The sequence below is a fragment of the Bifidobacterium sp. LH_416 genome, assembly GCF_056357055.1.
In genome coordinates, this window is the sequence record NZ_JBKEVJ010000001.1 from 57,672 (window position 1) to 287,892 (window position 230,221).

The 230,221-nt window shown below is 57.3% G+C and carries 216 protein-coding genes, 8 tRNA genes and 1 pseudogene (2 of these 225 only partly in view); 73 read left to right on the forward strand and 152 right to left on the reverse strand.

From position 1 onward, the window contains the following. Positions 1-28, reverse strand: the beginning of a protein-coding gene (gene glmU / locus AC1AY0_RS00255; RefSeq protein ID WP_476524706.1) for a bifunctional UDP-N-acetylglucosamine diphosphorylase/glucosamine-1-phosphate N-acetyltransferase GlmU. 1,355 nt of this gene lie to the left of the window's left edge; only the first 28 of its 1,383 coding nucleotides appear in the window; it begins with the start codon at positions 26-28; its stop codon lies off the left edge, out of view. Positions 29-417: 389 nt separating this feature from the next. On the opposite strand from glmU, the gene AC1AY0_RS00260 reads away from it, so the two are divergent. The 3 genes from AC1AY0_RS00260 (at position 418) to AC1AY0_RS00270 (ending at position 3,794) form a co-directional block, all read left to right on the forward strand. Beyond that, the gene (locus tag AC1AY0_RS00260) at positions 418-1,776 is read left to right on the forward strand and encodes a tyrosine-type recombinase/integrase (protein ID WP_476525404.1); all 1,359 of its coding nucleotides are present in this window, start codon (positions 418-420) and stop codon (positions 1,774-1,776) included. Positions 1,777-1,869: 93 nt separating this feature from the next. Continuing rightward, on the forward strand, positions 1,870-3,291 hold the full coding sequence (locus AC1AY0_RS00265) for an aggregation-promoting factor C-terminal-like domain-containing protein (RefSeq protein WP_476525405.1): 1,422 nt from the start codon (positions 1,870-1,872) through the stop codon (positions 3,289-3,291). A gap of 86 nt (positions 3,292-3,377) precedes the next feature. After that, entirely contained in the window at positions 3,378-3,794 is a 417-nt protein-coding gene (locus tag AC1AY0_RS00270; RefSeq protein WP_476525406.1) for a hypothetical protein, read from the forward strand. On the opposite strand, the gene AC1AY0_RS00275 is transcribed toward AC1AY0_RS00270, so the two are convergent. Continuing rightward, positions 3,791-4,597, reverse strand: coding sequence for a hypothetical protein (locus AC1AY0_RS00275; RefSeq protein ID WP_476525407.1), 807 nt, complete (start codon positions 4,595-4,597; stop codon positions 3,791-3,793). The genes AC1AY0_RS00270 and AC1AY0_RS00275 overlap by 4 nt on opposite strands. A gap of 303 nt (positions 4,598-4,900) precedes the next feature. On the opposite strand from AC1AY0_RS00275, the gene AC1AY0_RS00280 reads away from it, so the two are divergent. The 13 genes from AC1AY0_RS00280 to AC1AY0_RS00340 all read left to right on the forward strand — a co-directional run bounded on the left by AC1AY0_RS00280 (position 4,901) and on the right by AC1AY0_RS00340 (position 14,875). After that, the gene (locus AC1AY0_RS00280) at positions 4,901-5,554 is read left to right on the forward strand and encodes a hypothetical protein (protein ID WP_476525409.1); all 654 of its coding nucleotides are present in this window, start codon (positions 4,901-4,903) and stop codon (positions 5,552-5,554) included. Positions 5,555-5,572: 18 nt separating this feature from the next. After that, a complete protein-coding gene (locus AC1AY0_RS00285; protein ID WP_476525411.1) occupies positions 5,573-5,902 on the forward strand; it encodes a DUF6112 family protein in 330 nt (109 codons plus the stop codon). Between the two features lie 119 nt (positions 5,903-6,021). Further along, positions 6,022-7,422 (forward strand): type IV secretion system protein, encoded by a 1,401-nt coding sequence (locus AC1AY0_RS00290; RefSeq protein WP_476525413.1) that lies wholly within the window; start codon positions 6,022-6,024, stop codon positions 7,420-7,422. Then, a complete protein-coding gene (locus AC1AY0_RS00295; RefSeq protein WP_476525415.1) occupies positions 7,361-9,010 on the forward strand; it encodes an SCO6880 family protein in 1,650 nt (549 codons plus the stop codon). Before AC1AY0_RS00290 ends, AC1AY0_RS00295 begins: the two co-directional genes overlap by 62 nt. A gap of 1 nt (position 9,011) precedes the next feature. After that, on the forward strand, positions 9,012-9,779 hold the full coding sequence (locus tag AC1AY0_RS00300) for a hypothetical protein (RefSeq protein ID WP_476525417.1): 768 nt from the start codon (positions 9,012-9,014) through the stop codon (positions 9,777-9,779). Positions 9,780-9,885: 106 nt separating this feature from the next. Continuing rightward, positions 9,886-10,113: a hypothetical protein gene (locus AC1AY0_RS00305; RefSeq protein WP_476525419.1), complete on the forward strand. Its 228-nt coding sequence runs from the start codon at positions 9,886-9,888 to the stop codon at positions 10,111-10,113. Continuing rightward, positions 10,110-10,313, forward strand: coding sequence for a hypothetical protein (locus tag AC1AY0_RS00310; protein WP_476525420.1), 204 nt, complete (start codon positions 10,110-10,112; stop codon positions 10,311-10,313). The genes AC1AY0_RS00305 and AC1AY0_RS00310 overlap by 4 nt, the downstream gene beginning before the upstream one ends. 119 nt (positions 10,314-10,432) lie before the next feature. Beyond that, positions 10,433-10,582, forward strand: coding sequence for a hypothetical protein (locus AC1AY0_RS00315; RefSeq protein WP_476525421.1), 150 nt, complete (start codon positions 10,433-10,435; stop codon positions 10,580-10,582). 323 nt (positions 10,583-10,905) lie between these two features. Continuing rightward, positions 10,906-11,175 (forward strand): hypothetical protein, encoded by a 270-nt coding sequence (locus tag AC1AY0_RS00320; protein ID WP_476525423.1) that lies wholly within the window; start codon positions 10,906-10,908, stop codon positions 11,173-11,175. Between the two features lie 184 nt (positions 11,176-11,359). Further along, a complete protein-coding gene (locus tag AC1AY0_RS00325) occupies positions 11,360-12,256 on the forward strand; it encodes a hypothetical protein (RefSeq protein WP_476525425.1) in 897 nt (298 codons plus the stop codon). A 62-nt stretch (positions 12,257-12,318) separates the two neighbouring features. Then, positions 12,319-13,284, forward strand: coding sequence for a hypothetical protein (locus AC1AY0_RS00330; RefSeq protein WP_476525427.1), 966 nt, complete (start codon positions 12,319-12,321; stop codon positions 13,282-13,284). A gap of 91 nt (positions 13,285-13,375) precedes the next feature. After that, positions 13,376-13,702 (forward strand): hypothetical protein, encoded by a 327-nt coding sequence (locus tag AC1AY0_RS00335; RefSeq protein ID WP_476525428.1) that lies wholly within the window; start codon positions 13,376-13,378, stop codon positions 13,700-13,702. A gap of 75 nt (positions 13,703-13,777) precedes the next feature. Then, positions 13,778-14,875, forward strand: a complete 1,098-nt coding sequence (locus AC1AY0_RS00340) for a colicin transporter (RefSeq protein WP_476525430.1) — start codon at positions 13,778-13,780, stop codon at positions 14,873-14,875. A gap of 345 nt (positions 14,876-15,220) precedes the next feature. Here the strand turns inward: AC1AY0_RS00340 and AC1AY0_RS00345 are convergent, their stop codons facing one another. Next, on the reverse strand, positions 15,221-15,712 hold the full coding sequence (locus tag AC1AY0_RS00345; RefSeq protein ID WP_476525432.1) for a hypothetical protein: 492 nt from the start codon (positions 15,710-15,712) through the stop codon (positions 15,221-15,223). Between AC1AY0_RS00345 and AC1AY0_RS00350 the strand changes: the two genes are divergently transcribed. The 10 genes from AC1AY0_RS00350 (at position 15,684) to AC1AY0_RS00395 (ending at position 34,676) form a co-directional block, all read left to right on the forward strand. Then, complete coding sequence (locus tag AC1AY0_RS00350) at positions 15,684-19,220, forward strand: LPXTG cell wall anchor domain-containing protein (protein WP_476525433.1); 3,537 nt, start codon at positions 15,684-15,686, stop codon at positions 19,218-19,220. The genes AC1AY0_RS00345 and AC1AY0_RS00350 overlap by 29 nt on opposite strands. 238 nt (positions 19,221-19,458) lie before the next feature. Beyond that, positions 19,459-21,207 carry a SpaA isopeptide-forming pilin-related protein gene (locus AC1AY0_RS00355; protein ID WP_476525435.1) on the forward strand — a complete coding sequence of 583 codons (1,749 nt, stop codon included), beginning with the start codon at positions 19,459-19,461 and terminating at the stop codon, positions 21,205-21,207. A gap of 103 nt (positions 21,208-21,310) precedes the next feature. Beyond that, entirely contained in the window at positions 21,311-26,578 is a 5,268-nt protein-coding gene (locus AC1AY0_RS00360; RefSeq protein WP_476525437.1) for an InlB B-repeat-containing protein, read from the forward strand. Further along, positions 26,575-27,534: a class C sortase gene (locus AC1AY0_RS00365; protein ID WP_476525439.1), complete on the forward strand. Its 960-nt coding sequence runs from the start codon at positions 26,575-26,577 to the stop codon at positions 27,532-27,534. The genes AC1AY0_RS00360 and AC1AY0_RS00365 overlap by 4 nt, the downstream gene beginning before the upstream one ends. Before the next feature lie 117 nt (positions 27,535-27,651). After that, positions 27,652-28,440, forward strand: coding sequence for a hypothetical protein (locus tag AC1AY0_RS00370; protein ID WP_476525441.1), 789 nt, complete (start codon positions 27,652-27,654; stop codon positions 28,438-28,440). Between the two features lie 219 nt (positions 28,441-28,659). After that, entirely contained in the window at positions 28,660-29,394 is a 735-nt protein-coding gene (locus AC1AY0_RS00375) for a hypothetical protein (protein WP_476525443.1), read from the forward strand. Positions 29,395-29,621: 227 nt separating this feature from the next. After that, positions 29,622-32,528 (forward strand): CAP domain-containing protein, encoded by a 2,907-nt coding sequence (locus tag AC1AY0_RS00380; RefSeq protein ID WP_476525445.1) that lies wholly within the window; start codon positions 29,622-29,624, stop codon positions 32,526-32,528. Positions 32,529-32,672: 144 nt separating this feature from the next. Further along, entirely contained in the window at positions 32,673-32,990 is a 318-nt protein-coding gene (locus AC1AY0_RS00385; RefSeq protein WP_476525447.1) for a HigA family addiction module antitoxin, read from the forward strand. Positions 32,991-33,317: 327 nt separating this feature from the next. Further along, positions 33,318-33,902, forward strand: a complete 585-nt coding sequence (locus AC1AY0_RS00390; RefSeq protein WP_476525449.1) for a PBECR4 domain-containing protein — start codon at positions 33,318-33,320, stop codon at positions 33,900-33,902. Positions 33,903-34,115: 213 nt separating this feature from the next. Continuing rightward, complete coding sequence (locus AC1AY0_RS00395; protein WP_476525451.1) at positions 34,116-34,676, forward strand: recombinase family protein; 561 nt, start codon at positions 34,116-34,118, stop codon at positions 34,674-34,676. A gap of 106 nt (positions 34,677-34,782) precedes the next feature. On the opposite strand, the gene AC1AY0_RS00400 is transcribed toward AC1AY0_RS00395, so the two are convergent. From AC1AY0_RS00400 to AC1AY0_RS00415, 4 genes are all read right to left on the reverse strand, one after another. After that, positions 34,783-36,168, reverse strand: coding sequence for a restriction endonuclease subunit S domain-containing protein (locus AC1AY0_RS00400; protein WP_476525452.1), 1,386 nt, complete (start codon positions 36,166-36,168; stop codon positions 34,783-34,785). Further along, entirely contained in the window at positions 36,165-38,141 is a 1,977-nt protein-coding gene (locus tag AC1AY0_RS00405; RefSeq protein ID WP_476525453.1) for a type I restriction-modification system subunit M, read from the reverse strand. Before AC1AY0_RS00405 ends, AC1AY0_RS00400 begins: the two co-directional genes overlap by 4 nt. Before the next feature lie 18 nt (positions 38,142-38,159). Then, positions 38,160-38,348, reverse strand: coding sequence for a hypothetical protein (locus AC1AY0_RS00410; RefSeq protein WP_476525455.1), 189 nt, complete (start codon positions 38,346-38,348; stop codon positions 38,160-38,162). Between the two features lie 140 nt (positions 38,349-38,488). After that, the gene (locus AC1AY0_RS00415) at positions 38,489-38,854 is read right to left on the reverse strand and encodes a hypothetical protein (RefSeq protein ID WP_476525457.1); all 366 of its coding nucleotides are present in this window, start codon (positions 38,852-38,854) and stop codon (positions 38,489-38,491) included. Positions 38,855-39,052: 198 nt separating this feature from the next. On the opposite strand from AC1AY0_RS00415, the gene AC1AY0_RS00420 reads away from it, so the two are divergent. Next, positions 39,053-39,214 carry a hypothetical protein gene (locus AC1AY0_RS00420; RefSeq protein WP_476525459.1) on the forward strand — a complete coding sequence of 54 codons (162 nt, stop codon included), beginning with the start codon at positions 39,053-39,055 and terminating at the stop codon, positions 39,212-39,214. A gap of 191 nt (positions 39,215-39,405) precedes the next feature. On the opposite strand, the gene AC1AY0_RS00425 is transcribed toward AC1AY0_RS00420, so the two are convergent. Continuing rightward, on the reverse strand, positions 39,406-39,639 hold the full coding sequence (locus tag AC1AY0_RS00425; protein WP_476525461.1) for a hypothetical protein: 234 nt from the start codon (positions 39,637-39,639) through the stop codon (positions 39,406-39,408). A gap of 156 nt (positions 39,640-39,795) precedes the next feature. Here AC1AY0_RS00425 and AC1AY0_RS00430 point away from each other — a divergent pair, with 156 nt between their 5' ends. The 7 genes from AC1AY0_RS00430 (at position 39,796) to AC1AY0_RS00460 (ending at position 47,415) form a co-directional block, all read left to right on the forward strand. Then, entirely contained in the window at positions 39,796-40,050 is a 255-nt protein-coding gene (locus tag AC1AY0_RS00430) for a hypothetical protein (protein WP_476525462.1), read from the forward strand. Positions 40,051-40,122: 72 nt separating this feature from the next. Further along, the gene (locus AC1AY0_RS00435) at positions 40,123-41,793 is read left to right on the forward strand and encodes an ATP-binding protein (protein WP_476525464.1); all 1,671 of its coding nucleotides are present in this window, start codon (positions 40,123-40,125) and stop codon (positions 41,791-41,793) included. A gap of 38 nt (positions 41,794-41,831) precedes the next feature. After that, complete coding sequence (locus AC1AY0_RS00440) at positions 41,832-43,802, forward strand: type IV secretory system conjugative DNA transfer family protein (protein WP_476525465.1); 1,971 nt, start codon at positions 41,832-41,834, stop codon at positions 43,800-43,802. Further along, positions 43,799-45,157 (forward strand): hypothetical protein, encoded by a 1,359-nt coding sequence (locus tag AC1AY0_RS00445; RefSeq protein WP_476525467.1) that lies wholly within the window; start codon positions 43,799-43,801, stop codon positions 45,155-45,157. Before AC1AY0_RS00440 ends, AC1AY0_RS00445 begins: the two co-directional genes overlap by 4 nt. Further along, positions 45,154-46,236: a hypothetical protein gene (locus AC1AY0_RS00450; RefSeq protein WP_476525469.1), complete on the forward strand. Its 1,083-nt coding sequence runs from the start codon at positions 45,154-45,156 to the stop codon at positions 46,234-46,236. Before AC1AY0_RS00445 ends, AC1AY0_RS00450 begins: the two co-directional genes overlap by 4 nt. A 22-nt stretch (positions 46,237-46,258) precedes the next feature. Then, entirely contained in the window at positions 46,259-47,044 is a 786-nt protein-coding gene (locus AC1AY0_RS00455) for a hypothetical protein (RefSeq protein WP_476525470.1), read from the forward strand. Continuing rightward, positions 47,044-47,415, forward strand: coding sequence for a hypothetical protein (locus AC1AY0_RS00460; RefSeq protein WP_476525472.1), 372 nt, complete (start codon positions 47,044-47,046; stop codon positions 47,413-47,415). The genes AC1AY0_RS00455 and AC1AY0_RS00460 overlap by 1 nt, the downstream gene beginning before the upstream one ends. A gap of 74 nt (positions 47,416-47,489) precedes the next feature. Here the strand turns inward: AC1AY0_RS00460 and AC1AY0_RS00465 are convergent, their stop codons facing one another. From AC1AY0_RS00465 to AC1AY0_RS00575, 23 genes are all read right to left on the reverse strand, one after another. After that, complete coding sequence (locus tag AC1AY0_RS00465) at positions 47,490-47,810, reverse strand: hypothetical protein (protein WP_476525474.1); 321 nt, start codon at positions 47,808-47,810, stop codon at positions 47,490-47,492. Then, the gene (gene mobF, locus AC1AY0_RS00470; RefSeq protein ID WP_476525475.1) at positions 47,753-51,973 is read right to left on the reverse strand and encodes a MobF family relaxase; all 4,221 of its coding nucleotides are present in this window, start codon (positions 51,971-51,973) and stop codon (positions 47,753-47,755) included. The genes AC1AY0_RS00465 and mobF overlap by 58 nt, the downstream gene beginning before the upstream one ends. A 799-nt stretch (positions 51,974-52,772) precedes the next feature. Continuing rightward, complete coding sequence (locus tag AC1AY0_RS00475) at positions 52,773-53,453, reverse strand: hypothetical protein (RefSeq protein WP_476525477.1); 681 nt, start codon at positions 53,451-53,453, stop codon at positions 52,773-52,775. Beyond that, entirely contained in the window at positions 53,443-53,805 is a 363-nt protein-coding gene (locus tag AC1AY0_RS00480; RefSeq protein ID WP_476525479.1) for a hypothetical protein, read from the reverse strand. Before AC1AY0_RS00480 ends, AC1AY0_RS00475 begins: the two co-directional genes overlap by 11 nt. A gap of 461 nt (positions 53,806-54,266) precedes the next feature. Further along, positions 54,267-54,437 (reverse strand): hypothetical protein, encoded by a 171-nt coding sequence (locus AC1AY0_RS00485; RefSeq protein ID WP_476525480.1) that lies wholly within the window; start codon positions 54,435-54,437, stop codon positions 54,267-54,269. Between the two features lie 378 nt (positions 54,438-54,815). Further along, positions 54,816-55,199 carry a toxin-antitoxin system protein gene (locus AC1AY0_RS00490; protein ID WP_476525482.1) on the reverse strand — a complete coding sequence of 128 codons (384 nt, stop codon included), beginning with the start codon at positions 55,197-55,199 and terminating at the stop codon, positions 54,816-54,818. Then, on the reverse strand, positions 55,189-55,524 hold the full coding sequence (locus AC1AY0_RS00495; RefSeq protein WP_476525484.1) for a hypothetical protein: 336 nt from the start codon (positions 55,522-55,524) through the stop codon (positions 55,189-55,191). Before AC1AY0_RS00495 ends, AC1AY0_RS00490 begins: the two co-directional genes overlap by 11 nt. Before the next feature lie 216 nt (positions 55,525-55,740). Then, positions 55,741-56,235 carry a single-stranded DNA-binding protein gene (gene ssb / locus AC1AY0_RS00500; protein WP_476525486.1) on the reverse strand — a complete coding sequence of 165 codons (495 nt, stop codon included), beginning with the start codon at positions 56,233-56,235 and terminating at the stop codon, positions 55,741-55,743. An 89-nt stretch (positions 56,236-56,324) separates the two neighbouring features. Beyond that, the gene (locus tag AC1AY0_RS00505) at positions 56,325-56,798 is read right to left on the reverse strand and encodes a hypothetical protein (protein WP_476525488.1); all 474 of its coding nucleotides are present in this window, start codon (positions 56,796-56,798) and stop codon (positions 56,325-56,327) included. 154 nt (positions 56,799-56,952) lie between these two features. Further along, positions 56,953-57,369 (reverse strand): DUF3846 domain-containing protein, encoded by a 417-nt coding sequence (locus AC1AY0_RS00510; RefSeq protein ID WP_476525489.1) that lies wholly within the window; start codon positions 57,367-57,369, stop codon positions 56,953-56,955. A gap of 43 nt (positions 57,370-57,412) precedes the next feature. After that, a complete protein-coding gene (locus AC1AY0_RS00515; RefSeq protein ID WP_476525491.1) occupies positions 57,413-57,766 on the reverse strand; it encodes a hypothetical protein in 354 nt (117 codons plus the stop codon). A 374-nt stretch (positions 57,767-58,140) separates the two neighbouring features. Next, the gene (locus AC1AY0_RS00520; protein ID WP_476525492.1) at positions 58,141-58,812 is read right to left on the reverse strand and encodes a hypothetical protein; all 672 of its coding nucleotides are present in this window, start codon (positions 58,810-58,812) and stop codon (positions 58,141-58,143) included. A 47-nt stretch (positions 58,813-58,859) separates the two neighbouring features. Continuing rightward, entirely contained in the window at positions 58,860-59,210 is a 351-nt protein-coding gene (locus AC1AY0_RS00525) for a hypothetical protein (RefSeq protein WP_476525494.1), read from the reverse strand. Positions 59,211-59,658: 448 nt separating this feature from the next. Next, complete coding sequence (locus tag AC1AY0_RS00530; protein ID WP_476525495.1) at positions 59,659-60,561, reverse strand: ArdC-like ssDNA-binding domain-containing protein; 903 nt, start codon at positions 60,559-60,561, stop codon at positions 59,659-59,661. Between the two features lie 389 nt (positions 60,562-60,950). After that, entirely contained in the window at positions 60,951-61,127 is a 177-nt protein-coding gene (locus tag AC1AY0_RS00535; protein WP_476525497.1) for a hypothetical protein, read from the reverse strand. A 6-nt stretch (positions 61,128-61,133) separates the two neighbouring features. Further along, positions 61,134-61,559: a hypothetical protein gene (locus AC1AY0_RS00540; RefSeq protein ID WP_476525499.1), complete on the reverse strand. Its 426-nt coding sequence runs from the start codon at positions 61,557-61,559 to the stop codon at positions 61,134-61,136. 40 nt (positions 61,560-61,599) lie between these two features. After that, complete coding sequence (locus tag AC1AY0_RS00545; RefSeq protein WP_476525500.1) at positions 61,600-62,253, reverse strand: hypothetical protein; 654 nt, start codon at positions 62,251-62,253, stop codon at positions 61,600-61,602. An 18-nt stretch (positions 62,254-62,271) separates the two neighbouring features. Beyond that, positions 62,272-62,475 (reverse strand): hypothetical protein, encoded by a 204-nt coding sequence (locus AC1AY0_RS00550; RefSeq protein WP_476525502.1) that lies wholly within the window; start codon positions 62,473-62,475, stop codon positions 62,272-62,274. Between the two features lie 575 nt (positions 62,476-63,050). Next, positions 63,051-63,353, reverse strand: a complete 303-nt coding sequence (locus tag AC1AY0_RS00555) for a hypothetical protein (RefSeq protein WP_476525503.1) — start codon at positions 63,351-63,353, stop codon at positions 63,051-63,053. Positions 63,354-63,393: 40 nt separating this feature from the next. After that, positions 63,394-63,732 carry a hypothetical protein gene (locus AC1AY0_RS00560; RefSeq protein ID WP_476525505.1) on the reverse strand — a complete coding sequence of 113 codons (339 nt, stop codon included), beginning with the start codon at positions 63,730-63,732 and terminating at the stop codon, positions 63,394-63,396. Between the two features lie 58 nt (positions 63,733-63,790). After that, positions 63,791-64,381, reverse strand: a complete 591-nt coding sequence (locus tag AC1AY0_RS00565; RefSeq protein ID WP_476525506.1) for a hypothetical protein — start codon at positions 64,379-64,381, stop codon at positions 63,791-63,793. A gap of 551 nt (positions 64,382-64,932) precedes the next feature. Beyond that, positions 64,933-65,610 (reverse strand): class II glutamine amidotransferase, encoded by a 678-nt coding sequence (locus AC1AY0_RS00570; RefSeq protein ID WP_476525508.1) that lies wholly within the window; start codon positions 65,608-65,610, stop codon positions 64,933-64,935. Between the two features lie 19 nt (positions 65,611-65,629). Then, positions 65,630-66,742, reverse strand: a complete 1,113-nt coding sequence (locus AC1AY0_RS00575; protein WP_476525510.1) for a hypothetical protein — start codon at positions 66,740-66,742, stop codon at positions 65,630-65,632. Positions 66,743-67,253: 511 nt separating this feature from the next. On the opposite strand from AC1AY0_RS00575, the gene AC1AY0_RS00580 reads away from it, so the two are divergent. Together AC1AY0_RS00580 and AC1AY0_RS00585 are read left to right on the forward strand one after the other, a co-directional pair. Further along, positions 67,254-67,700 (forward strand): helix-turn-helix domain-containing protein, encoded by a 447-nt coding sequence (locus AC1AY0_RS00580; protein WP_476525511.1) that lies wholly within the window; start codon positions 67,254-67,256, stop codon positions 67,698-67,700. A gap of 17 nt (positions 67,701-67,717) precedes the next feature. After that, entirely contained in the window at positions 67,718-68,134 is a 417-nt protein-coding gene (locus tag AC1AY0_RS00585; RefSeq protein ID WP_476525513.1) for a hypothetical protein, read from the forward strand. A 32-nt stretch (positions 68,135-68,166) separates the two neighbouring features. On the opposite strand, the gene AC1AY0_RS00590 is transcribed toward AC1AY0_RS00585, so the two are convergent. The 4 genes from AC1AY0_RS00590 to AC1AY0_RS00605 are packed head-to-tail and all read right to left on the reverse strand — an operon-like array spanning position 68,167 to position 71,009. Next, on the reverse strand, positions 68,167-68,469 hold the full coding sequence (locus tag AC1AY0_RS00590) for a HigA family addiction module antitoxin (RefSeq protein ID WP_476525514.1): 303 nt from the start codon (positions 68,467-68,469) through the stop codon (positions 68,167-68,169). Beyond that, positions 68,441-68,611 carry a type II toxin-antitoxin system RelE/ParE family toxin gene (locus tag AC1AY0_RS00595; protein ID WP_476525515.1) on the reverse strand — a complete coding sequence of 57 codons (171 nt, stop codon included), beginning with the start codon at positions 68,609-68,611 and terminating at the stop codon, positions 68,441-68,443. Before AC1AY0_RS00595 ends, AC1AY0_RS00590 begins: the two co-directional genes overlap by 29 nt. Then, positions 68,608-69,312 carry a helix-turn-helix domain-containing protein gene (locus AC1AY0_RS00600; RefSeq protein ID WP_476525517.1) on the reverse strand — a complete coding sequence of 235 codons (705 nt, stop codon included), beginning with the start codon at positions 69,310-69,312 and terminating at the stop codon, positions 68,608-68,610. Before AC1AY0_RS00600 ends, AC1AY0_RS00595 begins: the two co-directional genes overlap by 4 nt. Beyond that, complete coding sequence (locus tag AC1AY0_RS00605) at positions 69,309-71,009, reverse strand: RecQ family ATP-dependent DNA helicase (protein WP_476525519.1); 1,701 nt, start codon at positions 71,007-71,009, stop codon at positions 69,309-69,311. The genes AC1AY0_RS00600 and AC1AY0_RS00605 overlap by 4 nt, the downstream gene beginning before the upstream one ends. Positions 71,010-71,119: 110 nt before the next feature. On the opposite strand from AC1AY0_RS00605, the gene AC1AY0_RS00610 reads away from it, so the two are divergent. Both AC1AY0_RS00610 and AC1AY0_RS00615 read left to right on the forward strand, forming a co-directional pair. After that, positions 71,120-72,043, forward strand: coding sequence for a hypothetical protein (locus tag AC1AY0_RS00610; RefSeq protein ID WP_476525520.1), 924 nt, complete (start codon positions 71,120-71,122; stop codon positions 72,041-72,043). A gap of 75 nt (positions 72,044-72,118) precedes the next feature. Beyond that, positions 72,119-72,871 carry a hypothetical protein gene (locus tag AC1AY0_RS00615; protein ID WP_476525521.1) on the forward strand — a complete coding sequence of 251 codons (753 nt, stop codon included), beginning with the start codon at positions 72,119-72,121 and terminating at the stop codon, positions 72,869-72,871. A 299-nt stretch (positions 72,872-73,170) separates the two neighbouring features. On the opposite strand, the gene AC1AY0_RS00620 is transcribed toward AC1AY0_RS00615, so the two are convergent. The 32 genes from AC1AY0_RS00620 to AC1AY0_RS00775 form a co-directional block, all read right to left on the reverse strand. Continuing rightward, positions 73,171-73,608 carry a helix-turn-helix domain-containing protein gene (locus AC1AY0_RS00620; RefSeq protein WP_476525523.1) on the reverse strand — a complete coding sequence of 146 codons (438 nt, stop codon included), beginning with the start codon at positions 73,606-73,608 and terminating at the stop codon, positions 73,171-73,173. Then, positions 73,605-73,952: a hypothetical protein gene (locus AC1AY0_RS00625; RefSeq protein ID WP_476525525.1), complete on the reverse strand. Its 348-nt coding sequence runs from the start codon at positions 73,950-73,952 to the stop codon at positions 73,605-73,607. The genes AC1AY0_RS00620 and AC1AY0_RS00625 overlap by 4 nt, the downstream gene beginning before the upstream one ends. A 158-nt stretch (positions 73,953-74,110) precedes the next feature. Next, positions 74,111-74,917, reverse strand: a complete 807-nt coding sequence (locus AC1AY0_RS00630; protein WP_476525527.1) for a hypothetical protein — start codon at positions 74,915-74,917, stop codon at positions 74,111-74,113. Positions 74,918-75,084: 167 nt separating this feature from the next. Beyond that, positions 75,085-75,381, reverse strand: a complete 297-nt coding sequence (locus tag AC1AY0_RS00635; RefSeq protein WP_476525528.1) for a hypothetical protein — start codon at positions 75,379-75,381, stop codon at positions 75,085-75,087. Further along, complete coding sequence (locus AC1AY0_RS00640; protein WP_476525530.1) at positions 75,371-76,060, reverse strand: hypothetical protein; 690 nt, start codon at positions 76,058-76,060, stop codon at positions 75,371-75,373. The genes AC1AY0_RS00635 and AC1AY0_RS00640 overlap by 11 nt, the downstream gene beginning before the upstream one ends. Before the next feature lie 241 nt (positions 76,061-76,301). Beyond that, on the reverse strand, positions 76,302-76,787 hold the full coding sequence (locus tag AC1AY0_RS00645) for a hypothetical protein (RefSeq protein ID WP_476525532.1): 486 nt from the start codon (positions 76,785-76,787) through the stop codon (positions 76,302-76,304). A gap of 4 nt (positions 76,788-76,791) precedes the next feature. Further along, complete coding sequence (locus tag AC1AY0_RS00650; RefSeq protein ID WP_476525534.1) at positions 76,792-77,142, reverse strand: DUF3310 domain-containing protein; 351 nt, start codon at positions 77,140-77,142, stop codon at positions 76,792-76,794. Continuing rightward, positions 77,139-77,426 (reverse strand): hypothetical protein, encoded by a 288-nt coding sequence (locus tag AC1AY0_RS00655; RefSeq protein ID WP_476525535.1) that lies wholly within the window; start codon positions 77,424-77,426, stop codon positions 77,139-77,141. The genes AC1AY0_RS00650 and AC1AY0_RS00655 overlap by 4 nt, the downstream gene beginning before the upstream one ends. Then, positions 77,423-77,602 carry a hypothetical protein gene (locus AC1AY0_RS00660; RefSeq protein ID WP_476525537.1) on the reverse strand — a complete coding sequence of 60 codons (180 nt, stop codon included), beginning with the start codon at positions 77,600-77,602 and terminating at the stop codon, positions 77,423-77,425. Before AC1AY0_RS00660 ends, AC1AY0_RS00655 begins: the two co-directional genes overlap by 4 nt. Beyond that, complete coding sequence (locus tag AC1AY0_RS00665; RefSeq protein ID WP_476525538.1) at positions 77,599-78,057, reverse strand: hypothetical protein; 459 nt, start codon at positions 78,055-78,057, stop codon at positions 77,599-77,601. Before AC1AY0_RS00665 ends, AC1AY0_RS00660 begins: the two co-directional genes overlap by 4 nt. Beyond that, positions 78,054-78,467, reverse strand: a complete 414-nt coding sequence (locus tag AC1AY0_RS00670; protein ID WP_476525540.1) for a hypothetical protein — start codon at positions 78,465-78,467, stop codon at positions 78,054-78,056. The genes AC1AY0_RS00665 and AC1AY0_RS00670 overlap by 4 nt, the downstream gene beginning before the upstream one ends. Beyond that, positions 78,455-78,652, reverse strand: coding sequence for a hypothetical protein (locus tag AC1AY0_RS00675; protein ID WP_476525542.1), 198 nt, complete (start codon positions 78,650-78,652; stop codon positions 78,455-78,457). Before AC1AY0_RS00675 ends, AC1AY0_RS00670 begins: the two co-directional genes overlap by 13 nt. Before the next feature lie 3 nt (positions 78,653-78,655). Continuing rightward, the gene (gene secE, locus AC1AY0_RS00680) at positions 78,656-78,898 is read right to left on the reverse strand and encodes a preprotein translocase subunit SecE (RefSeq protein WP_476525543.1); all 243 of its coding nucleotides are present in this window, start codon (positions 78,896-78,898) and stop codon (positions 78,656-78,658) included. After that, positions 78,895-79,188, reverse strand: a complete 294-nt coding sequence (locus AC1AY0_RS00685; protein WP_476525545.1) for a hypothetical protein — start codon at positions 79,186-79,188, stop codon at positions 78,895-78,897. The genes secE and AC1AY0_RS00685 overlap by 4 nt, the downstream gene beginning before the upstream one ends. Positions 79,189-79,213: 25 nt before the next feature. After that, positions 79,214-79,289, reverse strand: a tRNA-Thr gene (locus AC1AY0_RS00690). 93 nt (positions 79,290-79,382) lie between these two features. After that, positions 79,383-79,455, reverse strand: a tRNA-Arg gene (locus AC1AY0_RS00695). Positions 79,456-79,479: 24 nt separating this feature from the next. After that, positions 79,480-79,550 (reverse strand) — tRNA-Gly (locus AC1AY0_RS00700). A 104-nt stretch (positions 79,551-79,654) separates the two neighbouring features. Next, positions 79,655-79,727 (reverse strand) — tRNA-Arg (locus tag AC1AY0_RS00705). Between the two features lie 165 nt (positions 79,728-79,892). Beyond that, complete coding sequence (locus tag AC1AY0_RS00710) at positions 79,893-80,465, reverse strand: hypothetical protein (RefSeq protein WP_476525931.1); 573 nt, start codon at positions 80,463-80,465, stop codon at positions 79,893-79,895. After that, positions 80,465-80,644 carry a hypothetical protein gene (locus AC1AY0_RS00715; RefSeq protein ID WP_476525547.1) on the reverse strand — a complete coding sequence of 60 codons (180 nt, stop codon included), beginning with the start codon at positions 80,642-80,644 and terminating at the stop codon, positions 80,465-80,467. Before AC1AY0_RS00715 ends, AC1AY0_RS00710 begins: the two co-directional genes overlap by 1 nt. Then, a complete protein-coding gene (locus AC1AY0_RS00720; protein ID WP_476525549.1) occupies positions 80,641-81,168 on the reverse strand; it encodes a hypothetical protein in 528 nt (175 codons plus the stop codon). Before AC1AY0_RS00720 ends, AC1AY0_RS00715 begins: the two co-directional genes overlap by 4 nt. Continuing rightward, entirely contained in the window at positions 81,147-81,485 is a 339-nt protein-coding gene (locus AC1AY0_RS00725; protein ID WP_476525550.1) for a hypothetical protein, read from the reverse strand. The genes AC1AY0_RS00720 and AC1AY0_RS00725 overlap by 22 nt, the downstream gene beginning before the upstream one ends. Beyond that, on the reverse strand, positions 81,482-81,910 hold the full coding sequence (locus AC1AY0_RS00730) for an HTH domain-containing protein (protein ID WP_476525551.1): 429 nt from the start codon (positions 81,908-81,910) through the stop codon (positions 81,482-81,484). Before AC1AY0_RS00730 ends, AC1AY0_RS00725 begins: the two co-directional genes overlap by 4 nt. Continuing rightward, the gene (locus AC1AY0_RS00735; RefSeq protein WP_476525553.1) at positions 81,907-82,137 is read right to left on the reverse strand and encodes a hypothetical protein; all 231 of its coding nucleotides are present in this window, start codon (positions 82,135-82,137) and stop codon (positions 81,907-81,909) included. Before AC1AY0_RS00735 ends, AC1AY0_RS00730 begins: the two co-directional genes overlap by 4 nt. Beyond that, complete coding sequence (locus tag AC1AY0_RS00740) at positions 82,134-82,319, reverse strand: hypothetical protein (RefSeq protein ID WP_476525554.1); 186 nt, start codon at positions 82,317-82,319, stop codon at positions 82,134-82,136. The genes AC1AY0_RS00735 and AC1AY0_RS00740 overlap by 4 nt, the downstream gene beginning before the upstream one ends. 128 nt (positions 82,320-82,447) lie before the next feature. Continuing rightward, positions 82,448-83,812 carry a helix-turn-helix domain-containing protein gene (locus AC1AY0_RS00745; RefSeq protein WP_476525556.1) on the reverse strand — a complete coding sequence of 455 codons (1,365 nt, stop codon included), beginning with the start codon at positions 83,810-83,812 and terminating at the stop codon, positions 82,448-82,450. Between the two features lie 132 nt (positions 83,813-83,944). Continuing rightward, positions 83,945-84,196, reverse strand: coding sequence for a hypothetical protein (locus AC1AY0_RS00750; RefSeq protein WP_476525558.1), 252 nt, complete (start codon positions 84,194-84,196; stop codon positions 83,945-83,947). Positions 84,197-84,228: 32 nt separating this feature from the next. Further along, entirely contained in the window at positions 84,229-84,450 is a 222-nt protein-coding gene (locus AC1AY0_RS00755) for a hypothetical protein (RefSeq protein WP_476525560.1), read from the reverse strand. Positions 84,451-84,454: 4 nt separating this feature from the next. After that, complete coding sequence (locus AC1AY0_RS00760) at positions 84,455-84,928, reverse strand: hypothetical protein (RefSeq protein WP_476525562.1); 474 nt, start codon at positions 84,926-84,928, stop codon at positions 84,455-84,457. Between the two features lie 61 nt (positions 84,929-84,989). Further along, positions 84,990-85,766: a hypothetical protein gene (locus tag AC1AY0_RS00765; RefSeq protein ID WP_476525563.1), complete on the reverse strand. Its 777-nt coding sequence runs from the start codon at positions 85,764-85,766 to the stop codon at positions 84,990-84,992. A gap of 57 nt (positions 85,767-85,823) precedes the next feature. Beyond that, positions 85,824-86,996, reverse strand: a complete 1,173-nt coding sequence (locus AC1AY0_RS00770; RefSeq protein WP_476525565.1) for a DUF2637 domain-containing protein — start codon at positions 86,994-86,996, stop codon at positions 85,824-85,826. Positions 86,997-87,063: 67 nt separating this feature from the next. Next, positions 87,064-88,275, reverse strand: a complete 1,212-nt coding sequence (locus AC1AY0_RS00775; RefSeq protein ID WP_476525567.1) for a hypothetical protein — start codon at positions 88,273-88,275, stop codon at positions 87,064-87,066. A gap of 238 nt (positions 88,276-88,513) precedes the next feature. On the opposite strand from AC1AY0_RS00775, the gene AC1AY0_RS00780 reads away from it, so the two are divergent. After that, positions 88,514-89,044 (forward strand): hypothetical protein, encoded by a 531-nt coding sequence (locus tag AC1AY0_RS00780; RefSeq protein ID WP_476525568.1) that lies wholly within the window; start codon positions 88,514-88,516, stop codon positions 89,042-89,044. A 44-nt stretch (positions 89,045-89,088) separates the two neighbouring features. On the opposite strand, the gene AC1AY0_RS00785 is transcribed toward AC1AY0_RS00780, so the two are convergent. The 6 genes from AC1AY0_RS00785 to guaA form a co-directional block, all read right to left on the reverse strand. Next, complete coding sequence (locus AC1AY0_RS00785; protein ID WP_476525570.1) at positions 89,089-89,529, reverse strand: hypothetical protein; 441 nt, start codon at positions 89,527-89,529, stop codon at positions 89,089-89,091. Positions 89,530-90,332: 803 nt separating this feature from the next. Continuing rightward, positions 90,333-90,406 (reverse strand) — tRNA-Gln (locus AC1AY0_RS00790). Positions 90,407-90,483: 77 nt separating this feature from the next. Next, on the reverse strand, positions 90,484-91,506 hold the full coding sequence (locus AC1AY0_RS00795) for a ribose-phosphate diphosphokinase (protein WP_033890397.1): 1,023 nt from the start codon (positions 91,504-91,506) through the stop codon (positions 90,484-90,486). Between the two features lie 108 nt (positions 91,507-91,614). Next, the gene (locus AC1AY0_RS00800) at positions 91,615-93,507 is read right to left on the reverse strand and encodes an acyltransferase family protein (protein ID WP_476524707.1); all 1,893 of its coding nucleotides are present in this window, start codon (positions 93,505-93,507) and stop codon (positions 91,615-91,617) included. A gap of 144 nt (positions 93,508-93,651) precedes the next feature. Then, on the reverse strand, positions 93,652-95,133 hold the full coding sequence (locus AC1AY0_RS00805; protein WP_033890394.1) for a DUF1846 domain-containing protein: 1,482 nt from the start codon (positions 95,131-95,133) through the stop codon (positions 93,652-93,654). Between the two features lie 339 nt (positions 95,134-95,472). Next, positions 95,473-97,035, reverse strand: coding sequence for a glutamine-hydrolyzing GMP synthase (gene guaA, locus AC1AY0_RS00810; RefSeq protein WP_033890393.1), 1,563 nt, complete (start codon positions 97,033-97,035; stop codon positions 95,473-95,475). 446 nt (positions 97,036-97,481) lie between these two features. Here guaA and AC1AY0_RS00815 point away from each other — a divergent pair, with 446 nt between their 5' ends. The 3 genes from AC1AY0_RS00815 to AC1AY0_RS00825 all read left to right on the forward strand — a co-directional run bounded on the left by AC1AY0_RS00815 (position 97,482) and on the right by AC1AY0_RS00825 (position 103,296). Then, the gene (locus tag AC1AY0_RS00815; RefSeq protein WP_476524709.1) at positions 97,482-99,959 is read left to right on the forward strand and encodes a phosphoketolase; all 2,478 of its coding nucleotides are present in this window, start codon (positions 97,482-97,484) and stop codon (positions 99,957-99,959) included. 167 nt (positions 99,960-100,126) lie between these two features. After that, entirely contained in the window at positions 100,127-101,797 is a 1,671-nt protein-coding gene (gene pta / locus AC1AY0_RS00820) for a phosphate acetyltransferase (protein ID WP_476524711.1), read from the forward strand. Between the two features lie 269 nt (positions 101,798-102,066). Beyond that, positions 102,067-103,296: an acetate/propionate family kinase gene (locus tag AC1AY0_RS00825; protein WP_476524713.1), complete on the forward strand. Its 1,230-nt coding sequence runs from the start codon at positions 102,067-102,069 to the stop codon at positions 103,294-103,296. An 86-nt stretch (positions 103,297-103,382) separates the two neighbouring features. Here AC1AY0_RS00825 and yicI read toward each other — a convergent pair whose 3' ends face one another. The 8 genes from yicI to AC1AY0_RS00865 form a co-directional block, all read right to left on the reverse strand. After that, entirely contained in the window at positions 103,383-105,749 is a 2,367-nt protein-coding gene (gene yicI / locus AC1AY0_RS00830; protein ID WP_476524715.1) for an alpha-xylosidase, read from the reverse strand. A 26-nt stretch (positions 105,750-105,775) separates the two neighbouring features. Beyond that, the gene (locus AC1AY0_RS00835; protein WP_476524717.1) at positions 105,776-106,636 is read right to left on the reverse strand and encodes a carbohydrate ABC transporter permease; all 861 of its coding nucleotides are present in this window, start codon (positions 106,634-106,636) and stop codon (positions 105,776-105,778) included. Then, positions 106,636-107,544 (reverse strand): carbohydrate ABC transporter permease, encoded by a 909-nt coding sequence (locus tag AC1AY0_RS00840; protein WP_476524720.1) that lies wholly within the window; start codon positions 107,542-107,544, stop codon positions 106,636-106,638. The genes AC1AY0_RS00835 and AC1AY0_RS00840 overlap by 1 nt, the downstream gene beginning before the upstream one ends. A gap of 175 nt (positions 107,545-107,719) precedes the next feature. Beyond that, on the reverse strand, positions 107,720-109,021 hold the full coding sequence (locus tag AC1AY0_RS00845) for an ABC transporter substrate-binding protein (protein WP_476523573.1): 1,302 nt from the start codon (positions 109,019-109,021) through the stop codon (positions 107,720-107,722). A 152-nt stretch (positions 109,022-109,173) separates the two neighbouring features. Next, the gene (locus tag AC1AY0_RS00850) at positions 109,174-110,193 is read right to left on the reverse strand and encodes a LacI family DNA-binding transcriptional regulator (RefSeq protein ID WP_476523572.1); all 1,020 of its coding nucleotides are present in this window, start codon (positions 110,191-110,193) and stop codon (positions 109,174-109,176) included. A gap of 156 nt (positions 110,194-110,349) precedes the next feature. Then, complete coding sequence (gene aroA / locus AC1AY0_RS00855; protein WP_476523570.1) at positions 110,350-111,684, reverse strand: 3-phosphoshikimate 1-carboxyvinyltransferase; 1,335 nt, start codon at positions 111,682-111,684, stop codon at positions 110,350-110,352. Positions 111,685-111,797: 113 nt separating this feature from the next. Beyond that, positions 111,798-112,346 (reverse strand): type 1 glutamine amidotransferase domain-containing protein, encoded by a 549-nt coding sequence (locus tag AC1AY0_RS00860; protein ID WP_476523568.1) that lies wholly within the window; start codon positions 112,344-112,346, stop codon positions 111,798-111,800. 136 nt (positions 112,347-112,482) lie between these two features. Next, positions 112,483-113,658, reverse strand: coding sequence for an ABC transporter permease (locus tag AC1AY0_RS00865; RefSeq protein ID WP_476523566.1), 1,176 nt, complete (start codon positions 113,656-113,658; stop codon positions 112,483-112,485). Positions 113,659-113,826: 168 nt separating this feature from the next. Here AC1AY0_RS00865 and AC1AY0_RS00870 point away from each other — a divergent pair. Both AC1AY0_RS00870 and AC1AY0_RS00875 read left to right on the forward strand, forming a co-directional pair. Further along, positions 113,827-113,900, forward strand: a tRNA-Pro gene (locus AC1AY0_RS00870). Positions 113,901-114,068: 168 nt separating this feature from the next. Then, entirely contained in the window at positions 114,069-114,716 is a 648-nt protein-coding gene (locus AC1AY0_RS00875) for a hypothetical protein (RefSeq protein ID WP_476523565.1), read from the forward strand. A 266-nt stretch (positions 114,717-114,982) separates the two neighbouring features. Here AC1AY0_RS00875 and AC1AY0_RS00880 read toward each other — a convergent pair. Continuing rightward, positions 114,983-115,394, reverse strand: a pseudogene (locus AC1AY0_RS00880) (transposase); the annotation flags it as partial. Between the two features lie 228 nt (positions 115,395-115,622). Here AC1AY0_RS00880 and AC1AY0_RS00885 point away from each other — a divergent pair. Further along, positions 115,623-115,907 carry a hypothetical protein gene (locus tag AC1AY0_RS00885; protein ID WP_476523564.1) on the forward strand — a complete coding sequence of 95 codons (285 nt, stop codon included), beginning with the start codon at positions 115,623-115,625 and terminating at the stop codon, positions 115,905-115,907. 106 nt (positions 115,908-116,013) lie between these two features. Further along, on the forward strand, positions 116,014-117,126 hold the full coding sequence (locus tag AC1AY0_RS00890; RefSeq protein WP_476523563.1) for a hypothetical protein: 1,113 nt from the start codon (positions 116,014-116,016) through the stop codon (positions 117,124-117,126). On the opposite strand, the gene AC1AY0_RS00895 is transcribed toward AC1AY0_RS00890, so the two are convergent. From AC1AY0_RS00895 to AC1AY0_RS00905, 3 genes are all read right to left on the reverse strand, one after another. After that, positions 117,115-117,570, reverse strand: a complete 456-nt coding sequence (locus AC1AY0_RS00895; protein ID WP_476523561.1) for a type II restriction endonuclease — start codon at positions 117,568-117,570, stop codon at positions 117,115-117,117. The genes AC1AY0_RS00890 and AC1AY0_RS00895 overlap by 12 nt on opposite strands. Before the next feature lie 137 nt (positions 117,571-117,707). Continuing rightward, complete coding sequence (locus AC1AY0_RS00900; protein WP_476523559.1) at positions 117,708-117,893, reverse strand: hypothetical protein; 186 nt, start codon at positions 117,891-117,893, stop codon at positions 117,708-117,710. Between the two features lie 185 nt (positions 117,894-118,078). Then, a complete protein-coding gene (locus AC1AY0_RS00905; RefSeq protein ID WP_476523557.1) occupies positions 118,079-118,228 on the reverse strand; it encodes a hypothetical protein in 150 nt (49 codons plus the stop codon). A 164-nt stretch (positions 118,229-118,392) separates the two neighbouring features. On the opposite strand from AC1AY0_RS00905, the gene AC1AY0_RS00910 reads away from it, so the two are divergent. From AC1AY0_RS00910 to AC1AY0_RS00930, 5 genes are all read left to right on the forward strand, one after another. Continuing rightward, a complete protein-coding gene (locus AC1AY0_RS00910; RefSeq protein WP_476523556.1) occupies positions 118,393-119,067 on the forward strand; it encodes a DUF3800 domain-containing protein in 675 nt (224 codons plus the stop codon). Between the two features lie 71 nt (positions 119,068-119,138). Continuing rightward, on the forward strand, positions 119,139-119,477 hold the full coding sequence (locus AC1AY0_RS00915) for a hypothetical protein (protein WP_476523554.1): 339 nt from the start codon (positions 119,139-119,141) through the stop codon (positions 119,475-119,477). 148 nt (positions 119,478-119,625) lie between these two features. Further along, positions 119,626-120,480: a hypothetical protein gene (locus AC1AY0_RS00920; protein ID WP_476525571.1), complete on the forward strand. Its 855-nt coding sequence runs from the start codon at positions 119,626-119,628 to the stop codon at positions 120,478-120,480. 625 nt (positions 120,481-121,105) lie between these two features. Next, positions 121,106-121,753, forward strand: a complete 648-nt coding sequence (locus AC1AY0_RS00925) for a hypothetical protein (RefSeq protein WP_476525573.1) — start codon at positions 121,106-121,108, stop codon at positions 121,751-121,753. A 465-nt stretch (positions 121,754-122,218) separates the two neighbouring features. Next, complete coding sequence (locus tag AC1AY0_RS00930) at positions 122,219-123,136, forward strand: hypothetical protein (protein WP_476525575.1); 918 nt, start codon at positions 122,219-122,221, stop codon at positions 123,134-123,136. Between the two features lie 562 nt (positions 123,137-123,698). On the opposite strand, the gene AC1AY0_RS00935 is transcribed toward AC1AY0_RS00930, so the two are convergent. Beyond that, entirely contained in the window at positions 123,699-124,340 is a 642-nt protein-coding gene (locus AC1AY0_RS00935) for an SDR family oxidoreductase (protein ID WP_476523550.1), read from the reverse strand. A 150-nt stretch (positions 124,341-124,490) separates the two neighbouring features. On the opposite strand from AC1AY0_RS00935, the gene AC1AY0_RS00940 reads away from it, so the two are divergent. Then, positions 124,491-124,823: a winged helix-turn-helix transcriptional regulator gene (locus AC1AY0_RS00940; protein WP_476523549.1), complete on the forward strand. Its 333-nt coding sequence runs from the start codon at positions 124,491-124,493 to the stop codon at positions 124,821-124,823. Between the two features lie 290 nt (positions 124,824-125,113). Further along, on the forward strand, positions 125,114-125,731 hold the full coding sequence (locus AC1AY0_RS00945) for a DNA-binding protein (protein ID WP_476523548.1): 618 nt from the start codon (positions 125,114-125,116) through the stop codon (positions 125,729-125,731). Positions 125,732-126,429: 698 nt separating this feature from the next. On the opposite strand, the gene glgX is transcribed toward AC1AY0_RS00945, so the two are convergent. The 6 genes from glgX to AC1AY0_RS00975 all read right to left on the reverse strand — a co-directional run bounded on the left by glgX (position 126,430) and on the right by AC1AY0_RS00975 (position 134,112). Continuing rightward, complete coding sequence (gene glgX / locus AC1AY0_RS00950; RefSeq protein ID WP_476523583.1) at positions 126,430-128,553, reverse strand: glycogen debranching protein GlgX; 2,124 nt, start codon at positions 128,551-128,553, stop codon at positions 126,430-126,432. Positions 128,554-128,625: 72 nt separating this feature from the next. Next, positions 128,626-129,303, reverse strand: a complete 678-nt coding sequence (locus tag AC1AY0_RS00955) for an NUDIX hydrolase (protein ID WP_476525576.1) — start codon at positions 129,301-129,303, stop codon at positions 128,626-128,628. A gap of 42 nt (positions 129,304-129,345) precedes the next feature. Beyond that, positions 129,346-130,257, reverse strand: a complete 912-nt coding sequence (locus tag AC1AY0_RS00960) for a Nif3-like dinuclear metal center hexameric protein (RefSeq protein WP_476523546.1) — start codon at positions 130,255-130,257, stop codon at positions 129,346-129,348. A 25-nt stretch (positions 130,258-130,282) separates the two neighbouring features. Then, positions 130,283-133,186: a DNA polymerase I gene (gene polA, locus AC1AY0_RS00965; protein WP_476523545.1), complete on the reverse strand. Its 2,904-nt coding sequence runs from the start codon at positions 133,184-133,186 to the stop codon at positions 130,283-130,285. Next, positions 133,176-133,964, reverse strand: a complete 789-nt coding sequence (locus tag AC1AY0_RS00970; RefSeq protein WP_476523543.1) for an ANTAR domain-containing response regulator — start codon at positions 133,962-133,964, stop codon at positions 133,176-133,178. Before AC1AY0_RS00970 ends, polA begins: the two co-directional genes overlap by 11 nt. A gap of 74 nt (positions 133,965-134,038) precedes the next feature. After that, positions 134,039-134,112 (reverse strand) — tRNA-Leu (locus AC1AY0_RS00975). 250 nt (positions 134,113-134,362) lie between these two features. Here AC1AY0_RS00975 and AC1AY0_RS00980 point away from each other — a divergent pair. Continuing rightward, the gene (locus tag AC1AY0_RS00980; protein ID WP_476523541.1) at positions 134,363-134,959 is read left to right on the forward strand and encodes an NUDIX domain-containing protein; all 597 of its coding nucleotides are present in this window, start codon (positions 134,363-134,365) and stop codon (positions 134,957-134,959) included. Between the two features lie 204 nt (positions 134,960-135,163). Here AC1AY0_RS00980 and pyk read toward each other — a convergent pair whose 3' ends face one another. From pyk to AC1AY0_RS01010, 6 genes are all read right to left on the reverse strand, one after another. Beyond that, entirely contained in the window at positions 135,164-136,606 is a 1,443-nt protein-coding gene (pyk, locus tag AC1AY0_RS00985; RefSeq protein WP_476523540.1) for a pyruvate kinase, read from the reverse strand. A gap of 166 nt (positions 136,607-136,772) precedes the next feature. Next, positions 136,773-137,759: a TerC family protein gene (locus AC1AY0_RS00990; RefSeq protein ID WP_476523539.1), complete on the reverse strand. Its 987-nt coding sequence runs from the start codon at positions 137,757-137,759 to the stop codon at positions 136,773-136,775. A gap of 207 nt (positions 137,760-137,966) precedes the next feature. After that, positions 137,967-140,078 carry an excinuclease ABC subunit UvrB gene (gene uvrB, locus AC1AY0_RS00995; RefSeq protein WP_476523537.1) on the reverse strand — a complete coding sequence of 704 codons (2,112 nt, stop codon included), beginning with the start codon at positions 140,076-140,078 and terminating at the stop codon, positions 137,967-137,969. 229 nt (positions 140,079-140,307) lie between these two features. Beyond that, positions 140,308-140,931, reverse strand: coding sequence for a dephospho-CoA kinase (coaE, locus tag AC1AY0_RS01000; RefSeq protein ID WP_476525578.1), 624 nt, complete (start codon positions 140,929-140,931; stop codon positions 140,308-140,310). A 207-nt stretch (positions 140,932-141,138) separates the two neighbouring features. Then, a complete protein-coding gene (gene rpsA / locus AC1AY0_RS01005) occupies positions 141,139-142,614 on the reverse strand; it encodes a 30S ribosomal protein S1 (RefSeq protein WP_033890373.1) in 1,476 nt (491 codons plus the stop codon). Between the two features lie 273 nt (positions 142,615-142,887). Continuing rightward, positions 142,888-143,763 carry a bifunctional methylenetetrahydrofolate dehydrogenase/methenyltetrahydrofolate cyclohydrolase gene (locus AC1AY0_RS01010; protein ID WP_476523534.1) on the reverse strand — a complete coding sequence of 292 codons (876 nt, stop codon included), beginning with the start codon at positions 143,761-143,763 and terminating at the stop codon, positions 142,888-142,890. A 99-nt stretch (positions 143,764-143,862) separates the two neighbouring features. On the opposite strand from AC1AY0_RS01010, the gene AC1AY0_RS01015 reads away from it, so the two are divergent. The 3 genes from AC1AY0_RS01015 to AC1AY0_RS01025 all read left to right on the forward strand — a co-directional run bounded on the left by AC1AY0_RS01015 (position 143,863) and on the right by AC1AY0_RS01025 (position 146,979). Then, entirely contained in the window at positions 143,863-145,164 is a 1,302-nt protein-coding gene (locus AC1AY0_RS01015) for a metal ABC transporter solute-binding protein, Zn/Mn family (protein WP_476523533.1), read from the forward strand. 100 nt (positions 145,165-145,264) lie between these two features. Further along, entirely contained in the window at positions 145,265-146,125 is an 861-nt protein-coding gene (locus AC1AY0_RS01020; RefSeq protein WP_476523531.1) for an ABC transporter ATP-binding protein, read from the forward strand. Between the two features lie 20 nt (positions 146,126-146,145). Continuing rightward, positions 146,146-146,979 carry a metal ABC transporter permease gene (locus tag AC1AY0_RS01025; RefSeq protein WP_476523529.1) on the forward strand — a complete coding sequence of 278 codons (834 nt, stop codon included), beginning with the start codon at positions 146,146-146,148 and terminating at the stop codon, positions 146,977-146,979. Between the two features lie 64 nt (positions 146,980-147,043). Here the strand turns inward: AC1AY0_RS01025 and AC1AY0_RS01030 are convergent, their stop codons facing one another. Together AC1AY0_RS01030 and AC1AY0_RS01035 are read right to left on the reverse strand one after the other, a co-directional pair. Continuing rightward, positions 147,044-147,568 (reverse strand): 2-C-methyl-D-erythritol 2,4-cyclodiphosphate synthase, encoded by a 525-nt coding sequence (locus tag AC1AY0_RS01030; protein ID WP_476523527.1) that lies wholly within the window; start codon positions 147,566-147,568, stop codon positions 147,044-147,046. A 96-nt stretch (positions 147,569-147,664) separates the two neighbouring features. Continuing rightward, the gene (locus AC1AY0_RS01035; RefSeq protein WP_476523526.1) at positions 147,665-148,258 is read right to left on the reverse strand and encodes a CarD family transcriptional regulator; all 594 of its coding nucleotides are present in this window, start codon (positions 148,256-148,258) and stop codon (positions 147,665-147,667) included. Positions 148,259-148,436: 178 nt separating this feature from the next. On the opposite strand from AC1AY0_RS01035, the gene glgB reads away from it, so the two are divergent. The 3 genes from glgB to AC1AY0_RS01050 are packed head-to-tail and all read left to right on the forward strand — an operon-like array spanning position 148,437 to position 152,513. Then, positions 148,437-150,689: a 1,4-alpha-glucan branching protein GlgB gene (gene glgB, locus AC1AY0_RS01040; RefSeq protein WP_476523524.1), complete on the forward strand. Its 2,253-nt coding sequence runs from the start codon at positions 148,437-148,439 to the stop codon at positions 150,687-150,689. A gap of 31 nt (positions 150,690-150,720) precedes the next feature. Beyond that, positions 150,721-151,443: a response regulator transcription factor gene (locus tag AC1AY0_RS01045; protein WP_476523522.1), complete on the forward strand. Its 723-nt coding sequence runs from the start codon at positions 150,721-150,723 to the stop codon at positions 151,441-151,443. Next, positions 151,443-152,513 (forward strand): sensor histidine kinase, encoded by a 1,071-nt coding sequence (locus AC1AY0_RS01050; protein WP_476523521.1) that lies wholly within the window; start codon positions 151,443-151,445, stop codon positions 152,511-152,513. Before AC1AY0_RS01045 ends, AC1AY0_RS01050 begins: the two co-directional genes overlap by 1 nt. Here the strand turns inward: AC1AY0_RS01050 and AC1AY0_RS01055 are convergent. After that, entirely contained in the window at positions 152,502-152,978 is a 477-nt protein-coding gene (locus tag AC1AY0_RS01055; RefSeq protein WP_476523519.1) for a ComF family protein, read from the reverse strand. The two genes, AC1AY0_RS01050 and AC1AY0_RS01055, sit on opposite strands and share 12 nt — an antisense overlap. Before the next feature lie 310 nt (positions 152,979-153,288). Beyond that, positions 153,289-154,098, reverse strand: coding sequence for an HAD-IIB family hydrolase (locus AC1AY0_RS01060; protein ID WP_476523517.1), 810 nt, complete (start codon positions 154,096-154,098; stop codon positions 153,289-153,291). Between the two features lie 152 nt (positions 154,099-154,250). Here AC1AY0_RS01060 and AC1AY0_RS01065 point away from each other — a divergent pair, with 152 nt between their 5' ends. Further along, the gene (locus AC1AY0_RS01065; protein ID WP_476523515.1) at positions 154,251-154,613 is read left to right on the forward strand and encodes a metallopeptidase family protein; all 363 of its coding nucleotides are present in this window, start codon (positions 154,251-154,253) and stop codon (positions 154,611-154,613) included. Between the two features lie 28 nt (positions 154,614-154,641). On the opposite strand, the gene AC1AY0_RS01070 is transcribed toward AC1AY0_RS01065, so the two are convergent. The 3 genes from AC1AY0_RS01070 to AC1AY0_RS01080 form a co-directional block, all read right to left on the reverse strand. After that, positions 154,642-156,183: a DUF5719 family protein gene (locus tag AC1AY0_RS01070; protein WP_476525580.1), complete on the reverse strand. Its 1,542-nt coding sequence runs from the start codon at positions 156,181-156,183 to the stop codon at positions 154,642-154,644. Further along, positions 156,180-159,278, reverse strand: coding sequence for a glycosyltransferase family 2 protein (locus AC1AY0_RS01075; protein WP_476525582.1), 3,099 nt, complete (start codon positions 159,276-159,278; stop codon positions 156,180-156,182). Before AC1AY0_RS01075 ends, AC1AY0_RS01070 begins: the two co-directional genes overlap by 4 nt. Before the next feature lie 117 nt (positions 159,279-159,395). Next, a complete protein-coding gene (locus AC1AY0_RS01080) occupies positions 159,396-159,695 on the reverse strand; it encodes a WhiB family transcriptional regulator (RefSeq protein ID WP_033890464.1) in 300 nt (99 codons plus the stop codon). Positions 159,696-159,977: 282 nt separating this feature from the next. Between AC1AY0_RS01080 and AC1AY0_RS01085 the strand changes: the two genes are divergently transcribed. From AC1AY0_RS01085 to AC1AY0_RS01095, 3 genes are all read left to right on the forward strand, one after another. Continuing rightward, positions 159,978-161,369: an LCP family protein gene (locus AC1AY0_RS01085; RefSeq protein WP_476523510.1), complete on the forward strand. Its 1,392-nt coding sequence runs from the start codon at positions 159,978-159,980 to the stop codon at positions 161,367-161,369. Between the two features lie 90 nt (positions 161,370-161,459). After that, the gene (locus AC1AY0_RS01090; RefSeq protein ID WP_476523508.1) at positions 161,460-163,295 is read left to right on the forward strand and encodes an FtsK/SpoIIIE domain-containing protein; all 1,836 of its coding nucleotides are present in this window, start codon (positions 161,460-161,462) and stop codon (positions 163,293-163,295) included. A gap of 115 nt (positions 163,296-163,410) precedes the next feature. Continuing rightward, on the forward strand, positions 163,411-163,689 hold the full coding sequence (locus AC1AY0_RS01095; protein WP_003835265.1) for a WhiB family transcriptional regulator: 279 nt from the start codon (positions 163,411-163,413) through the stop codon (positions 163,687-163,689). 113 nt (positions 163,690-163,802) lie between these two features. Here AC1AY0_RS01095 and AC1AY0_RS01100 read toward each other — a convergent pair whose 3' ends face one another. Then, complete coding sequence (locus AC1AY0_RS01100) at positions 163,803-165,290, reverse strand: sensor histidine kinase (RefSeq protein WP_476523507.1); 1,488 nt, start codon at positions 165,288-165,290, stop codon at positions 163,803-163,805. 164 nt (positions 165,291-165,454) lie between these two features. Between AC1AY0_RS01100 and trhA the strand changes: the two genes are divergently transcribed. Beyond that, the gene (gene trhA, locus AC1AY0_RS01105) at positions 165,455-166,369 is read left to right on the forward strand and encodes a PAQR family membrane homeostasis protein TrhA (protein ID WP_476523506.1); all 915 of its coding nucleotides are present in this window, start codon (positions 165,455-165,457) and stop codon (positions 166,367-166,369) included. 208 nt (positions 166,370-166,577) lie between these two features. Here trhA and AC1AY0_RS01110 read toward each other — a convergent pair whose 3' ends face one another. The 4 genes from AC1AY0_RS01110 to AC1AY0_RS01125 form a co-directional block, all read right to left on the reverse strand. Continuing rightward, positions 166,578-167,057 (reverse strand): GreA/GreB family elongation factor, encoded by a 480-nt coding sequence (locus tag AC1AY0_RS01110; RefSeq protein ID WP_476523505.1) that lies wholly within the window; start codon positions 167,055-167,057, stop codon positions 166,578-166,580. A gap of 166 nt (positions 167,058-167,223) precedes the next feature. Then, entirely contained in the window at positions 167,224-167,631 is a 408-nt protein-coding gene (locus AC1AY0_RS01115) for an FKBP-type peptidyl-prolyl cis-trans isomerase (RefSeq protein WP_476523503.1), read from the reverse strand. Between the two features lie 95 nt (positions 167,632-167,726). Continuing rightward, on the reverse strand, positions 167,727-169,187 hold the full coding sequence (locus tag AC1AY0_RS01120; protein ID WP_476523501.1) for an L-serine ammonia-lyase: 1,461 nt from the start codon (positions 169,185-169,187) through the stop codon (positions 167,727-167,729). 26 nt (positions 169,188-169,213) lie between these two features. Next, complete coding sequence (locus AC1AY0_RS01125) at positions 169,214-169,810, reverse strand: cadmium transporter (protein ID WP_476523499.1); 597 nt, start codon at positions 169,808-169,810, stop codon at positions 169,214-169,216. Positions 169,811-170,091: 281 nt separating this feature from the next. On the opposite strand from AC1AY0_RS01125, the gene AC1AY0_RS01130 reads away from it, so the two are divergent. Next, a tRNA-Leu gene (locus AC1AY0_RS01130) sits at positions 170,092-170,170 on the forward strand. 9 nt (positions 170,171-170,179) lie between these two features. Here AC1AY0_RS01130 and AC1AY0_RS01135 read toward each other — a convergent pair. The 14 genes from AC1AY0_RS01135 to AC1AY0_RS01200 form a co-directional block, all read right to left on the reverse strand. Next, positions 170,180-171,181 carry a Ppx/GppA phosphatase family protein gene (locus tag AC1AY0_RS01135; protein ID WP_476523497.1) on the reverse strand — a complete coding sequence of 334 codons (1,002 nt, stop codon included), beginning with the start codon at positions 171,179-171,181 and terminating at the stop codon, positions 170,180-170,182. Between the two features lie 33 nt (positions 171,182-171,214). Next, complete coding sequence (locus AC1AY0_RS01140) at positions 171,215-171,778, reverse strand: DUF501 domain-containing protein (protein WP_476523495.1); 564 nt, start codon at positions 171,776-171,778, stop codon at positions 171,215-171,217. Then, a complete protein-coding gene (locus tag AC1AY0_RS01145) occupies positions 171,775-172,326 on the reverse strand; it encodes an FtsB family cell division protein (RefSeq protein WP_476523494.1) in 552 nt (183 codons plus the stop codon). Before AC1AY0_RS01145 ends, AC1AY0_RS01140 begins: the two co-directional genes overlap by 4 nt. A 90-nt stretch (positions 172,327-172,416) precedes the next feature. After that, complete coding sequence (gene eno, locus AC1AY0_RS01150) at positions 172,417-173,715, reverse strand: phosphopyruvate hydratase (RefSeq protein ID WP_476523492.1); 1,299 nt, start codon at positions 173,713-173,715, stop codon at positions 172,417-172,419. Positions 173,716-173,950: 235 nt separating this feature from the next. Further along, on the reverse strand, positions 173,951-174,886 hold the full coding sequence (locus AC1AY0_RS01155) for an aldo/keto reductase (protein WP_476523491.1): 936 nt from the start codon (positions 174,884-174,886) through the stop codon (positions 173,951-173,953). Between the two features lie 75 nt (positions 174,887-174,961). Beyond that, positions 174,962-178,552 carry a transcription-repair coupling factor gene (gene mfd / locus AC1AY0_RS01160; protein WP_476523489.1) on the reverse strand — a complete coding sequence of 1,197 codons (3,591 nt, stop codon included), beginning with the start codon at positions 178,550-178,552 and terminating at the stop codon, positions 174,962-174,964. Further along, on the reverse strand, positions 178,542-179,141 hold the full coding sequence (gene pth, locus AC1AY0_RS01165; protein ID WP_476523488.1) for an aminoacyl-tRNA hydrolase: 600 nt from the start codon (positions 179,139-179,141) through the stop codon (positions 178,542-178,544). The genes mfd and pth overlap by 11 nt, the downstream gene beginning before the upstream one ends. Positions 179,142-179,198: 57 nt before the next feature. Next, on the reverse strand, positions 179,199-179,702 hold the full coding sequence (locus AC1AY0_RS01170; protein ID WP_476523487.1) for an N-acetyltransferase family protein: 504 nt from the start codon (positions 179,700-179,702) through the stop codon (positions 179,199-179,201). A gap of 74 nt (positions 179,703-179,776) precedes the next feature. Beyond that, on the reverse strand, positions 179,777-183,049 hold the full coding sequence (locus tag AC1AY0_RS01175) for a UPF0182 family membrane protein (RefSeq protein ID WP_476523485.1): 3,273 nt from the start codon (positions 183,047-183,049) through the stop codon (positions 179,777-179,779). A gap of 60 nt (positions 183,050-183,109) precedes the next feature. Continuing rightward, entirely contained in the window at positions 183,110-183,847 is a 738-nt protein-coding gene (gene nadD, locus AC1AY0_RS01180) for a nicotinate-nucleotide adenylyltransferase (protein WP_476523483.1), read from the reverse strand. Next, positions 183,844-184,416 carry a phosphoribosylglycinamide synthetase gene (locus tag AC1AY0_RS01185; RefSeq protein WP_476523482.1) on the reverse strand — a complete coding sequence of 191 codons (573 nt, stop codon included), beginning with the start codon at positions 184,414-184,416 and terminating at the stop codon, positions 183,844-183,846. The genes nadD and AC1AY0_RS01185 overlap by 4 nt, the downstream gene beginning before the upstream one ends. Then, complete coding sequence (locus AC1AY0_RS01190) at positions 184,413-185,708, reverse strand: glutamate-5-semialdehyde dehydrogenase (protein ID WP_476523480.1); 1,296 nt, start codon at positions 185,706-185,708, stop codon at positions 184,413-184,415. Before AC1AY0_RS01190 ends, AC1AY0_RS01185 begins: the two co-directional genes overlap by 4 nt. A 226-nt stretch (positions 185,709-185,934) precedes the next feature. Beyond that, on the reverse strand, positions 185,935-187,242 hold the full coding sequence (gene glyA, locus AC1AY0_RS01195) for a serine hydroxymethyltransferase (RefSeq protein WP_476523478.1): 1,308 nt from the start codon (positions 187,240-187,242) through the stop codon (positions 185,935-185,937). Positions 187,243-187,349: 107 nt separating this feature from the next. Continuing rightward, entirely contained in the window at positions 187,350-188,183 is an 834-nt protein-coding gene (locus AC1AY0_RS01200) for an NAD(P)H-binding protein (protein WP_476523476.1), read from the reverse strand. 39 nt (positions 188,184-188,222) lie between these two features. Here AC1AY0_RS01200 and AC1AY0_RS01205 point away from each other — a divergent pair, with 39 nt between their 5' ends. Continuing rightward, a complete protein-coding gene (locus AC1AY0_RS01205; RefSeq protein ID WP_476525584.1) occupies positions 188,223-189,212 on the forward strand; it encodes a LysR family transcriptional regulator in 990 nt (329 codons plus the stop codon). A 98-nt stretch (positions 189,213-189,310) separates the two neighbouring features. Here the strand turns inward: AC1AY0_RS01205 and AC1AY0_RS01210 are convergent, their stop codons facing one another. Continuing rightward, on the reverse strand, positions 189,311-192,334 hold the full coding sequence (locus AC1AY0_RS01210; RefSeq protein ID WP_476523473.1) for a glycoside hydrolase family 3 protein: 3,024 nt from the start codon (positions 192,332-192,334) through the stop codon (positions 189,311-189,313). 321 nt (positions 192,335-192,655) lie between these two features. Between AC1AY0_RS01210 and thrC the strand changes: the two genes are divergently transcribed. Further along, positions 192,656-194,146 (forward strand): threonine synthase, encoded by a 1,491-nt coding sequence (gene thrC / locus AC1AY0_RS01215; protein ID WP_476523471.1) that lies wholly within the window; start codon positions 192,656-192,658, stop codon positions 194,144-194,146. A 297-nt stretch (positions 194,147-194,443) separates the two neighbouring features. On the opposite strand, the gene AC1AY0_RS01220 is transcribed toward thrC, so the two are convergent. The 7 genes from AC1AY0_RS01220 to AC1AY0_RS01250 all read right to left on the reverse strand — a co-directional run bounded on the left by AC1AY0_RS01220 (position 194,444) and on the right by AC1AY0_RS01250 (position 201,035). Next, positions 194,444-195,577 (reverse strand): DUF1648 domain-containing protein, encoded by a 1,134-nt coding sequence (locus AC1AY0_RS01220; RefSeq protein ID WP_476523469.1) that lies wholly within the window; start codon positions 195,575-195,577, stop codon positions 194,444-194,446. Positions 195,578-195,579: 2 nt separating this feature from the next. Next, the gene (locus AC1AY0_RS01225; protein ID WP_476523468.1) at positions 195,580-196,050 is read right to left on the reverse strand and encodes a GntR family transcriptional regulator; all 471 of its coding nucleotides are present in this window, start codon (positions 196,048-196,050) and stop codon (positions 195,580-195,582) included. 130 nt (positions 196,051-196,180) lie between these two features. Continuing rightward, positions 196,181-197,899 (reverse strand): ATP-binding protein, encoded by a 1,719-nt coding sequence (locus AC1AY0_RS01230; RefSeq protein WP_476523467.1) that lies wholly within the window; start codon positions 197,897-197,899, stop codon positions 196,181-196,183. A gap of 272 nt (positions 197,900-198,171) precedes the next feature. Next, complete coding sequence (locus tag AC1AY0_RS01235; RefSeq protein WP_476523466.1) at positions 198,172-198,891, reverse strand: hypothetical protein; 720 nt, start codon at positions 198,889-198,891, stop codon at positions 198,172-198,174. Then, positions 198,891-199,622, reverse strand: coding sequence for an ABC-2 transporter permease (locus AC1AY0_RS01240; RefSeq protein ID WP_476523465.1), 732 nt, complete (start codon positions 199,620-199,622; stop codon positions 198,891-198,893). The genes AC1AY0_RS01235 and AC1AY0_RS01240 overlap by 1 nt, the downstream gene beginning before the upstream one ends. Further along, positions 199,619-200,551 carry an ABC transporter ATP-binding protein gene (locus tag AC1AY0_RS01245; protein ID WP_476523463.1) on the reverse strand — a complete coding sequence of 311 codons (933 nt, stop codon included), beginning with the start codon at positions 200,549-200,551 and terminating at the stop codon, positions 199,619-199,621. Before AC1AY0_RS01245 ends, AC1AY0_RS01240 begins: the two co-directional genes overlap by 4 nt. A gap of 58 nt (positions 200,552-200,609) precedes the next feature. Then, positions 200,610-201,035 (reverse strand): GntR family transcriptional regulator, encoded by a 426-nt coding sequence (locus tag AC1AY0_RS01250; RefSeq protein WP_476525586.1) that lies wholly within the window; start codon positions 201,033-201,035, stop codon positions 200,610-200,612. Positions 201,036-201,277: 242 nt separating this feature from the next. Here AC1AY0_RS01250 and AC1AY0_RS01255 point away from each other — a divergent pair, with 242 nt between their 5' ends. Next, positions 201,278-201,898, forward strand: coding sequence for a GNAT family N-acetyltransferase (locus AC1AY0_RS01255; protein ID WP_476523461.1), 621 nt, complete (start codon positions 201,278-201,280; stop codon positions 201,896-201,898). Positions 201,899-201,908: 10 nt separating this feature from the next. Here the strand turns inward: AC1AY0_RS01255 and AC1AY0_RS01260 are convergent, their stop codons facing one another. From AC1AY0_RS01260 to AC1AY0_RS01270, 3 genes are read right to left on the reverse strand one after another with little or no spacing between them, the layout of a single operon-like run. Then, on the reverse strand, positions 201,909-202,562 hold the full coding sequence (locus AC1AY0_RS01260; RefSeq protein WP_476523460.1) for an HAD family hydrolase: 654 nt from the start codon (positions 202,560-202,562) through the stop codon (positions 201,909-201,911). Positions 202,563-202,613: 51 nt separating this feature from the next. Continuing rightward, the gene (recN, locus tag AC1AY0_RS01265; RefSeq protein ID WP_476523459.1) at positions 202,614-204,371 is read right to left on the reverse strand and encodes a DNA repair protein RecN; all 1,758 of its coding nucleotides are present in this window, start codon (positions 204,369-204,371) and stop codon (positions 202,614-202,616) included. Beyond that, positions 204,371-205,327 (reverse strand): NAD kinase, encoded by a 957-nt coding sequence (locus AC1AY0_RS01270; protein WP_476523457.1) that lies wholly within the window; start codon positions 205,325-205,327, stop codon positions 204,371-204,373. The genes recN and AC1AY0_RS01270 overlap by 1 nt, the downstream gene beginning before the upstream one ends. Positions 205,328-205,547: 220 nt before the next feature. On the opposite strand from AC1AY0_RS01270, the gene AC1AY0_RS01275 reads away from it, so the two are divergent. The 3 genes from AC1AY0_RS01275 (at position 205,548) to AC1AY0_RS01285 (ending at position 208,551) form a co-directional block, all read left to right on the forward strand. Beyond that, a complete protein-coding gene (locus tag AC1AY0_RS01275) occupies positions 205,548-207,020 on the forward strand; it encodes a TrkH family potassium uptake protein (protein WP_476523455.1) in 1,473 nt (490 codons plus the stop codon). Positions 207,021-207,074: 54 nt separating this feature from the next. Next, entirely contained in the window at positions 207,075-207,737 is a 663-nt protein-coding gene (locus AC1AY0_RS01280; protein ID WP_476523454.1) for a potassium channel family protein, read from the forward strand. Positions 207,738-207,879: 142 nt separating this feature from the next. Further along, positions 207,880-208,551, forward strand: coding sequence for a hypothetical protein (locus tag AC1AY0_RS01285; protein ID WP_476523452.1), 672 nt, complete (start codon positions 207,880-207,882; stop codon positions 208,549-208,551). On the opposite strand, the gene AC1AY0_RS01290 is transcribed toward AC1AY0_RS01285, so the two are convergent. The 16 genes from AC1AY0_RS01290 to AC1AY0_RS01365 all read right to left on the reverse strand — a co-directional run bounded on the left by AC1AY0_RS01290 (position 208,533) and on the right by AC1AY0_RS01365 (position 228,696). After that, positions 208,533-209,306 carry a TlyA family RNA methyltransferase gene (locus tag AC1AY0_RS01290; RefSeq protein WP_476523450.1) on the reverse strand — a complete coding sequence of 258 codons (774 nt, stop codon included), beginning with the start codon at positions 209,304-209,306 and terminating at the stop codon, positions 208,533-208,535. The genes AC1AY0_RS01285 and AC1AY0_RS01290 overlap by 19 nt on opposite strands. Positions 209,307-209,368: 62 nt before the next feature. Further along, positions 209,369-209,518, reverse strand: a complete 150-nt coding sequence (locus AC1AY0_RS01295) for a hypothetical protein (protein ID WP_476523449.1) — start codon at positions 209,516-209,518, stop codon at positions 209,369-209,371. A gap of 33 nt (positions 209,519-209,551) precedes the next feature. Continuing rightward, a complete protein-coding gene (locus AC1AY0_RS01300) occupies positions 209,552-210,586 on the reverse strand; it encodes an HAD-IIA family hydrolase (protein ID WP_476525588.1) in 1,035 nt (344 codons plus the stop codon). Positions 210,587-210,595: 9 nt separating this feature from the next. Further along, on the reverse strand, positions 210,596-212,371 hold the full coding sequence (locus AC1AY0_RS01305) for a tetratricopeptide repeat protein (RefSeq protein ID WP_476525590.1): 1,776 nt from the start codon (positions 212,369-212,371) through the stop codon (positions 210,596-210,598). A gap of 25 nt (positions 212,372-212,396) precedes the next feature. Beyond that, positions 212,397-213,719 (reverse strand): tyrosine--tRNA ligase, encoded by a 1,323-nt coding sequence (gene tyrS, locus AC1AY0_RS01310; protein WP_476523446.1) that lies wholly within the window; start codon positions 213,717-213,719, stop codon positions 212,397-212,399. Positions 213,720-213,894: 175 nt separating this feature from the next. Next, entirely contained in the window at positions 213,895-214,806 is a 912-nt protein-coding gene (locus AC1AY0_RS01315; protein ID WP_476523445.1) for a putative ABC transporter permease, read from the reverse strand. Positions 214,807-214,812: 6 nt separating this feature from the next. Then, positions 214,813-215,373, reverse strand: a complete 561-nt coding sequence (locus AC1AY0_RS01320; protein ID WP_476523444.1) for an HD domain-containing protein — start codon at positions 215,371-215,373, stop codon at positions 214,813-214,815. Between the two features lie 176 nt (positions 215,374-215,549). Then, entirely contained in the window at positions 215,550-215,903 is a 354-nt protein-coding gene (locus AC1AY0_RS01325; RefSeq protein ID WP_476523443.1) for a rhodanese-like domain-containing protein, read from the reverse strand. Positions 215,904-215,994: 91 nt separating this feature from the next. Further along, the gene (gene thiF, locus AC1AY0_RS01330; RefSeq protein WP_476523442.1) at positions 215,995-216,804 is read right to left on the reverse strand and encodes a thiazole biosynthesis adenylyltransferase ThiF; all 810 of its coding nucleotides are present in this window, start codon (positions 216,802-216,804) and stop codon (positions 215,995-215,997) included. An 84-nt stretch (positions 216,805-216,888) separates the two neighbouring features. Further along, positions 216,889-217,662: a thiazole synthase gene (locus AC1AY0_RS01335; RefSeq protein ID WP_033890456.1), complete on the reverse strand. Its 774-nt coding sequence runs from the start codon at positions 217,660-217,662 to the stop codon at positions 216,889-216,891. Between the two features lie 221 nt (positions 217,663-217,883). After that, positions 217,884-218,078: a sulfur carrier protein ThiS gene (gene thiS, locus AC1AY0_RS01340; RefSeq protein ID WP_476523441.1), complete on the reverse strand. Its 195-nt coding sequence runs from the start codon at positions 218,076-218,078 to the stop codon at positions 217,884-217,886. Between the two features lie 495 nt (positions 218,079-218,573). Next, positions 218,574-220,046, reverse strand: a complete 1,473-nt coding sequence (gene argH, locus AC1AY0_RS01345) for an argininosuccinate lyase (protein ID WP_476523439.1) — start codon at positions 220,044-220,046, stop codon at positions 218,574-218,576. Positions 220,047-220,111: 65 nt separating this feature from the next. After that, a complete protein-coding gene (locus AC1AY0_RS01350) occupies positions 220,112-223,324 on the reverse strand; it encodes a type I restriction endonuclease subunit R (protein WP_476523438.1) in 3,213 nt (1,070 codons plus the stop codon). A gap of 60 nt (positions 223,325-223,384) precedes the next feature. After that, positions 223,385-224,569, reverse strand: coding sequence for a restriction endonuclease subunit S (locus AC1AY0_RS01355; protein WP_476525592.1), 1,185 nt, complete (start codon positions 224,567-224,569; stop codon positions 223,385-223,387). Position 224,570: 1 nt separating this feature from the next. Beyond that, positions 224,571-226,133 carry an RNA-binding domain-containing protein gene (locus AC1AY0_RS01360; RefSeq protein WP_476523436.1) on the reverse strand — a complete coding sequence of 521 codons (1,563 nt, stop codon included), beginning with the start codon at positions 226,131-226,133 and terminating at the stop codon, positions 224,571-224,573. A gap of 1 nt (position 226,134) precedes the next feature. Further along, entirely contained in the window at positions 226,135-228,696 is a 2,562-nt protein-coding gene (locus AC1AY0_RS01365; RefSeq protein ID WP_476523434.1) for a type I restriction-modification system subunit M, read from the reverse strand. Between the two features lie 94 nt (positions 228,697-228,790). Between AC1AY0_RS01365 and AC1AY0_RS01370 the strand changes: the two genes are divergently transcribed. Next, on the forward strand, positions 228,791-229,324 hold the full coding sequence (locus AC1AY0_RS01370; protein ID WP_476525593.1) for a restriction endonuclease subunit S: 534 nt from the start codon (positions 228,791-228,793) through the stop codon (positions 229,322-229,324). On the opposite strand, the gene AC1AY0_RS01375 is transcribed toward AC1AY0_RS01370, so the two are convergent. Further along, a protein-coding gene (locus tag AC1AY0_RS01375) for a site-specific integrase (RefSeq protein WP_476523432.1) crosses the window boundary here: on the reverse strand, positions 229,307-230,221 show its 3' portion. Its footprint extends 9 nt past the window's final position; 915 of the gene's 924 nt are visible here — the last part of the coding sequence; the start codon falls outside the window, past its right edge; its stop codon occupies positions 229,307-229,309. The genes AC1AY0_RS01370 and AC1AY0_RS01375 overlap by 18 nt on opposite strands.

Here is a 230,221-nt window from a genome sequence, read left to right on the forward strand (position 1 = left end):
CGAGGATGATGGCTGCGGATAATGCCATAAGTGACGTATTCCCTTCGATTCGGAATAACTTGTGCTATTGCAAACAATCTAAAAGAATAGACGGAAAAACAAATAACGGCCACTCGAATGTCGAGCGGCCGTTATTATGGGCTCCCCCACCTGGACTCGCACCTTTTACTGCTTCTTCTGCTGCTGTGTTTATGCTCTGATTCATCTTTCGGAAATCAGAATCCGAAAAAGCTTGCTACAGCCTGCATCCTTCTCTCTTCTGGCAAACTCTAGAGAAGGTGTCCATGTCTCTTTCGTTGTTCGGTAGTTGTTTCGTTTCCCTGTCTGATTCGGTGTTTCAGGTGCATTTTCAGGTGCACGGCTAATGTCCGGTAAACCGCTTCCTTTCAGGGATTGCCACGGAAGGAAGTGGTTGAAATGGGTGCACAGAGTAGTTCAGACGGGCATCGCCGCTTCGGCTCCGTGGTCGCTAGGAAGCGTGCCGATGGCACGGTGTCGGCCTGGTTGGCGAGGTATCCGAATCCCATCGAACCTTCCAAGCGCGTTCAGAGGGCATTCGGGCCGGACGATCGCGCGGCCGCGGAGGATTGGCTTCGTTCGGAGAGCCTGCTTGTGGATCTGCATCGTCGCGGTGTTCAGGAGTGGGTTCATCCCAAGGTACGGGATCGTCGTCGTAGGGCCATGTCGATGCGGTTCCACGAGCTGGCGGACTGGTATGTGGAGAATCATCGCAAACCGGATGGTACGGCCTTGCGTGGGGGCGCGAAGAGGAATCTACGGACGGATGTAGGGCATTTGAAGGATGTGTTCGGTGATCTTCTGCTTACCGACATCACGCCGGATGTGATCGCGAAATGGTATTTCGGCCCTCATGATGAGGGCGCGTGGGTGTTTCCTCGCATGTGTCAGCGGTTGAACGCGATTCTTTCGATTGCCTGTTCCGATTCGTTCGGTGGCGACATGCCTTTGTTGGAGTCGAATCCGTTCACTCTGCCCATGCCTCCTGATCCGGAGCCGAAGTCATGGGAGGTTCCTCCTCTTACCGCGGCCCAGTTGCGCGGACTGTATGAACATATGCCGGAGTATACGCGTCTTTCCGTGCTTCTTGCCGTGTGGGCAGGCGGCATGCGCATCGGCGAGGTGTGCGCGTTGAGGGTTTCCGATTTGGATCTGGATATGCGTCTCATGAGGGTCGAGCATTCGGTGTGCCGTGACGAGGATGATCTCGGTGTTACGGTCCTCGGGCCGGTGAAGAGCCGTCATTCACGTCGTGTGTGCGTTCTTCCCGAGGTCTTGGTTCCTTTGATCAGGAAGCATATAGAGGATCATTGCGACCCCGGCAACCCGATGTTGTTCCAGGCTCGAAAGGGAGGGATTCTGGCTCGTAACACGTTGGCCACCCAGTTCCGGAACGCGCGTGAGAAGGCCGGTTGCCCGGGTGCGACGTTCCGCACGCTCCGGGTCACGCATACGACCCAGCTGCTGCAGCATGGGGGCACGGTCCGTGAGGCTATGGACAGCATCGGGGATTCGACCCAGGAGGTGGTCATGCGTCATTACACGCGGACCATTCCCGAGCATCAGAAGGATGTGGTCAACAGGATGGCCGATTCGATGTCGGCCAAGGATGACGCTCTGATGCGTCTGCTGGGCGTCGTGTCGAAGGACGGCCCGCAGGGCTTGTCGTTCGTCGGGAACGCCGAGGAACTGTCCGAGATCATGAGGAGGATCCAGGAGCTGTTCGCCATGATCGGCTCCCTGGTCCCCTCCGCCTGAATCTTTCCGCGCCCGCCTCGTTATCGTTCCCGCCCGACCTGGGTTCCGTGTGGTGTTTTGGAATCGGTTCGTGATCCGGGTTGGGAGGCGTGTGTGTCTGACGGGGATTCCGGCAAACGGGGCAGGGGGCTGGCTGCGGTGGCAGGGCTCTTTGGCGGAGGCGTGCTGGCGCTGCTGGTCACCGTGGTCGTCGCGCTGGTGTGTCTGGTGGTGTTGATCGTGGCGGTGCTGCGGTCGGATTATGGTTGGGCGAACTGCACGGCGGGTGGTTCTTCCTGGGTGCAGTGGGCGGAATCGATTGCGGACGATGATTCGCATGGGTATTCCCAGCGGCATCGGAACGGGGATCCGGATTATGACTGTTCGAGTCTCGTCTGGTATGCGTTGAAGCATGCCGGCTTCGATGTGGGTTCCACCGCTTTCGCCACGGGTGGCATGGATTCGGTGCTCATCAAGGCCGGATTCACCCGTATGGATTTCAAGGACGTTGCCTCCTTGCAGACGGGTGACATCGTGTGGGCCACGGGGCACACGGAGATCTATGTTGGTGACGGCAGATTCGTCGGCGCGCATCATGACGAGGATGGTGGGATCGAGGGCGCGAAGTCCGGCGATCAGACGGGTGATGAGATCAGTGTGACCTCTTCGCTGTCCGCGGCGTATTCCCGTGTCTACCGTGCGCCTTCCACGGCCGGCTTCCAGGCAGTGTCGGGCGGCATTTCGGATTCGGGTTGGGAGGGTATGACCGTGGCTGAGGCGCGTAGCCGGTGGAAGGATGTCGATTACACGGTGTGCGACGCGTATCCGCCTGGCCAGTGCACTTGGGGTGCCTGCGTGCGCGCCTATCATATGGGTTGGAAGCAGGTCGGAGGCCATTGGGGCAATGGTGGTGATTGGGCCCGTTCGGCCGCCGCAGCCGGCTATCAGGTGACTTCCACTTCCCCTGTTCCAGGGGCGATCGTGAGTTTCCCTCCCGGGGTGCAGGGCGCGGATGGCGTGTACGGGCATGTGGCCGTGGTCGAATCCGTTGATACGGCGGCCGGCAAGGTCACGATCAGCGAGATGAACGTGAAGGGCCCCTTGTATTCGAAGCGTGTGCTGCCGATTGTTTCCGGTGCCACGTACATCCTGCCGAAGGATTCGATCAACGGTGCGGCTTCCACGGCGACGTGCACGGCGAACGACTCCTCCGGCGACAAGGCGAGCGTCGAGGACGCGAAGAGGATCGCGCGCCGTAAGGTCAAGGAGCATGGCTGGGATGACAAGCAGGCGGAATGCCTGGTCCAGTTGTGGGATCATGAATCCGGTTGGCGTTGGGATGAGGAGAACCCGTCTTCCGGCGCGTACGGGATACCTCAATCATTGCCTGGCAACAAGATGGCTTCCTCCGGCCAGGATTGGAAGACTAACGCGGCCACCCAGATCGACTGGGGTTTGAAATACATCGAGCAGCGCTATCAGACGCCTTGCGGCGCCTGGGGCACGTGGAACTCCCGCAGTCCCCACTGGTACTAGGCCATCCGTCACCTCTCTTCGTTATCGGGGGTCGTTCGCGTGCTGAGGTTGAACAATCACCCACCTATACGAAAGGTATGCCGATCATGTCCACCACCGATTCCGAGACCCGATCGGGTTCCGCCTCCCCCATTGATTCCGCTGTCTCCTCTCGTCCTGTGGTTCCGTCCCTGTGGCGGGAGTTCCTTGCCGGCCCGTCGTTCGACCCCGAGGTGGAAAACTCCGATGATTCTTATTGGATGGCCCGCCGCGACAACCGGCTCATCATTGAAGCGTTCTGGATGTTCATGATGTTCCTAATCTGGTCGTGCGTCGTCATCCAAGTGCTGCCGATCCTGTTCCTCGCCGCCTTTGGACTGCTGCCGTCGCTCATCTTGTGCTTGGTGGCGATGGTTTTGGATGCTTGCGCCTGGTGGATGTGGCGTAAGTCCCGTGTTGACATGAGCGATGTCCTTCAGATATATCTGGCCGGGCATGTCTATGATGCGAAAGAGCGATGCTAGCCTCGTTGGGCTATTTGGACGCATTGCAACTCGGCTTGGGAGAATCCCGGGAGTGATTCGTAATGTTTCTTCGCTGTTTCATCGAGGACATCCTTGTCCGTCATCGAGAACTCATGCCGTGTGCCATCCGCTTCAAGAAGCACATACTTTGATTCCTCCAAGTCTCCGGCGTTCAGCAATGTGGTCGGGTTCTTGGCACTGGTGTTTTTGCTGGCTTTTTCGGTGAAGAGCACCAGTCGTGATTCTCCCGGCTGAAGGGTTATCTGCCGGTTTTTCAGTAGTTCGACCGCTTTCTTGGTGTCTGCGGCTTTGAATGAGCCGTCCTCGTCCATGTCGGGGATGCAGGCCATCATTTCGGTGTCGTTGTCGGCTTCCCGTTTGATGTCGATAATCGTTCCCTGTGTTCTGCCGGTGTTCGTCACTATGATCGCTTGGCGTTGTTGGGCGTAGATCTTATGACTCCCGTCGAATGTGGAGATCGCGGATGCATCGTATAGCGGATGAATCCTGTACACCGAGCCTTCGTTCCGCCATTGGTATATCTGCATGGCAAAGGCAATCCCTGCGACTATCAGCGCCACGATTGAAACAACCAGCGCGGCCTTGTCTATCTTGAGCGATTCCTTCTCCAGGTCGTCAGCGTTGCTGTTACTCTTCGCTGGCAGAGACTGCTCATTCCTGTTGTTTTCGATTTTTTTAAGTTCCCTTATGATGGGTTCTTCGATTGAGGGTTTTTTCGCCGCATGATTCTTCCGCCCGTTGGGATTGCGGCGTTTGGGTTTTCTTGCTCGTTTTCCAGCCATGTATCAGTCCTTGCCTATTGCCGTTATCGGTGATGATAGTCTTCCTGATTATTCTGCGTGTCGTTATCAGGCACGGTTCGGGTGGAGGGGTTGGAACGGGGTCTCAATACTCTCTCTGCATACATCGCTCCGCTCCTCTCTGTCGGTGGCGCCCGTCATTCCCGTGGTTTCCGGGGTGGCGGGCGTTCCGTTTTTCCGGCACGCCGGTCGTTGCCGCGTGCTTCGCCGGGATCGCGCCGGTGCGGGGTTGCGCCGTTATCAGTGCCGTTCGCGCTTGAGTGCGTGTGACATGTCGTGAAGTCGATGGTCGAATGGATGGAGGATCCGATGGGATTCGGAGCCGTGGTTGTTCTGGCTGATGAACGGTTGAAGGGGCTGGTGCCTGATCCGTCCTGGGATGTCCAGGGGGTCCGTGATCTTGTGGGCGGCGTGCTCGCGGTGTGCCTGTATCTGGCGGTGGGCATGGTGATTCTTGGGGTGTTGACGCTGCTGCCTGGTCTGATCACGAACAATATGATGGAGCGCGCGTTCTCGTGGAAGCGTCTGTTGTGCGCCGTGTTGATCCCGATGACGATAGGGGCGGCGACTTCGGGCCTGTCTTGGTCGTATCTGTCTTTTGGCTCGCAGGGGTTGCAGTCGAATGCCTATCAGCATGAGTCCGATTCCCCCGACTGGTCCGGCGTGGATTCGAAGTCGGAGTCGAGGAGCGACGACCTGTCGGACGTGGTCTCCCAGCTGGGCAAGGATATCGCGGACAGGATCGGAGAGGCGACTGCCGGCGCGATCTCTAGATCATTGGAGGCTGGCGGGAAGGTATGGGACTTCCTGTCGGGCGGCGATGGGAACGGCAATGTGCTTGAGAAGATCGGCAACGGGCTGCAGGGCTTGTATTCGCTGCTCACGGGTGGCAGCGCAGGCGTTATCGGTGTCGGAGCGTCTTCTACTTGGGTGTTGTGAGGGTGAAAGGAGGGCGATATGTCAATTCACCCAATCATCTCTGACGGTCTCATCCTTGCCCTGGAAGATGGCGACCTGTCCGAATTCAACGTGGCTCCGAACTATGATTTCTTCCCGTTCCTCGAACTGGTGCGGAACATCGTGGGCGGCCTGTGGGCCGTGGGCCTGTATGCCGCGGTTGGCGCCTGGATCATCAGCGCGGTCGCCTGGCTTATATCGAAGGCGGTGGGGAACAGCACGATGCAGCAGTATTCGGGTCTTGTGTTCGTGTGGATCGCATTGGGTACGATGCTGCTCGGCTCGTCTATGGCTATTGTGAAGTTCTTCGCCACTCAGGCGATGTTCTGATTTTCCGTCGTCGTCGCACATGTTTCCATCAGTGCGGCGGGTGCGGGCCGTCGTCGTGTTCGTGCGGCGGCGGCCTTTCTTTCTTTTTCCGGAATTCTCGTGTGTGGGGAGTCTTTGAGTTGGGTGAGATAGTCGAGGCGGTGCTGGACAAGCTGATTCCGTGGATGTTGGATCCTATGAGCGTGTCCCTGCAGTCCATGTTCGTCGGAGCGTTCACGGGGAACGCGGCCGGTGTCAGCATCTCGGAGTGGAATGTGGCGATCACGGCGGCGAACCGTGTCGGTTGGATCATGGGGTTCGTGAACATGGCGGTGTGCGTGGCCGGTGCCGTGCATGCGAGCGTGAAGGCCAATGTGGCGGACGCGTTGAAGGCGTTCGCGATGAGCGTGCTCGCATGGCCGTTGACCGCGGTGTGCGTGAGCGTGATGATCTCGGTGGAGGGTGTGCTGAGTCTGGTGACGGCGAAGATGCTGCTGGTGGGCGCCGTTGATAATTCCGAACGGGGTGCGGCGGACATCGCGTCCGCTTTCTTCAAGAAGATTCTCAACCAGGCGAATGTGCTGGGCACGTTCCTGATGCTTCTCGTGTATCTCGTCCTGTTCGTGGGCGTGCTCCTTCTGTGCTGCATTCTGGCCGCCCGCTCCCTGTGTCTGATCCTTCTGGCGGCCGTCGCGCCGGTGCCGGTGATGATGGCCGGATGGAAATCCACCCGTTCCACTATGCGTCGTTGGCTGTCCGCGGTGGCGGGGGTCCTGCTCGCGAAGCCGTTGGCCGCGCTGGTGATCGTGGTGGGTTCCGCGTTGATGACCAGGCAGACCACGTCCTCGCTTGAGGACGGGAGTTTTTCGGACCTGTTCGTGGGCATCGCGTGCATTTTCATGGCGTGCTATTCGCCGAAGCTGATCATGCCGGTCGTCCATTTCATCGGCGACGACCGGAGCCTGGGCATGCAGCAGGCAGCCAGCCAGGCGGGCAGGAACGCGATAACGACGGCCGTGAACGTCACCAAGGATGTGGTCACCAAGGCCGCGACGATGGGCTCCGGGTTCGTCGGCAACGGTGGAATGCAGATGGGTCCGGGCGGCCAGGGCGTGTTGCATATGTTGGCCGGCCAACCGGGCATGGCCGGCGCGAAGTTCGCCGACATGATGAACGGCGGCGACGGGCGTGACGGTGATGATGCGGAAGACCGTTCTTCCTCCTCTCCAGGTGATCGCGGTTCGGATGCCGGGGTCGTTTCCCCGGCCGAGGATTCCTCTCGTCAGGGTTCGCAGGATGCGCGGGACGCTCCCTCACCGGCTTCCTCCCCCGCCTATCCGCCTTCCCCGTCTGCTTCCGGAGGTGACGGGGGCGACGGTTCGCGTGGCCGCAACGGGCGTGACGGTTTGGATGGTACTGGAGGTGCCGGAGGCACCGGCGGCGACGGCGGTCAGGGTTCGCCTGGATTGCCCGGTGAGGATGGCCGTACCGGCATGGATGCCGGTGACGATGCTCCCCGACAGGGGCCTGTGCTGGCGTGAGCGCCGCCCGTGTTATTCGCGTGTCCCGTGGGTGTATGTCAGGGATTGGCTTGCGGTATTCCCTCATCGTCAGTCCCTGTTCCCTGTTGTTGTTTTCCGTTCCTTTGCTGTGAGGGGTGTTATGGTTTCGGGTTCCGGTGATGGCGGCGTGAAGGTGCCTGTGGCGGCGTTCAGCCGGTTGAGCGCCACGAATGTGTTGTTCGGTTGGACGTGGCCGCAGCTTGCGGTCGGCGTGCTTGGGCTTGTGATGCTGGTGCTGGGTGGCGCTTCGGGTTTCAATCTTCCGGTCATGTTGGCCGGATCGCTGGTCATGGCGTACGGCCTGCTGCGTTTCCAGGGGTTGAGCCTGCTCGCATGGACGTATGTGTGGTTCGCCTGGCGGCGTCGGCTGCGTGACGGCTCGTATGTGTGGAGCGCCGCTCCTTTGGATCCGGGACGCACGGTCGGCGTGCTCGGCGTGTGGGGTCGTGTCGAGGATCGCGCGCAGGTCGTGGAGGGCGAGTCCGTGGATGTGGTTGGCACGCCGTGGGGCGGAGCCTGCTATCTGTATGATCCGGACAAGCGGCAGGCCACGGCGGTGCTGTCGTTGAAGGTCGAGGAGTGGACGTTGAGCACGAACGGCCGGAAGCGTGATCGGGCGATGGCGTTGAACGATCTGACGATGACGCTGGCCTCCACGCCGGGTGTGGTCGAGTTGAAGGAGACGAGTCTGCTGATGCCGACCTCCGCGCCGGCTCCTCCCGATCTCGACGATCCGCGTCTTCCCGATTGGGCGAGGGGCGATCTGGCCGAATTGTGGTCCATGCCCGAGATAGCCACCCCGTTGGCCAATGTGAGCTGGGTGTGCGTGAGCGTGAACGTGGACAGGCTTTCCGGCCGTTCGAGGAACATGGACAGGTTGACCGAACGCAACCGTGTGGGCGTCATGCTGGGGGATCTTGTACGGAACGTGGTGGCTCCCGCGCTGGTGGAGTGCGGTGGTCAGCATGGTTCGATCCGCTGGTGCAACGTGGATGAGCTGCGCGACATGATACGCAGCGTTTCCGATCCGGCGCATGCGGCGTCGCGTCGTCCCGTGCGTCGGGGCGAACCCACGTTGTCGTATTGCGAGGAGAGCGCGGACGGCGACTATGTGACGTTGGAGTCGTGCGTGGCGCGCTCCTGGTGGGTGACGCAGTGGCCGGACCGGCCGGTGCCCGCCGGCTGGACGCGTGACATCCTGCAGGGCGATCGGATGATCGCGTTGACTCATATCTGGAGGCCGTTGTCGATGGAGAAAAGCGAGAAGGATCTCGCGAGCAAGCAGTCGAGCATGATGCAGCGCAACCGTCTCGCCGACCAGAAGCGTTTGACGAGGGATGAGCGCAGGGAGCGTCGCGAGCAGGCGCAGCGCGAGGCGGAGCAGGATGCGAACTGGCCTGATACCGATCATCAGGGGTATATAACCCTGTTCGCCCGCGATCGAGCCCAGTTGGACGAGTTGGAGCGGGGGTTGAGGATGGAGACCGGCAAATACCATCTGACGTTGAATGGTCTGACGGGCCAGCAGCGCAAGGCGTTGACTGCCGTGCTGCCGTTGGGGTTGTGACATGCGCCGGGCGTGGGAGGATTTCGATTATGCCGGCGACGGCATGGGTTCCGGGAATGATGGATGGCGGGGCAGCGTCCTGAAGGCCGGATCATGGCTCGTGAAGCATACGCCGCATGGGTTGAAGGGGTCCGTCGCCGTGTTGATGGGCTTGTCCGCGGTTTCGCTGACGCTCGGGCTCGGCATGCTCGCATTGCACCGGGATGCCGAGGATTCCCGCGGCAGGGCCTACACGTCCTGCCGTTCGGCCGCGGAATCGTACGCGAATGAGGAAAGGCTGTTCCGTCGCACCGTCGAACGGGTGCTGTCCGACGTGGACATGGAGTCGTTGGAGGAATCCTCTCCCATGATGGCCGGCCGTCTGCGTTCCCTTTCGTCCGACCCGTCCGATGCGGGATCCTGCGATGCGGGCATGGGGCGCGGTGAACTGGAATCCGTGACCGCATCGTTGAGGGACGCCACGAAGGATCTCAAGGCGAGGGGCGGCCGGTTGGAGACCCTGTCCACGCGGATATCGAAGGATTCCAAGGCCGATGATCTCACCCTGGCCAGGGGCCGTCTCTCCTCGGCGGTGAAGCGGGCCGAGGAGACATTGGAAAGCACCGACGGTTCTGAACTCAAGGTCCCCTACGTGCGGCAACGGTTGAAGGACCTCGTTGCCGATGGCGAAACCATGCTCGGCGACGGTTCGGCCACGGCCGCGGATATGGACCGTCTCGCCAGGAGCATATCCAATATCGAGGAGTCGTTGCTCACTGGACTCCGTTGACGTCCTCCTCCCCTTCCTTTCGGGTTTTCGGTGTTCCTCTCTTATCGGCCCGGCTTCGGGTGACGGGTCTGATATTGGATTCATCTGCCGTTTCCGGGAGGTTGGAATGAGCGCAGGAAGGAAGAACGCGGCCAGGCCCCATGCCCGTATCGTTGACGTTTCGGACCAGGCCGTGAATGGTTTTTTCGATGACGAGGCGATGGCTCGCATCATGTCAAGGCCCGTGGTCCATCCATCGGCCGGGTCCAAGCCGCAGGCCGTCGACGGGCGTGACGGCTCCCATGCTTTCCTGTGGGGCTTGTTCGCCGACCGCCGTGAGGGTGATGCCCGGTGACCGTCGATGAGATTGGCCTGAGGGAATGGCTCACGTCGGCCGCTGGACTCGCGGAACGCAGGCTCGCCGACGCTCGCGCCGAGCATATGCATGTGACCGCGGCCCGCTACGAGGGCATGGCGGACGCCTTCCGGATGATGGAGGAGCATCTCGATGCCATCGCATCGGTTTCCGGCGATCGCGGGGAGGATGGCCGTTGACTGTCAGGAACGTGGATGGCCATGCCGTGATCGTGGATTCGCCCGGACTGCCCGGAGGGGTGCTGTCGTGCAGGGTGATGCGTGACGCCGAGGGCCGTGTGGCGTGCTACGTGTCCGCCGTGGGAAGCCTGGATCTGCAGGAGCGTCTGGTGGATCCGTCAGGTAATCCGGTGGCGGCCACGGGGTTGGATGAGGAATCGGTGAGGGGCCTGCGCGACTGGCTCACCGTCCAATTGGATTCGTGGGAGGAGGGAGGCGCGCATGGGTGAGCTCCTTGGACATGAGCTGCGACGGTATGTCGAGTATTGTCGAAGCGGCGCCCCTCAACGCGCGCAGTTGAAACGTCTGGAACGGCTTCGGAGCATGAACCTGTGCGAACGGTGCGGCAAATACGCGGCCAGGAAGGGCGGCAGGCTATGCGGCCACTGCCTGCATTGGGAGAGCATGCCGAAGTGCCGCAACTGCGGGCGCACACGCTCCCGCAAGGCCGCCGACGGCTTGTGCTATGAATGCCGTCATTCCTCCACTGATGTTCCCGGCCCCGGCAATGGGTAGGGAAACCGTCCTCGGGTCCATGCGAAAGGAGATCATCGTGAATCTTTTGGACGTGCTCGAGATCATCTGCTATCTGATCGGCGTCGCCGCCTGCTGCCGCCGGCTGGAGGCCGACGAATGCCGGACCAACGAGCTCGCCCGTCTCATCACCTGGCTGATGCTCGTCATGTTCGCGCTGCAGGTCGGCGTGGGATGTCTCGCGTTCCGTGAGCCGTGGGGCGGGCCGGTGAGCATGCTGCAGGTCGTGAACCTGACGATGGCCGCGATTCTCGACGTGCTCATCATCATCGAGTGGCGGCGGCGATGATTCCCCGCAATCCCGCGCATCCTTCCCCGCCGCATGACCATAGCCGAGACCCGATCCCCGTTTTTCCGCCCGGGATCGGGTCTCTCGCATATCGGCTCGTTTTCCACTTCCCTCAAGGTGATTCCGGAGGAATCCATCATTCACCCTGATTCCTTGGACTCTGGAATCAAGAAAGGAAAAAGCCATGACCCCCCCCCGAAAAATAATCCGTAGGATCGTGACCCTGGGTGCGACGGTCGGCCTGCTTGTGCCGTTGACGGCATGCGCGGGTTCCACATCCGCAGGCGGGATGCAGGATTCCGCCGCTCCGGCCACCGCCATCGCGGCGGAATCCTATCCCGACCATCTGGTCAACGGGGATTTCGAATACCCGGCCTCGCAGATAATGTCACGGCCGAACGTCACCGGCGACCCCACCGATTTCACGTTCATCGACCCCGCGGCCGGACAGCGTCTCGCCTACCCCTCCACCGTCGGCAGGCAGACATGGAAGACCATCCCCGGATTCGACAGGACGAGATTCGCGTGGACCAGTTCACAGACCGATGATCCGAACGATATCCCCCACCGTGCGGGCGTGGTCGAACTCCAATTGGATCTGGACGGCAACCAGTACGCGGAACTGGCGGCCAGCCAGGCCGGCACCGCCATCTACCAGAAGATCGCCACCACGCCGGGAGTCGCCTACCGGGTCCGGTTGAAGCATGCGAGCCAATCCGCCGCATACCTGGATTCCATGCGCGTGCTCATCGGCCCCGAAGGCAAGACCGAACCCGTCGCCATGACGCGTGTCACGTCGAACAAGGCCGGCGACAAGGCGGGGGAATCCTCCACCACGATCGCCACGCACGCGACCAACACGGACGGGATCACGAACCGGAACCATTCCGGCCAGTGGGCGACCTACGAGGGCACGTACGTCGCCACCTCGGACGTGACCGTGTTCACGTTCGAAAACGTCACCAGCTACAACAAGGACACCGGCAACCTTCTGGACGACATCAGTTTCGAGAAGGCCTACCCGTTGACCTACGACGGCAACGGGAGCACCGGCGGCAGCACGCCGCAACCAGCCGAATAGAAAGGAAAAAACCATGAAAACCATCACCCCCCCCCCGGAGCATCCGTAGGATCACGCCAATCATGTCCGTCGTCACGCTTCTGACGACGCTGCTGGCGGGCTGCGCATCCCCCGGCACGGCCATGCCGGTCTCGCATGCGGTCGCACGCCCTGCCGCCGCCACCCGGATCACGCTCCCCTGCGTCAAATCGGGTGAGAACGCGACCGGCCCGTACGCCACGGATTTCTGCTGGATCGACTGGTCGAACCTCCCGTTGAAGGACGGGACCACCCCCGTGTCGATCACGATGGACGGCGGGCGTATCGACGCGGACGTCACGCTCTCGCATTCGGCGAATTCGTCGCTGTTCGTCAACGACTACAGCACGGGCACGCTTGCCCGCTATTCGAAGCTCATCCCCGCATACAAGCTCACGGGGAATACGGCGTTGGGATTCCGTCAGACGAAAAGCGAGAAGGCGGATCGGAACGCGACCGTCACGTTCGCGAACATCACGCCCATCCCGGACATGAGCGGGAGCATGGTGAACACGTTGAAAGACTTCCGCATGGCGTTCGGGGATGCGGAAACCATGAGCGGTTGGAATGACGGAGCCTATGAGCAGACCGTCATCGAATCCGACAAGCCACTCACCCAACTGGGTTGGCTTGGCGACAAGACCCGCGCCTACGCCCGAACGAACACCGGCTGGGACACCGTCAAAGTGACGTTGGCCGGCGGCAACGGCACGTATGGGCCGAACGGGAACAGCGACTCGATGGGCGCGGTCGTCGCCGGCGCCGTGGAACCGTCCACGTTCACCGTGGATTTCAGCCAGCACGCGTACACGAGCGGTGACAGCGCGATCGCCGTGGCATCTACATGCCGTACACGACCGCATACCCGCTCATCTACGACGGGAACGGCAACACGAGCGGACATACGCCGCGGGAGTAGCAGGAATCTCCTCGAGACAACGGGGCCGGTTTCGATGCCGGCCCCGTTTCATGTCTTTCCTTTACCTCATCCCCCGTTATCGGGTTGGTGAAGGGTGTTGTATTCGTCGGAGCGATATGGAGCGGTCGGGGCGGATGATCCCGACCGGCCGGGCTTCGTCTCGGAAAGGATGGATTGTTCCTATGGGTGTTTTGGATGACGAGTTGGATGAACGGTATCCGGTCGAGTCGGAGAGGCTGATCGTCCCGTTGACGCGCGTGCAGACGGCGATGCTGAGCCGTAAGGCGTATGCGGAGGGACGTCTGGCGTCGCCCACCGACCATGAGATCGAGGCCGCGGCGCGGGCCTTGTATGAGGATTGCATGCATTCCACGATGGGGGACGCATTCCATGTGTCGTTCCCGGATCTGCCTGAACGGGTGCGGAAGCCGTACGAGCATGACGCGCGCGTCGCGTTGGAGGCCGCGCGCGGGGCGGTCCGCGATGCGGAGGCTTCATCCGGACGATGATCCCTCGATGGGGTCACCCCGTACTCGTCCCGTGTTTTCATGGGATTATTTGATTTTTCGAAAGGAGAGAGCATTATGGACGATTTGTTCGAGAACGGGGTGTCATGGCCCCAGGAGTCCCCAGATCATCCCGCACCGTCCTCCGACGGGAATGCGGGTGGACCGGTTCCTCCCGTGGTTCCGTCCTCGTCCGGGGATGAATCCGATGAAACCCCGGTGAAGAAGCCCCGTCCGAAGTGGCTGGTTCCGGCGATTGCGGGAGGCTGCGCGGTGGTTCTGATAGCGGCCGGCGTCGTCGGCTACCGTGCCTGGTCTAACCATGAATTGGATGTGGCGAAGACGGCGTGCGCCGAAGCCTCGGAGAAGGTCAGGGAGTCCGCGAACGCGTACAGCACCCTGCTGAACGGCGACGCGGCCGACGCGTCGAACATCAAGGCCGACCAGGTGAAGGACGCGAACACCATCAAGGCCTTGGAGGCCGCGTTGAAGGAGACCGCGCCCGGATACGAGGGTTGCGTGGCCGACGACAAGGCCGGGTTGGACGAGGCGGCCGAAACCCTGGATGATCAGGCCGCATGGTACACGGCCCATGAGCGGAGCCTGTCCAAGGCGGTGAAGGCCGTCACCGAGTCGAAGGCGGCGAAGACCCTGGACACGGCGAAAGCCAATCTGAAGTCCAAACTGGACGAGGCGTCGAAGCTGCTCGCGGATTCGGACGGCAAGGTGCAGGATAACGCGGTCCGAGACGCGCTCACCAAGGCGATCGACGCGGCGGACAAGCTGAGGGACGGCAACGATCCGGCGAAGCTGGATGCGGCGCGCAAGAGTCTGGAGGACGCGATGAAAACGGTGAACGATTCCATCCAGGCGAAGGCGGACGCGGACGCGAAGGCCGCCGCCGAGGCCGCTGCCGCCCAGGCCGCGCAGCAGGCGCAGGCGTCGCGTTCCTCGGCCTCCTCCTCGTCCAGGTACTCGTATTCGGGTTCCTCGAACCGTTACTCCGGATCCACGTCCAACCGCTACACGGGCGGCGGTTCCAGTTCCTCCGGCGGGAGCTCGATTGGTGGATTCCCCGACGCTGATTCCAACTACCACGGATCCGCACAGGGCTGCGGAAACAACTGCCCAGCCGAGTGCCCCGCCGAGAAATGGCATTCCGACGGCTGCTACTGACAGCAGTCCTTCTTTCTTCCAACAAGCATTGGCCTCGTACCGGTTTCCCGGTGCGGGGCCTTTTGCGTATCTGCAGTCTCGCCACCCCTGTGCCTCCCCTTCTTGTTTTTCTCCTTGAATCCCATGCCCGTGACGGGTGTGGGATTCCTCCGTTTTCAGGCGTTTATGCCGTTATCGGCCTTCCATTGGCCTTCCTCCGGGTGGGGTTGGTGGATTGCCATACGAGGGGTTCGTGGAATCCCGGTTTCGGCGGTCCATGCATGAGGGGCGGGAGAGGCCCGTCCTGTTGATCAACAACCAGGAGGAACCTATGGGGTTCAACAATGGTGCTGCGGGGCCGCGGAGTCATGAACCGCTGGCCGCCGCAAACATGAAAAGGCATGGGGCGCGTCGCACGCTGGCCGCTTTGGCTGCCGTGGCGACGCTCGCCTCGGGCGGCGTGATCGCGTCGACCGCGTATGCGGGTGGTGGCGGCGGCAACGCCGGTGGCGGCGGCTTGACCGCCGATGGCAAGTTCAATATCACCTGGCAGTATTCGGACAACAACAACGGCGGTTTCGGCCCGGCTTCGGACTGGCATTCCACCGAGACCGCGGTGAAGAAGGACTGGTACAACCTGGGCGGCAAGTCCGAGCAGGTGATGCAGGAAGCCACGGACGAGGCGAACACGAACTGCCTCGCCCGGTTCGACGAATCCCATCCTGACCAGAAGGGCAAGGGCGAGTGCCGCGTGGTCGGCGTGGGTGTGGTCGGCGCGGCCAACACGCGCACCTGGAACGGCATCGGCGGCGCGACCCACAAGCTGTGGATGAAGTACTGGCACCAGGTCGTGGACAATGTGCATTTCGCCAACAACGGGGCATCCTACACAACGAATAAGGAGTTCCAGGACCAGCCGGGTTGGAGCGTGGACAAGATCGCTGACACGTACGCCCCGGATTATGTGAACGACGCTTCCACGGGTTCGATCGTGGTGATCGCGTTGAACCAGTACGAGCCGGACGGGGAGACGCCGCCTCCGGCACCGGGGAAGACCGTCGAGAAGGGCACGTCCGCGGATTCCATGTCGAACGAGACCGTGATCTCCACTGGCACTGGCCGTCTGGGCACGAAGATGGTGATCAGGGACGCGATCGACCCGAACGGCATGAAGTACACGGTCACCGGCCAGAAGGTCATCGACACGACCGATGGGAACAAGGATGTGAGCGGCCAGTTCACGTTCAACACGAAGGACGGCGAGGCGGCGCCGGATGACGTGGCCACGGCCACATGGAACGGCGGGAGCCTGCCGGACGAGCACACGTTCGAATACCATCTGACGATCACGGTGTCGAACCCTGAGACGTCGAAGGTGAAGGACACCCCGTCCGTCCTCTGGAACGACAAGGGCACGGGCGACGTGGCCTCGCACGAGTTCCCGACGTGGAAGCCGAACCCGGACAAGAGCTGGATCAAATGGTCCGACGGCAAGTGGCAGGCGGTCATCGACCCGGATGAGACCAACGCCACGGGCGCGGACAACGCGAAGCTGCTCGACGGGGATATCGTGGGCTCCGCTGTGAACGCGACCGTCGACGGTGGTCTGAAGGAGGCCCCGAAGTCGCTGACGATCACGGATGATTGGACGAACGCCGACTATCTGGTCGACCGGAAGGGCGATGTCAAGGTGTATGCGGCGGCGGCCACCGCGGATTCCACGGAGACCGTGGAGGGCGTGACCGTGAAGCATATGACGAAGACGAGTGTCGCCGATATCGCGAACAAGGGTCTGGACGTGACCTCGAGCTTCGACATCACGGAGAACGGCACCGTGGTGACCGCTTCGGCGAAGAAGGACTATCTGGCCAAGCTGAAGGGCATGAGCGGCCCGATCCAGCTGACCGTGATCGTCCCGTTCGTCGCGAACTTCGCGAACGGGAAGGGCGCGGAACAGGTCAGGAAGGACTTCGGCAAGGCCGAGGGCGACGAGCTCACGTTCTGCACGAACCCGACCGACGGGAAGGACGATTCCGGCCAGGGATTGACGAACAAGGGCGCGGAGAGCGTGAACGGCCAGACCGTTCCGACCAACGAGCCCGAGATCTGCGGCTACGTGCCGCCGGTGAAGAAGGATGTGATCGCCGAATCCTCGCAGGGCGGCGGCCAGGAGAGCGTGGACGGCAAGACCGTGTATCCGGGCCAGAAGGTCGAATACCAGCTGACCACGGAGCCGAGCCTGCCGGCCGATCTCGCCTACATCGTGAAGTCCGTCTCGTTCACCGACACGTTCGACCGGTATCTCACCCCGGACAAGCAGACCGTGGAGATGATGGATATGAACAGCGGCAAGGTGGTCCCGAAGTCGAAGTACACGACCAAATGGGATGATTCCAAGCACCTGTTCCAGTTGACCGTCACCGATCAGGAGCTCATCAAGCAGTGGCGCTCCGGTTCCAAGCCACGCGTCCAGATCCGTTTCGAGGGCATCGTGAACGAGGATGCGCCGGGTGACCACAAGGTCGGCAACAAGTGGGTGCTGACCCTGAACAACAGCCTGACCCCGTCGAACGAGGTGTTCAACCTGCCTCCTTCATGGAAGCCGTCCAAGAAGGACACGCAGTCCGCCGAACAGGGCGATCCGACGATCAGCATCGACGGGAAGACCCTGCTGCTGGGCGACACCGGCTACTACCGTGTGGCCATCGACGCCACGGAGAAGGACAACGCCTACAAGGTGTGGAGGCTCGGCGTGGTCGACGACTACGACGACGAGTATCTGACCGTCGACCCGACGAAGCTGGAGATCACCGGCGCTGACGGCAAGGACTACACCAAGGCCTTCAACGTCCAGTTGAAGGACGGCGTGGTCTACGCGTTCGCCAGGACCGTGGACACGGAGATCCCGGCCACCGGCGAGACCGTGAAGGGCGACCCTCAGCCCGATGATCTGAAGGCCTACAGCGAGAGGACCGACAAGGACTACGACCCGTTGAAGGATCCGTCCATCGACCAGAAGCTGCTCGGCCAGGAATACACGCTGACCATCCCCTACACCGTCTCCAAGGTCACCGACGGCTACGTGGTGAAGAACACGGCCACCCAGATCGTCAACAACGTGCGCAAGGAGACCAACACGGTGTCCAACCCGTTGAAGCCGATCAACCCGAAGAAGGACGTGACCGTGAAGGTCGGCGGCGAGAGCGCCGACGGCCAAAGCGTCTATCTGGGCTCCACGTTCCTCTACCAGCTGGATTCCAGCGTCATCCCCGCATCCCGCGCCTACCAGAAGGTCGCGAACTGGGGCATCGACGACCAGCTGGATCCGACGTATGACCAGCTGACCGGCCAGTGGGCGGTGTACGCCACCCGCGACCTGTACCGTGACGGCAAGGTCGTCGCCAAGAAGGGCGAACGCATCGCCGGCAGCGGCTTCGACTCCTCGAAGCTCGGCGGAGACCTGTTCACCGCCTCCCTCGACGCGAAGACCGGCAAGACGGCCATCACCGCCACCGACGCCTATCTGGAGCTCGTGTCCGCGGACGTGGACCATGAGCAGGGTTGGCGCGCCTACCTGCAGGTGAAGCGCGTGAAGGTCACCGAACGCCACGAGAACCAGTTCACCGAGCATTACAACGGCAAGGACCTGGTCTCCAACATCGTGTGGACCCGCACCCCGGACCTCACGCCGAGCATCAAGCTCGAGAAGTGGGACAAGAAGAGCGGCTTCCCGAAGGGCGACCGCGACGATTCCAAGGACGCGTTGAAGGGCGCGAAGGACGGTGACGTGATCGTGTTCACGATCACGAACACCAGCAAGGACGATTCCGGCCACGGCGCATGGTTCAAGGCCTCCGACCTGAAGCTCGAGGACCACACCATCGTCGGCGACGGCACCGTCACGAACCTGAAGTACCCGGCCAACTGGGACACTCTCATCCTGAAGCCCGGCGACCATGTGGACGTCGAGGGCACGCTCACCGGATTCACCCAGTCGAACCACACGGATCGCGCCAAGGTGACCGGCACCCCTCTCGTCTCCTGCCCGGTGACGGATTCCAATCCGTTCGGCGGCCAGTCCACGGGCGAGGACGGGACCGGTGACGGCAAGGCAGACGGCTCCACGGAATCCACCGGCCTGAAGCAGGTGACCGTCGACGGCCAGACCCGTTGCGAGGACACGAAGGTCGATTCCAACACGGACGACTGGAACGGCGTGAACGCCAACCTCGCGTCCACCGGCGCCGGCATCCTGCCGGCCGTGGCCGCGGCCGCGCTCCTGCTCATCGCAGGCGGCGCCGGCCTCGCGGTGGCCACGTTCCGTCGTCGTTCCTCCTCCCGTCAGGCGGCGCATTCCGCCAAGTGACCCACATGGGGCCGCATCCCGCATGGATTCGGCCCCATGACCGGCCGGGCCGAAGCCCGGCCTCCCTTCTTTCCCTCGTCCTTCACTTCCGCGAGGGGAAGGCATCCATGACGGATGCGGTCCACCGGCAGCATAACGGGCTGCGTCGCAAAGGGGTTCGACTCCCCCGGTGGACGCTCGGTGACGGCCGCAGTCGTTCGTCCTTTGGCCGTCACATGGAAAAGGAAAGGATCAAGCAATGTCCAACATGATCAGGACGCGCGGCCTCGCCGCGATCGCATGCGCGTCGGCGATGCTGCTCGCCGGCCTGGCCGGGGGCGCCGCGTACGCCGCCGACACGGAGACCATCACCCTGCAGGGTGCGGACGGGGCCAGCCTGGCCGGCCACACGTTCGACGTGTACGAGATCGGCCGATACACCGACGTGCAATTGGATGGGAACACGATCAGCGGGCTCGGCGTGGCCGGCAGCGACGCGTCGAACAAGTGGGCGGCCGACGCGATCAAAATCGCGAACGCGTACACCAAGGACACGGGCGACGACATCACGGACCGCATCGGATTCGACAGCGCCGGCGACATCGCGTCCATCGGCATGGACCAGACCAGCCAACTGTCGAACATCCAGGCCGCGTTGAACCAGAGCACCCTGAAGCCGGCCGTCATCCAGGGCGGCGCGAATCTCACGTTCACCGGATCGGACGGCCAGATCAGCGTGCCGGAACCCGGCCTCTACTACATCACCGATTCGGCCGGCGAACCGATCATCGTCGGAACGAAATCCGGTGCGGGCGAACACATGAAGGATCAGGCGGACCGGACGCTGGGCGTCGCGGTCATCAAGTCGAAGAGCGTGGCCACCGACAAGCGTGTCACCGTCAGCCGTGACGGCAAGCAGGAATCCCATCAGGGCAGCCAGACGGATCCCGCGTCCGCCACGCTGGGCGACACCGTGTCCTACACGATCGACACGACCGTTCCGAAGACCGCCGTCAAATTCAAGCTCCATGACACGCCGTCCGGCGTCGCCTACGTGAAGGGCTCGCTGCAGGTGAGGCTCGCCAAGGACAACACCGACCTGACCGCCAACACCGTCCTGTATGACGGGGCCACGCAGAACGGGGCGAAATCCATGCCCGGCGACGCGACGCTGCTGAAATCCGACGGTTCTCCGGCCGATCCCGACGTCACCGTGCCGGACGGCGGCTGGGCGTTGGATCTGACAGGCCTGATCGCCACGAACGGCGGCCAGAAGATCCAGATCAGCTACCGTGCGAAGGTGACGGCCGCCACACCCGACAAGCCCGCGTCGAACAAGGCCGTCACGCACGGCATGTTCAAGGACGGCAACGCGTACACGACCGTCGACGGCGACGACACCGTGGACGTGAAATCCTACGGGTTCGAACTCAGGAAGACCAACGCCGAGGAGGGCGACAAGGCCACGCTCCTGAACGGGGCTGGCTTCCAGATCGCGTCCGGCACCGGCGACCAGGCCGTCAAGCTCGCGTTCAAGGACGGCGCATGGGTGAAGGCGGATGATTCGACGCCGGCCACCACGTTCGTCACCGGCGACACGAACGGCGACGGCGTGGCCGACGCGAAGGACGATACGGCCAGGAAGGGGCTCATCGAATTCGCCGGCCTGGGCGCCGGCACGTACACGGTCACCGAAACCAAGCAGCCGGCAGGCTACTCCAGTCTCGCGAAACCCGCGTTCACCGTCACGATCGCCGAGGACGGCACGAAGACGTTCACCGGCGTGACGACCGCCAGCCCGAACCTGACCAAGCCGGTCGACGACACGCATGTGACCGTGTGGAACATCGCCAGCCTGACCCAACTGCCGCAGACGGGCGGCACCCTGGCGCTCATGTTCTGGATCGCCGCGTCCAGCCCCGTGTGGGCGGCCGGCCTGATCCTCACCGCGAAGGCGTTGAGGGACCGTCGAGAGGCCGGGTTCCTGTCCACCAGGATCCAGGCCTGAACCATCCGGACGCGCGGCCGCGGAGCAGATCCCGCGTCCGCGCGTCCCTTTCGGACAACTTCCAAGCGAAGGGAAACGCAAAGGGGAAACAATGAGGAGACCATTGAAACGACTGGCCGCGGGATTCGCGTCCGTCATGATCCTCCTGTCGGGCGGCATGCTCGCCGCCGGCACGGCTGACGCGGACGAAATCCACCTGCCGGATGCGAGGACCGTGGCGAACCTGTTCGCCACCCGCGCGAAGACGACGGCGGATTCGACCGCATCGTATCCGCGCAGCTTGATGAACGGCACGTTCGACTATCTGCCGGAAGGCGGGTGGAAGACGATCAACCCCAACGGCATGGGGAGCACCGGCAGCGAGCTCGGCGGCCGTTACACGAGCGTCGACCCGATCAACGGGCAATACATCCACGACGCGCAGGCACCCGCCCTGCCAACCACGAAATGGACGGCATGGTCCGGATTCCAGGCCTCCAGGTTCGGCTGGACGTCGGACCAGGAGGGCGGCAAACCGCAGGGCGGCGTCACCGACCACAAGGGTTCGGTCGAACTCCAGGAGGATTCCGCGACCGGCAACACGTACGCGGAGATCGTGGGCAGCGAGACCGGCAAGAGCATCCTGCAGAGGATCGACACGCAGAATGATGCGGACACGGTGTACACGATCCGGTTCGACCATGCCGCGTTGAGCGGCAGCCACGCGGATTCGATGCAGGCTTTGGTCAACGGGAAGCCCGTGGAGGTGACGCGCGTCTCTTCGAACCTGGCGAAGGATCCGACCGGCTGGAAGGGCACGGACATCGTCACGCACGCCACCAACGGCAACCGGTTCCATCACGACGGCCAGTGGGCCACCTACGAGGGGCAGGTGACGATCCCCGCGAACACGCCGGTGTCCACGTTCAGCTTCAAGGCGTTGAACAGCGTGGACCCGTCGAAGGGCAACCTGATCGACAACCTGACGTTCACCATCGCCTACAAGCTGTCCTACGACGGCAACGGCGGCCAGAAGAAGACCGCCTCGCCAATCGCGTCGAAGACCGACGGCAAGGCGAAGACCATCGCCGAACGATCCGGCCTGCCCTCGAACGCCGTCACGGTGGCCGACGCGGGGAGGGAGCATCTGGTCAACGGGGACTTCGAATACCCGGGTGCCGGCATGCTCGGCGTGGACCACTCCATCCCCGGCGACACCGACTGGGCCGGAGTGGAACGCGCGACCGGCCAATACTTCACCAAGATCAACGGCTCGTTCGCATGGCGGAAACTCCCCTCCGGCTTCGACAAGTCGAAGTTCGGCTGGGACTCCAATGAGACGGACGGCACGGATTACGCGGGCATCGGCCAAAGGAAGGCCAACGAGGTGGAGCTCCAGCTCGACAAGACGGGCAACATGTACGCGGAGCTCACCGCCAACCAGAAGGGCACCGCGATCCGCCAGACCATCGACACGGTGAAGGACGTGGCCTACACGGTGAGCCTCAGGCACGCGAGCCTGTACTACTACCATACGGATTCCATGCGCGTGGTCATGATCGGCGAGGACGGCACGAGGACCGTCGTGCCCATGACCCGCGTCACGAGCAACGGGCACGGCGACCAGGTGGGTGAGAAAAGCGAGATCGTCGCCACACGCGTGTCGAAGACGTCGGGACGCGACCATCAGGGCCAATGGGAGACCTACCAGGGCACCTATGTGGCGACCGGCTCGAAGACCACGTTCACGTTCGAAGCCGTCGACAGCATCGACAACGCGAGCGGCAACCTGCTCGATGACATCAGCTTCAAAACCGCGTACAAGCTGAACTACGACGCGAACAAGGGCACGGGTGAGGTCCCGTCCTCCTCGGACGCGGATTCCACGCAGCCCGCCGCGACGACCACAAGCGGCACGGTGAAACCGATCGCCGCCACCGACGCCAAGGTCCCATCCCATGATCTGGAGTCCGCGGACGTGCCCGCCCAATACCGTGAATTCCAGTTCAACACCACGAAGACGAGGCTCGCGGACGCCCGGTTCGACTCGGATTGGACGACCTCCAGGGACGGTGCCGGCGGCAGCCTCCACTGGCCGACCCGGCTGGGAGCCTCGGTCACGCTGCCCGACGTCGGCTCGTGGACGGACCCGCAGGGCGTCACCCACGGGATCGACGCGAAACTCTCGCTCGCCTCATGGAACGGCGGCAGCATCAGCCAGTTGAACAGTTTCGACGCGAACCAGCACATCGTCGGCGACGGACTGTTCTGGATCAACGCCGAATACAGGAACTCCAACGTGCCCGCAGCCGTACGCAGGAACCTGGGCGACATCGACACGTCCAAGCGGGTCGGCTGCCAGTGGGCCGTCACCTTCACCTATTCGGACGGCACGCCGGTGCCCGACACGTTCAAGGGCGTCACCGGGTTCAACGACCTGGACGGCTGGGACACGCAGCCCGACATCCCGTTCGAGGGCGTGCAGCTCCTCTCCGGCTTCGACGGAGCGTACAGGACGCGTGACGCGGAACTCGCCTCCTATGGGACGAACGGCTGGGCCGGCGTCAAACGGTCGGTCGACGAGTCGGACCTTGACGGCGAACAGCAGGTGAAGCACCGGCTGGCAGCCACCTGGACGGGCCCCTCGTTCACGTTCTCCTACGATCTGAAGAACCCGCAGGGCCGCACGGACGGCGTGCACATGACGTTCGGAGCGCCCGTCACCCGCACCCAGGTCCTCACCTACAAGCCGAACGGCGGCACGGGCGACGTGCCCTCGCACACCGAGGCCGGGAAAACCGGGACGGCGGCCGCGACCACGGCCGGCACGGTGAAACCGATCACGGACACGACCGAATCAGCCGACATTGAATCCTCTGATTCCACCGGTTCCGACGTTTTGACGGATCGTGTGGTGACGGGTGACGTGACCAGCCATAATCAGGAAGGGACGAGCACTCGCGCCATCACCCGTTCGGACGGCAGCGTGCGCGTGGAGACCATCGTCGACGCGACGGACGCGGTGGCCGGCTGCCAGGTGTACTATCCGGCCGGCACCAAGATTACGCTGGCGACCATGCAGAAGGATTCCGACTGCTGGGACAAGAGCATGATCTCCAAGGAGCATCGCACGTTCTACGGTTGGAGCGCCGCCACGGACGCGAACGACAAGGACGTGCCGGTGGCCGACAGCATGGACCGCGCCACCCTGGACAAGAGCAAGGCGTTGACGATCACCATGCCGGCGCGCGCGAAGACCGTGTACGCGTTGTGGGCGATCAACCCGACCCTCACCTATGATGTGAACGCGCCACAGGGCACGACCGCGCCCGACGCGCCGAGACCGCAGGAGGTGGACTACGGTGCGGTCGCCGCGAACTCGAGCGGATGGGGCGAAGGCGAGACCGATCGCATCCCCGGCTACCGGTTCGACGGCTGGTACACGAGCGCGGACGGGAACACCAGATACGATTTCGCGTCCAAGCTCACCGCGAACGTGACCGTGTACGCGCATTGGACCCCGATCGGCTACACGGTGCACTACGAGCCGAACGGCGGCAAGGGCACGATGCAGGATCAGCCGTTCACGTTCGACCAGCCGGGCAACCTCACCATGAACGCGTTCACGCGTGACGGCTGGACGTTCGCCGGCTGGAAACGCCAGGACACCGGCGACGCGTATACGGACGGCCAGCAGGTCAAGAATCTGACCGACCAGCCCGACGGGACCGTCACCATGCTCGCCCAATGGGCCGCGAACCCCGCGTCCATCCACTACGAGGCGAACCCGCCGGCCGACAACACCGCATCCGGCGACGGCACCCCGGACTGGAACGGGCACACCGGCGACACCCCTGGCATCGGCTCGAACGGCTGGATTGTGAACGGCTACACGTTCACCGGCTGGAACACGCAGGCGGACGGCAAGGGCGACGGATACGCGCCCGGCACCCAATGGACGGCGCTCGGCACGCTCACCCTGTACGCGCAGTGGACGGCCGGCGAAGCCAGCCTCACGTATGACGGGAACAACGCCACCGGCGGCGGCACCGCCCCCCAATCCGGCAAAACCGACGAACAGGTCAAGGTGCGGGCCAACGGGTTCACGCGCGACGGCTGGACGTTCACCGGCTGGAACACGCAGGCGGACGGCAAGGGCACCCCGGTCAAGGAAGGTTCGGATTGGACGCTCAAGGGCCACGCCACCCTGTACGCGCAATGGACCGCAGAGAAACAAACCCTTAACTATCACGGCAATGGCGGCAAGGGCACGGTGGCTTCCCAAACCGCCGACACCGATTCGACCATCACCACGCGGGCAAACGGGTTCACACGCGACGGTTACACGTTCGTCCGTTGGAACACGAAAGCCGACGACACGGGCACCCCGTACGGCGATGGCGCGAACGGCGTCGGCCAGTACGTGATGCAGCCCGGAGCCAACGACCTGTATGCGATCTGGAAGGCCGATCCGGCGAAGATCGTCTACAAGCCGTGCGCGGCGGACGGCGGCGTCACCGGCGGCACGCCCGACACCACCGGCAATACGGGCGACACCGTGACCCTGGCGGGCAACGGTTTCACCCGCCCCGGCTACACGTTCACCGGCTGGTCGAAGGACTGCGCCGACGCCACCACGCCGGTGCAACCGGGGACCAAGGTGACGCTCCCGCCGGGAACCACCACCTACCATCCGACGTGGAAGGCGAACCCCGCGCACCTCGTCTACCAGCCCAACGGCGGCGAAGGCCAGGCCAGGACCGTCGACGGGGTCGTGGACCAGACCGTGACCACGATCACGAACCCGTACACGCGCACCGGCTACACGTTCACCGGCTGGAACACGCAGGCCGACGGCAAGGGCACGAACGTCAAGGAGAACGTGGACTACACGCTCACCGCCGACGAGACCGTCACCCCCGCGAACACGCACGTCCTGTACGCGCAGTGGAAGATCAACCGGACCGGCATCCGGTTCGACCCGAACGGCGGCACGGGAAGCCTGCCGGACCTGACCGGCGACGCGTACACGACGGGCGTCATCCCCGATGATTACAAGGAGCCGAAGGTCACACGCCCTGGCTTCCGGTTCACCGGCTGGAGCACGGAGAAGACACCCGCCGGCCAGGACGGCCTGCTGCAACCCGGCGCCGGCCAGGTCACGTTCCCCGCCGAGGGAACCGTCACCCTGTACGCGCAATGGGTTCCCGCGTTGACCACGCTCCCGTTCACCGGCGGCCAGCTCAGGGTGCCGACCATCGGAATATGGCTGACGGGCGGCGCGATGCTCCTCGCCTTGGGGGCCGTCATGCCGTTCATGCGGCTGCGTATGGCATCCCGTCGCCGTAACGGACGCCATACGCCCGTCATGGGTGGAAGGCATGCCGCATGAGCATGGCGGACGCGGACGCCGTATGGGGTGAGATCATCCATACGGCGGCAATCCAGGCGGCACGCGAATCGAGGGCGCGCCGCCTGGCCTCCCGCGCCCGCCTCACCCTCGTCGCCGCGATCGTCTGCCTCGCCATCGGCCTCACGCTCACGCTCGCCCCGTTCATCCTCCAATCATGGGGGCAGCGTGCGGTGGAGGCCCATGCGCGCGAGGTGACGGAGACGACGGCCATGTTCCCCGAAGCGGCCAGGGAGACCGCGGTCGAACAGGCCGTCGCCTACAACCGACGCCTCTACGAGTCGGGCCAGCCGGTGATCGGGGAACCCGTGTTCGACGGGAAAACCCAGGGCGGCTTCCAGGGTGACGACGAATACCAACGCCAGTTGAGCGTGAACGGCCTGGACGCGATGGGCGAGCTCATCATCCCCGCGATCAGCGTGGACATGCCCATCATGCACGGGGCCGGCCAGCAGGTGTTGGAGCATGCGGCCGGACACCTGCCCGGCACCTCATTGCCGGTCGGCGGCCGGAACACGCGCACCGTGATCACCGGGCACAGCAATCTGAAGGGAGCGACCCTGTTCACGCGTCTGGGCGAACTGAAGGAGGGAGACCGGTTCTACATCCGCGTCATGGGCCACACGATCGCCTACAAGGTCACCTCCAGACAGGTGATCGGCCCCAACCAGACGAAAACACTGCGCATCAGGAAAAACCGGGACATGGCCACGCTGCTCACCTGCACCGGCCCCGGCAACACGATGCGGCTCATCGTCAACGGGATACGCGACGACGACCCATCCCATCAGGATCCCGACGGTGCGCCCGGAGACCAACGCAAGGCGCTCGTCACGGGAGGCGGAATGGCCGCCGCGATCATATTCGCCGGCATCCCGCTCACACGCCGACGCGAAACCCTCGGCATGCACATCAAACAGGAAAGGACACAGAAATGAACAAGCCCCGAACACTCACCCCCCCCCCGAGCGAGGATTCATAAACCATTGGCCCTGATGCTGGCCGCCGCCGCGATCATCCCATTGACGGCATGCGGCACGCCGCAGGCGACGCACATGTCATCCACGGCGGCCACGGCCCATACCGCGGCCGAAATCACCCTGCCCGACCATCTGGTCAACGGCGACTTCACATATCCGGATGTGAGCGGCATACGCAACTCCACCATCTTGGGTGGATACGCATGGTGGACGTATATCCTGCCCGACGAGTCAGCCACGCAGGATGACGTGGCGAAGACCCCTAGACGGTTCGACGGGTTCGACCCGGCACGCTTCGGCTGGAAATCCGCCACGCCGGCTGTGAATGGCTTCAATGCCGGCACCGTGGAAATCCAAACCGACATAAAAGGGGACACGCCAGGTCAACAGTTCGCCGAAATCGTCAGCGAACTAGGCGAATACAGCATCTACCAGGATATTAAGGTCACTCCCGGCGAGGCGCTCTCCTGGAGTCTCAAACACGCGCCACGTGGTTATCCGGGGCAACGCGACGCGGACAGCATGCAAGTGCTCATCGGTCCGCCCGGGCATGAGACAGTCCAGCAAGCGGAGCGCGTCACCTCGAACGGGACCGGACTGGTGGGCGAAACCTCCGACACAATCACCACGCACGCGACCTCCGACCGGCGTTTCCACCCGTGGGAGACGTACAGGGGCTTCTATCGGGTACCGGACGGAGTGAGCATCATACGGTTCACGTTCAGGGCCCTCACCTACGGTGATCCGAACAACCAATCCAGAAGCGGCAACCTAGTGGACGATATCGTCTTTCAGCCCGCGTACCCGTTGACCTACGACGGGAACGGGAGCACCGGCGGCAGCACACCACAGCAATCCAAATAGGAAGGAAAACAACCATGAAAACCATCACCCCCCCCCCGCAAGACTGACTAAGGGACTGGCCGTGCTCGCCATGCTTGGCATGCTCTCCCCCCTGACCGCCTGCACGGGTGCGGCATCCGCCACGGACGCCACAGCCGTGCAGGCTTCGGCCATGCCCGCGGCCGCAACGGACGCGAACCTGCCCGACCACATCATCAACGGCGGATTCGAAGCCTACACATGGCGGGAGCTGACCGGCGACCTCCAACAGCCCGGACTCGGGAACTGGACCAGCATCGACCCGCCACCGGAACATCCTTCGCGTCGGCGAACGGCCGCCAATGGTCATGGAAGGTGCCCGGCTGGGATGACGGCCGTTTCGCATGGGCAAGCACCCAAACGGACGGAGACCGGAATGGACAGCAGCGAGCGGGCGCGGTCGAACTCCAGAAGGAGGACGAGACCGGCAACATCTACGCGGAACTGACGGCCGCCCAGGCCGGCACGGCCATCTACCAGGACATCGACACCGCCGGCGACACTCCGGTCGTCTACCATGTGAAGCTCGACCACGCGAGCATCAGCCGCACCTGGCTCGACAAGATGCAGGTCATGATCGGGGCTCCCGGCAAGGAGCAACCCGTCTCCATGACGCGCGTCACGTCGAACGGGCATGGCGACAAGGTGGGCGAATCCTCCACCACGATCGCCACCACCGTGTCCAACAAGCCGCAGGACTGTTACGCGGACGGAATCCGATGCTCGGCCCGCAACCACAAAGGCCAGTGGGAGACATACGAAGGCACGGTGGTCATCCCCGCCGGCCAACCGGTCACCCGGTTCACGTTCCTCAACAAGTCCAGCAGCAGCAGCGACAGCGGCAATCTAATCGACAACATCAGTTTCGAGAAAGCCTACCCGCTGACCTACGACGGCAACGGCAACACGAGCGGAACCATGCCCCGCGCAGAATAGGAATCCCAGCCGTTATCGGACAACGGAAACGTGAACCAAACGTCGCCCGTGCATCGATCGTCTGGTTCGACCGATATCGACACGCGCTATTACTATTATTTGTTATTAGTAATAGCGCGTATTAGTATTGGTTTTGCGTTACCGAGACATGAGGGCATGTCACCCGCAGGCCGCACGCCACGGGATATGGCGACGAAGACAAATCCCGACAGAGGAAAGAAGGATAAATGTCCGGAAAAATCATGAAGACAGGCGTCGCATCGGCGGCCGTTTTGGCCACGTTGGCTGCTCCGGCTGTGGCTATGGCCGATGAAACGGCATCCACGCAGAGCGATGCCGCGAATCAGGCAATCAGTCAAGCACAGGATGCGGTGAACACCGCGCAGGAAAGCGTCCAGCAGGCGCAGCAGGCCGCGCCGACTTCGGTTACTGAGGCGCAGGCGAAGGCGGACGCGGCCGCCGGCGCATTGGATTCGGCGAAGCAGAATCTGGATGCGGCCGCTTCGGCGCAGCAGCAGGCGGCAACCCAGCAAACCCAGGCCCAGCAGGCGGCCGACAAAGCGCAGGCCGACCAGTCGCAGGCGCAGCAGGATGTTCAGGACGCCCCCGCGAAGATCGAACAGGCCCAGCAGGCCGTGCAGGACGCACAGAACGCGATCCAGCAGTCCCAGGATGCGATGAAACAGGCGCAGAAGGATCAGCAGACGGCCGAGGCGGAGAAGCAGACGGCCCAGGATGCGAAGGACAAGGCGCAGGCCGAAGCCGACAAGCATCAGCAGGAGGCCGACAAGGCGCAGAAGGACGTGGATGCCGCTTCCAAGTCGGAATCCGACGCACAGGAGAAGACCGACAAGGCCGACCAGACGCTCACCGCCGCCCAGACCAAGGCCGACAAGGCGGATACGGCGTTGAAGCAGGCGCAGGACGCCAAGACCGCCGCGAAGCAGGAGCTGGAAGCCGCCAAACAGGCGCAGTCCGCTGCGACCGGCGACAAGAAGGCCGCCGACCAGGCCGTCAAGGACGCGCAGGCCAAACTGGACGCCGCAAAGAAGGCGGAAGCCCAGGCCAAGAGCGCGAAGGATAAGGCGGATGCGAAGGTCGAGCAGCTGTCCAAGGATGACGGCGGGTTGAGCGATCTTGCCGCGCAGTTGAAGGCCGCGCAGGATGCCGCGACGGAGGCCAAGGCGGCCCAGGCCAAGGCCGAGGCCGCAGCCAAGGCGGCGAACGATACGGCGGACGCGACCAGCGCCGATGCGACGGCGAAGCAGCAGGCGGCCGATCAGGCCGCGAAGGATGCGGCCGCGAAGAAGGAGTTCGCCGACCAGGCGCAGGCCAAGCTCAGCCAAGGCGCGGTCGCCTACTTCGGAGACAAGGGCGCCACCGACGCGGTCAAGGTGCTCACCGACCCGAACGCAACCCAGTACATCGACTCCATCCAGAACGGGGCGGAGGGTGACGCGACCACGTTCGAGAACATGATCGCATCCCTGAAATGGATCCAGGAAGCGAACGAGCTGCGCGCCAAGCATAACCTTCCCGCATTGAAGGTGACGGACACGATGATGGCCTATGCGATGGCCGATGTCGACTGGTCGGAATCCAACCTGAACCATGCCGGCCAATTCGCGGCTTCGGAGAATCTCGCCTGGGGCTATGACGACCCATTCGACGGCTGGTACACGAAGGAGAAAACGGAATATGACCGCGACATGGCCGACGGAGTGCTTGACGGGAAGGCCCCCGACGGCAATCGGGTAGGCAATTACGGCCATTACACGAACCTGATCAACGACTCGTTCACGGTCACTGGCTTCGCGGTCAGCCAGAACGGCGACTTCGGCGTCGTCACACATGGCCAGACATTCGCCGACGACCCCGACTATATCGGCATGGATGCGGGCCGTGTCATGGACGTGGACGCGTACCTGAAGGATCTCACCGCCTACCATGACTCGCTCACCGCCGCCGGCTCCACGTATCAGGATGCCCTGTCGAAGTCCGAGCAGGCCGCCAAGGCCGCGCAGACCGCCGCCGACAAGCTCGCCCAGGCGAAATCCGCCGCCGACAAGTCGGCCGCGGAAGCAAAGGCGGCTCAGGAGAAGGCCGACCAGCTGGCCGCCAAGGCGAAGGAGGCGCAGGCCGCGTACGACGAGGCGGTGAAGGCGCAGGGCGACAAGGCTCACGCGTTGGAGCAGGCCCGCAAGGAGCAGGATCAGGCCAACACCGCATACGAGACCGCGAAACAGAACACCGCGGCAGCCCAGTCGGATTCCGATGCGGCGGCGGACGCCCAAAAGGATGCGCAGGCCAAGGCGGATGCGGCCGACCAGAAGGTGAAGGACGCTCAGTCGGCCGTGGATTCGGCGGACACGAGCATCGCGAAGGCCCAGTCGGATAAGACGGCCGCCGAGCAGGAGATCAAGGACGCTTCCGAGGCGAAGACGGAGGCCGGCAAGGAGCTCCAGGCCGCGAAGCAGGCGAAGGCTAAGGCCGAAACCGCTTTGAAGACGGCCCAGACGGCGAAGGACGCATCCGACAGCCAGGTGAAGGACGCTCAGGCCAAGCTTGATGCCGCACAGGCCAAGGTGGATGCGGCCAAGCAGGCGTACGAGACCGCGAAGGCCACGCACGACCAGGCGGTCAACGCGAAGAGCGAGGCGGAGAAGACCATCGCCTACTACAAGGCCGCACCGGATCGTCTCGCCAAGGCCGAAGCCACCCTCACGGAGGCGAACGCGAAGCTGGCCGAAGCCAACGAGGCCAAGACCAAGGCGGATGCCGCCTATGAGACCGCCAAAGCCACGTATGACACGGCCAAGACGGACAAGGATGCCGCCGACGCCGAGCTGGCCGCCGCCAAGAAGGCAGAAGCCGACGCCAAGAAGCAAGCGGAGGAAGAGCAGAAGAAGCAACAGGAAGCCCAACAGAAAGCCGACCAGGCACAGAAGCAGTCCGATGCCGCCAAGAAGAAGGCGACCGCCGCCAAGGCCAACGCCGAGGTCCTGTCCTCCACCGGCGCGGATTCCACCACGATCCTCACCCTGGCCGCCCTGCTCGCCGTCGCGGGTGCCGGATGCGTGCTCACACGCGTTTACACCGCCAAGCACGCCGACGACTGGAAGCTCGAGGACTAGCGTCTGCCCCATCGGCCACGTTCGCCCCGCAGAACCCCCTCAGCCTTGAACGGCAGGGACTTTTCTGCGGGGCGAACCCGTATGCATATACCTTGCATTAGTATCATGACGGATAAGCATCAACCACTTGAAAGGAGGCGCACCATGTCCGAGACCCCCACTCCCCCGGAGACTCGTATGCCCGGAGACGTCCTCCTGCACGACTGGCTGGAACCCAACGACATCAGCATGTACCGGCTGGCGAAGGCCATGCACGTGCCCCAGGTGTTCGTCAGCGACATCATCCACGGCAACAAACGCATCACCCTCAAAGCCGCGTTCAAACTCGCGACCGTGCTCGACACCACGCCCGAATACTGGCTCAACCTCCAAACACAATGGGACGTCGCCAACTACAAAAGCGACGACAGCGAACTCGAACGCATCACCGGCAAACTAATCAACGGCGAAAGATTAGCTTGACTTGGCGAACGGTATTAGATACCCTAATGGTGGGCTTTGGCCCATGCTCCTCTTCCCGTCCGGAGGACGAGGTTGAAGCCGAAGTCTTATCGAAGAATCGGCTGCCGCAGATTCCCCATGAACCGACGCCGCGGTTCATGTTGCGAGAATAGGGAACCTAGCCTCATCGAACAGGTGATACGGGCCGGTGCGACGGCATCGACCTGAGTCCGAATTTGACCCATATGGGTAGTCATGCAGAAGACCGAAAAACGATTCTTCACAGGCCTGGGAACATTGCCGGCCTAATGCTCCCAGGCCTTCTCGTTCTTTCGGAGAGGGGTGTTCGTGTCCAGCAAACCGCACAAGGGTTCTGAACTCGAACGAGCCAGAAAGAAGAAGCTCATACCCTTATTCCGAGCGGCGGCGAAACAGTACAATGGTCTGTTGGACGTTCACACGATTGTATTGTGCGATGACGGACTATCGATTGACATTCTCTGGGAGAAGAGGAATTTCGAGCATCTTTGTGGCATTTGGTGCGATAGACCCGCTCAGATAATACACGCCGGCAAGATTATAGAGTCGGAATATTTCTTCGATCAATTGATTAAAGGTCGTCTTCCTTCCTCCGCGATTCACTACTCGGATTATTCCAGGACACTTGGGAAGGCTAAGATTCTGTCGGATGTGCTGGCATTCGCCGAGACTGCGGAACTGGTCGTTGATTCGGATAAAACCGCGGTGATGTTCTATCTAGGCAATGAGACTTGGTGCCTTGGGATTGACTCAAATCGCGAAGGACATTCCATGAGATCAGAATTCTGCAATGGAGACGTCTTCTATCCCAAAAGCGTCAGGAGTCAGTCCGTTTCGAAAAGGTTGAAGGACGGAGGCAAATCTCGGAGAATCGTCAAAGTGGATTTTCGCTAGGGAAGCTCGCGCCCTTCGCGAAAAGGATATATGCGTTGGTCTCGTCCAGTCCCGCGCGCCGATGGCAAACGTCTCGTTAACGGAGGTTTCCGGACACTTCCCCGCCGATCCGGAATCGTCTCCGAAACGCCGGGGAAACATGTATCACAACCCGTCTCTTTATCAACGTCTCATAACATGCCTGATGTGACGGATTGTGATACGTTCATGGGTATGGGCAAGCGATTCGGATACGCAAGGGTGAGCACCATTGGTCAGACGGCCGACCTGCAGCGGGACGCGTTGGAGAAGGCCGGGTGCGACCGGCTGTTCATCGACACGGCGAGCGGGGCGAAGGCTCACCGGCCGGAGCTCGACAGGATGATGGAACTATTGCGAGAGGGCGACGTGGTCGTCGTCTGGCGGCTGGACCGATTGGGCCGAAGCGTGCAGAACCTCATGGAGCTCATGAACCGGTTCCAGGAGATGAACGTGGGATTCGTGAGCCTCAACGAGGCAATCGACACCACCACTCCGGGAGGAGTCCTCATCTTCAACATCTTCGCCGCCCTCGCCCAGTTCGAACGCGATCTCATCCGGGAACGCACCAACGCCGGACTGGAGGCAGCCCGAGCACGTGGCCGCAAAGGTGGCAGGCCGGCGAAGCTCGATGCGAAGCAGGTCGCCGAGATCCGCCGACTCTATGATTCCCGGACGGTAACGGTCAACCAGATCGCCGCGATGATGCATGTCGGCCGAGCCACCATATACAGAGCGTTGAGTCGCGCCTCATGAGGATACGGGCTCATCTCCGAGATGCCTGCTTTCAAGCGGTGTCCCGGGTTTTCCTCTTTCGAAGCTGATTTAACGGAGCCTTTTTCTCCTTATACATCCGCCCGATCTAGCTGATTGCCCTGTCTATCTGTTCTTGGGCGAGATCGACCGCCTTGTTCTCCAGACGGTCGGCTTCGGCGGAGAGGGCCACGCTGCGCTCCATGAGGTCGGCCACGGCATTCTCCGCATCGTCGCCGAGTCGTGGAATGCGAAGCTTCTGGATGTCGCCGGGGTCCAAATGCGGGATCGAGGTTCCATAGGCGTTACGGACCACGCAAGGCCTGCCGACGAGGGGATCGTTGAGAAAAGCCAGCAGGTAGCCCGGCCGCATCCTGCTTTTATCAGGGACGATGCGAATGAGATCGTGACTGCCGAACAATCCCTCGTGGTTCTCCGTGAGCAGAAGCGATCGACCGATGATGCCGTATTTCTGCCCGGAGCATGCCATGACGATCGTCCCGTTATGAAGAACGTACTTGGCCCAATTCCTAACCAGTTTTGCATATATTCGCTTTGTGGGTTTCGCATTCACATCAAACAGTTCTGACGCACCGACGTAAGGAACGCCTCCGTCACCATAGGCTCGAGCGAATCGTCCTAAATCGCTGCAGAATGCCGTTACCTCTCCAAGAGCATCGGAAGGATGGTTCGAAACAAGACCCTGCGCATCCTTGACTGTCCCCTCATAGAAGCCGGCGTCGAGCCGAGACCTGGATTGAAGGACCCCGGAAAGCCGCACGATGCCGTGGTCGGACGCGACCGGCAGCATGCGGCCGTCGGCACCCAGGGCCTCTTCAAGTTGTGCGAATGACTCGTCACGCAAGGCCCAAGCGGCCGAGCGTTTCCCCACCGCCTCGACTGCGACGTCGCCGATCGCGCGGCGCGTATCTGCGTCGGGCATGATGATGGGGAATGCGGCGGCGTGGGCGACCTCGATGTGCTTGATCATGTGGCCGTACTGCGCGGCCCGTGCGACCTGCTGGAAGAAATCCGTCTTCATATAGGCGTAGAGCCAACCGTACTCGTTAGCGTCCTTGGGTACGACGCGCAGCAGGTCATCCGTGATAATCTTTCCCACATGATGCGGATAGACGGCGGTGACACGGCCGACGACTCCCGACCGTGACATCAGCAGCCAGCCGGTATCCACGTATCGTTCCTCCGCCTGTGAGACGAACTGCTTGGCGAGCCACTTACGCACGCGCGGGAAGTCCTCGAACACCTGACCGGCCGTGAAGAACGGGAGCCCCTTTCCCTCAGGCACGGTGTATCCCGTGAGCCTGGAGGGTTGCCAGATATCAGCCAGCTCCCCCAGTTCGACGGACCCCGGTGCCCGACGTGCCAGACGCACGAAGCCGTAGCCGCTGCGAAGATAGGTTGACGCCTCCAGGCGCATGTCGCCGCCGAGGACGGCGGCGACCCGTACCGGGCGCGAGCAGATGTCGGTAATCATTGGTCGAGCCTCCATTCGAGGAACGCGTCCGCTATGCGCATGGTCTCATCGTCGACCACGCGCTCCTTCGAGGCGTGGCTCGCCTCGGCATCCGAGGCGACGATGCCGGTCACTGCGCTCACCTGCTCGCGCACGATGGGATAGCCGTCGTCGTCACGCACGTAGGTCGTCACGCCACGCTTGTCGTGGCCGACGTGATCGCAGATGGCCATGAACATCTCGTAATCGGGGATGCGGCCGTTCGCGCAGGCTACCTCCTCGTCGTGGCTGAAGCGGCGAACGACGAGGACCGAGGTCTGGACGCCGACGTTGGGTTGGAACGCATCGGGGTGCATGTCGATGGAGCCGAGCACCTGCGCGTGGCGGAGGATCCACTGGCGCACGTAGCCGAGGCCCGGGTTGCCGAGGATGCCGTTGGGGATGACGATGGCGGCGATGCCTACGCCCGGCTCCAACAGCTCGACGCACCGCTCGATGAAAAGAATCTCGGGGGGACGCGAGCTCGTCCTCTCGTCCATGACCCACTCGTCCTTGCCCTCGACGTAGCTCCACACGTGGCCGAGCTCGAAACTGTCGAGGATCTCGGGGTCATCGATCGGGATCCTCGAGCCGAAGGGCGGGTTCGTCATGATCGCCGTGACTCCATGACCCTTTTGACGTGCCATGTTCGCCTTCACGTCCCCGGCATCGAGCCTGAGCGCACGCCGGAGAGCGTCGGGGAACTTCGCCAGCGGCTCCAGCGAGTTCGCATGGAAGAGCCGACCTGTCCCGTCGTTGTTCATGACCATGTTCATCTTGCTCGCCCGCACGAGGATGGGGTCGAAGTCGATGCCGACGATGTTTTTCGATAGGAAGTCGTGCTTCCTGCGCGTGAGCGCCTCCTGCTTCGCTGCGGCGGAGCGTCCGCTCTCCTCCACCGACTCGGAGATCTTTTCGAGCACGTAGTTCATGGCGGTGACGAGGAAGCCGCAGGTGCCCATCGCCGGGTCCAGGATGACGTCCTCCTCATCGGGATCGACCATGCGAACCATCATGTGGCACATGTTGCGCGGCGTGAAGAACTGCCCCTTGTCGCCTCGCAGGTTGGAGCCGACGATCGTCTCGTACGCATGGCCCTTGATGTCCACGTCGCTTTCGAGCAGCGAGTACATCTGGAGCTGGGCGACGATGTAGGCGAGCACCTCGTCGGTGAGGGCGATTTTCTCGTCTGCCTTGAATATCGTGTCGTAGGACTTCTTCACGCTCTCGAAGAGCCGTTCGACGCGCTTGCGGCAGAGCTTCTTGCCCGACGCGTCATGGCGTTCAGAGGGCGTGATGTAGAACGTCGGCGCGGGCGAGTCGCGCTCGTCCTGAATCTTGCAGAAGATGAGCTTCAAAAGCTCCAGGAACGCCTCGGCCTTCTGGATGCCTTGGTTGCCGGCGATGTAGTTGTGGCAGCGACGGAACGAGTAGAGCAGCGAGTCGGAGGCCGCCGGGCGGAGCTGGTCGAACTTCGGCGCGTCCTCCGGCACATCGGAGCCCGCGTAGGGCAGGTCCGGCACGGAATCGTGGATGCGTCTGCCGGACTCGTCGATCAGGTAGCGGAACGCCAGCAGGTCGTCGCCGTTGGTCCACATGCCGTAGCGGACGTTCGCGCAGGCGGCGGCATACGAATGCAGTTGGTCGACGCCGTCCTTCCTGCCCTTGCTCTTCGTCTTGGGATCCTTGCACTCCACGATGATGAGGATGTTCTCCTGCGTGTGGTCGGCGCCGGGTTCCCAGATTGCGACGTCCACGGCCTTACGGCTGCTCGCGAATTTGACGGACCGCTCGACTTCGATCTGCTCCTTCTTGTAGCCGTACTCGCGGACGAGCGACTTCAGGATCTCCTGGCGCACGCGCTCCTCGGGCGTGTCACGTCGTTGGGTCGTGCCGTCGATGAAGTCAAGGATGGTCTCGGGGTTGATGACCGAGGTCTGTACGTCGGTAGCCATGTCATGCCTCGTTTCCGTCTACCACTCGTGGTTCTTGATGTACTCGTCGGCGGCTATCCGCAGGAAGGCCGACAACGCGATGTCATGCTCGCGGGCGGCGGTCGAGAACCGCTCCTTGTCCGCTCTCGTAATCGAAATCGATATGATGACCCGCTCGCGTCCGTCGTCGCGACCCGCGTCATCGATTCTTTTTCCTTTTTCGACCATGTTGCCGCCTATAACATATAACGCTTATATAAATATTACATATTCTAGCAAAATCGAGATTAAACAAGCGATTCACCCGCAAAACTGAAGAATCTTTCATTGTCCATTCGTCTTTGCGCTGCGGCTCATCCGCCATGTCCTTATCCGCCGAACAGGTGTGTCCACAGCCGTTCGGCGGCTTCCCTCTCATTCAGTACTCCGGCCTTGTATTCATCGATGATCAGATCGGTTTCGGCGCATCCCTCGGCCGTCTGGTCGCGTAATTCGTTCAGATCGGGGTCGTCCGTCCGATTCAAGTTTACGGGCGTATTCAGGAGCTGCAGGTCGCTGATCCCGTCGGGCATGAGCCCGTCCCTGTCGTGCACGAGGATCGTCTCCTCGACACCATTCAACCCGTAGAGCCGGCATACGCCCGTCCCATCCGGCTTCAACTCGTATTCGCCTATATCCGGTTCGCCGTCCCGGGTGAACCGGCAGAGCCTCAGCATGTTGGTCTCGGTCATCATCGACCATCCTTCCTCTCATCCGGTGTAGCACACCGGACTCCGTTCTCGCCCGTCGGCCGTCGGATGCCGGCCTCCCCCTGTCGCCTCCGTGCCCCTCGTCCGTCCCGTTCCGCCCATCGTCCGCCTGACCTGTCGGGGGCGGTTCAGCCCTACTCCCGTAAGGGTTTCCGCGACACGCGGGGCGGAGTGGAACCTCATATGGAACGCTACCGTAAGATGCATGGAAGAGGAATTCGTAATCAATCTGGAACCGTGGATCAGACCTGGATCCGCGACATGGCCACGATCATGGACGCCGGCATGATCCTCTCACGATTACGGGAGAACATGCTCGGGGAACAGCAGCAGCCAGCCGCTTAAGACCGGATCGTTCGGATGATGGTCTCGACAGCATCCTCTCGGTGCGTGATCCACCAGTCGGCGTACGGGTTCCGCTGACTGGCGGTGATCTCCGCATACGGGTCGGAGACGTTTTCCCTGCTTTCCCACTGGATTTCGACGATGGGGGCACGTCCGTCGGTGGCGGGGTCGGTCTGGCTGCTTTTCCAGCCTCACCGTCCGCTGGCACGTTCAGAGCGATTCTCTCCGCCCTGCGCGTATATGGTCTCATCGATGGGACGGGCAGTCACCTCCATATCGCCGGATTCGGACGGGATTTGGAGGATCGGACCGAACCCAGACACACGTTCATAGACGGTCACCACACGGTCACACACGGTCACCACACGGTCACACACGGTCACCACACGGTCACACACGGTCACCACACGGTCACACACGGTCACACACGGTCATGCTCATGATGCTCCGTGCCGTAGAACCGTCGCCTCTTTTGACCGTTATCGGCGGATTGCATGGTGGGTTCCCGAGGAAGACATGTGCTCCGCCTCCCCCTTGTCTTCCTTTTTCCATCCGTTCCGGGGTTGGCGCTGGGAGTTACTATGTCATTTGTTCCGCAGCTGCTCGTCATCGCACTTATAGCCGTCGCCGCAACGTTCCTGTATCGGGCTTTCTGGTATCTGAGGGCCAGGGAGTCGAGCCTTTATCTTGGCCGGCGTTTCCGTGAATCGATTCTTTCGCGCAGCCATGCCCAGCGGGTCAAGGCGTTCTGGGGCAATCTGCTGCTTGCCTTGGTCTGCGTGGCCGTGGTTGTCGCTTTGGGGCTGTATCTGGGATCGACGGGGTATTCCATCTGAGTTTTCTCCTTGTGTTTCATGTAATCCGCCTTTCGGGGCGGTTTCTTGACTTTGGCTGAGAGGGATTGGTTCATGGAGGATTCCGAGGGGATGCGACTGTCCGGCGAGCATCGGCTTGGCCCTTCCGGCCGGCGCGGTGTGTTCGTGTTGGGGTTGGTTCCGGCGAAGTCGACGTTGAATCTCGGTGAAGCCATGTGGTTTCAACGGCATCTGGCATCCGGGGCGGATGTGAGCGAACTGCCTGATTATCGTTTCACACGCCGGGACCGGCGTCTTGTGGAGGATGCGCGGGCCGTGGTGCCGGCTCTGTTGCGGCGCATGGCTGCGGAGGAGCGGCACAGACGCCGTGAAATGGCTTCGGACGAGGAGGGGCGTCTGCCGTTGGCGTCGGTTTCCCCGATTGAACTGTTGACGCGCGATATGAGTCTTCGTCCGGTTACGGCTTGGCATCAGACGAGCACCGGCCGTGCCGGCGTTCTGACCACGTTGACGGCGGGTTCCGGCTCTCCTGCTATTGATGGGCCGGTAATCGGGGTGGATGTTCTCACGCATGAGCTGTTTCGTTTCGATTCGTGGGCCACGTATGACGCGTGGGGTGTGAATGGTCCTCATATGACGACGAGTCCGGATCTGTTCGTCTGCGGTCTGCGTGGCAATGGGAAGAGTTATTTGGTGAAGATTCTGGCCCTGCGGGAGATTGAATGGGGAAGGCGCGTGATCGTCCAGTCCGACAGGCAGGGCGAGTGGGTGCGGGTGGCCGAGCATGTTGGAGGCCAGGTGGTGTCACCGGGTGGTGGACGGTATCTGAACCCGTTCGCTTTGCCTGATTGTCCCGCAGAGGGTTTGGACGAGTTGTGGCGTCAGGAGGTGGTGTCGGGGCGCAAGGCCGCTTTTATGAGTCTGGCGGAGGCGTTGCGGGATCCAGGCAAGCCGTTCCCGTTGGACACGGCCATGCAGACGATTGTTGACCGTGTGGTCACATCGTTCGGTACGGGCCCTATGACGTTGGATGCGGCGGTTGACAGGCTCACCGATTTGGATTGGATCGACCGCGAGTCTCCGACGATAACCGGTTTCGAGCATGATCCCGGTCTGGCCCGCATGTCTTCGGCCGCCGCAGCCAGGGTGTTCGCGCCGATGGTTCGTGGTGGCACCTTGGCGGGCATGTTCGACCGTGAGTCCACCATCGCTCTGGATCCGACGTCCCCGATGATTGTGTTCGATACCTCTTCCCCTTCGTTGAATGACGAGAAGCTTCGACGTGTGTACACGGCGGCGGTGAGCTCCTGGATCGACCGTCTGCTTCAGGGCCGTGACGGTCTTCGCCGCATCGTGATCGGAGAGGAGGCGTGGTGGCTGCTGTCCAATGAGAGGCTGGTCGATTCCCTGCAGACGAGGCAGCGTTCGGCCGGTCATTGGGGTTGCGCGACCTGGCTGATCGTGCATGGCGTGAATGACATGACGAAGGTGCTCGGCGAGGGTTCGGAGCTGAGAGGCAGGGTCGAGGAGATTCTGAACCAGACGCAGACGAAGATACTTTTCAGGCAGGGTGGCACGAACATCGACCTGTTGAGGGAGCTCATACCGGATCTGAGCGAGGACGAGGAGATGCTGATTCCCGAGCTTGCGCAGGGGCAGGCGATCTGGCGTATCGGCCGTGAGCATCCCCGTCTGGTTCGGGGTCTGGCCGGACCCTCGTTGGACAGGCTGCTGGATACGAGCGATTTGCGCTCCGCATCCTGACTCTCCCTTTCTTTCCCTTGGCGTGATTGGAGTGCGTGATGACGATAGGTTCCGAACGAACCGGCTTGGGCGTCGACTGGTATGACAGGTTGCGGCCGGATGATGGTTTCGGATCGTCGCCGTATGGCGATGAGGAGATGAGGTCGGATTCCCGACGCGGGTTGATGGTCCGGTGGCGGCGTTGGAAGGATTCGGATTGCGGCGCGTGGATCGTTGAGCACACGGGTCTGGTGAAGGCGTTGTCCCGCGAGGGGTCGCTTCTGATAAGGCATCTTGCCATCGGATCGGCGCTGGCCGGTCTGTTGGCGCTGTTTGTCGTCTATGTTTCGGTCGGAGGTGATCCGCTGGCCGCGGTGCTGTTGTCGATGCCTATGCTGGCGGCATCCGCCGCCGTGACGATCGTGCTGTGCGCGTTTTGGGACGCGTACCGGGATTCGCCGGAACGGCTGGTGGACAGGCTCGGCTGTCAGCCGGGCATGGCGACGCGGCGTCAGGTGGCGGAGCGTTTGGGCACTCGCGCGGTGATGCGCTCGGTGGTTCCCTCCGTCCTTCCCGGCATGCTGGCTCGGGCCCGGAGCGAGGACGCAAGGCCTGGGGGCGTTCCCGTCTGGCCTCATGCATGGCAGGCGGCCATGCTGGTCGGTTCCAGCCATCGCATCCCTGTGTGGCTGTCGGATGAGATGCATGTGTATGTTCTGGGCCCTGCCAGAAGCGGTAAGACGGTGTCGGTCGTCATTCCCGCCGTGGTGGAGGCTCCTGGTTTCTGTCTGGTGACGTCGACTCGAAGCGATGTGGTGTCCGCGACGAGGCTGTTGCGTGAACGCGGCGTGGCCGACCCGTCGACGGGCGCTAGGTATGGAGGCAATCGTGTGCATGTGTTCGACCCCGAGGGGTTGGGTGACTCCGATAGGCTGACCTGCCACAACATGCATTGGACCCCTCTTCTGGGGTGTGAGAATCCGACCACGGCGATGCGTCGCGCGCAGACGCTGGTGGGGGTCGGCGGATTGGGTCAGGGTTCGAACAACCGTGAATGGGGTGTGAGCGCGGGCGGATATGTTCAGGCGCTCCTGTATGCGGCCGCCGTGTCGAATCTTCCTGTGTCGAAATGCTATGAGTGGTCCCTGAGCCCCCAGGCGGCCCGTGAGGCGGCCGGCTTGATTCGCAGGCATGCCGCGGGAGGTGATGGCATTCTTCAGTGGGCCGACACGATTCAGGGGTTGGAGCATATGGATTCGCGCCAGTTGTCCAGCGAATGGTTCGGCGTACGCAACGCGTTCGCCATTCTTGCGGATCCGTCCGTCCGTCGTTGCGTTGATTTGCCTCCGCGTGATCCGAGGCTCATCGATCCGAAACAGATGGTCAGTGACGGGGACACGGTGTATGTGCTCTCCCGTCCTAAATCGCAGACCGGCGGCGGTGTCAACGCGGGTTTGTTCGCCGCGTTGCTGTTGGACACGTTCCAGGAGGCTTGCCAGGAGCTGGCCCTGTCCGCCGCCGCGAATGGTCCGGGGGGCAATCTGCGCAAGATTGAGCCTCCGGCGAGGTTCGTGTTGGACGAGTTGAGCAACATCGAGACGTGGGGCGGACTGCGCAACGCGGTCACCCAGGGTGGCGGCAACGGTTATCAGCTGGTCATGGTCGAGCAGGACCGCAATCAGATGATCCGCGACTATGACCGGGAGACCGAGGCCACGATCTGGTCGAACTGCAACCGGATCATGCTCGGTGGCGTGACCGATCGGGATTCGCTCGAATGGTGGGGTATGCAGATTGGCCGGCATGAGACCACGCGGCGCGACGCGTCCTGGAATCCCGGTCAGGGTCCTTTGGGTGGCTTCTCCGAGCGCACGCAGTCGGAGGAAAGCGTCATGCCGTATGAGCTGAGCCAGCTGCCGCATGGCTGGATGATAGTGCAGCCGGTGCGCATGCCGCCCGTTCTGGTCCGCGCCATGCATTTCATGGAGCGCGGATGGTGGAGGGAAAAGAATCAGGAGGAGACGCGATGAGCGGACGTGATACGGGAGACGGCATGATGGATGTGGACGAATACCTGCGCCCGTACATGGACGAACGGGTGGATTCGGAGACCGGCGAGGTCTCCTCCCCCGCCCGGCCCGTTCCGGCCTCGAATTGGGCTCAGGGTCTTGATGCCAGCTCGGCCACCGCCGTCGAACTTGCCGGGATGCTGACGGCGGCCTACAAGGCCCATCAGGGCAAGGATCCCTCCGCCAGCATGGTGAAGGCGATCGATGCCGTGGTCCAGCAGGTGACCGGCGAGCCTCCTGTCGAACCCGAGTACGGGCCCGGATTGTGGTCGTCGATGCCGCAGATCTCTTGGGATTCGATGACCGTGGCCCGGCCGTTGGATTGGACGGGCGCGCCGTCGCGCACCTCCATCGACCTGATGATGCTGCACACGATCCGCTACGGCGAGTGGCTGTGCCGCACGTTCCCTGATTGGGACCAGACGCTGCCGGAGTGCTGGCCCGAACATGATGCGATCGTGCAGGAGGTGTTCTCGTTGAAATGCTATGCGGATATCGTCGCGGCAACGCAGACGGGCGGCCTCTACGCGCCGTCCCTTCTTCAGGATATCCACGCGGCTTTGGCCCGGATCAAGGAGTATCTGGGAGCCGAGCATGCGGAGCGTTCCGGCCACGTCCATCACATGGCCGACCAGGAGGCCGTGGCGAGGCGTGTCCGCAGGGAACGCGAATACGCGAAATGGTTCGCACGGCAGGATGGATGGCATGGCCAGCCTCCTTTCACGGAACGTTTCCATGCGGAACCGGATTTCGTCTCCTCCGTCCTGCTTGCCTATGGAACTCCCCCGCGCGAGGCGGACCATGACGAGTCTCCCGTGCCCGAGAGGTTGCGCTCCGCGCTCGGCGCTTCGGAAAGGGAGCTGAGGGGCTTCATGCGTCAACGCGACGAGATAGCCGCCATGCCCGAGGGCGATGACCGTAGCAGCCGTACGATGAGGCTGTCCACAGCATCGGCCGACAGCCTCACCCGGCTCAGCAAGGTATGGTCCGACTATCGGCAGGCGGAGCTGAAGGCCCGTGAACGTCTGGAACGCGCCGTGGCGGCCGGAGACCGCAGGCTCGCGGATCCGAACCGTCCCATAGCCGCGGAACAGGAGCAGGGCATCCGTCGGCTCCAGAATCAGGCATCTCGTCTAATGGAACGGGCCGGCGACCCGAACTGGGATGGGGACTCGTATCGTCCGGCTCCGGTCGAACGCGAGCTCGCGATGGCACGGGACCTCGAGCGTCTCTCCCAGGACGACAGCCTCGATTCGCTGGAAAGGCTATCCCGTCTCATACCTGAGATCAGGGATTCGCTCGGAGGTGTGGAATGAGCGTGAAGCGACAGGACCTGTTCGACCAGCTTGCCGCCGCTGACCGCGGCGACGACTGGGTCCGCCGCATGCTTTCCGACGGTATCGAAGACGACATGCCGGCCGCGGATGACACCGCCGACCCGCAATCCGATCATTCCTTGGAATCGTCCCTCCCCTCGGCGGCAGATGAGCAGGATGGCCCCACGGGACTGCTGGAGGTTTCCGATCCGGCCCCGGAAGCGGATCGGAGCGTCCGCGCTCCGGAGGACCGGCGGACATGGCCTTGGGTCGCCGCCGCCTTGGGCGTGCTCGTTTCGGTGGCTCTCATTCTGGCCTTGTTCGGTTCGGCCGGCATGGGTCAGGCTCGTTCGGATGCGTCACGCGCGCTCACCGATCTGTCGGCCGCGGATGACGTGTCGGCGTCCGTGTTGAAGAGTCACGCGGCGAGCGAGCTGTCCGAACCCGGATTATGGCATGATCTGTCGGCCCGGCATAAGGCCAACTCCGAACTGCTCGGCCGAAACGTGGATTCCCTGGACATGCGGGACGCGCGGGCGTTGTCCGAGCAGGCCGGCATGGCCGCGCGGTCCACCAGAAGGCTGAACGCCAAGGTGAAGGCCTCCATCACCTCCCGGAGGAATTCCACCGCGTTCGACTCCCTCCGTTCCTCGCTCTCCTCCGCCAGTTCCCTGCTGGACGGGGCCGTGGAGGATGACGATACGAGGTCCGCCATCGCCGCTCTGAGAGGACTGGTCGACGATGCCGAATCCCTCAAGGCTTCCTCCGGCGCGACGAAGCTCGACGCTATGCGCAAGCGCGTCGACGAGGCGCGCAAGAAGCTGGAGGATTCCATCGGAACGCAGGCGAGACATGCGCAGGAGAAGGCCGAACGGGAACGGCAGCAGGCCGAACAGCAGTCACAGGCGGATACACAGGTCGCGCAACCCCAATCGACTCCGCGTCGAAGCCAATCACCAAAAACAGGGGGAACGGGTTCGACGGGAGGATCTTCCGGGTCTTCCGGATCCTCGGGCGGCTGGAGCGTGCCCTCCACCGACGACGGCACCGGCCTGCCCAGCAATGATCCCACGTTATAGGCGTTTTCGGAAAGGAATGATCATGACCAGACATGGCAGCGACGATGGATTGGGCGGAAGGCTCCGTCGATGGTGGGATTCGCGTCCACCGAAGCATCAGGCGGGCATGCTCGTCGCCTTGGCGGTGGCGGGGGCCCTCACGATGGCGGCGGTCAATCCGTTCCACCCGCTCATCTCCGCAGGCTCCCCGCAGACGGGAGCCACGTCCCCGACCGCCGAAACCGGGAAAACCGGACACGGGACGGAAGACTCTTCGGCTGCGGATTCCACGTCCTCCGCGGATGATGTCTCGTTCGAGGGCGGGACCGATCAGATCGCCGAACGGGTGCGGTCGATACTGAACTCCCCCGAGGATGGGAACATCGACTCTTTCGGCCAATTGCTGCTCCGCCACGGCGACGACGGGCTCGGCAACGCAACCGTCGTGTTCGAGGCCGTGGGACGTCAGGAGGAGCCATCCGCGGTAAGGCCTTTGGCGGAATCATGGTACAGGGACGCGTTGCGGAAGGCCACGGAGTATCGGAGGGATGATCTCGAATCGAGCCTGCCGAATACGAAGTCCGCGGTGTCGAGGCTGGGCTCCTCGATCCCAGCTGAGTGCGAAGGCCTTGCATCGTCGGTGTCGGATGCGTCCGCCGTGGCCTCATCCGTCTCCTCGGATTACGAGTCGTTGACCAAGGCGCAGCAGAATCTCACGAAGGCTGTGTCCTCATGCGCCTCGACCCTTGACGTCGACCGGCTGGCCGAGGTGTTCCCCCAGGATGGGCCCTCGGCCACGGTGCCCGATACGGGGAAGGAGGGAGAGTGATGGTGGAGCATACTTCCATGCCGTCCGGGAGGGACACGACCGTCCTGGCCATAGGGGAATGCGAATGCGTGGCGAGGATACTGCCGAACGGGGTGCGTAGCACGCTCATGGGGAACGGGACGCGGATCCGCGTGCTGCGATGCGTCACCGGCAACGACGGCCGGGAGACGCCTATCGCGCTGCTTCCCTCGAACGGCAGGATCCATAATCTGATGCTCACGGCGACCGGCGGCGAGACCGTAAGGTTCACGGGGCGTCCCCGGCTGTGGGCTCCTTCGCAGGGAAGGCCGGTGCTCGCGTTCACCGTGACGGCGATGAAGCTCGAGGACACCGCCGAGGCGCGGATGCTCCGGTCGAAAATCGGGCGCTGAGTCCCCGAATGGAACAAGTCCGCGGGTTCAACCGTTCGAACCCGCGGACTCGTTCCATCCCGTCTCTGAATCGTCTAACTCACCGGCTGGAGCAGTGGCTCATGTCCGGCCATCCGCTCGAGCAGGCCTCCGATCTCGGGTATCGGGAGGTATCTGGCCATTATGGTCCAGATCACGGTGAGCATGACGAGCGTGAGTATGACAGTTACCGCGATCCATAGGATCTGCCGGATGAGTCCTCCCCCGGCGACGGCCCGACCGGTGACTCCCGCCGCCACCGCAAGTGTGATGGCCAGGGCTATGAGCAGAGGCGTGTCCCAGTCGGAGAGGATTCCGGTCAGATGGCCGGCCCATCGTACGAGCTGTTCGGCGAGGCTTCTTGCTGTCTGTTCCATGATGCGTCTCCTTGGATTTTGTGGTTGTCCATGTGCGTTGTGTTTGTCTTCCGTTCCACGTTGGGCTGGGGCGATATGTCCGTCTTCCTGTTTGGCTTTCGGGATGCGGGCTTGCGGCCGGGGTTGACGGTTCCCGTTCCCTGTCCGGTGATTCTTGCCTCGAGGTTGCACCAGTGCTGCTCCTGTCTGCCGCTTTGGCTTGGAGGACGCTTCCCGATCGGATTCTCGGGATCGTGGATGTTCCACATGGCACGGTATACGGCGATGTCGCGCAGCAGGTTCGGGTCCTGTTTCTCCTGTTGTGTTTCCTTCGCCTTGATGGCCCATGTCTCGCCGCTTTTCCCTGCCTGTTCGGCGAGATGGTCTGCCGCCTGTTCGATGAGTCGTTCGTTCTGTTTGACGAGGTCGAGCGTCTGCGTGTGCTTGGAGGCTTTGATGGGCGGGATGATTCCCGCTATCCATTCGTTTCGGACGGCGCTTTGGGTCCGGTCGAGCAGCCCGTTGCTGAGCCTGCCCGCGAGCACGGCCGCGTAGTCGATATGTCCTTTCGGTGCCTTCGGGGTTCCGATGGGTTTGCCGTATTCGTTTTTGGTGTTCCGGTCGAATTCGTTCCAGTCGGGTATCATGCCGGCTCGTATGGTGCCGTTGTTGATGTGTGTGGCGATGAGCGCGTCCGCGGCGGGAGCGTATTTCCGGTCGAAGTCCAGTCGGATGTTTCCGTCGTCGCCGTGGCGCTTGACATAGGGTATGCCGAGCCGTTCGAACTGGTCGGTCAGCATCATCGCATGCGGATCCCGTTTATCCGGTCGGATGGTGATTCCCGTCGTACCCTTGTCGGTCGCGTCGCTGCCGGGCATGTGTTTGCCGGCTGTTCGTAATGCGTAGGGGGTCGTCTGTTCGATGGTTGGTGTGCGGGTTCTGAGTTCTTTGGGTTTGATCGGCCGGTCGATGATGGCCAGGGCTCGACGGTGGTCGGTCATGTAGGCCCTTGCCCATGTGGCGCGAAGCCATTCGTAGCTGGGTGAGGTTTCGATCATGCGCATCTCCCCTTTGTTGTGATGTCGGCTGAGTTGATGCATGAGGTGGGGTCCCGCGATCAGGCCTCCGAGGAACGCGTTCTCGTGGAGGAGGCGTTGGAGTCCGTAGCGTTGCTCGTGCTCGTCGAGCATGGTTTCGGTAGCCGTCCGGTTGTCCGGGTGGGTGAGGAGCGTGTTGAGCATTCTTTCCCGTGCGATGTGGTGGGGGTCTGTTTCGGTGCCGTATAGTTCATGGTCGGTCCGTCGTTCGTCCTCGGTCTTGCAGGCGTAGAAGACGTGGTTTTCCTCGCGGCCTCGCGTGAGGGACACGTAGAGCAGGTTGAGGGGTGTGTTCGCGTCGCTGGGTACGACGACGGCGCACTTGTCGACGGTCATGCCTTGCGTGCGGTGGATGGTGGTCGCGTATCCGGCTTCGCAGGCCTCCCGCGCCCATATGCGGGGTATGTTCCATCGTTTGCCTTCGGCATCCCTGCAGGTGAGCGTGTCCCGTTCGACCTGTTCGATGGTGAACGTCATGCCGTTCTCTATTTTCCTTCCCTCACTGTCGGTGACGTTTCTGCTGGGTTGTCTGTTGACGATCCGGTCCCCGGCTCCTACGTCGAGACCGTCCGACAGTCGCGTGAGTCGTGACGGGTCGGCGTCGGAGAGTCCCTGTATGCGGCGTTCGAGTATGGTCCGCCGGTTGAGGTCCCTGACCTGTTCGTTGGTTCCGGCGACGAGGAGTGTCGTTTTGCCGAGTTTCTGCCAGCGTACGGTCATCTGGTAGGCGTCGTTCTCACAACGGTCGTCCTCTCCCCAGTGGAGACGCCCGTGTTGGTCGTATTCGTTGATGAGGTTCCTGCATTCGGTCATGGATGCGGGATCGTCACGGGTTCCTCCCCGCCGAAGTCGCAGCGTGTTCGCCCCTTCGTCCACCCAACGGTTTTTCATCCCTTCCGGGTCATTGGCCCAGAGTTCGGGATCGGAGCGGAACCTCCAGATGCTGGTGAGGCCAACGCTGCGTCCGGTTCGTTCTGCCCATGCGAGCAGTCCTGTGGGGCCTTCTGGAGCGTCGAGCTGTTTCGGGTCGCCGGAGAGGATGAGGCGGGCTCCGGCTTGTTCGCAGTATCGTGCGATGTCGTACAGGTCTCGCGTGTTGACCATGCCGGCCTCGTCCACGATGACGAGCTGTCCCGAGTGGATTCTCCCGGTTTGGCGGTCCGCGTCGAATCGGGTGATGGCGCGGCGGACACGGTCTCGTGCCTCCGGGGTCGCTGCGGCGGCGAGCCTGCATGCGAGTTCCCTGCGGGTGGCGTTGGCCTGGCTGGTGCTTTCGGGGCTCATGTTGACCTTGAGCTGGGCTATGGTGATCGCGGTTGATTGGATGCTGTCGGCGAGTTCGTCGCGTGCGCGGGCCGCCAGGCATAGGCCGAGCACGTCGCCGCCGGTGTTGTTTTTCCATGCGCGGGCGACGGCTCGCATGGTGGTGGTTTTGCCGGTGCCGGCCGGGCCGATGAGCGCTGATGCCTGACCGGGGCTTTCGAGCAGATGGACGGCGGCTTTCATCTGGTCTTCGGAGAGTGGCCTGTTCCGGTCCTGCATGGTTTCGAGCGTCGTTTGCGCGGTGTCTTTCTTCCATGCCAGTGGATCCGTGTGGTCGAACAGGTCCATCACATGCTGTTCCTTGTCGAGCGTTTCCCGGCTTGTGTAACGGTCGAGGTCGGGGTCGTCGAGCGTGCTTCGTCCTGGTTCGATGACGAGCGCCGGATCCTTGAGCGTCTGTGCTACCCGGTATCGGGTCGGGGTGAGTTTGACGCAGCGTTCGAGCGCGAGATCCGCTATCCGGTTCACGGCTTGGATGCGTTGCGTCGGGTCGAGTCTGACTCCGGAGAGGAGCCGTTGCGCTTCGGATCGGATGTTGCTTCGCGTCCATGTGGTCTTTGCCCCTGATACGGTGCGGTATGCCTGTTCGGCGAGCTGGAGCTCATGGTCGTCGGAGAACGGTTTCTGGTGGTCGGCGAGCTGGCTGGTGAGCCGTATGGATGCGGATTGTTCCACGGTGTTGTCGAGGTGCATGGTCGTGGCGCGATGGGAGTTGACGGCCGCCCACACGTCCTTCATGTTCAGGTCGGGCGCTCCCTCTTTGAGTTTGTGCTTCCAGAGCGCGTGCTTGTCCGCGAGGCTGGGTTGGATTTCGGGTTTCGCCTTGCGTGTCTCGAGCCATACCTGCGCGTCGATCTCCGCCCGTCTGCGCCATCCGACCGGCCGGCCGTTGCGCTGTTCCTCTTCCGCGACGCGTCTGTCGGTCTCTCGGGCGATTTCATCGTGTCGTCCGCTGAACAGGTCGATGAGCTCCTTTGGGACTCCTTCGATTTCCATGCCGATGGCTTTGGTTCCTTTGGTGTTTTCGGTCTCGTGCCATGACCATCCGAGTCTCTGTGTGATGAGGTCCATCACGAGGTTCCTGTTGTATTCGGACAGTTCCACGATGCTGGCGTATACCTTGCGTCCGTCGAGCGCCGTCCACTGCCGGTCCGATGATCGGCGGACTCGGTTGCTGATGAAGATGTGCGTGTGAGGGTGCGGGTCTCCGTCCCTGGAATCGTAGTGGTCGAACGCGAATCCGGCCACGCCGTCGCATTTGACCGACGCGACTCCTCCTTGTCCCGCGCGGGTGGCGGCGTATTCGTTTTCGAAGTATTCGATGGTCATTCGACTTGCCTCGTGGAGGCAGTCGTCGATGACGGTGCGTGTTTCGGGGTCCGCGAACGCCCAGAGTACGGAGAGGCTTTTGGGGACCGTCTGGGTGAGGTCGTATCCGGCGTTGGGTTCCTGTCCGTTGTCTCCGGCTTGCATGTCGGTTTGCATGAGTGTGGATCCGGTTTCCGGGTTGCGGCGTTCGTTGATGAGCATGCGCACGGTGTCGGCGCCGGCTTCGTGTCCTTCCTCTCCTCCGAGGAGCCGGCTGGCCGATCCTATCCATCGGCCTGGGGGGTTTCCTACGGCGTTGTAGTAGGCGGCGGGGTTGGCTCCTGCGATTTTTGTGGGCATATCCGTGTCGGCTATGGTTCCGTCCGCCTGCAGCGGGTCGCGTGCGGTGGCGAGTGTGTATTCGGCGCTGCTGATCTTGGTCATGCTGATCGTCATGGTCGCTGTGTTTCCTTCGATGATGGTTGTCTGTTTTCCGACTGTCGGGTTGGGTTGTTGTGTCGTAGGATTCGTGCGGCGGTTTCCGGTCCGGTTTTCTCGTCGCACAGGTTGAGGAGTCGGTCGATGAATCCTTCTGGTTTTCTTTCCTTTATTCCGTTGGGGTCGTTTCGTGCCGCGACGGCTATCATGCGCGCGAGCGTGGTTCGGAGTTCCGCTTGGCTTCGACCGGTGTTCTCCTCGAGGTTTTCCATTTCGGCTTGGATTCGTTCGCTGCGCCGTCGCAGATCGTCCGTCTGCGATTTGAGCCTTCCCTTATGCGTCGCGTTCGCTGCGATCGCGTTCTCCCTGCGATGCCCGTTGTCTTTGATTCGATGACGGTCGGCGCAGCTTCCCGGGCAGAAGTCCGGGTTGGGGCCGCGTGCTCCCAACGGTATGGCTGTCCGGCATTCCTTGCATCGTCGTCCCATGCCGTTTAACCGATGGGCCCTGTTCCATTCGTTGCGGCATTTTCTCGAGCAGAAGTCGGGTGTGGGTCCGTTTGCAGGTTTGCGCATGGCTTTTCCGCATTGTCTGCAGTAGGAGGCCGGCACTTGGTCGGGGTGGATGCTGCGTGACTGTCTTCTGCAACGGCTTGAGCAGAATCCGTCGGGCCAAAGATCGGTGTATCCGTTTGGGCATCGTTCCCATCTGCAGTAGCCGGCGTGCTTTTCGTCCGGTTTCCGTGATGGCGTGGCTCTCGTGTGGCTCTCGAGGCTCTCTTGCGTGGCCCTCTTGCGTGGCCCTCTTGGCTCTTGGATCATTGGTGGTCCTTTGGCTCGAGGCTCCACCATCCGTGGTCCAACCGGTTTCTGCCGTGGTGGTCCTCGTTCCAGATGCGATCCACGACCTGGACCATGTCGATGACGGAGCCTTGGTCGTCGGCGTGGTCCAGGTCCGCGGTGTAGGCGGGCCAGTCGTCCGGCCCGATATCGGGCCAGAGGGCCACGAGCCTCTTGGATCCCTCTGGATCGATATCGGGGTCGATGGTCCAGGGCCTGGCATCGATCCATCCGGTGAGGTCCGCGATCCGGTCCATGCCGTTCCGTCCGATATCGCGTGCGAGGGCCACGAGCCATTCCTCGCGCCATTCGACCAGGATCATGGGCGTGAGAGCCATGACCTCGATCATGAGCCTGACCTTCCAGTAGCATTCCTCCACCGCGGCCCGGTTGGCCTCGTCCGCCTTCCGGTTGCGCTCCCTCACCGCGCGAACCAGGCCCTTCGCCGCGAGGGCCGCATCCCGTCTCGCTGCCAGCAGCTCGGCCTCGGCCCTCATGCGACGCCGATACTCCCTTTCGGCCTCTCGGCGGTGAGCGTCCCGTCTCTCACAGATTCGGTGCACTCTCCTATACCCGGGCTTCCTCCTGTACATCTCCAACACTTCCAACCCGCATACGGGGCACACGGGAGGCTTTTCCACGCTGTTTTCATCGTTCATGAGCCTTCCACCCGAGCCTCCTGCGGACCCCGTTCGATATCGTTTCCCCGATATCGGGGTCGAAACTCACGAGGGACGCTAATTTCGTTGGAATTCCGCCGAAAGGCGGTGCCCTGAAGGGCATGGGTGCAAGAAGTGCATGTCGTTTGATTTTGAGGTTGGGTTCTCTTATTTTGATGGATTTTTCTTTGTGATGTGGTTTTGATTGGTTGTTCTTGCTTTTGATGGTTCTTGGTTGTTTTTTTGGTGTGGAATTGTCTGTGGGTTTTTCTGGTTTGTTGACTTTTGGGTGGGGGTTTCCGTGTTTTTCCTTTTCCCCGGCCTGGACCTGAATCCTCCATGCTTCCCTCATGCCGCCGTCATGATGCGGGCCTCATTGTCCGGTTTCGGCGGCGTGAGGGGATGCCGGCTATCCGCTCGTGCACGGCCGGTGTTTCTCCGGCAATGATTCCATGCCTGCGTCGATGCGGTCCTTCATGCCGGTTGCTGCTTCCGGCCGGCTGGTTATGCGGGTTGTGCTGATATCGGCCGGAGGGAAAACGGCCGATGGCCGTCACGGCCGGACATGGCGTCCGTCCGTACGTTCCGATATCGCGTGGCGTCGATATCGGTTTGATGTCCGTTGTGGCGGAACCGGCTGGCCAGGCCGGTCTTTTCCTCCCTGGTCAGCTGGTGATATCGGCCGGTTCGTTTTGTCTGCCGATATCGCGGGTGGCGGCCGGCGGGTCCGATATCGCGTGGTGTGGGTATCGGCCGATATCGTGACCGTTGTAACCGGCCGGAACGGCCGGTGGCCCTTGCGGGCCGTGGCCGCTAGTCCTGTGGAGCCCAGGGGTCGAATCCGATATTCTTTTCCGGCAAGTCGTCGCAGCATTCGGGATACGTTCCGGTGTTCTTGACGTAGTTGACGATGCCGTATGCGGTGTGTGTGACGGGCGCCCAGGGGTCGAATGCTGCGGTGGTCTGGTTGTTGTCGTTCTTCATTGTTCCGTTCCTTTCTGGTTGATGACGGGAACAGGAGGACATGGGGCGGGGATCCGCGCAACGGGAACACGGCCGCCGCAGCGAAGCGAAGGCGAGGCGTGGGCCGGTTGCGCGGATCCCCGCCCCATGTCAGGATGCGGACGGCATCAATCAGACAGGAACGGAACAATGAACGACTGCGGCCGACTCCCCTTATCGCATTCCCGTCCGCTGCCGAATGGGAGCCAAGGTATCCGAGTCACACGGTTCGCCGGACCCTCGCTCCGTTTCCCGGACCGGTCCACGCTCCCCTAGCCGTCGTCGCCGTCATCCGTCCGGACATGGAAAAGGGGATGCCATCGTTGACGGCATCCCCTGTGGTACGGGTCTCGTGGATGGTCAGGCCGGTTGAAGCCTGCGTTCCTCGTGATGTGCTGCGGCGTCGGCCATGATGAGGGCACGATAGTAGTCGCTCTTGTTGACGCGACCGTTCTTATCGATGTACCCGTCTCGTCGGGCGGCGTATTCGATGTAGCTTCCCCATGATTCCGGCAGCCGGAACCGTTCCTGCATGCTCCTCTCCCGTTCGTCCCGCGCGGGGGGCCTGCCCCTGCGTCCCGACTCCCTCATGGCTTCGAACATGTCCTCGGCCGGGATGTCGTCATCGAGCAGCATTGCGGCCATGTCGGCGGCTGCGGAGCCGGAGAACGCCGCCAGTGGCGGTTTCGACGGCGCCGGCTCGTGTTCGTCTGCGAGTCCGTTGAGGTATTCCTCATCGACCATGATAGTTCCTTTCCTTATCCCATTTCAGCCAATAGGTCCGCCACTTGTCGGTCAGATGCTCGGCATGGAACACAAGTTTGTCGCTTCCGTCCATAGTTATCAGCAGTTCGATGAGGTCGTTCTCGAGCGCGCCTGGATGCCTTTTGCATATCATCAGGACCACCGGCGGCCTCACCGTTTTCGCCGGGGGTGCCACCTGGTCGTCGTTCGGGTCGACCAGCGCCACCCAGAGTGGATCGCGCATCGACTTCCTTATCAGTTGTTCGTCCAGACGGTCCTCCGCGAAGTGACGGTACGCTGATTTCGGGTCGAATCTTATTGCCATGCAATAATTGTACCACAATTATTGCATGGCGTCGAGCCGCACCGCGGTTGAAATCCGGCTTCGGCGCTTCGGACGGGTTCGCGGTGCGGGCCCGACCGGCCAGAATTCCACGGCCGGCTCCCTCTTCGTGGCCGGTGCCGGTGTCCGTTTGGATACGGAAAAGGGGATGCCGTCGTTGACGGCATCCCCTGCGGCATGGGTCGGGCGCGGGTTCGCTCAGATGGTGGGTTGCTGAGGGTTGGCGGGTGCGAATCCGTCGGTGTAGGCGGGTTGTGGCGCGTATGACTGTTGGCCCGGTGCGGGCATGGCCGGCTGGCTGCGGCCGGCGAAGCCTTGGCTGGTCTGGGTTTTTGCGATGCTGACGGTGGCGAAGCGCAGGCTTGCGGCGACGTCGTCGGCGTGGAGTTCGTAGCTGGTGCGACGGGCTCCGTTCTGGTCCTGGTATTCGCGCTGCTGGTAGGTGCCGGTTACGGTGACGTAGATGCCTTTGACGAAGCCGCTGGCCTGCATATGTTCGGCGAGTGGACCTGCGGCGGTGCAGCGGATCCAGGTGGTGGCGCCGTCCTCCCATTGGCCGGTCTGCTGGTTCTGGGTGCGGGCGGTCTGCGCGACGCTGAAGCTGGCGAAGACGGTGCCGTCGCGGCTGGTGCGGTAGTCGATTTGGCTGCTGTTGCCGGTGACGGTCATGGGAATGAAGTTGATGGTTGCCATGTTTGCTGCTCCTTTGGTTGCGTCCGGCGTGGTGTGCCGGGTTCGTGTGGTTCACGGTTCGGCGGGGCGGATATCGCCCCGCCGGCCTGTCAGTTGTTGACTGCGAGGTTGATGGTGATGAGTGGGTTGGTGACGTCGGGGATGCTTTGCTCGGGTGGCCAGTCGTCGATGCCGGCGGTCTGCATGATGCCGTTGAGGCAGCTGCTGTGGGGGCAGGCGAGCTCCCATTGCCAGCATTGGCGGTTGGAGAGGGCCATGACGCGGTCCCAGAGGCGGTAGCCGTCGGGGTCGAGCGCGGGCCGTGGCGCGTTGAGCAGGTCGATGAGCGCCTTGACCTGGGCGCGCAGGCGTTCCTGTTCGCGGTGGCGGATGGCGTCCACCTGTTTCCAGACGTCGGGTGCGTCGTCTCCGTTCCATGCCTGGTTCTTGAGTTCGGCCTCCTCCTCGGTGGCGGCGGGGTCGAGGGTGACGCTTTTGCGCCATGCGATGCCCATCTGCCATGCGCCGGCGTCGGTGGCGTCGGTGTCCTTGGTCATGGTGACGGTGATGCGGTATTGGGTCATGTCCCGCTCCTTCCGAGGATTTCCACCCTCCTTGTTTACACCCCCAAGTATAGCATACATTATGCTTTCTGTCTAGTGGGTTTGGTTGGTTTTCCCTTTGTTTCCAAAGGTTTCGAATGGTGCCCTCTCCGGCATGGAGAGGGTGTTGACGGGTTCAGAACGCGTATACGGGGATCATGCCGACTCTGCCGTTTGGGGTGCGGTACGCGGCTTCGGGGTCATGGAAGCGCCGTTCCCAGTGTGATGCCTGTTCCTCGGTGAGGCTGGTCTCCTCTCCGGTTTCCTGGTCGTATCCGGTGATGACGAACGTTCCGCATATGATGTCGGCGAGTTCCCCTTTGCGTCCATATGGGGTGTCCTCCTGGTAGCGGATGCCTCGGTTGGGTTCGAGGCCGTTGATTTTGCCTTCCTCGTTGCACCAGCAGTCGATGTTCCCGGCTCCAAGGTCGATGCGTTCGATGTAGCCGCCGACCTCGTGCTGGAGGCTTTCGAGCGTGTTGGCGATGGTGGCGCGGCGTGGTCTCTTCATCGGTTCGACGATGAGCACATTGATGGTTTCTGGCTTTCCCATGATGGTTCTCCTTGTCTGTCGGGTCTTGTGTGGATGTCGGGTTTCATGCCGTGCGCGGGGCGTCGGTCTTGCCGAGGAGCCGGCGGAGTTCCTCCCTGCGGTCGCGACGCATCCGGTTGATGAGCATGATGGCCTTCGCGTATGGGAGGCGTCGGTCGGATTCCGTCCGCGTCTTGGCGAATTCCACGGGCAGGGTTCCCGCTTCGCCCTGTTGTCCGTCCGCGAACATCTCCGTTAATCCGTAGCTTCCTTTGAGATAGCCTCGGGTGATGGAGTGGATGACGTAGTAGGGAGGGTGCTCCTCGCAGGCGTGGCCGCCGTCGGCCCGCGCGTATGCGTCATAGTCGCCGTCGTCGAGTTGGAATCTGAGGTTCGGTGTCTCGGTCGTGCTGTTCATTGCCGTCTCCTTGTCTGGTCCTGATTTTGTTTTTTGACCTTCTTCGGTCAGCGGACGCGTATCCCGCCAAAGCCGTGGTTCCGTCATAAGGCGACGCTCCGGATCCCCGCAGGGGTCCGTGTGCGTCGGCGTTGACGGGTTCCGGCGACGCGGGTATCGTCCTAGCCGCCGAAGAAGGTCACGGGAGGCCGGCGAGCCGTGCGAGCTCCTTCATCTGTCAGGGCTTGCCCGTACTCCCGCACGCCGCATGCGGCGTGCGGGAGTGGTCCGGGTGCCGGGTTCGGCGGCATCGGGGTTCCCAAGGGGCGGCGTGGGCCCCTTGGGCCGCCGGAGGCCGCCATGCCGCCCGAACCTCACGGGTGGCATGGCTCTCCTCACGCGGACCGGTGTTCCGGTGAGGGTATGCCGTAGTGGTCGCGGATGAGTCGGCCGAGCGGTTCGCTCTTGCGGAGGATCGACGAGTAGCTGCTGGTGGCGGTGATTCTGGCGCCTGTTTTGAGCTGCCGGTATGTGCAGGTGTTGGTACCGTCGTGGTGGATGCCGGTGTAGCGCAGATCGTCGTTTTCGTCGATGCTCCAGTCGTCGACGTCCATGTCGTTCCACGGGGCTTGGCGGAGGATGTCGCCGATGGTGTCGAATCGGAGGATGCTGCACATGGTGCGGGTGCCTTGCCAGACGCCGGCCTTGCCGGTGATGATGATGGGCCGGTCGAGGCGGATCGCGTCGAGGTTCTCGATCTCGCGGCGCCGGTGGTCGTCGTTGTATTCGCCGACGGCCCTGCCGAGGCGTGGCTCGTGCCACATGTCGAGGCCGTCGATGGCCCGGCGGAGGCTGTCGGCTTTTGTCGTGGTCCATGTGTTTGCCTTGGCGACGGCCTTGAGCCCGGTCTCGATGATGGTGTTGACGAGCCAGTCGTTCTCCGGGTTGATGTCCTGCAGTGCGATGGTCTCCTCGGCGAGATTCATGGCGTCGGCCCGCGCGTATTCCATGATGGTGTCGAGCGTGGCGGTGGCGTTGTTCCAGATGCTGATGGTCGCGGTGGTCATGGTGTTGCTCCCGTGTCGGTGTGTGGTATGGGTGGTTTCGGCCGCGTTCAGTCGTGGATTCCGAGGAGTCGGCGGATGGTGAGGCCGATCGCGGCGTTGTACCGGTCGTCCTCGCTTCCGGCGGCCCCGTATCGGCGGTAGACTTCGGCGTCCACCTGGCTGATGGTCATCCCGTTCTCGGTGATGAGTCGTTCGAGTTCCTCGGGGCAGGGCCTGTTGCCGTCGGGCATTCCGCCGGCGGCTCCCTCGAGGATGTCGCCGAGCGCGATGTCGGCGATGAGCTGCGGCAGGTATCCGGGGGTGGCGAGTTCCCTCCCGTATGGTTCCGGGGCGCGTTGCAGGGTCCGGATGGCGGCGGCGATGAGGTCCAGTGCGATGCGGTCGAGGTCGGTGTTCATGGTGTGTCTCCTATGTGTGAAAGCGAGTTTTTGTTTTTTGACCTTTTCGGTCAGCGCATGCGTACCCCGCGCTCGAGCCGGGGAGGTCATAAGGCGACGCTCCGGATCCCCGTAGGGGTCCGTGTGCGTCGGCGTTGACGGAGCCGGCGGCGCGGGTATCGTCGTGCGTGCCGAAAAGAGTCGAAACAACCGTTTCGACGTGACAGGGCCGGCCACGCGAAGCGTCTGGCCGGCTCCATGCGAGGGGCTGGCGGAGCCCCGCGTCCCTGCGGGGCGTAGCTCCTTTTCCCGCGGCCGCTTGGGCCGGCCCGCGCGCACACGGTGCGCCTGCGGGCTCCGCTCCCCGGCTGTGTGGGCCCGCGTGTGGTGTCGCGGCCCCTGGGTGGGGTCCGGCGGCTCCGGGGCCGGCGTCATGCCACCCATGCCTCACGGGTGGCATGACTCTTGTTCAGCGGCCGGTGGTTTCGCCGATGATGCCGTCTGCTATGACGCGGCTGGCGTTGAGCACATGTTCGGCGGCTTCGCGGAACGTGTCGGGGTCGCCGTCGCTCCATCCGGCGATGTACGCGACGCTGTAGCCGCTGGTGTCGAGTCCGAGGATGCCGGCTACGACGTAGGCGGTTGATTCGGCTTCCGTTTCGGCCAGTCCTCGGTGTTCCGTGTAGTCGGTGGTGTGGTCGGTGTTGCCGAAGTCGGTGGCGAGGATGGCGTGCGCGGCTTCGTGGAGGATGGTTTTGGCGTCCTGCAGTGGGCTGTTGGCCTGGTTGAGCATGATACGGCGTTCGGCGGCCTGCGTGTAGCCTTTGAGGCTGCCACGCATGGGTTCGTGTCCGATGGTCCAGCCTTTGGATTCGAGCCATCGGGTGGCGCGTGGCAGGATGTTCTGCCGGTCCTCGCCTTCGAGGTCGGCGGGTTGCAGTGGTTTGATGGCTTCGGCGTATTCGTCGTGCCGCGGGTCGTCGGGTTCGGTCTGGCTGATGTCGAATACGGAGACGATGGGAAACCATGCGCGGCGTTTCGCCTCGCCGGTCTCCTCATCGATGATGGGGTTGCCGTCCTCGTCCTTGAGGATGCGCGTGCTGTAGCCGAAGATGCGTATGGCCTTTTCCCCCTTGCGCACATGGCGGCCGTGTTCGGCCCACTGGCGGTATCCGGCCAACAGGCTGGCGTCCGGTTTCTGGCTCATGATGAGGATGACGTTGTTGACGCTGTATGTGTGGAAGCGGCTCATGTAGTCGAGCAGGCGGCGCCATGCGTCGGCGTCCTTGAGCTCCTTCACGTATGCGGTGACCTTGGTCTGGAGTTCGTTGGCGAGTTGTTCGCGCTCCTTGGCGGTGTTCCTCCGTGCCATGATGTGTGCCTCCCGTGTGGTTGGAAATGGTGTCCTGATTTTTCTTTTTGACCTTCTTCGGTCAGCGGACGCGTATCCCGCCAAAGCCGTGGTTCCGTCATAAGACGACGCTCCGGGCCGCCTGCGGCCCGTGTGCGTCGGCGTTGACGGGTTCCGGCGACGCGGGTATCGTCCTAGCCGCCGAAGAAGGTCATGGGAGGCCGGCGAGCCGTGCGAGCTCCTTCATCTGGCAGGGCTTGCCCGTCCTCCCGCACGCCGCATGCGGCGTGCGGGGACCGGTTCGGGTGCCGGGTTCGGCGGCATCGGAGTTTCCCAAGGGGCGGCGTGGGCCCCTTGGGCCGCGTGAGGAGAGCCATGCCACCCGCACCTCACGGGTGGTATGGCTCTCCTCACGCGGGCCGTCTGGTTGCGGTGGCTTGCCGGTAGCGGTCGATGGTCTGCCGGTCGCGTAGCATGATGGCGACTAGTTCGGGGTCTTCATGGTTCATACGTGGCGCGTGCTGTCGATGTCGGCTGCGGTTCCAGCTGGTGATGCGGGTGGCGTGCGTCAGGTTGGGGCGTCTCATGGTCGGCTACCATTTCTCCCCGTCCGGGAACACGGGCCATGCGATGGCGGTCTTGCATGTGTCGGTGGTGATGGTCAGGCGTTCGTAGTCGGGTTCATAGCTGTCGTCACTGTGCCGGTAGATGTCGCCTTCGCATTGGATGCCTTTTGCTTTGAGCCTGTCGCGCAGTTGGGTGATGTCATCGTGCCAGTCGTACCAGGTTTCCTCTCCCTCGGGTTCTATCTGGATGACGGCTTTGCATGCGGTCGGCCATCTGTCGGCGGGTTTGGTCTCCTTGGGGTCGGTGCTGACACGGGTGATGCCTTGTTCGGGGTCGAGCCATCCGCCTGTGATGTCTTGCAGTATGTGGGTGATGGTTTCGGCCAGCTGTTCGGCTGTCATGGTCGGGTGGCTGGTTCTGATGGTTCCGGTGTATGAGCTGCGGTATGACATTAGAGCTCCTTTTGCTGCGGTTTGATTGGTGGTTTGCCGGTCAGCGGCTGGCGTCCCTGTTCATGAGTTGTCTGAGGTCGTCGATGGCGTCGAGGCATCGCTGGCGGGTCTGGTCGGGTTTTTCGAGGTGTTCGCGCCGGTTGTATTGGTGCCATGTGATGAGGGCGATGAGGTGGCCGGTTTTCTGTCCGATGTCGTCGAGCATCTGTTCGATGCCTTGCGGGTTCCATTCCTTCCAGTGGGCTTCGGGTCCGCTGTCGGGTTCCGGTGGCGTGGCCGGCTCGTCGGGCGGTTCGATGCCGAGCAGGTCGTTGATTTCGTTGCACAGGGCGCAGGCGAGGCGTTGTTCGACGCTGCTGGCGGTGGCGTCGTAGGTTTCGCGGGCTTGAAGGTCGAGGGCTCCGAGGTCTTTGACGCTGAATGTGGTGAGGTATTCGGCGTTGTCCCTGTCTTGGTTGTAGGCGGTGGCTTCGGCGATGAGGCGGGCGCGTTCGATGGTCTCCTCGCGCAGCGAGTCGGCGCCGTCGCTGTTTCGGTATCCGGGTTCTCCGCTGTCGGGTTCCGTGTTGATTCCTATGAGTTCGCATATGGCCTGTGTGATGCTGGCGGCGGCTTCCGCTCTGAGCGGGTTCATGCCGTTGTCGCTGAGCGTGTTCCATGTGCGGTTTCGGATTTCCTCGGTGATTTTGTTCATTGGTTCTCTCCTTTGTGGTCAGTTGGCGTCGTGGGCGCTGTGGGCCTTGGCTCGTGCGCGGCGTTCTGCGCTGTCGTAGCTGCGTGGATGCAGGTAGTTGCGGATCGCCGTGGCGAGCATTGCGATGCATGAGCTTGCGGTGACGATGGCGAATAGCAGTAGGATTCCGAGCAGTTCGGCGAATTCCGGGCTGTTGAGGTATTCGGTGATGAGCTCGTTCATGGTGTGTCTCCTGTGGTGTAAAGCGATTTTGTTTTTTTGACCTTTTCGGTCAGCGAAGGCGTTACCGGCCGTCCGGGGTTCCGTCATAAGGCGACGCTCCGGATCCCCGCAGGGGTCCGCGTGCGTCGGCGTTGACGGGTTCCCGGACGGCCGGTAGTCTTCCAGCTGCCGAAAAGAGTCGAAAACATGGTTTTCGACGTCACAGCGCCGGCCACGCGAAGCGTCTGGCCGGCACCATTCGAGGGGACGGCGGAGCCCCGCGTGGCGCAGGCCCGTGGCGTGGCATCATCGGCCCATAGGGCCGGCCTCGCCACGGGCCGGAGACACACGGGCGCAGCACGGTTTCCCGCGGCCGGATGGCCGGCCCGCGCGCGGCGGCGTGGACCGCATGCCGCGCATGGCATCATGGGCCGTGGAACGGCCCGCCATGCACGGCGTGCGGAACATGCCACGGCCGCGCCTGCGGGCTCCTTTCCGACTCCTGGGCGGGGTCCGGCGGCTCCGGGGCCGGCGTCATGCCACCCATGCCTCACGGGTGGCATGACTCTTTGCGGTGGTGGCGTGGCGGGTCGGTTTCAGTAGCGGATTTCGATGCGGGCGGGGTTCTCGTCGTATCGGTCGCTGGGCGCTTGGGGCAGGATGTCGGCCTGGTCGCCGAGCGCGGCGGCGAGGTTGCGGTATTCCTCCGTGTAGTAGGTGGCGGTGTACATGTCGCGTGGGCCTTCGGCTATGAGGTCGCTGGTTTCCAGTGCGGCGGCGAACCGTTCGATGTCGGGCGGGTAGATGTCGGTTTGGAGGTCGTCGGATTGGTTCCAGACGGTGCCGGCGAGGATGCCGTCGCCGAGGCCTTCGATGGTGATGCTGACTGTCGTGCTCATGGTTTGTCCTTCTTGTCGTGGTTGTCGTTGGTCGTGCGGGTCATACGGTGCCTTGTTCGGTGGCTTCGGTGTAGAACACGTTTTCCGCGTGGCCGGTGTCGAACATGTGTGCGGTGGCGGTGGCGAGTTCGTGGGTTCCGCCGTTGTCGATATGTCGGATGATGTTGCTGATTGGCATGCCGTTCGCTTCGCACATGTAGGCGTCTTCGGCCCATGCGGGTTGGTCTTGGATGGCCTGCCGCCATTCGTGTTCGGTGACGTATCCCCATTCCCCTATCCGGTAGACGCCTTCGTATGGTTGGAATCCCTCGTATCGGGTGAGGTCGCGGAGCCGGTCGTCGATGACGGCGATGATGCGGGTGATTTCTTCGGCTTTCATGCTTGTTCTCCTTGCGGGGCCGCGGCCTTTTCTTTGGTCGCGGCCCTGTGGAGGTCTCTCAGTTCAGGTATGCGGGTCGGCGGTGCGTTTCGAGGGCTTGCAGGACTATGAGCGCCAGATTGGTTTCGGGGTCGATGGTGAGCGCCCCGAGCGCCAGTGCCCCGGCCGTGTCGTCTTCTCCGTTTATCCATGCGAGGTATGCGGCGACGGCGGTGGGTTGCGCCGACTGTTCCGTGTCCGCCGCGGCCGCGGTTTGTAGCATGATGGCGAACGCGTGGGCGAGGCGTTCGGTGTCGGGACGGTATGTCTTGTCCATGATGGTTCGGGTGAGGGTGGCGGTCATGCGTTGCCTGTTGGCTTTCGTGTGCGGGTTGATGGCCATTTGCAGTGCGTCGCCCGTGACTGTTTCGGGTTCGATGGCCTGTATGATGAGCGAGTCGCGGTATGGGAGCATCTCGCTCATGAGCGCGGCCATGACGGGGAGGTCTTCCTCGTTCATGGGCTTGTCGAAGTCGAGCGCGTAAGCCCATGCGTTCATGATGGGCAGGCCGATGTTCTCGATGGTCTTCCTGCGGCCTTTGGCCAGCAGGGATTCCTTGATTTCGCGGGTGGCGGCGGCGCTGGTTCGTGTGATTGTCGCGGTGGTCATGGTGTGTCTCCTGTGGTGTAAAGCGATTTTGTTTTTTTGACCTTTTCGGTCAGCGAAGGCGTTACCGGCCGTCCGGGGTTCCGTCATAAGGCGACGCTCCGGATCCCCGCAGGGGTCCGCGTGCGTCGGCGTTGACGGGTTCCCGGACGGCCGGTAGTCTTCCAGCTGCCGAAAAGAGTCGAAAACATGGTTTTCGACGTCACAGCGCCGGCCACGCGAAGCGTCTGGCCGGCACCATTCGAGGGGACGGCGGAGCCCCGCGTGGCGCAGGCCCGTGGCGTGGCATCATCGGCCCATAGGGCCGGCCTCGCCACGGGCCGGAGACACACGGGCGCAGCACGGTTTCCCGCGGCCGGATGGCCGGCCCGCGCGCGGCGGCGTGGACCGCATGCCGCGCATGGCATCATGGGCCGTGGAACGGCCCGCCATGCACGGCGTGCGGAACATGCCACGGCCGCGCCTGCGGGCTCCTTTTCGACTCCTGGGCGGGGTCCGGCGGCTCCGGGGCCGGCGTCATGCCACCCGCACCTCACGGGTGGCATGACTCTTGCTCACGGTCGGCGGATGGCGTGGCGTGGCGTGTAGTCGAGGCTGTCGGTGTCGTCGGGCGGTGTGATGCCGTTTTCCTCTATGGCTTGTTGGTATCCGGCTTCGAAGCCTTCCTCCCATTCGCCTGTTCCGTACATGTCGGCCATGTTGTATTCGTAGAGGTCGAGCCAGTAGGTGTTGCTGACGTTGATGGTGCCGCTCATGCCGTCTATGGTCGTGTGGCGGTTGGTGAGCCATTGGATTTTCCCGGTTTCGTCGATGAGCGCGAACTGGCCTTGGGTTCCGTCCGCGAGGTTCGCTTTGCCTTCCTGCCATGCTTCGATGGCGTTGCGGCTGTCGCACGCGTGGGGGCCGTTCGCGAACATGCGGGCGATGCCGTTGTGGGCGATGTATCCGTTTTGGCCGTCTGGTTTCCGGTATTGGAAGGGGTGGGTGTTGGCGGTGCTTATCCTGCCGTGGGTGGCGGCGCGGAAGTGGAGTAGGAACGGGTGCTGTTCGAGCTGGTTCCAGTGCTGGAATATGTAGGCGAGGGTCTGCCGGTTGTCGGGGTTGCGGTAGCGGTGGAGTCGTTGGCCGTCGTGCCATGCGATTCCGGCCCCGTCCGGGTTCGTGCCGCTCATGAGGATTATCTGAAGCGGGTCGGGCATGGTTCCCGCTTCGCTGGTGGCTATCACGCACATGGTGGGTGTCCTTTCCGTTTCAGAAGCCGAGGGTTTTCCGGGCTTTGTAATCGCGCAGTCGTTGCTCGAGGCCGGGGCGTTCGCGTTCGACGGCGGCGTCGAACATGGTTCGGCTGGTGGCGGTGATGTCGAGGGTCTTGAGGCTTCCTTTGGGGTGGTGTTGGAAGAATCGCCACATGGAGTGGGCCCATGTGACGGCCTGTGCGAGCTGGTCGGCGCTGTCGGCGTTCCATGCGCCGAAGGTGCGTAGTTCGATGGTGTTCGTATGGTCGTCGTTGACGGCGGTGGCTTTGCCGTGGTAGCGGAGGTGGGTGAGCTGGCACCAGCGGTTTTCCGTGGCGTGCCTCATGTTGAGCCGGCCGGTCATGGCGGGGGTGAGTCCGGCCAGCGCCCAGTACCATCGGCCCGCGGTCTGCCGCGGGGTTCGGCTGATGTGCATGTGGCCTCCGGCGTTGCCTTCGGGTACGTGGATTTCCTTGATGAGCGCGGCGATGTCGTCGAGGTCTCGCATGGTCATGGGGTGGGTCTGGTATTCGCGGGAGCCGGTGTTGTGGAGGCTTCCGTCTTGGCTCCATCCGGCGATGAGTTCATGGTTTTCCATGCGTTCGCGGTCGTGTTCGCCGTCGATTTCGATTTCGAGTCCGAATGTGAAGGGGTTCCTGACGGTTTTGCCTTCGTAGGGGTCACGATATGCGGCTTCCCTAGTGGAGCATCCGTGTTCGTCTATGCATGTGCCGCAGTAGTTCTCCTCGCATTCGTCGCACCATGTGCAGCATTCATCGCACAGGATTGCGCCGCACTGGCTGCAGGCGCATGAGCAGTCATCGCATAGTTCGTCCTCGCATTGCTCGCACCGGTAGACGTGGTTTTCGCATAGCGTGCGATGGCATTCCTCGCATTCGTGTTTGCAGTCGTCGCACAGGCGGGCCGTGCACCTCCCGTCGTCGCATTCGCTCTTGCATGAGTCGCATATGATGTTTCCGCAGTCGCATTCGTCGCAGCAGTCGGCGCATATGGTGCTTTCGCATCGTGCGCACAGGTGCTGGTCGGCCTCCGTGATGATGGGTTGGTCGCAGTTCTCGCACAGGGTTTCGGGTATGGCTTCGCCTTGCGTCCGTGTGTTGTCGTCCATGTGTCACGCTCCTATGTCATGCCTTTGTTTTCCGGACGGCTCTATTTCGCAGGCGGAGCCGTTGTGTTTCGCAAGCCGCGTGGCTGTCGGCATGGGGTGTATGATGCCCGCCGCAGGCGGGTGTCATCCCTTGCCGGCGGACGCGCGAACGCTTGCGACTCACCGGCTCCGCCTGCAAAATCGAGCCGGCCGGAACCCCTCCGCGATCCGCATCCTTTTCCTTGTGGGTTGCTTGCGTCCGTCGACCCGTATGGGTCGCGGCGCGGTGTATGGCATCCGCCGCAGGCGGATCCCGTTTCCGCGGGGCATGGCCCCGCGTGGCGGATGCCGGGCGCGTAGCGGGCGGCCGTAGCTTTTTTCGCGCGTGTTCCGGGGGGATGGTCGTGCAGGGGTTGTTTTCGTTCGACGTCGTCGGTGATGCGCCCGTGCAAGAAATGCGGGTTTCCTCTTTGATGTGATATTATTTCCCTATAGAGGAAATAATGGACGTGTTGACCTGAAGGAGGATGTCATGGCCGTTCGTTTGTCGGATACGAGGTCGAAGGCGGATTTCCGTATGCTGCGGGACATGTTGGACCTGCCGCAGTCGTGGGTGGCGGCGCGTATCGGGGTGACGCCGCGCACGGTGCGCAACTGGGAGGATCCGGGCGAGTTCTATCCGCCGTCGCGCGAGGCCTGGGATCTGGTCGAGGGTGTGTGGCGGGAGGCCGACGCAAAGGCCACGGCCCTGGTGGAGATAGCCTCGCAGGCGGCTTCGGCGGCGCGCGATCGTGGCGTGGAGCCGGCGCCGCTGATGCTTTCGTATTGGCGGGACGCGGGCCAGTGGCGTGACGCGCATCCGGACGCGCGTGACGCCGGCGCGTGGCGTGCGGAGAACGCGGCGACCAGGCTGGCCGCGGACCGTCTGCACGCGTTGGGCCTGCCGGTGACGATCATGTTCGCCGAGACCAGGCCGTGAAGCGAGGAGGGAATCCGATGGCGGCTTATGATTGGCGTCCGTGGATGGATCGGGCGGTGCGTTCCGGCGTGACGGACGGCGTGGAATGGCGGATCGTGGCCAACGACGTGTTCTTCGCATGGCAGGGGTACGCGCATATTCCGGATGGTCATGTATGGCGGAATCTGATCGCCGACGATCTGGATCCGCTGGCCCATGTGTATGGCGGCGTCACCTACGGGCCGGATGAGCGGGGTTGGATCGGGTTCGACACGCTGCAGGGCAACGGCAGCATGATCGCCCTGGACGGCGAGGATCTTGACGAACGGCGGCGTGCCCTGTGCGCGATGATGGGCTGGCCGTATGTGGAACCGCACAAGTGGACGCGCGACGAGGTGGAGGCGGAGACCCGGCGCATGGCGACATGCATCGCGGCCAACGACAGCCGCCCATGAGATGCGGCCGCACGTCGGGCGGTCCCCCCGGGTCAGGCGTCAACGAGGGGATTGATGTCGCCGAGGGTGCTGGGGTCGAAGGTGAGCAGGTCGTAGTTGGTCTGGAGGTTGGCCCAGAAGTCGGCGGTGGTGCCGAGCGCCTTGCCGAGCCGCCATGCCACAGGCGTGGTGATGCGGCGTTTGCCGTTGACGATCTCCCCGATGGCGGTCTCGCTCACGCCGATGGTTTTGGCCAGCCGGTAACGGCTGATGCCGAGCGGCTGGAGGAATTCCTCGTCCAGGATCTTGCCGGGGGTGCTGTAGAGATTATTTGTGGTAGTCGTCGAAGTGGACATCGGTTGCCTCCTTGTTGGCGTCGTCCCATTCGAACACGAGCCGCCATTGCTGGTTGACCCGGATGCTCCAGTGGCCTTTCAATGGTTCGAGCCGGTTTCCGGGCGGTACTTTGAGGTCGTGCAGTTCGTGGGCGGCCATCATGATTTGGCTGCTGGCTCGTCGGGGTCGAGGAGTGTTTCGGCGGGCAGTTCGAGCGCCGCGGCGACGTCGAGTATGAATCTGCTGCGTTTGCGGCCGATTGGCCAGCGGCCTTGTTCGACGCCGCCGATGTTCTGCACGGTCTGTCCGCTTCTTACGGATAGTTCGGCCTGGCTGAGACCCTTGGCGCGGCGGTGCCATTCGAGGCGGGTGCGTGTCCATGATGCGGGCGGATCGGACGTGGGATGGTGGTTTTCGGGTCGGCCGGCGAGCCGTTCCATGCTCGCGCCGAGCGCCTTGGAGACCTTGTGGAGGATGCCGGCGGCGAGGTTGTTGGCGTTGCGGGTGCCGTCGTCGTATTTCCTGAGGCTGAGTTCGGACACGCCGGCGTGTTCGGCGAGCTGGTGCACGCTCCATCCGTGTTCGAGTCGGAGCGTGCGGATCATGGTGGCGTTCTCCTCCCCCGCCGTCGGTGGCGTTCCGCCGGTGAGTCGTGCGGGGTTGACGTGCAGGGTGCTGGCCCAGCGGCGCGCGGCGTCCTGCGGCAGCTCCCGTGTGGAGGCCCGTCCGTGTTCGATGGCCTGGATGGTCGCCGTTTCGAGGCCTGTGATCCGGGCGAGGCCTTCGATGGTGATGCCCTCGCCGCGTCGGGATGCTCGTAGCTGGCTGCCGGTGATGGGTATGGTGGTCATTCTTCCGCTCATCGCGCATCCTCCTTGGAGTGTTCGTATATTCCTGCCAGGGTTCCGGTGGTGAGTTCGTTGAACCGGTGGCGTTCGATGGCCTGGATGGCTTCCATCTTCTCGAACAGGTCGGTGAGCGTCCGCTCGTCGGTTCCCCTGAGTGAACCGAATCCTTCGATCTGGTCGAGTCCCTGTCGTCGGATTCGTTGGCTGTCGCGGCCGGCGAGGCCGGCCGCGAGCACGTCGGCGCCGACCCCGTGGCCGATGTTCTCCTCGATGTGTCTCAGGTAGGCGATGATGATGCCGATCTCGTTTTTCCCGGGGTCTCCCGAGGTTTTGCTCGCGGGTGCGCGCATGGCCGTCCCGGCGTTCCGGCTGCAGGTCATGGCCCGGCCCCGTTCGATGACGTTCCGTGCAGGGCGTGCGGCCGGACGGCGCGTGCGCCTGTATCGGTCCGCGATCGTTTCCCTGGGGTGTCGGCCGAGGCAGTTGGAGCATGCGCCGCAGTTGGCGCGTCTGGTGCCTTCGGGGTCGAACATGGTGAGGATCGTGCGTTTGAGGCATTCGCGGGTCTCGCAGTATTCGCTCATGTCGTCGAGCCGGCGCATGGCCTGGCGGGATGCCTCGATGCGGTAGGGGTCGCCTGATTCCTCGGCCCTGTTCATGGCCTCGCGGGTGATCTTGCGCAGCCAGGGCCAGTCGCCCTCGCTCCAGTAGAGTACCGCCTTGGCGGGTCTGCCGTCGCGGCCGGCTCGGCCGGCCTCCTGCCAGTAGGCTTCGAGGCTTTTGCATGGCCCGTCGTTGAGCACCCATCTGACGTCGGGTTTGTCCACGCCCATGCCGAATGCGCTGGTGGCGCAGATCACGCGGGGCGAGCCGGCGAGGAAACCGTCCTGGATGCGGCGTTTGTCCTCGTCCTTCATTTCCGCGTGGAAGGCGGCGGCGTCGATGCCTTCGTCCCGGAGCATGGCGGCGAGGTCCTCGACGCCTTTCCTGCTTTCCTTGTAGATGATGCCGCTGCCGGGGTGTTCGCGCGCCCAGTCGGCCATGTCGCGGCGTCGTTCGCGTGGTTTGGCCTTGACGACGGCGAGGGTGAGGTTGGGCCGGTCGGCGGCGGTGGCGATGCGCAGCGGGTCGTTCAGTCGGAGGAGTCTGCAGATCTCATCGGCCTGGCGACGGCTTGCGGTGGCGGTCAGCGCCATGACCGTGGGGCGTTGCGGCAGCGAGTCGATGAACTCGCCGATGCGCAGGTATGCGGGGCGGAAGTCGCCGCCCCAGTGGAGCACGCAGTGGGCTTCGTCCACGGCGAGCAGGTCCGGTTGCATGCCCCGTATGAAGGATCGGAAGTCGGGGGTGTCGAGGCGTTCCGGCGCGACGTAGAGGATGCGCAGGCCACCGGCTTCGGCCTTGGCGTACACGTCCAGCCGTTCCTTTTCCGTCAATCCGGAGTCGATGAGCGCGGAGGGGATCCCCTTCGCCTCAAGGTGCTGCACCTGGTCCCGCATGAGCGCGCGCAGTGGCGTCACCACGAGGGTGAACGTCCCCGGTCTGGCCGCGGGCAGCTGGTAGCAGACGCTCTTGCCTCCGCCTGTGGGCATGACGGCCATGACGTCCCGTCCCTCCACCGCGGCTTCGACGGTCTCGCGCTGCCCCGGCCGGAACGCGTCGAACCCGAAGATCCTGCGCAGCGCCGCCAACGCGAATGCGGTCTCCGCCATATGGCTTCCTTCCTCCCATGAATCTGTTTTATACCCCCAAGTATAGCATGATGGTTGTATTTTATCGGTGTTGCACGCCGGTCGGCACGGGTGTGCATGTGAGGAGGTGCATGATGTTCCATCCCGACGAATTCGGATACGATATGAGGCCTCCGGATCTCATGGAGCGCTGGGACCGTGATCAGGAGGAGTCCGCCGGGGAGCCCGGGCCGAGGATTCCCGTGACGTCGAGGATCCGCCGCGTCGCCCAGCCTGATGGCGGATGGCTTCCCCCGGCGTCGTTCGACCGGGAACGGCTTGGGGATCCGTTCCGCTTGCATGCGCGGGAGAACGTCCCTCCCGATGTCGTGGGTCTTGCCGTGGATTATCTGTCGCGCCTTTGCCGGGGCTCTTCGGCGCGTGCGGCCTTCCGCATTCCCCTGACGGGGGCGTCGCTGGTCGGCATGGCCGATGAGGCGGAACGGTTGCTGTCCGCGATAGACGGACTTTCCGACCGTTCCGTCGCCGCCGCGATCATGCTCTGCGGTTACGACGCGGCCTCGCGCCGCGGCCCCTCCCGTTGGCTTCCCGGGCGCGTGTCATGCCCCGATTCCGCCACGGTCTCCAACGTGCGGCGAATGGTGGGACGTACGCTGCGTTTCATGGATCTCGTGGGGCCGGTCATATGGGAGGGGTTCACGTTCGAAGGCGGTTATACGGATCTGGTCACGGACGGGGACGGCGACCTGCTCGCCGGCGACGGCCTATGGGACCTGAAGGTGAGCCGTTGGCCGCCCAATCCGGTGTACACGCTGCAATTGCTCGTCTACTGGCGCATGGGGCTGCATTCCGTTCATCCCGAGTACGAATCGGTCAGGAGGCTAGGCCTCTTCAATCCCCGTTCCGACACCATGTGGGCCATCCCCGTTTCCGGGATCCCGGCGGAGGTCATCGACGCCGTCGAACATGACGTCATCGGATATTCCGGCCGACCGTCCGCCGTGTACGCGCCCCATCCCGAGACGCGGTCTCGAGCGGACATCATGTCCCCGTGAGCCCTACTCCCATAAGGGTTTTCGCGACACTCCGACCGTATGCGCCGATCATTTCGGACCGCTACGGTGAATGATATGGAATCATCAAACGAAACGAACAACGGATTCATCGAATGCCCGGAGTGCGGCAGGACCTACTCGTTGGGGTCCATCTACATGCACGGGTATACGGAGCACGGCATGCGCATGCGCGAGTGGACGAAGCTCGGGATGCGCCTGGTGGCTTGTCCGATATGCCACCGGCATTGTTCCATGAGCGTCATCGGCGGCCACATGAGAAGATCGCATCCCGACCTGTTCGAGGATGCCGTGCCGCCCGCGACGATCGTCACCTATCTCGGCTTGAAATCCTGTTCGCGCTGCCTGAAACCGTTGGAACGCGTCTACGACCGCACCCCGTATTGCGAGATGCGCTGCCCGGAGTGCGGCGAATGGTGGCCGCTCAACCGGTGCCGGCTGGGTTCCGATGCCATGCCGATGAAGGACGACTGCTGGCTGTGGGGCGACACGTTGGACGCGTATGGAGAGTACTGCACGGCGCGCGAGGACGCGGAGGCGCTGACCGCCACCCTGGAGCAGCTTGGATATAGGGACACCGCGGATTGTCGGGAACGGGTTCGAGGCATCGACTCCGAACTGGAGAACGCCTGCCTGGAAGAACAGTTCAATGATGCGGCGGAGGAGCTGGAAGGACTGCGTGAAGCCATGCTCGACATGCTGACCTCGCTGGCCCTCCGCACCCCACGCCGACCGTATCATCCATCCGCACGGAAGCCGGCCGCACGGAAGCCGGCCGCACGGGAGCGCGACCGGATGAGGATCAGGTGAAACGCACACGGTCACAGACGTTCACAGACAGTCATCACACGTTCATCACACGGTCGCTCACGTTCACCACACGGTCACAGACAGTCATGTGACCGTGTGGTGAACGTGTGACGGAAGGTTTCATCATCGTTGATGAACCCGGAAAAGGATTGGCTCTGGCAAAGCTGGTTTAACAGAGCCAAAGGATTTCGCGGGAGCCGGGCCCTGCTTCTGCAGGGTGTCTCCGGCTCCGACTTCCAACGCAACCGCGGAAGCGCCGACTGCGTTGATTATAGGCGGCGGCCACTACCTCCACCTCGTCATCGGGCTTCGAGCCGGGCGTTGACGCCGTATTCGTCCTGGGCGTCGTCGATGGCGGCGGTGGCGGCGATGTTCCACAGGATGTGCGGCCAGCCTCGCATGTCGGGCCAGTCCCGCCAGAACGCCTCGTCCGACGTGTAGCCGGTGACGGTGACGTCCGGTTCGCCGCGCACGGCGCTGGAATGCTCGATCAGCCCTCCGATCCGGTCGCACATGAGGTCGGTCTCCTCCTCGATCAGGTCGAGGATCTCGGGCAGGGCGGCTTGCATGTGGTCGGGTATGCCGCGGCTTCCCTCCCAGCTGGCTATCGTGTTCTGTTTCACGGCCGGCCTTGGGGTTCCGTCGGGCATGGGGCTGACGAGCGCGATGCAGCGGCCCAGCTCCTCCTGGCTCAGGCCGAGCCGTCTGCGCCGTGCGGCCAGTTCCAGTGGGGTCATGGCCATTCCTCCTCGTTCATGTCGTCGAACCGTTGCAGTTCGGCCGATTCCTCCTCCCGCAGGAGTCTTGCGAGTCCGGCGGCTCCTTCCCGGTCGAGGATCGCGGCGATGGAGTCGGTCCGGTAGTCGAATCCCTGGAGTTCGTAGGCGGGTTCCGCCCAGTCGGGGAATTGGTCGAACACATGTCGCCAGTTCGCCTCCACGATCGCACCGCCTTTGGCGGTCTGGAACGGGGTCGGGCGTGATGGGATGCCTTGGGGGATGTCGCGCGGGGAGACGGTGAGCTCCTTGATCTGCTTGTCCGCGGCGGCGAGGACGCGTTCGATTTCGATGGTGTCGGTCATGATGGGGTTCCTTTCAAAAGGTGCGGGCTTGGCTTCATACCTTCCCGTATGCGATGGTTTTATCACATTCGGCCGGTGGGGCAAGGATGAGGGACTTCAAGGCCGTGGGGGTGTCCATGCGATATACGCATGGACACCCCCACGATCTCGTTTTCCCGTTATTGTTCCTGTCGCGAGTCCTCGGCGTTCGAATCGTTCCTCTCGTTGACTCCCACGAGCACGGGAGCGGGTTGCACCAGTCGTCCCGCGGCTTCCGCGAGCATGCGGTGGGCTTGCGCGACTGTGTTTGCGGCTTCGTTCTCACGTCGGTCGGCGGCTTCGCAACGGGCTTTGGAATCGGAGTCAAGCCGTTCGGCCTTGGCTTTCGCGGCGTCGAGCACGGCGTCGGCCCTGGCTCGGGCCTCGGCCATCATCTGGTCGGCCTTGCTTCGGCTTTCCTCGACCCGCCTGTCGGCTTCCTGGTCGATGTGCTGCTTGCGTTCCACTGCCTCTGCTATGTCGTTTTCGGCCTTGGTGCGGGCTTCCTCGAGCATGGTCTCCTTGTTCCGGTTCGCCTTGTCGAGGATGTCGGTCGCCTGCTTGCGCGCGGCCTCGAGTATGGTCTTGCGTTCCCCTTTGGCGCTGTTGACCATTTCCTGCATGTTGACGCCGACGCGTTCGTAGGGGTTCTCCGCCGCGTATTTCAGCGTCTTGTTCTCTTCGGTGAGTGCCGCGATCCTTTGGTTGAGTCTTCCGTTCTCGCTTTGGCGCTCGTATATTTCCTTTTTGAGTTGGATCACGCGCTGTTTTTCCAGGTCGAGCTGGGTGCGTAATTGGGATACGAGTTGTTCGACCGTTTCCGTTCGGTATCCTCCGAAGCTGGCTTTGGGCAGGTCGAGCGGCGGGGCCGCCTGTCTTGAGTATTCCTTGAGGGGTTGCAGCAGTTGGGTTTCCTCCCCCTCGTTTCGCGTGTTCGAGTCGGTCACGTTTTCCCTTTCCTTGTTGCGGGTGGAGGCGGGTGGGGAATGTCCCGTCATCGCGCATGGGCGCGGTGACGGTGGCAGTCGGGCATTCCCCGAGGGATTCCCGCCGTCTAAACGGTCCACGTCTCGTTCTCCCGATATTCAGGAGGATTCGCAAGGGTCCTGAGACTTTACTTCCGATGGTCGCGGGTGATGACCACCACCCAGCCGAACAACGGGAACACCCGGTATTCGCCTGACGCGGTCAACGCGTCCGCCAGTTTCACGGCCTCGGGGCGCACACTCGGCTTTTTCGTCTCCTCGTCCCAGCCGACCGGGATCACCGCCTTCTTCAACAGCCCGTAGTGGGCTTTCTTCCACGCCCAGCTGACCAGCGCGCCGAACAGGTTCGCCAACAGGTACAGGAGAAGTATGGCGAGTAGGATGGCGAACGGGGTGACGACCCCGAGCCAATAATCATTCATCATCGTTCCCCGCATCCCGGACCGTCCCATCAGCCGCGAAAGGGCCGACCAGCTCCTTGAGCCGGGCTTTCAACCGGCTGATGGCTTCCTTCGTCTCCGTATGCCGTCGGCCCGCCGCCACGCACTGCTCCATGAGCTTCAATTCCTCGTCCCGATCCTTCACGCCTTTCAACAGCCGGGTGTGCGCGGTCCGGTAGGCTTCCCCGGTCTCAAGCAGACTGATGCGCGCTTCCGTGAGCTCGTGTTCGATGAGCCGGCGTTCCAACGCCCGCCGTTCCACTTCGGTGATCTCCACGTGCTGGCTGGAGGCGATCCGGGCGGCCAATAGTTCGCAGTCCTCGGCGCGGCCGATCATCGTCTCCTCCAAATCACCGATCGCGTCCATGAGGTTCCAGTCCTGCGCCAGATTCTCGTCAGGGTCGGGCGGCTCGAATGGGATGAGGCCCGTCTCCAGTCCGATTTCCTCCAGCAGGCGGTCGAAACGGTTGATCTCCGTGGAGCGCAGGTTCATCAACCGTTGGTAGAGGGTGCGGGACAGGCGGGCGTATTCGCGCAGCAGGGGGATGAGCTGGGCGCGCGCCTGTTCGCCCGTCATAAATCGTTCCGACATGATTTTGTCGAGTTCGCGCAGCGTGCGGGTTTCCGGATCCTCCTGCGGCAGGCCCTCCAGGTCAAGCGTCATGATCTCTCCCCGCACAATGGCCGTTCCCCGTTGATGATGGCGATGGCCTCCGTCTCCGTCCGCTCGTACCGGTAGATACGGATCTGGTTGCGGGTACGATACAGTACGCAGTTTTCATTCTCGCAGGAGAACACCCAGCTGCCGGGAGTGGGTGTCGGCTTCGAACGTCCGAGCATGCGGCTCCCGCAGAACGGGCATGCGCGCAGGCCGGGTATCGGTTTCGGTGTTGTTGTGAACAGTGTCATTTCCTCGCCTCCAATAGTCGTCCGTCCGGCCCGGCCAATCCGACCTTGTTCCCGTCTACGAGGATCACACCTTGAACAAACCGGTTCCCGCCCATCCAACTCGCGTGCGTCCGGTCATCGGGAAGCCCATACGCAGGACAGCCGGAGTCGCATTTCAGGTTCGTGATGCCGAACGTCCGCTCCGTCTGCACGGTGAACGTGACAGTCGAATCACGGATCGTATTGGCATCCACCCACACTTTCACACCGTTGAACATGGAGACGGCACAAGCCAGGATGAGACATACGCCAAGGATTTTCGGAACGATGGTCATGACCTTCCGGAGCGATGAATCCAGCTTTCCCGTAGGAAATTCCTCAATAATCATCATGCCGCCGACCACAGCAAACGCCGATCCGAGTACAAACGACAACAACGCCACGGACAGTATGCCATCCGATGACGGGCCGAGTGATTTCAGCCAATCCGAATAATCAATCATTGTTTCACACCCCTCCGTTCGCAAGCAGATTCCATACCGCGTTTCGACACTCGTCCAAATCACCGGTTTTGAACGCCGTCCAGAACGATTGCTCGACTCCCTCGGTTTGTCGGATGAGCTCGTCCAAGATGAGCATCTGACTGCGGGTGAGGCTCACGGTTTCACGGCGGCGGATCGCATGCAGCAGATACCAGTCGGCCTTCCGTAAATCCTCCACCGGACTGGATTTCGACCGGTATCGCCACACGTATTTGACCGCGTTACCCAAACTGAACGACAGGTCGTCGGCCAGGTCGATGCATTCCAGTCCGGGATGACTGTCCGCGTAATATGCGGGATGGTCCATCGGGCTCATGGCCGGAACCTTTCCCCGTTCTCGGGGGTGAACGCGAGGATGCTTTCCTCACAGTCGTCCAATTCGACGGTGACGTGTCGTCCGTCCAGACAGCGGAGCGCGGCGCCCTCCGGCAGGTTGAACGCCTTCAGGAGCATGGGGAGCCGCAACGGGTTGATATCGTCCACCATGAGGGTCGTATCCTTCACGTCGAAGCCGATGATGATGCGAGGCCGACGGATACCGGGCTCCCAGTACAGGTCCGCGTGATGGATGGTCGCGGGCATGGTGATCGGTCCGGTCACTGTTCCTCCTTCAGGTCGAACTTGGGGCAGCCGGTGCGGTTCACGCCGTCGTGTTCGATGATGCGGTGCAACGCGTGGGACAGGCCTGTGACGTAGCCGTCGTTCCAATCGTCTTTGATGCCATGCTTGTGGGCTTTCACGATTTCCTCGTGGATGATGGTCTGTGGATCGTTCATCTTATTCTCCTGTCCTTGTCGCTGTCCCGTTCGCAGCATTTGAAGATGTGGCCGCATGCGCACTTCCAGCGGAGATACCAGAGGATCATGCCAGTGGGTTCCAATACGCGCGGCGCGCATCCATCGTTCGTCCACGCATCCTTTCTCGCGCAGTCCGGACAGGTGCCATTCGGTTCCGGCTGCCATTCATCCAGCCGGTCGGGTGCACCGGTCGGCTTGTGCCTCAGAGCGTAGTCGAACCGGCTGTACGGCAGGTCAATCAGATAGTCCGCCAACGCGTCCGGAGGGGCGTCGGGGACCCGGCATCGAATGGACTCGACGGAATTCCATTGGCGTTCCGGCGGCAGGCTGCTCGCCTTGTAGTGGTTGCCGGAGACGGCGAACACGATGTCTCCCGAACGCACTTCCTCCACATTCTCGATCCCCCAATACCTGGTTTCGTCCAATCGGATCATGGTTCTCTCTTTCGTTTCCTTGCTTCGTATGCGTCGTGGAGGGCGCATGCGGCGAGTTCGATGTGCGCGGAGGCTCTTTTCAGCATGTTCCGTTCGTCGGGGTTTCCTTCCCGGTATGTGTCGACGGTTCCTCTGTGGATGGCGAGTTCCGCTATGCGTAGGGTGTAGGTCATGGCGGAATAGGGTTTTCCTTTGTATTCGTTTTCGTATCGGCTCATTTGTTTGAGCATGTCGAGGAGCTGCCGCCATGCGGATTCGTAGAGCATGTAGGTGGTGTCGTCCGCGGTGATCTCCAGCACGGGTTCCAGGCCGGTCGGGTTCGTGACGATTTTGAAGGCCAGTTCGCTTTCCCCGTGTTCCCCGTATTCGAATCCGAGTTGGTTTTTGTCTGGCTTTGTCAGAACGGCCATTGGATGAATCCTTCCATGAGGAATATGGGTATGAGGAGGATGAGCAGGGCGAGGCTGGCCTTCATGCATCGTTCGTAGAAGCGGAGCTCGTATCCGTCCCGGCTTCGCAGCGTGAGTATGGCGAACATGAGCGTCATGGAGAGCAGCCATATGATGACGCCCCACGCGATTGGATGGACGTTCATGGTTCAGCCGAACACCAGGAGCGTGATTCTGCCGAATCCCATGTCCATGCCGGTGACGAGCAGCATGAGGATGCCCACGAATGCGAACACTGCGGCGCTCCATCCGGAGAGCTGTCTGGCTGTGGGGGTGACGGTCTTGGCCAGTTCCGAAACGGTTTGCGTGATATAGGTTCCGATGGTTCGGAATGGTTTCGTGGATTGTCTGCTTTTTCCGCTGGTTCGTGTCTTCGCGTGGCGGGCGTTCATTGTTTCTCCTTTTTCCTGTGATTGCCGACCGGGGTGCTGTGGTTCCAGTAGAGGTATCCCGCGAGGCTGTCGATGTCCTCGTCCCTGCATGTGGTGTTCCATAGCCATTCGGCCAGTCCCTGTCGGAGTTGTTCGTAGGTCGTTCTTCTTGGCGGCAGGCCGGTGGGCTGGGTCTGGTTGAGTATGGCGTAGACGGTGCCGAGGCTTACCTGCATGGTTTCCGCGGCCTGTCGTGGGGTGGACCCTTGTTCGAGGAGTCGTCGTATTCGTTCTCTGGCGTCGTCCGTCATGCCGTGCTTTCCTGGTGGTCGTCGGTGGAGCCGCAGGCCGGGTATGATCCGGCGACCTGCCGCTTACGAGGCGGCCGCTCTGCCAGCTGAGCTACTGCGGCGTTCCGATCCTTTTGCGCGCTCATCCCGGATCGGAGGGATGCGCCTATTGTGTTCGGTGGTGCGCTTCGCGGCCGCATGGGTGCGGTCGCGCGTGCCCGTGGCCGGAGTCGGACCGGCTGCACCCGGTTTAGGAGACCGGCGCTCTATCCGTTGAGCTACGCGGGCTTACGGCCTGGGGGCCGTGCCGTGAGCGGCATACGGGTGTCGGACCCGTGTTCCGGGCTTGGGAAGCCCGTATCCTGCCGTTGGATGAATGCCGCGTGCCTTCCCGTTTCGTGTGCGCGGGCCGGAAGGCGTTGCCCGTTTGGTGAACCATCGAACTGTCTTGTCGCACGCTTGCGATGCCGCGGGTGCGGTGTCGCCGTGCCCGCGGCCAGGTTCGAACTGGCGGCTTCCGGTTCCGGGGACCGGCGCTCTTTCCTCTGAGCTACGTGGGCGTTGCCGTGCGTCCGGGTTTCCCGTCGCACGGCCGGATGCTCCTGTTTGCGCGCGTGGCCCGGAGCATGCCACCGTATTGTCTCGGTTGCGCTTCCATACGGCCCGCTGCCGTATGGCGTGGAAGGACGGCAGAGAGATCGCTCTTTCTTGTTCTTCCGGTTGGTTCACCCTTTCGTTCTCCGATAATGGGCGTCCCGCGCGCCGTCGTCACGATCCGTTCCGGTGTGGCGCTGGTGTCGGAGGGTGTCGTCCCGGTTCGGTTCCTCCTTGCGTTCGAGCATGGTCAGGTATGGTTCATTGAATTCCATGAGCCTGGCGATGCCGCCGTATGGGCCGTAGGTCGCTATGGCGGGTTCGACGGGGTGGAGTATGCCGGCGCGTTGCGCTTCGAGGATCGGGTAGGTGTGGTTCGGGTCGGCCCAGAAGCGGCCTGCGGGTGGCGTCGCGCCGTCGAGTTCGAGGGAGACGGCGACGAGATCGCCGTCCGGTTTTTCGAGGATGACACCGGTGCCGCCGTTGGGGTGGTGTCCCACGAGGATGGTCCATCGTTCGAGGCTCCCGCGTTCCCCTCCTCGTGACGGGTCGTTGTGCCATGACTGGCCCCTCGTCCTCAGCAGGTGTCGTCTCATGCCTTCGAACATTCCGGGGCGGATGCGGTGGAGCACCCATTGGTCGATCGTGAACCGTGCGGGTCTTCCGTGGATGAGTATCGGTTCCGCATCCTTCACGGGTCCCATCATCGTTTCGGCCTGATCGCCATGACGATACATGCCGCGAGGAGGGCCAGGACGATGATGCCGGTGATGAGCCATATCCATCCGAGGTCCGGCATGGCCATGCATTCGACGGCGAGGAGCAGGAGGATTCCCAGGCATGCGACGGCGAGGATGATGGCCTTGAGCCTGTTCTCGTTCATGCATCCTCCTCGTCGTTCGCGTCGTTCCAGTATTGGGGTTCGAACCAGTGGCTGAATCTCAGGTCGCCGGTGCCGTTGTCGTATCCGGAGCCGAGCATGGTTTCGTCCTGGCGTGGATCGTAGAGGAGGTCCACGTCGAGGTCGCCGAGCCATTCCTCGAGCCATTCCTCGAGGCTTTCGGGGTCTTCGCCGGCGTCCTGTTCGATGTCGCGGATGGCGGCGCGGATGAGTATCTCCTCGATGACGCTGTGTGCCTGGTGGTCCGCCTGGGGGTTGTTGAGCCGGTCGCGCAGCCGGATGAGGACGCCGAGCATCCTGTAGGCGAAGTCGCGGTCGTAGCGGTCCGCGTACCGGTCGGGGAGGATGTCGAGCAGGGGGCTGTCCATGTCGTCCTGGCCGAGATGCCATCCGCGTGGCTTGCGGGTGAGTCTTCGAATCGTGATGCGCGTGTCGGTCTCGATGCGGGAGAGGGCTCCCATGAACAGTCGTCCCGCGCGGGTGTTCAGTCGGTCCATGTTCTCCATGTGTTCCTTTCGTTCGCGGTCGTGCGGTTTCCGGTCCTGCTCATGGTGTTGGCCGATGCCGGCTGGATTCGGCCGAGCGCGTTGATCTGGATTCTGATTCTCCAGGCGCGTTCCTCGAGGCCGGTGACGGTGCCGTTGAGGATGCGCAGGCCGGCCACGCATTGGGCGAGGGCGAGGTCGCATGCCTTGAGTCGTCCGGTAAGGTCCTCGAGTTCGTATCCCTGGACCGCGAGGTCGATGCTTGGCGATGTCTTGAGTTGGGTGAAGATCCGTTCGAGTCCTTCGACCGGCGCTGCGGTGCTGATGGTGGTGGTCATGGCCTGTCCCTGTTCGTGAGGGCCTGTTCGATGGAGCGTATTCTCTCTTCGAGCCGGTCGATTCTGCGTTCGTTGTCGAGGAGCAGGCCCCATGCGCTGTCCGGTGTGGGGCGTGATCCCTTGAACGCGGTCCTGGGTGTGATCGCGGCTGGGATCCGCGCGTGTTGCGGCTGCGTGCCCGCTGTGGTGTCCGGTCGGTCCTTCCATCGGTTGATGCATCGTTCGATGCGTTTGTGGCCGATGATGGCGGGGTCGAGTCCCGCGGAGCGGAAGATGTCGGCGGGGTGTTCGCCGTTATGGTAGCGGCGGATTGTCTCCTGTTTGAATTCCTCGGTGTAGTAGATGCGGGTCCGGCTCACGCTTCTGACCGCGGGCAGTTGGCCGAGCCAGGCCATCTGCCGTTCGGTGAACGCGTCCCTGCTCATATAGTCTCCGGTTTTCTTATGTCGTCGTACATGGCGTGGAGCCTTGCGACGGCGAGGTCGACCGCGTGGATGATGTGGTCGGCGTCGTCATGGCGCAGTGTCACGTCGATGTAGTCGATTGCCGCGTTTCCCTGGGTGTCGTGGCCGATGTAGGCGACCGGCATGGTCCGGCCTCCCATGCTCACGTTGATGGAGACGTTCCAGTCCTGTTTGTCCACGGCCGTCATCGGTCCCAGTCCTCGATGTCGAGCTGGCGTAGGATCTCCGTGGCCTGCGCGACGGTGACCCTCAGCGTGGCGTGGGCTCCCGTGATGCCGCAGGTGTTCGCGGCTTTGATGATGCGGTCCATCGGCCGGCCGGATTGGCTGGCCAGCTGTGCGATGGTTACCGGTTTCCTTCTCGCTCCCATAGCGTTTCCTCTTTTCCGGGGAGGCCGAGCGGTTGTTCGTCCCGGCCCCTTGCGTCCCTTCGCGTTCACCCTTGGCGGCTGCTATATCGGGGGTTGCCCGGCTTTTCCGGAGTGAGCGGCCTGTGGTCTTATGCCGCGGTGCCGGCGTCCCAGTTGCCTGCGAAGCTGCTGCCTCCGTGCATGGTCCGGTATTCGTCCAGTTCGGTCTGGATTTCCCTGCGCCGCTTCTGGATGAGCCTGGTTTCTTGGCGGCCGGCCTCCAGAGCCTGTTCGATGGCGTTCTCCCGTTCCGTCTGGCTCATGGCCGGGTTCTGTTCGAGGCGGTCGGCGAGCATGGCCGTGGCGGTGCTTCGCGTGGTTTCGGTCTCGCCGTGCAGCCTGCCGGCGAGCATCCTGCATGCCGTCTGGTACGGCGAGGGTTCCGTCGTCGCGTCCCGGGTTCCGTCGCCCGCGGCTGTCTGTTGCGGGTCCGGGGTTTCCCCGCGTCGGCGTTCGAGGGTTCGACGGTCCACGGTCAGGTCGTCGCGCAGTTCGTCGAAGAGCCTGGCGAACCTTCGGCCGCTGTCGACGCGTTTGGCCTGGAACCCGGAGTCGAGCGCGTGGTCGAGCACCTGTCGCATGAGCGTGTTCGCGTCTTCGTGCTCGCGGTCGATGCGTTCCACGAGACGTGTGACGGCGACGAGGTCTCGGCGGCTACGGCGGCGTACGCCCAGTCCCAGCGCCTTGCGTCTGTCCTCGAGCCGGTCGAGCAGCCATCCGGCCCGCATGCCGGCCGGCACTTTGGCGGGTTCCTCGCGTTCGGCCGGCTCCCATGCGTCCTCGTCGCGGCCCGGTTCCGTTCCCTCGGGTTCCGGGTTCATCTGGCTGCCCTGTTGTTTCTTCCCCGTGGCGTGGCTCTCCCCGTTTCGGGGAGATGCCACCGTAGGTGGCAGAGGGGAAACTAGTTGGTCATTAGTTAGTTGGGTGACATTCTGACACCTTGAGCCGGTCAGAATGTCACCTTCGGATTCCGCGCCGTTTTGGAGGGGTGACATTCTGACACCCCTTGGTTTCGGCTTGTTTCCAACGTTTTCCGGAGGGGTGACATTCTGAAACCCCTGTTTCCCGTTCCGTTCCTCCGTGGCTTCAGCCTTCTCCTCGGCGCGTTCGGCCGGGCCTTCGTCGCACATGGCGTCGAAGTTCTCGATGAGCACGTCGTATACGGTGGTGCGGTTGTTCTTGCGTTTCCATTCGCCGGTCTCGCCGTCGCGCACGTTCCAGGTCTGGTCGGGGGCGACGCGCATGTAGCCGAGCTGGATGAGGAGGGCGCGGGCCCTGATCACGGTGCGTTTGTCCATGAAGCAGGAGCGGGCGATGGTCTCGACGGCTGGCCATGAGGCGCGTCCGTCGGGATAGTAGGCGCGGTACGCGTAGTAGCCGAGGACGGCTCCCGCGGCGGGTGTGAGTCTCGGATCGTTGAGCCGGTATACCTTCTCGAGTGTTCCCGCGGTCATCTTCCCTGCTCCTTTCCCTGGTCGTGCTGGTCGTGGTGTTGCCGGTATTCGTGCGCGAGCCGGTCGAGGGCCTGGCTGGTGGGTTCCAGTCTTCCGTGGGTGCGTCCCGCGGATTCCGTTTCGGTTCGGTTCCTATCGTCTTGCATCGCTGAACGACACCTCCCCCGTGCCCTCGTGTTCGGTCAGGTCCTCACGGTTGAGCCGTTCCTCGAGGAAATGGCATACCTCCATGCTTTTGTTCCATCCGTCGGTCCAGATGGCGACGAACTGTTCGGCGTTCATGGGCGTGCCCGGTTCGAATCCCTCGATGCTGTTGATGCGTTCGAGGGCCATAGCCTGCGTGTCCACGCCGCCGTGCCCGTCCCTGATGACGTTGACGCTCATCTCCTGCCCTTTCCCTGTGACGGTCTCCTGTGTTATTCGCTTGGTTTCGACGGGTCCTTGGAACCCTTGTAGAGGAGGCCGGTTATCCCGTGCTCCCGCGCGAGGCGTATGCATGCCTCCAGTGCCTCACCATGCGATTTGTCGCGTTCGCGCCAATATTCGCGTCTGAGCTCCCATTGGAGCCGGTCGTCGCCGTCGAACGCCGTGTTGCTGGATATGAAGTCGATGATGCCGTATTCGCTTCGTTCCTCCATGAGGTCACCACCATTCCGTGATGGGTTCGAGGCTCGTGTCCAGGGTGCCGTGCGAGGGGTCGTGTCGGCTCGCGACACGTTCGCTCAGTTCGGGTTCGGGCATGTGGAGCCACATGTCGGGGTCGAGTTCGAGGATGATGGGGTCGTTGCGGACGAGTTGGTCGAGTATCGACCGTATGCGGTCCTTGAGGATGTCGTGCCATCTGCCGAACCAGTGTTCGTCGGCGGCCATCGCGTACACGGCCGGTTCGTCGCCTTTCGGCGTGATGAACGTGGTGTGGGCGGGCAGTTCGATGATCTGCCGTATCCACTGCCAGTCGTCTCCCCTGGCCGTGGGGAATTCGTTGCCGAGACGGTTCCATGCGTCGAGCGTGGAGTCGAGGAGCTGGTCGGCCCTTTCGCGGCTGATGGGACGGTCCGGGATGCGGGGGAACTGTTGCGTGACGGGTTCCGGTTCCGTGGCTGTGGTCGTGTTCATGATGGTCTCCTTCGTTTCCGGCCTCGTTGCCTTGCGGGTGTGGGATGATGGTTCATGCTGGTCACCTGAGCTTGCGTCGATCGGGTCCGACGGCGGGTTTGCGTGTGGCGCAGGCGGTCAGGTACGGGTATGCGTCGAAGTCGAGCGGCCTGTTCTCGTGGTGGGACTGTAGCCAGTGGCGGATCTCACGGAGCAGGGGCATGGCCCTGCTCGATGTCATGCATCGGTTGATGATCCGTCGCCATGCCTCCATTCCCCACCGTGCGGTGACCGCGTATTCGAGGGCTTTCATGTCCTTCCGGTATTCGGAGCTGATTCTTGTGGAATCCTCTTCGTCGTCCGGTTGGCTCCAACGCCGGTATGATTCCAGGTCACCCATGCCCGACAGGCCGCTGCCTCCGTCCCTTCCCTCACGGGATTCGAAGATGTCGCCGGCCTCGCAGATCACGTCGGAGTCGGCGAGCATCTGGTCGCGCCGCCGGTATCGCTCCCATGCCTTCGTGTCTTCCGGGTCGGCCGGTGGACGGGTTCTTCCCGCCTTGCGGTCCGGGGCCTGGGTCATGCCGCTGCGGTGTTTGGGGCGTTCCGTCTTGATCCATTCGCCCACCGTGGTGGGCACGAGCTGGTTGGCGAACGCCGGCAGGCTGGTGGCGTTGGTGCGCCGCCAGTAGTCGAGGCGTTTCAGTACGCGCATGGCGAGGTCGCTCATGATCTCGTCCTCGGCCCACTGCCAGTCCGCTCCCAGGCATTTGCGGACGCGGCCGCGGTTGTCCTCCAGCGCGGCCGTGAACTCGGATACGGTCACGCCGTTTCGTGCGAGCGTGTCGATGACGTTCACTGGTTCCTTGTTCGCTTTTCTCATGGGCGATCACTTGCTTCCCTGTGGGTGGAAAGGTCAGAATTCCTCGGGCCAGACCTTGCGCAGGTCGGCCAGGCGTCGTTTCGCGGTCCTCAGGCTGGTGGCCGGGCCGCGCTCGTGTGCGGTGGCGGCGGTCACGGGCAGTCCTTTCGCTTTCGCTTCCCGCGCCCATTCCCGCCACGGTTCGGGGTCGAAGCCGAGGTCAATGGAGGCCGACGCTTTTGGGCCGGCATCACCGGTCGTGTTCCCGTCCTTCCGATCGTCGCCGGCCGGCTTGTTCTCCTTCTTGGGATTCGTCTTCGACGCGTCGACGTTCTTGCCGGTTTTCACCGTCTTGTTCTTTGCTGGGGTCGTCGGGGCGGGTGCCGTCTCTTCCTCATGCTTTCCGGTTGCCGTCGCCGGGTTTTCCCCGTTCGTCGTTTCCTCTTCGGTCTTTACGCTCGGAATCGACGTTGTCCTCTCCGGGGCGGGTTCCGGGATGCGTGCCATGATGTGCGGCTCGGGTTGGATGAGCGGCTGGCTGGGCCATGACAGTTCCTGGTCGAACGGCTTGTCGTCGTCGGCCGGGACTTCTTCGACCGGAGTATGGTCGGCCGCCACCGTCGCCTCCCCTATGCGCGGCTGAGGTTCAGGCATGGGCTCGGGATGCGGTGGACGAGCATTGTCCGGCTTCGATGCCGTCGTTCGAGTCTCGGCCGCGGCCACGGAGCGTGGCGGGCGTTGTTCCGTGGCGGGCGGCACGGTTCCTGGTTCGATGGCGTCGTTGATAGCCTGGGCGAGCTTGTCCTGGCGGTCGCCGGCGATGATCACGATCAGGTGCGTGGAGTAGAGGAGCGCGATGGGTGGGATGCTCATGATCGCGGGGGCTCCCCACATGGGGAGCCTTCCACCCGCGTTGAGCCACGCGTGCAATGCGTTGCCGGTAACGGAGAACAGGCTGAACATGACCAGTCCCGCCCACGGGTACCAGCGGCCGCGGATGTGGCCCTTCCTGAACCCCCATGTGGCCCATGTGCACAGGAGGATCGTGCCGTCCACGCACAAGGGGCCTCCCCATGAGAGCATCGGGTTGATGCCGCTGGCCACGAACACCAGGCGCAGAGCGTCGAACGAGAGCACGAACGCGATGACCGCGATCATCACGCCCACGGCCACACCCGGCAGCATGCTCACGCTGGCGTCGTTCCTGGTCCTGTTCTGTTTTTCCATGATTGTTCCTCTCCTGCCTTATTCCCCGTCTCGTCGGTTTCGGCGAATCGTCCGGCCTTCTATGCGGTCAGGCGATTTCCTTCGATACGGTGTAGATCTGTTCGAACAGTTCGAGCACCTGATCCTGTTCCGGGTTGGATCCGTCCTCGTCGTCCGGCCAGAGGTCGTCGATGTCCTGGTTGAGGATCCGCAGGTAGAGGCTGATGTTCGAAAGGATTCCCGTCAGGTCGCCGCTGCTGCGGTCCATGATCATGTCCACGGTTTCGCTTCCGGGCTGCCATTGGTCTCCGCTCATGAATTCCATGAGCTGCTGGAAGCTGGAGGCTGCGGTGGATGCCACCTGCCGGAAAGCGTCGATGAAGTACCGGTCGTCCATGCTGATGGACGGCGCGTCCACGTCGAGCTGCTGGTCGTCGGCGATCTCCCCGATCTCGTCGGGCTCGACCGCTGCGGGTTCGATTTCTTTGAGCCCCTCGCTCATACGCCGCGTGTTCTCGCGTTTGATGGACGCGCTGACCGTGGATTGCGCCATGTCGAGCTTGGCGGCGATCTCCTGCTGGGTCATGCCCTGCCCGCCCTCGTCCTTGCGCAGATTCATGTCATATATCTTCGAATCCAGTTCCAGACGCTCCGCTTCGGTCAATTCCCTGACCGCATGACGCTTACCATCCGCACCCACAACGGGCTTCGGCTTTGCGCCTTCCACACCGGCCTTGGCCCGTACGCGTCGTACCGTTTCCCGACTGACCCCTAAGGCCGCAGCCAACGAGACATTACTGATGGGATCGTTCTGGAAATCGAGGATGAGGTTGGTGCGATGCTGCACAGTCATACGAATGGCGGTGGCGGTGAGATGGTCCGTGCAATATGCAATCCAGCCTTTCATCCCTATCTCGTATCCGAGCGCAACCCAAACTCGCCCGTTGTAGGCCTTGTTAATCAGCTCATAGAGCTTCTGCTGCGACTTGGCCGTGTCGTAGAACGCCTCCTGGATGTCGGCTGTGAGCTGTTCGGCCTCCTCGCGGGTGAATTGGCTGCCGTTGTCGTCTCCCACGTTTACGGGGAGGTTGTTTTGGGCGTATTCGATGACGGCGTCGCTGACGGTGAGCTCCTGCGGTTCGGGCGTGTCCACGATGCGGATTGGCTCCGGAGCACCCTGTGGCTGGTCGTCCTCTGCAAGTTCCACGTCCACGATTTCCATGTCTTGGTCGGAATCTTCGTGTGAATATTCGTTCCCGTTGATGGTCTGCTGGGTGGGGTTGATGTAAGAATTGGTCATGCTGATCCTTTGATGGTGTTTTCGTTTCGATTGACTGGTATTGGTTTGGTTGATGCTGTGCGGTCGGGCGGATCCTTTCACTGGATTGGTCTGGTTCCTTACCTTCATCGGATTCGTCCGATGCGGGGCAATGCAAAATGGGTTAAAGGATGGGACCATCGCCCTCGTGTGAACGGCAATTCATACGAGGGCTTTTTTATTCGCCCCAACCCGTGCATGTCGATATCGCGACATGCTCATGTGGCTTGATTGGTTGGATATCGTTTATGTCTATGGAATGGCGGTCGTCATGAGGAACCCCGCGGATACCGGATTCGCCACCGTTCTCCGCTTTCGCGGATTGTCCGGCGTCGAGTTTCGCCGTCGCGACTGGCTTCATGGCGTGAAGGCCGCCTATCATGTTCCCTCCCCCGCCCAATTGGCGGTTGCGGGTCTTATGTATGAGAACCTGATTGAGGGCCGCGGACCATTGCCTCTTTGCGAACGAGTCGATCTCGTCTGGCTCGCTTACCGTGACGTTATCAGGGGAGCCGGTTTCGTGCGCCCCTATACGGTCGGCTCCTCTCTCGCGTTTGAGGCCGGTGTCCGTTGGGCGCTTTCCGTCGGTTTCACCCGCAACGAACGTTGTGACACCGAGTTGATGGAACGGCTCGTATTGATTGATGCCATGTCGGATTCCGGCCGTGTCTTCGCTTCCGAGATCATCCGTTTGCTGGCGGGGTGCCGCCGCGAGGCCGCGACGGCACTGCTGTCGGACATTGTCATCTGACATTCTGGTTTCTCTCTGCTTCATGGGTTTTGGATGGGATTGGGTTATTGGATGGTTTCCAGTGCGTCCGGGGAAGGACGGCAATCCTGATCCCGGATGTGCGCGGGGACGGCAATCCCCTGCGCAAGTCTTCTGTTATGCTCGGCCACGACGCTTCGGGTGATGACCGGTTTTTCTATATGGACGCCCGCCGCCTGCAGGAACATGATGTCCCTTTCCACGCAGTCGCCCCTGATTGTGGTCGCTTGCGATAGAATCCGTTCGATAGGTGCGACGTAGATGCTCATTGGCAGTCTTTTGGCCAGATTCACATTCTCGTCTCCTACCGGCAAGACCTTCAGCCCCAAATCCCTGAGCGGCCGGAAGAACCCGTCGAACAGGACCTGATGCATCTGCCGGTTCTCAATGCGCAGACCGACGATTTCACCCGATGCCGGCGTCGGTCCGGTCACATACAGATGAATCCACAACACTCTCTCACTCATCAATTCCCTCAATCCCGTAAAGCTCACCTGTCGTTCGGAGTGAGCCCATATATGTAGTCCGTAGACACTCCGAAGGTTCTCGCGCTGCTCAATATGTCAGAAGCACTAAGGCGGCTTTTACCCGATAGCTTTTGGGATGCGGTTCCCTGTGAACAATGAAAGACTTCTTCAGCGATTTGCTGTTGCGTCATATCCGCATCCCTTCTGAGCTGATCCACACGTTCAGCCATAAGTTTTTCTGGAGATTTATGAGTCATACTCATATCATACCCGAATATTGGACAAGTAAATAATTATTGGTTTACTATATAAGCATGAACAACATGAATGACGAGCATGGCACCAATACAGAAGCCGCTACTTCCTTAGCGACGATAATTTCGAGCAACGTTTGGTTGCTTATGAAGCACAATCACGTCACTCAATCAAAACTTGCTGCGGGACTGCACTTAACTCAATCATCCCTGAATCTAAAATTGGGAGGCAAGGTCCGCTGGAACGCCGATGATTTGGCATATATTTCAGAGTATTTCAAAGTTCCTGTGGCATATCTTGTAACTAACAACCTTGTTATGCCTAGTTTGCATTATCAACCTGCACAAAGTGTGCAGGTTGATAATGCCCCTACTTCCAAGGAGCTTGCTGGCGCTTCCGGTCCTCGTTACATCGTGAAGCCGGATGATCCTGAAAACGGAAAAGAGCGCGGAACCGCTGCCGGTCCACGCGCTCTCGTGATGCCATTCGACCCCGATTTCTCGGGGCCAAGCTCGGCGCTTCCGAGGATGTCTCCTCAGCGCCGTATTTGGCTCCCCCACCTGGACTCGAACCAAGACAAAGGGTTCCAAAGACCCGTGTGCTGCCATTACACCATGGGGGAATCGTGGGTTTTTCAACCCACAAGTGTTCATTTATACCATATATTCGGAATTTGTCGAATGACTACGCCTTGGCGCGTCACGCGAACAGGAAGCCCTGACCGTGATGCTCCGGATAGGTATCGAACAATTCGGCAACAGAACCGTCCTCGAAGACCGCGCGAATGGCGCTGGCCAGGAGCGGCGCGATGGACAGCACAGTCAGACCATCCCAACGCTTCTCTTCTGGAATCGGAACTGTGTCGGTAAGCACTACTTCGCGAGCGCCGCAATTCTTCAGACGCTCCACTGCAGGGCCAGACAGTACGCCGTGCGTGGCGACTACGGTCACCGACTTTGCGCCAGCATCCTGCAGTACGTGGCATGCGCCGGCAATGGTGCCAGCAGTGTCGATCAAATCGTCCACGAGCACGCAATCCTTGCCCTTGACGTCACCAACCACGCGGTTGGCTACAGCCTGGTTCGGGCGCGTAATATCGCGCGTCTTGTGTACGAAGGCGAGCGGGCCGCCGCCAAGGCGCTGAGCCCACTGCTCTGCAACGCGGATACGACCGGCGTCCGGGGAAACGACAGCAACGTTATCGAGCTGGCCCTGGAAACGATCGCGAATGTAATCAACCAGCACAGGCATGGCGATCAGATGATCGACCGGGCCATCGAAGAAGCCCTGAGACTGTGCGGCATGAAGGTCGACGGACATGATGCGGTCTGCGCCTGCGGTCTTGAGCAGGTCGAAAATCAGACGGCAGGAAATTGGCTCACGGCCGCGGTGCTTCTTATCCTGGCGGGAATAACCGACCAGCGGGCATACGGCTGTGATGGAGCGTGCGGAGGCACGCTTCAGCGCATCAATCATGATGAGCTGTTCCATAATGGCCTTGTTAATCGGCTGATAGTGGCTTTGCAGGACGAAAACATCCGCACCACGGACCGATTCGGTGTAACGCACGTACATCTCGCCGTTGGCGAAATCGTATGCCGTGGTTTCCAGCAGATCGATGCCGAGTTGCTGTGCAACATCTTCGGCCAATTTCGGATGAATTCTTCCCGTAACGAGAATCAGGTTCTTATCAGGCTTTCCTTCAAGGATTGCGCTCACCATTACTCCCAACGTGTGGTCTCGCTGATGCAAATCCTAAGCATAGCTGCTCTTGGCGACTGGGATACACAGCTGCGTCGCCTACTGTTTACCAACTGTGCATACAGCCGGTTAATGAGTATTGGCGATCCAATCAGATATGGTCTGTTTGATGGTCTGCGCATACAGGTCGCTACCGCCCTTCGGGTGGATTCCATCGGAGCCCAATACTTGAGGATTCGCGTTAGCGGCGGCATCCCAGTCGACCAATATCACATTGTTGTTATGTGCATTGGCATAGTCAGACAACACTTGGTTAGTAGGACCGATCCAGGAACGATCGCCATGCGCGTTGATGAGCACCATAATGCGATCTGGGCCTAGTTGGTTATAAATAGTATCCAACTGCCCAGTATTGGCGGCGGTATTGGTACCTAAACCAACAAATACCCATTGGCGCAACGTACCGGATGCAACATCATTCTTGATGATGCTGGCACCCGCAATCATCGAACGGGACACATCAGCATCAATCTGAATACCAGGAAACACTGCTGATAAGCCTTGCGAAGATGCCAACATCACAGAATCACCGACAGCCGTAATCTGATCGCCTGTAGGCATGGTGTATCGAGGCTGAGGTGGCTGTGGTGGTTGAGGAACATTATTGCGCAGCAAATCGCCCGTGCGTTGCTGTTCCGCTTCCAATCGTCTGGCCTGTTCCTCAAGCTCCTGCTGCATAACGGTTTGCGTTGGAGCATGAGCCACACCTTGCACGCAGCCGAATACCGATACGGCTACAAGCACATCCACTATCACCGCGCGAACAATATGCCCTGGTGTGGCGTTGTGAATTGGCAGAATAACGAACAGTGCCGAACGGACGCCTGCCGGACGCTCCACCAGAATCCATGATGCAGTTGCAGCAATCGCCGTCAGTATGGCAGTCATGAGTAATGGCCAAGGTCCGCGCGCCGGTATTATTTGCGGTGCTACAGCAAGGGACACAATCCACAACGGCCAATGCCATAGATAAATGCCGTATGAGTATTTGCCCAAACCTGCGAGCGGCAGGAACACCATCAGATCCTGCATCCAAGAATCCTCACAAATTGTTCCTGCAATCAGCACGACCGCGAGCACGCTGGCAAGCATGATGCCGCCGCGGAAAGCAAAATCATTCTGCTTTCCGGCAATAGTCATCGCAACAAGAATAACCAAGCTGATGAAAGCGAGCAGAGGAGCAATAGCCCTCCACATGCGAATGCGTATCGGCTGAGGCACTTTGGGTAAGGCAACAGGCACAGATGTGCCATCTGGATACGGTACAGTACGAACGATTCGCGGTAAGCGTGGATGCCGCTGCTCATAACGAATAACCAGCCAAGCCAAGGCAACGCCCAGCATTAATCCAAACCCATGGGTATCCGTACCGAAGTACACGCGCGTGGGATCGGCACCAGGCGTGTACAGTACCCACATCAGCACACCGCTTATCGCAGCTAGTATCAATGGAATACAAACAGCACTCGCCCGGCGAATCCGCCACATTAGCCATGTAATCAGCGGCACAACAACGTAGAACTGCATCAGCACGCTGATGAACCATAAATGGCGGAATACCTGCGGGTTCATCTGGTCAAAATAGCTTTGCCCACCTGCGATGGCATACCAGTTATAGCAACCCAACAACACTGTGATGATTTGGTTGCGTATGGATACCAGAATGTCATGGTCATACAACCATCCCACAGATACCATGATGGGAACCATGAAGAATAGTGCTGGGTAGAGTCGCGCGGCGCGTTTAGTAATGTATCGGTCAAGGTGCAGTGAGCCGGTGTTGAACAACGACCGCAGTAGGCTTATGCCAATCAAAAATCCTGAAATGGTGAAGAATACATCGACTCCGTAGAATCCACCTGGCAGCATCTGCTGTTGTGTGTGATATAGCACGATGGCGATAATTGCCAAACCTTTAATACCATTGACGCCTATATAACGTCCATGAACTGCTGTTGCCACTGGCTTGTTCTCTTATTCTCTTTTCAGTCGCTCTCTCGGTTGGTTATTACATCAATAGGCACAGACACAGCAAGCCCTGCGAATCCCAGAATTATTTGGGTTTCGCAGGGCTTGCTGAACTTGCTTGTTTATTTGCTTATTTGCTTACTTGTGGTACAGGCTTACACGCTCGTACTTAGGTTCGCAGCAAACGTTAATGCCGAGTTTGCGGTACAGCGCCTCATCGGTAGAGGAGATAATTACTGAGAAGAAGGCATCACAGCCGCGCAATTGTTCGAGCCCGGCAATAACGCGGGCCGCTACCGGGCTGGTGGCACTGGTGATGGATAATGCGATCAGCGTTTCGTCGGAATGCAGGCGTCGGTTTGCACTGTTGAGATGTTCCGTCTTCAACTGGCAGATTGGCTCAATCGCTGCATCATCGATGACTTGCTCCGTATCGTCTACTCCAGTGACGGCTTTCAGCGCATGCATAAGCAGTGCGCTGGCTGCGCCAAGCAAATCACCGGTTTTACCAGTAACCACACTGCCGTCCGGCAATACCATCGCACCGGCTGGCGCGCCTGTAGCTGCTTCCTTGTCAAGCGCTGCAGCTCGAGCCGGAGACAAATTAGGCGTTACGTCAGCCTTGTTCATGATTGAACGCAAGCGTTCTACTTGTTCTTCACCAGTTCCGGTACGCTTTACGCGCTCAGCGGCAGCGAAGTATCGGCGCACGATTTCCAATCGGGAGGCTTCACGGCAAGCGTCATCATCCACGATGGCATAGCCGGCCATATTGACGCCCATATCGGTGGGGCTTTGGTATGGGCTCTCCCCCATGATTCGCTCCATCATGGCTTTGAGCACGGGGAATGCTTCAACGTCACGGTTGTAGTTGACGGTGGTTTTGCCGTATGTCTCAAGATGGAATGGGTCGATGATGTTCGCATCGTCGAGATCGGCGGTGGCGGCTTCATAGGCGATGTTCACCGGATGGTTGAGCGGCAGATTCCAAATCGGGAACGTCTCGTATTTGGCGTATCCGGCTTCGATGCCACGCTGATGCTCGTGGTACAGCTGGGACAGGCATGTGGCGAGTTTGCCGGAACCTGGACCTGGCGCGGTGACGACTACCAGTGGGCGGCTTGTTTCAATGTAATCGTTCTTGCCGTAGCCTTCTTGAGAAACAATATGCTCGATATCGTGCGGATATCCGGCGATCGGATAATGCAGATAGCATGTGACGCCCAACTGTTCGAGACGGTGACGGTATGCGTTGGCGGCAGGCTGACCCGCATACTGGGTGAGCACCACTGAACCTACGTAGAGGCCGTGGGAGCGGAAGACGTCAATGAGTCGCAGCACATCCTCGTCGTATGGAATACCGAGGTCGCCGCGCATTTTCGCTTTTTCAATGTGATTGGCATTGATGGCGATAACGATTTCTACATCATTGGCCATGCTTTTGAGCATTTGGAATTTCACGTCCGGCTCGAAGCCTGGCAATACGCGCGAAGCGTGATAATCGTCGAACAGTTTGCCGCCAAATTCCAAATACAGTTTGCCGCCAAACTGCGCGATGCGCTTCCTAATGTTGTTGGACTGCAGCTCAATATACTTCGCGTTGTCAAAGCCCTGCTTCATAAGGCGAATATTCCTTCCCGAACATCGTCGTAAACGGAAAGATTATAGCCTATTGTCACGCAGCATAAAAAAGGGAGTCACCATCCAAGGTAACTCCCAATCCAGCTAACGCTCCATCATTCGATTACTTAGTGAAATGTTCTGATGCGTGCGGTAGCAAGGCGCGGGACATGAAGGCGTACAACAGTACGTCGAATGTCCCGCAACGCAGCTAACGCTCCATCAGAATATTTCACTCATGAATGATCGAATGATGCGTGCGGAGACCGCCGTCCGAACCCGAAGGCGCACTGAGGTGCGTCGAGGGTAAGGAAAGGCGGTATACGCTCCATCATTCGATTATTCCCATTCGATGGTTGCTGGGGGCTTGCTAGTGCAGTCCAGCACCACGCGGTTGATCTGGCGGCATTCGTTGGTGATGCGCGTGGAAATGGTGGCGAGCACGTCGTATGGGACGCGAGCCCAATCAGCGGTCATGGCGTCTTCGGAAGACACGGGGCGCAGCACGATCGGGGAACCATACGTACGCTCATCGCCCTGGACGCCAACGGAGTGAACGTCGGCGAGAAGCACTACCGGGCACTGCCAGATGTCACGATCGAGACCAGCCTTGGTGAGCTCTTCACGAGCGATGGCGTCGGCTTCGCGCAGGAGGTCGAGGCGTTCCTTGGTGATTTCGCCGATGATGCGGATGCCGAGGCCCGGGCCCGGGAATGGCTGACGCCAGACGATTTCGTCCGGCAGACCGAGCTCGGTGCCGATGGCGCGCACCTCATCCTTGAAGAGGGTACGCAGCGGCTCAACGAGCTGGAACTTGAGATCCTTGGGCAGGCCGCCAACGTTGTGGTGGGACTTGATGTTGGCCGCACCGTCGCCGCCACCGGATTCGACAACATCTGGGTACAGAGTGCCCTGAACGAGGAACTTGACTTCCTTGCCACGGGCACCAGCCTCTTCGAGTACCTGCTTCTGGGCCTTTTCGAAGGTGCGAATGAACTTTTCGCCGATGATTTTGCGTTTGCGTTCCGGCTCGGATACGCCCTTCAGTGCGGTGAGGAAGTCATCAGCGGCATCAACGGTGATCAGACGGATACCGGTGGCTTCGACGAAGTCGTGCTTGACCTGTTCCACTTCGCCCTTGCGCAGCAGACCATGGTCGACGAATACGCAGGTGAGCTGGTCGCCGATGGCCTTGTGCACCAGAGCGGCGGCAACAGCGGAATCCACGCCACCGGACAGGCCGCAGATTACTTCGGCATCGCCGACCTGTTCGCGAATCTTCTTGACCTGGTCTTCGATGATGGAGGAAGCATCCCAATCGTTAGGCAGGGCAGCGCAACGGTGCAGGAAGTTTTCGATGAGCTTCTGGCCCAGCGGAGAGTGCTTGACTTCCGGATGCCACTGCACGCCGTACAGCTTGCGGGATTCATCCGCCATGGCGGCAACCGGTGCACCTTCAGTATGTGCCAGTACTTCGAAGCCTTCAGGAGCCTGCTCAACGGCCACACCGTGGCTCATCCACGTGGTCTGTTCCGCAGGGGAATCAGCGAGAATGCCTTCAGCATTATCAATGGTGGCGCTGGTCTTGCCGTATTCGCCGAGCGCTGCCTTGTCTACCTTGCCGCCGAGCTCGTAGGCCATAACCTGGAAGCCGTAGCAGATGCCGAGCACCGGGACGCCAGCATTGAAGACCTTAGTATCTATAGAAGGTGCGCCGGGTTCGAATACGGAGGCCGGGCCACCGGAGAGAATAATTGCCTTTGGATCTTTGGCCAGAATCTCGTCAGCCGGCATGGAATGCGGCACAAGTTCTGAGTAGACGCCGGCCTCGCGGACGCGGCGAGCGATGAGCTGGGCGTACTGGGCGCCGAAATCGACGACAAGCACAGGACCATTTGCCATTGATATTCCCCTAACGTTCATTGGGACTTTACGTGGGTTAAACATGCACGATTATCACTGGTCAATACGACAACGTCGACACGCATGCAGAATGTGCGAAAAGCAAACAAAATACACGCCTTCACAAAGCCAACACGCCGGTTTAGAACATTGAAAAACGAACGTGAGAACGTGTGCAAAACCATGGGTTTTTGGCTTTATTCTGCGGTTTTATGGATATAAGATCAAAAAATAAATGTTGACAAAGTTAAGGCTTAAACGCACAAATACTGAAATTTCCGCAACAATTTCGAACACACCCGCAAGAAATCGTTCAAAAGTCGTGTTGTCCTCGTACCATGACGATTGATTGGGAACGGAAAACCTAGGTACCGCAAGGAACCAGGCCCGCGACCGAACAGAAATAATCAATCGCACGATTACCGTGCAGGAGTACAGGAGTACACATGACGAGTCCTGTTATTGGCACCCCTTGGAAGAAGCTCAACGCTCCGGTTTCCGAGGAAGCCCTCGAAGGTGTTGACAAGTACTGGCGCGCTGCCAACTACCTTTCCATCGGCCAGATTTATCTGCGTTCCAACCCGCTGATGAAGGAGCCCTTCACTCGCGAAGATGTGAAGCACCGTCTGGTCGGCCACTGGGGCACCACCCCTGGCCTGAACTTCCTCATCGGCCACATCAACCGCTTCATCGCTGACCACGGCCAGAACACCGTGATCATCATGGGCCCGGGCCACGGTGGCCCGGCTGGTACCTCCCAGTCCTACCTGGATGGCACCTACACTGAGACCTTCCCGAAGATCACCAAGGATGAGGTTGGTCTGCAGAAGTTCTTCCGTCAGTTCTCCTACCCGGGCGGTATTCCGTCCCACTTCGCTCCGGAGACCCCGGGCTCCATCCACGAAGGTGGCGAGCTGGGTTACGCTCTGTCCCACGCTTACGGCGCCATCATGGACAACCCGAGCCTGTTCGTCCCGGCCATCGTCGGCGACGGCGAAGCTGAGACCGGCCCGCTGGCTACCGGCTGGCAGTCCAACAAGCTCGTGAACCCGCGCACCGATGGTATCGTGCTGCCGATCCTGCACCTCAACGGCTACAAGATCGCTAACCCGACCATCCTGTCCCGTATTTCCGACGAAGAGCTGCACGAGTTCTTCCACGGCATGGGCTACGAGCCGTACGAGTTCGTCGCTGGCTTCGACGATGAGGATCACATGTCCATCCACCGTCGCTTCGCCGAGCTGTGGGAGACCATCTGGGACGAAATCTGCGACATCAAGGCAACCGCCCAGACCGACAACGTGCATCGTCCGTTCTACCCGATGCTGATCTTCCGCACCCCGAAGGGCTGGACCTGCCCGAAGTACATCGACGGCAAGAAGACCGAGGGCTCCTGGCGTTCTCACCAGGTGCCGCTGGCTTCCGCCCGCGATACCGAGGCTCACTTCGAAGTTCTGAAGAACTGGCTGGAGTCCTACAAGCCGGAAGAGCTGTTCGACGAGAACGGTGCCGTGAAGGACGACGTCCTCGCCTTCATGCCGAAGGGCGAGCTGCGTATCGGTGCTAACCCGAACGCCAACGGTGGTGTGATCCGCAAGGATCTGGACCTGCCGGAGCTCGAGAACTACGAGGTCAAGGAAGTCAAGAAGTACGGCCACGGCTGGGGCCAGCTCGAAGCCACCCGTACCCTGGGCGCCTACACCCGCGACATCATCGCTCGCAACATGCACGACTTCCGTATCTTCGGACCGGATGAGACCGCTTCCAACCGTCTGCAGGCTTCCTACGAAGTCACCAACAAGCAGTGGGATGCCGGCTACATCTCCGACGAGGTCGACGAGCACATGCACGTCTCCGGCCAGGTTGTCGAGCAGCTGTCCGAGCACCAGATGGAAGGCTTCCTCGAGGCTTACCTGCTGACCGGTCGTCACGGCATCTGGAGCTCCTACGAGTCCTTCGTCCACGTGATCGACTCCATGCTGAACCAGCACGCCAAGTGGCTTGAGGCTACCGTCCGCGAGATTCCGTGGCGTAAGCCGATTGCTTCCATGAACCTGCTGGTCTCCTCTCACGTTTGGCGTCAGGACCACAACGGCTTCTCCCACCAGGATCCGGGTGTCACCTCCGTCCTGCTGAACAAGTGCTTCCACAACGATCACGTCATCGGCATCTACTTCGCCACCGATGCGAACATGCTGCTGGCTATCGCTGAGAAGTGCTACAAGTCCACCAACAAGATCAACGCCATCATCGCTGGCAAGCAGCCGGCTGCCACCTGGCTGACCCTGGACGAAGCTCGCGCTGAGCTCGAGAAGGGTGCTGCAGCTTGGGATTGGGCTTCCACTGCTAAGTCCAACGACGAGGCCGAGATCGTGCTTGCCGCTGCTGGCGATGTTCCGACTCAGGAAATCATGGCTGCTTCCGACAAGCTGAAGGCTATGGGCATCAAGTTCAAGGTCGTCAACGTTGCTGATCTGCTCTCCCTGCAGTCCGCTAAGGAGAACGATGAGGCTCTGACCGACGAGGAGTTCGCTGACATCTTCACCGCTGACAAGCCGGTGCTGTTCGCTTACCACTCCTACGCTCACGACGTGCGCGGCCTGATCTACGATCGTCCGAACCACGACAACTTCAACGTCCATGGCTACGAGGAGGAGGGCTCCACCACCACCCCGTTCGACATGGTTCGCGTCAACCGCATCGATCGCTACGAGCTGACCGCTGAAGCTCTGCGCATGATTGACGCTGAGAAGTACGCCGACAAGATCGACGAGCTCGAGAAGTTCCGCGATGAGGCCTTCCAGTTCGCAGTCGACAACGGCTACGATCACCCGGACTACACCGACTGGATCTACTCCGGCGTGAACACCGAAGAGAAGGGTGCTGTCACCGCTACCGCCGCAACCGCTGGCGACAACGAGTGATTTCCTCTCCTTTGAGGTTTAGCCTAACGGCATAGAAAAGGGCTTGGGATTCGTCCCAAGCCCTTTTTGTTATGTAATTCCACGCGTCTTAAGCGTGAACGATAACAATCGCCAGTACAATGATGTGTGGTCCCAATTATGTTGATCATCAAAGGAGACAGACCAAAGTGACCGTTACCCGTGTATATATCGCCAGCCCTGAAGGTGCAAATGGCCGCAACGTAGTGGCCTATGGCGTACTCAATGCATTGACCTCAAAGTACAAGACTATTGTGTTCCGTCCAGCGGTATCCAATCATGATGATTTCACTCCCGTGCTGCTGTCCGCTTCCAATGCCGGCCTCGGCGTAGCCCTCTCCACTGGCCTTGATGTGCACACCGTACGTGCGGACAAGGAAACCGCTCGTGGTGACATTATCGGCGCATTCAACGATGCCATGGATGTGGCTCGCGCCGATGCCGCACTTATTGTCGGCACTGACAAGTCCCACGTCAACGATCCCACCAGCTATGAATTCAACGCCAACGTAGCCGCTGATCTCAAGGCAGGCGTGTTCCTGGCCGTCTGCACCATCGATCGTTGGCCACACGAGCTGGATGAAACCGTCAAGCTTTCCATCGAAGGTATGGAAGCTGCAGGCAACAGGGTACTCGGCATTTTCGTTACCGGCTGCGAAACCCGTCACTCCGTTTCCGTGAAGCAAACACTCGCCAAGTACGGTCTGCCAGTATGGACTCTGCCGCAGGTTTCCTTCACCGACGAATCCGGTAAGGCGCTGGCTTTGGAAACGTTCCGCAAGTACGCTCCTACTGAAGAGGTGCTTGCAGCTCTTGATGTGGACTTCAACCCGCCCACTACCCCATACTCCTTCCAGTTCGGACTGCTTGGCAAGGCCAAGAGCAACAAGAAAACCATCGTGCTGCCCGAAGGCGAGGAAGACCGCATTATCAAGGCGGCCGATTACCTGCTCGAGCGCGAAATCGTGAACCTCATCATCGTCGGCAATAAGGATGCCATTCTGGCCCGCGGCAAGGAACTTGGTCTCAACTATCTGGAGCGTGCACGCTTCCAGGCTATGGATGATGAAAACATTCTGAAGCCGATGGTCGCCAAGCTCTGCGAGCTCAGGGCCAAGAAGGGTATGACTGAGGAACAGGCTCGTAAGCAGTTGGCTGATGCCAGCTACTTCGGCACGATGCTTGTAGTGCTCGGCTACGCGGATGGTCTGGTTTCCGGTTCCGTGAACTCCACTGCCAACACTGTGCGCCCGGCTCTGCAGGTTATCAAGACCAAGCCTGGCCAGAAGCTGGTTTCCGGCGCATTCCTCATGTGCTTCAAGGATCACGTGGCCGTGTTCGCTGACTGCGCCATCAACCTGAATCCGGATGCTGAACAGCTTTCTGAGATTGCCTTGCAGTCCGCTGAAACCGCTCGCGCCTTTGGTCTGGATCCGAAGGTCGGTATGCTCTCCTACTCCACTCTGGGCTCCGGCAAGGGCCCGGACGTCGACGTGGTGGAAGAGGCTACCAAGCTGCTCAAGGAGAAGGCTCCGGATCTGCCGGTGGTCGGCTCCATTCAGTTCGATGCCGCCTGGTCCCCCACTGTGGCCGCAACCAAGGCCAAGGGCAATGACGTTGCCGGACACGTCAATGTGTTCGTCTTCCCGGATCTGTGCGCAGGCAACATCGCATACAAGGCCGTGCAGCGTTCTTCCGGCGCTTTGGCCATCGGCCCGGTGCTGCAAGGCTTGAACAAGCCGGTCAACGACCTGTCTCGTGGCGCGCTCGTGCAGGACATCATCAACACCATCGCCCTCACCGCCATCGAAGCACAGTAATCGTTCATCAACCAATCTGCTAAGTAACTGTTTCTATAACAGAGTGGGAAGTTTGGGGATACAATGCAGGACCGTAAGCTTGGCCGAACGGCCTTGAGTGTGTCCAGCATTGTATCCCCCAAACTTTCCACGGTCCAATTGCAACCAAATACGAAATGTGGCTCTTTCTCTGCAAAGAGCCACATTTTGTAGCAAGCAACGAGTAATCTAATCTTCGGTAACCCGCTGTTTTGGCGGGACGCAACATATCACAATGGAGGATGCCCACAATGGCGAAAACCGTCCTTGTCATCAATTCCGGTTCCAGCTCTATCAAGTACCAGCTGGTTGATCTCGAGTCCGGCGAAGGCCTCGCTTCTGGTCTCGTCGAGAAGATCGGCGAACCGGTCGACGGCCACTACAAGCACGAGTACAACGGCGAAAAGCATGAGCTTGAAGAGCCGATTCACGACCACGAGCAGGGTCTGAAGCGCGTGCTCGGCTTCTTCGAGGAGTACGGTCCGAAGCTCTCCGACGCTGGCATCGTCGCTGTCGGTCACCGCGTGGTGCAGGGCGGCTCCCTCTTCCCGAAGCCGGCTCTGGTCAACGACAAGACCATCAACGCCGTCAAGGACCTCGCTGTGCTCGCTCCGCTGCACAACGGCCCGGAGGCCAAGGGCGCTGAAGTCATGCGCGCTCTGCTGCCGGATGTTCCGCAGATCTTCGTCTTCGATTCCTCCTTCTTCTTCCAGCTGCCGAAGGCTGCAAGCACCTACGCGCTGAACAAGGAAATCGCCGACCAGTACCACATCCGTCGTTACGGCGCTCACGGCACCTCCCACGAGTTCATCTCTTCCGTGGTGCCGGACGTCATCGGCAAGCCGGCTGAAGGCCTGAAGCAGATTGTGCTGCACATCGGCAACGGTGCTTCCGCTTCCGCTGAAATCTCCGGCAAGCCGGTTGAGACCTCCATGGGTCTGACCCCGCTTGAGGGCCTGATGATGGGCGGCCGTACCGGCGATATCGACCCGGCTGTGGTCTTCCACCTGATTCGTAACGCTCACATGAACGTGGATGAGCTGGATGCCCTGTTCAACAAGCGTTCCGGCATGATGGGTATGACCGGCTTCGGCGATTTGCGTGAGGTTCACCGTCTGGTGGCCGAAGGCAACGAGGATGCCAAGCTGGCTCTGGACGTCTACGTGCACCGTATCGTCAGCTACATCGGCAACTACACCTACCAGATGGGTGGCTGCGACGTAATCACCTTCACCGCTGGCGTTGGCGAGAACGATGACATCGTGCGCAAGATGGTGTGCGACAAGCTCGCTCCGTTCGGCGTGAAGCTGGACGAAGAGAAGAACGCCACCCGTTCCAAGGAACCGCGTATCATCTCCACTCCGGATTCCTCCGTGATCATCGCCGTAATCCCGACCAACGAGGAGCTGGCTATCGCCCGCAAGTCCGCTGCCATTGCAGAGGCCGGCGAAGACACCTACGGCAACAAGTTCGCCAAGTGATTCACTGAACTAAATGGGTAGAGGCCCTGATGATTTCCCTCCGGAATTCATCAGGGCCTCTACCTATTTTCAATCGCCAAACAAGTTTACAGCACTACAACGCCTTCAGTTGCTTCGACGATGCGGCCAGAAGTTCCTATACGTGCTTTAAACGGACGTCCATCAGAACTGATGATCTCAATACCGTCTTCCACACGACGAGCAGTGAACACGACGGAAGAGGAATCAATCTCGCTAACAGTCGCTTCTGCCGTTTCGACATCATTCATAAAAACAGAAATCAAAGCGTTGTCACCGTATACATGGTCCGACGTTGATGCTCCAGGATTGGTCACGATGATGCTGCCATCGCGCACCCATAATGGAATGGAATCAAAACTATGAATCTCCTTGCGCCATGTACCTCCTTGCGTAATTTCGCCAGTAAACCAATTCGTCCAAACACCATGTGGCAGATAGTAGGACGCCTCTCCGGAATAATTGAAAATCGGAGCTACCAAAAGAGAAGGACCAAACATGTATTGCCGATCTAGTGCACGACATGTCGGATCATCTGGATATTCCATAAACATCGAACGCATAACCGGTGTGCCATTGAGATGAGGCTGCAATCCGGTCTGGTACAGATACGGCATAAGCTCAAGCTTCAGTTTAGTGAATTTGCGAAGCACATCTACCGCAGTCTGTCCTGGAACCAGTTCAACGTGGTTCTTTTCATCTTCCTCGTCGAACAGCCACGGAACGCGATAGACCTTTGAACCATGCAGACGCGAATGAGATCCCAAAAGACCAAATGGAACCCAACGCTTATATACAGCCGAATCTGGCTTCTCTCCTTCAAAGCCGCCGATATCATGACTCCAGAAACCGAAGCCAGATGAAATCAGAGACAATCCGCCACGAAGAGTCTGAGCCATGCCACGGAATGTGGATTCGCAATCACCGCCCCAATGAACAGGCTGCTGCTGCCCTCCAACCGTTGCTGAACGCGCATACAGAATGGCCTCACCTGTGCCACGAGTTTCCGTAATCGCCTCAAAAACAGCTTGGTTGTACAACTGCGTATACCAATTGTGCATGCTCTCAGGACGGGAACCGTCAAACCACTGCGCCTGAACTGGAATGCGCTCACCGAAATCCGTCTTGATTGCGTCAACGCCTATATTCAGTAACCGCTTGACATGGTTTTTAAACCATTCTCGGGCTTCTGGATTCGTGAAATCAACAATCCCCATACCAGCTTGCCAAAGGTCGGTCTGCCAAATATCACCATTCGGTTTTTTCAGCAGGTAACCGTTGTTCGCACCTTCATCAAACAAAACACTTCGCTGTGCGATATACGGATTAATCCAGCAGCACACATGTAGACCTTTTTCATGCCATCGCTGCAACGTCTTCGTTGGGTCTGGGAAGAATCGGGCATCCCATGTGAAATCGGTCCATTGGAATTCCTTCATCCAGAAACAATCGTAATGGAATGTCGACAAAGGAATATCACGCTCCGACATACCGTCAATAAATGATTGCACTGTTGCTTCATCATATCGAGTAGTAAAGGATGTGGAGAGCCATAGACCATACGACCAAGCCGGTACATTAGCCGGACGTCCAACAAGGGCAGTGTATCGATTGAGAATTTCCTTCGGCGTTGGCCCATAGATGACACAGAGGTCAATCTTCTCCCCCGGCACAGCGACCTGTACGGCATCAGTATTTTCAGAAGCTACTTCAAAAGAAACATGACCTCGATTATTGACTAGAACTCCATATCCGTCACTGGTGAGGTAGAAAGGAATATCCTTATATCCCTGTTCACTTGAAGTTCCACCATCAGAATTCCAGATATCAATCGTCTGTCCGTTCTTAACGTATGGACCGAAACGTTCCCCAAATCCATATACTGTGGTGCCAACGCCTAGATCAAGCTGGATGCTGGTAAAGACTTCAGACTCGTCCACCGCACGACCGCTGGTGCAAACGCCAAGATCTCCCACAGGTTGGGTAGCCACAGGAGACAGCTCATTCAACTTATATCGAGCCAGCGATTTGCCATAGGATGAAGTCAACGTCTTGCCTAGCGCAGAAAATGCAAGGTTCCAAGGAGCACCTTTTTTAACTGTGCATTGAAGATCACCAGAACAATATGACAAATAATCGTCCGTAATGTTCATAACAGGTGCAACCGTGGCATCAGGAGATAGGGGGAATCCAGGGTTCTCAGATGTTCCGCACCAGTGCGAGGCTTCCAGACGAATTACTCCTTCAATAGGAGAACTGATTCGCACGGTAAAAGTCGGCAAATTTAACGTATCACCTCTATCCGCTATGACTTTTGTCGTAGCCAGAATCTCTGCGCTCTTATGCTCCTCATCCACAGACAATTCATAAGCTTCTCTAGCGAACATCGCATCAACGTTGTTACGAGTAAGCCAATAACCATCAGAGAATTTCATGAGAATCTACTTTCTATTTAAGACTATTATTTAACGGAGCCAGCAGTGATGCCTTTCGACAACGTGCGCTGGAATATTAAGAAGAAAATAAGCGTCGGAATAATACTGATCAACGATGCTGCAGCGGTAGTAGTGACATCCATCAACTTATCGCCAGACAATGCACTGACCGCAATCGGTATGGTCTGAGTCGAATTGTCAAGCAAAAATGCAAGAGGAATCATGTACTCATTCCATGTCCAGATGAAGAAGAACACCAACATAACGCTCAACGTCGGCCACGAAATAGGAAAGACAATGTCTTTCAGTATTTTCCATCGGCTTGCACCATCGATAGCTGCTGCCTCAAGGATAGCTTTCGGGAACGTGCCATACACAGATGCAAGTAAATATGTGCCGAACGCACTTTGGATAACCGTAAAGATAATTACGATTGCCCATTGATTGTTGTACAAACCTATTTGCTTAAACATGATGTACAGCGGATACAGCAAAGCTTCCTGCGGCATCATATTCGCCAACATGATTAGCAAAATGACCCATCGGCGTCCCCGGACACGACCTATGCCCAAAGCAAATGCATTCAGTACCGATAAAAGTACAGCGAAGACAGCGACCAGACCACTAATCCAGAATGAATTCCAGACTTTCTCTGGATAATTCGCTCTCTGCCAGAAATTGTTAAGACCAGTAAAGCTCAACTTATGAGGCAGGGACAATGGACCGAACGAATTGTATTCCGCTGAACTTTTAAACGCATTCAAACAGATCACAATAATAGGGAAAAGCATCACTATACCGCCAAGGATCAGCAGCACAATAATGATGTAATCAGAGAATGTGCGATTAATCCGAACCCTTGTTGCAGTTGTTTGAGATCTCATCATTACTCCTCATCGCTTTCTTCGACCTTTTGCTGTACCTGTGTAAATACAATCGAGATAATTACGATGAGCACTGCAAGAGCCGTGGAGATTGCAGCGCCATAGCCGACCTGCTGGGATTGGAAGAACTGGCTGTACGAGTAGTACGAAGGAACGATAGTTGAAGTACCTGGCCCACCTCTCGTTAGCATTTGTACAGGTGCAAAGACCTTCAGTGCTGCAATTGTGCAGGTGAGAGCCACGACGAAAATCTCCGGCTTAATTGCAGGTAGCGTGATAGCAAGAAAACGCTGCCACCAATTTGCGCCATCGATGCTTGCAGCTTCGAACAATTCGGGATCAACGCGTTGCAGACCTGACATGAAGATGACAATCGGATATCCAAGTTGGATCCAAATCATAATAATCATCAGGCATATCAAAGCAGTATCTGGTTTACCCAGCCAATCGTGTTGTAGAGCTTTCAATCCAACTGCATCCAATAGTGCATTGAGAGCACCATCTTGCGGACGAAGAATCCAGCCGATAGCTAGCGAGGCAACAGAAATCGGCAAAATTTGTGGAATGTAATATACGGCTCGTAACGTGGACGCTGCTTTAGCTCCAAATTTCTTCTGCACAACATCAAATAGCAGAGTCGAAATAATCAGGCCAAGCAGGATAGGCAGAACCACCATGGCTATGACCATCCATATCGAATTACGGAACGAAGACCAGAAAGTATCATCGTGTAATAGATATTTCCAGTTTTCTAGACCAATCCATTGTGGCGGACGTATACCACGATATCTGGTGAAGCTCAGATACACATTCCAAACAGTGGGAATGACGATAATCCACACCAGAAGAAGAAAACCTGGAATCAGATATAACCAAAAACGATTGGAAGAACTTCCTGGAATCCTAGACATGGAGTCCGTTGATTGGCGTCGTCTCCTTTGACGAGACCGTTCCGGATTATCATGCTTTTCTGACTTTGCATTGCTCATCATAATCACCTAGTCAACGATGAGAGGATGGGGACGATGTATGTGCAACGTCCCCACAAATTTCTTTATCGGGAAGAGCCAGTACTACCGGCAGATACTAAATTCCAGCAGCTTGGACGCCCTTGTCATAATCACTGTGAATCTGGTCAATCGTGCCCTGCACATCTTTAGTACCATTGACCAGTTCCTGCAGACTGGCATTAAGCTCATCATACAGAGTCGCGGTAGGCCAATCTGGGTAGAAACCGAGTCCATCGTTCTTCACCAGATCATTGAATTGTCCAATCAATGTCTGCGTTTTCTCATCTGTAATCGAAGATGTGTCAGCAGCGACTGGAATTCCGCCAGAGTTACCCATCAAATCCTGAACTTCTTTGCTCAGAGTAATGTCGATGAACTGCGCCGCCAAATCCTTTTTCTTGGAATATTCAGGAATGACCCATATCTGGCCCGATGAACCGGGGACCTTCTTCACGTCCGGGAAAGGTGATTCTTCCCATTGGAACCCAGACAATTCATTCTGGAAACGGCCAAAGAACCATGTGCCAGAGAAGAACATGGGGTATGTACCCTTCATGAATCCCTGACCAGCAGTTTCAGCGTCAATTCCTGTGGAGTCCTTGCTGATATATCCTTTATCGACCCAATCCTTAATGGTTTGAGTAGCATATTTCACAGCTTTGCCATTCCAATCGACATTTCCGTCATACATCTCGTACGCCTTGATGAAATCATCATCAGCTTTGGATAGCACGAGCTGCCACCACAAATGTTGCAACGGATATTCCTTCACACCTTCGGAGAGTGGTGTTACGCCGTTATCCACAAACTTTTGCATAGCATCTTCAAGTTCTTCGAGAGTGGAAGGGATTGGGATGCCGTACTTGTCGAACATGTCCTTGTTGTAAGACATCACTACGGCTTCGCCATAATTGGTGATTCCATACCAATCACCAGATCCCATGACGCCTTTATCCGTGTACTTGCCTGTGGACGCAATAGAACCGGTGAGGATTTTATCCCAACCTTTCTCACTCACATAATCATTGAGATTGGTTAGTAATCCTTGGCTCGCCAGCAGACCAGCAGTGGCATTACCCTTGTTGTATTCCATAACATCAGGAGCCTGATCGGAATTAAGAATCTGCGCCGCATTCTTGCGAATTTGTTCGAAAGATTTCTTTTCGTACTCGACTTTGACCCCTGTCTGTTCTTCAAAGATTTCACGGGCTTTTTTCCAAGCGATTCCCATGGCACTGTTGTCTTCCTCATAAGCCCATACCTTGATGGACGTCGGATTCGACTCTTGTGCCGTTTCACTGGATCCGCATGCAGTAAGTCCGACTACACTGCTTGCAGCTACAGCTGCCGCCAGCCATTTTTTGATATCAAACTTCATTGTTCCCGCCTTAGTAATAGCACCATTGCCATTTTTGTTGTCATCGATTCGTTTCGATGACATAGCCAGGATACCAAGGGAGAAAATCACTGTCGAATCATTTCGACAGATTTCGATTGTGATTACTAACCGTATTACATAACACTCAAAACCTACTGTATGAGAGAAGTAACAGAGCCTCTATCCAAGTATTGAGGAGGAATCAACTTCACCTCACCGGCCTTGTGCTCATTACCATCGAGAACACTCATCATTAAATCCACTGCACTAGAGCACGTCTCGTTAGGCAGCAACGGAAACTCGTCTAGCGGAACGTCAAGATTATTAGCATTCCCCTGCATACAGAGAGCAATGAATGAAACATCCTTGGGAACAGATAGCCCACGCTTTTGCAAAGCAATGATTGCATTATTCATGTGAATCAGATTTGTTGCTGCCAAGATTGCACTGATACGGGGATGCGCTTCAAAAGTAGAATCAATCAAAGCACCTACATCGGCAGCATCATCACCCGTGTTATATGAGAAATGAAAAGTCATACCTCGTCTAGAAGCTTGATCAGCCAACGCTTTTCTAAGTCTGATATGAAAATTAGCTCCACGTCGATACTCACTCTCTACAGTACCGATATACAAAATCTCTCGATGCCCTTGTTCAGCCAACGTGTCGATTGCAGACCGACCCATTTGCACAAAATCAATATCGACAGAATAAATGGCCTCATTATTTTCCGGATAACCAATAGCGACAAAAGGACACTCTAAGCGTTTCGCCATTGCTGCGCGTGCATCGTCAATCTCAACTTCCAGTAAAATCACGCCATCAACGAGGCCGCTTTCTACCACACGCTCAAGCTCTTTTTCCTCATGTTGACCAGCAAGAAGCAGAACATCATAGCCATACTTTCTTGCTCGTATTACAGTTTCGAAAAAGAACATGGAATAAATATTCAGCAATGTACTCCGACCAATTGGAGAACTCAACGCCAAAATATGTCGACGTGAACTACGGAGAAGTTGAGCACCAGCATTAGGCGTATACTGCAATTCTTTTGCAGCTTGTATAACTCTGTCACGCGTTTCTGAGGTCAACGAACGTTTCCCTGAAAACGCATACGATACGGTACTAATCGATACGCCAGCACGTTCTGCCACATCCTTGATGCCAACCATCACGACCCCTTTGTCGAAACGTTTTAATGCTGCACATCATAGCAAAAATCAACTGGCATAATACGGAAACATCACGAAGGGAATAAGCATTATTCCGTGAGTTAGTTCCGTTGATGAATCCGGCACTAGCTCACGGATAAAGTCAGAAGCAATACGTCACTCCCCCAGCATGCTGCTCCACATGCCAACGAAATCAGGCAACGTCTTGCGCGTGGTAGCAACATTAATCACCTGAATATCAGGAATACGCAAGCCCAGCATCGCAGCAAATGTTGCCATACGATGATCGGCGTAGGTTTCCATATCAGCACCATGCAACTGATCTACCGGCACTGGCTCGATACGCAAACCATCCGGCAGTTCTTCCGCCTTGCCGCCTACGCGAGTGATCTCGTTCACCAATGCAGCCAATCGATTCGTCTCATGGCCACGCAGATGGCCGATGCCCACCATATCGGTAGGAGCATCGGCAAAGACCAGAATCGCAGCGAGCGAGGGGGCAATCTCACCGGCGGCAGTCAAATCGAATCTGCCGAGACCATGCACAGTACCATCACCGGACACTTCGCAATACCGCACGTCATCAATCACAGGGAAGCTCACCTTCGCTCCCATCTGCTCCAGATATCCCGGTAGCAAACCACCCGGCTGTGTGGTGGTTTCCGGCCAGTGCGGCACACGAACAGTGCCGCCCGCGATTAATGCGGCACCCAGGAATGGCGCTGCATTGGATAAATCAGGCTCTACAGTCACCTTATCCGGCAGCTGCAACGCGTGCGATTCCACAGTCCATGACCGTGCAGCTTCATCAGCCTGAACCTTGCCGCCAGCACCGGTCACATCAGCAACCGTCATACGAATGTGCGGCAAACTTGGGGTCTTCTCCCCCGTATGCTGCAATGCCAAACCGCCTGGCAGTCGAGAACCAATCAGCAGCAGTCCGGAAATAAACTGAGAGGAACCAGAGGAATCAATACTTACCTGAGCGCGGTCGGCTGACAGTATTGCAGGCGGAGTAATCGTGAATGGCAGACGGCCGACTTCGCCGTGATATTCCACCGTGGCACCAAGCTGTTCCAAACCGTCCAGTACCGGCTTCATCGGGCGCGCATACGCCTGTTCATCACCGTCGAAATGCACCGGCCCGTCCGCGAACAGGGCAAGGCCGGGAACAAAGCGCATGACCGTGCCTGCGAGACCGCAGAACAGGTCAACATTGCCATGGAATCGGCCTTGTGCAGGCGGAATCACCGTCACCGTAGTATCTACGTTAGGATCAACTTCGCAACGTACACCCAGCGCTTCCAAGGCACCCATCATCAGATCAGTATCACGGGAGCGTAGCAAACCGACCAACTGCACCGGTTTGGTGCCAAGTGCGGCAAGAATCAAGTAACGATTTGACAATGATTTACTGCCCGGCACGGTTACCGTGGCATCCAGCGGCTTCGTAGCGACTGGAGCGGGCCAAAGATTCGTGTGTTCTGTCATACCTGCCAATGTATCAAGCTCAGTGCATACAAGAACGGCTGTGTCCAGCATAAAGTGCCGAACACAGCCGATTCATAGTATGCAAAGCGAATCCGCAACGATTCAGCAGCGAATCAGGCGAGCGTATCCTTGATTGCACCGACGAAATAGTCAAGATCGTCAGGCTTACGGGAGGTGATGAGACGCCAACCGTTCTCATCATCGACGGTCAGCTGCTTGTCAACGTAGTGGCCACCAGCGTTCTCGATATCAGCAGCAATATAGCGGCATGGAGAAGCAGTCTTTCCAGCAATCAGCTCAGCATTGACCAGCAACCAAGCACCATGGCAGATAGCAGCGATCGGCTTGCCTTCATGAGCGAATTCCTGAGCCAAGGTGATAGCATCCTCGTTCACGCGGATACGATCGACATTGCAGGTACCGCCAGGAACCACGAGCAGGTCATAATCAGCAGCCTGCACGTCAGCGAGACGAGCATCCGGGGTCAGTGTTTCGCCTTCATAGCGGTCATGCTGCACAGTCTCGCACGGGTCAAGCGTGGTGGCAGCAAGCGTCACCTGAGCACCAGCAGCCTTCAAGTCACGCAGCGGGCGGGTCAGTTCGGTTTCTTCAATACCCCAGTTATTAACGATGATGAGCACCTTAGAGTTCTCAATAGCCATGTTTCCTCCTCGATTGCATTGGCTAATTTCCGTACTCTATTATGCGTCATTCGTGAGCGTTGAGCTGGTAGAAGAGCAAAAAATTCAGATAAGAATGTTCTTGTACGAGCGGCGCACCGAAACAGTTCGTTTTGCGTTAACGGTCTGCTGCGATACGTGATTCTATTGCGGTTTCCGGTTCCGCCGAAGCATGCTGTTCCATACCGTTTTCAATCATTTGCGCATGCAGGAGCTGTGCTTCCACACGGTCGGCTTCAATAGCGGCTATCTGACGAGAGAATACGATGAACCAGCCAAGAAACATGAGGCCGGCGAGCGCTTCCACATTGGTCAATGTATTGTGCCCCATCATCATATTGGCCCAGAATGCGGCGCATACGGCTGCAGCCAAGTCGGAAGCCACCATAACCGCTTTGGAAATGCGCGGCGCGAGCCAGGGCAACAGTACGAACAGCAGTAGCATTACGAACGGTAGGCCCTTGGCGCAGATGTTGTGCATCAGGTTATGCGGCGTGTAGCGGAATGCGCCGATGCCGATGAATGCCAGGCCAGAAACGGTGAGCAGCACGGAGAGCACACCGATACGCACCATGAAATGCGGGATCATGTAGCCGCGGTTCGGGTCGGTTTTGGTGCGATCATGCCAGAGGCGTTGCAGGCGTTCGGTGGTTACCAACTCGGAGATGGCGAAGTAGCTGACGATGATGATGCAGGTTCCTGCCAGCATCAGCGTCGAATTGAACATGCGCGCCGCGAATGTGGTGCGGTCGCCAAGTTGCGAGAAGTTATTGTGATACCAATACGGATCATCGGTAGTGACTCCAGCGGTGACGACGCCGGAAATCACGAAGAACGGCAAGAGGCTGGCGATGGTTTTGGCATTCATCATCTCCGCCTGCACGAAGGTCATATACCCTACTACGCCGGCGAATCCGGCGCATACGCTGGAAATGTAGCCGGCAAAGATGGCATTGCCCATCATGTCGTTTGCGGCGCCGATAAGCGCGAATGATGAGAGGAAGATTGTGGATCCGTACACCACGGACAGCGACACGATTTCCACGATACGTCGAATCGGTGCAAGCCAGCCGTTTTTGAGGTTCAAGGACCGCGATTTGCGTGCATAGCCCACAATAAAGGAAATCACGCCGCAGGCCGCCACAATGCCCGAGCACACCATGAATCGACGTTGGGTGAGCTGCCAGATGGCAGGTGCATATTCCATATAGAAGTTCATGGAGACAGCGCCTACAATGGCACAGATTACGAAGGAAATCAGTCCGGATGTTTCCGAACGTTGATGACGTCCCATGATTTCCTTCGCACCTCCCGGAATACGTTTCTCAGTGTATTTGTCAGCCAATTTCTCATGAATTTGAGAAATACCTGTCCAAAAACACATTCTAGACCGTGTCCCGGTCCAACCATAGGATACAATGTTGGTTTGTGCCGTGAAACTGATTGATGGTTTTACTGCAAACGGGCTATAGCGCAGTTTGGTAGCGCGCCTGCTTTGGGAGCAGGATGTCGTGGGTTCAAATCCCGCTAGCCCGACCGAAAGCCCTACTCCCGCTTGGGAAGTAGGGCTTCTTCTTTTTCAGATTACGGCTTCAGCAACAAAATCCAGTGTTACTAGGATGGACCGTTCCAGTAACATTTTTGTTACTAGCGATTATCGCCCGACATCCCTGTGATTCCAAGGGTCTCGGGTACGATGAGAGCATGTCCACCACGATTGACGTATATCCGACGACGGATTACATGCCTTTGGTCGAAGAGACGCGCAGCCGCACTCAAGAGCTGTATCAGCAGCTGCTCGACCGGTACGGGATCGCCAGCACCGTGGAGGTGAAGGCGTTCTACTCCCGCAGCCCCGGTGAAGAGTTACGGTCTGTGGATCCGGCTACGCGATGGGAGGTCGAGATGGATCTCGTCTTCGCGTATCTGATCAACGGCGAGTGGAGGGCGAGTTCATGGCCATCGCTGTGGGAGCGCTCGCGGATCGATCAGCCGTGGGTCGATGACTACGTGCGGTCAGGCGGGAAGGAAGGCTATCCTTCGTCGATGCTGGGCGAATGCTGGCCCATCAAGGCCGACGAGTTTGAAGTGCTACTGTCCGATGAGGTTATGAAGCTCCTGAACGAGCAACCCCATTTCTGGCACGACATACGGAACGCCGCCGGCCCGGCCGTCTCCTCGACCGGCTACGGATTCGTCGCAGCGGCCCTGGCCGAGAAGACAAACGGTCGGCTGGCGTCCTTCGATTGCGCTTTTATCAGCGACGGTCACAACGGTGAAACCGCCGAACAGTTCCTGACATGGTGGGGCGACGAGCAGATGACCTTCTACGGGAAGGAACCCTTCCGGTGATACGTGAGGGGTTGCCGCTGACACACTGTCAACGGCAACCCCTCAGTCCTTGTTCCCGTACTCGGCGCGTTTCCTCAGCAACGGCACCAGCTCGCTCAGGTCAGCTTGCCGTCGGATCCGTAACGCAGACCGCCACGGTTGACCCAGCTCCGTATCGTGCTCGCCGGCAGGCGGATGCTAGCCTTCGCGCACTCGGCGCTCAGCTCGGCTGCGGTGCCCCTGACCTCGCTGACGATCAGTCGAGCCAGCAGCCGGTCGGCCACGACTAGACCGCCCAGCCTCATCGAGCACTTCAGCACCAGCCTCGGTGTGAACGATCCGTCACGGTCTTGCGGCACCTGGATCGCGACGGGACCCACCTCAGTCGCCAGCGTCTTGGGATACGAACCGTTCCTCGAATTCGCCATGCCGCTAGCCTCCTTGTCCTCCCGGCCGTCGACGCATAGGCCCAGATGTGATGTCATCTCCTCCTCCAGACCACGTTCCAAGGCCACCCGGACCAGCCCCGGAATCAGACCGCCGTCGCCCGTCAACCCCACGTCATCACGATCGATGCGCTCGAACAGGGAATCCAAGGCCCCTGACGAGACCAGGCCATCCACCAGCTCGCGCGCCGACCCCACGGCAACGGCGCCACCGGAACCCACGACCCCCATTATCGCCCTTCAAGACCGCCATGATTCAATCATTCCAGAATGGCAACCCATACGCAAACAATTAGACGCCCTCCACCATGTCTGGTAGCGCAACCCGCACCGGTCTCTGTGGCCCCTGTCCGCATGGCGCGTTCCCAGCGCCAACCCGAACCTGATCTACCCCGGTCAGCAGCTCCGCTACTGACCTCCGCCAATGGCCCCGACGCAATGCCGGGGCTTTTCTCCAATTCACCTACTGGAAGGAACAATCATGGATATTTCCGAAGCAACCACCCTCGCCGCCGCCATCGTCGCGCTCATCGCACCGGCATTGATTCAGGCATTCAAGAAGTACATCCCCGCCGACTACGTGGGTCTCACGTCCCTCGGAGTGAGCGTGCTGCTCGGCGTGCTCGCCATCGCCGCCACGAACGGCTTCCACGGCTACAGCTGGGGCATCGTCCTCACAGGCGTCGTCGGCGTCGCACAAGCCGTCTACACGCTAGTGAATCAGGCGTTCAGCGGCAAGCTCAGCAAGGACGTTGAGGCGTCGTAGACACCGAATGTCCGCTGCGGCTCTTGTGACCGTTCGGGAACTGCAGCGGGCGTAGAATTGCAGGGACAGCAAATGTTAGAGTTCTTCCGAACCGGAGGTAAAAACAGTGATTGATGTATGGAATCAGTTCATACATAGCCCACAAGTTTTTATCTCATGTATTGCCGCACTTATATCTGTTATCTCTCTGATTTCGCAATATGTCCTGTTTAGAATGGCTGGCAGTAGGATTCACGTCAATCTTGATTTTGCTTATTATGAGCCAGAGAATGGTAGTACATTTAATTATCCAGTCCGCAATAGTAAAAAAGATATATTGCAAGAAAAGTCTGTCCAAAGACTTAATGCAGGGAGAATTAGTCGTGAGGTTAACTATGCCGAAGGTATAGAGCTATTGAAAATCACGATTCCTAATCGTGGTCGCTTTTCGGCAAGCATCTCTGATATAACCCTTGGATATAGAGTTTACGGCAGAGAGTACAAAAGGTATGTCTCTGATTATACGTTTGGACTGCGTCCATTTTTGTTTAACAGCAAGACGGTCTTCTCTTTTCCCATAAAAATAAGTGGAGGCGAAGAAGTATCGATGTACTACTATTACTGGGATGCCTTCCATGACCTTCAGAATGAGAATGAGCTTAAAAGGATTCCGGATATTAGGGCATACGTCAAAAGCGGCGGGAAAAGGAAGCCTGTAAGATCTCGAAATGCTATATCGCTGAATGGCGGTCAGTCATCGACGCTATTAAATATTAATGGGAAAATACCTCTCAGAATGATGCTTTCTCGATATTTCTTCAACAGACAATCTTCGGATAATGGCTTGAAGCAATCAGAGTGTTATTTCTTCTCTATTTTTGGCGATATTAGTTTGACTTCCAGACTTCTGGAGAGTTACCTCGCAGGACAGTGGCCTACCGGATATTCTGCACAGCATGACTGTCTACAAAAGTTTTTTGAATCACAAAACACTTTATTCGGTCTGTTCTATGACGGTAATGAAGTAGACGGAAGATATGCCGGCTCTTCTCGACACAATAAGAATCATCTGGCCATGGATCTTGCGGCCATGCTCCCGATGTCCATCGAAAGGTGGAAAGACCGCATCGATTGGTCCGATATCCTTCAACCAAATCTATATAAAGAGCTAGTATTGAAAGAAGCCGGCGGTCAAGAAACAAATGAAGACACTGAAGAGAAAACTACTTCAAGCGAGTAATTCCTTATTGGCATGGCACTGGATTTCACTTACTTCTGAGATGAAATCGGCGAACAGAACTGTATTGTCTCTCACCTCTTGGGGGTGAGTATTGCGGATTCTCCTAGGCATAACTAAGCACAGATGCTTGTCCATCATCTGTTTGTTCTGCTTGACCGATATGCTGGAAGGCGCAATGGTAAACAGGTGTTTTTCGACGATTTTATCAGCTTCGTCCAACACCTGACGCCACCGATCTTTAGTACTTGTCTTGACGGCCAACATCCTGAGACGCGAAGATGGATATTGCATATCTGCATATTCTTCTGCCCCAGGAAACAGGAAGTCTGGCTTCTTGTTCTCTTCGGTTATTGCTTGTGGGGTATAGTGGACTCCTCGCGCATCAAGGATTCGCTGGACATGTTGTTCAAGACTTTTTCCCCGCTCGACTGACTCGTCAGACACGATGACCCCTGAAAACAGCGAAATCGACGGCAATCAACGAATCTCGCGAGGGTCGCGAAAACGGCATTATTACGCCAAAAACGAGACCAACAAAGCTCACGGGAACCAGCGAAGCGACCTCTCAAACTAACAAGGGGTTACTCAGTAGCGATCAGCGTGAACAGGAAGCAGGTGAAGCTCTCTTCAACCACCTGTTCGGGGAAGGCCGACACAGTACGGAGAAAGATCAGTAACAATCTTTGGGGACCGTGCTTCGACACGCCGATTGATTCCACCGTTCTGAGGCTCATAGCCAGTAAAAAACCAGTAACAATGACCGTCACGATTTGCCAATCTGGGCGGTCTGAACAAAGAAACTCGAAACTCAAGAATGGCTTGATTTCAAGGGTTTCGAGGTGGGCCAAGGCCGGTGGTCTGAGCCAAGAGACCTCGAATCCCAGCAGGATGTCGTGGGTTCAAATCCCGCTAGCCCGACCGAAAGCCCTACTCCCGCTTGGGAAGTAGGGCTTTATTGCATTCCGCCGGACAGGCTAATGGCAACACTGGTAACAATGACCGCAGACCTTACCGGATTACGTTGCTCGTTTTGCGGATGGACAATCTCTGGCAGGATTTTTCCACTGATGCAGCCCCTGCGTTCCTCCTTGAAATCGAACATTGTTGGCCAACTTCTCTCATAATGAAGCGTATACTTACTGCACTTGCACGACGCAATGCGTTCTGGCATAATTGACAATGCTTTGTTCCGCAAGGGCAAGGCTCCAAGTCGCCGGGGGTATTCCCCCGGCATTCCTTTATCCGTTGTCTGGTCAGGGGATTCGGTTGAGCGAGCTGAGTGTATTCGTTGACGAATCCGGCGAGTGGGGCAAGCTGTCTGAATACTATCTCATCACACTGGTGTTCCACGTACAGTCCGAATCCATCGCGGAGCATGTTGGAAAGTACGAGCGGCATCTGACCGATTCATGTCTTCCGGACATTCCGTTCCATGCCGGACCGTTGTTCAACGGGCATGACGACTACGAGAACGTTTCATTCGCAGATCGCAAGCGTTTGTTCTTCTCGTTCTTCACACTTGCTCGCAATCTGCCATTCCGATACATAACGTTCGCGCACCGCAAGAGCATGTTCGACGGCAGCAAGGTCCGGTTCGAGGCGCAACTCAAACGTGATCTGGCGGACTTCTTCCTGTCTCATCTTGACGAGTTCCAGTCGTACGAAACGATCAAGGTGTACTACGACAACGGACAACAAATCGTCACGAATGCGCTGAAAGCCTCCATCGACTATGCACTGTCCAAAGAGGCCGTCGTGTATCGAGACGCTCGACCCAAGGACTATCGCTTAAAGCAGGCGGCAGATTTGATGTGTGCCATCGAACTGACCTCGTTGAAATTCGATGCCGGCGAGGATACGGCCACCGATCGTAAAATATTCAAAGATCGGCGCGACTTCCGCAAGAACTACCTTAGAGTCCTACGACGCAAGCAATTCTGACTCCGTCTTCGGCGCATTTGCCGGCATGTTCCGTGAGTGTTTGTTTGCCATGTAGCAAAGGAGGTGTTGCGATGGCAGGAAACTTCGAATCGAAGCAGTTCATCAAGTTCGCCACGCGCATCCCGATCTTCATGTACCTAACCGACTATCACGAGCAGATGCTGCGTGACGTTATCACAAAGCCGGAACCGGAGCTGTTCAAGAAGATCATTGGCCTAACCAAGGATGATTTCGAGCTGCTGCTGAGCCTGAACGTGTTCAACCCGGCGCGCATGAACGACGCCGTGTACAAGTTCAAGCGCTACGAGGACGACAGCCTCTCCTACGCGGGCATCGACAAACACGAGCAGGATACGCAGGTCGGTCTGTTCGGCACCGCCATCCCGGCGCAAGAGTTCGAAGAGATGTGAGATGGTCAGGTCGGATAATTTAAGGAACACCTTGATGGGCAGCTCGCGCCTGCAGACAGTTCTGTATCAGCCTTGCGAATTTGCCATAGATGACGGTGAAGCATGCGAGGCTGATATGTAAAACCAACTTGTATTAGACAAACTGACCGTGGAATTAGATGGGGGAACAATGCTAGAGTATAGCAATCTCGTCAATCCCTATGTCGATGCAGAACTGCGGGCTGCGGCCCAACATCGCGCGGATATGGCATTGGTGGAGCTTAAATCTCGCTTTGATAAGATCAAATCGATGCAGCTTCTCCAGATCGAAGCCGAAAAAGATAGCGTAGTTGATAAAGTCAACAGATTTTCAATGGGAATATATCAGTCGCAGATGAAGAATTTATATGAATTTGCGTCTGATAACCTAGAAACCATTTTTTCTCTTCTTGGTAAAGAGACTGGATTGATGACTTATGTTCTCAATCGAGCAACCATTGAAAGTATATCCGTTGCGTTATGGCTCGCTTCTTTTGACTCCGTAGAAAAAAGAGCTTTTCATGCAATTGATTTAACATATTGCAATTATACAAATTCTAAAGACGCCTTTCGAGAAGTTGCCGAATCGGATAAAAGTATCGAAGAAATACAGAATCTGGCCTTAGCTCTCCTGCATGACTGCAAAAATGAAATGAAGGCTTATAGGACCAAAAGTTTTAGCAAAGCAATCAATCGAAGCCAAGCTGTGCAGAAGGTTGATTCTATCTATAGAAAGCAGATTGGCGCTAGACATCTGTACAGCGGTTTGACTGTTTGGAAGATATGTAGCGGCATTACCCACGCCAGTGAGTCAGCCATAGGTAATATGACCGTTTATACTTCCAAAGAAAACAATGATGAGCTGAAGAAAAAGACCCAGTTGTTAAAGCCTAAAAGTTCAAGCCTTGCCCTTGTGCTTTATCCGACAATAGAGAATCTTGAATTGTTTGCCCATGTGTATCGACAGCAATGTCGCCGTTCATAGGGCATTACGTCAAGATTCCACAACATTTCTACGCAGACATGGTGTTGCCTGCCAGTGGCTCCAATGCGTCTTTGAGCGCGTCGAAACTAATAAAGTACTGCTTGAAACTAACAGATGGCGCTTTTGATGCAATTGGTTTGAACTGAAGGCGGGTGACGCTCTCCTCAATCACTAGTTCGGAAAAGGTTGTCCTCACGAAGGACGGAGATACTAACAGATCTTTTGGGACGGTGTTTCGACACGCCGAGTGTTTAAGCTGTTCTGAAGGCCTCAGACGCTAACAATTTGCTAACAATGACCGTCACGATTTGCCAATCTGGGCGGTCTGAACAAAGAAACTCGAAACTCAAGAATGGCTTGATTCCAAGGGTTTTGAGGTGGGCCAAGACCGGCGGTCTGAGCCAAGAGACCCCGAATCCTAACAGGATGTCGTGGGTTCAAATCCCGCTAGCCCGACCGAAAGCCCTACTCCCGCTTGGGATGTAGGGCTTCTTCTTTTTCAGATGACGGCTCCAGCAACAAAATTTCAGTGTTACCGGGATGGCCCGTTCCAGTAACATTTTTGTTACTAGCGATTATCGCCCGACATCCCTGTGATTCCAAGGGTCTCGGGTACGATGAGGGCATGTCCACCACGATTGACGTATATCCGACGACGGATTACATGCCTTTGGTCGAAGAGACGCGCAGCCGCACTCAAGAGCTGTATCAGCAGCTGCTCGACCGGTACGGGATCGCCAGCACCGTGGAGGTGAAGGCGTTCTATCCATGCGAACCCGATGAGGAACTGCAGTACGTGGATCCCGGCACGCGCTGGAAGGTGGAGATGGATCTCGGATTCGCATATCTGATCAACGAACAGTGGCAATCCAGCTCGTGGCCATCGCTGTGGGAGCGCACTCGGATCGATCAGCCGCGGGTCGATGACTACGTGCAGTCCGACGGGAAGAAAGGCTATCCGCCGTCGATGCTGGGCGAATGCTTCCCCATCGAAGCCGACGAGTTCGACGTGCCGATGTCCGATGACGACATGCGGTTGCTGAACGCGCAACCCCATTTCTGGCACGACATACGGAACTTCGCCGGCCCGGCCGTCGCCTCGACCGGATACGGGTTTGTCGCCGCCGCATTGGCCGAGGAAACGAACGGCCGTGTGGCGTCCACTGACGGGGCATTCGACAGCAGAGGCCACAACGGTGAAACCGCCGAACAGTTCCTGACGTGGTGGGGCGACGAGCAGATGACCTTCTACGGGAAGGAACCCTTCCGGTGATACGTAAGGGGTTGCCGCTGACACACTGTCAACGGCAACCCCTCAGTCCTTGTTCCCGTACTCGGCGCGTTTCCTCAGCAACGACACCAGCTCGCGCACTCGCCATCCGATTCGTCTGGATCTCCCCACACCACGCCGCCGCAGTCCGGGCACGAGCCGAACGCGATGCGCGGCTTCGCGGGATTCACTACCCTGTGGACCCGTTCGGCCATATCGGTGATGTCCTCATACCATCCGAGCACGTCCCCGCTCTTCAGCAGCGGCTCCGGCCTAGCGAGCACCATGCGAACCAACACGCCTTTCGGTTGACTATGACTCGCCGGAACACGACTCACCCCTTCGTGCTCGCGCAGCTGAATCGCAAATCCTCATCAGCATACCCAGAAACCGTGAAATCAAACGGAAACAACCCACAAACCAGTATCATGGGAAAAACGGTTGGACACGAGAACAGACGGAAAACTCATGACCCTAATCTCACATTCCCCCTATGACCCCAAATGGATAGCCCTACAGAGAGAAGCTAATATATCCGGACGCATGCTCTCTCTTGGCCTGAACGCGCTTTGCAGCGCGGACTTTGGGCATCAGGAATTTTATTACACAGGCTTCTTTAATATCACAATAGCTCTTGAACGTATCTACAAACTCATTCTGGAATCACATGAATACAGTACTCGTGGTAGTTTTCTTACTGATGCTCAGTTAAAAAATGAAGGTCATAATCTCCTCAATCTCTATGAGAAAACTCGACAATTAACTAATCTAATAACTAAAAAGATGGCTGACAATGTCCTAATTCCAGACGAAGAACTCACGAAGGTGCTGACTTTCCTAACAGACTTTGCCAAGAAGGATCGGTACTTCAACTTTGTTTCGTTGGAGAAGAATGGAGCGGCGGATCCTGTCGCCCGATGGCACAAGCTTGTTCTTCAGTGGCACGGGCATCCTCCTCTTACACAGATGCAACAGAATATTCTGACCGCAGCTCAAATGAGAGACAGCCAACCGCATAGTTTATATGACATTCATCATTTTGATGAGTATGGCAACAGTCTTGAATCCAACGAGCAATGTTGTAAAGCCTTGTTTCAAGCGGAGCATATTCAGAGAGAAGGTACTTTGGTTCTTTTTAAAATTGCAAAGGCTGCCACGAGTCAATTGTGCTCATATTCCAATCTTTATGATCCAAAAACACAATCAGAAATTTATAGCTCGTCTAACTATCGGATGTCATTGGAAGAACTTGAGCAAGCGATGAGCAAACCACAACCCTTGCAAATGCCTGATTATGAAGACTTTTTCATAGAATTCCATCAATCAGAAGAAAGCTATTTGCGTTCTGTCAATGAGCAACAGCAGGCTCGTTATATCTCTAAGTAGGGATTCAGACATGACTCTGGTGAAAACAATATGAAATCATATTAGGGTAATTTCAACCGTTCGTCTTTTAAGCATTGAAACCCTGATGAGTAGTTCAACCCTGCATGAGTGCTGGCGAACATTACGAGGCTAACTTGATTGGCTCTGGAGCTCTGCAGGAATGACACTCCATGAGACTTCATGATGACTACCCTTGCTCCTGTGGGCGACGATGATCAATGGCAATATCGGCAACTGTTCTGAGAGCATTCATTGCGCGATGAGGACATTCTTGTCGATGCTGCGACACGCCGAACAGTCACGCTACCTAGACCATCTAAGACGCTAACATTTTGCTAATAATGACCGTCAGAATTCACCGATCGTACTCGGTCCAGCCAAGAAACTCAAACCTTAGAAATACAAAAATCCAACGCTAATCGGTTAAGCCGAATCGCTTGTTTTAGCCAAATTAAAGCCGGAAGGTTCGGGATGTCGCAGGTTCGAATCCTGTCGTCCCGGCCGATAAGCCCTACTTCCGCTTGGGAAGTAGGGCTTTTAACTATCGGTTCCGGATCATCGGCTACCAGCGCACGGAGATGCGCTCGCCCACATGCGCGTCGGTCGGATTGGCAGTTGCTTCATCGATGACGGCGATGGCGTAGTCGGCATAGCTGATGGCGCTCTGGCCGTCTTCGTTCGCGGTGAATTCTTCGCCGGCCTGCACGTATGCTCCGGTGCGAGAGCCGTCGGTCTGGAAGTCGGCTGCGGGGGAGATGTACGTCCACTTGACATCGTCGCGCTTGCGCAGCTCTGCGAGGGCCTTACCCATCGCCGTGGCGAGGGGCACGAACGCGGCCGGGAAGGTATCCGCCTGACTCAGTTGCAGCGTGTGCTCCGGGTTAAGGTACAGGCTGCCGGCTCCGCCGACCACAATCAGTCTAGTGTCGGTGCCGGAGAGGATGTCGGTCAGATGCTCCAGGGAGGTGGAGTGCTGCGGCAGGGTGTCCGGAGTCCAGGCGCCGAATGCGTCAATGACGACGTCGAAGCCGGCGAGATCGGCTGCGGTCAGGTCGAACAGATCCTTGATGATCGCGTGCTGGGCCGTGGTCCTGTTCTCGCCGCGCACGACCGCGGTCACGTCGAGTCCGCGGCCGACGGCCTCCTTGACGATGAGCCTGCCGGCCTTACCGTTGGCGGCGACGACTGCGATGTTCTTGATCATGATGTGCTCCTTCGATGGATGGCGTTGTTGTCTTGCCGACATGATTCACGTTATGGGAGTACAGCCAATAATGGAAGAAGGCACAAAAAAGTGCTATAGTAACCAAAAAGGAACTATTGGATTATTCCAACGATTTCAAGAGGTTGAATCATGGTCGATGTCAACGCGCTTCCGGCGTGTCCCGTGGAAACGACGCTCACGCTCATCTCCGACAAATGGAAGATTCTCATTATCCGCGACCTGCTGGGCGGCACCAGGCGCTTCAGCGAACTGCGCCGCTCGATTGGTCATATCTCTCAGAAGGTGCTCACTTCAAACCTTCGCCAGATGGAAAATGATGGTCTTGTACACCGCGAGGTCTACGCGGAGGTACCGCCGCGCGTGGAATACTCCCTAACCGACACAGGTCAGAGCCTCAAGCCTGTCATCGATGCCATGTGGAGCTGGGGCGAAGGATACAAGGCCAAACTAGCGGCAGACTGATTTACCCGAATAAAAGAGAACCCCCAGTGCATCACGGCTGAGTCAAAGACCGTCCGGAGAGGCCCTTTGGGGGAATTCGTAACATATGATAATGAACCATGAGTCGACAGTCAAATGCAGCAGCTGGTTTCCTCCTCTCGCAGACTCCTCGTAAGGGCACCCCACAGGAGAAGGCATTGCGTGCGTGCATTACCGATGAAAGGCTCGCATCCTACAATCACGAAACTCAAAGGCGTTCATGTACGGCGCTTCAACTGTATCTGTGGGATCATGACATGGCTAGTGCCTGCATGGGCGACATCGCCATCCTTGAAGTCGCCCTGCGCAACCATATGGATCGGCAGTTGTCCCTCATCTCTTTGAAACAATCCGGCACCGAGGATTGGTATATGGCGGAGCTCCGCTTCGACGACCGAACCCAATATCAGATCCGCGAGGCATGGAGTCATCTCACTCCACAACAACGAAAACGTCACGCGCACGGCCATCTCGTCGCGGCGCTGACGTTCGGCTTCTGGCGCAACCTTCTGGAGGACGGCGGTACGGTTCATACGAAATGGCCGGCCCAAAGCCGCGCTGACTACGAAAACGACTTCTGGCGCAATGGGCTCGACAAGACGTTCTCCAATGGACGTCAATATGCGCGTGCGATGGAAGAACGATGGACGCGAAGATATGCGTTGGACATCGTCAAGACCGTACATGCTCTGCGCAACCGCGTCGCTCATCACGAGCCGCTCGTCAACGGCATCCCGTTGCCCGGCGAGAACCGGCGCATCACACTGGCAGAGGCGGTGCAGGCGTGCTTTGATCTGGCGATGATCCTAGACCGTGACCTGCACGCATGGCTGATGGACAACAGCAAGATGAAGCTGGTGCTTGAACAGGAACCGCGGTCCATCGAATAAACGGCCATTGTTTCAAATCACTAGTCCGGAGAAAGCTGTTACCACGAAAGGTGAAGATGCCCACTGACCTTTTGAAGCGGAGTTGCGACACGCCGAGTGTTTAAGCCGTTCTGAAGGTCCGAGACGCTAACAATGACCATCACGATTTGCTGGGCTGAGTGGTCTGAACAAAGAAACACGAAACCTGAAAAAATGGCTTGATTCCAAGGGTTTTGAGGTGAGCCAAGACCGGCGGTCTGAGCCAAGAGACCCCGAATCCTAACAGGATGCCGTGGGTTCAAATCCCGCTAGCCCGACCGAAAACCCTACTCCCGCTTGGAATGTAGGGCTTTATTTTTTCGCCGGACAATCCTGAGTTATCCGATTTTATCCGAAAACTCAGGATTGATGCAGCCTTGCTCAGCTCCACGCCCCGGACATGAATAAAAAAGCGTGTGCAAGTGCCACGCGAGCGCATTTTCGGTTGTTTTGCGCTGACGTGCCGCGGCATCCTCTTTACGACCATGGATTTGTGCCAAAAACCATGCCACGCGAGTGCAAAAAGACCTCAAATACGCTGGCGTGGCAAGCTCACGTGCCACGCCAGCGCAAATCGACCGATATTGCATTTGCGTGGCACAATTCAAAGGTGCCTTTGCCGACATAATGTAGGCAAAGGCACCCATACACAAAAAATCAACGGATAGCTGTAAACAAGCCTACAGCCCCAGCTCTGGCTTCTTTTGCTTTTTGGCGCTCATGAGCATCATGAAACTGCGCGATTGCGCGGTGATCATGAAGCCCGCCTCATAGCTCAGCTCAGGTCCATCGGGATTATGCGTATCCACGATCAGCTGCCATTTACGGCCATAGCGTTCATCCGGCAGGGTGAACATGATCGGCTCGTAATGGGCGTTGAAAATCAGGATGAAGTCGTTGTCGACCATCCGGTTGCCGTACCAGTCAACCTCGGGAATATCCGAACCGTTCAGGTAAATCATCATGGAGAAGGCATGAGTGTTCTGCCAATCTTCCATATCCATGATGGAACCGGTGTGGTCGAACCACTCCACCTGTGGAATCTTGTTGGAATCATCCCCCGGTTCGCGGCCGGTGAAGAAACGACGACGATGCAGCACAGGATGGTTCAGACGCAGATGAATCAGCTTGGAGACGAACCGAAGCATGCTCTTCTGGTCTTTGTTGAGATTCCAATTCGTCCAGGAAATCTCATTGTCCTGACAGTAGGCGTTGTTATTGCCCTGCTGGGTGCGGCATACCTCGTCGCCGCCGCAGATCATAGGAATGCCTTGGCTGAGCAACAGCGTGGAGAACATGTTGCGCATCTGACGCTGTCGCAGGTCATTGACATCCGGGATATTCGTGGCGCCTTCCACACCGCAGTTCCACGAGCGGTTATTGGATTCGCCATCACGGTTGCCTTCGCCATTGGCGTCGTTGTGCTTCTCGTTGTAGCTCACCAAATCATTCATGGTGAAGCCGTCATGCGCGGTGATGAAGTTCACGGAAGCCACTGGGCGGCGGCCGTTGACCTGATACAAGTCAGAGCTGCCCATCAAGCGCGAAGCAAACTCCGGCAGCGTGGATGGCTGCGAGCGCCAGAAGTCGCGCACTGTGTCACGGTAGCGGCCATTCCATTCGGACCAGCTGGAGGGGAAGCCGCCCACCTGGTAACCGCCGGAGCCCAAATCCCACGGTTCGGCGATGAGCTTGACGCGGGAAATAACCGGATCCTGCTCGACAATGTCGAAGAAGGCGGACAGCTTATCGACCTCCTGGAACTGACGGGCCAGTGTTGCCGCCAGATCGAAGCGGAAGCCATCCACATGCATTTCGGTCACCCAATAGCGCAACGAATCGGTAATGAGCTGCAGTGCATGCGGCGAGCGCATAAGCAGCGAGTTACCGGTACCGGTGGTATCGAAGTAATGCATTGGGTCGCCATCTACCAGTCGATAGTAGGACTGGTTGTCAATGCCCTTGAAGCTCAAGGTGGGGCCCATATGGTTGCCTTCGGCGGTGTGGTTGTACACCACATCAAGAATTACTTCCATACCGGCGCGATGGTAGGCCTTGACCATGGATTTGAATTCGTTGACCTGTTCGCCGCGCTCCCCCGAGCTGGAGTATGCGTTGTGTGGGGCGAAGAAACCGATGGTGTTGTATCCCCAGTAGTTCGACAGGCCCTTCTCCTGCAGGAAGGAGTCGTTGACGAACTGATGGATAGGCATCAGTTCGATGGCGGTGACGCCAAGTTTCTTCAGATATTCGATAACGCTCGGGTATGCGAGACCCGCATAGGTACCGCGAATATCCGGCGGCACATCCATGTTGAGATTGGTCATGCCGCGTACGTGGGCTTCATAGATGACCGAATCATGGTATGGGATGTATGGGTGCTGGTCATTGCCCCAATCGAAGTAAGGATTGATGACGGCGGATTTCATGGTATGAGCCGCCGAATCAAGGGTGTTCATGGACGAATTATCGTCAGGGCTTTTGAACCAGTAGGAGAAGAGGCTTTCATCACCGTCGATGTTGCCTTCGATGGCCTTCGCATATGGGTCGAGCAGCAGCTTATTTGGGTTGCACCGCAAACCATGCACCGGGTCGTACGGGCCGTATACGCGGTATCCGTATCGCTGTCCAGGCTGTAAACCGGGAATATAGTTATGCCATACGTACGAGTTCTGTTCAGTCATTTCGATACGAGTCTCGTTGTCATCGTCATCGAAAAGACACAATTCCACTTTCTGTGCGACCTGCGAGTACAGCGCGAAATTCACACCGGCGCCGTCATAGCTGGCCCCCAGCGGGTACATTGATCCAGGTCTGATCTGCATAGTTCCAGTATCCCACTTTCTTGTGTTACCAAAGTCTATCGGAGTTGAACGTCAGGCGAACAAGGACGGTTTGTTTTCATCATCAGCGTGCTTGGCAATCAGGCGACGCAATGCCTCGTGTTGGATGGCGATCATCGAATTGGAGGCCGTGATTCGCGTGGCCACCAAGTCGCTCCATGGAATCCAGGCGGATTCCACATGCTCATCCGGGTCGAAATGACGTTCCTCCTGCTTGAATGGGCCCAGATGCAGCACCATGATGTGGGCCAGTTCATCAGTCATGCCTTCTGAAGAGTAGAAGTCGCCCACATAATCCACACCCATCGTATTACGGTCAGGTACCACGCCGGTTTCCTCGGCTAATTCACGAAGCGCGGCATCCATCATGTCTTCGCCCTCATCCATCAGGCCGGCAGGAAGACCGTAGGCGAACATGTCTGATCCGGCACGGTATTCACGCTCAATCAGGTAACGGTCGGTAGACATATCGTGCACCAGCATCACCACGCAAGGCGCGTGACGCAGCACTTGACGGCTGATCTCATGCTTCTTGCCCTGCTTGTCCGTCAATGCCAGAGTCAAATCATCAACATGGAAGATGCGACCGGTGTACACGGTGGCGGTATTCACCACTTCGGCCGGCACGTCCATATCGATGCCGTCCGAGCTGGCGTTCAACTTACGATCAAGTCGATGTTCCAGCTGTTCCTGCTTGTTGTGGCCGAACATATTCCTCCTTGATGAGTGGTCCCGACATACTACTGTAGCCGCTCATGCCTCACGATGGGTGATGGACAGCGTCCAAGGATCGGTCGTGTCATGGAACCATTCCACATCCACATGTTCCCCGGTCGCTTGCTCGATGGCCTGGGGAATGTCTTCGATTGCATAGTTAAACCACATGGATTCAATGGCGGCATGCGGAGTGTTGATGAGATACGGTCTGGTCTGCGCACTCCCCTGCCCCAGCGCAATGCCTTGTGCACGCATACGCGCCTCATATCGGGCCTGCTCAATGGCGTCCGTAGTCGGATGGTGGCGCAGATCGCTGGTGACATAGACATCCACGCCCGCCGCACGAACCTCATCGAACAACGAGTCGCCCGAGCCTGGAAGAATCACCACGGTCTGCACCTGTGCATCCAGATCACCGCACACCTGCACACCTAATTGGGTTGCCATGCCATGCTCAGATACCTCGTTGAATACGCGCTGAGCGAAATCACGTAACGTCATTGGCTCAGGCAGCACACCTATACGCCCGAGTCCAACCGGATGCTCGGACTGGGCATCCTGAATCGGCACCAATGGACGTTGCTGTTCGAGCCCGAAATAATCCGCGGCCGCCTGCCCAACGCCACGCCATGCCGAATCAGCATTCGTATGACCTACCCATAATCCACAGCCATGATTGTAGAGTCTGCGAACAATGTCTCCTCTGAATCCAAGGCCGCCTACCTCATGCACTGAGCGGAAGAATAGCGGATGATGCGTGATCAGCAGGTCTGCATTGGCGTCAATGGCTTTATCGACAATGGCGGAAGTTGGGTCCGCAGCGAATACGATTCGCTGAACGCTCTGGCTTAAATCGCCCACAATAAGGCCGGGTTCATCCCATTGTTCGGCGTAACGAAGCGGATACAGTGAGTCAAGAACGTCGATGACTTGCTTGAGATTCGGCATACGGTTTATTGTAACCGACAACCTCTCAGTGAGCGGCAAGCTGCCAATCCGCGCCCATACCGCAGGAAACATCGAGCGGCACAGCGAGATTCACCGCATGTTCCATAGCGTTCTTCACCAACTCAGTGACCTGCTCGCCCTCTCCCGGAGCAATTTCCACTACCAATTCATCATGAATCTGCAGAATGATTCGGCTGCGCACATGAGCATCCTTCAATGCTCGATCCGCACGAATCATAGCAATCTTCATAATGTCGGCAGCGGACCCCTGAATCGGCGCATTCAATGCAGCACGCTCAGCCGCATCACGAGCCACCCGATTCACCGAACGCAATGCCGGGAAGTACCGACGCCGACCAAACATCGTTTCGGTATAGCCGTTCTCACGAGCCGAAGAAACCAGTGATTCAAGGTAATCGTGCACTTTGCCGAAGGTATCGAAATATCGAGCTTTTAACGCTTCCGCTTCACGCGGCGCAATCTTGAGCTGCTGCGCCAAACCGAAAGTGCTGAGACCATAGGCCAGACCATAGCTCATCGCCTTCACGTGGGAACGTTGATCGCTGGTGATCTGTTCGACAGGCAATTTGTACACCATCGAAGCCACATACTTATGGAAGTCAGCTCCAGAACGGAACGCCTCAATCAGCGCTTCATCGCCAGACAAATCAGCCATGATACGCAATTCAACCTGTGAATAATCGCAGCTCATCAATGCTTCATAGCCCTCGCCAGGCACGAATACGCCACGGATTTCACGGCCGGCAGCATTGCGATTAGGAATATTCTGCAAGTTCGGATCCACCGAGCTGAGACGACCGGTTGCTGCCACCGTCTGTTCAAATGTGGTATGAATGCGCGTGTCAGCTGGATTGACTGAATCAATCAGGGTCTGCACAATCTGCTTGAGCTTATTGGTTTCACGATGACGCAACAAAGCTCCCAAGAAACCATTGGCTCGCTCGTTATCAACAGACTTGATGTACAGATCCTGCAATGCGGAAGCATTCGTAGTGTACGAGCCTGACTTGGTACGCTTAGTGGGCTTCAATCCCATGTCTTCAAACAGTACTTTTTGCAACTGCTTTGGACTCTGCAGGTTGATTTCAGAACCAGCGTTCTTCCAAGCTTCTTCCTGTGCGAAACGAGCATCCTCAGCAAACTGGTCTCGCATATCCGTCAAACGGGAAAGATCCACTTGAGCGCCAAGATGTTCCATGCCATACAGCACGCGAGAAACCGGCAATTCAATAGCGCGCAGCAGCCAATACTGCTCACGCTCGTCGAGCACAGGAGCCAAAGTCAATGCAAGCGAACGGATCACAGCAAGATCACGCAGTCGCTGTTCATCGGGACGCTCCTCCGGCTGATCATCGTCGAAATCGAGTGTGCCCTGCGTCGGCTGATCCACTTGCTCGAAATGCAAATCCAGGAAGTGTTCAGACATCTGCTGCAAATCATCGGCATGGAAGTCCGGCTGACTGATGTACCCAGCAAGTTTGGTGTCAAACAGGGGAAGTCCCATGTCAACACCAGCCTGATTGAGTATGTGCAGTAGCTCCTTGTAACCGTGGACGATGGTACGGCCATGTTCCACTGACAAGAAATCATTCAGTTCCTGAACAAGTTCCTTACTCAGCGCAGTATTGCCATCCACATGAATGATGGCAGCGGAACCTTCAGTAGCAATCGCTAATGCTTGTATTGCAGCGCGCCCCGGGCGAGCGTTTCCCCAAGCGTGCACGGTCCAAGCATGAGCTGCAGCATTACCGCAAGCAATTTGACGATCAGTCGTTTCCGCATAATCCGTAACGGTAAAATCAGCGAGTGCACTTGGCACATTGATTACTGTGCGTTGTACAGCAATCCATTCATGAAGCTGTTGTGCAGTTTCAATGGCTACTGCCTCTGGAATGTGCAAAGCGAGTTCGCCATCGTCGGCATCAGACTGTTCGGCTACATCAGCTGCCTGTGCGGAAGTCGATGCAGAAGATGACGAAGGCGACGTATTACCCGTGTTAAAGGTTTTCAATACACGACTCTTGGTTCGTGCACCGAATTCAAGTTCCTTGAACAGTTCATCAACCTGGTTGATGTCGACTGCACCGAAGCCCAAATCATCAAGGCTGATTCCCAGATCCACATCGCGAACCAAAGCATTGACCTTGCGGTTAAGCTTGACCTGATCGATATTGGCGCGAAGCGCCTCGCCCTTCTTGCCACCGATTTCATCGGCATGCTCGCAAATGCCATCCAACGAACCATACTGGTTAATCCATTTGGCCGCGAAACCATCGCCAACGCCCGGCACACCAGGAATATTGTCTGCAGTCTCGCCACGCAGCGCAGCCAAATCAGGGTATTGCGCCGGAGTAACCTTGTATTTGTCCACGATGGATTGTGGCGTCATGTGCTTGAGATCTTTGAAATGATGCCCCGGATACAGCACAGTGACGTTATCATCCACCAGCTGGAAAGCATCACGATCGCCGGACAGCACCAGCGTATGGTAGCCGGCTTGATCTCCCATAGTGGCAAGTGTAGCGATAACATCATCGCCTTCATAGCCTGGCTTTTCAATATAGGTGACGCCCAAGGCTTTGAGCATGCGCTGAATAAGCGGCAGCTGAGTGAGCAGCTCCTCGGGCGCAGCATCACGAGTGCCCTTGTATTGCGGCAGCATGGTATTGCGGAACGTGCCGCCTTTGACATCAAAAGCGACGCCTAGGCGGGTCGGCTTCTCCGCATTGATGACCTGTGACAGCATGGATGCGAATCCCCATACTGCATTGGTGGCCTGGCCGGCAGAAGTACTGAAATTCTCTACTGGAAGCGCAAAAAAAGCGCGGAAAGCCAACGAATGACCATCTACTACAAGCAGTGTATCGTTGGCCGCCGCGCTTACAGGCGCTTGAATATCAGCGCTCATCCGTGTTTGATGGCTTCGGATCGCCATACTTGGCGATGATGGCCATGGCCAGACGCTTCTTTGGAATACGCTGATCCATGGAGGTCTTCTGAATCCAGCGGAAAGCACCCTGCTCGGAGAAGTCAGCCTTATCCATCAGCAGACCCTTAGCACGGTCGACCAGCTTACGCTCTTCGAGCGTATCTTCGGCCTTCTTCAGCTTCTCTTCTGCTTCCTTGAGCTGATCAGTGGTTTCGCGCAGCTTCTGTTCGCTACGCTCAACGTTATCGAGCAAATCATTGATTTCCGCGAAACGGCCCATAGCCACTTCGAGCGTAGGCAGCAGCTTGGATTCCTCGTACGGCTTGGTGACGTATGCCATAGCACCGGCACCAGTTGCCTTCTTCACCAGATCGGTCTGAGAGAATGCGGTCAGCATCACTACCGGAGCAATGTTCTCATCGCAAATAATGCCTGCAGCAGTAATGCCATCCATGCGCGGCATCTTGACATCCATGCACACAACGTCAGGACGGAATTTGCGAGTCAGTTCAACAGCCTCTTCACCATTGGCAGCCTGGCCGACAACTTCATAACCGTTGTCTTCCAGCATGGCCACCAAATCCATACGGTTGACGGCTTCATCTTCAGCTACGACCACAGTGCGAGGCGCATCTGCCGGCTTTTCTTTACGCTCTGCTGGAGCTTCATCGTCAGCGGCTGCGGCCCTTAGTTCCTCATCAGTGAGCACCTCATCCATATTGATGCTCGGTTCGTCAGACCTCTTCCTTGCAGCCATGCCAACCTCTTTCCTATGAGATTTACTTGCTAGGGAAATATGACTTGCCTTCCAGCAAGAGTCATATTAAAGGGTGCCCTCGGTGGGACTCGAACCCACACTGCGCAGATTTTGAGGCTGCTTCCTCTACCAATTGGGATACGAGGGCGTGCCAAAGCACTCTTCGAGAGAATAGCATATCAATTCGATCTGCGGGGCGAAGACACGCATTATTTTCTCTTTTGCATTCCTTCCAGCACTGAAATAAGTGCCTTAAAACCTTGGAATATCAAGCAAAATGACTATTTCAAAAATTTTTTTCGACATATCAGCGCATGCGTGTGTTGCCTAAATATTTATGAAAGCTCTCGGCATACAATGAGCTTAGTTTCGATGTATTACCTTGGTGAGGAGGGGTTATGAGCAACGAAACATACCGTCAATTCGACCCGTGGCGCACGGCTCCAGTGAAGGAAACCGGCCGTAAACAGATTGTTCAGACGCATTACTTCAACATCGATCATGTGTCTTATGAATCAGTCAATGGTAAAGCTTTTGATCGTTATTGCATTCAAGACAATAGTGGAGACACCGTTGCCGTGCTTGCCTTGACGGAAGACAACAAGATTCCGCTGGTGGAACAGTATCGTGTAGCCAACCATCGTTGGACTTTGGAGATTCCTGGCGGTCATGCTGCAGATTCGGAGCGTCCGTTGGAGGCTGCTCAACGCAAACTTGCCGAAGAGGGCGGCTACGAAGCTGCCAAGTTCACGCAGTTTGCACGCTTCCTGAACACGCCTAGCTATTCCACTCAGCACACCACGCTCTACTTTGCTACCGGTCTGGCTCCGGCCTCCCGCCAAGCCATTGGGCCGGAAACGCCGCGCTCTGAAGTGCGTCTGGTTACCCTTGATGAGGCTTATGAGATGATTCTCAATGGCACGATTGTGGATGCCAAGACGATTATCGCCATTCTGCGTTTGAAGTGCGGTGGCTTCGAACATCTCAATGATTAATGAGCAATGACGGTGAGCGCTGATTGTAGCGTTGCCATCGTTACTGTTCATTATTGACTTTGTAATGGTTCATGGTTGCTCTTGTGCAGAGCAACCATTTTTTATTGGCATGCATTGATTATTTCTCATGCAAAAAGCCCCATCCATAACGGATGGGGCTTTGTATGTCTACGATGCGTTACCGCTCGCAGGCTACTGATTCAATCAGTCGCAAGCGCCAACGGTGTGGACGTAGATGGAGTCGGTGCGGCCCGGCTGGTGATCGCCCTGAGCGGAGCTCAGGATGACGATCTTGTCGCCGTCAACAACCTTGCCGGCATCCTTGAGGATCTTGTCAGTGAAGACCATGAGATCCTTGCGGGACTTGTCGTGGTAGTCCTCAGAGGTCAGGAAGGCCTCGGTGCCCCAGGACAGAGCCAGCCAGTGGTAGGTGTGCTCGTTGTTGGTGATGCCGTAGATCGGGGCAGCCGGACGCTCGCGGGAAACGCGGTGCACGGTGGAACCGGTCTGGGTGTAAGCAACGATGGCCTTGGCGTTCAGCTTGTCAGCCAGGTCCACAGCGGCGGAAGAAACAGCGCCGGTGGAGGACATGTCAAGGTTCTTGAGCTCCGGGATGCGATCGAAGCCGTGATCGGTGGCGTAGCCGGAGATGCGGGACATGGTGTCCACGGTGACGGCCGGGTACTTGCCGACAGCGGTTTCGTTGGAGGTCATGGTGGCGTCAGCGCCGTCGAGCACAGCGTTGGCGCAGTCGGAAGCCTCTGCACGGGTCGGGACCGGGTTGTTCACCATGGAGCCGAGGACCTCGGTAGCGACGATAACCGGCTTGGCGTACTGACGAGCCAACTCGATGATGCGCTTGGTGGCCAGCGGAACCTCTTCCAGCGGGCACTCAACAGCCATATCGCCACGAGCGGCCATAACGCCATCGAAGGTCTTGACGATGTCTTCGAGGTTCTCCAGAGCCTGCGGCTTCTCGATCTTGGCAACGATCGGGATGCGACGACCCTCTTCGTCCATGATCTCGTGAGCGCGGTCGATATCGGTGGCGAAACGCACGAAGGACATAGCGATGATGTCAGCACCAGTGCGGATAGCCCAACGCAGATCGGCCTCATCCTTCTCGGTCAGAGCCGGCAGGGAGACGGCGACGCCCGGCAAGTTGATGCCCTTGTGGGAGGACACAGGGCCAGCCACAACAACCTTGGTGTACACGTTGTTGCCTTCGACCTTGGTGACCTCGAGGCGGACCTTGCCGTCATCGATCAGAATCGGATCGCCCGGATGGCAGTCACCCGGCAGACCCTTGAACGTGGTGGAAGTGATGTGCTCGTCGCCCTCGATGTCATCAGTGGTGATGATGAACTCCTGGCCGAGCTCGAGCTGGACCTTATCCTCGCCTTCGGCGTTCTTCTTGAACCAACCGCAGCGAATCTTCGGGCCCTGCAGATCAACGAGCGCAGCGACGTTGCGGCCAGTAGCTTCGCTGGCCTTGCGGACGTTGTTGTACACCTTGAGGTGATCCTCAGGAGTACCGTGGGAGCGGTTCAGACGAGCAACGTCCATACCTGCTTCGACGAGCTTGAGGAGGTTGTCGTAATCCTCGCTGGCGGGACCGATAGTATCTACGATCTTGGCTTTACGCATGAATGCCTGCCTATTCTTTCCTTTTTGGTTCGAGGCGCGAAGCCTCACTTGCCGAGCAACAGTCTACTAGCGCTCACCGACGCATGACAAGTTTTTTGTCCGGTGTGTTGTGAGCGCTCACATTGTTGCGCCTATTGGGTTTCGAGGAGTTGAATTCCTCATGAAATCAGGCTTTTTCAACCTTTTCCATAGACTTCATCTTGATTACGGAAGCGATGGACGCGCCTCCAATTGCCAGAACAATCACTGCCAACGAAAGCCAAGTAGGCACTTCCGGAACCCAATGGACACCTTCACCGCCATTGATGAACGGCAGCGTATTGCCATGCAGCGCTTCCATCACCAGCTTGACGCCGATGAAGCCCAGCACAACAGACAATCCAATCGGCAGATACACGAGCTTATCGAGCAGTGCGCCGAGCAGGAAGTACAGCTGCTGCAAACCAAGCAATGCGAACACATTAGAGGTGAATACCAAGAACGGATCCTTGGTCAAACCGAAGATTGCCGGAATGGAATCGAATGCAAACATCACATCAGTGGTGCCGATAGTCAAGAACACGATAAGCATCGGAGTCCAATAACGGACACCATTGCGCGTGGTGCGCAGCTTCTCACCATCATATTCATCGGTGATTTTGATAACCTTGCGCAACGTGCGAATCAAGCCGTTTTCGTGATATTCCTCGTCTTCATCACCGCCGACGACCAACTTAATCGCCGTGTAAATCAGGAACGCGCCGAAGATGAAGAACACCCACGTGAAGCGAGAGATCAAAGCCGCACCGATAAGAATGAACAAACCGCGGAAGATCAACGCAATGGTAATACCTACGGAAAGTACGTACTTCTGAATCTTCTTCGGCACCGCGAAATTCGACATGATAATGACGAATACGAACAGGTTGTCGATGGACAGGGAATACTCGGTGAGCCATCCGGAATAGAATTCGATGGCCGGCTTGGAACCGGCGAAATACCAGATGCAGCCGCCGAAAATCAGTGCCATAATCACAAAGAATGCGATATGCTGCACGCACTCTTTGGTGGACGGCACATGAGGTCGTCGACCAATGATGAACAGGTCGACGATGAAGAACAGCGCGAGCACCACAAACGTGGCGATTTCAAATGCAAGAGGGGTTTCTGCCATGATTCCCTACCCTAACTTATGTAGTTGACGGCTGTCATTCCAAAGCAGTTTGGCCGCCGGAGGGTAGGGACATGTGTATCTCGACACACTCAAGGCCGTTCGGCCTCGCTCCAGCGTGTGCTCGCAGAGCTTAGCACACGCCTCCGCTGCTTACGGTCGAGATACACATGTCCCTACCCTCCGGCTCCTTATTGCCAAAAATCGAACTTACTTACTTGCTTCTGTGATTTGGCGAAGTTCCTTTTTGAGGTCGCGAATTTCATCACGCAAACGGGCGGCAAGCTCGAACTGAAGTTGTTCAGCAGCGGTGTGCATTTGCTCGGAGAGCTGACGGATCAGATCAGCGAGATCCTGAGCCGGCAATCCGGCTTTGAGAATCTCCTCATGGCGCTTATCTGCTTCTTCGGCATTGAGGGTCGGCACGCCCAGATGTGTGTTACCGGCTTTGCCTGCATTGCGATACCCGCCTTCGAGCAGCGTCTGCGTATCCACATCTTCTTTGGCGAGCATATCGTTGACGTCACTGATCTTCTTAATCAGCGGCTTCGGATCAATGCCATGCTCCTTGTTATATGCAATTTGCTTAGCACGGCGACGATCAGTTTCGTCAATAGCCTTGCGCATGGCTTCGGTGGTTTCATCGGCATACATAATCACTGTGCCGGATACATTTCGCGCAGCACGACCGATGGTCTGAATCAACGAACGATACGAGCGCAGGAAGCCTTCCTTATCAGCATCCAAAATGGCCACCAATGAGACTTCCGGCAAATCAAGACCCTCACGCAGCAAATTGATGCCCACAATAACGTCGATTTTGCCTTCGCGCAGCATGCGCAGCAGTTCCACACGGCGCAACGTATCCACGTCGGAATGCAAATACTCCACTTTAATGCCGCGTTCCAGCAAATAATCAGTAAGATCTTCAGCCATCTTCTTGGTCAGCGTAGTGACCAGAGCACGCTCGTTCTTAGCAACGCGCGCCTTAATCTCACCTAACAAATCATCAATCTGTCCTTCCACCGGACGCACATCAATCTTCGGATCGAGCAATCCAGTCGGGCGAATAATCTGCTCCACTACCCCATCGGAAAGACCCAGTTCGTAATCGCCAGGAGTTGCGGACAGGTATACGGTTTGGCCAACGCGCTGCAAGAATTCCGGCCACTTCAGCGGGCGATTATCCATTGCAGATGGCAGACGAAAACCATGCTCCACGAGTGTGCGCTTACGAGAGGCATCACCCTCATACATGGCACCGATCTGAGGAACCGTCACATGCGATTCATCAATAACCAAGAGGAAATCATCAGGGAAGAAATCCAGCAACGTATGCGGCGGCGTGCCTGGAGCGCGACCATCGAAGTGCCGCGAATAATTCTCCACACCAGAGCAGACGCCCACCTGCGTGAGCATTTCCAGATCATACGTGGTGCGCATGTTCAACCGCTGCGCTTCAAGCTCCTTGCCTTGCTTATGCAGTTCGGCCAAACGCTCGTTAAGCTCTTCGCGAATTGTTGTCAAAGCGCGCTCCATACGAGCTGGGCCGGCCACGTAATGCGAGGCCGGGAAAATATGTACTTCGTTCTCTTCAGCGATTTCGTCACCGGTCAGCGGATGCAACGTGGAGATACGGTCGATTTCATCGCCGAAGAATTCGATACGCACTGCGAGTTCTTCATATACGGGAATGATTTCCACCGTGTCGCCGCGCACCCGGAATGTACCTCGAGTGAATGCAATGTCGTTGCGCTTATATTGCATAGCCACGAATTGACGCAGCAAATCGTCGCGGTTGATTTCCTGCCCCACCTTAAGGAACAGCATACGGCCGGCATATTCCTCTGGCGTACCCAAACCGTAGATGCAGGAGACCGTGGCTACTACCACGCAATCGCGGCGAGTCAACAGGTTCGCCGTGGCCTGATGACGCAATCGTTCCACATCATCATTGATGTTGGAATCCTTCTCGATGTATGTATCCGTCTGAGGAATATAGGCTTCCGGCTGGTAATAGTCGTAGTAGGACACGAAATAGCTCACGGCATTATCCGGCATTAATTCGCGGAATTCCGCACAAAGCTGGGCGGCCAATGTTTTATTGGGCTCAATAATCAAAGTCGGGCGCTGCAGTCGTTCAATAAGCCATGCGGTAGTTGCGGTTTTACCGGTACCGGTGGCACCCATAAGCACCACGTCGTTTTCACCGTTCTCAATGCGCTCGGCCAATTCCTCAATGGCCTGCGGCTGATCTCCAGCTGGCTTATATGGTGATTTGACAACAAAAGGCTTATCCGCGCGCTCGATATTGAATCCCATGGCGCCATCATAATCATAAGCACTGTCGGTTTTCCAACACAGAATGACGGTTTTCGATCACTGACTGTAGGGATTCCAACACTGACTGTAGGGATTCCAACATATTTCGTCGGAAAACCTACAGTCGATGTTGGAATTCCTACAGTCAATGTCAGGAAACCTACAGTCAGTGTTGGAAAGCCGACTCTAATGGTGTCACTGAACTAATGGTGTCACTGAACTAATGGTGTCACTGAGATGATGCGGCGCATAAGTGCGCGTACACCGTGTCAACCTGAGCGATCATGCGATCCATAGGCTGAGCGGAATCGATGACGATATCGGCGATACGACGGCGTTCGGATTCACTGGATTGACTGCGGATACGCCCTTTAGCCTGTTCGAGACTCATACCCCGTTCCTCCACCATCCGTTCTAAGCGCATGCATACCGGCGCTTCCACAGTAATAATGTGGTCAAAAGTGAAGGGAATAGTAGTAATGACTTCAGCGAGCAACGGTACATCGTGCACGATGAGATGGGCCTGAGCATGTTCCTGTTCGATACGCTGGGCCTGAGCATAAATCAGCGGATGTTCGATGGCGTCCAGTCGTTCGCGAGCTCCCGGTTCTGCATTGCGGCCGAAAATATGTTCGGCAATCCAGGGGCGATTCAATGTGCCATCTGTGTTCAATGATTGAGGTCCGAATTCCTGAGCGATCATTGGCAGTGCCGCTCCCCCGGGTTCCACTACTTTGCGCGCCAGCACATCATAATCGACAATCAACGCGCCCAATTGCGCCAGCCGTGCTGAAACCGTGCTTTTGCCTGCCGCGATACCGCCGGTGAGTCCTATTCGCATCATGGTGACCATGGTAGTGGGTGCTCCCCTCAGTCACCTTCGGTGACAGCTTCCCTCAGAGAAGGGAGTCAAGATTAAGGTCACAAGCCATCCTTTGTCCGAATGTCAGCCCCCCCTCAGAGAAGGGAGCCACACTGGTTGAGTGCCCGAAACGCAAGAAAACCCGGCCCATGTGGACCGGGTTTTCGTTATGCGCTAAGCGTTAGCGTTTCGGCAAACTCACTTGCCGAGCAGCTGGTCGCGCAAAGCGGCGAGCTGATCGGAATCGGCGAGGGTGCCGGTAGCCGGAGCAGCGGAAGAGTAGTTGGAGGTCTCCTCGACCGGCTTCTCTTCCTTCTGGCCCTGACCGTCGGCAGCAGCAGACTCGGCAGCGTTGGCCAGTTCCTTGGCCACGAACTCCTTGTGCTCCTCCCACAGTTCGTGAGCGGCAGCGTACTGGGATTCCCATTCCTCGCGCTGCTTCTCGTAACCAGCGATCCACTCGTTGGTGTTCGGGTCGAAGCCTTCAGGGTACTTGTAGTTGCCCTGCTCGTCGTACTCAGCCGGCATGCCGTAGATGGCCGGATCGAAGTCCTCGGAAGCCGGATCAACGGAATCGTTGGCCTGCTTGAGGGACAGGGAGATGCGGCGACGATCGAGATCGACGTCGATCACCTTGACGAACACGGTCTCGCCCGGCTTGACCACGGTCTCCGGGTTCTCGACGTGACGGTTGGCGAGCTCGGAGATGTGCACCAGGCCCTCGATGCCGTCTTCGACGGAGATGAAGACACCGAACTGAACGATCTTGGTGACCTTGCCCTTGACAATCTGGCCAGGAACGTGGGTACGAGCGAAGCGCTGCCACGGATCTTCCTGGGTAGCCTTGAGGGACAGGGAGATGCGTTCGCGATCGAGATCGACGTCGAGCACCTCGACGGTGACCTTGTCGCCGACCTTGACAACCTCGGACGGGTGATCGATGTGCTTCCAAGAGAGCTCGGAAACGTGGATCAGGCCGTCAACACCGCCCAGGTCAACGAAGGCGCCGAAGTTGACGATGGAGGACACAACGCCCTCACGGATCTGGCCCTTCTTGAGCTGGGAGAGGAAGGTCTCACGGACTTCGGACTGGGTCTCCTCGAGGTACTGGCGACGGGAGAGAACCACGTTGTTGCGGTTCTTGTCGAGCTCGAGGATCTTAGCCTTGATCTTCTGGCCGATGTACGGGGAGAGATCGCGGACACGACGCATTTCGACGAGGGAAGCAGGCAGGAAGCCACGCAGACCGATGTCGACGATGAGGCCGCCCTTGACAGCTTCGATGACGGTGCCCTCAACAACGCCGTCAGCTTCCTTGATCTTCTCGATGTCGCCCCAAGCACGCTCGTACTGAGCACGCTTCTTGGAGAGAATCAGACGGCCTTCCTTGTCTTCCTTGGTGACGACAAGGGCCTCAATCTGGTCGCCGACCTCGACGACTTCGTCCGGATCAACGTCCTTCTTGATGGAAAGTTCGCGGGAAGGAATCACACCTTCGGTCTTGTAGCCGATGTCCAGGAGAACTTCGTCGTGATCGATCTTAACGACGGTGCCCTCAACCAGATCACCATCGTCGAAGTTCTTGATGGTGGAATCGACTGCCTTGATGAAGTCCTCTTCGGTGCCGATATCGTTGATGGCGACCTTGGTGACTTCAGTGTTGTTCTCTGCCATGTAAATATATGGTTTCTAATAGTGGATGGATAATTACTCGATATTCAATTATGCTTGTACGCCTTGTGAAGACATACAAGCATTCAGAATACATAGAGCTATAGCCAAGAAACCATTGCAATAGTGTGGTGTGTCGCGCTCTATCACCATTCCATCGACATTGACCGCGGCTGGTTCCAGTGTATGTTGTTCGACACACTCAAGGCCGTTCGGCCAAGCCTACGGTCTCACAACACACACTGGAACCAGCCACCTCCATATATCTGGCAATCGTTACAGTGTACGCTCCGCCATTTCGACCACATTGGCCAGAAGCATGGCTCGGGTCATCGGACCGACGCCTCCGGGGTTGGGTGTGTATGCGGAAGCCTTGTCGTAGCAGGCTTTGTCTACGTCACCTTTAATACGGTAGCGGCCGGCTTCCTCGTCGAAAACGCGGCTGACGCCGACATCAACCAGAATGGCACCTTCCTTGATCTTGTCCGGAGTCACGAAGCCAGCTGAACCCATGGCTGCCACAATTACATCGGCGCGACGCATATGGTCCGCCACATCCTTAGTACCGGTGTGGCACAACGTCACGGTGGCGTTCACTGCATTGCGGGTGAGCATCAGGCCGATGGTACGGCCGATGGTGATACCGCGGCCGAGCACGCATACTTCCTTGCCGTTCAAATCAATGTCGTAAGCCTTGAGCAATTCGATAACGCCACGTGGCGTGCACGGCAATGGCGTAGTAATGTCGCCGCGCACATGCAACACCAGTTCACCCAAGTTATACGGATGCATGCCGTCAGCGTCCTTGGCCGGATCAATAAGGTCAATGATTGCGTTCTGGTCGATGCCCTTAGGCAGCGGCAACTGCACGATAAAGCCATTGCACGCCGGATCTTCATTGAGCTCCTTAACCGCGGCGGCAATATCTTCGAATGTGGCGGTGGCGGGCAGTTCCTTTTTAACCGAGTTGATACCGATCTCCTTGCAGTCAGCATGCTTGCCGGCCACATATTTCACTGAGCCCGGATCCTCTCCCACCAGGAGTGTTCCCAATCCAGGAACTACACCCTGTGCCTTGAGACGCTCAACACGCTCAGCCAAATCAGCCTTGATGTCGGCAGCGACCTTCTTGCCGTCGATTCGTGTAGCCATCGAAGCCCTTCCTTGAAAATGTTTCGGCGAATAGTATCGAAACGATAGACTATCGTTGAAATAAATCGGCTTTGTATCTCACAATGAAGAAGGCTTGCCATGGGGACTCGATTTGCACGACTTACGCGATTCGCCGCCGCCTCGATTAGCGCGATGATGCTGTTCGCAGCAGCCGCGTGCGGGTCTCAAACTTCTCCTGAGCAGCCCTCAACCGATGGCGATACCGCCACGAAGCAGCCAACAGGCACTATTACCGTGGTGTCTTCCATCAACCAGTGGGGTTCGCTCGCAGCCGAGCTTGGCGGCGACGACGTGAAGGTCACATCCATTGTGAACTCCACCAACGTGGATGCCCATGATTTCGAGCCGAAGACTTCCGATGTGGCCACGATTTCCAAAGCCGAAATCGTAGTGGCTAATGGAGCGGGTTATGATTCCTGGGCCACCAAATCATTGGGCAAGACGTCGAATCTGGTTTCCGCAGCTTCTGTAGTCGGCGCTATGGAAGGCGATAATCCGCATCTGTGGTTCTCTAAGGATGCTCGCTCCGGTATGGCCGAGGCAATCACGGAGGCCTATATTAAGGCGCGTCCTACTAAGAAGAAGGTTTTCCAAGAGCGCCTTAAGCTGTGGCAGCAGGGTGAGAAGTCACTGGAAGACTGGACCGGCGATTTCACCAAGAGTCATCAGAAACTCACGTATGCGGCAACCGAACCTGTTGCCTATTATTTAATGGCTGATCTTGGTTTTGATGATTCCACTCCGAAAGGCTATTCACAGTCGATTGCGGCTGGTGGAGAAGTTGCTCCCGCTGATTTGCAATCCATGCAAAAGCTTCTCGAGAAGCGAGAGGTTGATGTGCTCATCAACAATACGCAGGAAGCCAGCGATGCCACCAATATGATCACCGGTACAGCCGGCCGCGCTGATGTTCCGGTGGTTGATGTTTCCGAGCAAATGCCGAAGGATATCGAGACTCTGAATGCTTGGATCAATCAACTGGTAAACACCATTATTGATGCAGTCGATCCTACGTATGGCTGCGATGCTGATACCAGTAATTCTGATTCCGCCGACAGTTCTGATAGTTCTGACAGCAGCTCCGGCAATGAGTCCGCAGACGCCGACTCAAACAGCACTGATGGCACTGATACCAGCAGTGAGCAGAACACCGAGTCTGATGATTCCGCAGACACCGGTACAGCAGACGGCACTGATAACACTACTGACAACTCGAAGTCTGATACCGGCACTGCACCCAGCTATGTGCGCGAGTGCAAGGCCAAGGCCGCTGATTCAAGTACAGATAGCAGTGATTCATCCAGTGATTCCGCCAATGCTGATACATCCGGCGATGACCAAAGCACATCGAACGAAGGCCAGACTGATCCCGGTAAGTAATCGGCACGACCACCATTCGCGCGTTCGATGGATTCACGCACTGATTACACCCGCCGCTATTGAGAACGATTGTCAGCATCATTTGCCACAATCGTGAAGTATGAGCGTGAAATCCGATTGCATCGTCTTTGCTGATGCAGCCATCAAACGTGGCGACCATATCATCTGGCAGCATGGAACCTTCTCCATCCCCTATGGTTCGGTCACTGCCATCGTGGGAACCAATGGTGCTGGAAAAACCACGATGATGAAGGCAGAACTGGGTCTGCTGCCGTTGGCGCAAGGCTCATTACATGTGCTCGGAAAGCCTGCCGGCGAAGCGAATCAGCAGATTGGTTATGTGCCGCAAAGCTATGTGGCGAATGTCGATTCCAATTTGACCGCCGAGCAATCGGTATTGCTCGGACTTACCGGAACCCGTTTCGGCATTCATCTGGTCACTAAAGCGCAGCGAGCCAAAGTGCGTGAAGCTATGGAGTTCACTGGAATCGCGGACAAGGCTAAGTATCGTCTTTCTGAATTGTCTGGCGGCCTGCGCCAGCGAGTGGCTATTGCGCAAGCGTTGGTGTGTGATCCCAAACTGTTGATGCTCGATGAGCCTCTGGCCAATCTTGACTTGGCCAGCCAGCGCGCCACCGTACATGTGTTGGCTCGACTCAATCAGGAACTGGGCATGACCATTCAGGTTGTGGCGCATGATCTCAATATGCTGCTGCCGATTCTGACTGGCGCGGTGTATCTGCTTGACGGGCATCCGCATTATGCCGATATGGGCAAGGTTCTGGATTCCGGCCTTCTCACCCACTTGTATGGCACTCAGGTGCAGGTAGTGACCACGCCGCAGGGCGATATGTTCGTTACCCCGACGCCGGACGAGCCACAAGATCAACCACTCGACATGCATTCCGCTGTCGAAGTGGCTCAACTGCATCACCATGAGCATACGAATACTGAACGTTAATCGGCTGGAGCAATAGCACTATGAATGGCATCGATTTTTCTTTTGATCCCGAATGGATGAGCACGCTCAGCGCACCATTTATGCTGAACGCTTTTGTAGCAGGACTGTGCATCGCACTGGCTGCCGGCGTTATGGGGTATTTCACCATTGCGAGGCGCTCCACGTTTGCCGCTCACGCTTTGGCGCATATCGGACTGCCTGGCGCTACTGGAGCAGTGTTGTTCGGTCTGCCGGTTTCCCTTGGCATGGGTGTGTTCGCGTTAGGCGGCGCACTGGTTATCGGCGCACTTGGCAAGCGTGTTTCCGAACGCGAAATCGCCACCGGTACCGTACTGGCCTTTGCCACCGGTTTGGGTTTGTTCTTCGCCAGACTGTCCAGCTCCGCTTCCCAGCAGATGCAATCCATTCTGTTCGGCTCTATTTTGACCATTACTACTGGGCAGATTATCGGGTTCGCTATCTTCGACGCCCTGCTGCTGGCATTGCTTGCAGTAATTTATCGTCCACTGCTGTTCAGCTCAATGGATGAGCAGGTTGCTCAGGCCAAGGGTGTGCCGATTGGTCTGATGAATGTGGCCTTTATGGCGATTATGGCCGGCGTTATTACGATTGCTGTGCCTGCTGTGGGAACGCTGCTGATTTTCGCATTGGTGATTACGCCAGCTGCAGCAGCAAATATTCTCGCCGGTTCCCCGCTTAAGGCAATGATTATCGCCAGTGTGCTTTGCTTGGTATCTATTTGGGCTGGATTAGTGCTTTCCGCAATGTTCCCCGCTCCCCCAAGCTTCATTATCGTGACGCTGTCTACCCTGTTCTGGGCCATCGCCAAAGCAGTACAGGCACTGAGGAAATAGCACAGTAGTTCTTATGGAAACAGCTCCTTATAGAAGGAGCTGTTTCCATAAGAACTACTGTTTGTCAGCGGTTGCTTACGAGAGCGCTTGCGATGGCGGCAATGCCCTCACCGCGGCCGGTGAATCCCATATGATCGGTGGTCGTAGCGGTCACTGAAACACGGCATCCGATTGCTTCGGAAAGTGCTTGTTCCGCTTCGGCCCGGCGAGTGCCGACCTTCGGACGATTGCAAACAATCGCCACGGATGCCGATACCGGCACATATCCATTGGCGAAAAGATGAGCAACGGTTTCCTTGAGCATGTCAGTACCATGCATGCCTGCACCATGCGCATCAGACCCTACCCCAAATAGCAAACCGATATCTCCTAAACCGGATGCGGACAGCAATGCGTCAATCAACGCATGCGCGGCTACATCGCCATCGGAATCGCCCTCGATGCCCACGTATCGTGCTGCCAACGCCTCGTCAGCATCAGCCGGAGCCTGCCATAGTAATCCTGCAAGCCACAATTCCCGGCCTGATTCAGGAGCCGCGAATCGATGGGCGTCAAAGCCCTGGCCAATCATCAGACTGTTGTGCTCCATGATGATCCTTTCCCGCACGGATATGGAGTTGTGGGCAATATAAAAAGAAAAATCCCGGTTCATCATGCGATGCAACCGGGATATAAGCGTATTGGCTTACTTCTTCTTAGACTTCTTCTCAGCAGCCACACGTGCTAGCGTATCAGCAGCAGCTTCCTGAGGTTCCTCGGTGTGATGCTTTTCATCGCCAGGCTGTGCCGGTTCATAACCAAGGTTGACGTCGAGCAGACGCTGAGCTTCCGGCTCGTCAATCTTCTCGGACAGTGCGATTTCAGAGGTCAAAATGGCGCGGGCCTTGGTCAGCATGCGCTTCTCACCAGCGGAAAGACCATGCTCATCCACATCACGCTGAGCAAGATCACGCACTACTTCAGCAATCTTGTTGACATCGCCAGTAGCGATCTTCTCGACGTTCAGCTTGTAGCGGCGAGACCAATTCATCTCTTTTTCGATAATCGGCGTACGCAGAATCTCGAACACCTTAGCCACTTCGGATGCGGAAACGATATCACGCACACCGACCTTCTTGGCGTTATCCACAGGAACGTTGATGACCAAGCCATCCGAAGACAGCACGGAAAGCTGCAGGTATTCGCGAGTCACACCCTTGACAGTCCGTTCGGTGATGGCCTCCACCTTTGCTGCACCATGACGTGGATAGACGACCATATCGCCGACTTGATAAGACATGTATCCTCCGAGAACTGACGGCTTACACACAAAAACTCGAATAATTGTGCCACCTGGCGTGGACCGACGTCATTGAGAACGCTCACACTACCCGCAGCGGGACAAATTTGACAGAAATTCGATATATTTACCGCGTTAATACGGCGTTTTCAACTCGCACGCACGTAGACTTTGGGGCATGGATACTGAAAAAAAGATCAAAGAAGATACCATCACCGTGCCTGTTGCTCAGGGCGATCTCGACGCTGTGAGCAACGCCGAATTCTACAACCCCCACGAGGTTCTCGGCGGCCATCTTGGCATCGGCAAGCATGCCGACACCGTGACTATTCGTGTCCTGCGTCCGCTCGCTAAAGCCGTCACCATTCTCACTCAGGATGGTGAATACCCGATGCGTCATGAACACAATGGTGTATTTGTGACCACCGTGCCCGCAGCGGGAGATGCCAAGCAACCAGCCGTTCCGGACTATCGCGTGCGCACCGAATGGGAAAGCGGCGAAGTCGTCATCGAAGATGACCCGTATCGCTACCTGCCCACTCTTGGCGAAATGGATACGTATCTGTTTGGCGAAGGCCGTCACGAAAAGCTCTGGGAGGCACTGGGCGCCCATGTGCTGCGTTACGACGACCCGATGGGCAGCGCCAGTGGCATTCCAGGCGAACAGCTGGTAGGCACCGCCTTCTCCGTTTGGGCACCGAACGCACACGCAGTGCGCGTTGTCGGCGACTTCAACGGCTGGGATGGCCGCCGTACCGCTATGCGCGAACTCGGCTCCTCCGGTGTGTGGGAAATCTTCATCCCCGGTGTTGAAGCCGGCGAACATTACAAGTTCCACATTCTCAACGCCAACTATCAGTGGGAAATGAAGGCCGACCCAATGGAGCGTCAGCATGAGGTGCCGCCGAACACCGCATCCATCGTGACCGATTCTCACTATGAGTGGCAAGATGACGCATGGATGACTCGTCGCCGCGCCACCGACCCGACCAAGGGACCGGTCTCCATCTATGAGGTGCATGCCGGCAGCTGGAAGCAGGGACTGACCTATCGCGAGCTCGCCGAGCAGCTGGTGGATTACGTCAAGCAAGAGGGCTACACCCATGTGGAGTTCATGCCGCTTGCCCAGCACCCGTTCTCTGGCTCCTGGGGCTACCAGGTCACCGGTTATTACGCCGTGGACTCCCGTCTCGGCTCCCCTGATGACTTCCGTTACCTCGTCGACAAGTTCCATCAGGCCGGCATTGGCGTGATCATGGACTGGGTGCCGGCTCACTTCCCGAAGGATGCCTTTGCACTGGGCCGCTTCGACGGCACTCCGCTGTACGAGGATCCGGATCCGCTGCGTGGCGAGCACCCCGATTGGGGCACGTATGTGTTCAACTTCGGCCGCCGCGAAGTGCGCAACTTCCTCGTTGCCAACGCTCTGTTCTGGCTGGAAGACCTGCACATCGACGCACTGCGCGTGGATGCCGTCAGCTCGATGCTCTACCTCGATTACAGCCGTGAACCCGGCCAGTGGAGGCCGAACATCTACGGCGGCCGCGAGAATCTCGAAGCCATTGACTTCCTCAAGGAGGCCACGGCAACCGCATACAAGAACAATCCTGGCATCATGATGATCGCCGAAGAATCCACCGCATGGCCGGGCATCACCGCTCCGACCAGCGCAGGCGGCATCGGCTTCGGACTGAAGTGGAACATGGGCTGGATGCATGACACGCTTGAGTATCTCCATGAGGAGCCCATCAACCGCAAGTGGCATCACAACGAGATCACGTTCTCCATGGTGTACGCCTACTCCGAGCATTACGTGCTGCCCATCAGCCATGATGAGGTGGTCTACGGCAAGGGCTCGGTCTACGGCAAGATGCCGGGCGACGGCTGGCAGAAGATGGCTGGTGTGCGTTCGCTGTTCGCGTACCAGTGGGCTCATCCCGGCAAGAAGCTCTCCTTCATGGGCAACGAGCTCGCGCAGTGGGGCGAATGGAATCATGACGCTTCCATCGATTGGGACAGCCTCAATTGGGAGGAGCACCGCCAGATTCAAAAGTTCGTGGGCGACCTCAACGCCTTCTACAAGGCCAACCCGGCTTTGTGGAGCCAGGACTTCGATCCGGCAGGCTTCCAGTGGCTCACCAGCGATGACGCCGACCACAACACGCTGAGCTTCCTGCGTATCGGCGAAAAGGGCGAGACTCTGGCCGTCGTGGTGAACTTCTCCGGCGAAGCATGGTCTGATTATCAGGTGGCACTGCCTACCGGCGGCAAGTGGACCGAAGTGTTCACCACCGATGACGCCAAGTACGGCGGCTCTGATATTCACAACGGCACGTTCGAAGCGGAAGAGGGCGAATACCACTCCCGTCCGTTCTCGGCAAAAATCACCGTTCCTGCTCTTGGAGTTGTATTCTTGAAGCCAGAAGACTGAACTAGTCAACAGGCTGAAAGGTAACTGTTTTATGCTCAATACCACAGCGCGTCAGAACACTGCGGTACGCACGGTGCTGGTGGTGGAGGACGAACCAACGCTCGCCACCGCCATCGCCCAGCGTATTACCGCCGAAGGTTGGAGCGCACGTGTGTGCGGTGACGGCGCATCGGCCGTGCAAGCGGCTTCTCAATTGCGGCCTGACTTGGTCATCATGGATATCATGCTGCCAGTGATGGATGGATTGGAAGCCACGAAGCGCATCGTTGCCGAGCGCCCTGTGCCGGTGCTTATCCTCACCGCCCGTGATGATGAGACCGATAAGGTCATTGGACTGGGCGCCGGCGCAGACGACTATATGACCAAGCCATTCTCCATGCGCGAGCTTATCGCCCGCTGCAAGGCGCTGTTGCGCCGAGTGGAGCGTGCCAAGGTCATTGCTAAGAACTCAGAAAACGAGAAAATTCTCGATTTCGGTTCCATGGTCATTGATCCGGCCCAGCGCATCGTCACATTGAACGGCGAACAGGTGCACCTGACTCCTACTGAATTCGATTTGCTGGCCACGTTGGCACGCAGGCCGAAGTCAGTGCTCACCCGTGAAAAGCTGCTTGAAGAGGTATGGGACTGGGTGGATGCGTCCGGTACCCGTACCGTGGATAGCCATGTCAAAGCGCTTCGTCATAAGCTCGGCGCGGATATGATTCGCACCGTGCACGGCGTGGGTTATGCTTTCGAGCCTCCTACTGAGTAATGGATGCAGTAAAGAAATCTCAGAAATCCCGGCTTGGCGTTCTTGGCGTCAAGCCGGTTGATTTATTCTCCTCCCTTAAGCTCGAACTCAGCGCACTGATTGTCTGTGCCACAGCAATAGCTTTCGCTATGTGCTGGTTCCTGCTGAAATTCGGCTGGTCCGGTTGGATTGCCATGCCACTGACACTGGTGGTGGCACTCGGCATCACCTACTTCTTCTCCCGTGGCATTACCGCTCCCCTACGTCAAATGCGTGATGTGGCGGAAGCTATGGCCGATGGCGATTACACCGTGCGTGTAACCATCGATCCCACACGGCATGATGAAGTGGGTCAGCTGGCTCGTTCGTTCAATGAAATGGCTGAAGAGCTCGAGCATGCGGATAAAATGCGACTCGACATGATCGCCAACGTCAGCCATGAACTGCGTACACCGGTTTCTGCACTGCAGGCTATGGTCGAAAACATGGCGGATGGTGTCACTGAGCCCACGCCAGCCAATTTGGAAAGTATCCTGACCCAAACTCAGCGTCTTTCTGATTTAATTGCGTTCCTGCTTGACCTCAGCCGTATGGAAGCCGGTGCTGCAAGCCTGAACATCGAGCAATTCAATGTGGCCGATTTCCTTGATGAAACAGTGGAACCGTTGGAAATCACTGATGGCGGTCATGCACATGACATTCAAATGCATGTGCCGGACGACATCATGATGGAAGGCGATCAGGATCGCCTGAGGCAACTGTTCACCAATATCATCGCCAATGCATTGAAGCACTCCCCCGACGGCACTACCGTGCTGATTGAAACGCATGAAGACACGAATAATGGCACGATTGTGACCAATGTGGTGAACTTCGGCTCACAAATCGCACCATCTGATCGCTCGGCTATCTTCCGCCGTTTCGTTAAAGGCAAGTCAGGCCCTGGAACTGAGTCCGGTGGCACTGGTTTGGGCCTTTCCATCGCGCGCTGGGCTGCCCAGCTGCACGGTGGCAATGTCAAGGTGGTTGATGATGAGCGTGGCGCTGATTTTGAAATCACCTTGCCGAAATACCATATTTCAGCTCTCTAAAGGCTGCTGAACCACCACTTCTGCAAGCGCCAATGCGCCAAGAACATAGGCTCCTGATTGTCTGAGCGCTTGTGCGCATTGGCGTAACGTGGAACCGGTAGTAATGATGTCGTCTACCAGTATCACGGTGCTGCCGCGATAGGCGGACGGTGAAGTGACGCGGATATTCCCGCCGATACGTTGCGCACGTTGTGCCGATGATATTTGCTGTACCGATTTGCCGCCCTCGGTATGACTTTCCAATGCGGTAGATACCGATACTTCAATGGATTGCGCTTGTAATGCGTTCGCTACCGCACGGGCAAGTGGCAACGTATGCCACCGGCCGCGTCTGCGCATGGAAGTCAATGATGATGGCGCAGGAACTACCATTACCGGCTGAGACTCATCAGTGAGCTGACCAGCGATGCCGCAACGTTCAACCAAAGACGCCATAATGGAAGCGAACACTCTGTCAAGTTCCACATCATCATGATCTTTCCATTCCAAGATGGCGTGGCGTGCAACCCCTTGATATGTTGCAGCAGACCATGCCGGCAACCTCACTCCTCCATCGCCGCGAGGCCCTAAATCCCGCAATCGACAGTATGAAAAGGCTGCCGCGCAATGAGGGCACAGAATCTCATCGGGCGCGTCGCACCCCGCACAGCCACGAGGAAAAATCAGATTACGTGCTGTACGAGCCACAGAACACACTCCAGCACGCACTGATGTGAGTGGTAATGAGTTGCCCGGTAGCATTTGTTCTGCGGTTCTTATGCGTACGCCAAGCGAATCACGAACGTGCTTTTGCGGGAAGACGATCCAATACAGCGTCAAGCAATTCCAGTGCGTCCCGCGGATCGCTTACTTTGACACCTTTGGCACCGGCTTCCACTGCTGGATAATCGTTGCCGCCTGGAGCCATGCGATCGCCAACAAATACGATGTCAGCAACAGTAATATTCAGCAAACTGGCGAGCTTGCGTACAGCATAGGCCTTATCAATGCCATGTTTGCTCACATCCACGCTGGAGTAGCCTCCTGTACGAACACGTAAATTGGGGAAATCCTTGCTTACCAGTGCGCAGAGTGCCTGTTTTTTGCTGTCGTCCGGATCCCAATATTGTTTGATTTCCACAGGAGCGTACTGGCCTAGCGCAGAAAAAGTGATCTGGCTCCCTCGATTTTCAATCCGCGGACCCCATACCTGGTCTTCCCATAATCCCAATTCCTTGGCGTGGCGTTCCAAACTGGATTCGATTTCAGCAACAGTGTGCTGATCCAAATCATGGGCATACACTAACGACCATTGGCCGTTCTTCCACCGGTAATATCTGGAGCCAGAGGTGGGCATAACATGCAAATTGGTTTTATCGGCGTGCTCGTTCAGAACGTCGAGCACCTGCAGCGTAACTATAGCCATGCTGCCGCCTGAAATCAGTGCCACTGGTATGCGTGTGGTCAATTCGCTGAATCGAGTGATCATTTCAGGTTTCATGGGCTGTTTGGAGCTGGCCAAAGTATTGTCAAGATCAAAACCAAATACGCTCGCATTGGCGCACAGTTCGTCCAAATCAAGCTCGCTCCACGACTGCACTGGCATTCGTCGGGTCCTCCTCGCTGACGAGATTGCAACCAATGAACCAATCCTAGCGCATAATGCCTTCGCCTTGGCCTATGGTGGGAATCATGCTTCAGCCACCTTGGAACGCCAGAGTTTATCGGAATCGTCACGGCAGGGGTACGCGCACCCCTATGTTCGGCATTCGCATGCCACGGTACCGTACTCGTACCGGCATGTTTGACGATATGGTGGCGGCGCAAATACGCAGACTGAATCAAGCTTGGCCTGAACTGATTAGGCCGCTGCAGTTCGCAGTGGAAGACGTGCCGCCATCGGATCCGGTACCGTGGCAGTCCGAGCCGAACATGACGTCACAATGTTTTCCCGCTTCGCATGGCATTCCCGCACGCGTGGTGTTGTATCGACTGCCTATGCAAACAGAAGCGCCCACAAAGCTCGAACTCCAGTTGGCGATACGAGATGAAGTCGTATCACGTGTGGCCGAACTCTATGGGCGCAGGCCGGAGGAAATAGACCCGGATTGGGGCCTATAAACCGGCGGTTCCGGCGAGTACACGCCGGTTAGCGGACAATCGCCTCATTACTTCTTGCCCAGACGTGGGAAGTCACCGGCATTAGCGAAGTAGAGGCGAGGGAAGATAATCCAGCGATTTTGCCGTCGCCGAGATTATCGTGGACCAGTCGCGCTCCCCAACCCACGGCGTGTGAATCATCTTCCATCGTGAAGATTGTTGCCTCGGTATCACCATCTTTGAAATCACTACTGGCAATAGTTTGCGCCGCATTGGCACCCAGCGTAATGTCCTTGCTGGTCACTGCCTTCCCGTCCGAGTCATATGCATATATCGTCACCGTATGCTCACTGTTAGAAGTGTTCACCAGCGACAGTGCGGCAGTCACATCGTCAGGTATTGTCAAGGCAGAGAGCTTGGTGGGTGATGCAGCGTTGATCAAAGCGAAATCAGACTGATCGGAATCACCGGAACGAGAAGCCTTCACGCTTAAGGAAAGCTTGTCTTCGGAAGTGGACATCACTCCAAGAGCTTCCTGCGGAGCCTTGCCCAAATCAACAACCGTCACTTGTTCCGCTGATACAGCAACATCTTTGGCATGAACCAAACCATGTTCAGTAATCCACGATAATTCAGTATTCGTATCGGTACGAGCAAACAGATATGCGCTCACCGTATCGGAATCACTGACGGAAGGAACCACAGATGCGTTCGACGACGAGGGCAGGGGCAGTGCGAAATCCGATCCCTTGGACGTCAAACCATCCATCACAATCGTGCGCACTACGGCTGCAATAGGAGTCTCCTTGCTGGAAACTACTACGTACAATCCGTTTTGATCTGATACCGAAGCGGCAAGATCGATTGATGATTCGCCTTGTGCCGGCACGGAGAGTGAGGATTGCGTAGACAACGCGACTTTACCACTGTGCGTGGTGCCCCAAATCGACAAATCCACTGTGGTTGGCTTGGTGGAAGGATTAGCCACAATAAGCTGCTGCGTGGTGCCGGTAGTGGAGCCAGTCAGCAGGAATGACTGGGAAAGAGCTGTTGCTATGCAGGAAGCGGCAGAGACACCCTTCAAATCGCCTTCATCAGCCCAGGATGCAATCGAGCCTGCGCTACCGGTGCCTTCAGATGCCTGCAGCATACGAGTGTCCATCAGGCGCGAACTATCCAAAGCCTGCGATCCGGTTTTCACATCAGCGTCATCAGTAACATCGCTATCCTGCAATGTCACATCATCAGAACTAGTGCCATCCACGAATGCGGAAACCGTGGAAGTGTACACCGAACCGAATGCCGCATACCGTGCTTGCGTGCTCAGATTACCAACCGTGGCTTGGAAGGCACTATCACCATACGTGCCGGTATCAGCTAGCTCCATTGGAGCCGGGCAATACATCTCAGCTTGCGTTGGGCTGACGGTCTGGTCAATGGCATCGTCGTCTGCGGCAACGGAATCCACCCAAGAGCTCGGTCCCGGCAGGATGAACAGCACAGCCAAAGCCGCGACCAAGATAATCGTGGTAATGGTTCCCAACACAATGTTGGTTACTCGTCTTGAACCAGATGTGATGTGCTTGCTCATGCTTCCTCCTCCAGTCCAGCCGACAGTTTCCTACGCGGCACTGCCACCAGGCAGTAGAAGACCATAATCACCGCCAGACAGGTCAACCATGCATATCGCCATCCGCTCTGTTGGGTGCGCTGCTGCCATGAGGTGTCTACGTTCTGATTGTCCGCATTCTGCAAGGTCAAGCGGAAGTAGCTGCCATCATCAGTGGAAACCAGCGACTGCGTGCCATTAGAAGCCGCAATATTGGCGCTTAACTGCTCATACGGTGAAGAAGCCTCGCTGGCCTGGCCATTGGAAACCACATAGATGCCGCCAAAACCAAGTTCACTGATTGTAGTGATGGCTTGCTCATCCGGATTGGACAGCAACGTGGCGCATGCTTCAGCAAGCTTCATATCAACGGCGTCATGCTCACCATCCAGCAGACGGACGCGAGCAGCAGGCGAACTGTCAATCAAATCACCGCGAGATGTACGCATCACCGAATAATCGACCGTCGTTCTGGTCTGAGCGCTGATAGCCAGCACACGATGATCGGCTCCGGATTGCAAATAATCAGTAGTCACCATCGGCAGTCCGCCGTTGGAAACAGCCAAGCCCTCGTCATGATATCGAGCAACGCCGTACCAGCATTGGATGGCAATGCAAGCCGCCAGCACTACGGCAAGCGTCATACGACCTGTGGTAATCAGACGCTTGCTGCTGCTTACTTGATCATCAGATTCAACAGTGCTTGCCGACACATGCAGCGGCTTAAAGCGCTTGACAGCGCCTCCAGCAACCAAGCATGTGCAGGAAAGGAATCCCAGAATCATCAGGAGATTGCCAGGCTGGGTGGAAGCCGCGGTAACACCATCCGCATCCACAGCAATGGCCACACGACTGGAGACCAGAGACAGCACTGCTCCGCATACAATAAGCACCCACATCAGTCGGGATGCTCGCAGCGCAAATGGCAATACCAGCGAGACGATAGCCAGCAAAGTGATCACTGCAAACAGTACTGCCAATGCCACATCGGCAGCCTGGCCTGACATAGGGTTCCATCCCAAAGCTCGCTGCGTAGTGTCGAACAAGCTCAACGATGCAGGCGATCCATTCATCGCTGTAGACGGTTGCATGATATCGCCGAAAATCTGACGCCATGCGCCACCGCTAGCGTAACGAACCGAATTCACCAAGGTGGGAGCTACGGCAAAAGCAGCAGGCACCGGAATCAACAGCAATGCCGAACGCTTACGCTTCACCAACAGCAGGAACATGAAGAACGCCACAATCAAAGCCAGCAACAGCTGCGGTTCCGCAGCAACCACCGGAACAAAGCACAGTGAAGCAATCGCCGCCGCCTGCACTGATGTGCGAGGCTTCAACGGATCTTCCGTGTGATACATGCCCACTGCACGGAACACAAAAGCGAACGCCGCAGGTAGGAACACCAACACCGTGAGCATCGGCAGATCAGCCTGCGCATACCAGCCAAACATCACGCCGGTTGAAGCCCACAGCAGGCCGCCCAGAATGCGCACCACATTAGAACGGGTAAAAATACCAGCCAAAGCCCAGAAGGAAAGCGCACTTAACGGTGCAGCAGAGAAGAGCATAAGAGCAAGTGCCGCACTGACATGACCGAAAGTCACCAAACTTGCTACCAGCAATACAAGCAACCATGGCGTAGGCGGTGCCGGCACTCCAACGCCAGAGCCAAACACCCACAATGTTGTGGCTGATTGCGCCAACTGCTTGAAACTTGCGCCAGTGGGCAGCAATCGATCCGAATACAGAGAGCCGCCCGAGAATACATCTTTGAATACTGGCCAGTACATCAGCATGACCGCGAGGAAACAGACCAAAGCCATGCAGCCTGCGGCAGTCCAACGGCGAATGAGACGCGCACGCAAATGAGCTCGCTCCAGAGGACTGAGCAGTACAAGATTCTGCTGAGCGCGGAAAGCATCGCGCCGATCATGGAACTGCTTGATCTGCCGACGATCTGCGGTAAGCACCTGCAGCGAAGACATGCCGACCTTGTTCTGCCGTGCCACGAGACGACGCGAACGCATGGCTCCCGGAATCGAAGTCAAAGCCAGCCACGGCAAGCACAACTGCACCAAGGCCTGATAGGGCTGCTTACGGAACAGCATGGCAATAGTCACACCAAAACTGCGGATAAGGCGCCACAGCCACACTACAATCCACGTGGACATATGGATGTCGGTATAGAAGTACCGTTGTTGTGTTCTGGCAACAGCCATAGCAGCCGACTTGGTGTGCTCATGTTCCAACGGCTCACCATTGCGAGCGCGAATTCCCTCATAGCGAGCGCGGCGATGCGAGATTTCCGCTTTCGGCACCACTACCACTCGGCCACCATTCAGGCATACGCGGCGGCAGAAGTCAACTGATTCGCTATAGGTAGTGAACCAGGAATTGATGGTCAATCGTTTGAATTCATCGTATGAGACAAGTGCGCCGGCTAGAGAGACTGCAAACACATCTTGGCGGCCATCGTATTGTTCCTGATCGGGTTCACCGTCTACTACCAATGAGTGCACGGCATGTGCGCCGGCGTACATGCCGACATCATGCAATTGCGTGCCTTCCCAATCACACTGCTTGCATCCGAGCACACTGGCGCCAGGCGCGTTGCGCCATGCTTCGAGCAGATGTTCCAAGCAGTATGCATCGGATGGACGTGAATCATCATGCAGCAGCCATAGTGCACGAGTCGAAGCATTCAGTTCGGCTCTACTCAAAGCTCTGGTTACGGCATCGCCGAATGAGCGGGCTCCTTTAGCTCGTACGATTTGGATGCTGACCTGTTTGGCCTGTGGCATTTGCAGTACCGGACCGGAAGGTGAGGGAATAACCTCAAAGGATGTCTTTAATGACTGACTGGTGCCGCCTGTGGCATCAGCGACCACAATAACCCCGGGCAACACGCTTTGCGTCAGCAGCGAGTGCAGTGTGGCCTCAAGGAACCGAGTATCGTTCTCAACAGTGACCACGGCTGCAATTCCGGCATCCACGTCTTGCCGGTGCGTGTAGGGACGCGCAGCCATGGCATTGGCCAAAGCATTATGGATATCGTTATTCGCTGTTGAACTCATAAACTCCCAGTGTACGCATGAACCTTGAAAGGGCTGTGTATACGCACAGACTTCACTCAGACTGTTTGCCTTGTTTGCCGGCAAAAGTCGCACCAGTTATGTTGCTGACAACCGGTACTACGCTTGTTCGCGGTGTTCCTTCTTATAGCGACGGCGTTCGCGTTCGCTCATGCCGCCCCATATGCCGAATCGCTCATCGTGATCGATGGCCCATTTCAAGCATTGCTCGCGCACCTCGCATTTGGCGCATACTCGCTTTGCATCGCGAGTGGATCCGCCTTTTTCTGGGAAAAAGGCTTCAGGATCGGTTTGTGCGCATAATGCTTTGTGCTGCCATGACACGTCACCGTCCGGCTTGAACAGTCCCCATAATTCATTCAATGGCTCTTCGGCGGAGTCGTCGATCACACCCCACATGCGACCCTCCTTGCCTTTGAGCTTTTTCATAACGCCTAAATTACACACATGCTACTTCGAATTTGTCAAATTACTTCTCGTGTCAATACATCTGTTTATCGCAATTTGTGCTATAAGAGCATCTGGCTTATTGTCGATTCGTTTGCGTAACAGTTGGCGATACTCATGCGCAGCTCATGCGTATGTGCCGTTCCTGCGTAGGAACAACGCACCACAACGATCACAAGCGAACGCTGTGCCAAAGTGTCATTCAGACACGTGACGACAACGGGAGGATTTTGCATGACGCAGGAATCAGGTGAAGCGGATCAGTACATCAATCCGCCAAGCTTCACTCCTCCTGCCGGTCGCCGCACTAGGCCATCCGGTCAAGTTCCCCGACCCGCCAGCACAGCAGCTCCCGCTTCGGTACCGTCATATCAGCCGAATCGTCCAATCGACAATGCGCAGCCTGATGTTCCAGTATCGTTTGCTCCGCCAGCATCACGCCGTACATCATCAGGACGCTCGAACGCACCGAGTTTTTCTCCTTCAAATACTCGCCGGCAGATTAACGAATCGGCCCGTCATACCAATGCGCCGCAAAGCATTCAGCCTGCGCGCGCTAGGCGCTCCGCCGGATCATCGCGCAATGCGAACCGCCCTGCTGCGTCCAGCAGCATGTCACCGACCATGAGACCATCAAATGCGGCTTTTACCCGTGGCGCTGGAGTTGCGGCTGCTACACGTTTGCCGAAAACGCATAAGGCTCGGCACATTATTCTTGGCACCGTTGCGCTACTGGTTGCACTGCTGGCAATCAGTGTCTTCGGTGCGTGGAACTGGGTGAATGGACAGTTGAATAAAACCGACTGGCTGACCAGCACTGCTGACACTCCGGCATCCACATGGCTGATTCTTGGCTCCGATGAACGAGATGATCCTTCCAGCGATATCACCGGATTCCGCACGGATACGATTCTGGTGCTCACCAAGCCTAAGAGCGGCCCAAGTTCACTGATCTCCATTCCGCGCGATTCACTGATGGAAGTGGATGGCCAGTACATGAAAATCAACGCCGTAGCTCAGGCCATTGGCAGGAAGGCACTGGTTCAGCAGATCGAAGACATCACCGGGCAGAAAATCGACCATGTCGCTCAAATCAAGTTTGGCGGCTTGGAACAGGTGGTGGACGCGCTTGGCGGTGTTCAACTCTGCTATGACGAGGATGTTCAAGATCCTTACTCCGGTTTGACATGGCAGGCCGGTTGCCATACTGCGGATGGTGGCGTTGCATTGGCCTTCTCTCGTATGCGCTATTCCGATGCGAACGGTGATTTTGGGCGTAACGCACGCCAGCGTCAGGTAATCGCCGCTGTGATTCAGAAGGCTTCCAGTACGGAAACGCTGACGAACCCTTCGAAGGTTATGGCTGTAGCTAAAGCCGGACTGGGTGCTTTGACCGTGGATGAAGACGCCTCCACCATGAGCCTTATTCAGATGGCTCTCGCATTCAAGGATGCGACTAGTTCCAATGGTATTTCCGGCAGCGTGTACTGGACCGACCCGGATTATTACGTGGATGGAGTTGGCTCATCCGTGCTGCTGAACGATGAGAAGAACACCGAGCTCTTCTCTCAGCTGGCAAATGGCACCCACGCGGCTGGAACTGTGGGCACTCTTGCCGAAGGCTGATCGCCTTTCTATGTGGATAACTCAGTAAGCTAGAACCACATACCCCGTTTCAGCTTGCGCAATTGCCCTGGCTGCCTTCACGCTAGAGGTATGACCAAGGCAATGACGCAGCAACAACGTTCATCACGGCATACGCACAGAGGCATTTCGCAGCAGTGGCGTTCTCGCCTCATGCTGTTGGCAATAGCAGCACCATTGTTCGCGCAAATCACGATGATTGTTATTATGCTGACGCAAGGCCAATGGCTGTATGCGTTGATGATTATGCCCGGAGCATTCGGCTGCTTCGCGTCGATACTGGTCTCCATACCAGGATCTCATTCCACTATGGATCAGAATCCTTCAGCTGCCGGCCCCAACTGGAACATGCCCCAGACTCATGCCGCGTCTTTGCGTGCTGCGGATGGTCGGAGCACATCAGATTCATCAGATTTTGCCGCCATAGACACTGTTGCGCTGGAAACGTTGCTCGACCTCGATTCCCTGCCGTGGAGAACCATAGTGAGGTATTGGCTGGATGACGCGCAATGGGATGCGCCCATCGGCATGTCTGTGCTCGGCCCTTACCTCATGAATCTTCAGAAACACGGTCCGCACGCTCTTGTGGCAGGAACTACAGGGTCCGGCAAGTCCGTCTTATTGCAAAGCTGGTGTTTAGCCCTTGCCGCACGCAATGGGCCAGATCGGCTCAATTTCGTGTTTCTGGATTTCAAGGGAGGCTCCGCATTCCGCAAACTTGAACAATTGCCGCATTGCGTAGGCAGCGTATGCGATCTGGATCTTGCTCATGCCGCTCGAGCATTGCGAGCGCTGGAATCCGAACTCACACGCCGAGAGCGGCTCACCGCCGAACATCGCACATCGCATATTGAGGAGCTGCCAAATCCGCCAGCTCGATTATTCGTGGTGATTGATGAATTCCATGCGTTGAAAGATCAGTTGCCGGACTATATCAATCGTCTGGTGCGTATCGCCTCTCTTGGCAGGTCGTTAGGCATGCACCTTATCGCGTGTACGCAAAACCCGATGGGGCAGGTCGGCACTGATATGAAAGCCAATATGACGACGAATATCTGCCTTCGTGTCCGCGATGAGCTGCAATCGGTTGAACTGCTGGGCGATGGCAGAGCCGCCCGTATTAGCCCAGCGATGCCAGGAGCAGCATATTGCAATGATGCTGAACAAGTGACTGCATTGCGATGCGCAAATACTGCCGATATCGAAACCATCAGTCGCAATATCAGTACAGCCGCACGATTCATGAATCTACGGCCAGCATGCCAGTTGTTCTCCTCTCCCCTACCCGTTGCGGTTCGCGCTCAAACTGGCGAGCAGCGCAGTAATCCTCGCCATGTATGGTTCGGTATCAGCGATGACGGCATTACCTTGGCTGAAGCCACTGTGGACTTGATCACCGGCAATATAGGGATTATTGGTGGGCATGGCCGCGGAAAAAGCACAGTTGTAGAGACGCTTGCAGAGCAGATTCACCATACCGCGGGGTTGACTGTTCGCGTCAGCAGGCTGATACATGGCATTTGGCGAACGCACACGATTCATCATTCATCGTGTGAGCTTCCTTGCAATGGAGCTGCGCCGCAGCCTCCCCGATTAATATGGCTGGTCGATGATGCCGATGGGCTTTTCGACCCGTTCCTTACTGATGAACTTGCGACACGCTTCAAGCAGGCTTTGGCAAGCCCGTCCGTCAGCGTGGTGTTCACGGCCTCATCGTTACGCCATATACGAATTCCCGAACACTGCGCCACGAGAATCGTGTTTCCGAGCGGCGAAAAAACTACCGACTTGATGACCGGTATTCCTGCCGTATTACTGGCCTCACTCAGCCGTACCGACTTCGATACTCCAGGCCGCGCGGTGCTGATTACTGGCGCATCCGCGCAACTCGTGCAATGCGCCTCATAAAAATACTTAATATTTTCTCAGTGAAACCTCTTGAAAATGGACACAGTTCGTGGTTTCCTAGTGTAGGAAATCAAGGAATGACAATCAGCCACGTGGCTTTTAAGGGAGGCAAGCAATGAGCAGCGCTTTTGATTGGCGAGCCAAGGCCGCATGTCGCGATAAGGATCCGGAACTGTTCTTCCCGGTGGGCAACACCGGTGCCGCATACCAGCAGATCGAGGAAGCCAAGGCCGTGTGCCGTACCTGCAAGGTGATTGACGCTTGCCTGAAGTGCGCGTTGGACACCAACCAGGATTACGGTGTCTGGGGTGGCTTGAGCGAAGATGAGCGTCGTGCGCTGAAGCGCCGCGCCATGCGTGCTCGCCGCTCGCAGGCCATGCAGATGCAGATCTGATATCCGCGAATATCTATCGCTTATACAAAGGAACCCTCCCATTTGGGAGGGTTCCTTGCGTTACGGGTACTTGTTATGGTCTTGGCTCCCCTCAGAGAGGGGAGCCAGAGGGACTATTCGTCTTGGGCGGCGCGAAGCTTCATATCAAGCACCACACGGGTGCCTCCCTCGCGACGAGGCTCCCAGTGCACGGAACCGCCGAAGTCGTTCGTCACGAACGTATTGATAATCTGCGTACCCAAGCCGGAGCCAGAGGATCGTGCCATGCCTCCCTGCTCTTCGGAGCCGAGGCCGGTGCCATCATCTTCAACAACCACATTGAGGTTGGATCCAGAACGGCCTACGGAAATCGTAATATTGCCTTCCTTACGGCCCTCGAATCCATGTTCCACAGAGTTGGTGATGAGCTCAGTAAGCACCAGAGAAAGCGGCGTGGCATCTTGTGCCGGCATCATGCCAAACTTGCCCATGAAGCTAATGCCAATCTGCTGATCTTTCATCGTGGCCAAATCCACTGCCATGCGCAGCAAGTTGGAAATCACCTTATCGAAGTCCACAATCTCATCAGCGGTTTGGCTCAATCCCTCATGCACCATGGCAATAGTCTGCACACGGCGCTGTGCCTCTTGAAGCTCCTTCTTAACCTCTTCGGACTTGGTCTTACGTGCCTGAAGCCTCAGCAGTGCAGAAACAGCTTGCAGATTGTTCTTCACGCGATGGTGAATCTCGGAAATCGTAGCGTTCTTGGTCTGCAATTCCTTTTCACGTCGACGCAGCTCGGTTACATCGCGGCAGAGAATAATGGCTCCAACGCGGCCATTATTGTCATACAACGGCAGCGAACGCATGGATACGGCAGAACGATTCGCGCTGATTTCGGAATCGACGGCGGCCTTGCCAGACAAAACCAGTGGCAGTGTTTCAGGAACCGGATCGTTTTCCCGCAGCAACTGGGTGCCTAATTCGCTCAGATACTGGCCAGGCATAGTGCTGAGCAAGCCGAGACGCCTGAAGCAGCTAATAGCGTTAGGCGAGGCATAGCGCACAACACCATCAATGGTCAGGATGATGAATCCATCGGCTACGCGCGCAATATGGCGCTGGCTCATCACGGAATCCTGATACGGGAACTGTCCGCGTGGAATCATCTCATAGAGTTGCTTGCCAGCGTTGATGCTTTCCGATTCATAGCGGCCGTTGGACTCCCGCGTGGCCATATTGGTTTCACGCACCACCAAGCCAAGCGTCTTGCCATTGTGCCGCACTGGAGCGTACACATTGCATACCGTGGCCTTGCCTACGGAACGCAGCACAGTAGAGCGGAATACCACGCTGGATTGCATGGCGGCATCCAGTTCGCCGGTCATATCGTCAGGCATAACATCGCCTACGACATCCTCGCCGCGCAGCGTCATCACGGTTGAAGGACGGCACTGCTCGGCCACCACATATTTGCCATCGCCATTCTGCACCAGCAATAGCAAATCAGCGAAACTTAGGTCAGCTACTACCTGCCAATCGGCCACCAAATGATGCAGCCATTCACGGTCGTCGTCATCGAAATCCGGGCGGGTCGCAAGAATATGTGAAAAATCAGCCATGCCTTACATCATACGCAATGCTTTTCCTCTGGAACCGTCATTCTTCTCAGTGTCATAATGTGAAGGGAAATGATGGATTACTATTGACAACCAAGAAACTTACGTTAACGTAGGTTACGGTAACGTAAGAAAATGTTCGGCCTGCTTTACAGATGGGGGCACACATGGCAGAGGAACAGAATCACGCCGCTAGAGGGCACACATTAGATCCTGAAATCGCACAGAAACGAGCCATCGCAGTCAAAGCACGAGAGCAGGCTTTGCAAGCCAAAGCAGACGCAGTGCGAGCCAAAGCACAATTCAAAGCCGAAGCTATTCGAGCCAAAGCCGAGGAGAAGGCACGTAAGAAGCTTGCCCAAGCGGAAAATCGCGCGCTGAAAATCGAAGGCATCGCCCCGGCCGAAGTAGAGCGCAAAATCCGTCTCGACGTGCACGGCCGACCAAAGCCCGCCATGCGCGGTTGGATTCACGCCGTTGCCGCTCCCCTATCGCTCGCTGCAGGTATTGTGCTGATTTGCCTGGCGCAAGGCGCAGGCCTCAAATGGGCATGTGCGGTGTTCATGACCGCGTCCTTGATTCTGTTCACGAACTCCGCCTGCTATCACTTGGGCGACTGGAGCCCACGGGTTACCGACGTGCTACGCCGCATCGACCATGTGAACATCTTCCTGCTCATCGCAGGCACCTACACGCCGGTTTCTTTCGCACTCCAACCGTTCTGGCGTAACTTCATCATTATTTCGATGTGGGTGTGCACGCTTGTGGCACTTATCATTCACGTCATTTGGATTAACGCGCCACGTTGGCTGTACACAGTGGTGTACATTATCTTCGGCATCTACGGCCTAGCCTTCATGATGCTCTTCTGGACATCTCCATACGCTGGGCCAGCAGTGGTTATTCTTCTCTGCGCTGGCGGTGCCTGCTACATTCTGGGCGCGATTGTGTACGCACTGCGTAAGCCTGACCCATGGCCACGTATCTTCGGATTCCATGAGATTTTCCACTGCGGCACCGTCGCCGGATATGCCTGCCATATGGTGGCCATTTATATGGTTATCGTGGCGTTGTGGAGCTGAATTCGTTAACCCCGTTGCCGCTGGTTTATGGGGTATGTGTTGCTCGACACGCTCCGGGCCACTGAGGCCAAGTCCTTACGGTCGAGCAACACATACCCCACAAACCAGCTACTTCTAAACACCTCTGCCGTGCACCAATCCAATAGAAACATGTATAAAAAAGTCCTCTTTTTCTTCAGAAAAAGAGGACTTGAATAGAGCCTGTATCTCAGGCGAGAGGCTTGGAAGCCTTAACGACCACGGACAGTTCGCGACCGTTCGGAGCGGTGTAGGTCACCGTATCGCCCACCTTGGCGCCTTCGATGGCCTTGCCAATCGGGGAATCCGGGGTCATGATGTCGTAATCAGTGCCGGCCACAATGTCGCGGCTGCCGAGCACGTAGGTCATCTCGTTGCCATTGAGCTCGATGGTCACTACGGAACCATTGCCAACGGTACCTTCCGGAGCGTTCTCAATAATCTTGGAATCACGCAGCTTAACGGTGAGCTCGGTGATACGGCCCTCATTCTTGCTCTGAGCTTCACGAGCAGCCTGGTAGCCACCGTTCTCGGAAAGATCACCCTCAGCACGTGCCACGGCAATCTTGTGCGCGATTTCTTCGCGCAGCTCGCCCTCGCGGTAGGCGAGCTCTTCCTTCATCTTGTTGTATGCTTCCTGCGTCAGCAGGTAGACCTTATCTTCAGCCATGTTGTCCTCCTGAACTTACGTGATATTTGTACTGCTAGTGCTGAAAAATATCTGCTTAGATTACCCCTCAGTCTGCTTCGCAGACAGCTCCCCTGACAAGGGGACCCACAGGGTCTATAGCAAAAAACGCCGGCTATGACACCGGCGTTCCGTTGCGCTGAACGGGTCAGCGAGTGGAAATGATGTCGATAACGAATACCAGAGTGTCACCGCCGCCGATACCGGCCTGCGGAACGCCACGAGAACCGTAGCCGTACTCCGGCGGGATGGAAACAACCAGACGGGAGCCCACGTTGTGGCCCGGAACGGTCTGATCCCAACCCTTGATGACCTGGCCCACACCAATGCCGAAGCTGGCCGGCTGGTGACGGTCAAAGCTGGAATCGAACGGGGTATCCTTGCCCCACACCACACCGTGATAGTTCACGGTCACGGTGTCGCCACGACGAACCATCGGGCCATCGCCTTCGGTCAGTTCAACAGACTTAAGACCCTTGGGAGCCTCGTCGGTCGGGAACTCGATAACGGGCGTGGTGCCGAATTCGGCGTTCACCTTAGGCATCTGTTCTGCCATACGTCCTCCTTGTCAGACACAATGCGCCCTACATTATCACCATTAGCGTATCGGCGGAAGTCGTTCTTCCCAGTGCGATACGGAAATAGGACAGGCTAGCATTCGACTACGTTGACGGCGAGACCGCCTTTGGAGGTTTCCTTATATTTGGCCATCATGTCTTCGCCGGTTTGTTTCATCGTGGCGATGGCCTGATCAAGAGTCACAATATGCGAGCCATCGCCGAGCATAGCCATACGCACAGCGTTGATAGCAGTATTGGCTGCCATCGCATTGCGTTCAATACAAGGAATCTGCACCAATCCGCCTACCGGATCACAGGTCAATCCCAGATTATGTTCAATACCGATTTCAGCAGCATTCTCCACCTGTTCCGGAGTGCCACCCATCACTGCAGCAAGCCCAGCAGCAGCCATCGAACAGGCCGAGCCAACCTCACCCTGGCAGCCGACCTCGGCACCGGAAATCGAAGCATTGCGCTTAAACAAGTAGCCAATCGCACCGGCTGTCAGCAGGAATGTCACCACACCTTGCTCATTCGCATCATCAACAAAATGCCAATAGTAATGCAATACCGCAGGAATAATGCCCGCTGAACCATTGGTAGGAGCAGTAACGATACGCCCTCCCCCAGCGTTTTCCTCAGATACTGCGAGCGCGAACAAATCCACCCATGCTGCATCGGAGGATTCCAGTACGGCGTCTTTACGGCGGCGGTCTCGGCGCAGCAAATCGGAGTTGGAGGAAAGACGCTGGTACATTTGCGGAGCTCGCCTAGGAACATCAAGTCCACCGGGGAGCGTGGTTTCAGTCGATGTGCAGCCATTGGTAACGCATTCGCGCATCACATGCCAAACGCGATCAATATCGCTGCGTACCTGAACTCCCGAACGGATAGCGGTTTCATTCGCCCACACGAGTTCAGCAATACTCATGTGGTGTTCACGGCAGAGTGACACGAGCTCGGCACATGAGGAGAAAGGATATGGGGTTTCCGGACCAAAATCCGTAGAGTCTGATTCGTCTTCGTCAGCGAATGAGGTGCCTGCAGGAGGCCTGTCATGAATGCCGATCATCAGATCATCGGAATTGCCTTGTCGAATGAACCCGCCACCGATGGAGTACCAGACCTGTTCCAACACCAAGGAGCCGGCTTGGTCAAACGCTTGGAAGCGCATGCCATTGGGATGTGCGGCCATGCGTTTCCAAAGCTCGAAAACCACATCGCGCGAGTAATCGAAATGAATGCGTTTGATTCCAGCCAAATTCAGCGTGTCATCAAGAGCGCAAGTTTCACGGATGTGAAGCATGTGTTCGGTATCGACGTTGGCGGGCATATTGCCTTCCAAACCTGCCATAACGGCACGATCGGTACCGTGACCCATACCAGTTAGGGCAAGGGATCCGTAGAGCGTTACCTTAACGCGTTCGGTGCGGGCAATCATCGCGTCTTGTTGCAATGATGCAGCGAATTCGTGAGCCGCAGCCATTGGCCCCACGGTATGCGAGGAGGAAGGCCCTACTCCAATGGTGAACATGTCAAGAACACTGAACATGATTGCTCCCTCCTCGCTGATAATTGTTAGTTTGCCGCAGCGGAAATCTGTCCGAACATCATTACCATCACCACAATACCCAAGATTGCCAGTACTACTTGTATGGCAAGCAGTACGAAAGCGACTGTTTTCTTGGTGGCGAGCTTGGTGCCGTAAGCCTGTGCGAGCAGGAATGCGATGAATCCAAAGACCGCATAGTTCGCGGTAAGCGCCATAATGTCGGAGTTCGGCAGCACCACGCCATTAATGGACTGATCAATCGAATTCATGGTGGAACCCATAACGAACATGCCCCAGATGGCATAGCCGATAAGTCCCACCACGGCATAGCCCCACGGCTTGAAAGTGTCCTTCAAATGGATAGTGAATGATTCCGCACACCAGAGCAGTGCAAAACCGACAACATAGGTGAACACAACCGCCACCAGTACTGTTACCGCCATCCACGGTACCAAAGCAATAACCGGCGCATTGGTTTCGGGATCGGCAATCATGTTCAGATAGAAGCCCGAGCAGGCGATGGCTCCTACGGTGAGCGCAGTACCTGCAATCACCGCCTGAGCAAGCATGGTAGGCAACGCGCCCTGTTCGACTCGATCAACTGCAGTCCAGCGTGAAGCCATATGAATTTCCCTCGTTTCGTCAAACGTCTAGAACAACGTCACACAGACTAACGAGGGAATGTTTCGAAAAAGGGAATCAGTTCATGGAATCGGCTTATGGCCGATACTGCTTTTTTGATGCAGGTGCCTCCAGCGGGCTGAGCCGTTAAGCGGACAGCCCTGTGGGCTGTCCGTAGGCGAAGGGAGCGGCTATGCCACGACGGCTGTGCGAAGCACAGCAACCCGCAAGCTATATCGTCTTAGGGTGTCGTACAATAGTACGGTTGGTTTAGTTGACCAACGCCTCCGTGGCGAAATGGTATACGCAGTCGACTTAAAATCGATCGCTTCGGCTTGTGGGTTCGAGTCCCATCGGAGGCACCTTATTCGCTATGCAGCAAGCAGACGACGACCGTAGTCGAGGACGATGCCGTCCAGGAGGCCATGTTCGCTGGCTACATAGGAATCAATCGCCTTGCCGTGATCCTGTTCGGCGGCTTCACTCACCTTGGCCAGTACGCGGTTCCACACCACGGCACCGCCACCGACCACGTCGATACGGCCTGGATGAATGGTCTTGTATTCACGGCGTTCGGCACGAGTCATCCTGAGGAACTTATCATCCACGGCATAGGCCTGTTCGATAGGCAGACGATAGCCGTCAACTACAGTGTGATCGTATTCCTTCAAACCGATGGCCAATGCAGTCATCGTGGTCACCGTACCGGATACGCCGATGATGGTACGAGCCTTGCCGGCATCCACATGCTGGAATGCCTCATCGATATGTGCATCGATATCAGCGATGGCCTGAGCGATTTCTTCATCAGTAGGCGGATCGTTCTTCAAATGACGTTCGGTCATACGCACCGAACCGATATTCATCGAAAACGCACCTTGCACCTGAGTTTTAGGAGCGGTGACGCCATCACCACCGATAACCAACTCAGTGGAGCCTCCACCCAAATCAACCACCAAATACGGGGCTTCCAAATCGTCACGGTTCACTACCGAAGTTGCGCCAAGGAAGCTTAAATCGGCTTCTTCAGTGCCGGGAATCACTTCCGGTCGCACACCGAGAATCTGTTCGATACCGTCTTCAAATTCCTCGCGGTTTTCGGCATCGCGGGTGGCGGAAGTTGCCACAAAACGCAATCCGTCTACCGGATGTTCGGCGAGCACGTCAGCGAATTCGCGTGCAGCCACGTAAGCGCGTTCCAGTGCCTCATCGGCAAAGCGATGGGTTTTATCCACATCCTGGCCGAGTCGAATCACACGCAGAATACGTGGTACTACTTCGTGCATGCCATTGGCATCAACGCGTGCGACCTTCAATCGAATTGAGTTGGTACCGCAGTCAATGCCCGCTACGGTTACGGATTCCTTACTCATGGTCTTCTCCTCGTATTGTGCATTAGACACTGGTTACAGAACAGTGCAGCGGCAGACGGCTGGATCGAATTCGTCTTTGACGCGTTCAAGCACCATATCACCGATTGGATTGGCGCCCGAGCCCATTACCAGTGTCTGAGCGAGCAGCGCATGCAGACACTTGACGCGTACAGGCATGCCGCCAGCTGAGGTGCCTTCAATATGTTCTTCACTGTCTCCCACGCGCACGGCGAGTTCATGGCGGAACGCCAAGTACAGTTCGTGCGCCTGAGCATACGCAGCCTTCAAGTCTTCGTCTTCGGCAAGCATCTCGTTGTACTGCTGCATCACGCCAGCAGCTTCCACATGGGATGCGGCTTTAACGGCCTCCGGACCAGTGAGGTAGCAGGTGGTCGGGAATGGAATACCTCCCGGCAGCACCGGACGAGTAATTACCGCAAGAGGACGCCCGCACACGCAACGCGCTCCAACCGCGACCATGCCTCGCGGGTAACGGCCGAGCTGCTGCTGCACCAGCTCAATATCTTGCTCGGTGGCCGGCTGCGCCAATACGGCGTCAACTAGGGACTTGGCCTTAGCGTTGATGTCGTTGGTCACTGTTGGGTTCCCTCCCCTGTGCTGTTCTGATCGTTGCTTTGCGTACTATCGCTGCTGTTTTGAGACGAATCCGAAGAATCTGTTTTCGATTGTGAACTATCATCAATCGGCTCGTCAGCTTTTTTGAAAGAGTAAGCAAGTTCGCTATACCACGGCAGTACCTTTTTGCTGGTGCTTTGACTCGTAGAGGAATCTTCCTCCTGCGTATCAGTACCTGTCACCGCTTCGGGATGAAGCACCTGCACCGCCTGCTCATCTGGAAACACAAATCCAAGACGTTCGCGAGCCTGTGCCGTGACATACGCTTTGTCATTCCACCGTTTGATATTGTTCTCAAGCTCCTGCTTTTTCGCCACAAGTGATGCCTCTTCACGTTTGAGCCCATTGAGCTCAGCGAGATTCAGCGCATACGTGTGGAAGGTCGACACCAACTGGATAGTGCCCAATGCCACGATGAATAGCGATAGGAAGAACGCGATAGGCCCCGCGGCACTCTTCCGTTTGGATTTGTTCTTACTGTTTGATTCAGTGCGGGACGACTTGCTCATGTTTCATGAAAATACCCGCTCCATTCGACTTGACGAATGGAGCGGGTATTACGCTTCAATGAATTATCACGCCTTTACGGGCGTTTCAACTCACTTGGCCAGGTACTTCTTGCAGGCCTTGAAGGCGCTGTAGCCAGCGTACTGAGCGGTGGAGCCGAGCTCCTCCTCGATCTCCAGCAGACGGTTGTACTTGGCAACGCGCTCGCCACGAGCCGGGGCACCGGTCTTGATCTGGCGGGTGTTCTTAGCAACAGCCAGGTCGGAAATGGTGGTGTCCGGGGTCTCGCCGGAGCGGTGGGAAACCATGGAGGTGTAGCCGTTGGCGGTGGCCAGCTCGATGGCGTCGAGGGTCTCGGTGACGGTGCCAATCTGGTTCAGCTTGACCAGCAGGGAGTTGGCAGCGCCGAGCTCGATGGCCTTCTGCAGACGAGCCGGGTTGGTGACCAGGAGGTCGTCGCCGACGAACTGCAGGCGGTCGCCCAGCAGCTTGGTGATGGCAGTCCAGTCTTCCCAGCCCTCTTCGTTGAACGGATCCTCGATGGAGACGATCGGGTACTCCTCGATGAGCTGCTCGTAGAAGTCGAGCATGTATTGGGAGTCACGGTCGTCACCCTCGAAGTGGTACTTGCCGGTCTCCTTGTTGTAGAACTCGGAGGAAGCAACGTCCAGGGAGATGCCGATCTGCTTGCCCGGCTCGTAACCGGCAGCGGAGATGGCGTCCATGATGTAGTTCAGGGAGTCCTTGTTGGACTTCATCTTCGGAGCGAAGCCGCCCTCGTCGCCCAGACCAGTGTTCAGGCCTTCCTTCTTCAGGACGTTCTTCAGGGTGTGGTAGACCTCAACGCCGGCCTGCAGAGCCTCAGAGTAGGTGTCGAAGCCGTACGGGGAGATCATGTACTCCTGAATGTCGGTGGCGAAGTCAGCGTGAGCGCCACCGTTCATGATGTTCATGTTCGGGACCGGCAGGATGTGGCCGTTGGTGCCGCCGATGTAGCGGTACAGCGGTTCGTCAGCGGACTCGGCGGAAGCGTACAGAGCTGCCAGGGAAACACCCAGGATGGCGTTGGCGCCCAGCTTGCCCTTGTTCGGGGTGCCGTCGAGCTCGATCATCAGGTCGTCGAGAGCGCGCTGGTCGGAGGCATCCATGCCGATGACCTTCGGAGCGATCTCTTCGTTGACGGCCTTAACAGCGTTCAGAACGCCCTTGCCGCCGTAGACGGACTTGTCACCATCGCGACGCTCCCAAGCCTCAGCTTCACCAGTGGAGGCACCGGACGGAACCAGGCCCAGACCACGAGCACCGTCTTCGGTGTCCAGAACGACCTCAACGGTCGGGTTGCCACGGGAATCGAGAATCTGGCGCGCGTACACGCTTTCAATTGCTGCCACAACTACTCCTTAAAACGGTTGTGTATCTAATGACAGTCATAAGACTAGTGCGATTTGTGGACGTTGTGAACGACACGCCCAAAAATAGTGTGAGCGCTCACATTTTTATGATGGCTCGTTTCATATAACGACCACGTGAACTTGCGGCACAACAGCGGCATCATTGATGGCAACTTGCCGCACCTTGCTGCGGCTCACCGCAACTTGCCACGACTTACCCTGCCTTACCCTGAGGTCAATCGTTAAGATACTCGATTTCCTCAGCAGTAAGGTTGAGGCTTACGGCTTGGAAGGAATCCTCAATCTCCTGCGGATTGCGCGCGGAGGGAATCGTGAACAGATGCGGATATTGCGCGAGCTCCCAAGCGAGAGTCACCCGCTGATACGAGCAATCATGAGCCTGCGCCACTTCACGGAATCGATCGAAACAATGTTCATTGAACGGATCGAGGAATCCACCAAGCGGCGACCAGCAAACGAACGCCAATCCAAGCTTTTCACAGGTTTCCATCGTATGTTCCGGGTCACGATGCACTGGAGAGAACTGGTTTTGGACAGCTACCAAACGATCGCCAAGAATATTGCGCGCGGTTTCGATATCCTCATTGTCGATTCTCGAAATGCCGACCGCTTTGGCCACTCCCTCATCCACCAACTGCTTCAGCGCCTCCATCTGTTCCGCATAAGGCACTTGCGGATCATTGCAATGCGAGTACAGCAAATCCAGAGTATCTACGCCGAGTCGGAGTGCGGATTCCTTGGCGTTGGCGATCATGGTTTCAGGGCGAGCATCAGCCTGCCAGCCATAATTGCCGTGTTCATCCAGTGTGCGCAGCCAACCGGTTTTCGTGGCCACAAGCACTTCGTCTTTCGGACCATGCCAAGAGTTCAGCGCATCGCGGACCAGATATTCTCCGTAGCCCATATCGTCCGGTTCACCTGTGCCTGGTTTGCTGGGTAGGTAATAGGACCATGCCGTGTCCAGATAACGTACACCAGTATCGAGTGCAGCATGAATGGTTTCGATAGCCTGCTCACGGCTTGCGGGACGGCCTTCAATGGCGAGCGCCATCGTACCCATGCCGAGGCGTGGAATCGTAAAACCTGCGAGGTTCGCAATATTAAAAGCATCCGGGGTTACAGCGGAAATCGCATGTGCAGCATCACTCATGCATCCCATCGTACCCATAATGGGGTTACTTCTCCCACGAGGTGGTTAGTTACCGCATCGTGGGAGAAGGCTGCATTATTTGCGCGGCTGAGGTCTCCATGCCAAATCATCAAGCAACTGATTGGTCCAGAGCACCACTTGATCGGAGGTCATCGGGCCTTGGCCTAAGGAACCGTTGAAGGGTGCCGGTACCAGCAACTGGTGTGTGACTGGACGGTATTGGGTGCCCTTGTAGATTCTCGCCATGCGCATTTGGATGGATTCCGGCGGGTCGATACGCCCAATGCGCACACGGTTGGATTGCGCGAGGATTTCCGAAATACCCAGTTTTCTCGCCTTGAATTTCAGACGGGCCACATCGAAGAGGGTTTCGAATTCCACTGGCGGCTTGCCATAACGGTCGGTGAGTTCCTCTTCCAGATCCTTGAGGTCGGATTCGTTTCGGGCGGAAGCCAGCTTGCGGTAAGCCTCCAAACGTAGCTTGTCCGAATCGATGTATTCCACCGGAATGGAAGCTTCGATGGGCAGGTCCACGGACACGGAGATTGGTTCGACGGTTTCCTCTGGCTCCTTGTATTTTTCGACGGCTTCGGAAACCATGCGCACGTACAGGTCGAAGCCCACGCCTTCGATGTGACCGGATTGTTCGTCGCCCAGTAGGTTGCCGGTGCCGCGAAGTTCCAAATCCTTCATGGCCACGTCGAAGCCGGAGCCCAATGCCGTGTTCTGCGCAATGGTGGCGAGTCGATCGTGCGACTGTTCGGTCATTGGCTTGGTCGGATCGTACAGGAAGTATGCGTATGCACGCTCGCGGCCTCGGCCCACGCGTCCACGCAGCTGGTGCAGCTGGGAAAGGCCGAATCGATCAGCATGATCCACAATCAACGTGTTGGCATTAGAAATATCCAAACCGGTTTCAATGATCGTGGTGCACACAAGCACGTCGATATCGCGGTGCCAGAAGTCTCGAATAATCTGGTCGAGCTGCTTCTCCCCCATCTTGCCATGCGCAATGCCTACACGAGCTTCAGGAACAAGCGTATGAATCTTGTCCGCAATATGGGAGATGTCTTGTACACGATTATGCACATAGAACACCTGACCACCACGCAACAGTTCGCGGCGCACGGCAGCAGTGACTTGTGCATCCTCGTATGCACCAACATAGGTCAGCACCGGCAGTCGATCTTCAGGCGGCGTGGCCAAAGTCGACATTTCTCGGATGCCGGTTACGGCCATTTCGAGCGTACGCGGAATAGGCGTTGCAGACAGGGACAGCACGTCCACGTTGGTACGCAGAGCCTTCAGCGTTTCCTTATGTTCCACGCCAAAACGCTGTTCCTCATCAATGATGACGAGACCCAAATCCTTGAACTTGATTTTCGGATTCAGCAGCTTATGAGTGCCGATCACCACATCTACTGAACCGGCTGCCAAACCTTCAATGGTTGCGTTGATTTCCTTGGTAGTTTGGAAGCGGCTCATGGCAGCCACATCTACTGGGAAACCTTCGAAACGTTCAGTGAACGTCTCATAATGCTGCTGCACCAGCAGTGTGGTGGGCACGAGCACAGCCACCTGTTTGCCGTCTTGCACAGCTTTGAATGCCGCTCGGACAGCGATTTCAGTCTTGCCGAAGCCCACGTCACCGCAAATCAGGCGATCCATTGGAACCGGCTTTTCCATATCCGATTTGACTTCGTCAATGGTGGTGAGCTGGTCGGCGGTCTCCTGGTAGGGGAACGCATCTTCCAGTTCTTTCTGCCATGGAGTATCCGCGCTGAAGGCAAAGCCCTTGGCGCGTTGACGAGCGGAGTACAGCTTAATCAGGTCATCGGCAATTTCATGGACATGCTTGCGAGCTTTGGCTTTGGTTGCCGCCCAATCGGAGCCTCCGAGCTTGTTCAGTTTCGGAGCTTCCGCACCAATATATTTGCTGACCTGATCAAGCTGATCGGTAGGAATGAACAGCTTGTCTGCCGGCGCGCCTCGTTTGGATGGCGCGTATTCGATAACTAAATATTCGCGGGTGGTTCGGTTTGCGCCGGCACCAATAGTGCGTTGACGCATTTCCACAAATCGACCGATACCGTGCTGTTCATGCACCACATAATCGCCCTTTTTAAGCTCCACCAAATCAATGGCTTTGCGCCGGCGCTTCGGTGTTTTAGCCACGGCCACCGCCGATGTACGGCCAGTGAGGTCACGTTCGGTAAGCAACGCGATCTTGGCAGCCTTATCCACAAAACCGTCAACGGCTTGCGAACGAATAACGTCAAACGTGGTGATGCCGGTGGTGTTGATGGCACGCTTAAGCCTAGCCAGAGTGCCGGCTGCCGCAGCCGTGATGGTCACTTGGAATCCGGCGTCAATAAGACCTTCGATGCCACGCGCAGTTTTGGCTTCATCACCGCGGAACTCGGCTGGATTCTGCGCATCAAGCTGCACGTGGCCGGGCAGTGTGGCGTCCACACCAAAGCTGGTCAGACGAATCACATCATGTTCAGAATATTCAAGCGAACTGATGGTTTCCGCATAATCCAAGAAGCTTGCTTCATCGAAGCTGATGGGCGCACCAGCACCATGACCAGATGCAGCCACATGCCAACTGGCAGCGAGGAATTCATTGGCCGTTTTCGCCAAATCCTCGGCAGAGCGGCGCAGTTTTTCCGGGTCACTCAACACGATTGCCGCATGCTTGGGCAGCATGGAGCCGACTGGTTCCAAATGATCCACGAGCGCCGGCATTAAGGATTCCATACCTTCTACAGGTATCGCATTGGCGATAGATTCCAGCATGTCTTCAGCGTTGGGAATGGAACCAATCAAGGCTTTGGCTCGAGCGCGAACGGCATCGGTGAGCTGCAGTTCACGGCATGCAGTAGCCCAGATGGTCTTCATGCCGTTGCCATACGTGCGCTGATCGGATGCATGGAATTCTTTGATGGTGTCAATTTCATCACCGAAGAATTCGATACGAACCGGATGCGGCGCGGTAGGTGGGAACACGTCAAGAATGCCGCCGCGTACGGCGAATTCGCCACGATCCATCACAAGTTCAACGCGCGTGTATGCGTTTTCAATCAGGCGCTTGGCTGCCTCGTCGAGAGCGAGCTCCTCCCCTACGGTGAACACGAGGGGTTCCACATTGCCTAAACCTTTGACCACTGGCTGAATCAGCGAGCGGATAGGCATAACCAGAATGCGAATCGGGCCAAACATCGGATTGTTAGCATCCGGATGCTTCAGTCTACGGAATACCGCCATTCGGCTGGCCACAGTATCCGCACGTGGGCTCAACCGCTCATGCGGCAACGTTTCCCAAGCCTCGAGCTGAGCGATATCGTTCGGGTCACCGTCATACCAGGAGCGCAATGCGCCCACGGTTTCCTCGGCTTCACGCCCGGAAGCTACAACCATAACTACCGGCTTACCCTGTTTGCCATGTACGCCTTGTGCGATGGCGGCAACCAAGGCTGGGCGCAAGCCTTCAGGCATGCCAGCCAGGATGGATGGATCCTCAGCGGCTTCGCCAGGTTCAATCTCACCTGCTGCAAGAGCTTGGAAGTTATGATCCTGCTCCAGCTGGCTCAGCACGCCGGCAAGGGAGCCATTGATGGGCTGACTATTGGCGGCTGCAGCGGGTCGAGAAGCCTCAGCGGCCATTGAATTTCTCCTGGGTCTTGGCAAGTCCCTTGAAAATAATCTCTTCCGCAGCGTCAGCACCGTCGGCAAGGAAATCAGGCAATTGCTTGCGCTGGTCCGGACCGAATCCGCCGAGTACCCAGTTCACGGTGTTGTCGTGGGCGTTGGGGCCGCGCTTGGCGTGACCGACTCCCATGCGCACGCGCGCGTACTTCGGCGTTCCGAGCGAACGATCGATGGATTTAATGCCATTATGGCCGCCTGCGGAACCACCTGCTTTGACCTTGATACGGCCGAATTCCAGATCCATATCGTCATGAATTACGACGATATGATCCGGTTCGATCTGATAATAGGCAGCGATGGAGGCTACAGCATTGCCGGACTCATTCATATAAGTCAACGGTTTGGCCAAGAAGAATTTGACTGTGCGGCCATCGAGATTCATCGTGCTTTTGCCGAGCATGGCCAGACCCTTATGATCAGCGAAGTTCACCGTCCAACGTTCGGCAAGTACGTCCGCCACCATGAATCCCATGTTGTGTCGGGTGCCCTCGTATTTCTTACCGGGGTTGCCCAATCCTGCAATCAGCCAAAAATCCGATGCCATATCGCTCCTTTAAGCCTTAAGTAACCTGGAAGATTGTACCCTAACCCCTCGCAAGGGTTAGAGGTCCAAATACCAGTACGACATATCTCGCATTGTGCCAGTGGAGTCGGTAGCAGCGGCTGGCATCAGGCCAAACCGGGTGAAGCCGAAATGCTTCATCAATGCGATGGAACCAGCATTGTCAGCGAAAATGATGCCACAGGCCTTGCGCATGTGGCGTGTGCGGGCCTCGTCAAGCAGATGCTGGAGCATGAACGTGCCCACTCCCTTGCCTTGCCACGCAGGATTAATGTAGTAGGCCAGATCAGTGACGCCATCGTATCCGGCGCGATCGTAAAACACTGAGAGCGCACCAAAGCCGATCGCTTGCCCGGGCTGCTCGGATGATTCAACAACGAACACACCGTATGGGGGTTTATGGGAGTCGACCCATGCTTGGCGTTGCTCGAATGTTCGCGGGGTCAGGTCGGCGGTGGCGCCGCCAGCGATAACCGATGCGTTGTAGATATCGGTAATGGCTTGGATATCTGATGAAGTGGCAGAACGGAATGTGTATGGCATAGGCCTGACAATAGCAGTCGGCGCCGGTGAGCGGTATATATTGCTCACCGGCGCCGGCTTGTTAGCTGAATTCGTTATTTGTCGAGTTCGATGGCCTTGTTGAGGGCGTCTTCGAGCTTCTTCTGCGCTTCGCCATACGCGGTCCAGTCGCCATTCTTCATGGCGGTCTGGCTATCCTTCATGGCCTGCGCGGCATCATTCAGCGCCTGTTGGAGTTCAGTACTATTCGCGGAAGATGAATTCGAAGAACCATTCGAGCTGTTCGACTCATCAGAACCAGACTGGTTACCAGTGGACGACTGATTGTTCGACGTATCGGAACCAGAGTTGGATTGGTTGCCTGAATTTGAGGTATTGGTGGAGTTGGAACTATCAACATTCTCAGCATCGCCGGCATTCGCGCCGGAATCACCGCCGAACACCTGGTCAAGCGCCTCGTCCAACGTATCCGCGAAGCCAACCTGATCGCCAAAGGCCACCAACGTCTTCTTCAACAGTGGGAAGGACGTAGCGCCCGAAGACTTCACGTACACCGGCTGCACATATACCAGACCGCCACCAAGCGGCAGCGTCAGCAAATTGCCTCGCACCACCTTGGTATCACCGGATTGCAACAGATTCAGTTCCTTTGACACATCAGCGTTAGCGTTGAAGTTGTTCTGCGCCTGGCCAGGGCCTGGCACATTGGAATCCTTCGGCAGCTCCTGCAATCGGATAGTGCCATAGTTCGGCCCAATCTTGCCCTTTTCGTTGCCGGCATCAGAATCCACGGAAAGGAATCCAGTGAGGATTTCGCGCGTGGATTGGCCAGCCGGAATGTACGTGGAGGTCAGGGAGAACACCGGCTCCTTAGTGCCACCGGTTTGCAGAGTCAAATAGTACGGCGGCTGAAGAATATCCTGATCCTGCTGAGCCTGAGATTCAGTGGGGTCGACCGGAGTCTGCCAGAAATCCTCACCAGAGTAATACTGGCTGGCGGAAGTCACATGATACTTGGACAGCAGTTCACGCTGTACCTTGAACAGGCTTTCCGGGTAGCGCATATGGCTCATCAGATCGCCGGAGATATCGCTCAACTGGTGATACTGGCCGGGGAAAATTTGCTCCCATGCCTTAATCACCGGATCGGAAGTATCCCACACATACAGGTCGACGGAACCATCGTATGCATCAACGGTAGCCTTCACCGAGTTGCGGATGTAGTTGGCCTGCTGGGAACCCAGAGAAGACACTGTTGAGGAGGAAACCGTTGTGGAGTCCTGAGTTGCAGTGCCGAGATTGGTCATCTGCGAATACGGGTAAGCATCAGAAGTGGTGTAGCCGTCCACAATCCACTTAACGCGACCATCGACCACTGCCGGGTAGACGCGGCCATCAAGCGTCAGATAAGGCGCCACCTTGGCCACGCGCTCCTTCGGAGAACGATCGTAGAGAATCTGAGATTCGCTGGTGACTCGGTCAGAGAAGAGAATCTGATCAGATCCGAAACGAATCGCATACAACAGACGGGACAGAAGATTACCCACCGAAGGACCACCGTTGCCCTTGAACGTGGTCAACGCACCTTCGGAACCAGTCGGATAATCGAATTCCCACGGCTGGGTACCGCTGGGTGCGCCCACAATTGAGTATTCAGTGGTATTCGGAGAGAAGTAGATGCGAGGCTCATACTTCTGAGATTCAGTGAGCTTGCCCTGGGTCGGAATGCCGGATTCAAAGAATTCCGGCTGACCATCGGCCGTCACCTTGTTACCGTAGGCGGCCACCACACCGTAACCGTGGGTGTACACCGTGTGGTCGTTCACCCAGTTGCGGTTATCGTTGCCATCCAAGTCGAGCTCGCGGGCGGCAATCACCGTATCCTGGGAGACACCGTCAACCTCGTATTTATCAACGGCAAGCGTGTCCGCGAAGGTGTAATACTGCTTGGACTGCTGCAGCTGCTTGAACGTCGGGCTGACTACCTGCGGGTCCAGCAGACGAATCTGCGCAGTGGTATCTGCCTCAGTAGCGAGCGCGCCCTGCTCGCCCTTGCTCGTCACTTTATAATTCTCAGTCTTGAGCTTGTCGAGACCATAAGCGGCACGAGTGGCGTCAATGTTGCGCTGAATGTAGGTGGATTCCATTTCCTGCGCGTTCGGGTTCACGCGGAAGCGCTGCAGCAAGCCTGGCCAAGCAACCGTGAGCACCAGAGCCACCACTACGGTGGCGGAGATGGAAATGACCGGCACTCGCCAAGCCTTCAGTGCTGCGGATGCGCGCACGCCCAGCGATGCCGGGCCTTCCAATGCATGGGAGCTCATCAGCCATACGCCAAGTACGATGCCAAGAACGGCTGTGAGCACGGCCATGATAATGGTGACTGGAATGTTGGCGTGCACGGCAGTGTAGGAGGCACCAGTAATGCGGGAGCCTTGCACGGTGAGCTGATCAAACACGCTGAATGCCTGGCGTACCGCCCATGCGAACATGTTGAGCATCAGCCAGATGCCGAGCTGTCGACGGGTGCGCTTGGTGATGGAGAACAAGCCGCGTCCGTTCACCGGCATAGTGATGCGGATGCCGCCCATCAGCACGTGAGTAATCAGAGAGAATACCAGGCCGACGCCAAGCAACATGGAGATGGCTGCGAGCACCAGTTTCAGACCAGGCAGCACGAATACGTAGAAGCCGTTGTCGAGACCGAACTGGGGATCGTTCACACCGAAGCTCTGCGCATGGAACATGAGCAGAATCTCGCTCCAGTTGGCATTGAACTGTGCGCCGAAAATCGCGCCGACAATAAGAGAGACCACAACAGCCACACGACGCGCGGTTTTGGAGCTGAAGGATTTGCCGACTTCCACCACGTCGCCGTTGATGCGAATAGTGGAGCCATCTGCCGAATCCGGGCGGGCGCGAATGGCCAGCCATGCTGCGATAAAACCAGTCAACGCCATAAGCAGTGCATAGGCCACCCACAAGCCGACCTTGACGCCGAGCTGTACCCAGACCACGGATTGGAAACCGAGCTGGCCGTACCACATCAGGTCAGTGATAAAACGAGACAGTGCGAAGAACAGGCTCACGACGATAACCAGCGCGAGCACGATGCCGAGCATGATTTTGGTGCCGCGATTGTTGCCGGAACCTGCCGGTTTTGGAGTCAGGCGAGGACGGGTCGGGCCGCCGAACGGCGGACGACCGCTGCCATTACCATTGGAGCGTGAACGGTTGCCCGAAGCTGGGCCGTCCCCATCGGCCTCAACGTCGAGGATGATCGGATCATCGTTGTTCGCCTGGCTGCGTGCGCGATTGTCGCCGCCGCCATTGCCGAAGAGTATGGAGAAAGGATCATTAAAAGACATGCCTCCCAGCCTACAGACAGCCCGCGAACGGGGTTTATGCCGGGAGCGCACAGGTGGTAGTCAGCTGCGGGAGTAGAGTCCGTGTTTGCCGATGTATTGTACTACGCCATCAGGTACGAGATACCAGACCGGCTCATTGTGTTCGGCGCGGCGACGCACGTCAGTAGAGGAAATGGCCAGAGCGGGAATCTCCAACGTATCTACTTTGCCTTCAGGTAGTTTCACGCCTTCAGGACTGGAGTAGCCCGGGCGCGTAACGGCCACGAAATGGGCCAAGTCCCACATTTTGTCGGCGTCTTTCCATTGCATGATTTCAGCCACAGCGTCCGCGCCAGTGATGAAGAAGAGTTCGGCATCGGGGTGCTGAGCGCGAATATCTTTAAGCGTATCAATGGTGTACGTAACGCCTGGGCGGTCAATATCCACTCGGGAGACGGTGAATTTTGGATTCGATGCGGTGGCAATCACCGTCATCAAATACCGGTCTTCAGCATTGGTGACATGCTTGTCCAATTTGAATACCGGGCGTCCGGTGGGCACGAAAATAACTTCATCCAAATCGTAAACCCATGCGACTTCGGATGCCGCAACCAAGTGGCCGTTGTGAATTGGATCGAACGTGCCACCCATGATGCCGATGCGCAGACGGGTATGCCAGTTACCTCGCGCGGAAAGCCTGCCTTTGCCGTGAGTACTTACACCCGTTTGCCCGGATAAATCAGACATGCGTCGGGCGACTTCCGCTGTTGCCGTCTCTTGGGCAACGGCAACGAGTTCCGCTGGCTCGTTGGAGTTCATGCTTGCTCACCTTTGCCGCTTTGTCCACTTAGACCATCAGCGGATTCGGTTTCCATTTCGATTTCATCGGCCGTGGGATCGTTCTCCTGCGGATCGATCTTGCCCATGTCTTCATCCCATTCGTCCTGTACCACACGACGAATCTCAGCGAACGTCGGCAGCGGGAATTCTGGCTGATAGAGGCGGCGGACTTCAGCGACTCGCTCAGTGATACGAATCAGCGTGTCGGTCATGCCATCGATATCGCCATCGTGTTCCATCTGGCTGAACTTGGCAATATAGCCTTCCATCAGCTCCATGTGCTCGCGCACCACGTTGAGCTGAACTTCAGTTAGATCCACGACCTCAGGGGAATCGGTTTCCGGCCAGCCGATGAGCACAGCATCCGCGTATTCCAAAGAGGCTCGCTGCGCTGCGGAAGCAATGCCGTCTTCAATCTGAACCAAGAACACATAGCGGACGATGCTTAAGCGTTCAGCTGCAATCTTCAGACCGATTCGTGGATCGACAGCTTCATCCGCCTGAGATGCGGTGACGTCGTTCACTGTGTTCTGTGCATTCTCGCTCATGCGCGCACCTGTCCTGTTCCGTAACCAATCCATTTGGTGGTGGTCATTTCACGCAGACCCATAGGACCGCGGGCGTGCATCTTCTGTGTGGAGATGCCTAGTTCGGCTCCGAAACCGAATACGCCGCCGTCCGTGAATCTGGTGGAAGCATTCACCATGACTACTGCTGAGTCTATACGCTTGGTGAACGTTTCAATGGCTTCATAGTCCTCGGCAATGATGGATTCGGTATGACCCGTGGAATGCTGGTTGATGTGCGCGATGGCATCGTCAAGGCTGTCCACCACTTTGACGCCCATTTTCAGCGCCAAATATTCGGTGTCCCAATCCTCTTCAGTGGCATGATTCAGCTCGACACCCTCGATTGCTGCACCTTGGATGATGTCGTAAGAAATCGCATCGGCTTGCAGCACAACGTTCGCTTGGGCCAATGCTTCAGCAATAGCAGGCAGGAACTGGTCTGCCACATCCTTATGAATCAGGAGTTTTTCGGCAGCATTGCATACGCCGACACGCTGGGTTTTGGCGTTAAGAATGATAGGGATGGCTTTGGCAAGGTCGCCGGAACGATCGATATAAATGTGCACATTGCCAGCACCGGTTTCGATAACAGGAACCTTGGAATTACGCACTACGGCTTGAATCAAGCCTGCGCCGCCGCGCGGCACGAGTACGTCGATGTGGCCGCGAGCCTCCATCATGGCAGTGGCACCAGGGCGACCGTACTGATCGACCGATTGCACCAATGCCGCATCAAATCCATGCTCTTCCAGTACTGGAGCGATAACGTTCAGCGTTGCTGCATTAGTGCGTTCTGCAGCATGACCACCTCTGAGCAACGCAGCATTACCAGATTTCAAGCAGAGGCTGGCTACATCAACGGTAACGTTCGGCCGAGCTTCATAAATCATGCCGATAACGCCCATCGGCACACGGGTTTGCGTCAGGCGCAAGCCATTGGGCAGATTGTAGCCACGAACAATCTCTCCTACTGGATCAGGCAGGGTGGCTACATGGCGTACACCTTGAGCAGCGGCCGCTACGCGCGGCACGTCGAATAGCAGACGATCGAGTTTCCCGGCATCCATGCCGCTTTCCTTGGCCTCGAGCATATCAAGGCTATTGGCTGACTCGATATCACCAGCATGGGCATCCAATGCGTCCGCGATGGCGAGCAGCAGTTCATTCTTGGACTCGGTGTTTGCGCGGGCCAACATTTCCTGCGCGCGGGCAGCCTGATCAGCCTGGTCGCACACAGCGCGGAATACCTCAGGATTCAATGCATCGCTCATAACAGTTAAGGGTACATCAAATATGTGAAACATATAGTGTGGCTCCCTCTGACGAGGGAGCTGGCTCGCGTAAGCGAGACTGAGGGAGAGAAGATGAGGCGATATCATCGCCGGAAAAATTGAATCGGCCGTAGGCCGATGCCTTTTTCTGACGGCTGCCGCCGTGCTTCTCTCCCTCAGTCAGCTTCACTGCCAGCTCCCTCGTCAGAGGGAGCCACCTAACTGATCAGTGAATCTGGTCGAGATCTGGGTAGAGCGGGAAGTCTTCGACAAGCTTGTCTACGCGGGCCTTCAGCGTTTCCACATCAGCGGACGGACCAGCAGCGAGAGCGGTACCGATAATGTCAGCGACCTCTTCGTATTCCTTCGGTCCGAAACCACGGGTGGCCAGTGCGGAAGTACCGATGCGCAGGCCGGAAGCCACGGATGCCGGGCGCGGATCGAACGGCACAGTGTTGCGGTTGATGGTGATGCCGCACTGAGCGAGCAGATCCTCACCCTGCTTACCGTCCATTTCGGAGTTGCGCAGGTCGACCATCACCAGATGCACATCGGTGCCGCCGGTCAGCACGGAGATGCCGTTGGCCTTGACGTCATCCGCCATCAGACGGTCGGCCAGGATCTTGGCACCGTCGAGCGTGCGCTGCATGCGGTCCTTGAACGCCTGGGTGCCGGCCACCTTGAAGCTGACGGCCTTGCCAGCCACCACGTGCATGAGCGGACCGCCCTGCTGACCCGGGAACACGGAGGAGTTGAGCTTCTTGGCGTACTCTTCCTTGGCTAGGATGAAGCCGGAACGCGGGCCGCCGAGCGTCTTGTGCGCAGTGGAGGACACCACATCCGCGTACGGCACCGGGCTCGGGTGCAGACCTGCAGCCACCAAGCCAGCGAAGTGAGCCATATCAACCCAGAACTTTGCGCCAACCTCGTCAGCGATCTCCTTCATAGCCTTGAAGTCCTCGATACGCGGGTAGGCGGACCAACCGCCAATAATCATGGCCGGGTGCACTTCCAGTGCACGCTGGCGGATGATCTCCGGGTCGATGCGGAAGGTTTCCGGGTTCACGCCATAAGCTTCGGCATGGTAGAACTTGCCGGAGAAGTTGATCTTCATACCATGGGTCAGGTGGCCGCCGTGGTCGAGGGCCAAGCCGAGCACAGTGTCGCCCGGCTTGACCAGCGCCTGATACACAGCAGCGTTGGCCTGAGCGCCGGAGTGAGGCTGCACGTTGGCGTATTCAGCGCCGAACAGCTTCTTGGCGCGTTCGCGGGCGATGGTTTCAATCTGGTCAACGAACTCGCAACCGCCATAATAACGGCGGCCTGGGTAGCCTTCGGCATACTTGTTGGTGAGCACAGAGCCCTGGCACTGCAATACGGCGCGCGGTACGAAGTTCTCGGATGCAATCATCTCGAGACCGCCCTGCTGGCGGCGAAGTTCAGAATCAAGCAGCTCGGCGATCTCTGGATCGGCTGCGCTGATAGGCGCGTTGAAAGCGTCGGTTGCAGTTTGGGCAAGCGGTGAAGCGGTCATTTCACGTCCTTTGTCGGTCAATACAACACCGTGTAAGCGGTTGAGCCACAAGTCTAAGACCGCGAATGCTTCCACAATGTTTCCGTCTCAGACTTGCGAACTTCCGCCTATCTCGCTTCTCCGAACGAAAGCCCTCGTACTTCATGACCGAGCAGACGGGCCAAATCATGGTTCGAATCAACATCAAGCAATCCATCACGCACATTAGTGTCGAATGCCACAAGATATGCGATGAAATCCTCCGGGAAACCTGCTGCGGAAAGCATGCGGCCATACCGCTCCGGATCCACCTTTCTCACGGGAACGTCACGCCCCAATCGTCTCTCGATGACTGCAGCGAGGTCATCAGCCCCGTATGACTCATCGGCGGTCAACGTATATGTGGCACCGATATGTCCTTCACTCATCAGTACGTTCGCTGCGGCCTCGGCAAGATCGTTGCGGTTCACTGATGCAATACGGCCGTCTCCGGCACTGGTCACATATTCTCCCATTCGATCCGCACGTTGCATGTCCATGAGGAAATTCTCCGAATACCATCCATTGCGCAGAATCGTGAACGGCACGTCAGACTGCGCAAGCATCCGTTCTGTTGCCTCATGGTCCGCACTGACTACCAGACCGGGAATCGTGCTCGTATAAGTCAGCTGTCCGACACCGGCATGCTCGGCGAATCTGATTACATTGCGATGTGCCGCAACACGGTCACCAAAACCCGCTGAGACGAACAACACACGGTCTCCACGGGAAAACACCTCTTGCGGCGAGTCATCGCCATAGTCGATGGGCATGATGCGTACGCCTCGTTCGGACAGATCACGCAGCAATCCAATTCGTCTTCCACAGGCAACAATCTGCTCTGCCGGCACACCCCGCTCAAGTAGCGTTTCCACGACCAGACGACCCAAATGCCCCGTGGCTCCAGTAATGACATATGACATGATGGTTCCTTTCCATGATGGTGTTCTATTGTTGATGCAATGGCTGTCGCGCCCCGGCCAACGGCCGCAGGTGCGGTATTTCTCAAAGAGGTGTTGCTTATGTTCGATCCTTCGGTACGCGCTTTCATCCAAGTGGTGGAGTGCGGTTCGTTCAATGCCGCCTCAGAGAAATTGTTCATCTCCCCCACCTCAGTGATGAATCAAATCAACAAACTTGAAGCCCATGTGGGCACGAAGCTGCTCGAACGGGATCGCACTGGCACCGTGCCCACAGCGGCCGGCCGCTCGTATTACGAGAGCATGCGGAAATTGGTGGCCCAGGAACAGCTGGCTGTCGACAAGGCTCTGCGGCAGGCGAGCGACGATCAGGTGATCGTACGTGTCGGAAACTCCTATCTCAACCCCTGTGCTCCGGTGTTTGAGGCATGGGACCATCTTCGGCAACAGAACAACCACAATCACAGTGGCGGCGGCTCTGTTCGTTACCGGTTCTCCATCGTGTCGTTCGATGACGAATCATCCTTGGACTCCCTGTACAACCGGCTTGGCAAGGATATTGATCTGCTGCCAGGTATCATTGATGGTCATTTACTACATGAGGACGTACTATCGGTGCCCTTGTTCCGCAGCCGCATGTGCATTCTCGTGCCGGAGGGCCATCCGTTGACACGCAAGACCCGTTTCTCGTTGGATGACCTGCACGGACAGGATGTGCTGGCCGCTCCGGCTGGCGTGGTGACCGCTGTGGATGAGGTACGGCAGTGGATGTTCCAGCATCACCCTAAAATCCGTTTCCGGCTACCTGACACCGATACCTCAGGCCTCAACGCCTTTGGTTTCAGCGCCACATCCGGGATGCCGATACTGACTCATGAGTATTGGAGTCGAGCATATCCGGGATTCGTGAAGCTGCCCATAGATTGGAATTTCTTTCAACCATATGGACTGCTCTATTCCGCGTCCGCAGACCCGAGGATACATGATCTAGCACGCATGCTTGCGAAATCGGCCGATGCGTTTGTCTCATAAGCAGCAGATAACTGAACGAAGAGACGGATGGTGTGGTGTTCGACAAGGAGGAGCCGAACACCACACCATTCATCTAGGATGCGGTCGACTGGGCAGAGTTACCGCACCGTCTCCGCAACAGATACGGACTGTGCCGATTCTTTGCGGAAGCGCTTGATGGCCAGAACTTCGACGGCCACAATGATGAGACCAATCACCACGTCGGCAGCAATGAATGCCTTGACCCACCAGGCCATGCCTGTGTCAATCTTCATGGCGTTGGAGTTGGCAAGTGCATAGAGGTTCTCATGCGCGGCATTACGCAGGGCAATGACCGTACCTGCGGAGTCCTCATTGTCGAAGTAGGAGTCCTCAGCGTTCATGGACAGGATCTTCGTGGTTCCGGTGCGGATGCCGCGATCGGCGTCCATCACGAACTCGTTGGCCCACGCGTCGGTGACCGCCACGCCATGGAAGCCCCATTCGTCACGCAGCACGGTTTCCATGAGCGCCTCGCTGCTGCCGGCCCACTGGCCGCCGATGGCGTTGAGCGAGCTCATCACGCCCAGGCTCTTGCCTTCCTTGAAAGACTTCTCAAACGCCTTCAGGTAGATTTCGCGGATGGATTGCTCGTTCGCCCATGTGGTGACGCCGACGCGGTTGGTCTCCTGGTCGTTGAGTGCGAAATGCTTGAGGTAGACAATCACACCCTTGGACGTGGCGCCACCGACCTCAGCCGCTCCGAGGAATCCGGAGAGCGTGCCATCTTCCGAATAGTATTCGAAGTTACGGCCGGAGAATGCGGAGCGATGAATGTTCATAGCCGGGCCATACCAGCCGGTGATGGACATCTCGTCGGCTTCCTGACCGACCTGTTCGCCGCGCTGGCGGGCCAGATCCTTGTTCCAAGTGCTGGCAATCACGGTGGCGGAGGGGAAGCTCGTGCCGTTCATGCTGGAGTTGAAGTTGCTGGACAGGCCGGCCGGGCCGTCGGATTCGATGGTGTCAGGAGAGTTGATCGATTTTGCAGCCACAATATGGAAGCCGCCATCGCCAGACATCTGATCCATCTCCTGCACGGTCAGCTGGTCGAGCAGGTCATCCCACTTCGGGTCGTTATAGTCGAGACCTGTCATGTCTTGGATAGTCAAGCCATTGTCCGCGCCGGTCGTGGGCATGGCGGCGTTCTCATCGTCGTAGTCGGATGCGTTGAACGTGTTGCGGCACTGGTAGTCCTCAATCTGTTCCTCGGTCATCTCGTAGGAGGTGGGGGCAGCGGTCGCTGCAGCGTAGTTCGCGAAGTGATCAGCACGGCTCAGGTAGGTCACGTCTCCGTCCGCGAAGTCAAACTGGTTCGTGGCAGTCTGATTATCGGTGGAGCGCTTACCATCATGGGCATCGTCGTAAATCACGTCATCGTCCACGTGCAGGGTGCGGGAGTCGAGCACCGTATGCGAGTCCTCGTTGAGCGTGATTTCATAATCGCCTTGTTCGAGCACGTATGCCTTGTATCCCTTGTCGTCGTAGGAGGCAAGATCCTCATGCTTGAAGGAGATCGTCACTGTTTCGCTTTCGCCAGGTTTCAGCTCACCAGTCTTGGCGAAGTCGAGTAGGTTGGTGCTTGCCTTTTCGATGCCACCGTTGGTGTAAGGCGGGGTGAAGAAGAGCTCCACCACCTCTTTTCCGGCCACATCGCCAGTGTTGGTCACGTCAACGCTGACCTTTACAGTATCGCCCTCATCTTTGAAGCCGCTGATGCGCTTGTCGAACGTCGTGTACGACAGGCCGTAGCCGAACGGGTACTGCACGGTCTTGTCATAGTCGATCAGGCCTTCGGCGGCCGCGGTTTCGTAGAACTTGTATCCCACGTAGATGCCTTCGTTGTAGTTGACGAAGTAGATCGGCTGGTCGGCGTCCTTGGATGCCTCCTCGTAGTTCGTGTAGGCGAACGAACCGAAGTTGTTCCAGTTCGGAGACTTGCGCAAGTCGTACAGGTACGTATCGGCGAGACGGCCCGAGGGGTTGGCCTTGCCGGACAGCACGTCGCCCAGACCGTCGAAGCCGTAGGTGCCAGCACCACCGCACAGCACGGCGGCCTTGATGTTGCTGTACTGGTCGAGCCAATCGAGCTGCATGGCGTTGGTGGTGTTAACCACGACGATGACGTTGTCGAAGTCCTGATTGACGCGATTCATCATGTCTTCCTCGCGATGAGTCAATTGCAGGTAGTGCCGATTCGCGTCAAGATCGTCCTCGTTGCGAGACAAGGTGACGTTTTCCGTGCTCTTAGCCGGATCGAGGCTGGTCGGCAAATCGTTGCCTTCGCCGCCGGTACGGCTGATGACCACGAGTGCGGTGTCCGAGTATTCCTTCGCGTTTTCAAACACACCTTGCTCATCGTACTGGTCGATAGTGGGCTGATTCACAGTCCAGTCGACAGCGAACGTAGCACCCTGTCCGCCTTGTGTCGCGCCGGTGTCGTAGTTCTCATAGAAATCAGTGAGGGTTTGATTCGTCTTGTATCCGGCATGATGCAGACCGTCGAGCAGACTCACCTTGTCATCGGACGCAGCAAGACCACCCGAGCCGGTACCGGCATACAGCGGGTCAACGCTCGCGTAGCCGAACACATTGAGCTTGGTATCAGTGTCAAGCGGCAGCGCATTATCCTCATTCCTGAGTAGCACAATGCCCTCATCCACAATATCGCGACTCAAATCCTTCGACGCCTGTTTGGTAGCAACGCTTACACCGGATGACCCGGTAAGTACCTTCTGCATCAGCGAGTATTCAATGTTGAGACAGATTACGTTCGCCGCTACAACAATGGCCGCAATCACGGCTACAACCGCCTCTGTACGCACCAAGGCTTTGACATGGCGCTGACGGCGGAACACGGCAATACTGCCTGCGATTGCCATCACCATGACCGCGCCGACAACAATCAGCGGTACTTTGCAGGCATCGATGGTAGCGTACACATCATCGATGTTGACCGAAATGTTTCCGTTGAACAGCCAGTTGTAAATCGCACGGTACGCCAGATATGCCGCAATCGCCAAGACAATGACGATCGTCGTCCAGATGGCCGGTTTCAGCCAACGGCGTTGCCGATTATTACCCATAATGCTTCTCTTTCCCATGTTCATCCATGTGTGAGATCGTGTTCTTCATTGACTCATCGACGCCATGGACCCCGCAGTTGCGGCTCATGTGCGGCGACAGCTACAGGCTAGGAAAAAAGAGACGGTCATAAGGCCCGATTACATCGCATGTCCGTTCACACCGGTATCAAGAAAAACTTCATACTCCTCAGCCCATCAGTACGAATGGCCACCACCCGAATGTGGCGGAGAACGTTGGCCGCCAACCAGCATGCGGGAGACTAAGGGTTCCTGACCGAGGCGCACGATAGACTAGAGAGGATTTTTAAACCGTTCTGGCTTCAAGATTGAAGGATTATCGTGGCTACCACCTTCCATTCCACTCGCAGCACCACCGATTCTCTGACTGCAAAGCAGGCGATTCGCAAGGGCATCGCCGATGACGGCGGCCTGTTCGTTTCGGATGACTTGGGCAAGACCAAGGTGGATATCGCCGACCTGGCCGGTAAGACCTATCAGCAGATCGCTGCCGATGTGCTCGGCGCGCTACTGCCAGACTTTACTGCCGAAGAGTTGAATCAGTGCATCGCGGACGCCTACGGTTCACAGTGGTCCGATGAGCGCATCACGCCGTTGAAGCCTCTGGGCGATGACTACATTCTCGAACTGTTCAACGGCCCCACCTCTGCGTTCAAGGATGTGGCTCTGCAGATTCTGCCTCGTTTCATGGCTCACACTACTCCGGCCGGCGGTGACGCGGACGAGAAGATCATGATTCTGACCGCCACCTCCGGCGACACCGGTAAGGCTGCGCTGGCTGGTTTTGCTGATGCTCCGGGCACCGCTATCACCGTCTTCTACCCGGAAGGCAAGGTGAGCCAGGTTCAGGAACTGCAGATGACTACGCAGGCCGGCTCGAATGTAAACGTGGCCGCAGTGGAAGGCAACTTCGATGACGCCCAGTCCGCAGTCAAGCGCATTTTCGGCGATAAGGTTCTCGCCGAACGCCTTGCCAAGGATTCCCACGTGGTACTTTCCTCCGCCAACTCCATCAATGTGGGCCGTTTGGTGCCGCAGGTGGTGTACTACTTCTCCGCATACGCCCAGCTGCTCGCCGACCAGGTCATCAACGTGGGCGACGAGGTGGAGTTCGTGGTGCCGACCGGCAACTTCGGTGATATTTTGGCTGGCTACTATGCCAAGCTGCTGGGCCTGCCGGTGAAGCACTTGGTGGTGGCCTCCGACAAGAACAATGTGCTATTCGACTTCCTAACCACTGGCACGTACAACCGTCAGCGCCCGTTCTACCAGACCATCTCCCCCTCGATGGATATTCTCATTTCCTCGAACTTGGAACGCATGCTGTACTACTTGTCCGAAGGCGATACTCGTCTGATTGCCATGCTGATGAACGATCTTAAGAATTGGGGCACCTACGAGATTCCTGAGCCGCTGTTGGCGAAGATTCGTCAGCTGTTCGGCTGCGGTTGGGCCGATGAGGATCAGGTGCGTGAGATGATTGCCGATTGCTGGAAGAAGAATCATTACGTGATCGATCCGCACACCGCATGCGCCTACTTCGTGGCACAGCAGATGCCGCATGATCCGCTGACCCCGCGCATTATTCTGGCCACCGCAAGCCCATACAAGTTCCCGCGCGTGGTAAACGAGTCTCTGGGCTTCGACGCCACCGGCACCGATTTCGAATGCATGGACGTGCTCTCTCGCGAAACCGGTACCACTGCCCCAGCCGCGCTGCGCGGACTGGAAACCGCCGAGGTGCGTTTCACCAAGGTCGTACCAATCGACGGCATGGAGCGTTTCGTAGCCAACGCTGCCGAAGCACTGTGATCGTCTAGACGACAAGAAACACCAGGGGCTCCCTCTGACGAGGGAGCTGGCTCGCGTAAGCGAGACTGAGGGAGAGAAGACGAGGCGATATCATCGCCGGGAAAATTGAATCGGCCGCAGGCCGATGCCTTTTTCTAACGGCTATCGCCGTGCTTCTCTCCCTCAGTCAGCTTCGCTGACAGCTCCCTCCTCAGAGGGAGCCATTTCTGCTTATAAGTCTTTGGCGTTCCAGCTGCACAAGGAGATGCGGTGGGACGAGATAATTCCTCGCGTGAAGAAACGCCACGTGAAGGTTCATTACACGAGGAATATGGGCAAGATGGCGACGAGGATGAGCGCGGCCGCGGCGAGCCACACCGATGGGCGGGCACAGTTGACCGTCCATCCGACGCCGAACCGTTTGGGAACGATCACGGCCGGATCGTCGCGGTTCACATAGAACGCACCGGCGATCCAATGGCGGTCGTCATCCGAGGGCATCACGTCATCGTCCGTTCCGGCCGTCCCTCCGCCGCATGTCGCACCGGCATAGGTCCGTGAACCGTTCTGCCCGTAGTACACGCTGATCACCAGGGCGCTCGTCAGCGCAACGACGGCGAGGAGCATCGCGATCGTGGCGAACACATCGATGGTGATCGCACCGATGGTAGCGAGCTGCACGCCCAGACCCACCCAGCCGGCCACCAGTAGTCCAATCACGAGCGTGTAGACGCTCAGAACCCTGGCGAACGCGCCGTATGCGAACCCGGTCGTGGCGGGATGGTCGGGGTCAATCGGCTTCTTGGAGTACACGATCATCGCGTGGGCGGCAGCCAGCACCGCGGCCACAATCGCCTGCCCCGGCACCGCCATGAGGATCAGCCACGGGCTTTTGTCGGCCCATCCGTCGACCTGCCCGGCCATGGTCTCATGGATCGCCACGCGTTCGGGCATCTGCGCGTATCCGAGCACGCCGACCGCCACGGTAACGGCGAGCGCCGCGATGTGCAGCCATTCCCAGTTGAGACTGACTGGTTCGGGATTGTCAGGTTCACCGATAACCGTGACGCGGCGGTCCGTATCGGCATGCCATCCCCGGCGTTCCTTGATGGCAACCGTTGCGCGGCGGCAGACCTGCTGGACCGCGAATCCGATCAACGTGAGTGCAACGGACACAATCGAGATAGTCCACAGCGCAGGTTCGATGCCGAACCAGTGCCATGCAGCCAGAGAAACGAGCTCCACGATGATGCCGGACGCCGCCATGGTCCATGAGAAAGAGAGCCTGAGCCGGCGAATGTCCGGATCGGCATGGGCCGAGGACGGCACGGTGACGCCGAACGCCTCGCGTCGGTCGGTGATCCACGGAACCGCCGTCAGACTGACAGTTATCAGTATCGGCAGCAAAAACGTTACGCCCAACGTGATGTTCATCGCCGCGTTCGTATCCATGATCACTCTCCTGTCTGACCGATGGTCTGCCTGCCGGTCGTTACGGTCGATACATCGTCGACATCGTTCGATGTCGTGTAAACGCATTCGGCCTGTCGTCGTGCGGCATAGAGAAAGGCGGCCATATCGCCTCCGCGGGCCTTGTGGGCGAGCACCAGCCTATGCAGTTCGTCGTTCATGCGGACGTCCTGTTCGTCTGCCGCACGATCGGCCGTCGCGTTGCCGCCGCTGTCGCTTCGATCAGCGACCATCGCGCCGGATCCGCGTCGCATGACGATGTATCCCTCATCGCGCAGCAGAGCATACGCCTTGTTGACAGTGTGCAAGTTGATGCCAAGATCGACGGCGAGCGCGCGTACAGACGGCAGTTGATCTCCGGGCGCGAGTTCGTCATTCGCGATGCCGGCGATGATCCGCCGGTGCAACTGCTCGTAAATCGGCACATCGCTGCGTTGGTCGATGTCGATGATCATCGTCCGTCTCCCCGCCTCAGACCATTCGTTCTATTTGTTCTATATCAACTATAACACTTATGCGATAAAACGAAGCCTCAACGTCATCACAACAAGCGCATCATCTATGATGGTGCGCCTTTTCGGATACTTACGCGGCTTTCAGCCGATACGCCTGCTTTGGACTCCGTGCGGGTTGTGTACGTTCGATAATTCCTTTATCGAGCAGTTTGCGGAGTTGATAGGTAACTGTTGATCGTGGCGCGCCAGTAGCCGCCACCAATTCAGGTGTCTGTGCCACACCGCGTTCTGCAAGCAGTTGAATCAATATCGCTTCAAGATTTGATTCATTGTGGGATGTTGCGGTATTCGGCCGAATATCAAGTATGCGTGCATACGCGTCGCTCAATCCCGGGACGCCTTGCGCGTATTTGTTGTACATATCCTGATTTGATAATTCGACGCCCGCGATGGTGTTTTTCGGGAAAGGCACGATTTTTGGATGGGAAATCGCTGCCTGCTGTCCATTGGACAATCCTTGTCTAGCACTGTAATCGATGTCAGGGCGATCCGACCAACCAGCATATCGAGGATCTCTGCGGCTGTCCGGCAGACGGGAAGTATCCGACGACCGGAAAGTGACGGAGAACGTATTTAACGTGCTGTAAATCTCCGGTTCGCCGTTGCCATTGTCTTGAAGCAGGCGATTGATCAGGCTATAGCCAGTACCTCGATTTTCGGCTACCGTGGCGTTGCGGAACGGAGTGCATTCAAGCAGTTTCGCCAATGTCTGATTTCGTGTAGATGTGGCGCCAGGGCTGCTCAGAGAATGCAATGTCACATCACCATACAATCCTCCAGGATTAAGCACCTCCAAACGATCCTTATACATGTTGATTTGAATCTGCCCGCCTCGCGCCAACGGAGAATAATCTCGATGCATAATGGCGTTGACTACAGCCTCTCGCACTGCATCTTCCGGATATTCATAGGTGTCCTTGCGGAAGGGGCCGTCGAGTACGCCGCCGATACGCATGTTCCTTCGTACGGCGTTCAAGGCTCCGTCCAAAATCTCCGGAATGGGTCCATCGAAAGAGCAATTGTCCAGGAACTTCACACCTCCGGCGAACACTTTGTCATACCCGGGGTAGCAAGTGAACGTGATGTTAACTCTGGGCAGGAATTGCTGGGGATAGTTGCCAGCAACCAACAGGCCCGCCAAGGTCGGACGCAGTATTCCATCGCCGTCCATCCGTGCTATTCCCAAGGATTGTATGGCATCGTCATCGGAAAGATTGCCGAAAATGCGAGGACTCTGTCTACGGCGTATAGCAAGTATTCCCTGCACGATATCAGGAAGGAGATCGTGCATAGTGGCGTCCTCAACAAGCTCCCTGTCATGCGTGGGCTGAGCCCGATTCTCCAACAATCGATCTATTTCATAATGACTGAGTTTGCGATCGCCATCCCATACACGGATAAATGAACCGCTGTATCTTCCTCGAGTCCGGACATAACAGGGCTTATCCAGTGGATCGACCTCGTCGATGGTCGCGACAACAATATTCGAATCCCGGTATGTCGCTATGTCAATAAGCGGTTGCAGAGGAGGTGTGATTTTATCGCGACACATCTGCGCTAACGCCTCTGCCATAGCTTGCGCATTGAATCCTTGCGCTGGAGTAAATCCGTCATGTTCCGAAAGCCCGAGGATAATCGTTCCTCCAGTACCATTGGCGAACGCCGAAATGGTTTCAGCAAGGGACACGGGAAGCCCGCCAACGGATTCCTTGATTTCGATGGTCTGTGTATCCGAATGCGCCGAGCGTAATGGTTCCAGCAGAGCGTCAATTTCCTCTTCCGTCCACATAAGACCTCCCCGCCGAGCAACTGGAACATAACATCATTACTATCATATCAAACATATTAACTATGTTTGATATGTTGCAAGTCTCGGCTCCCTCTGACGAGGGAGCTGGCAGCGAAGCTGACTGAGGGAGAGAAGCACGGCGATAGCCGTCAGAAAAAAGGGCATCGGCCTGCGGCCGATTCAATTTTCCCGGCGATGACATCGCCTCGTCTTCTCTCCCTCAGTCTCGCTTGCGCGAGCCAGCTCCCTCGTCAGAGGGAGCCACTTTGATGCTAGAGGTCTTTGGTGCTCCAGATGCGCAAGGAGATGCGGTGGGAGGCGATGAGGGCGAGCAATGTTGCGGCCGCGATTACAGCCCAACCGACCGGCGATATGGCAACGGAGAGGGACAGCAGTTGCGAGCGCACGCCGTTGGGCAGGAGCAACAGGATGACTTGCACGGCGAAGAACAGGGTGATTGCTCCGGTGAATAATTTTGTGTAGGCCTTGGTGAAATCGTCGCAAGAGTAGAACACCGGAATCACTATGGAGGCCAGTACCAGGAATGCAGCCATGGAAAGCGGCACCACTATAGCGAGCGCGCTGAGGCCAATACCGAACCATATTCTGGACAGCGCGATTTCTATGCCGAGTTCCGCAAAGCAGATGACGAACAGCACGCCTGCGGAAAGATAACGCGCATTGACCTGTGTACGGCGGACCACCGGCAGCACGCCGATCATTCGGCTTGAGGCAAGATGGCTGCCATTGCCGAACATGAACATCACGGCAATCGATGCAACCCAGTACATGACAGTCAGATATGCCATAACCGTGATTGGCAAGGCTGAATCATCCGGCCCCGCCGACCAAGTGAACAGAGTGAACACCAATGGAGCGAGAAATCCGATAACGTTCACCACTGCGGAATTACCGGTAATGGCCATGAAATCCATACGCAGGGCAATGCGTTCAGCACGCCAATGCATGCTCCTGCCTGATACGAATGCCATCAGAACTCCTTCGCACAATATATGCGCAGCGACACAGTGAACGACACCGCCACAGCAGCAACCATCAGAACCATGCCGACCAGAGACAGCCAAATCACAGACATCCCCGACAAAGGCTCGGCAAACGACGCAGCCCAAGCCAGCAGACCGTCAATCACAGCAGGCGCGAGATTTGCCACCAGTGCAAATACAGCCACGATTACCACACCGAAACCCACGCAGATGAGCATCATCAGCAGTAACGCCTTCTGGAATGAGAACCGGTAGCACAACGGAAGCATCACCGATTCGAGCAGTGCATACGCCACAACCGCAGCCAGCACGGACACCGCCAACTCAGGAAGCAGGAGAGCTCCGGAGCCGAGCCACATACTGACACCGGCGCAGAGCACGACCTCCAAAGCCAACGTCAACATGCATGCCGCCACCACAAGGTAACGGCCAATCACCTGATGGATACGCCGCACCGGAATGACCCCATTCATCCAACTGTTCTGCCCCTGCTGTTCAAAGGTGAACGTATTCAGCGGCAGCAGGGCTAGCATCGCGGAGACACCGCCGACTGCACCTCCAACGGCAGCTCCAGACACATAATCGGCACCGCCTGAAACGCCTCCCAGCACCATCACCACCACAGGAAAGCCTATGAGCAGAGCCACTAACGAGACCACGCCCTGCGAAGTGATCCGCTGCAAATCCAGTCCAAATGCACGTATTATCCCGGTCATCATGCCACCTCCATGGTGTGTGCGGCATCATCCGCATTGGTCAGTCGGATGATGTCGTCAATGGAAGCCGGTTCGGCAGTGAGCGCAGCCGCCCCGCGTGATCCTTCTTCAGGCTTAAGCCCTGCGATCTTGCCCAGATCCTCGGTTCGCACGAGCACATCGAAACCGGTCTCGTAACGGTGAATGCCGACCGCAACCCCCTTGACATCGGGAGCCAGATCGTCTGGCCCGCCTTTGACCAGGCGGAATGATTCCTCGAATTCGTCTTCCGGGCCGGTGAAGTAAAGCTCGCCGCGCGTGATATAGGTGATGAAGTCAGCAGCTCGCTCCAGATCGGCAGTGATGTGGGTGGAGAAGAGCACGCTACGCTCACCGTCTGCGATGTAGTTCTGGAGGATGTCCATCAGCTCATCGCGAGCGAGCACGTCGAGACCGCTGGTGGGCTCATCAAGCACCAGCAATTTGGCGTCATGACTCAAAGCCACGGCGAGCATAAGTTTCATCTGCATGCCGCGGGAGAGCTCTTTCACTCGCTTTTTGCGGTCCAGCCCAAAGCGTTTCAGATAGCCATCGAATGTGGCATGGTTCCAGGCGAGGTACATCGGTGCCATCGCCTGCTCGACTTTGTTAACCGTCCATGTTTCGACGAAGTAGCTGGAATCGAAGACGATGCCGAGGTTTTCTTTGACGGTTTCCTCGTCGGCGATGTTGTCGAGTCCGAATACGTGAATCTCACCAGCGTCGCGATGAATCATGTTGAGGACGAGCTTGATTAGCGTGGATTTGCCAGCGCCATTCGGACCGATAAGACCCATGATGTAACCGGCCGGCAGGTCGAAGGTAATGTCGCGCAATGTAAAGCTGGAATTGTAGTGCTTGGTTACGCCGGTGACGGAGAGCGCCATCGGCGATTGATCTATTGCAGAGGTCATATTCATGCCTTGCCCTTTCATTAGATGGCCAAGATAAATGCTCCCGCCATCCGTATGACTACCCCTCAGTCGTGCTTCGCACGCCAGCTCCCCTGACAAGGGGAGCCAGAGAGGAGTTCTGGTATTCCTCATCGAGCATTGTCGCCAAATCATTGAGCGGAATGTCAGCCGCTTTGGCAGCTCGAACGGCCTCGGCAAGGCTCGCGCGGGCTTGGGTCTCGAGCTGATTGCGCATCAGTTCGTTGCCTTTGTCCATCACGAACGTGCCTTTGCCTTGGATGTTCTGCACAATGCCCTCATCGGCCAGTTCGTTATACGCTCTGGTGACGGTGAGTACGGAAATGCGCAGTTCTTTGGCAAGCTTTCGCAGGGATGGCAAAGCCCCCCCCGCTTGAAGTTCACCGTTCAGCACACTGGCTCGGATTTGGTTCTTGATTTGCCCATAGATAGGTTCGCCGGACACGGATGAGATGATCAGCTTCACCTATGCCCCTTTCGTAAGTTGATTACTACCACAGCTGTTTAGCTGTTATATAACACAGTATAACTGTTATTCGAAACTGTCAAGGTGTGTTACATAACAGTACAACAGCGCCAATGAGCACACTTCAGAAAACAGTTCAGAAACGCACATGAATATTGGGAGAACAATGCTTCATAAGACATATTTGTCCACGAGTCGAAACATTTGCTCTGCCTACAATTAAGTGCGGAAAGGGGCTTGATATGCCAAACAACGCTGTTACCTTGCGCGCTACAGAGCCAAACGATTATCCATACCTTGAAGCCTGGTGGAATGACGTATCCGTTGCGGATGGATGCCGAGCCACACTCGACACTCTCCCCCGCGAACGGGTGGACGCTCAGTTCCACGGCTGGAGCGATGTCAATGACGATCATCGCTTCGGCCGCACAGTGCTTGACCCGGGCGGCATGCCTATCGGGCACATTGCCGCATGGGATTGCAAGGATCCGGACAGAGACGCCACGATGGGCATTCTCATCGGTCCATACTTCCAAGGGCTCGGCTACGGCAATCAGGCCATGAAGCTCGGCATTCAGATTGCTGCCGATCAGCTCAAGGCCAAAACCATTACCGTCAAGGTGTGGTCATTCAACCTTCGCGCACGGCATATGTATGAGTCGCTTGGTTTTAAGGAAATCGCGCGCAATGCCGAGGTCGTGGAGCGCGATGGCCACGTCTACGACGAAGTCATATATCGCGCGCCGACCGAAACGCTGCTGGAGCGCATCGCTTCAGAAAAAGTGGAACGCCAGGAGGGCGAGGAACTGGAGCGTCAGCGCTTCAAGTCAAATCGTAGCGCAGATTTGCAGTCGATTTTCTGAGCTGAACCCGCTAGTACAGGCGCGGCGCATTGTGGAAGTCGTGGAGTGTACCGTCCGCGATGCGCTTGATTTCCGGCCAGTCGGCGGCTGAAGAATCGTCATACATAGCCCAGGCCTGCATACCCACCGACTTGGCGGAACGAATGCCGACGAGCAGGTCTTCGAATACTGTGCAGTCACTCGGCGCAACACCGAGTCGCTCGGCTACGAGCAGGTATATATCCGGCTTATCCTTGCCGGCACCGACATCGTTCACTGTCACCACCGTGTCAAACATCTCAGTCAAGCCCAAATGCTCGAAGGCCGCCTCACGCAGACGCGGCAGCAACGTGGTCGCCACACCGAGCTTGACGCCGGCAGCTTGAAGCTCGTGCAGGTATTCGACCGCGCCGGCTTTGGGCTGAACCGTGGTGGCATAGGCATCGCGCGCCATTTCATCCCATTCAGCCATCACCGCTTCAGGAGTGTCATGAAGGCCGAATCGCGCGATGGTGTATTCGGCGATTTCATGGAACTGCATCGAAGCGACCGTGGTCATATAATCATCCGGCACCACCAAGCCTCGGCGTGCGAAGAAATCACGATCAATCTGATCCCAGACCCCCATGGAGTCAAGCAGCGTGCCGTCGAGATCGAAAATGGCGGCTTTACCGTGTTGAGACATGGTCACTCCCCTTGTTCACAATATGCACGACTACGACTACCCCTCAGTCAGCTACGCTGACAGCTCCCCTGACAAGGGGAGCTGAGAAGAAGACAGCAGTTCGCGCGCATGGTCGAGCGAGGCTTCGGATTCCGAACCGGAAAGCATGCGCGCAATCTCATGCACTCGGGCATTATCGCGCACTTCGCTTACCGTAGTCACCACACCTACGGCATCGTCATCGGCATCCGGCGGAATCTTGGTCACTACAAACTGACTATCAGCCCAAGAAGCAACCTGCGCCAAATGCGTAACCACAATCACCTGAGAGGTACGAGCGAGCCGAGCCAAACGCTTGCCCAACTCAACCGCAGCCTTGCCGCCTACGCCGGCGTCGACCTCATCGAAAATAAACGTCATATCCGTATCAGATACCGCACCAGCATGCATATCCGCTGCCGAAAGCTCCAATGCCAACATCAATCGGCTTAATTCACCGCCAGACGCACTCTTACCCATAGGCAGTTGCGGCGAACCCTCATACGGGGTGAACAGGAAGGCAATGTCATCACCGCCATTGGCATCCAACGAGCCATCGGCATCATCAGAGCGGCGCGTGACACGAATCTCCAATGATGCGCCAGCCATGGCCAAGGATTCCAATTCTGCGGTGACACGATTTGCCAGCTGTTTCGCCGCCTCGGCTCGAACATGACTTAACGAATCAGCAGCAGCAACGGCCTTGCGATACAAGTCCGCACGCTCTGATTCCAACTCAGCAAGCTTCTCCGGAGAAGCGTCAAGATCCTCAATCTCAAACGCAGCCTTGTCACGCCACTGAATGACATCAGCCAAAGTCGGACCCCACCGGCGAGTCAACTCCCCCAGCTCATGAATACGCGAGTTCAAGGTATCCAAATCAGCGTCACCGAAATCCTCATCCAGATGGCCGGACAAGGTAAACACCACGTCCTGCAGTTCTGCGTTCAACGACTCAAGCCGGTCAGCAAGCTCATTGAAATCACCGGAAGCATGAATACCTCGTAACGCTTGCGCAGCCTGAAGCAGCAGATCGGAAGCACCCGCGCTCTCCGATGAAGCATCAAACTCCAACTGTGAGGAATCCAACGCAGCCAGCGCGCGAGAAACACCTTCGGCAATATCCGCCGCATTTTCGATGCGGTCGCGCTTCGCCTTCAGCTCCTCATCTTCTCCGGCATGCGGATCGATTTCATTGATATGTTCCACCGATTCACGCAGATAATCAGCGCGTTGACGAGCCGAGGATTCCTGCGAGCGCAAACGGGACAGCCGCTCATCCATGTCCGCGAGCGCACGCCAAGCGTTATGGTAAGCCTCTAATTGCGCGTCATCTCCCGATGCCCTATCCAGGAATTCTCGCTGCCGTGCCGCAGAGGCGATCTTCAGCTGTTCGGTTTGGCCGTGAATGGTAACCAGTTCGCCAGCGACACTTGCCAATACGGATTTGGGTACGCTTTTGCCACCAAGCACCGCACGTGACCGGCCTGCTGCTTTTACGGTACGGGACAGAAACAGTTCACCGTCTTCCGCGTCAACACCAGCTTCATGTGCAACATCGGCAGCGGCAGCATCATCATTGACTGCAAAAATGCCTTGCGCCCATGCCTCATCCGCTCCCGTGGTCACACGGCCGGCATCGGCAGGGCCACCGGAAATCAGATTCAATGCAGAAAGCAACATGGACTTGCCTGCACCGGTTTCACCAGTGATAGCAGTCATGCCTTGTGCCGGTGTAATCGTGGCCTCATGAATAGGGCCTAGATTGCGAATGTCGAGTTCTTCCAGCATTAGGCAGTCTTTTCTCCAGTCGTATCGGTTGTGCCGAATTCGTGTACCGTAGATTGCGTCGATTGCCCCGTAGCTTCGGCCCTGGCATGTTCACGCCAGCCGACCACCGGCAGATCGAATTTGGACACCAGTCGATTCGTGAACGGTACGCCGGACAGTCTTGCCAAGCGCAACGTGTCACGCGATTCACGCACCATCACGCGCGTGCCCTGCGGCAAAGCCCGCTGCCTGCGGCCATCGCAGCAAATCCAGCCTTCAGACATGGATTCGTTAAGAATATCGATAGTAAATGTAGAGCCTGAGCCAATAATCAGTGGACGTGCGAACAGTGCGTGAGCAGCTAATGGAATCAACTGCAGAGCCTTGACGTTCGGCCAAATCACCGGACCGCCAGCGGAGAAAGCATACGCGGTGGAACCGGTCGGCGTGGAGACAATCACACCGTCTGCACCAAAGGAGTTCATTTCCACATCGTCCACTCGAATGGACAGCTCGACCATTTTGCCACGATCAGCACGCTCCAACGTGATGTCGTTCAGCGCCCAGTCTTCAATCGGCTCACTGGCGCCGGGCAGCCACACATCTACATGGGCGATCATGCGCTCATCGATGGAATAATCGTGTTCAGCTACCCTGCGTATCGCTTCATCGATTTGGAAGCTTTCGAATTCGGCCAGGAATCCCACATGTCCCATATTCACGCCGAGAATCGGCACCTGGGTGCAATGCACGAGTTCCGCAGCGCGAAGAATCGTGCCGTCGCCGCCCAGCACCACGACGATTTCCGTATCATCAGGCACACATGCCGGCTGCACACCGAAATCAGGAGCTTCAGTGTTATCGATGATGGTGACGTTAAAGCCTGCGACCCGCAGCTGGCTCACGGCCTCGGATACCACGGTTCCGGACTGCCTGAGCCTCGTATGCGTCACTACCACCGCATTGCGCTTGGCCATGGGCTTCCTCCTCTTGATTGTCGCAGTGATTGTCGCAGCAGTCGACTGCACCTAGTGACCATCCTAACCGTCGAACCTGCCATTGAAAGGCAATGTTCTCGCACAAATTCCACGGAGTCGATTATCGTAGAGCAACGGCATACAATAGCTTTGGCCATACAGTACGCCAATACGCCGGCAGATAACCAGTAAGTAAGTAGTTTGAGGAAGTACAGGAACCATGCCTAACGACTTCGACGAATCCTTCCTCAACCAACAGGATTCCAAAGGATTATCGTGGTGGTTCGCCAACGATGAACCAAGCGAGAAAGCCAAGGAAAAAGCTAAATTCGAGCGTCGTATCCGCCGCATCGGGCTCACGGACCGTCTACTCAGCCATCCAGGCCGCCTCTCCATCCTGTATTTCCTTGTGCTCATCGTGGTGGTCACGATTTTGCTGCTCCTGCCGTTCTCCACACATGATTGGGTGTTCACCAACTTCCCAGTGGCGTTTTTCACCGCTGTCTCCGCCCTATCAACATGTGGCATTCCCGTAGTGAACACTGCACAATACTGGTCGATGTTCGGCCAAGTGGTGATTCTGTTTTCCATCCAATTCGGCGGCCTCGGTGTCATGACCTTCGCTTCCATGGTGGCGCTTGGCGCATCTCGCCGTTTGAAGGTCTCACAGCGCATGCTTACGGCCAGCGAGCTGGGCACTACGAAGCTTTCTGAAATCAAAAGCGTACTGTCCGTGGTATTCGCCACATTCGCCATCGCTGAAAGCTTGACCTTCGCCCTGCTATTGCCGGAATTGTTCCGCGTCAATCATGGTGATGTCGGACGCACATTATGGCAGGCACTGTTCTACGCGGTTTCCGCATACAACAACACCGGTTTCACCCCGGACGCAACCGGCCTGCACATCAACCGTTGGGGCGTTGGCCTGCCGATTCTGATGAGTGCTTTCGTGGGCACACTAGGCTTCCCTGTAGTGCTCAACGTTGTGCAATGCGCCCGCAAACGCATGAGCCCTAAGCGTTGGACTTTGCATACCAAGCTCACCCTAACCACCACGGCCATTCTGGTCGTCACCTCACTGGTGTGGTTCCTTGCCGTTGAATGGGGCAATGTGGGATTATTCCCAGCCGATGACCCTGGCATGAAAATGCGTCGCGCGCTTTCCGCAGCGGTAATGCCTCGTTCAGCCGGATTTGATATTTCCTGGGTGCCTGAAGTTTCCAATGAAACCAAAGCGTTTATGAGTCTGCTCATGTTCATCGGCGCGGGTTCATCTTCCACCGCAGGCGGTATTCGAGTCACCACATTTGCCGTTATCGTATTGATTTGCGCGGCTTCATTCACTGGACATCGCGATGTCACAGTATTCCGCCGACGTATCCCCCGCCGTATTCAGATGACCGCCGTTTCCGTCACCACCGCCTGCTTCTTCCTCGTATTCGTCGGTGCGGTGTCTTTGATGTTCGTGACCGGCTGCACATTCGTTGACGCCATGTTTGAAGCATGCTCCGCATTTTCGCTCGGTGGGTATTCGGTGGGTGTTGCCAGCGCCGGCAATCCTGCGTGCCTCTTCATTCTTGCAGCCGAAATGATTGTTGGCCGTCTCGGACCGTTAACCATCGCCTACTCGATCAGCAGGCCAATGGCTCCGGAACCCATTCGATATCCACAGGAAAACATTATTGTCGGCTGATTCGTTCGACCAGTTATTCTTGAGACCAAAGAGCATCATATGAGGAGGTTCATCATGGCACCCAAATCGAGCGGCACTAAAAGCGTGCTGGTCATCGGACTTGGACGATTTGGCGGCTCAGTGGCCTCTACGCTCGATGCCATGGGTCAAGATGTGCTCGCCGTGGATAAGAATCCTGAAATTGTGGCACGTTGGTCTGCTCATCTGCCTACCATTCAGGCTGATATGACTGATGTGATGGCCATCGAACAGATTGATGCCTCCCAGTTTGATACTGCAGTTGTTGCCATCGGTGACAGTATCGAAGCTTCGGTAATCATTACCGGCAATTTGCTGGATGCCGGCATTTCCGACTTGTGGGCCAAGTCTGTGTCTCAAGAGCATGCGCGCATTCTGCAGCGTATCGGCGCTCGCCACATCATCAATGCGGAAACCGATGCAGGTAAGCGTGTGGGCCATCTGGTGGCCGGCAACTATCTGGATTACATCGAAATCGATGGCCCGTACACGGTTGTTAAAATTCATACGCCGCTGTACGCCGTTGGTCGATCCATTGAAGATGTACAGGTCCATGACAAGTACGGCGTCACCGTTGTAGGTATTAAAGCTCCTGGCAAAGAATTCCAATACGGTTCACGCGAGCTTGTGATGCATCGTAACGATGAGCTCATCATTATGGGTAAGCAGGATCAGATTGACCACTTTATCCAAGGCTGATGAGCAGGTCTGATTATCAGGGTCGACCATACCCCCTATTTTTCTTTTAGGTCATACCCCCTATTTTGTGAACATTGTTGACATAATTACGTAGTGTATGCGTAAGCTATGCCACAAGACCCGAAACAAAGGGGGTACGACGATGTACGACGAGGGTTGCTCAGTGGTTCATAGCGGCAACTATGACCTTATCGAAGTGGAACAAGACACTACGTTTGCCAACGGTGTCCGATTCCAGACCACCATGGTAGAAGGTACTTTACAAGCTGCGCTAATCACAGGCGAGCGACTCATTATCGACAACGGAATCGTGCACTGTACCGGCAAAGTTCAGGTCAAACATATTAGCGGATGCGGCACTTTGGAGGTCAAAGGAGATCTCATATGCGACAGCATCGAACTTATCGGAAGTCTTCATTCTGAAGGCAATATTCGTTGTTCTGGAGATCTATCAATCACCGGCAAACTGAGTAACATCCATCGCATCAGCGCCGATAGTGTTCATCTGAACGGTGTGATTCAAGGCAACAATATTTATGGCAGAACTCTGTTGATGCAACCATTGTGCAGCACAATGTATTCACGATTCGGTATGACCAATTATCAAGCGCGCAGCAATGTCAGCAGCATTCAGGCCAAGGATGTGGATGTCCACCACCTCAGTTGTCAAACATTGCAAGCGGACACGGCAGCTTTGCGCGATGGCAGCGCCGTGCAAAATGCCGTTTGTTCAACCATATTGGGCATTGATCGAACTTCTAATGTGCTGTTACTTGCCGGCAAATGCCAACGCGTTCATTTGCGAACAGCGTAAAGCAGGTATTCCGCATTGCCGTGCGTACCCTCAATCGGACTATCCGCAGTGGCTTTGACGTTAAGACTATGTTGTGCTGCACAATCAACTACGGTTGCAAGCGCTTGAGCACGCAATGCTGCGTCTTCAACGATGCCATTTTTACCGAGTCCTGAACGACCAACCTCAAACTGCGGTTTGACCAGCAGCACAATCTGTGCTCCAGGCTGGGTAATGCGTTCAATCACTGGAATTACGTAGGTTAAGGAAATGAATGACACATCGGAAACAATCATCTGCGGAGCCCAAGGCAAGTCCGCAGCATTGACCTCGCGAATATTGACGCCGCTCATTTCGAAAACGCGATTATCGCTGGCAATACGTGGGTCAAGTTGGCCGTGGCCAACGTCAAGGGCTACGATCTGCGCCGCTCCCCTACGCAGCAGCACATCGGTGAACCCGCCTGTGGATGCGCCAATATCCAAACACAGCAAACCTTGCGGCGAGGTGAGGCCCGCATCCGCGAACGCGTCAAACGCACCGAGCAGCTTGTATGCACCGCGGGAAACGTAATCATCGCCTTTGTCTACGGCAAGTTCGCTATGCCCTGCTTTGACCATGTACGACGGTTTGGTGATGGTCTGCCCGTCAACGCGTACATGCCCGGCTTTAATGAGTCGCTGGGCTTTGGCTCGAGATTCGACCAGTCCGGCAGCCACCAGCATCATGTCAAGCCGGTCGAGCGGCGTGGATGGGTCAAGAGACTGTTGAGACATAGGTTTCCTCAGTACAAGTTTCCTCAGTACAGGGCTCCGGAATAACCGTTGCGATTGCTACGTTACTGTCGATTCGTATCAAGCTCATGCTGCAAAGCGGACAGTGCATCTCTGAACGCTTGGAGTTTGCCGTCATTATCTTTCGCATCAAGATTGGCAAGCTCGGGAAAGCGTTGAACGATTGAGTCACGTTCAGATGCATTGTCCGTCATCGCATATCCTTCAGAGGCATATCGTTGAGATGTTTAAAGCGCAAACGCCGGTACAGTGCTCGGGTTCAGAGATGCGCCCTTATCGGCAGCTTCCCAAGCCGCGCAGACGGCTGCGCGCAGTGCATCGATACTGGTGGAATCGCTGACCTGCACGGTTCCATTCTCGAACCATGCGCTGGCATTACGGCATTCCCAAGTACCGTCCTCAGCACGAACCGGCTCAGGCTGAGCGTTGGCAAGTTCGCGCAGATCTTTGGCGATAAACGTTGGGCGCAAATGCGCGGGAGCAAGCATCAGCTCTGTAGGGTTGGTGACTCCGGTCAGCACAGCCAAAGAATCGTAACCGCCGCGATTACCGGCCTCAATGTCTGTATCCAACCTGTCACCAATGGCCAGTGATGCCTCCTTGGGAACCAAATCATGACCTTCGGCAGCATTGAGTTCACGAGCTTCGTCGTACATATATGCTTCAGGCTTGCCTGCCGATGCCACCGGCTCAACACCGGTAGCGGCAATCACAGCCTTGATCATTGAGCCACAGCCAGGCGCGATGCCGAGTTCTCGTGGAATGGTCAAATCGCGATTGGTCACGAAATAGGTTGCGCCTGCTTCGACCGCGAACGCCACGTCGGCCATCATCTGCCAGGTCATCTGCGGATACCAGCCTTGGATTACAGCCTGCGGATGATCGGTGGGGCCGTCCACAATGGTCAGCCCGTTACGCTTGACTTCTTCGCGCAGATGATCGGCGCCCAGTACCTGAACTCGAGCGCCGGCAGGCAGAGCCTTGGCCACCATGCGTGCGGCAACCACCGAAGAGGTAATCACCTGCCAAGGCTCTACGGTAAGACCGAATCCTTTGAGCTGTTCAGCCACCACATGCTGGAATCGCGAAGAATTATTGGTGGTGTACTCAATGGTCATTCCGGCTTGTTCGGCAGCTTGAATGGATTGAGCCGCATATTCCACCGGATTCTTGCCGCGATACACCACGCCATCGAGATCGAGCAGTGCCAGCTGATAGGTTTCAGCTAGGGAACGATGAGTTCCTTTGAGGAAACGGGTCATAGTGAATGCTTACTCCTCAGCGGAATCGGCTGATTCGGTCGGTTCAGTAGATTCGTCAGATTCGTCAGACTCATCTGCTGCTTCCTCAGCAGTTGATTCCTCAGATGGCTCTTCCTCAGAGGCTTCTTCATCATCAGCCTCAGTATCGTCAGACTCATCTTCGGTATCGCCGCCGTCTTCAGGTTCCAGTTCGGGCGCATACTGAGCATCAGACGGGTCGATGCCGAGCTGTTCCAGAACCTCGGAATCGTCGGTCAGTTCAGCCAAATCATGGTCGATAACCACATCATCGCTGTTTTCGTCGAAGTCTTCGTCAGCATACTGTTCTTCGAGTCGATCGAGCAGGTTATCCAGCTTTTCAGCCTCGCCAGTACGGCCGGCTTCTTCAAGGAAGTACTGCTCAGCCTGCACCGCGCGCATGCGGTATTCGCCCGGCAGACCCTGGGAACGGCCTACCGTGTGCACCACTTCGATGGCCTTATCCCACAGTTCCAGATCACCAAGAGCACCAGCGTAAACCAGGAACATCTCCACCTTGGGAGCGCCATGCAGCTGCTTGCCTTCCTCGGACTGGGCGATTTCCACAGCCTTCTTCGGGTTACCCACGCCACGCTCGCAATCAGCGATGAATGGCAGATAATCCTGGAAACCATTCATGCGGTAAGCGGTGCGGAACTCTCGAAGAGCGAGCTTGTAATTGCCCTGACGGTAGGCCACGAAAGCCAGCGTCTCACGAGCGAAATCGATACGGGATGCCTGGCGGGCCACCCACTTGGCATGCTCAAGAGCCAGCTCAGGATCCTTTTCTTCCAGAGCGTATGCAGCCAGAATATGCAGGCCGATGTTCTCTGCATGTTCCTTGGACAGGCCGCGCAGACGTTCGCGCTCGTCCTTGGACAGCATGGACCATTCCATGCCCTTCGGCATACGCGGCTCATCAGGACGACGAGCGGTGTACGGATTCTGGGAGGGGAAGCTCATCGTGCCGTCAGAGTTGCGGCGCGGACGGCTCATGTATTCAGTGCGCTTGTTCTCGCGATATTCGCGCTTTTCCTCGGCATTGAATTCACGACGCTCGCCATCACGGCGGTCATCACGACGGAAATCCTTGCGATCATTATCACGACGGAAATCACGACGGCCGTCACGATTGTCACGATGGAAATCACGGCGTTCACCATCACGGTTGAAGCCGCGGTTGTCTCGACGATCGTCATCGCGGCGGAAGTTACGACGCTCACCATCACGATGGAAATCACGACGATCATTGTCACGGCGGTCATCGCGGCGGAATCCACCACGTTCGCCGTCACGGCGGAAGCTACGGCGATCGCCATCACGATGGAAGTCCTTGCGATCATCGCGATGGAAGTTGCGGCGCTCACCATCATTGTGCTGGTAGCGCGGGTTCTCACCGGCCTCGCCTTCACGACGCGGCTTGAAATCACCATCGCGGCGCGGACCGCCCTTGTGGAAGCCGTCACGACGGAATCCACCACGCTCGCCATCCTTGCGGAATCCACCCTTATGGAATCCACCGGACTTGCCGTAGGACTTGTGGAAGCCTCCGCGGCTATTCTCACTGCCTTCACCATCGCGGCGAGGAGCATAACCATCACCGTTATCGTGGCGACGCGGCTTGAAGCCTTCGCCATCGCGGCGTGGCTTGAAACCACCCTTACCGCGCGGCTTAAAACCCTTGCCGCCACGGTTGGACGGGCGACGGTCGCCATAGCCCTTATGACCGCCGTAGGACTTTCCGGAACGCTCGTTACCTTCTGCCATCTATTGTTTCCTTAATCCCTAATTATTAACGGTTTTCCACGGCGCCAAGCGCCTTCTTGCCACGACGGATAAGAGCAAAACGACCAGCAAGGAAATCATCCTTGCCAAGCACCTGCTCCTCATCCTCGATACGATTGTTGTTCAGGTACACACCGCCAGACTTGATAGCGCGGCGTGCCTCAGATCCGGACTTGAACAGGCCGGCAGCCTGTGCGGCGTCAATGATGCGATCGCCCGGCTTGGCCACCGGGAACACATGCTCACCGTTCTCATCGGCCACCTTGAAGCCATCCAGTACGGATTCAAGCGTTTCCTCATCAATGTCCGCTAGGTTGCCGCCACGGCCGAACAGAGCACCGGAAGCGTCAATAGCAGCCTGAGTCGCGGCTTCGCCGTGCACAAAGCTGGTGACTTCCCAAGCCAGAGTCTTCTGAGCCTCGCGAGCACCAGGGTTGGTCTTGGATTCTTCCACCAGACGCTCAATCTCAGCCTTAGGCAGGAAGGTGAATGCCTTCAACAGGCTTTCCATCTCCACATCCGGGCGGTTAATCCAGAACTGGTAGAACTTGTACGGGCTGAGCATAGTAGCATCCAGCCATACAGCGTTGCCTTCGGACTTACCGAACTTCTTGCCGGAAGCATCAGTGATAATCGGGCTGGTGAACACGTTGACGTCCACGCCGCGCACCTTGTGAATCAGGTCGAGACCGGAAGTGAGGTTGCCCCACTGGTCGGAACCGCCGAGCTCAAGCGTGCAATGGTATTCATCAAACAGGTGCAGGAAGTCGTTGCCCTGCAGCACCTGGTAGCTGAACTCGGTGAAGGAGATGCCCTCCTCAGAGTTGAGACGACGAGCCACCGTGTCCTTGGCCAGCATAGTGCCCAGACGGAAGTTCTTACCGATATCGCGCAGGAAGTCGATAACAGTCATAGAAGCGGTCCAATCGTAGTTGGACACGAATCGCACCGGATTGCTGCCTTCGGTTTCCAGAATGCCGCCAATCTGGTTCTTCAAACGCTCAGCCCAGCCAGCCACAACGTCCTTCGGGTTGAGCGTACGCTCACCGGACTGTCGCGGATCACCAATCAAACCAGTAGCGCCACCGACCAAAGCAATCGGATGATGACCAGCAAGCTGCAAGTGACGCATATTAATAAGCTGCACCAGATTGCCGATGTGCAACGAAGCAGCGGTCGGGTCGAAGCCACAGTAATACGTGATGGGCTCGCCGTTCAGTGCCTGTGCGAGTCGATCCCGGTCCGTGGACTGGGAAATCAACCCGCGCCATTCCAGTTCCTCAAGCAGGGTGGTGAAACCCGCTTCCTTGAAGTCGGTGACGTGAGCCATAGCGTGTAGCTTCTCCCTATCGAATTGTGTATTGACGATGCTTTACTCCTGTTTTCAAGCGTCTATAAGTCTCGCAGAACACACCGACAGTACCGGATATGCGGGTTTTCAAGCCTGCCAACAGGTCCGGCTCATGCTCCAACACTCAGCCGGCACCATATACACTCACTGATACTCACTGACCGCGGCGATACAACTTTTCGAGAGTCTCACGCAGCTGCTGCAACGTATCGTTATTATTCGTAGACTTCAGCCTTGGGAAGGACGCGATCATACGGCGCTGCTGGCGGTTGAATACAGAATCAGCGGCGTCTCGAATACGCAGCATCAATTCAGCGGACATATCCTTGCCGTTCTGCCAGGATTCGCCAACCTTCTCCCCTACCTTGGCCGGCATGATGCCACCAAGTTTGCCGGAGGCATCGCTCATCATGCCGGAAGCTTTGGAAGCAAGATCAGCGGCACCGCCAACCACACCTGTGGCCATATCCGTGGCGTTAAAGACTGCATCGCCGACCTTCTCACGCACAGTATCGCCGTATTTGGCCATAGCAATCTTGAACTGTTCGAGGCTCTGGTCGAAGTTCACAATGCCGCACACGGTGATGATGGTATCGATGATGGTCAGAATCAGCAGCACACTGAAAAGCACATGAATAATATGCAGCGGAATCATATCGGTGACTCGCGCGACTTCCGGTTGCACGATATCCACAATCACCACACCGCCAATACCGAATACCACAGCACCCAGCAAGCAGACGCGACCATTGATGTTGAATCGGAAATGCGAGTAATCCCACCATCGGGCATGGAATAGCACTTCCATAGCCCAGGATGTGGCATATTCCAGAATCGTGGCGCCGATCATGGAAATGAGGAACACCACAATCGGGTTATGCACTTGCCCGAGCAGCACAACACCGGTTACCGCGCCTGTGCCATAAATCGGGCATAACGGACCGTTGAGGAACCCACGATTCACCCATCGACGTTGCTGGCAGGACACCAGAATCGATTCATAGACCCAGCCTGCAAAGCTGTAGAAAATGAACCATAGGAACAGGTATTCAAGAACAAGCAGCATTGCCGATTACCGCCCCTGCGTGATTTGCGTGCGGGGACGACACGATTGCAATGCAGTACGCAATGGTTTAGTGGGCAGTGCCTTCTTATGGAAGCGGCCCATCGAGAAAGTCTCACGGGTGGCGGAAATCTTATCCGCCAACGTAACCAGATAACCCTCGATATATCGCGGTGGAATTGGCGTCATCGGGAACATATGCTTTTCGATGCTGTCTCGTTCGATGGCATTAAGTTTGAAATCCCTCAGCGCATTGACCAGCGCAGCATGCCCGTGGGTGAAGCCATGCCAACGGTGAGTGCCGTTATCCCAGTCGTGCCAATCGTAGAGGAAATAATCATGGAGCAGGGCTGCACGAATCAAGGATTTGACGTCCACGTGATGCCACAAATGCGCACGGTCTGCCATCCAGACGGCAAGGCATGCCACGCGTACTGAGTGGGCGAATGTGGTGACATTGCCGTGCTGATAGCAGCAGCGTTCGATTTCCATATGTTCGTGCTCGAACACATCTCGGCCATGTTTGGCGACCAGTAGTTGAATCTGCGTTCGTGTGAGCAGACGTCCCACGGTATAGCCCTCCCAATCAGTTTCGGCGGTTGAACGATATGAACCCAACGTTTTGCACATATACGTCGGGTATTGCCGTGACTGATTGTAGGGCAGCCGCATTACCGCTCACACTCATCCTATGGGAGGATTTACGAGAAATACTTGTAGTTGGCAGATGCTGCGAGAGACAATTGTTACTGCTGTTGATCGTTGAGGTACTGCTGATAGGCGCGGAAGCCTCCATCCAAGCTTGCTACATCGTAGCCACGATCAGCAAGGATTTCGGCAACTTCCTCGCTCCACCAGCCTTCAGCACAGTAGACAATGACTTTGCGTTCTTTCGGCACGTTCTTCAGCACATGTGCCAGTGGATCGAGCGGCGCGTTGATAGCTCCGGCAATAGGATGAGCCGCTACATCCGCTGGTTCGCGCAGATCAAGCAGTGTGACTTTGCTTGAATCCAGTGCCGCGAATTCCGCTGGCGTGATATGGCCGAATTGCAGTTCCTCGTCGTCTGTTTCCGAATCATTATGCAATGTGATTGGCATAGTCGCCGTTTCCCCTCATCTGTTGTGCAATCCCCCTGTGGGCCTGCTTCTCGCTATACAACTTTTCAGGTGACGCGTATTCGACGCGTATTTATATAGCGCAGGCCGGTTGAATGTAATTCGCCGGGTCAATCGACGTGATCGTGGGATGCTCACCACACACCGGGCAATCCGGCACATGCTTGGGCAATGGCACACGCCGAATATTCATCGTCAACGCATCCACAGTGAGCATGCGTCCGATCAGCGGCTCCCCTACCCCGACAATAAGCTTGGCGGCTTCAGTGGCCTCAAGACTGCCAATGACGCCGACCACCGCGCCAAGCACGCCGGCTTCCTTACAGGTAGGAATCTCGCCGGCAGCTGGCATCTCGCGGAAAATACAGCGATAGCAAGGGCCTTCGCCGGGCACAATGGTCATAATCTGCCCTGCAAAGCCCACTATGCCCGCATGAATATATGGCTTGTCGGCAAGCACGCATGCATCATTGATGAGGAATTTCGCCGCGAAATTATCCGTGGCATCAATCACCAGATCATACGGTTCGATCAATGCGCTGATATTGCTGGCATCCACAAGCTCACGATGCGTCTCGATTCCCACATCCGGATTGAGCGCGCGGATTGCCGCTGCAGCTGATTCCACTTTGGGAGTGCCGACTGACGCGGTGGTATGGATGATCTGACGCTGCAGATTGCTCACATCCACCACATCGCCATCAGCCAAGCCGATACGGCCCACACCTGCGGCAGCCAAGTACAGCGCAGCCGGAGAGCCGAGCCCGCCAGCACCGATGATGAGCACGCTGGAAGCAAGCAGTCGCTTCTGCCCTTTGACGCCAACGCCCCTCAAAATCAAATGACGAGCGTAACGCTCCACCTGTTCGTCCGATAATGCCATATTCTCTCCATAATATTGGCTCCCCTGCGAGCGAGGGGAGCCGATCGCCATAGACGGGCTGAGGGGAATTATCCCCTCCTCATGTCAGTGCAGATATCCAGTGGTAGGGCTTGACGGTACGGCCTGGCCTTCGGTCACCTTGCCAAGACCGGACAGGTAGGCGGCTCGACCAGCGTTGATGGCGTTCTTGAATGCTTCGGCCATCAGCGGGATGTTTCCGGCGGATGCCACGGCGGTGTAGGCCATGACTGCATCCGCACCCATTTCCATCGCATCGCAAGCCTGGCTTGGGCGACCGATGCCGGCATCGATAATCACCGGCACGTGTGCGTTGGCGATGATGATTTCGATGAAGTCACGCATACGCAGGCCCATGTTGGAACCGATCAGCGAGCCCAATGGCATCACAGCGGCTGCACCGGCCTCCTCGAGCTGACGTGCTGCGATTGGATCGGGGAACATGTACGGCATGACTACGAAGCCTTCCTTGGCCAGCATTTCGGTGGCGCGGATGGTTTCGGCGTTGTCCGGCAGAAGATACTTGGTCTCATGTTCGATTTCCACCTTGACGAAGTCGGTATGGCAGACTTCACGAGCCAGGCGGGCGATGCGCACAGCCTCCTCGGCATTGCGAGCGCCGGACGTGTTCGGCAGTAGCGTGATGCCTTCTGGAATGTAATCGAGCACACTGTTTTCAGTGGTTTGCGCACGGCGCAGCGCCATCGTGACAATCTGCGTGCCGGCATGCTCCACCGTGGCCTTGATAAGGTTCAGGTCATAGCGCCCAGAGCCCAGAATGAATCGGGACTGGAATTCGTGGCCGCCGAGGTTCAATGGCTTGTCTTCCACTGGCAGCATCGGCGCTGCAGTACCTACAGGATTCACCACGGCTGGCTGAGGCGGCAGCGGAGTCGCCTCAACGGAAGCTTCAGTAACTGGATTGATATTCATACGTTTTCCTTTCACCCGCACTCGGCTCCCCTTGTCGGGAGAGCTGGCTCGCGAAAGCGAGACTGAGGGGTAGTCAAATACAATGTTTGGCTTTTACTTTGAAAGCCATGTGTTTTCAGACGAAAAAATCAGCCGCCTTGTACAAACTGAACGATTTCCATAACGCACTGGTCGTCGAGCATGGCATCCGCGCGCTTGTCACGCGGAATAATCTCTCCATTGAGTTCGATTGCCACGCGTTCGGCGCGGAAACCGTGGCTTTCCAAATAGTCGGCCACGCTGACCGGTGCTTCGAGCGTGACCTGCTCTCCGTTGACCTGCATTCGCATCCCTTCTGTGAATACTAAAAAAGGGCGCACGAAACGAACCGTACCTTAAGTGGTGCGCCCATTCATGAACCCAGTCATGCGACCGTGCATGACTGATGGGGCGCATTGGCTACACCACACAAGCCGCACACGGCTTAATTATGCGTACGAACTTAAGCGGCGAACCCAACAAACCTGAACAACGATTCCTTACGGCGGCATGACCCGCGTCAAGTTCCCCGGTCGAAGCTGGCGCTTCCTCTCAGCCTTGCGGCTCCCGTCCGTTACAAACGTCAGCTTAGAAGCCAGCAATGACAATAATCAAAATAAGGCTCCCTCTGATGAGGGAGCTGTCAGCGAAGCTGACTGAGGGAGAGAAGTTGCAGCGAAGCCGCCAAATATAGGCATCGGCCTACGGCCGATTCAATGTTTTCGGCAACTTCGTTGCGGTCTCTCCCTCAGTCTCGCTACGCGAGCCAGCTCCCTCATCAGAGGGAGCCAGATGACGCACTAGAACGTGCCAGGAGCCTTGTAGGCGGAACCGTCCGAGGTGGAGGTCGGGAACAACTTGAGCTCTTCGACCTGTGCCTTGGCGTCGGCGATCTGCTCGCGTACGCGACCGTAGGCGGTACCGCCCTTGCCGTTGCGGGAGTCCACGGAACCGTGAGAAGACAGCACTTCGCGCACGCCCGGAGCCTTCTCAGCAGGCAGGAATGCAGCGAAGGTGTCGATGAAGTCCTGATCGGTCAAATCCCAGAGTTCCTGACCACGGCCTTCCGCAATCTTGACGCATGCGCCGGAAAGCTCGTGAGCATGGCGGAACGGCACACCGTTCTTAACCAGCCATTCAGCGATGTCGGTGGCCAGAGCGAAGCCGGTAGGAGCCTCTTCTTCCAGACGTTCGGCATCGAAGTGCATGGTCTTGACCATGCCGGTGAAGGCAGGCAGCAGCACTTCGAGCGTATCCACCTGGTCGAAGACGGCTTCCTTGTCTTCCTGAAGATCGCGGGCGTATGCGGTAGGCAGACCCTTCAGCGTGGCCAGGAGGCCAGTCAAATCGCCAATCAGACGGCCGGACTTGCCACGAGCGAGCTCGGCGATATCCGGGTTCTTCTTCTGCGGCATGATGGAGGAACCAGTGGAGTAGCCGTCATCCAGCTTGACGAAGGCGAATTCCTGCGTGTTCCAAATGATGATTTCCTCGGACAGGCGGGAGATATCAACGCCGGTCATGGCGGCAACGAATGCGAATTCGGCCACGAGATCGCGGGCGGCAGTACCGTCGATGGAGTTGTCGGTCACACGGGAGAAGCCGAGTTCGCGAGCCACGGCTTCCGGATCAAGACCGAGCGTGTTGCCGGCCAATGCGCCGGAACCATACGGGGAAGCGTTGATGCGCTTGTCCCAATCAATGAGACGCTGCACGTCGCGAATCAGCGGCCAGGCGTGAGCCATCAGCTGATGAGCCAGCAGTACCGGCTGGGCGTGCTGCATGTGCGTGCGGCCCGGCATCACAGTGCGACCAGCCTTCTCGGACTGTTCGATCAGCGCATTGACCAAGTCAAGCAGCAGTCCTGCGATCACGCGAGAGTGACGGCGCAGCCACATGCGAATCAGGCAGGCAATCTGGTCGTTGCGGGAACGGCCAGCACGAAGCTTGCCACCGAGCTCGTCGCCAGCAATGTCGATGAGGCCGCGCTCCAGAGCGGTCGCCTCGTCTTCGTCATCCTCGATTGGAGCGAAGGAGCCATCATCCACATGACGCTGCAAGGTATCAAGCGCGTCTTCCATGCGCTGCAATTCGTCAGCGGTCAGGAGACCGGCGCGACCCAATGCGCGGGCGTGGGCGCGAGAACCGGCGATATCGTCATCGGCCAGTCGCCAGTCGAACTGGGTGGACTTGGACAGACGAGCCAGCTCTGGAGACGGTCCGGAGGTAAAACGTCCACCCCACAGGGCCAGATGTTCGTTGTTTTCAGCCATTCGTTACTCCTTGGTATTGCGAGGAATGCATGCTTTGCCGAAGATTTGGACTGTCTGCCAGACTATCAGCGTTGGGCTACATCACCACGAGCATCATCCGAATCGATGTCATAACCGCCTCTCAGGATGAACTCCTTCAAGAGTTTTGAAACACGCATGTTCACATGGAACCGACCCAGTGGCTTATGCTCACGCTTTTCGAAGTATGCTTGGGCTCGCGCTGCGTCAACGGAAGCCTTCAGCTCATCGAATCTTCCGAACTCGTTGATATTCGCTTCGTTCAAAAACTTGGCTGTGAGTTCCTCCAGCAACGATCGATTAACACCGACAGCATCGACAAGCTTGTCAATCTGCTCGTCTTTCTCCCGACGGGCATAACGGGTAATGTAATCGCGTAGTGACATGCCTTCTTCAACGGTGACATCGCCACGTTCCACGTCATGCAAAAAGAGTTCGGCAAGACGTTGTTCATCCACCGAGAGCGCGGCGAACGAACGGTGCAATTCTTCAGACGCCGCCTGTAATTCTGGGCTATGCTCTTGCAGAGCTTTCAACCATTTCACAAAGTTGGCGTTCATGTAATCGGTGTCAATAAGACCGGTGTCAATCTCCGTAAGATATCCCTCAAGGTCATATGGAGCTTCGGTATTGTCAGCGCCGCCTGACTCGTTGGAATCTCCGTCGTCAAACAGCTCCTTATAACGCTGCGCAAGAATAAGATACGAGCGTTCATCGATCTCTGGCTGCACCGTGGTAATTACACCATCGTCATCCACGCACTCGAACTCCGGATGATCCCAGGTGAAGCCTTGCACTTTGGCAGCTTCCAGAGCCTTGTTCAACTCCACGAATTCCTTGGCAAATTTGCGCTTTGCCTCCACGGATTCCGGCAGTTGCGCAAGATCGGCCATGCCAGAAGAGGCAAAAACCTCTCGTATTTCCGCAAATCGTTCATCCATGGATTTGACGTTCTCCGGCAGCTTTTGCACGAACAAATCAAGCGGCCTATCCCCCGAATACAATTTGACGGCGGCCTTGATGTTCTCTCGCATGGTATGCGGCTTGCGATAGTAACGAATAGTACCGAATGGCTTGTCTGGCCCGAACAGTCGGTTCGTGCGACTAAACGCCTGGATGATGCTTTCATATTCGATAACCTTATCGAGATACAGCGTGTTCACCCATTTGGAATCGAATCCGGTCAACATCTGATCGACCACGATGAGCAGATCAAGTCGCTGGTCGCGGTTTGCGTCAATGCTTCCATAAGGCACCTTGTGCGAGAGCCTCGAAGAAATGTCTTTCTTCATCGCCGGCCAATCCACGATGCCGAAATGTTTGCCGTAGGCTTCGTTGTAGTCCGTCATAATCTCGGCAAGCGCGTCGCCTTTCAGCGTGGCACCAGCATTGTTATCAATGTTCGGATCAAACAACGCTGTTACCCGAAGCTCAGGAGCTTTGACTTTAAACAGTCGGTAATAGCTAATGGCTTCCGGAATGGAGCTGGTGGCGAGCATTGCATGGAATTTCTTGCCATGGCTGAGCACTGGGAACTGTTCGAGAATGTCCTTGACCACCATATCTTCATGATCGGAACCGATGCCATACTGATCACGCCCCAGGAATCCTTCGATACCGGTACCGCGTTTACCGTCATCCTCGACTGCCGTGGCCATAGGTATTTGGGCCTTGTCCATGTAATGCTCGTATACCTTGGTTTTAGCAGGGTCGGCGAGCGCTTCTTCCACGTTCGCGGCTTTGGCTTGCTGCAATGCCACAGCGAGCCGCACATCAGAATCTTTATATGTGGTAACCATATACGGGTCGAATCCGAGCACGTTATGATCGCGGATACCATCGGCGATGCTGTAGCGGTGCAGGCAACCACCAAACACCATGGAGGTAGTGGAACTCTTTTTCTTGTTCTCGCTCAGAATCGGAGTACCGGTGAACCCGAAGAACAGAGCATTCGGGAATGTGCTGCGAATATCCTGCAGCATGTCTCCGAACGTGGAACGATGGCATTCATCCACAATGAACACGATTCGCTTGGCGGCGAAACGCTCCAATTCCGCTTCGGTAACGCCGTACTCACCGAGCTTAATGTTGCTCATCTTCTGAATGGACGTGACAATCAGCGTATCTTTGGGATCCGTGCTAGCGAGCTTGTTACGCAATACGCCAGTGTTTTCGGTGCCTTGTACATCCTCTTCGCTGTCCGCAAAGGATTGGTATTCCTTGAGTGACTGTGTACCGAGTTCGATACGATCCATGAGGAACACGACTTTGTCGGCATCCTTGGAATCGGCGATAAGCTGGGCCGACTTGAAACTGGTCATGGTTTTGCCGGAGCCGGTAGTGTGCCATACGTAGCCGCCTGGCCTACCGGCGATGGATGGACGGACTTCCCAATCGCATTTGCGCACGGCATCGGAGATGGCGGAAGCCGCATAATACTGGTAACTGCGCAAGACCTTGAGGCATCCGTCCGCCGAGTCGGCGACAGTGTAGAAGCCGATCAGCTGATGTGCCATTGGTATGGAAAGCAGCTTGGCGCAGAATGTCTTCCACTCGTCATTGCCGGGATGATTGCCACCGCAGATAGGTTCATTGTTCCAGTCAGCCCAGTGGAAGTAGTAGGTTGGGTTGAAGTTGTCGACGCCGGGATTGGCGAAGTACACGGCATCATCCGGGTTCATGGCCACGAAAACCTGCACGAGTCGGAACAGTCTAGTAAATACGCCTTCGTGCGCATATTTCTCGATTTGATTGGCAGCTTGGCTGACTGGTATGCCACTCTTTTTCAGTTCGATATGAATAAGCGGCATGCCGTTGATGAGCAAGACAAGATCGCCTCGACGGGCGTGAACCATACTGCTCTTCGCCGCATACACCGGCTGCTGAGCGATTTGGTAGGTACTTTTTCCGCCTGCAATTTCTTGACGGTCGTAAATGAAAAGACTGACTTCCTTGCCGAAATGCGCTTTGTCTTCCTTGTTGTCTCTCGTGATGGAAACGGTTCGACCGTTCACAAACGAATTCAACGCCAGTGGAGTACGAAGCGTCTCAATCTGCTCGATAATCTGTGCCATCTCACCGTCGGTGAGCGGGTATTGGCCCAACCGATCTACACCACAATTGTTGCGATACAGAATGCTCTTCCAGTTTTCAAGTAGGTCCCTCTCATCTGGATACTTGAGCACGCCATCTTTCCAGCCATGCTGTTTGAGCACGGTGATGACATTCTCTTCAAAAACTGATTCATCGTCGAATATCATTGATGGTCTCCTGTTTCAATGGTCACTGATTGTTCTGAACAGATGTCCGAGTGCCAATCATTAAACGAACATCTGTTCAAGCAGCGATTTCTTGATATTTTGCAGTAATTCCAACTTACGCTGATGAAGGGTGATGAGGGAGTCAAGACGGGAAAAGAAGGCGCCGATGGCCCGTTGTTCCTGGGCTGCGCATACCGATACTACTGATTCATTGATGGCCTGCTTCGATAAACTAGGAAGGCCTGTCGACTCATCCTTACTTTTCCAATCAATATTAAGGAAAAGGCAAAGGGCAAAATTCAGATCAACAAATTGCCGAGGAACCGCATAAAACAACGTATCTACAGTCCAGAATGGAGCTTCTAGCTTATATGGATGGTCAATAGTTCCTTTTCTACCAATGCCAATTGCATCTTCATCATAAGAAAGCGCTTGATTGACACTGGTCATATAGCCGCCAGTACCGTAAACAGGAACATCGCCCTCAGCAAGATGCTTGTAGTCTTTGCCACCGCAAACAGTAACTATTTCACCCAACTTACGCTGTTCCCAAGGGTCAGTAAAACCAGCAAAACGAATCTTCGGAACTGACTCACCCTCTTGAGGGAACATCTGTTCGAGCATCGACTTCTTCAATACAATAAGCTTGTCATGCTTACGCTGATGAAGGGTGATGAGGGAGTCAAGACGGGAGAAGAACCGGCCAACGGACTGTTGTTCGGTCAAATTCGTTGGCGTACGAACATCAATCGTTGCCAAAGATCTTTGGCTAACCCCTTTAGCAGTTCCACCACTAGACAGGGACTCTAGAACCCTGGTGATAGATGGAGCACGCAAAATTGATATTAGGAAATCCTCGGTAATCAGGTCTGATTGAACGATAAAGGCAATTGCCCTCTGGCTCAAAATATAACCGTGATTATCAGGGATTTGAGCAACATTTCCCATTGGGGCTTCTGTGGTAAACACTACTTGTCCCTTGTGTAGCTCATTGCCTGCCATCCACTTGTCATATAGCTTTTGGCTGCCATAATGGGCATCCTGAGACAGATCTATATAGCCATCCTTAATGTTGAGCGCAGAAAGAGCGGGATAGCCCTCTTCACTCCAATCCATTCCTAGTTTTTTAGGAGTACGTCCACGGAAATCAACTATTCGCTGAATGCAGTCCAGCAACTTACGCTGTTCCCAAGGGTCAGTAAAACCAGCAAAACGAATCGAAGGTTTGTTCGAATGTTCGGCCATCTCATTTACCTTCTTTCTTTATGCTTTCACGCACTTCCCAATGTCCGGTTTTACGAGAGCCGACGCGCTTCAGTAGCCCCAAGTCAACTAACCCATCCACATCCCTACGCACAGTAGCGGATGAAACATCTACGTCTCGGGCGAGTTCATCATACGTAATGTCTGGGTTCGAGCTAATTGCATCAAGCACTTTTCGCTGACGATCAGTTATCTGCTCATTTATTTGCTCACCGATATCTTTTATCTGCTCATTTTGAGCAGATAAATCGGCTTTATTATCAGATTTCATATCTTTTATCTGCTCATTGCGATTGGATGCATCCGTATTCGGCTCCAATAGCAGCGTCAGCGTTGTACGTTCAGCCTCGCCAAATTGCTCATCAATCCGAGGTTCAGGTAAGCCAGCATTCTTCCAAACGGCGAATACATCGGGAACACCGGTGCCGGCGCGTTCACCGATATCGATCAGCCCGAACATCTTCATAATCAAACCATTACGTGGATCGGAGACGCCACCAAAACGCATCTGTTCAATACCCGTGCGAATATCACCGGGATTCTCAAACACCAACCTGTCGAGTTTGCGACGAATCACCACGCCGCGCACGCCGTAGTAATCAGCATTGAACAGGCAATTTGCTAAAGCTTCACGCACCGCCTTATGCATAGGCGTATCATCCACGCGGAAAATGCCATCCAATTTGAACGGTGTTTTCAACGATTCGGCAAGTTTCAGATTGACACGGAAGAAGAAGTCGAACAGGTTACCCGACCACATGCCGTCGCCGGAATGTACCCGGTCAGTCCAACGAATCGAGGGATCCAGCGTTTCCTGATAGTCCAGGAAGTACTGCGGGCATTCACGCGTAATGTCATAATCATTGCCGAACATCAGCAGTCCAGCGAGCGTGGGATGAAGTCTGCCATCCTCTCGACTGATTGCGGCCGCACCAATGGCACGCAAAAAACGCTCGTCGTCAAGGTCAATCCACGAGCTCCCCTGACGCATCAATCGGAAACGATTTCGATACGAACGCAAGGTCTCCGTATTCAAATCGGCAACGCTGAATTCCTCCAACACCTTGCCATCCATCGTGTCGGAAGACTGGTCACGCAGCATAGCGGAAATCTCATGTTTTGTGCATCGATAGTCGCCTTCACCACGACGCCGATATACCCCACCGAGTAGATCATTATTGATGTAAACCGGGCGTTCCTCTCGCGAGGCTCTCGGAACATGAATAGCGAGAATATATCCGCCCGCAGTTTCAACCGTTTCGACTTCAGATTCGATCGGCAGCACAACGCTGACCTTGGACCGGTCATTCACTGTGTTCCAGAAATCCTTGCGTAAACGCTCAACATTGTCTCGGGTCAACCCCGCTGGCTCAAGTGTGCCATCTTTATGCTCGGCAATTCCCAGCGCAATCACACCGCCGTATGTGTTGGCAAAAGCGGAATAGGTCTCCCAGAGACTGTGTGGCAGACCTCCGCGTGCCGCTTTTGCCTCCAACTGACTGTTTTCGCGGTATTCAGAAAGCTTGGAGATGTCGAACTCGGCCATCTCATTCACCTCCGAGTAGACTCTTCAGCTCAGCAATGCCGGCCATATCGAACTCGTCGCCAACCAGTTGGCCGAGCATGGAACTCAACTCACTCTCAGCGGTCTTGATCTGACCACACACATCGGCGTAAGTGGTTGCATACTTCTCGTCCAGTGCTGTGACCTTGGCAATCAGCTCATCCAAGACGGCAGCCGGCAATGCTTCGAGTTTGCTCTGCAGCCCATCAACCCATTTGCTGCTCAGCAAATCAGATACCTGCCCGCTGTCCAGTCCTTCAATGGCACTCTTGGTCTTGTCTTCAAGAGCAACATTCAGTTTCTTGATGTTGCCCTTGACCTGCTTTTCCTCATCAAGCAAGCGTTGAGCCGCCACCAATGTGCGGTCAAAGTCGGTTTCCGGATACTCGCCGATGGCCTTCACCGTCTTCTTCAACACAGCAGGTACGAATGCGTCACCGTCTTCATTCAGAGCATCCGAGCTTTTATCGTCTTCATCGATATTTTCCAACAGGTCGCTAAGTTCTTGGCCAATCTCAGCCAAGCGATGCTCCTGGGCGGTGATTTGAGCCAAGTCTGCGCTCAGCAACCTGTCCTGCACCAATGAGAACGGCAGAACATGGCCCTTCCAGCCTTCCTGTACTTCCACATCCTTGCCGCTCTTCTTCTTGAGCACCATGTTGGCGTCGACTTTGCGGACAGCGTCCATTCCCTCGCTTTGAATCATCTCCAAATCAGAGGAAATGGTCTCCCAGCTATCAATGAAAACCTGATATGCAGCATAAGAATCCACCAGCGGCACATCATGCAAGCGGCTGAACAAATCATCCGCCAAGACTTCTTGCTCGCCGGCGATATCCACCTGCATGCAGTTGCCGATCAGCTCACGATTCAGGAAGTCTCGATAATCGGCAAATTGCTGTTTATACCGTTCGGCGTATGCCTTGACCTCGGCATTGTTGTATACGATGTCTTTCACAGAGCCGGCATTAACGCGAGCGCTATGGCCATCCTTCATGTCAAAGAGCTGAGATTTCAAGCTCGGGAACACACTCCAGAAGTTGTGCAGTGCGTTAATCTCCTGCACCGGCACACCACCGAACATTGTGGCATAAATATCCCAGTTTTCAGCTGGCTCTGACGAGTCTACATAACGCGGAATGTTGAGATTGTAGTCATTCGCTCGTATCTCATCAAGGCTTACGAGACGGCTGAATTTGTCAACCGTTTGTGAACCGGTCACTGCATCCACGATACGACGGATATCGCAGGCGCGTAGCTTGTTGTTCTTGCCATCCTTTTCGAAGCCCTTCGATGCATCCACGATGAGCACATGGTCGTCGTTGCGATGTTTGCGCAGCACCATCACGATGGTGGGGATACCGGTGCCGAAGAAGATATTCGCCGGCAAGCCGATAATGGCCTGGATGTGGTGATGTTCGATAAGGTTCTTGCGGATTACGCCTTCTTCGCCACCTCGGAACAGCACGCCGTGCGGCAAGACGATGCACATCATGCCATCATCACGCAGATGGTAGAGGTCGTGCAGCAGGAATGCGTAATCGGCTTTGGACTTAGGGGCAATGCCGTATTCAAAACGCACATCCTCACCCGGTGCCGGCGGTTCCCAATTCTGGGAATACGGTGGGTTGGAAACAACCGCATCCACAAACAGCGGCTCGTAGGTTTCGTCTTTGTTCTCATCGGTGTCGAACCACGGCCAATCGCTTTTCAGCGTATCGCCATTGCGGGCCACGATATTGTCTGGCAGAATGCCTCGCATCACGAGATTCATACGCGTGAGGTTGTACGTGTTTTCCTTGAGTTCCTGCGCGTAATACCTGATGTCGTTCGGATTGCCATTGCGACGAGCCACCGCCTTACCGATGTGAATAAGCAGTGAGCCGGAGCCGGAAGTCGGGTCATAGATTTTAATTTCTCCGCGTCCCTGCAAATGCCATGCGATGATTTCACTCATCAGCTCGGAGACTTCGCTCGGGGTATAGAATTCACCGGCCTTCTTGCCAGCATTGGACGCGAATTTATCAATCAGATATTCGTAGATGAAGCCGAGAGTGTCATACCCCTCACGGCTATCCATCGGAATGTCTTTGATGAGGTAGATCAAGTCTCGTGCTGCTTTGGAGCGGCTACGCTCATCAGTGCCCAGCTTGGAAAGACCGGTTTGCAGTGTATCGAAAATGCCTGCGAATACACGTTTGCGAGCAGGATCGATATTGCGTTCGAATGCGGAGAGCGCATCACGCACATTCGAAATTTCAAAGCTGGAGCCTTTATCAATCCATGTGGAGAACAGGTTCTCATAAGAGATGAAGTAGCCGCATTCGCCGCGCACGTAATCGACTATTTCGGCATTATCCTCGACAAGCGACACCAACTCGCCTTCTTCCATGCCAGCGGCTTTCATACGCGCAATTTCAGTCTCAGAAAGGAACTTGTAGAAGATGAAACCAAGAATGTAATCCTTGTATTCATTGGCTTCAATCTTGGAACGCATCTTGTTGGCGGATTCCCAAATCTTCGCGGCCAACTGCTGCTTATTCATTCACATGCTCCTTATGCTGCATAGACGAAATCCAACCATAACGCGCCACTGCGCACATCTGCGTAATTATACGTCTGCTTGGGAACAGCGTAAGTTGGGCAAGCTGGTTGTTATTGAGCGTGGCGGTTCTCCTCGTCCTATCGATGACTACATAACTGATGAACTTAATGGACTTAATTGGATCAAGATTGGTGATGCGCCATCGCTTGGTCGGTATATCACACATACGGCAGAAAAAATTAGACCGGAAGGTTTAAGCAAAACAAGGCAGGTATATCCAGGAGACCTTGTCTTGTCTAATTCAATGAGTTTTGGCAGGCCATACATAATGGCTATAGAAGGCTGTATTCATGATGGTTGGCTACTGATGCGAGATACGGAAGCAAGGTTTGATCCCAAGTATCTTTGTCATATGCTGGGCACTCCACAGATGTTGGACCAATATCGCATGCTTGCCTCTGGTAGCACTGTCAACAATCTGAATAAGGAATTAGTAGGTAATGCACTAGTTTTTATTCCAAGTAAGAGTGAGCAGATTGCGATTGCCAATTTGTTGGAATGCCTCGACTCCCTCATCACCCTTCATCAGCGTAAGCAATTTGGTTTTTATTTATACGAGCGTGGATAGAGCTCGCATAACGATGTCAACATCCTTGTTTTCAAGTTCACGAATCACATGGAGATACGTGTCCTGAGTGGTGTTCATGCTTGCGTGTCCAAGCCTCTTGGAGACGCTGGCTATTGAAACGCCGGCGAATAACAGCAATGAAGCGTGGGTATGCCTCAGCCCATGAATGGAAATCACGGGTACACCGACTCTCGCGCAGTGTCTGGCCAACGCTCCATTTGCGGTTGAGTTGTAGACTTTGCCGTTTACAAAAATTGGCTCGCTTTCTGGCAAATCTTTCAGCAATGCAGATAGCTGCATGATGAGCTGCCAGTCGAGCTGTACCTTACGTACCGATGAAGCATTTTTGGTCGGGACAAATCCTCCACCGTTCTTGTAGTCCCATGTTTTGTCTACGGAAAGCGTCTGGTGAACGAAGTCAAAATCATTAGGCGTCAGACCGAGCGCTTCGGAAAAACGAAGACCCGTCTTAGCAACAAGCAGAATCAGCCAATCCCAACTTGGCGATGTTCCCAAACTGAGATCAGCAAGCATTGCATGCAGTTCAAATTGATTGAGATACTTCGTCTTCTTTTGCTTTGGCTGCTTACCCTTGATAACCACCTTGCGTGTGGGGTCACGCTGAATGAGACCTTCGTCGACAGCGTCAAGGATCGCCCCCTTGAGCTGATGATGGAAGTCCATAGTGGTCTGGCGTTCGTGATGCTCTGCATAACCATTGATGAGTTGTTGATAATTCACTCGACTAAACTCGGCAAGTCTTAGATTCGGAGCAAGCTTCCGAAGCCATGCTTGCGTGAGCTTGTACTTTTTCATAGTGACTTCTCGGATTGCGCCTTCTTTATAGACGGCAACCCACTGCTCGTAGTAGTCGCAGAAAAGGCTGTTTTTATCAGT

What these genes read in the sequence shown, in the direction of transcription:
- AC1AY0_RS00260 (WP_476525404.1), top strand. Translation starts at nt 418, where the DNA reads ATGGGTGCACAGAGTAGTTCAGACGGGCATCGCCGCTTCGGCTCCGTG.
- AC1AY0_RS00270 (WP_476525406.1), top strand. Translation starts at nt 3,378, where the DNA reads ATGTCCACCACCGATTCCGAGACCCGATCGGGTTCCGCCTCCCCCATT.
- AC1AY0_RS00275 (WP_476525407.1), bottom strand. Translation starts at nt 4,597, where the DNA reads ATGGCTGGAAAACGAGCAAGAAAACCCAAACGCCGCAATCCCAACGGG.
- AC1AY0_RS00280 (WP_476525409.1), top strand. Translation starts at nt 4,901, where the DNA reads ATGGTCGAATGGATGGAGGATCCGATGGGATTCGGAGCCGTGGTTGTT.
- AC1AY0_RS00285 (WP_476525411.1), top strand. Translation starts at nt 5,573, where the DNA reads ATGTCAATTCACCCAATCATCTCTGACGGTCTCATCCTTGCCCTGGAA.
- AC1AY0_RS00295 (WP_476525415.1), top strand. Translation starts at nt 7,361, where the DNA reads ATGGCCGTACCGGCATGGATGCCGGTGACGATGCTCCCCGACAGGGGC.
- AC1AY0_RS00300 (WP_476525417.1), top strand. Translation starts at nt 9,012, where the DNA reads ATGCGCCGGGCGTGGGAGGATTTCGATTATGCCGGCGACGGCATGGGT.
- AC1AY0_RS00305 (WP_476525419.1), top strand. Translation starts at nt 9,886, where the DNA reads ATGAGCGCAGGAAGGAAGAACGCGGCCAGGCCCCATGCCCGTATCGTT.
- AC1AY0_RS00325 (WP_476525425.1), top strand. Translation starts at nt 11,360, where the DNA reads ATGACCCCCCCCCGAAAAATAATCCGTAGGATCGTGACCCTGGGTGCG.
- AC1AY0_RS00330 (WP_476525427.1), top strand. Translation starts at nt 12,319, where the DNA reads ATGTCCGTCGTCACGCTTCTGACGACGCTGCTGGCGGGCTGCGCATCC.
- AC1AY0_RS00335 (WP_476525428.1), top strand. Translation starts at nt 13,376, where the DNA reads ATGGGTGTTTTGGATGACGAGTTGGATGAACGGTATCCGGTCGAGTCG.
- AC1AY0_RS00340 (WP_476525430.1), top strand. Translation starts at nt 13,778, where the DNA reads ATGGACGATTTGTTCGAGAACGGGGTGTCATGGCCCCAGGAGTCCCCA.
- AC1AY0_RS00350 (WP_476525433.1), top strand. Translation starts at nt 15,684, where the DNA reads ATGAAGTACTGGCACCAGGTCGTGGACAATGTGCATTTCGCCAACAAC.
- AC1AY0_RS00355 (WP_476525435.1), top strand. Translation starts at nt 19,459, where the DNA reads ATGTCCAACATGATCAGGACGCGCGGCCTCGCCGCGATCGCATGCGCG.
- AC1AY0_RS00365 (WP_476525439.1), top strand. Translation starts at nt 26,575, where the DNA reads ATGAGCATGGCGGACGCGGACGCCGTATGGGGTGAGATCATCCATACG.
- AC1AY0_RS00370 (WP_476525441.1), top strand. Translation starts at nt 27,652, where the DNA reads ATGTCATCCACGGCGGCCACGGCCCATACCGCGGCCGAAATCACCCTG.
- AC1AY0_RS00375 (WP_476525443.1), top strand. Translation starts at nt 28,660, where the DNA reads ATGGCGGGAGCTGACCGGCGACCTCCAACAGCCCGGACTCGGGAACTG.
- AC1AY0_RS00380 (WP_476525445.1), top strand. Translation starts at nt 29,622, where the DNA reads ATGTCCGGAAAAATCATGAAGACAGGCGTCGCATCGGCGGCCGTTTTG.
- AC1AY0_RS00385 (WP_476525447.1), top strand. Translation starts at nt 32,673, where the DNA reads ATGTCCGAGACCCCCACTCCCCCGGAGACTCGTATGCCCGGAGACGTC.
- AC1AY0_RS00395 (WP_476525451.1), top strand. Translation starts at nt 34,116, where the DNA reads ATGGGCAAGCGATTCGGATACGCAAGGGTGAGCACCATTGGTCAGACG.
- AC1AY0_RS00400 (WP_476525452.1), bottom strand. Translation starts at nt 36,168, where the DNA reads ATGATTACCGACATCTGCTCGCGCCCGGTACGGGTCGCCGCCGTCCTC.
- AC1AY0_RS00405 (WP_476525453.1), bottom strand. Translation starts at nt 38,141, where the DNA reads ATGGCTACCGACGTACAGACCTCGGTCATCAACCCCGAGACCATCCTT.
- AC1AY0_RS00410 (WP_476525455.1), bottom strand. Translation starts at nt 38,348, where the DNA reads ATGGTCGAAAAAGGAAAAAGAATCGATGACGCGGGTCGCGACGACGGA.
- AC1AY0_RS00415 (WP_476525457.1), bottom strand. Translation starts at nt 38,854, where the DNA reads ATGATGACCGAGACCAACATGCTGAGGCTCTGCCGGTTCACCCGGGAC.
- AC1AY0_RS00420 (WP_476525459.1), top strand. Translation starts at nt 39,053, where the DNA reads ATGGAACGCTACCGTAAGATGCATGGAAGAGGAATTCGTAATCAATCT.
- AC1AY0_RS00430 (WP_476525462.1), top strand. Translation starts at nt 39,796, where the DNA reads ATGTCATTTGTTCCGCAGCTGCTCGTCATCGCACTTATAGCCGTCGCC.
- AC1AY0_RS00435 (WP_476525464.1), top strand. Translation starts at nt 40,123, where the DNA reads ATGGAGGATTCCGAGGGGATGCGACTGTCCGGCGAGCATCGGCTTGGC.
- AC1AY0_RS00440 (WP_476525465.1), top strand. Translation starts at nt 41,832, where the DNA reads ATGACGATAGGTTCCGAACGAACCGGCTTGGGCGTCGACTGGTATGAC.
- AC1AY0_RS00445 (WP_476525467.1), top strand. Translation starts at nt 43,799, where the DNA reads ATGAGCGGACGTGATACGGGAGACGGCATGATGGATGTGGACGAATAC.
- AC1AY0_RS00450 (WP_476525469.1), top strand. Translation starts at nt 45,154, where the DNA reads ATGAGCGTGAAGCGACAGGACCTGTTCGACCAGCTTGCCGCCGCTGAC.
- AC1AY0_RS00455 (WP_476525470.1), top strand. Translation starts at nt 46,259, where the DNA reads ATGACCAGACATGGCAGCGACGATGGATTGGGCGGAAGGCTCCGTCGA.
- AC1AY0_RS00460 (WP_476525472.1), top strand. Translation starts at nt 47,044, where the DNA reads ATGGTGGAGCATACTTCCATGCCGTCCGGGAGGGACACGACCGTCCTG.
- AC1AY0_RS00465 (WP_476525474.1), bottom strand. Translation starts at nt 47,810, where the DNA reads ATGGAACAGACAGCAAGAAGCCTCGCCGAACAGCTCGTACGATGGGCC.
- mobF (WP_476525475.1), bottom strand. Translation starts at nt 51,973, where the DNA reads ATGACGATCAGCATGACCAAGATCAGCAGCGCCGAATACACACTCGCC.
- AC1AY0_RS00475 (WP_476525477.1), bottom strand. Translation starts at nt 53,453, where the DNA reads ATGAACGATGAAAACAGCGTGGAAAAGCCTCCCGTGTGCCCCGTATGC.
- AC1AY0_RS00480 (WP_476525479.1), bottom strand. Translation starts at nt 53,805, where the DNA reads ATGAGGGAAGCATGGAGGATTCAGGTCCAGGCCGGGGAAAAGGAAAAA.
- AC1AY0_RS00485 (WP_476525480.1), bottom strand. Translation starts at nt 54,437, where the DNA reads ATGAAGAACGACAACAACCAGACCACCGCAGCATTCGACCCCTGGGCG.
- AC1AY0_RS00490 (WP_476525482.1), bottom strand. Translation starts at nt 55,199, where the DNA reads ATGGTCGATGAGGAATACCTCAACGGACTCGCAGACGAACACGAGCCG.
- AC1AY0_RS00495 (WP_476525484.1), bottom strand. Translation starts at nt 55,524, where the DNA reads ATGGCAATAAGATTCGACCCGAAATCAGCGTACCGTCACTTCGCGGAG.
- ssb (WP_476525486.1), bottom strand. Translation starts at nt 56,235, where the DNA reads ATGGCAACCATCAACTTCATTCCCATGACCGTCACCGGCAACAGCAGC.
- AC1AY0_RS00505 (WP_476525488.1), bottom strand. Translation starts at nt 56,798, where the DNA reads ATGACCCAATACCGCATCACCGTCACCATGACCAAGGACACCGACGCC.
- AC1AY0_RS00510 (WP_476525489.1), bottom strand. Translation starts at nt 57,369, where the DNA reads ATGGGAAAGCCAGAAACCATCAATGTGCTCATCGTCGAACCGATGAAG.
- AC1AY0_RS00515 (WP_476525491.1), bottom strand. Translation starts at nt 57,766, where the DNA reads ATGAACAGCACGACCGAGACACCGAACCTCAGATTCCAACTCGACGAC.
- AC1AY0_RS00520 (WP_476525492.1), bottom strand. Translation starts at nt 58,812, where the DNA reads ATGACCACCGCGACCATCAGCATCTGGAACAACGCCACCGCCACGCTC.
- AC1AY0_RS00525 (WP_476525494.1), bottom strand. Translation starts at nt 59,210, where the DNA reads ATGAACACCGACCTCGACCGCATCGCACTGGACCTCATCGCCGCCGCC.
- AC1AY0_RS00530 (WP_476525495.1), bottom strand. Translation starts at nt 60,561, where the DNA reads ATGGCACGGAGGAACACCGCCAAGGAGCGCGAACAACTCGCCAACGAA.
- AC1AY0_RS00535 (WP_476525497.1), bottom strand. Translation starts at nt 61,127, where the DNA reads ATGAGACGCCCCAACCTGACGCACGCCACCCGCATCACCAGCTGGAAC.
- AC1AY0_RS00540 (WP_476525499.1), bottom strand. Translation starts at nt 61,559, where the DNA reads ATGTCATACCGCAGCTCATACACCGGAACCATCAGAACCAGCCACCCG.
- AC1AY0_RS00545 (WP_476525500.1), bottom strand. Translation starts at nt 62,253, where the DNA reads ATGAACAAAATCACCGAGGAAATCCGAAACCGCACATGGAACACGCTC.
- AC1AY0_RS00550 (WP_476525502.1), bottom strand. Translation starts at nt 62,475, where the DNA reads ATGAACGAGCTCATCACCGAATACCTCAACAGCCCGGAATTCGCCGAA.
- AC1AY0_RS00555 (WP_476525503.1), bottom strand. Translation starts at nt 63,353, where the DNA reads ATGAGCACGACAGTCAGCATCACCATCGAAGGCCTCGGCGACGGCATC.
- AC1AY0_RS00560 (WP_476525505.1), bottom strand. Translation starts at nt 63,732, where the DNA reads ATGAAAGCCGAAGAAATCACCCGCATCATCGCCGTCATCGACGACCGG.
- AC1AY0_RS00565 (WP_476525506.1), bottom strand. Translation starts at nt 64,381, where the DNA reads ATGACCACCGCGACAATCACACGAACCAGCGCCGCCGCCACCCGCGAA.
- AC1AY0_RS00570 (WP_476525508.1), bottom strand. Translation starts at nt 65,610, where the DNA reads ATGTGCGTGATAGCCACCAGCGAAGCGGGAACCATGCCCGACCCGCTT.
- AC1AY0_RS00575 (WP_476525510.1), bottom strand. Translation starts at nt 66,742, where the DNA reads ATGGACGACAACACACGGACGCAAGGCGAAGCCATACCCGAAACCCTG.
- AC1AY0_RS00580 (WP_476525511.1), top strand. Translation starts at nt 67,254, where the DNA reads ATGGCCGTTCGTTTGTCGGATACGAGGTCGAAGGCGGATTTCCGTATG.
- AC1AY0_RS00585 (WP_476525513.1), top strand. Translation starts at nt 67,718, where the DNA reads ATGGCGGCTTATGATTGGCGTCCGTGGATGGATCGGGCGGTGCGTTCC.
- AC1AY0_RS00590 (WP_476525514.1), bottom strand. Translation starts at nt 68,469, where the DNA reads ATGTCCACTTCGACGACTACCACAAATAATCTCTACAGCACCCCCGGC.
- AC1AY0_RS00595 (WP_476525515.1), bottom strand. Translation starts at nt 68,611, where the DNA reads ATGATGGCCGCCCACGAACTGCACGACCTCAAAGTACCGCCCGGAAAC.
- AC1AY0_RS00600 (WP_476525517.1), bottom strand. Translation starts at nt 69,312, where the DNA reads ATGAGCGGAAGAATGACCACCATACCCATCACCGGCAGCCAGCTACGA.
- AC1AY0_RS00605 (WP_476525519.1), bottom strand. Translation starts at nt 71,009, where the DNA reads ATGGCGGAGACCGCATTCGCGTTGGCGGCGCTGCGCAGGATCTTCGGG.
- AC1AY0_RS00610 (WP_476525520.1), top strand. Translation starts at nt 71,120, where the DNA reads ATGATGTTCCATCCCGACGAATTCGGATACGATATGAGGCCTCCGGAT.
- AC1AY0_RS00615 (WP_476525521.1), top strand. Translation starts at nt 72,119, where the DNA reads ATGGAATCATCAAACGAAACGAACAACGGATTCATCGAATGCCCGGAG.
- AC1AY0_RS00620 (WP_476525523.1), bottom strand. Translation starts at nt 73,608, where the DNA reads ATGACCCCACTGGAACTGGCCGCACGGCGCAGACGGCTCGGCCTGAGC.
- AC1AY0_RS00625 (WP_476525525.1), bottom strand. Translation starts at nt 73,952, where the DNA reads ATGACCGACACCATCGAAATCGAACGCGTCCTCGCCGCCGCGGACAAG.
- AC1AY0_RS00635 (WP_476525528.1), bottom strand. Translation starts at nt 75,381, where the DNA reads ATGATGAATGATTATTGGCTCGGGGTCGTCACCCCGTTCGCCATCCTA.
- AC1AY0_RS00640 (WP_476525530.1), bottom strand. Translation starts at nt 76,060, where the DNA reads ATGACGCTTGACCTGGAGGGCCTGCCGCAGGAGGATCCGGAAACCCGC.
- AC1AY0_RS00645 (WP_476525532.1), bottom strand. Translation starts at nt 76,787, where the DNA reads ATGATTGATTATTCGGATTGGCTGAAATCACTCGGCCCGTCATCGGAT.
- AC1AY0_RS00650 (WP_476525534.1), bottom strand. Translation starts at nt 77,142, where the DNA reads ATGAGCCCGATGGACCATCCCGCATATTACGCGGACAGTCATCCCGGA.
- AC1AY0_RS00660 (WP_476525537.1), bottom strand. Translation starts at nt 77,602, where the DNA reads ATGAACGATCCACAGACCATCATCCACGAGGAAATCGTGAAAGCCCAC.
- AC1AY0_RS00665 (WP_476525538.1), bottom strand. Translation starts at nt 78,057, where the DNA reads ATGATCCGATTGGACGAAACCAGGTATTGGGGGATCGAGAATGTGGAG.
- AC1AY0_RS00670 (WP_476525540.1), bottom strand. Translation starts at nt 78,467, where the DNA reads ATGGCCGTTCTGACAAAGCCAGACAAAAACCAACTCGGATTCGAATAC.
- AC1AY0_RS00675 (WP_476525542.1), bottom strand. Translation starts at nt 78,652, where the DNA reads ATGAACGTCCATCCAATCGCGTGGGGCGTCATCATATGGCTGCTCTCC.
- secE (WP_476525543.1), bottom strand. Translation starts at nt 78,898, where the DNA reads ATGAACGCCCGCCACGCGAAGACACGAACCAGCGGAAAAAGCAGACAA.
- AC1AY0_RS00685 (WP_476525545.1), bottom strand. Translation starts at nt 79,188, where the DNA reads ATGACGGACGACGCCAGAGAACGAATACGACGACTCCTCGAACAAGGG.
- AC1AY0_RS00710 (WP_476525931.1), bottom strand. Translation starts at nt 80,465, where the DNA reads ATGGGACCCGTGAAGGATGCGGAACCGATACTCATCCACGGAAGACCC.
- AC1AY0_RS00715 (WP_476525547.1), bottom strand. Translation starts at nt 80,644, where the DNA reads ATGAACGAGAACAGGCTCAAGGCCATCATCCTCGCCGTCGCATGCCTG.
- AC1AY0_RS00720 (WP_476525549.1), bottom strand. Translation starts at nt 81,168, where the DNA reads ATGGAGAACATGGACCGACTGAACACCCGCGCGGGACGACTGTTCATG.
- AC1AY0_RS00725 (WP_476525550.1), bottom strand. Translation starts at nt 81,485, where the DNA reads ATGACCACCACCATCAGCACCGCAGCGCCGGTCGAAGGACTCGAACGG.
- AC1AY0_RS00730 (WP_476525551.1), bottom strand. Translation starts at nt 81,910, where the DNA reads ATGAGCAGGGACGCGTTCACCGAACGGCAGATGGCCTGGCTCGGCCAA.
- AC1AY0_RS00735 (WP_476525553.1), bottom strand. Translation starts at nt 82,137, where the DNA reads ATGACGGCCGTGGACAAACAGGACTGGAACGTCTCCATCAACGTGAGC.
- AC1AY0_RS00740 (WP_476525554.1), bottom strand. Translation starts at nt 82,319, where the DNA reads ATGGGAGCGAGAAGGAAACCGGTAACCATCGCACAGCTGGCCAGCCAA.
- AC1AY0_RS00745 (WP_476525556.1), bottom strand. Translation starts at nt 83,812, where the DNA reads ATGACCGCGGGAACACTCGAGAAGGTATACCGGCTCAACGATCCGAGA.
- AC1AY0_RS00750 (WP_476525558.1), bottom strand. Translation starts at nt 84,196, where the DNA reads ATGAGCGTCAACGTCATCAGGGACGGGCACGGCGGCGTGGACACGCAG.
- AC1AY0_RS00755 (WP_476525560.1), bottom strand. Translation starts at nt 84,450, where the DNA reads ATGGAGGAACGAAGCGAATACGGCATCATCGACTTCATATCCAGCAAC.
- AC1AY0_RS00760 (WP_476525562.1), bottom strand. Translation starts at nt 84,928, where the DNA reads ATGAACACGACCACAGCCACGGAACCGGAACCCGTCACGCAACAGTTC.
- AC1AY0_RS00770 (WP_476525565.1), bottom strand. Translation starts at nt 86,996, where the DNA reads ATGGAAAAACAGAACAGGACCAGGAACGACGCCAGCGTGAGCATGCTG.
- AC1AY0_RS00775 (WP_476525567.1), bottom strand. Translation starts at nt 88,275, where the DNA reads ATGACCAATTCTTACATCAACCCCACCCAGCAGACCATCAACGGGAAC.
- AC1AY0_RS00780 (WP_476525568.1), top strand. Translation starts at nt 88,514, where the DNA reads ATGTGGCTTGATTGGTTGGATATCGTTTATGTCTATGGAATGGCGGTC.
- AC1AY0_RS00785 (WP_476525570.1), bottom strand. Translation starts at nt 89,529, where the DNA reads ATGAGTGAGAGAGTGTTGTGGATTCATCTGTATGTGACCGGACCGACG.
- AC1AY0_RS00795 (WP_033890397.1), bottom strand. Translation starts at nt 91,506, where the DNA reads ATGGTGAGCGCAATCCTTGAAGGAAAGCCTGATAAGAACCTGATTCTC.
- AC1AY0_RS00805 (WP_033890394.1), bottom strand. Translation starts at nt 95,133, where the DNA reads ATGAAGCAGGGCTTTGACAACGCGAAGTATATTGAGCTGCAGTCCAAC.
- guaA (WP_033890393.1), bottom strand. Translation starts at nt 97,035, where the DNA reads ATGGCAAATGGTCCTGTGCTTGTCGTCGATTTCGGCGCCCAGTACGCC.
- AC1AY0_RS00815 (WP_476524709.1), top strand. Translation starts at nt 97,482, where the DNA reads ATGACGAGTCCTGTTATTGGCACCCCTTGGAAGAAGCTCAACGCTCCG.
- AC1AY0_RS00825 (WP_476524713.1), top strand. Translation starts at nt 102,067, where the DNA reads ATGGCGAAAACCGTCCTTGTCATCAATTCCGGTTCCAGCTCTATCAAG.
- yicI (WP_476524715.1), bottom strand. Translation starts at nt 105,749, where the DNA reads ATGAAATTCTCTGATGGTTATTGGCTTACTCGTAACAACGTTGATGCG.
- AC1AY0_RS00835 (WP_476524717.1), bottom strand. Translation starts at nt 106,636, where the DNA reads ATGATGAGATCTCAAACAACTGCAACAAGGGTTCGGATTAATCGCACA.
- AC1AY0_RS00840 (WP_476524720.1), bottom strand. Translation starts at nt 107,544, where the DNA reads ATGTCTAGGATTCCAGGAAGTTCTTCCAATCGTTTTTGGTTATATCTG.
- AC1AY0_RS00845 (WP_476523573.1), bottom strand. Translation starts at nt 109,021, where the DNA reads ATGAAGTTTGATATCAAAAAATGGCTGGCGGCAGCTGTAGCTGCAAGC.
- AC1AY0_RS00850 (WP_476523572.1), bottom strand. Translation starts at nt 110,193, where the DNA reads ATGGTTGGCATCAAGGATGTGGCAGAACGTGCTGGCGTATCGATTAGT.
- aroA (WP_476523570.1), bottom strand. Translation starts at nt 111,684, where the DNA reads ATGACAGAACACACGAATCTTTGGCCCGCTCCAGTCGCTACGAAGCCG.
- AC1AY0_RS00860 (WP_476523568.1), bottom strand. Translation starts at nt 112,346, where the DNA reads ATGGCTATTGAGAACTCTAAGGTGCTCATCATCGTTAATAACTGGGGT.
- AC1AY0_RS00865 (WP_476523566.1), bottom strand. Translation starts at nt 113,658, where the DNA reads ATGGGACGTCATCAACGTTCGGAAACATCCGGACTGATTTCCTTCGTA.
- AC1AY0_RS00875 (WP_476523565.1), top strand. Translation starts at nt 114,069, where the DNA reads ATGTCCACCACGATTGACGTATATCCGACGACGGATTACATGCCTTTG.
- AC1AY0_RS00885 (WP_476523564.1), top strand. Translation starts at nt 115,623, where the DNA reads ATGGATATTTCCGAAGCAACCACCCTCGCCGCCGCCATCGTCGCGCTC.
- AC1AY0_RS00905 (WP_476523557.1), bottom strand. Translation starts at nt 118,228, where the DNA reads ATGTTCGATTTCAAGGAGGAACGCAGGGGCTGCATCAGTGGAAAAATC.
- AC1AY0_RS00915 (WP_476523554.1), top strand. Translation starts at nt 119,139, where the DNA reads ATGGCAGGAAACTTCGAATCGAAGCAGTTCATCAAGTTCGCCACGCGC.
- AC1AY0_RS00925 (WP_476525573.1), top strand. Translation starts at nt 121,106, where the DNA reads ATGTCCACCACGATTGACGTATATCCGACGACGGATTACATGCCTTTG.
- AC1AY0_RS00930 (WP_476525575.1), top strand. Translation starts at nt 122,219, where the DNA reads ATGACCCTAATCTCACATTCCCCCTATGACCCCAAATGGATAGCCCTA.
- AC1AY0_RS00935 (WP_476523550.1), bottom strand. Translation starts at nt 124,340, where the DNA reads ATGATCAAGAACATCGCAGTCGTCGCCGCCAACGGTAAGGCCGGCAGG.
- AC1AY0_RS00940 (WP_476523549.1), top strand. Translation starts at nt 124,491, where the DNA reads ATGGTCGATGTCAACGCGCTTCCGGCGTGTCCCGTGGAAACGACGCTC.
- AC1AY0_RS00945 (WP_476523548.1), top strand. Translation starts at nt 125,114, where the DNA reads ATGGGCGACATCGCCATCCTTGAAGTCGCCCTGCGCAACCATATGGAT.
- glgX (WP_476523583.1), bottom strand. Translation starts at nt 128,553, where the DNA reads ATGTACCCGCTGGGGGCCAGCTATGACGGCGCCGGTGTGAATTTCGCG.
- AC1AY0_RS00955 (WP_476525576.1), bottom strand. Translation starts at nt 129,303, where the DNA reads ATGTTCGGCCACAACAAGCAGGAACAGCTGGAACATCGACTTGATCGT.
- AC1AY0_RS00960 (WP_476523546.1), bottom strand. Translation starts at nt 130,257, where the DNA reads ATGCCGAATCTCAAGCAAGTCATCGACGTTCTTGACTCACTGTATCCG.
- polA (WP_476523545.1), bottom strand. Translation starts at nt 133,186, where the DNA reads ATGAGCGCTGATATTCAAGCGCCTGTAAGCGCGGCGGCCAACGATACA.
- AC1AY0_RS00970 (WP_476523543.1), bottom strand. Translation starts at nt 133,964, where the DNA reads ATGGCTGCAAGGAAGAGGTCTGACGAACCGAGCATCAATATGGATGAG.
- AC1AY0_RS00980 (WP_476523541.1), top strand. Translation starts at nt 134,363, where the DNA reads ATGAGCAACGAAACATACCGTCAATTCGACCCGTGGCGCACGGCTCCA.
- pyk (WP_476523540.1), bottom strand. Translation starts at nt 136,606, where the DNA reads ATGCGTAAAGCCAAGATCGTAGATACTATCGGTCCCGCCAGCGAGGAT.
- AC1AY0_RS00990 (WP_476523539.1), bottom strand. Translation starts at nt 137,759, where the DNA reads ATGGCAGAAACCCCTCTTGCATTTGAAATCGCCACGTTTGTGGTGCTC.
- uvrB (WP_476523537.1), bottom strand. Translation starts at nt 140,078, where the DNA reads ATGGGATTCAATATCGAGCGCGCGGATAAGCCTTTTGTTGTCAAATCA.
- coaE (WP_476525578.1), bottom strand. Translation starts at nt 140,931, where the DNA reads ATGGTCACCATGATGCGAATAGGACTCACCGGCGGTATCGCGGCAGGC.
- rpsA (WP_033890373.1), bottom strand. Translation starts at nt 142,614, where the DNA reads ATGGCAGAGAACAACACTGAAGTCACCAAGGTCGCCATCAACGATATC.
- AC1AY0_RS01010 (WP_476523534.1), bottom strand. Translation starts at nt 143,763, where the DNA reads ATGGCTACACGAATCGACGGCAAGAAGGTCGCTGCCGACATCAAGGCT.
- AC1AY0_RS01015 (WP_476523533.1), top strand. Translation starts at nt 143,863, where the DNA reads ATGGGGACTCGATTTGCACGACTTACGCGATTCGCCGCCGCCTCGATT.
- AC1AY0_RS01020 (WP_476523531.1), top strand. Translation starts at nt 145,265, where the DNA reads ATGAGCGTGAAATCCGATTGCATCGTCTTTGCTGATGCAGCCATCAAA.
- AC1AY0_RS01025 (WP_476523529.1), top strand. Translation starts at nt 146,146, where the DNA reads ATGAATGGCATCGATTTTTCTTTTGATCCCGAATGGATGAGCACGCTC.
- AC1AY0_RS01030 (WP_476523527.1), bottom strand. Translation starts at nt 147,568, where the DNA reads ATGGAGCACAACAGTCTGATGATTGGCCAGGGCTTTGACGCCCATCGA.
- AC1AY0_RS01035 (WP_476523526.1), bottom strand. Translation starts at nt 148,258, where the DNA reads ATGTCTTATCAAGTCGGCGATATGGTCGTCTATCCACGTCATGGTGCA.
- glgB (WP_476523524.1), top strand. Translation starts at nt 148,437, where the DNA reads ATGGATACTGAAAAAAAGATCAAAGAAGATACCATCACCGTGCCTGTT.
- AC1AY0_RS01045 (WP_476523522.1), top strand. Translation starts at nt 150,721, where the DNA reads ATGCTCAATACCACAGCGCGTCAGAACACTGCGGTACGCACGGTGCTG.
- AC1AY0_RS01050 (WP_476523521.1), top strand. Translation starts at nt 151,443, where the DNA reads ATGGATGCAGTAAAGAAATCTCAGAAATCCCGGCTTGGCGTTCTTGGC.
- AC1AY0_RS01060 (WP_476523517.1), bottom strand. Translation starts at nt 154,098, where the DNA reads ATGCCAGTGCAGTCGTGGAGCGAGCTTGATTTGGACGAACTGTGCGCC.
- AC1AY0_RS01065 (WP_476523515.1), top strand. Translation starts at nt 154,251, where the DNA reads ATGTTCGGCATTCGCATGCCACGGTACCGTACTCGTACCGGCATGTTT.
- AC1AY0_RS01070 (WP_476525580.1), bottom strand. Translation starts at nt 156,183, where the DNA reads ATGAGCAAGCACATCACATCTGGTTCAAGACGAGTAACCAACATTGTG.
- AC1AY0_RS01075 (WP_476525582.1), bottom strand. Translation starts at nt 159,278, where the DNA reads ATGAGTTCAACAGCGAATAACGATATCCATAATGCTTTGGCCAATGCC.
- AC1AY0_RS01080 (WP_033890464.1), bottom strand. Translation starts at nt 159,695, where the DNA reads ATGTGGGGTGTGATCGACGACTCCGCCGAAGAGCCATTGAATGAATTA.
- AC1AY0_RS01085 (WP_476523510.1), top strand. Translation starts at nt 159,978, where the DNA reads ATGACGCAGGAATCAGGTGAAGCGGATCAGTACATCAATCCGCCAAGC.
- AC1AY0_RS01090 (WP_476523508.1), top strand. Translation starts at nt 161,460, where the DNA reads ATGACCAAGGCAATGACGCAGCAACAACGTTCATCACGGCATACGCAC.
- AC1AY0_RS01095 (WP_003835265.1), top strand. Translation starts at nt 163,411, where the DNA reads ATGAGCAGCGCTTTTGATTGGCGAGCCAAGGCCGCATGTCGCGATAAG.
- AC1AY0_RS01100 (WP_476523507.1), bottom strand. Translation starts at nt 165,290, where the DNA reads ATGGCTGATTTTTCACATATTCTTGCGACCCGCCCGGATTTCGATGAC.
- trhA (WP_476523506.1), top strand. Translation starts at nt 165,455, where the DNA reads ATGGCAGAGGAACAGAATCACGCCGCTAGAGGGCACACATTAGATCCT.
- AC1AY0_RS01110 (WP_476523505.1), bottom strand. Translation starts at nt 167,057, where the DNA reads ATGGCTGAAGATAAGGTCTACCTGCTGACGCAGGAAGCATACAACAAG.
- AC1AY0_RS01115 (WP_476523503.1), bottom strand. Translation starts at nt 167,631, where the DNA reads ATGGCAGAACAGATGCCTAAGGTGAACGCCGAATTCGGCACCACGCCC.
- AC1AY0_RS01120 (WP_476523501.1), bottom strand. Translation starts at nt 169,187, where the DNA reads ATGTTCAGTGTTCTTGACATGTTCACCATTGGAGTAGGGCCTTCCTCC.
- AC1AY0_RS01125 (WP_476523499.1), bottom strand. Translation starts at nt 169,810, where the DNA reads ATGGCTTCACGCTGGACTGCAGTTGATCGAGTCGAACAGGGCGCGTTG.
- AC1AY0_RS01135 (WP_476523497.1), bottom strand. Translation starts at nt 171,181, where the DNA reads ATGAGTAAGGAATCCGTAACCGTAGCGGGCATTGACTGCGGTACCAAC.
- AC1AY0_RS01145 (WP_476523494.1), bottom strand. Translation starts at nt 172,326, where the DNA reads ATGAGCAAGTCGTCCCGCACTGAATCAAACAGTAAGAACAAATCCAAA.
- AC1AY0_RS01155 (WP_476523491.1), bottom strand. Translation starts at nt 174,886, where the DNA reads ATGAGTGATGCTGCACATGCGATTTCCGCTGTAACCCCGGATGCTTTT.
- mfd (WP_476523489.1), bottom strand. Translation starts at nt 178,552, where the DNA reads ATGGCCGCTGAGGCTTCTCGACCCGCTGCAGCCGCCAATAGTCAGCCC.
- pth (WP_476523488.1), bottom strand. Translation starts at nt 179,141, where the DNA reads ATGGCATCGGATTTTTGGCTGATTGCAGGATTGGGCAACCCCGGTAAG.
- AC1AY0_RS01170 (WP_476523487.1), bottom strand. Translation starts at nt 179,702, where the DNA reads ATGCCATACACATTCCGTTCTGCCACTTCATCAGATATCCAAGCCATT.
- AC1AY0_RS01175 (WP_476523485.1), bottom strand. Translation starts at nt 183,049, where the DNA reads ATGTCTTTTAATGATCCTTTCTCCATACTCTTCGGCAATGGCGGCGGC.
- nadD (WP_476523483.1), bottom strand. Translation starts at nt 183,847, where the DNA reads ATGAACTCCAACGAGCCAGCGGAACTCGTTGCCGTTGCCCAAGAGACG.
- AC1AY0_RS01185 (WP_476523482.1), bottom strand. Translation starts at nt 184,416, where the DNA reads ATGAGCGAGAATGCACAGAACACAGTGAACGACGTCACCGCATCTCAG.
- AC1AY0_RS01190 (WP_476523480.1), bottom strand. Translation starts at nt 185,708, where the DNA reads ATGAGCGATGCATTGAATCCTGAGGTATTCCGCGCTGTGTGCGACCAG.
- glyA (WP_476523478.1), bottom strand. Translation starts at nt 187,242, where the DNA reads ATGACCGCTTCACCGCTTGCCCAAACTGCAACCGACGCTTTCAACGCG.
- AC1AY0_RS01200 (WP_476523476.1), bottom strand. Translation starts at nt 188,183, where the DNA reads ATGTCATATGTCATTACTGGAGCCACGGGGCATTTGGGTCGTCTGGTC.
- AC1AY0_RS01205 (WP_476525584.1), top strand. Translation starts at nt 188,223, where the DNA reads ATGGCTGTCGCGCCCCGGCCAACGGCCGCAGGTGCGGTATTTCTCAAA.
- AC1AY0_RS01210 (WP_476523473.1), bottom strand. Translation starts at nt 192,334, where the DNA reads ATGGGAAAGAGAAGCATTATGGGTAATAATCGGCAACGCCGTTGGCTG.
- AC1AY0_RS01220 (WP_476523469.1), bottom strand. Translation starts at nt 195,577, where the DNA reads ATGGATACGAACGCGGCGATGAACATCACGTTGGGCGTAACGTTTTTG.
- AC1AY0_RS01225 (WP_476523468.1), bottom strand. Translation starts at nt 196,050, where the DNA reads ATGATCATCGACATCGACCAACGCAGCGATGTGCCGATTTACGAGCAG.
- AC1AY0_RS01230 (WP_476523467.1), bottom strand. Translation starts at nt 197,899, where the DNA reads ATGTGGACGGAAGAGGAAATTGACGCTCTGCTGGAACCATTACGCTCG.
- AC1AY0_RS01235 (WP_476523466.1), bottom strand. Translation starts at nt 198,891, where the DNA reads ATGGCATTCGTATCAGGCAGGAGCATGCATTGGCGTGCTGAACGCATT.
- AC1AY0_RS01240 (WP_476523465.1), bottom strand. Translation starts at nt 199,622, where the DNA reads ATGATGACCGGGATAATACGTGCATTTGGACTGGATTTGCAGCGGATC.
- AC1AY0_RS01245 (WP_476523463.1), bottom strand. Translation starts at nt 200,551, where the DNA reads ATGACCTCTGCAATAGATCAATCGCCGATGGCGCTCTCCGTCACCGGC.
- AC1AY0_RS01255 (WP_476523461.1), top strand. Translation starts at nt 201,278, where the DNA reads ATGCCAAACAACGCTGTTACCTTGCGCGCTACAGAGCCAAACGATTAT.
- AC1AY0_RS01260 (WP_476523460.1), bottom strand. Translation starts at nt 202,562, where the DNA reads ATGTCTCAACACGGTAAAGCCGCCATTTTCGATCTCGACGGCACGCTG.
- recN (WP_476523459.1), bottom strand. Translation starts at nt 204,371, where the DNA reads ATGCTGGAAGAACTCGACATTCGCAATCTAGGCCCTATTCATGAGGCC.
- AC1AY0_RS01270 (WP_476523457.1), bottom strand. Translation starts at nt 205,327, where the DNA reads ATGGCCAAGCGCAATGCGGTGGTAGTGACGCATACGAGGCTCAGGCAG.
- AC1AY0_RS01275 (WP_476523455.1), top strand. Translation starts at nt 205,548, where the DNA reads ATGCCTAACGACTTCGACGAATCCTTCCTCAACCAACAGGATTCCAAA.
- AC1AY0_RS01280 (WP_476523454.1), top strand. Translation starts at nt 207,075, where the DNA reads ATGGCACCCAAATCGAGCGGCACTAAAAGCGTGCTGGTCATCGGACTT.
- AC1AY0_RS01285 (WP_476523452.1), top strand. Translation starts at nt 207,880, where the DNA reads ATGTACGACGAGGGTTGCTCAGTGGTTCATAGCGGCAACTATGACCTT.
- AC1AY0_RS01290 (WP_476523450.1), bottom strand. Translation starts at nt 209,306, where the DNA reads ATGTCTCAACAGTCTCTTGACCCATCCACGCCGCTCGACCGGCTTGAC.
- AC1AY0_RS01295 (WP_476523449.1), bottom strand. Translation starts at nt 209,518, where the DNA reads ATGACGGACAATGCATCTGAACGTGACTCAATCGTTCAACGCTTTCCC.
- AC1AY0_RS01300 (WP_476525588.1), bottom strand. Translation starts at nt 210,586, where the DNA reads ATGACCCGTTTCCTCAAAGGAACTCATCGTTCCCTAGCTGAAACCTAT.
- AC1AY0_RS01305 (WP_476525590.1), bottom strand. Translation starts at nt 212,371, where the DNA reads ATGGCAGAAGGTAACGAGCGTTCCGGAAAGTCCTACGGCGGTCATAAG.
- tyrS (WP_476523446.1), bottom strand. Translation starts at nt 213,719, where the DNA reads ATGGCTCACGTCACCGACTTCAAGGAAGCGGGTTTCACCACCCTGCTT.
- AC1AY0_RS01315 (WP_476523445.1), bottom strand. Translation starts at nt 214,806, where the DNA reads ATGCTGCTTGTTCTTGAATACCTGTTCCTATGGTTCATTTTCTACAGC.
- AC1AY0_RS01325 (WP_476523443.1), bottom strand. Translation starts at nt 215,903, where the DNA reads ATGCCAATCACATTGCATAATGATTCGGAAACAGACGACGAGGAACTG.
- thiF (WP_476523442.1), bottom strand. Translation starts at nt 216,804, where the DNA reads ATGGCATTATCGGACGAACAGGTGGAGCGTTACGCTCGTCATTTGATT.
- AC1AY0_RS01335 (WP_033890456.1), bottom strand. Translation starts at nt 217,662, where the DNA reads ATGCTGCCAGTGGAAGACAAGCCATTGAACCTCGGCGGCCACGAATTC.
- thiS (WP_476523441.1), bottom strand. Translation starts at nt 218,078, where the DNA reads ATGCAGGTCAACGGAGAGCAGGTCACGCTCGAAGCACCGGTCAGCGTG.
- argH (WP_476523439.1), bottom strand. Translation starts at nt 220,046, where the DNA reads ATGGCTGAAAACAACGAACATCTGGCCCTGTGGGGTGGACGTTTTACC.
- AC1AY0_RS01350 (WP_476523438.1), bottom strand. Translation starts at nt 223,324, where the DNA reads ATGATATTCGACGATGAATCAGTTTTTGAAGAGAATGTCATCACCGTG.
- AC1AY0_RS01355 (WP_476525592.1), bottom strand. Translation starts at nt 224,569, where the DNA reads ATGGCCGAACATTCGAACAAACCTTCGATTCGTTTTGCTGGTTTTACT.
- AC1AY0_RS01360 (WP_476523436.1), bottom strand. Translation starts at nt 226,133, where the DNA reads ATGGCCGAGTTCGACATCTCCAAGCTTTCTGAATACCGCGAAAACAGT.
- AC1AY0_RS01365 (WP_476523434.1), bottom strand. Translation starts at nt 228,696, where the DNA reads ATGAATAAGCAGCAGTTGGCCGCGAAGATTTGGGAATCCGCCAACAAG.